The organism is Streptomyces sp. ITFR-16 (assembly GCF_031844705.1).
In the GTDB taxonomy this organism is placed as follows: domain Bacteria; phylum Actinomycetota; class Actinomycetes; order Streptomycetales; family Streptomycetaceae; genus Streptomyces.
In genome coordinates this window covers 7,422,173-7,651,105 of record NZ_CP134609.1, presented here as the reverse complement: position 1 = coordinate 7,651,105, position 228,933 = coordinate 7,422,173, and the positions used below count along the sequence as shown (strand labels likewise).

Annotated in this window: 197 protein-coding genes, 1 tRNA gene and 6 pseudogenes (2 of these 204 only partly in view); 93 read left to right on the top strand and 111 right to left on the bottom strand. The window is 72.6% G+C overall.

Features of this window, described 5'->3' with window-relative positions; all coding sequences use genetic code 11:
- From RLT58_RS33810 to RLT58_RS33780, 7 genes and pseudogenes are all read left to right on the top strand, one after another.
- Positions 1-42, top strand: partial view of an ROK family transcriptional regulator gene (locus RLT58_RS33810; protein WP_311314174.1) — the 3' end only. 1,170 nt of this gene lie to the left of the window's left edge; 42 of the gene's 1,212 nt are visible here — the last part of the coding sequence; its start codon lies beyond the left edge, outside the window; it ends in the stop codon at positions 40-42.
- A complete protein-coding gene (locus tag RLT58_RS33805) occupies positions 39-908 on the top strand; it encodes an ABC transporter permease (protein WP_311314173.1) in 870 nt (289 codons plus the stop codon). The genes RLT58_RS33810 and RLT58_RS33805 overlap by 4 nt, the downstream gene beginning before the upstream one ends.
- Positions 905-1,684 carry an ABC transporter ATP-binding protein gene (locus tag RLT58_RS33800; RefSeq protein ID WP_311314172.1) on the top strand — a complete coding sequence of 260 codons (780 nt, stop codon included), beginning with the start codon at positions 905-907 and terminating at the stop codon, positions 1,682-1,684. Before RLT58_RS33805 ends, RLT58_RS33800 begins: the two co-directional genes overlap by 4 nt.
- A 65-nt stretch (positions 1,685-1,749) precedes the next feature.
- Positions 1,750-2,733, top strand: coding sequence for an aliphatic sulfonate ABC transporter substrate-binding protein (locus RLT58_RS33795; protein WP_311314171.1), 984 nt, complete (start codon positions 1,750-1,752; stop codon positions 2,731-2,733).
- Positions 2,730-4,244, top strand: a complete 1,515-nt coding sequence (locus RLT58_RS33790; RefSeq protein ID WP_311314170.1) for a sulfatase family protein — start codon at positions 2,730-2,732, stop codon at positions 4,242-4,244. The genes RLT58_RS33795 and RLT58_RS33790 overlap by 4 nt, the downstream gene beginning before the upstream one ends.
- Entirely contained in the window at positions 4,241-6,619 is a 2,379-nt protein-coding gene (locus tag RLT58_RS33785; RefSeq protein WP_311314168.1) for a glycoside hydrolase family 43 protein, read from the top strand. The genes RLT58_RS33790 and RLT58_RS33785 overlap by 4 nt, the downstream gene beginning before the upstream one ends.
- A 71-nt stretch (positions 6,620-6,690) precedes the next feature.
- Positions 6,691-8,863: pseudogene (locus RLT58_RS33780) on the top strand (hypothetical protein).
- Between the two features lie 140 nt (positions 8,864-9,003).
- On the opposite strand, the gene RLT58_RS33775 reads toward RLT58_RS33780, so the two are convergent.
- The gene (locus tag RLT58_RS33775) at positions 9,004-10,191 is read right to left on the bottom strand and encodes an acyltransferase family protein (RefSeq protein ID WP_311314167.1); all 1,188 of its coding nucleotides are present in this window, start codon (positions 10,189-10,191) and stop codon (positions 9,004-9,006) included.
- Between the two features lie 272 nt (positions 10,192-10,463).
- Positions 10,464-11,627, bottom strand: coding sequence for an alkene reductase (locus RLT58_RS33770; protein ID WP_311314166.1), 1,164 nt, complete (start codon positions 11,625-11,627; stop codon positions 10,464-10,466).
- A gap of 55 nt (positions 11,628-11,682) precedes the next feature.
- On the opposite strand from RLT58_RS33770, the gene RLT58_RS33765 reads away from it, so the two are divergent.
- Positions 11,683-12,057, top strand: coding sequence for a MerR family transcriptional regulator (locus RLT58_RS33765; protein ID WP_311314165.1), 375 nt, complete (start codon positions 11,683-11,685; stop codon positions 12,055-12,057).
- A gap of 9 nt (positions 12,058-12,066) precedes the next feature.
- On the opposite strand, the gene RLT58_RS33760 is transcribed toward RLT58_RS33765, so the two are convergent.
- Positions 12,067-12,408 carry a DUF5713 family protein gene (locus RLT58_RS33760; protein ID WP_311314164.1) on the bottom strand — a complete coding sequence of 114 codons (342 nt, stop codon included), beginning with the start codon at positions 12,406-12,408 and terminating at the stop codon, positions 12,067-12,069.
- Between the two features lie 147 nt (positions 12,409-12,555).
- Between RLT58_RS33760 and RLT58_RS33755 the strand changes: the two genes are divergently transcribed.
- Positions 12,556-12,984: a pyridoxamine 5'-phosphate oxidase family protein gene (locus tag RLT58_RS33755; protein WP_311314163.1), complete on the top strand. Its 429-nt coding sequence runs from the start codon at positions 12,556-12,558 to the stop codon at positions 12,982-12,984.
- Between the two features lie 84 nt (positions 12,985-13,068).
- Here the strand turns inward: RLT58_RS33755 and RLT58_RS33750 are convergent, their stop codons facing one another.
- The gene (locus RLT58_RS33750) at positions 13,069-13,662 is read right to left on the bottom strand and encodes a hypothetical protein (RefSeq protein ID WP_311314162.1); all 594 of its coding nucleotides are present in this window, start codon (positions 13,660-13,662) and stop codon (positions 13,069-13,071) included.
- Positions 13,663-13,984: 322 nt separating this feature from the next.
- On the opposite strand from RLT58_RS33750, the gene RLT58_RS33745 reads away from it, so the two are divergent.
- Positions 13,985-17,194: an alpha-L-rhamnosidase gene (locus tag RLT58_RS33745; protein ID WP_311314161.1), complete on the top strand. Its 3,210-nt coding sequence runs from the start codon at positions 13,985-13,987 to the stop codon at positions 17,192-17,194.
- Between the two features lie 21 nt (positions 17,195-17,215).
- Here the strand turns inward: RLT58_RS33745 and RLT58_RS33740 are convergent.
- A tRNA-OTHER gene (locus RLT58_RS33740) sits at positions 17,216-17,334 on the bottom strand.
- 114 nt (positions 17,335-17,448) lie between these two features.
- Positions 17,449-18,027 (bottom strand): TIGR03086 family metal-binding protein, encoded by a 579-nt coding sequence (locus RLT58_RS33735; RefSeq protein ID WP_311314160.1) that lies wholly within the window; start codon positions 18,025-18,027, stop codon positions 17,449-17,451.
- Positions 18,028-18,180: 153 nt separating this feature from the next.
- On the opposite strand from RLT58_RS33735, the gene RLT58_RS33730 reads away from it, so the two are divergent.
- Complete coding sequence (locus RLT58_RS33730) at positions 18,181-18,369, top strand: DUF6381 family protein (protein ID WP_311314159.1); 189 nt, start codon at positions 18,181-18,183, stop codon at positions 18,367-18,369.
- Positions 18,370-18,399: 30 nt separating this feature from the next.
- Here RLT58_RS33730 and RLT58_RS33725 read toward each other — a convergent pair whose 3' ends face one another.
- From RLT58_RS33725 to RLT58_RS33695, 7 genes are all read right to left on the bottom strand, one after another.
- Positions 18,400-18,798, bottom strand: a complete 399-nt coding sequence (locus RLT58_RS33725; RefSeq protein ID WP_311314158.1) for a DUF6221 family protein — start codon at positions 18,796-18,798, stop codon at positions 18,400-18,402.
- Positions 18,799-18,948: 150 nt separating this feature from the next.
- Positions 18,949-19,395: a nitroreductase family deazaflavin-dependent oxidoreductase gene (locus RLT58_RS33720; protein ID WP_311314157.1), complete on the bottom strand. Its 447-nt coding sequence runs from the start codon at positions 19,393-19,395 to the stop codon at positions 18,949-18,951.
- A 35-nt stretch (positions 19,396-19,430) separates the two neighbouring features.
- Positions 19,431-19,844, bottom strand: a complete 414-nt coding sequence (locus RLT58_RS33715; RefSeq protein WP_311314156.1) for a hypothetical protein — start codon at positions 19,842-19,844, stop codon at positions 19,431-19,433.
- Positions 19,845-20,027: 183 nt separating this feature from the next.
- On the bottom strand, positions 20,028-20,543 hold the full coding sequence (locus RLT58_RS33710; protein WP_311314155.1) for a lytic polysaccharide monooxygenase auxiliary activity family 9 protein: 516 nt from the start codon (positions 20,541-20,543) through the stop codon (positions 20,028-20,030).
- A 271-nt stretch (positions 20,544-20,814) separates the two neighbouring features.
- Positions 20,815-21,330 (bottom strand): DinB family protein, encoded by a 516-nt coding sequence (locus RLT58_RS33705; RefSeq protein WP_311314154.1) that lies wholly within the window; start codon positions 21,328-21,330, stop codon positions 20,815-20,817.
- Positions 21,327-22,154 carry a DUF4389 domain-containing protein gene (locus RLT58_RS33700; RefSeq protein WP_311314153.1) on the bottom strand — a complete coding sequence of 276 codons (828 nt, stop codon included), beginning with the start codon at positions 22,152-22,154 and terminating at the stop codon, positions 21,327-21,329. Before RLT58_RS33700 ends, RLT58_RS33705 begins: the two co-directional genes overlap by 4 nt.
- A gap of 129 nt (positions 22,155-22,283) precedes the next feature.
- Positions 22,284-23,090 carry a VanZ family protein gene (locus RLT58_RS33695; protein ID WP_311314152.1) on the bottom strand — a complete coding sequence of 269 codons (807 nt, stop codon included), beginning with the start codon at positions 23,088-23,090 and terminating at the stop codon, positions 22,284-22,286.
- A 152-nt stretch (positions 23,091-23,242) separates the two neighbouring features.
- On the opposite strand from RLT58_RS33695, the gene RLT58_RS33690 reads away from it, so the two are divergent.
- The 3 genes and pseudogenes from RLT58_RS33690 to RLT58_RS33680 all read left to right on the top strand — a co-directional run bounded on the left by RLT58_RS33690 (position 23,243) and on the right by RLT58_RS33680 (position 27,081).
- Positions 23,243-24,772: an SDR family oxidoreductase gene (locus RLT58_RS33690; protein ID WP_311314151.1), complete on the top strand. Its 1,530-nt coding sequence runs from the start codon at positions 23,243-23,245 to the stop codon at positions 24,770-24,772.
- Positions 24,773-24,839: 67 nt separating this feature from the next.
- Positions 24,840-26,213: a cryptochrome/photolyase family protein gene (locus RLT58_RS33685; protein ID WP_311314150.1), complete on the top strand. Its 1,374-nt coding sequence runs from the start codon at positions 24,840-24,842 to the stop codon at positions 26,211-26,213.
- Positions 26,214-26,374: 161 nt separating this feature from the next.
- Positions 26,375-27,081 (top strand): annotated as a pseudogene (locus RLT58_RS33680) (YoaK family protein).
- Between the two features lie 89 nt (positions 27,082-27,170).
- On the opposite strand, the gene rpmG reads toward RLT58_RS33680, so the two are convergent.
- The gene (gene rpmG / locus RLT58_RS33675; protein WP_311314148.1) at positions 27,171-27,335 is read right to left on the bottom strand and encodes a 50S ribosomal protein L33; all 165 of its coding nucleotides are present in this window, start codon (positions 27,333-27,335) and stop codon (positions 27,171-27,173) included.
- Positions 27,336-27,649: 314 nt separating this feature from the next.
- Between rpmG and RLT58_RS33670 the strand changes: the two genes are divergently transcribed.
- The gene (locus RLT58_RS33670) at positions 27,650-29,095 is read left to right on the top strand and encodes a PP2C family protein-serine/threonine phosphatase (protein WP_311314147.1); all 1,446 of its coding nucleotides are present in this window, start codon (positions 27,650-27,652) and stop codon (positions 29,093-29,095) included.
- A gap of 21 nt (positions 29,096-29,116) precedes the next feature.
- Here RLT58_RS33670 and RLT58_RS33665 read toward each other — a convergent pair whose 3' ends face one another.
- Positions 29,117-30,613: a DNA-binding protein NsdB gene (locus tag RLT58_RS33665; protein ID WP_311314146.1), complete on the bottom strand. Its 1,497-nt coding sequence runs from the start codon at positions 30,611-30,613 to the stop codon at positions 29,117-29,119.
- Positions 30,614-30,844: 231 nt separating this feature from the next.
- On the opposite strand from RLT58_RS33665, the gene RLT58_RS33660 reads away from it, so the two are divergent.
- Complete coding sequence (locus RLT58_RS33660) at positions 30,845-31,984, top strand: aminoglycoside phosphotransferase family protein (protein WP_311314145.1); 1,140 nt, start codon at positions 30,845-30,847, stop codon at positions 31,982-31,984.
- A gap of 72 nt (positions 31,985-32,056) precedes the next feature.
- Here RLT58_RS33660 and RLT58_RS33655 read toward each other — a convergent pair whose 3' ends face one another.
- Positions 32,057-33,388 carry an N-acetylmuramoyl-L-alanine amidase gene (locus RLT58_RS33655; protein ID WP_311314144.1) on the bottom strand — a complete coding sequence of 444 codons (1,332 nt, stop codon included), beginning with the start codon at positions 33,386-33,388 and terminating at the stop codon, positions 32,057-32,059.
- A gap of 401 nt (positions 33,389-33,789) precedes the next feature.
- Here RLT58_RS33655 and RLT58_RS33650 point away from each other — a divergent pair, with 401 nt between their 5' ends.
- Positions 33,790-36,003 carry a terpene synthase family protein gene (locus RLT58_RS33650; RefSeq protein ID WP_311314143.1) on the top strand — a complete coding sequence of 738 codons (2,214 nt, stop codon included), beginning with the start codon at positions 33,790-33,792 and terminating at the stop codon, positions 36,001-36,003.
- On the opposite strand, the gene RLT58_RS33645 is transcribed toward RLT58_RS33650, so the two are convergent.
- The 4 genes from RLT58_RS33645 to RLT58_RS33630 all read right to left on the bottom strand — a co-directional run bounded on the left by RLT58_RS33645 (position 35,979) and on the right by RLT58_RS33630 (position 40,108).
- Complete coding sequence (locus RLT58_RS33645; RefSeq protein WP_399131714.1) at positions 35,979-38,360, bottom strand: glycoside hydrolase family 95 protein; 2,382 nt, start codon at positions 38,358-38,360, stop codon at positions 35,979-35,981. The genes RLT58_RS33650 and RLT58_RS33645 overlap by 25 nt on opposite strands.
- Before the next feature lie 120 nt (positions 38,361-38,480).
- Entirely contained in the window at positions 38,481-38,981 is a 501-nt protein-coding gene (locus RLT58_RS33640; protein ID WP_311314142.1) for a hypothetical protein, read from the bottom strand.
- 109 nt (positions 38,982-39,090) lie between these two features.
- Positions 39,091-39,498, bottom strand: coding sequence for an ACT domain-containing protein (locus RLT58_RS33635; RefSeq protein WP_311314141.1), 408 nt, complete (start codon positions 39,496-39,498; stop codon positions 39,091-39,093).
- A 13-nt stretch (positions 39,499-39,511) separates the two neighbouring features.
- On the bottom strand, positions 39,512-40,108 hold the full coding sequence (locus tag RLT58_RS33630) for a CGNR zinc finger domain-containing protein (protein ID WP_311314140.1): 597 nt from the start codon (positions 40,106-40,108) through the stop codon (positions 39,512-39,514).
- A 73-nt stretch (positions 40,109-40,181) separates the two neighbouring features.
- Between RLT58_RS33630 and RLT58_RS33625 the strand changes: the two genes are divergently transcribed.
- The gene (locus tag RLT58_RS33625; RefSeq protein WP_311314139.1) at positions 40,182-40,835 is read left to right on the top strand and encodes a pyridoxine/pyridoxamine 5'-phosphate oxidase; all 654 of its coding nucleotides are present in this window, start codon (positions 40,182-40,184) and stop codon (positions 40,833-40,835) included.
- A 9-nt stretch (positions 40,836-40,844) separates the two neighbouring features.
- Here RLT58_RS33625 and RLT58_RS33620 read toward each other — a convergent pair whose 3' ends face one another.
- The 5 genes from RLT58_RS33620 to RLT58_RS33600 all read right to left on the bottom strand — a co-directional run bounded on the left by RLT58_RS33620 (position 40,845) and on the right by RLT58_RS33600 (position 45,168).
- Positions 40,845-41,087: a DUF397 domain-containing protein gene (locus RLT58_RS33620; protein ID WP_311314138.1), complete on the bottom strand. Its 243-nt coding sequence runs from the start codon at positions 41,085-41,087 to the stop codon at positions 40,845-40,847.
- A gap of 111 nt (positions 41,088-41,198) precedes the next feature.
- The gene (locus tag RLT58_RS33615) at positions 41,199-42,365 is read right to left on the bottom strand and encodes a thiolase family protein (RefSeq protein WP_311314137.1); all 1,167 of its coding nucleotides are present in this window, start codon (positions 42,363-42,365) and stop codon (positions 41,199-41,201) included.
- Complete coding sequence (locus tag RLT58_RS33610) at positions 42,358-43,410, bottom strand: thiolase family protein (protein WP_311314136.1); 1,053 nt, start codon at positions 43,408-43,410, stop codon at positions 42,358-42,360. The genes RLT58_RS33615 and RLT58_RS33610 overlap by 8 nt, the downstream gene beginning before the upstream one ends.
- Complete coding sequence (locus tag RLT58_RS33605) at positions 43,411-44,352, bottom strand: Zn-ribbon domain-containing OB-fold protein (RefSeq protein WP_311314135.1); 942 nt, start codon at positions 44,350-44,352, stop codon at positions 43,411-43,413.
- 15 nt (positions 44,353-44,367) lie between these two features.
- On the bottom strand, positions 44,368-45,168 hold the full coding sequence (locus RLT58_RS33600) for a crotonase/enoyl-CoA hydratase family protein (protein WP_311314134.1): 801 nt from the start codon (positions 45,166-45,168) through the stop codon (positions 44,368-44,370).
- Between the two features lie 166 nt (positions 45,169-45,334).
- On the opposite strand from RLT58_RS33600, the gene RLT58_RS33595 reads away from it, so the two are divergent.
- From RLT58_RS33595 to RLT58_RS33585, 3 genes are all read left to right on the top strand, one after another.
- Positions 45,335-46,963 carry an acyl-CoA synthetase gene (locus RLT58_RS33595; protein WP_311314133.1) on the top strand — a complete coding sequence of 543 codons (1,629 nt, stop codon included), beginning with the start codon at positions 45,335-45,337 and terminating at the stop codon, positions 46,961-46,963.
- A 168-nt stretch (positions 46,964-47,131) separates the two neighbouring features.
- Entirely contained in the window at positions 47,132-48,205 is a 1,074-nt protein-coding gene (locus tag RLT58_RS33590; RefSeq protein ID WP_311314132.1) for a right-handed parallel beta-helix repeat-containing protein, read from the top strand.
- Between the two features lie 35 nt (positions 48,206-48,240).
- Complete coding sequence (locus RLT58_RS33585; RefSeq protein WP_311314131.1) at positions 48,241-49,299, top strand: methyltransferase; 1,059 nt, start codon at positions 48,241-48,243, stop codon at positions 49,297-49,299.
- Between the two features lie 72 nt (positions 49,300-49,371).
- Here RLT58_RS33585 and RLT58_RS33580 read toward each other — a convergent pair whose 3' ends face one another.
- From RLT58_RS33580 to RLT58_RS33550, 7 genes are all read right to left on the bottom strand, one after another.
- A complete protein-coding gene (locus tag RLT58_RS33580; protein ID WP_311314130.1) occupies positions 49,372-49,704 on the bottom strand; it encodes a TcmI family type II polyketide cyclase in 333 nt (110 codons plus the stop codon).
- Between the two features lie 73 nt (positions 49,705-49,777).
- Positions 49,778-50,257, bottom strand: coding sequence for an SRPBCC family protein (locus RLT58_RS33575; RefSeq protein WP_311314129.1), 480 nt, complete (start codon positions 50,255-50,257; stop codon positions 49,778-49,780).
- Position 50,258: 1 nt separating this feature from the next.
- The gene (locus tag RLT58_RS33570; RefSeq protein WP_311314128.1) at positions 50,259-50,516 is read right to left on the bottom strand and encodes a phosphopantetheine-binding protein; all 258 of its coding nucleotides are present in this window, start codon (positions 50,514-50,516) and stop codon (positions 50,259-50,261) included.
- A 37-nt stretch (positions 50,517-50,553) separates the two neighbouring features.
- Positions 50,554-51,792 (bottom strand): beta-ketoacyl synthase N-terminal-like domain-containing protein, encoded by a 1,239-nt coding sequence (locus RLT58_RS33565; protein WP_311314127.1) that lies wholly within the window; start codon positions 51,790-51,792, stop codon positions 50,554-50,556.
- Positions 51,789-53,057: a beta-ketoacyl-[acyl-carrier-protein] synthase family protein gene (locus RLT58_RS33560; protein ID WP_311314126.1), complete on the bottom strand. Its 1,269-nt coding sequence runs from the start codon at positions 53,055-53,057 to the stop codon at positions 51,789-51,791. Before RLT58_RS33560 ends, RLT58_RS33565 begins: the two co-directional genes overlap by 4 nt.
- On the bottom strand, positions 53,054-53,488 hold the full coding sequence (locus RLT58_RS33555) for a cupin domain-containing protein (RefSeq protein ID WP_311314125.1): 435 nt from the start codon (positions 53,486-53,488) through the stop codon (positions 53,054-53,056). Before RLT58_RS33555 ends, RLT58_RS33560 begins: the two co-directional genes overlap by 4 nt.
- Positions 53,489-53,560: 72 nt before the next feature.
- On the bottom strand, positions 53,561-54,682 hold the full coding sequence (locus RLT58_RS33550) for a SchA/CurD-like domain-containing protein (RefSeq protein ID WP_311314124.1): 1,122 nt from the start codon (positions 54,680-54,682) through the stop codon (positions 53,561-53,563).
- A gap of 175 nt (positions 54,683-54,857) precedes the next feature.
- Between RLT58_RS33550 and RLT58_RS33545 the strand changes: the two genes are divergently transcribed.
- Entirely contained in the window at positions 54,858-56,492 is a 1,635-nt protein-coding gene (locus RLT58_RS33545) for an FAD-dependent oxidoreductase (protein WP_311314123.1), read from the top strand.
- A 21-nt stretch (positions 56,493-56,513) separates the two neighbouring features.
- Here RLT58_RS33545 and RLT58_RS33540 read toward each other — a convergent pair whose 3' ends face one another.
- Positions 56,514-58,037, bottom strand: a complete 1,524-nt coding sequence (locus tag RLT58_RS33540) for an alpha/beta fold hydrolase (protein ID WP_311314122.1) — start codon at positions 58,035-58,037, stop codon at positions 56,514-56,516.
- Positions 58,038-58,220: 183 nt separating this feature from the next.
- Here RLT58_RS33540 and paaK point away from each other — a divergent pair, with 183 nt between their 5' ends.
- Positions 58,221-59,516: a phenylacetate--CoA ligase PaaK gene (gene paaK, locus RLT58_RS33535; protein ID WP_311314121.1), complete on the top strand. Its 1,296-nt coding sequence runs from the start codon at positions 58,221-58,223 to the stop codon at positions 59,514-59,516.
- A 149-nt stretch (positions 59,517-59,665) separates the two neighbouring features.
- Positions 59,666-60,454, top strand: a complete 789-nt coding sequence (locus tag RLT58_RS33530; protein ID WP_311314120.1) for an SAM-dependent methyltransferase — start codon at positions 59,666-59,668, stop codon at positions 60,452-60,454.
- Positions 60,455-60,469: 15 nt separating this feature from the next.
- On the opposite strand, the gene RLT58_RS33525 is transcribed toward RLT58_RS33530, so the two are convergent.
- A complete protein-coding gene (locus RLT58_RS33525) occupies positions 60,470-61,969 on the bottom strand; it encodes an acyl-CoA synthetase (RefSeq protein ID WP_311314119.1) in 1,500 nt (499 codons plus the stop codon).
- A gap of 149 nt (positions 61,970-62,118) precedes the next feature.
- Here RLT58_RS33525 and RLT58_RS33520 point away from each other — a divergent pair, with 149 nt between their 5' ends.
- Complete coding sequence (locus RLT58_RS33520) at positions 62,119-64,536, top strand: penicillin acylase family protein (RefSeq protein ID WP_311314118.1); 2,418 nt, start codon at positions 62,119-62,121, stop codon at positions 64,534-64,536.
- Between the two features lie 60 nt (positions 64,537-64,596).
- Here the strand turns inward: RLT58_RS33520 and RLT58_RS33515 are convergent, their stop codons facing one another.
- Both RLT58_RS33515 and RLT58_RS33510 read right to left on the bottom strand, forming a co-directional pair.
- Positions 64,597-66,138, bottom strand: coding sequence for an acyl-CoA synthetase (locus tag RLT58_RS33515; RefSeq protein ID WP_311314117.1), 1,542 nt, complete (start codon positions 66,136-66,138; stop codon positions 64,597-64,599).
- Positions 66,135-67,244: an NAD(P)H-dependent flavin oxidoreductase gene (locus tag RLT58_RS33510; protein ID WP_311314116.1), complete on the bottom strand. Its 1,110-nt coding sequence runs from the start codon at positions 67,242-67,244 to the stop codon at positions 66,135-66,137. The genes RLT58_RS33515 and RLT58_RS33510 overlap by 4 nt, the downstream gene beginning before the upstream one ends.
- 208 nt (positions 67,245-67,452) lie before the next feature.
- Here RLT58_RS33510 and RLT58_RS33505 point away from each other — a divergent pair, with 208 nt between their 5' ends.
- Positions 67,453-69,303 carry a serine hydrolase domain-containing protein gene (locus tag RLT58_RS33505; RefSeq protein ID WP_311314115.1) on the top strand — a complete coding sequence of 617 codons (1,851 nt, stop codon included), beginning with the start codon at positions 67,453-67,455 and terminating at the stop codon, positions 69,301-69,303.
- A gap of 156 nt (positions 69,304-69,459) precedes the next feature.
- Positions 69,460-70,464 (top strand): hypothetical protein, encoded by a 1,005-nt coding sequence (locus RLT58_RS33500; protein WP_311314114.1) that lies wholly within the window; start codon positions 69,460-69,462, stop codon positions 70,462-70,464.
- A gap of 104 nt (positions 70,465-70,568) precedes the next feature.
- Here the strand turns inward: RLT58_RS33500 and RLT58_RS33495 are convergent, their stop codons facing one another.
- Positions 70,569-71,660, bottom strand: a complete 1,092-nt coding sequence (locus RLT58_RS33495) for a LacI family DNA-binding transcriptional regulator (RefSeq protein WP_311314113.1) — start codon at positions 71,658-71,660, stop codon at positions 70,569-70,571.
- A 227-nt stretch (positions 71,661-71,887) separates the two neighbouring features.
- Between RLT58_RS33495 and RLT58_RS33490 the strand changes: the two genes are divergently transcribed.
- The 11 genes from RLT58_RS33490 (at position 71,888) to RLT58_RS33440 (ending at position 85,858) form a co-directional block, all read left to right on the top strand.
- Positions 71,888-73,156 carry an ABC transporter substrate-binding protein gene (locus tag RLT58_RS33490; RefSeq protein ID WP_311314112.1) on the top strand — a complete coding sequence of 423 codons (1,269 nt, stop codon included), beginning with the start codon at positions 71,888-71,890 and terminating at the stop codon, positions 73,154-73,156.
- 78 nt (positions 73,157-73,234) lie between these two features.
- On the top strand, positions 73,235-74,137 hold the full coding sequence (locus RLT58_RS33485) for a carbohydrate ABC transporter permease (RefSeq protein ID WP_311314111.1): 903 nt from the start codon (positions 73,235-73,237) through the stop codon (positions 74,135-74,137).
- Complete coding sequence (locus RLT58_RS33480; protein ID WP_311314110.1) at positions 74,124-75,047, top strand: carbohydrate ABC transporter permease; 924 nt, start codon at positions 74,124-74,126, stop codon at positions 75,045-75,047. The genes RLT58_RS33485 and RLT58_RS33480 overlap by 14 nt, the downstream gene beginning before the upstream one ends.
- 48 nt (positions 75,048-75,095) lie before the next feature.
- Positions 75,096-75,860 (top strand): SDR family NAD(P)-dependent oxidoreductase, encoded by a 765-nt coding sequence (locus tag RLT58_RS33475; RefSeq protein ID WP_311314109.1) that lies wholly within the window; start codon positions 75,096-75,098, stop codon positions 75,858-75,860.
- Entirely contained in the window at positions 75,848-77,635 is a 1,788-nt protein-coding gene (locus RLT58_RS33470; RefSeq protein ID WP_311314108.1) for a heparinase II/III domain-containing protein, read from the top strand. The genes RLT58_RS33475 and RLT58_RS33470 overlap by 13 nt, the downstream gene beginning before the upstream one ends.
- Before the next feature lie 3 nt (positions 77,636-77,638).
- On the top strand, positions 77,639-79,618 hold the full coding sequence (locus tag RLT58_RS33465; RefSeq protein WP_311314107.1) for a DUF4962 domain-containing protein: 1,980 nt from the start codon (positions 77,639-77,641) through the stop codon (positions 79,616-79,618).
- A gap of 3 nt (positions 79,619-79,621) precedes the next feature.
- Entirely contained in the window at positions 79,622-80,224 is a 603-nt protein-coding gene (locus tag RLT58_RS33460) for a hypothetical protein (protein WP_311314106.1), read from the top strand.
- On the top strand, positions 80,221-81,300 hold the full coding sequence (locus RLT58_RS33455) for a DUF1565 domain-containing protein (RefSeq protein WP_311314105.1): 1,080 nt from the start codon (positions 80,221-80,223) through the stop codon (positions 81,298-81,300). Before RLT58_RS33460 ends, RLT58_RS33455 begins: the two co-directional genes overlap by 4 nt.
- Entirely contained in the window at positions 81,297-82,445 is a 1,149-nt protein-coding gene (locus RLT58_RS33450) for a GDSL-type esterase/lipase family protein (protein ID WP_311314728.1), read from the top strand. The genes RLT58_RS33455 and RLT58_RS33450 overlap by 4 nt, the downstream gene beginning before the upstream one ends.
- Before the next feature lie 10 nt (positions 82,446-82,455).
- The gene (locus RLT58_RS33445; protein ID WP_311314104.1) at positions 82,456-84,879 is read left to right on the top strand and encodes a polysaccharide lyase 8 family protein; all 2,424 of its coding nucleotides are present in this window, start codon (positions 82,456-82,458) and stop codon (positions 84,877-84,879) included.
- 4 nt (positions 84,880-84,883) lie between these two features.
- The gene (locus tag RLT58_RS33440) at positions 84,884-85,858 is read left to right on the top strand and encodes an acetylxylan esterase (protein WP_311314103.1); all 975 of its coding nucleotides are present in this window, start codon (positions 84,884-84,886) and stop codon (positions 85,856-85,858) included.
- Positions 85,859-85,870: 12 nt separating this feature from the next.
- On the opposite strand, the gene RLT58_RS33435 is transcribed toward RLT58_RS33440, so the two are convergent.
- From RLT58_RS33435 to RLT58_RS33420, 4 genes are all read right to left on the bottom strand, one after another.
- The gene (locus RLT58_RS33435) at positions 85,871-87,415 is read right to left on the bottom strand and encodes a phytoene desaturase family protein (protein ID WP_311314102.1); all 1,545 of its coding nucleotides are present in this window, start codon (positions 87,413-87,415) and stop codon (positions 85,871-85,873) included.
- A gap of 54 nt (positions 87,416-87,469) precedes the next feature.
- Positions 87,470-89,716 (bottom strand): serine/threonine-protein kinase, encoded by a 2,247-nt coding sequence (locus RLT58_RS33430; protein ID WP_311314101.1) that lies wholly within the window; start codon positions 89,714-89,716, stop codon positions 87,470-87,472.
- Positions 89,717-89,733: 17 nt separating this feature from the next.
- On the bottom strand, positions 89,734-90,633 hold the full coding sequence (locus tag RLT58_RS33425; protein WP_311314100.1) for an oxygenase MpaB family protein: 900 nt from the start codon (positions 90,631-90,633) through the stop codon (positions 89,734-89,736).
- Between the two features lie 147 nt (positions 90,634-90,780).
- Positions 90,781-91,845: an Lrp/AsnC family transcriptional regulator gene (locus tag RLT58_RS33420; RefSeq protein ID WP_311314099.1), complete on the bottom strand. Its 1,065-nt coding sequence runs from the start codon at positions 91,843-91,845 to the stop codon at positions 90,781-90,783.
- 150 nt (positions 91,846-91,995) lie between these two features.
- Here RLT58_RS33420 and RLT58_RS33415 point away from each other — a divergent pair, with 150 nt between their 5' ends.
- The 7 genes from RLT58_RS33415 (at position 91,996) to RLT58_RS33385 (ending at position 100,515) form a co-directional block, all read left to right on the top strand.
- Positions 91,996-93,231, top strand: coding sequence for a M20 metallopeptidase family protein (locus RLT58_RS33415; RefSeq protein ID WP_311314098.1), 1,236 nt, complete (start codon positions 91,996-91,998; stop codon positions 93,229-93,231).
- On the top strand, positions 93,228-94,679 hold the full coding sequence (locus RLT58_RS33410; RefSeq protein WP_311314097.1) for an MFS transporter: 1,452 nt from the start codon (positions 93,228-93,230) through the stop codon (positions 94,677-94,679). Before RLT58_RS33415 ends, RLT58_RS33410 begins: the two co-directional genes overlap by 4 nt.
- Positions 94,680-94,790: 111 nt before the next feature.
- Positions 94,791-95,612: a hypothetical protein gene (locus tag RLT58_RS33405; protein ID WP_311314096.1), complete on the top strand. Its 822-nt coding sequence runs from the start codon at positions 94,791-94,793 to the stop codon at positions 95,610-95,612.
- A complete protein-coding gene (locus RLT58_RS33400; protein WP_311314095.1) occupies positions 95,609-97,294 on the top strand; it encodes an FAD-dependent oxidoreductase in 1,686 nt (561 codons plus the stop codon). The genes RLT58_RS33405 and RLT58_RS33400 overlap by 4 nt, the downstream gene beginning before the upstream one ends.
- A complete protein-coding gene (locus RLT58_RS33395) occupies positions 97,291-97,770 on the top strand; it encodes an SCP2 sterol-binding domain-containing protein (protein WP_311314094.1) in 480 nt (159 codons plus the stop codon). Before RLT58_RS33400 ends, RLT58_RS33395 begins: the two co-directional genes overlap by 4 nt.
- Positions 97,767-99,017: a beta-ketoacyl-ACP synthase II gene (gene fabF, locus RLT58_RS33390; RefSeq protein WP_311314093.1), complete on the top strand. Its 1,251-nt coding sequence runs from the start codon at positions 97,767-97,769 to the stop codon at positions 99,015-99,017. The genes RLT58_RS33395 and fabF overlap by 4 nt, the downstream gene beginning before the upstream one ends.
- Before the next feature lie 76 nt (positions 99,018-99,093).
- Positions 99,094-100,515 (top strand): cytochrome P450, encoded by a 1,422-nt coding sequence (locus RLT58_RS33385; RefSeq protein WP_311314092.1) that lies wholly within the window; start codon positions 99,094-99,096, stop codon positions 100,513-100,515.
- A gap of 22 nt (positions 100,516-100,537) precedes the next feature.
- Here RLT58_RS33385 and RLT58_RS33380 read toward each other — a convergent pair whose 3' ends face one another.
- The 4 genes from RLT58_RS33380 to RLT58_RS33365 all read right to left on the bottom strand — a co-directional run bounded on the left by RLT58_RS33380 (position 100,538) and on the right by RLT58_RS33365 (position 104,256).
- Entirely contained in the window at positions 100,538-101,380 is an 843-nt protein-coding gene (locus RLT58_RS33380) for an endonuclease/exonuclease/phosphatase family protein (protein WP_311314091.1), read from the bottom strand.
- Between the two features lie 139 nt (positions 101,381-101,519).
- Positions 101,520-102,698 (bottom strand): acyl-CoA dehydrogenase family protein, encoded by a 1,179-nt coding sequence (locus tag RLT58_RS33375; protein ID WP_311314090.1) that lies wholly within the window; start codon positions 102,696-102,698, stop codon positions 101,520-101,522.
- 105 nt (positions 102,699-102,803) lie between these two features.
- A complete protein-coding gene (locus tag RLT58_RS33370) occupies positions 102,804-103,961 on the bottom strand; it encodes a methyltransferase (protein ID WP_311314089.1) in 1,158 nt (385 codons plus the stop codon).
- Positions 103,962-104,055: 94 nt separating this feature from the next.
- Complete coding sequence (locus tag RLT58_RS33365; RefSeq protein ID WP_311314088.1) at positions 104,056-104,256, bottom strand: hypothetical protein; 201 nt, start codon at positions 104,254-104,256, stop codon at positions 104,056-104,058.
- 230 nt (positions 104,257-104,486) lie between these two features.
- On the opposite strand from RLT58_RS33365, the gene RLT58_RS33360 reads away from it, so the two are divergent.
- Positions 104,487-105,311 (top strand): endonuclease I family protein, encoded by an 825-nt coding sequence (locus RLT58_RS33360; RefSeq protein ID WP_311314087.1) that lies wholly within the window; start codon positions 104,487-104,489, stop codon positions 105,309-105,311.
- 25 nt (positions 105,312-105,336) lie between these two features.
- On the opposite strand, the gene glsA is transcribed toward RLT58_RS33360, so the two are convergent.
- Genes glsA through RLT58_RS33345 form a run of 3 tightly spaced genes read right to left on the bottom strand, consistent with a single transcriptional unit; the run spans position 105,337 to position 107,810 of the window.
- Positions 105,337-106,674: a glutaminase A gene (gene glsA / locus RLT58_RS33355; RefSeq protein WP_311314086.1), complete on the bottom strand. Its 1,338-nt coding sequence runs from the start codon at positions 106,672-106,674 to the stop codon at positions 105,337-105,339.
- A 17-nt stretch (positions 106,675-106,691) separates the two neighbouring features.
- Positions 106,692-107,258: a hypothetical protein gene (locus RLT58_RS33350; protein ID WP_311314085.1), complete on the bottom strand. Its 567-nt coding sequence runs from the start codon at positions 107,256-107,258 to the stop codon at positions 106,692-106,694.
- A gap of 57 nt (positions 107,259-107,315) precedes the next feature.
- Positions 107,316-107,810, bottom strand: a complete 495-nt coding sequence (locus tag RLT58_RS33345; protein WP_311314084.1) for a DUF1269 domain-containing protein — start codon at positions 107,808-107,810, stop codon at positions 107,316-107,318.
- Positions 107,811-107,930: 120 nt separating this feature from the next.
- On the opposite strand from RLT58_RS33345, the gene RLT58_RS33340 reads away from it, so the two are divergent.
- Positions 107,931-109,046, top strand: a complete 1,116-nt coding sequence (locus RLT58_RS33340) for a baeRF3 domain-containing protein (RefSeq protein ID WP_311314083.1) — start codon at positions 107,931-107,933, stop codon at positions 109,044-109,046.
- Between the two features lie 62 nt (positions 109,047-109,108).
- On the opposite strand, the gene RLT58_RS33335 is transcribed toward RLT58_RS33340, so the two are convergent.
- From RLT58_RS33335 to RLT58_RS33305, 7 genes are all read right to left on the bottom strand, one after another.
- Positions 109,109-111,496, bottom strand: a complete 2,388-nt coding sequence (locus RLT58_RS33335) for a phosphoketolase family protein (protein WP_311314082.1) — start codon at positions 111,494-111,496, stop codon at positions 109,109-109,111.
- A gap of 40 nt (positions 111,497-111,536) precedes the next feature.
- Positions 111,537-112,949 carry an NADP-dependent succinic semialdehyde dehydrogenase gene (locus RLT58_RS33330; protein WP_311314081.1) on the bottom strand — a complete coding sequence of 471 codons (1,413 nt, stop codon included), beginning with the start codon at positions 112,947-112,949 and terminating at the stop codon, positions 111,537-111,539.
- 183 nt (positions 112,950-113,132) lie between these two features.
- Positions 113,133-113,657 (bottom strand): ATP-binding protein, encoded by a 525-nt coding sequence (locus tag RLT58_RS33325; protein ID WP_311314080.1) that lies wholly within the window; start codon positions 113,655-113,657, stop codon positions 113,133-113,135.
- A gap of 163 nt (positions 113,658-113,820) precedes the next feature.
- Complete coding sequence (locus RLT58_RS33320; RefSeq protein WP_311314079.1) at positions 113,821-115,920, bottom strand: xanthine dehydrogenase family protein molybdopterin-binding subunit; 2,100 nt, start codon at positions 115,918-115,920, stop codon at positions 113,821-113,823.
- 19 nt (positions 115,921-115,939) lie between these two features.
- Complete coding sequence (locus tag RLT58_RS33315) at positions 115,940-116,926, bottom strand: FAD binding domain-containing protein (RefSeq protein ID WP_311314078.1); 987 nt, start codon at positions 116,924-116,926, stop codon at positions 115,940-115,942.
- Complete coding sequence (locus RLT58_RS33310) at positions 116,923-117,489, bottom strand: 2Fe-2S iron-sulfur cluster-binding protein (protein WP_311314077.1); 567 nt, start codon at positions 117,487-117,489, stop codon at positions 116,923-116,925. Before RLT58_RS33310 ends, RLT58_RS33315 begins: the two co-directional genes overlap by 4 nt.
- Before the next feature lie 90 nt (positions 117,490-117,579).
- Positions 117,580-117,969 carry a hypothetical protein gene (locus tag RLT58_RS33305; RefSeq protein ID WP_311314076.1) on the bottom strand — a complete coding sequence of 130 codons (390 nt, stop codon included), beginning with the start codon at positions 117,967-117,969 and terminating at the stop codon, positions 117,580-117,582.
- A gap of 195 nt (positions 117,970-118,164) precedes the next feature.
- Here RLT58_RS33305 and RLT58_RS33300 point away from each other — a divergent pair, with 195 nt between their 5' ends.
- From RLT58_RS33300 to RLT58_RS33290, 3 genes are all read left to right on the top strand, one after another.
- Positions 118,165-118,536 (top strand): DUF6479 family protein, encoded by a 372-nt coding sequence (locus RLT58_RS33300; protein WP_311314075.1) that lies wholly within the window; start codon positions 118,165-118,167, stop codon positions 118,534-118,536.
- 140 nt (positions 118,537-118,676) lie between these two features.
- Complete coding sequence (locus RLT58_RS33295; protein WP_311314074.1) at positions 118,677-119,504, top strand: VOC family protein; 828 nt, start codon at positions 118,677-118,679, stop codon at positions 119,502-119,504.
- 130 nt (positions 119,505-119,634) lie between these two features.
- Entirely contained in the window at positions 119,635-120,024 is a 390-nt protein-coding gene (locus tag RLT58_RS33290; protein ID WP_311314073.1) for a VOC family protein, read from the top strand.
- A gap of 53 nt (positions 120,025-120,077) precedes the next feature.
- Here RLT58_RS33290 and RLT58_RS33285 read toward each other — a convergent pair whose 3' ends face one another.
- Positions 120,078-120,569, bottom strand: a complete 492-nt coding sequence (locus RLT58_RS33285; protein ID WP_311314072.1) for a GNAT family N-acetyltransferase — start codon at positions 120,567-120,569, stop codon at positions 120,078-120,080.
- Positions 120,570-120,609: 40 nt separating this feature from the next.
- Complete coding sequence (locus RLT58_RS33280; RefSeq protein ID WP_311314071.1) at positions 120,610-121,014, bottom strand: DnaJ family domain-containing protein; 405 nt, start codon at positions 121,012-121,014, stop codon at positions 120,610-120,612.
- 225 nt (positions 121,015-121,239) lie between these two features.
- On the opposite strand from RLT58_RS33280, the gene RLT58_RS33275 reads away from it, so the two are divergent.
- Together RLT58_RS33275 and RLT58_RS33270 are read left to right on the top strand one after the other, a co-directional pair.
- Positions 121,240-121,815: a hypothetical protein gene (locus RLT58_RS33275; RefSeq protein ID WP_311314070.1), complete on the top strand. Its 576-nt coding sequence runs from the start codon at positions 121,240-121,242 to the stop codon at positions 121,813-121,815.
- Complete coding sequence (locus RLT58_RS33270; protein ID WP_311314069.1) at positions 121,812-122,321, top strand: hypothetical protein; 510 nt, start codon at positions 121,812-121,814, stop codon at positions 122,319-122,321. Before RLT58_RS33275 ends, RLT58_RS33270 begins: the two co-directional genes overlap by 4 nt.
- A 122-nt stretch (positions 122,322-122,443) precedes the next feature.
- Here the strand turns inward: RLT58_RS33270 and RLT58_RS33265 are convergent, their stop codons facing one another.
- The 3 genes from RLT58_RS33265 to RLT58_RS33255 all read right to left on the bottom strand — a co-directional run bounded on the left by RLT58_RS33265 (position 122,444) and on the right by RLT58_RS33255 (position 124,146).
- On the bottom strand, positions 122,444-123,244 hold the full coding sequence (locus RLT58_RS33265) for a tyrosine-protein phosphatase (RefSeq protein ID WP_311314068.1): 801 nt from the start codon (positions 123,242-123,244) through the stop codon (positions 122,444-122,446).
- A gap of 149 nt (positions 123,245-123,393) precedes the next feature.
- A complete protein-coding gene (locus tag RLT58_RS33260; protein WP_311314067.1) occupies positions 123,394-123,663 on the bottom strand; it encodes an SHOCT domain-containing protein in 270 nt (89 codons plus the stop codon).
- A gap of 54 nt (positions 123,664-123,717) precedes the next feature.
- Positions 123,718-124,146, bottom strand: coding sequence for a DUF6325 family protein (locus RLT58_RS33255; RefSeq protein ID WP_311314066.1), 429 nt, complete (start codon positions 124,144-124,146; stop codon positions 123,718-123,720).
- Between the two features lie 239 nt (positions 124,147-124,385).
- Here RLT58_RS33255 and mutA point away from each other — a divergent pair, with 239 nt between their 5' ends.
- Genes mutA through meaB form a run of 3 tightly spaced genes read left to right on the top strand, consistent with a single transcriptional unit; the run spans position 124,386 to position 129,453 of the window.
- Positions 124,386-126,242: a methylmalonyl-CoA mutase small subunit gene (mutA, locus tag RLT58_RS33250; protein WP_311314065.1), complete on the top strand. Its 1,857-nt coding sequence runs from the start codon at positions 124,386-124,388 to the stop codon at positions 126,240-126,242.
- Complete coding sequence (gene scpA / locus RLT58_RS33245; protein ID WP_311314064.1) at positions 126,242-128,443, top strand: methylmalonyl-CoA mutase; 2,202 nt, start codon at positions 126,242-126,244, stop codon at positions 128,441-128,443. The genes mutA and scpA overlap by 1 nt, the downstream gene beginning before the upstream one ends.
- Positions 128,444-128,454: 11 nt before the next feature.
- Complete coding sequence (gene meaB / locus RLT58_RS33240) at positions 128,455-129,453, top strand: methylmalonyl Co-A mutase-associated GTPase MeaB (RefSeq protein WP_311314063.1); 999 nt, start codon at positions 128,455-128,457, stop codon at positions 129,451-129,453.
- 9 nt (positions 129,454-129,462) lie between these two features.
- On the opposite strand, the pseudogene RLT58_RS33235 reads toward meaB, so the two are convergent.
- Positions 129,463-130,345, bottom strand: a pseudogene (locus RLT58_RS33235) (GNAT family N-acetyltransferase).
- Positions 130,346-130,701: 356 nt separating this feature from the next.
- On the opposite strand from RLT58_RS33235, the gene rho reads away from it, so the two are divergent.
- On the top strand, positions 130,702-131,844 hold the full coding sequence (gene rho / locus RLT58_RS33230) for a transcription termination factor Rho (RefSeq protein WP_311314062.1): 1,143 nt from the start codon (positions 130,702-130,704) through the stop codon (positions 131,842-131,844).
- 11 nt (positions 131,845-131,855) lie between these two features.
- Here the strand turns inward: rho and RLT58_RS33225 are convergent, their stop codons facing one another.
- The 4 genes from RLT58_RS33225 to RLT58_RS33210 all read right to left on the bottom strand — a co-directional run bounded on the left by RLT58_RS33225 (position 131,856) and on the right by RLT58_RS33210 (position 137,874).
- Complete coding sequence (locus tag RLT58_RS33225; protein ID WP_311314061.1) at positions 131,856-133,217, bottom strand: NAD(P)/FAD-dependent oxidoreductase; 1,362 nt, start codon at positions 133,215-133,217, stop codon at positions 131,856-131,858.
- 133 nt (positions 133,218-133,350) lie between these two features.
- Positions 133,351-133,701 (bottom strand): hypothetical protein, encoded by a 351-nt coding sequence (locus RLT58_RS33220; RefSeq protein WP_311314060.1) that lies wholly within the window; start codon positions 133,699-133,701, stop codon positions 133,351-133,353.
- A gap of 29 nt (positions 133,702-133,730) precedes the next feature.
- Positions 133,731-135,461, bottom strand: a complete 1,731-nt coding sequence (gene ctaD / locus RLT58_RS33215; protein ID WP_311314059.1) for an aa3-type cytochrome oxidase subunit I — start codon at positions 135,459-135,461, stop codon at positions 133,731-133,733.
- Positions 135,462-135,651: 190 nt separating this feature from the next.
- Complete coding sequence (locus RLT58_RS33210; RefSeq protein WP_311314058.1) at positions 135,652-137,874, bottom strand: NADP-dependent isocitrate dehydrogenase; 2,223 nt, start codon at positions 137,872-137,874, stop codon at positions 135,652-135,654.
- Between the two features lie 127 nt (positions 137,875-138,001).
- Here RLT58_RS33210 and RLT58_RS33205 point away from each other — a divergent pair, with 127 nt between their 5' ends.
- Positions 138,002-138,511, top strand: coding sequence for a tetratricopeptide repeat protein (locus RLT58_RS33205; RefSeq protein WP_311314057.1), 510 nt, complete (start codon positions 138,002-138,004; stop codon positions 138,509-138,511).
- A 6-nt stretch (positions 138,512-138,517) separates the two neighbouring features.
- Here the strand turns inward: RLT58_RS33205 and RLT58_RS33200 are convergent, their stop codons facing one another.
- Both RLT58_RS33200 and RLT58_RS33195 read right to left on the bottom strand, forming a co-directional pair.
- Positions 138,518-139,549, bottom strand: coding sequence for a glutathione S-transferase family protein (locus RLT58_RS33200; RefSeq protein WP_311314056.1), 1,032 nt, complete (start codon positions 139,547-139,549; stop codon positions 138,518-138,520).
- Between the two features lie 10 nt (positions 139,550-139,559).
- The gene (locus tag RLT58_RS33195) at positions 139,560-141,059 is read right to left on the bottom strand and encodes an MFS transporter (RefSeq protein ID WP_311314055.1); all 1,500 of its coding nucleotides are present in this window, start codon (positions 141,057-141,059) and stop codon (positions 139,560-139,562) included.
- A 192-nt stretch (positions 141,060-141,251) separates the two neighbouring features.
- Here RLT58_RS33195 and RLT58_RS33190 point away from each other — a divergent pair, with 192 nt between their 5' ends.
- Positions 141,252-141,647 carry a TOBE domain-containing protein gene (locus tag RLT58_RS33190; protein ID WP_311314054.1) on the top strand — a complete coding sequence of 132 codons (396 nt, stop codon included), beginning with the start codon at positions 141,252-141,254 and terminating at the stop codon, positions 141,645-141,647.
- Between the two features lie 16 nt (positions 141,648-141,663).
- Here the strand turns inward: RLT58_RS33190 and RLT58_RS33185 are convergent, their stop codons facing one another.
- The gene (locus RLT58_RS33185) at positions 141,664-142,209 is read right to left on the bottom strand and encodes a DUF1697 domain-containing protein (RefSeq protein ID WP_311314053.1); all 546 of its coding nucleotides are present in this window, start codon (positions 142,207-142,209) and stop codon (positions 141,664-141,666) included.
- 83 nt (positions 142,210-142,292) lie between these two features.
- The gene (locus RLT58_RS33180) at positions 142,293-143,534 is read right to left on the bottom strand and encodes an MFS transporter (protein ID WP_311314052.1); all 1,242 of its coding nucleotides are present in this window, start codon (positions 143,532-143,534) and stop codon (positions 142,293-142,295) included.
- A gap of 244 nt (positions 143,535-143,778) precedes the next feature.
- On the opposite strand from RLT58_RS33180, the gene dhaK reads away from it, so the two are divergent.
- From dhaK to RLT58_RS33160, 4 genes are read left to right on the top strand one after another with little or no spacing between them, the layout of a single operon-like run.
- A complete protein-coding gene (dhaK, locus tag RLT58_RS33175; RefSeq protein WP_311314727.1) occupies positions 143,779-144,765 on the top strand; it encodes a dihydroxyacetone kinase subunit DhaK in 987 nt (328 codons plus the stop codon).
- Between the two features lie 54 nt (positions 144,766-144,819).
- Positions 144,820-145,434 (top strand): dihydroxyacetone kinase subunit DhaL, encoded by a 615-nt coding sequence (dhaL, locus tag RLT58_RS33170; protein ID WP_311314051.1) that lies wholly within the window; start codon positions 144,820-144,822, stop codon positions 145,432-145,434.
- On the top strand, positions 145,431-145,841 hold the full coding sequence (locus RLT58_RS33165) for a PTS-dependent dihydroxyacetone kinase phosphotransferase subunit DhaM (protein ID WP_311314050.1): 411 nt from the start codon (positions 145,431-145,433) through the stop codon (positions 145,839-145,841). The genes dhaL and RLT58_RS33165 overlap by 4 nt, the downstream gene beginning before the upstream one ends.
- 56 nt (positions 145,842-145,897) lie before the next feature.
- Entirely contained in the window at positions 145,898-146,380 is a 483-nt protein-coding gene (locus RLT58_RS33160; protein ID WP_311314049.1) for an NUDIX hydrolase, read from the top strand.
- Positions 146,381-146,382: 2 nt separating this feature from the next.
- On the opposite strand, the gene abc-f is transcribed toward RLT58_RS33160, so the two are convergent.
- From abc-f to RLT58_RS33115, 9 genes are all read right to left on the bottom strand, one after another.
- A complete protein-coding gene (gene abc-f / locus RLT58_RS33155) occupies positions 146,383-148,026 on the bottom strand; it encodes a ribosomal protection-like ABC-F family protein (protein ID WP_311314048.1) in 1,644 nt (547 codons plus the stop codon).
- 213 nt (positions 148,027-148,239) lie between these two features.
- Positions 148,240-148,554 carry a DUF6191 domain-containing protein gene (locus tag RLT58_RS33150; protein ID WP_311314047.1) on the bottom strand — a complete coding sequence of 105 codons (315 nt, stop codon included), beginning with the start codon at positions 148,552-148,554 and terminating at the stop codon, positions 148,240-148,242.
- A 110-nt stretch (positions 148,555-148,664) separates the two neighbouring features.
- Positions 148,665-149,705, bottom strand: coding sequence for an NAD(P)-dependent alcohol dehydrogenase (locus RLT58_RS33145; protein WP_311314046.1), 1,041 nt, complete (start codon positions 149,703-149,705; stop codon positions 148,665-148,667).
- A 59-nt stretch (positions 149,706-149,764) separates the two neighbouring features.
- Positions 149,765-150,532, bottom strand: coding sequence for an SDR family NAD(P)-dependent oxidoreductase (locus tag RLT58_RS33140; RefSeq protein WP_311314045.1), 768 nt, complete (start codon positions 150,530-150,532; stop codon positions 149,765-149,767).
- Positions 150,529-151,197 (bottom strand): TetR family transcriptional regulator, encoded by a 669-nt coding sequence (locus tag RLT58_RS33135; RefSeq protein ID WP_311314044.1) that lies wholly within the window; start codon positions 151,195-151,197, stop codon positions 150,529-150,531. Before RLT58_RS33135 ends, RLT58_RS33140 begins: the two co-directional genes overlap by 4 nt.
- 82 nt (positions 151,198-151,279) lie before the next feature.
- Complete coding sequence (locus tag RLT58_RS33130; protein ID WP_311314043.1) at positions 151,280-152,494, bottom strand: PP2C family protein-serine/threonine phosphatase; 1,215 nt, start codon at positions 152,492-152,494, stop codon at positions 151,280-151,282.
- Between the two features lie 177 nt (positions 152,495-152,671).
- Positions 152,672-153,433: a GNAT family N-acetyltransferase gene (locus RLT58_RS33125; protein ID WP_311314042.1), complete on the bottom strand. Its 762-nt coding sequence runs from the start codon at positions 153,431-153,433 to the stop codon at positions 152,672-152,674.
- Complete coding sequence (locus RLT58_RS33120; protein WP_311314041.1) at positions 153,430-154,350, bottom strand: NADP-dependent oxidoreductase; 921 nt, start codon at positions 154,348-154,350, stop codon at positions 153,430-153,432. The genes RLT58_RS33125 and RLT58_RS33120 overlap by 4 nt, the downstream gene beginning before the upstream one ends.
- A gap of 137 nt (positions 154,351-154,487) precedes the next feature.
- Entirely contained in the window at positions 154,488-155,225 is a 738-nt protein-coding gene (locus tag RLT58_RS33115) for an SAM-dependent methyltransferase (RefSeq protein ID WP_311314040.1), read from the bottom strand.
- A 483-nt stretch (positions 155,226-155,708) separates the two neighbouring features.
- Here RLT58_RS33115 and RLT58_RS33110 point away from each other — a divergent pair, with 483 nt between their 5' ends.
- From RLT58_RS33110 to RLT58_RS33100, 3 genes are read left to right on the top strand one after another with little or no spacing between them, the layout of a single operon-like run.
- On the top strand, positions 155,709-157,070 hold the full coding sequence (locus tag RLT58_RS33110) for a bifunctional o-acetylhomoserine/o-acetylserine sulfhydrylase (protein ID WP_311314039.1): 1,362 nt from the start codon (positions 155,709-155,711) through the stop codon (positions 157,068-157,070).
- Positions 157,067-158,251, top strand: coding sequence for a homoserine O-acetyltransferase MetX (locus RLT58_RS33105; protein ID WP_311314726.1), 1,185 nt, complete (start codon positions 157,067-157,069; stop codon positions 158,249-158,251). The genes RLT58_RS33110 and RLT58_RS33105 overlap by 4 nt, the downstream gene beginning before the upstream one ends.
- A gap of 33 nt (positions 158,252-158,284) precedes the next feature.
- Entirely contained in the window at positions 158,285-159,550 is a 1,266-nt protein-coding gene (locus tag RLT58_RS33100; protein ID WP_311314038.1) for a sulfite oxidase, read from the top strand.
- A gap of 34 nt (positions 159,551-159,584) precedes the next feature.
- Here RLT58_RS33100 and RLT58_RS33095 read toward each other — a convergent pair whose 3' ends face one another.
- Positions 159,585-160,490, bottom strand: coding sequence for an NAD(P)-dependent oxidoreductase (locus RLT58_RS33095; protein ID WP_311314037.1), 906 nt, complete (start codon positions 160,488-160,490; stop codon positions 159,585-159,587).
- Between the two features lie 52 nt (positions 160,491-160,542).
- Positions 160,543-161,169 carry an adenosylcobinamide amidohydrolase gene (locus tag RLT58_RS33090; RefSeq protein WP_399131989.1) on the bottom strand — a complete coding sequence of 209 codons (627 nt, stop codon included), beginning with the start codon at positions 161,167-161,169 and terminating at the stop codon, positions 160,543-160,545.
- 340 nt (positions 161,170-161,509) lie between these two features.
- Here RLT58_RS33090 and RLT58_RS33085 point away from each other — a divergent pair, with 340 nt between their 5' ends.
- Positions 161,510-162,562, top strand: coding sequence for a PRC and DUF2382 domain-containing protein (locus RLT58_RS33085; RefSeq protein WP_311314035.1), 1,053 nt, complete (start codon positions 161,510-161,512; stop codon positions 162,560-162,562).
- 122 nt (positions 162,563-162,684) lie between these two features.
- Here RLT58_RS33085 and RLT58_RS33080 read toward each other — a convergent pair whose 3' ends face one another.
- From RLT58_RS33080 to RLT58_RS33065, 4 genes are all read right to left on the bottom strand, one after another.
- Positions 162,685-163,908, bottom strand: a complete 1,224-nt coding sequence (locus RLT58_RS33080; protein WP_311314034.1) for a beta-ketoacyl-[acyl-carrier-protein] synthase family protein — start codon at positions 163,906-163,908, stop codon at positions 162,685-162,687.
- The gene (locus tag RLT58_RS33075) at positions 163,905-164,165 is read right to left on the bottom strand and encodes an acyl carrier protein (protein ID WP_311314033.1); all 261 of its coding nucleotides are present in this window, start codon (positions 164,163-164,165) and stop codon (positions 163,905-163,907) included. Before RLT58_RS33075 ends, RLT58_RS33080 begins: the two co-directional genes overlap by 4 nt.
- 263 nt (positions 164,166-164,428) lie before the next feature.
- Complete coding sequence (locus RLT58_RS33070) at positions 164,429-166,333, bottom strand: acyl-CoA dehydrogenase family protein (protein ID WP_311314032.1); 1,905 nt, start codon at positions 166,331-166,333, stop codon at positions 164,429-164,431.
- Between the two features lie 25 nt (positions 166,334-166,358).
- Entirely contained in the window at positions 166,359-167,645 is a 1,287-nt protein-coding gene (locus RLT58_RS33065; RefSeq protein ID WP_311314031.1) for a beta-ketoacyl-[acyl-carrier-protein] synthase family protein, read from the bottom strand.
- 141 nt (positions 167,646-167,786) lie between these two features.
- On the opposite strand from RLT58_RS33065, the gene RLT58_RS33060 reads away from it, so the two are divergent.
- The gene (locus tag RLT58_RS33060) at positions 167,787-169,109 is read left to right on the top strand and encodes a hypothetical protein (RefSeq protein WP_311314030.1); all 1,323 of its coding nucleotides are present in this window, start codon (positions 167,787-167,789) and stop codon (positions 169,107-169,109) included.
- A gap of 78 nt (positions 169,110-169,187) precedes the next feature.
- Here the strand turns inward: RLT58_RS33060 and RLT58_RS33055 are convergent.
- The 10 genes and pseudogenes from RLT58_RS33055 to RLT58_RS33010 form a co-directional block, all read right to left on the bottom strand.
- Positions 169,188-170,119 (bottom strand): annotated as a pseudogene (locus tag RLT58_RS33055) (carbohydrate kinase).
- A gap of 122 nt (positions 170,120-170,241) precedes the next feature.
- Positions 170,242-170,505: a type B 50S ribosomal protein L31 gene (locus tag RLT58_RS33050; protein ID WP_311314029.1), complete on the bottom strand. Its 264-nt coding sequence runs from the start codon at positions 170,503-170,505 to the stop codon at positions 170,242-170,244.
- Between the two features lie 126 nt (positions 170,506-170,631).
- A complete protein-coding gene (locus RLT58_RS33045; protein ID WP_311314028.1) occupies positions 170,632-171,504 on the bottom strand; it encodes an ABC transporter substrate-binding protein in 873 nt (290 codons plus the stop codon).
- 102 nt (positions 171,505-171,606) lie between these two features.
- A complete protein-coding gene (locus RLT58_RS33040; protein ID WP_311314027.1) occupies positions 171,607-172,233 on the bottom strand; it encodes a GNAT family N-acetyltransferase in 627 nt (208 codons plus the stop codon).
- A gap of 83 nt (positions 172,234-172,316) precedes the next feature.
- The gene (locus RLT58_RS33035) at positions 172,317-172,643 is read right to left on the bottom strand and encodes a cupin domain-containing protein (protein WP_311314026.1); all 327 of its coding nucleotides are present in this window, start codon (positions 172,641-172,643) and stop codon (positions 172,317-172,319) included.
- Between the two features lie 107 nt (positions 172,644-172,750).
- Positions 172,751-174,376, bottom strand: coding sequence for a glycoside hydrolase family 13 protein (locus RLT58_RS33030; protein ID WP_311314025.1), 1,626 nt, complete (start codon positions 174,374-174,376; stop codon positions 172,751-172,753).
- A gap of 117 nt (positions 174,377-174,493) precedes the next feature.
- On the bottom strand, positions 174,494-175,453 hold the full coding sequence (locus tag RLT58_RS33025) for a carbohydrate ABC transporter permease (RefSeq protein WP_311314024.1): 960 nt from the start codon (positions 175,451-175,453) through the stop codon (positions 174,494-174,496).
- A gap of 16 nt (positions 175,454-175,469) precedes the next feature.
- Positions 175,470-176,429 carry a carbohydrate ABC transporter permease gene (locus RLT58_RS33020; RefSeq protein WP_311314023.1) on the bottom strand — a complete coding sequence of 320 codons (960 nt, stop codon included), beginning with the start codon at positions 176,427-176,429 and terminating at the stop codon, positions 175,470-175,472.
- Between the two features lie 89 nt (positions 176,430-176,518).
- Complete coding sequence (locus RLT58_RS33015; RefSeq protein ID WP_311314022.1) at positions 176,519-177,943, bottom strand: extracellular solute-binding protein; 1,425 nt, start codon at positions 177,941-177,943, stop codon at positions 176,519-176,521.
- Positions 177,944-178,159: 216 nt separating this feature from the next.
- Positions 178,160-182,440, bottom strand: a complete 4,281-nt coding sequence (locus RLT58_RS33010; RefSeq protein WP_311314021.1) for a discoidin domain-containing protein — start codon at positions 182,438-182,440, stop codon at positions 178,160-178,162.
- 407 nt (positions 182,441-182,847) lie between these two features.
- On the opposite strand from RLT58_RS33010, the gene RLT58_RS33005 reads away from it, so the two are divergent.
- From RLT58_RS33005 to RLT58_RS32980, 6 genes and pseudogenes are all read left to right on the top strand, one after another.
- Positions 182,848-183,585 carry a 4'-phosphopantetheinyl transferase family protein gene (locus tag RLT58_RS33005; RefSeq protein WP_311314020.1) on the top strand — a complete coding sequence of 246 codons (738 nt, stop codon included), beginning with the start codon at positions 182,848-182,850 and terminating at the stop codon, positions 183,583-183,585.
- A gap of 46 nt (positions 183,586-183,631) precedes the next feature.
- A complete protein-coding gene (gene pgm / locus RLT58_RS33000) occupies positions 183,632-185,272 on the top strand; it encodes a phosphoglucomutase (alpha-D-glucose-1,6-bisphosphate-dependent) (RefSeq protein ID WP_311314019.1) in 1,641 nt (546 codons plus the stop codon).
- A gap of 121 nt (positions 185,273-185,393) precedes the next feature.
- A pseudogene (locus tag RLT58_RS32995) lies at positions 185,394-186,155 on the top strand (FHA domain-containing protein); the annotation flags it as partial.
- A 203-nt stretch (positions 186,156-186,358) separates the two neighbouring features.
- Complete coding sequence (locus RLT58_RS32990; protein WP_311314018.1) at positions 186,359-187,432, top strand: DUF6777 domain-containing protein; 1,074 nt, start codon at positions 186,359-186,361, stop codon at positions 187,430-187,432.
- A gap of 159 nt (positions 187,433-187,591) precedes the next feature.
- Positions 187,592-189,664 (top strand): SpoIIE family protein phosphatase, encoded by a 2,073-nt coding sequence (locus tag RLT58_RS32985; RefSeq protein WP_311314017.1) that lies wholly within the window; start codon positions 187,592-187,594, stop codon positions 189,662-189,664.
- Positions 189,665-189,729: 65 nt separating this feature from the next.
- Positions 189,730-191,913 (top strand): phosphoinositide-specific phospholipase C-related protein, encoded by a 2,184-nt coding sequence (locus RLT58_RS32980; RefSeq protein ID WP_311314016.1) that lies wholly within the window; start codon positions 189,730-189,732, stop codon positions 191,911-191,913.
- Between the two features lie 70 nt (positions 191,914-191,983).
- On the opposite strand, the gene RLT58_RS32975 is transcribed toward RLT58_RS32980, so the two are convergent.
- The 3 genes from RLT58_RS32975 to RLT58_RS32965 form a co-directional block, all read right to left on the bottom strand.
- On the bottom strand, positions 191,984-192,454 hold the full coding sequence (locus RLT58_RS32975) for a lamin tail domain-containing protein (RefSeq protein WP_311314015.1): 471 nt from the start codon (positions 192,452-192,454) through the stop codon (positions 191,984-191,986).
- A gap of 158 nt (positions 192,455-192,612) precedes the next feature.
- Positions 192,613-193,230, bottom strand: coding sequence for a DUF6629 family protein (locus tag RLT58_RS32970; RefSeq protein ID WP_311314014.1), 618 nt, complete (start codon positions 193,228-193,230; stop codon positions 192,613-192,615).
- A 124-nt stretch (positions 193,231-193,354) separates the two neighbouring features.
- Complete coding sequence (locus tag RLT58_RS32965; protein WP_311314013.1) at positions 193,355-193,654, bottom strand: DUF1876 domain-containing protein; 300 nt, start codon at positions 193,652-193,654, stop codon at positions 193,355-193,357.
- A 250-nt stretch (positions 193,655-193,904) separates the two neighbouring features.
- Here RLT58_RS32965 and RLT58_RS32960 point away from each other — a divergent pair, with 250 nt between their 5' ends.
- Together RLT58_RS32960 and RLT58_RS32955 are read left to right on the top strand one after the other, a co-directional pair.
- Positions 193,905-194,738, top strand: a complete 834-nt coding sequence (locus RLT58_RS32960) for a PP2C family protein-serine/threonine phosphatase (RefSeq protein WP_311314012.1) — start codon at positions 193,905-193,907, stop codon at positions 194,736-194,738.
- A gap of 65 nt (positions 194,739-194,803) precedes the next feature.
- The gene (locus RLT58_RS32955) at positions 194,804-195,799 is read left to right on the top strand and encodes an MASE1 domain-containing protein (RefSeq protein WP_311314725.1); all 996 of its coding nucleotides are present in this window, start codon (positions 194,804-194,806) and stop codon (positions 195,797-195,799) included.
- Positions 195,800-195,813: 14 nt separating this feature from the next.
- Here RLT58_RS32955 and RLT58_RS32950 read toward each other — a convergent pair whose 3' ends face one another.
- Entirely contained in the window at positions 195,814-197,073 is a 1,260-nt protein-coding gene (locus RLT58_RS32950) for an FAD-binding protein (RefSeq protein WP_311314011.1), read from the bottom strand.
- A 420-nt stretch (positions 197,074-197,493) separates the two neighbouring features.
- Between RLT58_RS32950 and RLT58_RS32945 the strand changes: the two genes are divergently transcribed.
- Positions 197,494-198,996, top strand: a complete 1,503-nt coding sequence (locus tag RLT58_RS32945) for a sugar transferase (RefSeq protein WP_311314010.1) — start codon at positions 197,494-197,496, stop codon at positions 198,994-198,996.
- 82 nt (positions 198,997-199,078) lie between these two features.
- Here the strand turns inward: RLT58_RS32945 and RLT58_RS32940 are convergent, their stop codons facing one another.
- Entirely contained in the window at positions 199,079-200,062 is a 984-nt protein-coding gene (locus tag RLT58_RS32940; protein WP_311314009.1) for a GDP-L-fucose synthase family protein, read from the bottom strand.
- Between the two features lie 111 nt (positions 200,063-200,173).
- Here RLT58_RS32940 and gmd point away from each other — a divergent pair, with 111 nt between their 5' ends.
- Genes gmd through RLT58_RS32915 form a run of 5 tightly spaced genes read left to right on the top strand, consistent with a single transcriptional unit; the run spans position 200,174 to position 207,756 of the window.
- The gene (gmd, locus tag RLT58_RS32935) at positions 200,174-201,187 is read left to right on the top strand and encodes a GDP-mannose 4,6-dehydratase (RefSeq protein WP_311314008.1); all 1,014 of its coding nucleotides are present in this window, start codon (positions 200,174-200,176) and stop codon (positions 201,185-201,187) included.
- On the top strand, positions 201,184-203,973 hold the full coding sequence (locus RLT58_RS32930; protein ID WP_311314007.1) for a DNRLRE domain-containing protein: 2,790 nt from the start codon (positions 201,184-201,186) through the stop codon (positions 203,971-203,973). The genes gmd and RLT58_RS32930 overlap by 4 nt, the downstream gene beginning before the upstream one ends.
- Positions 203,974-204,005: 32 nt before the next feature.
- Positions 204,006-206,222, top strand: a complete 2,217-nt coding sequence (locus tag RLT58_RS32925) for a LamG-like jellyroll fold domain-containing protein (protein WP_311314006.1) — start codon at positions 204,006-204,008, stop codon at positions 206,220-206,222.
- Positions 206,219-206,932, top strand: a complete 714-nt coding sequence (locus RLT58_RS32920; protein WP_311314005.1) for an Rv1352/Rv1906c domain-containing protein — start codon at positions 206,219-206,221, stop codon at positions 206,930-206,932. Before RLT58_RS32925 ends, RLT58_RS32920 begins: the two co-directional genes overlap by 4 nt.
- Positions 206,929-207,756, top strand: coding sequence for a glycosyltransferase family 2 protein (locus RLT58_RS32915; RefSeq protein WP_311314004.1), 828 nt, complete (start codon positions 206,929-206,931; stop codon positions 207,754-207,756). The genes RLT58_RS32920 and RLT58_RS32915 overlap by 4 nt, the downstream gene beginning before the upstream one ends.
- A gap of 1 nt (position 207,757) precedes the next feature.
- On the opposite strand, the gene RLT58_RS32910 is transcribed toward RLT58_RS32915, so the two are convergent.
- Positions 207,758-208,918, bottom strand: coding sequence for a glycosyltransferase (locus RLT58_RS32910; protein WP_311314003.1), 1,161 nt, complete (start codon positions 208,916-208,918; stop codon positions 207,758-207,760).
- Positions 208,919-209,022: 104 nt separating this feature from the next.
- Between RLT58_RS32910 and RLT58_RS32905 the strand changes: the two genes are divergently transcribed.
- Complete coding sequence (locus RLT58_RS32905; protein ID WP_311314002.1) at positions 209,023-210,504, top strand: hypothetical protein; 1,482 nt, start codon at positions 209,023-209,025, stop codon at positions 210,502-210,504.
- Here RLT58_RS32905 and RLT58_RS32900 read toward each other — a convergent pair.
- Genes RLT58_RS32900 through RLT58_RS32890 form a run of 3 tightly spaced genes read right to left on the bottom strand, consistent with a single transcriptional unit; the run spans position 210,473 to position 214,706 of the window.
- Complete coding sequence (locus RLT58_RS32900; protein WP_311314001.1) at positions 210,473-211,717, bottom strand: MATE family efflux transporter; 1,245 nt, start codon at positions 211,715-211,717, stop codon at positions 210,473-210,475. The genes RLT58_RS32905 and RLT58_RS32900 overlap by 32 nt on opposite strands.
- Positions 211,714-213,447 carry a lipopolysaccharide biosynthesis protein gene (locus RLT58_RS32895; RefSeq protein WP_311314000.1) on the bottom strand — a complete coding sequence of 578 codons (1,734 nt, stop codon included), beginning with the start codon at positions 213,445-213,447 and terminating at the stop codon, positions 211,714-211,716. Before RLT58_RS32895 ends, RLT58_RS32900 begins: the two co-directional genes overlap by 4 nt.
- Positions 213,444-214,706, bottom strand: a complete 1,263-nt coding sequence (locus RLT58_RS32890; protein ID WP_311313999.1) for a glycosyltransferase — start codon at positions 214,704-214,706, stop codon at positions 213,444-213,446. The genes RLT58_RS32895 and RLT58_RS32890 overlap by 4 nt, the downstream gene beginning before the upstream one ends.
- Positions 214,707-214,917: 211 nt before the next feature.
- On the opposite strand from RLT58_RS32890, the gene RLT58_RS32885 reads away from it, so the two are divergent.
- The gene (locus tag RLT58_RS32885) at positions 214,918-215,364 is read left to right on the top strand and encodes an FAD synthase family protein (RefSeq protein ID WP_311313998.1); all 447 of its coding nucleotides are present in this window, start codon (positions 214,918-214,920) and stop codon (positions 215,362-215,364) included.
- Here RLT58_RS32885 and RLT58_RS32880 read toward each other — a convergent pair.
- On the bottom strand, positions 215,333-216,064 hold the full coding sequence (locus RLT58_RS32880) for a CDP-alcohol phosphatidyltransferase family protein (RefSeq protein WP_311313997.1): 732 nt from the start codon (positions 216,062-216,064) through the stop codon (positions 215,333-215,335). The two genes, RLT58_RS32885 and RLT58_RS32880, sit on opposite strands and share 32 nt — an antisense overlap.
- Positions 216,065-216,212: 148 nt before the next feature.
- Complete coding sequence (locus RLT58_RS32875) at positions 216,213-216,899, bottom strand: ribonuclease H family protein (RefSeq protein ID WP_311313996.1); 687 nt, start codon at positions 216,897-216,899, stop codon at positions 216,213-216,215.
- 149 nt (positions 216,900-217,048) lie between these two features.
- Here RLT58_RS32875 and RLT58_RS32870 point away from each other — a divergent pair, with 149 nt between their 5' ends.
- Together RLT58_RS32870 and RLT58_RS32865 are read left to right on the top strand one after the other, a co-directional pair.
- A complete protein-coding gene (locus RLT58_RS32870; protein ID WP_311313995.1) occupies positions 217,049-217,234 on the top strand; it encodes a DUF6381 family protein in 186 nt (61 codons plus the stop codon).
- Positions 217,235-217,396: 162 nt separating this feature from the next.
- On the top strand, positions 217,397-218,131 hold the full coding sequence (locus tag RLT58_RS32865; RefSeq protein ID WP_311313994.1) for an SDR family oxidoreductase: 735 nt from the start codon (positions 217,397-217,399) through the stop codon (positions 218,129-218,131).
- 52 nt (positions 218,132-218,183) lie between these two features.
- On the opposite strand, the gene RLT58_RS32860 is transcribed toward RLT58_RS32865, so the two are convergent.
- On the bottom strand, positions 218,184-219,053 hold the full coding sequence (locus tag RLT58_RS32860; protein ID WP_311313993.1) for a UbiA family prenyltransferase: 870 nt from the start codon (positions 219,051-219,053) through the stop codon (positions 218,184-218,186).
- Positions 219,054-219,172: 119 nt separating this feature from the next.
- Here RLT58_RS32860 and RLT58_RS32855 point away from each other — a divergent pair, with 119 nt between their 5' ends.
- The 4 genes from RLT58_RS32855 (at position 219,173) to RLT58_RS32840 (ending at position 222,539) form a co-directional block, all read left to right on the top strand.
- Entirely contained in the window at positions 219,173-220,228 is a 1,056-nt protein-coding gene (locus RLT58_RS32855; RefSeq protein WP_311313992.1) for a type III polyketide synthase, read from the top strand.
- A 12-nt stretch (positions 220,229-220,240) separates the two neighbouring features.
- Positions 220,241-220,768, top strand: coding sequence for an isoprenylcysteine carboxyl methyltransferase family protein (locus RLT58_RS32850; protein ID WP_311313991.1), 528 nt, complete (start codon positions 220,241-220,243; stop codon positions 220,766-220,768).
- A complete protein-coding gene (locus RLT58_RS32845) occupies positions 220,765-221,778 on the top strand; it encodes an NAD(P)/FAD-dependent oxidoreductase (RefSeq protein ID WP_311313990.1) in 1,014 nt (337 codons plus the stop codon). The genes RLT58_RS32850 and RLT58_RS32845 overlap by 4 nt, the downstream gene beginning before the upstream one ends.
- A gap of 131 nt (positions 221,779-221,909) precedes the next feature.
- Positions 221,910-222,539 carry a class I SAM-dependent methyltransferase gene (locus tag RLT58_RS32840; protein WP_311313989.1) on the top strand — a complete coding sequence of 210 codons (630 nt, stop codon included), beginning with the start codon at positions 221,910-221,912 and terminating at the stop codon, positions 222,537-222,539.
- A gap of 61 nt (positions 222,540-222,600) precedes the next feature.
- Here RLT58_RS32840 and RLT58_RS32835 read toward each other — a convergent pair whose 3' ends face one another.
- Positions 222,601-222,867, bottom strand: a complete 267-nt coding sequence (locus RLT58_RS32835; RefSeq protein WP_311313988.1) for a hypothetical protein — start codon at positions 222,865-222,867, stop codon at positions 222,601-222,603.
- 211 nt (positions 222,868-223,078) lie between these two features.
- On the opposite strand from RLT58_RS32835, the gene RLT58_RS32830 reads away from it, so the two are divergent.
- Positions 223,079-223,621 carry a hypothetical protein gene (locus RLT58_RS32830; protein ID WP_311313987.1) on the top strand — a complete coding sequence of 181 codons (543 nt, stop codon included), beginning with the start codon at positions 223,079-223,081 and terminating at the stop codon, positions 223,619-223,621.
- A 56-nt stretch (positions 223,622-223,677) separates the two neighbouring features.
- Positions 223,678-224,679, top strand: a pseudogene (locus RLT58_RS32825) (aldo/keto reductase).
- Between the two features lie 42 nt (positions 224,680-224,721).
- On the opposite strand, the gene RLT58_RS32820 reads toward RLT58_RS32825, so the two are convergent.
- A complete protein-coding gene (locus RLT58_RS32820; protein WP_311313986.1) occupies positions 224,722-225,210 on the bottom strand; it encodes a MarR family winged helix-turn-helix transcriptional regulator in 489 nt (162 codons plus the stop codon).
- 120 nt (positions 225,211-225,330) lie between these two features.
- Between RLT58_RS32820 and RLT58_RS32815 the strand changes: the two genes are divergently transcribed.
- Positions 225,331-225,744 carry an organic hydroperoxide resistance protein gene (locus RLT58_RS32815; RefSeq protein ID WP_311313985.1) on the top strand — a complete coding sequence of 138 codons (414 nt, stop codon included), beginning with the start codon at positions 225,331-225,333 and terminating at the stop codon, positions 225,742-225,744.
- Between the two features lie 32 nt (positions 225,745-225,776).
- Here the strand turns inward: RLT58_RS32815 and RLT58_RS32810 are convergent, their stop codons facing one another.
- Complete coding sequence (locus tag RLT58_RS32810; protein WP_311313984.1) at positions 225,777-227,453, bottom strand: serine/threonine-protein kinase; 1,677 nt, start codon at positions 227,451-227,453, stop codon at positions 225,777-225,779.
- A gap of 102 nt (positions 227,454-227,555) precedes the next feature.
- Here RLT58_RS32810 and ligD point away from each other — a divergent pair, with 102 nt between their 5' ends.
- Positions 227,556-228,524, top strand: coding sequence for a non-homologous end-joining DNA ligase (gene ligD / locus RLT58_RS32805; RefSeq protein WP_311313983.1), 969 nt, complete (start codon positions 227,556-227,558; stop codon positions 228,522-228,524).
- A 14-nt stretch (positions 228,525-228,538) separates the two neighbouring features.
- On the opposite strand, the gene RLT58_RS32800 is transcribed toward ligD, so the two are convergent.
- Both RLT58_RS32800 and RLT58_RS32795 read right to left on the bottom strand, forming a co-directional pair.
- Entirely contained in the window at positions 228,539-228,898 is a 360-nt protein-coding gene (locus tag RLT58_RS32800) for a winged helix-turn-helix domain-containing protein (protein ID WP_311313982.1), read from the bottom strand.
- Positions 228,895-228,933, bottom strand: the 3' end of a protein-coding gene (locus tag RLT58_RS32795; protein ID WP_311313981.1) for a hypothetical protein. Its footprint extends 468 nt past the window's final position; 39 of the gene's 507 nt are visible here — the last part of the coding sequence; its start codon lies beyond the right edge, outside the window; the stop codon is at positions 228,895-228,897. Before RLT58_RS32795 ends, RLT58_RS32800 begins: the two co-directional genes overlap by 4 nt.

Genomic DNA, 228,933 nt, shown 5'->3' with positions numbered 1-228,933 from the left:
GCCCGCTATCCCGCGCCCGAATACTCCGAGGACGACGCATGAACTCCCCGCCGGCTCCCCTGAAGAAGACCGACGGGCCCGGCCCGGCGGCCCCCGAGGACACCCCGCCGCACACCCGGCCCGACGCTCCGGCCGGGGCACCGGCCGGCGCCCGGCGCGGCGGCCGGCTGCTCGCTCCGCTGCTCAACCTGACGGCGCTGGCCATCGGTGTCGGACTCTGGGCGCTGCTGGCGTCGATGGGCGTGCAGGGGCTGCCGGGGCCGGTCGCCGTGGCGGACCGGGCGGGTGAGCTGATCGCCGACGGGACCCTCGTCACGGACGCCGGGGCGAGCCTGCGCCGGGTGCTGACCGGCTTCGCGCTCGGCACGGTGGTGGCCGTGCCGGTCGGCTTCCTGATGGGCTGGTACCCCGTGGCGCGCGGGCTCCTGGAGCCGTACGTCCAGTTCTTCCGGACCATCCCGCCGCTCGCCATGATCCCGCTGGCCGTCGTGCTGCTGGGCATCGGCGAGGTGCCCAAGGTGTTCGTCATCTTCCTCGCCGCGTTCCTGTCCGCCGTGGTCGCCGCCTTCCAGGGCGTGGTGGGCGTGGACAGGACGCTGATCGACGCGGCTCGGGTCCTCGGGGCGCGGGACGGGACGATCTTCCTCAGGGTGGTGGTTCCCGCTGCCGCCCCGTTCATCCTGGTCGGCATGCGGATCGGGCTGGGGTCGGCCTGGGGGACGCTCGTCGCGGCCGAACTGATCGCCGCGCAGGAGGGGCTGGGGTTCCGCATGCAGAAGGCCCAGCTGTACTACGACCTGCCCACCATCTTCGTGGGCCTGATCACCATCGGGGTGCTCGGTCTGCTGATGGACCGGCTGCTGCTGCTCGCCGAACGACGCCTCACCCACTGGCAGGAGACCCGATGAACCCCAAGATCTCCTTCCGGAGCGTCTCGCGGAGCTATCCGCTGAAGAACAGCACGTTCACCGCGCTGGACCGGGTGTCGCTGGACATCGGGGACGAGGAGTTCGTCACCGTGGTCGGCCCGTCCGGCTGCGGCAAGAGCACTCTGCTCAACCTGGCCGCCGGGCTCGCCCCGCCCACCTCGGGCGAGGTCCTGGTCGACGGCCGCACGGTGACGGGGCCCGGCCCCGACCGGGGTGTGATCTTCCAGCAGTACGCCCTGTTCCCCTGGCTCACCGTCCGGGGCAATGTCGAATTCGGGCTGAGGCTCGCCTCCGTACCCGCGGCCGAGCGCCGCCGCCGGACGGACCGGGCCATCGCCCTGGTCGGACTCACGGACTTCGCGGACGCCCTGCCCAAGACGCTGTCCGGCGGCATGAAGCAGCGCTGCGCCATCGCCCGCGCGTACGCGGTCGATCCTCAGGTGCTGCTGATGGACGAGCCGTTCGGCGCGCTGGACGCCCTGACCCGGGTCCAGTTGCAGGACCAGCTGCTGGAGACGTGGAGCCGGGAGAGGCGCACGGTGCTGTTCGTGACGCATGACGTGGACGAGGCGGTGTATCTGGCCCGGCGCGTCGTCGTGATGGCGGCCGGGCCGGGCCGGATCCACTCCGTCGTCGAGGTCGATCTGCCCTATCCCCGTACCGAATCCCTGCGCCTGTCGCCCGAGTTCGCCCGGATCCGCAACACCGTCTGGCAGTCCGTCTACCACCAGGCACCGGCCGTCCCGGCCGCCTGACTTCCGCTCCCGCTCCCGCGCAGCACACCGCTGCCGAACCCCTACCGTCCGAGGATCACTTCGCCATGCGTATGTCTCAGCCTGCCCTGACACTGGCCGCCGCCGTGTCCGTCCTGGCGCTCTCGGTCACCGGCTGCTCCGGTGACTCCGAAGCCGCACAGGGCACCACCGTCCGGTTCGGCTACATCAGCGACTACAACGGCGCCTCCCTGCTGGCCATCGCCGATCAGCAGGGGCTCTGGAAGAAGGCGGGGCTCTCCCCGCAGTACAAGACCTTCACCAACGGCCCGCTCCAGATCCAGGCGCTCGGCGCCGGCGATCTCGACTTCGGCTACATCGGGCCGGGTGCGATGTGGCTGCCCGCGTCCGGCAAGGCGAAGGTCGTCGCCGTCAACACCCTCGCGTACGCGGACCGGGTCATCGCCCAGCCGGGCATCGGCTCGGTCAAGGACCTCAAGGACAAGAAGGTGGGCGTGCCCGAGGGCACCTCCGGGGACATGGTCCTCAACCTGGCGCTCCAGAAGGCGGGTATGTCGGAGAAGGACATCCAGAAGGTGCCGATGGACCCGTCGACGGTGGTCTCCGCGTTCGTGTCCGGCCAGATCGACGCCGCCGGGCTCTGGTATCCGCTCATCGACACCATCAAGGAGCGCAAGCCCGCGCTGAAGGAGCTGGCGAGCACCAAGGAGTTCCCCGGCCAGGCGTTCCCCACGGCCTTCGTCGCGGGCAACGGAACGAAGCCCGCACTCACCTCCAAGGTGGTGGCGGTCCTGCAGAAGGCCAACGACTGGCGGTCCGCGCACCCCGACGAGGCCATCGACGCGGCGGCCGGGCTGCTGGACGTCGACCGGTCCAAGGTGGCGGCGGACGCGGCCAACGTGCAGACCATGTCCACCGCCGACCTGGTCGCCAAGACCAAGGACGGCACGGTCGACGGCTGGCTGAAGGGCCTCGGTGACTTCTTCGTCCGCACGGGCCAGCTGAAGTCGTCACCGGCTCCGGACACGTACTACCGGGGCGACCTCTACACGAAGGCGTACGCCAAGTGAACCTCCTGTTCCTGATGACCGATCAGCACCGGGTGGACACGCTCGGCTGCTACGGCAATCCCCATGTCGCCACGCCGCATCTGGACCGGCTCGCGGCCACCGGCACCCGGTTCGACCGGTTCTACACACCGACCGCCATCTGCACGCCCGCACGCGCCAGCCTGCTCACCGGACAGGCCCCGTTCCGCCACCGGCTGCTCGCCAACTACGAGCGCAACGTGGGATATCTGGAGGATCTGCGGGATGACGCCTTCACCTTCCCCTCGGCCCTGCGCGAGCGGGGCTACCAGCTCGGGCTCATCGGCAAGTGGCACGGCGGCACGCACCGCAACGCCGCCTCCTACGGTTTCGACGGCCCCGACCTGCCGGGCTGGCACAACCCGGTCGACCACCCGGACTACCTCGCCTACCTGGAGGAGCGCGGCCTTCCCCCGTACCGCATCTCGGACCCCGTGCGCGGTACCGCGCCGGGCGGCAATCCGGGCAATCTGCTGGCGGCCCGGCTGCACCAGCCGGTGGAGGCGACCTTCGAGTACTACCTCGCCACCCGGGCCATCGAGCAGTTGGAGCGGTATGCGGCGGACGGCCGGCCGTTCTTCCTCGCCACCCACTTCTTCGGCCCGCACCTGCCGTATCTGCTGCCCGACGCGTACTACGACCTCTACGACCCCGAGCTGGTCGAGCTGCCGCCGTCGATCGCCGAGACCTTCGAGGGCAAGCCGCCGGTCCAGCGCAACTACAGCGCCCACTGGGCGTTCGACACCCTGCCGATCGAGACGAGCCGCAAGCTCATCGCGGTGTACTGGGGCTATGTCACCCTGATCGACGAGCAGATCGGGCGCATCCTCACAAGGCTCGACGAACTGGGCCTGACGGACGACACCTCCGTCTTCTTCACCGCCGACCACGGCGAGTTCACCGGGGCCCACCGGCTGCACGACAAGGGCCCGGCGATGTACGAGGACATCTACCGCATCCCCGGCATCGTACGGATCCCCGGCGCGGCCCCGCAGGTGCGCGACGAGCTGGCGACCCTCACCGACTGCACCGCCACCCTGCTCGACCTCGCGGGCTGCGATCCGGCCGAGGCAGTGGACAGCCGCTCCCTGACGCCACTGGTGCGCGGCGAACTGCCCGAGTGGGCAGGTGAGTTGATTGCGGAGTTCCACGGACACCACTTCCCGTACCCGCAGCGGATGATCCGCGACGACCGCTACAAACTGATCGTCAACCCCGAGTCCGTGAACGAGCTCTACGACCTCGTCGCGGATCCGCACGAGCTCAGCAACCGCTACACCCACCCGGAGTTCGCCCCGGTGCGGGAGCGGCTGCTGCGCCGGATGTACGTGCTGCTGCGCGAGCGGGGCGACAACTTCTACCACTGGATGACGTCGATGTACGACATCGGCGCCTCCGATTACGACCCGAGCCTCAGCTCCTTCGAGACCGACGACGACACGGTCTGGACCGCTCCAGCGGATCCGGCCGGGACGATCACGGAGAACCGATGAGACGCCTGGACAGCACCACCCGGTGGGCCGCCGCACTGGCCGCCCTGCTCTGTGTCCTCACCCTCTCCGCCGCACCGGCCGACGGGGCGCCCCCGCGCCCCGGACGACCGGGCTCGGCGACGGCCGCCACCTACACCAACCCGGTCTCCGCCTCCGCCGGCATCGACACGTTCCCCGACCCGGCGACGATCCGGGGCAAGGACGGGCTCTGGTACGCCTACGGTACGCAGAACCCCGTCTTCCGGAGCAGCGGCGAGGACGGCGAGCGCATCCTGCCGATCCTGCGCTCGGCCGACCTGGTGACCTGGGAGTACGCGGGCGAGGTCTTCACCCCGCAGAACCGGCCGGCCTGGCTGGAGGGATCCCGGCTGTGGGCCCCGGACGTCCACTACGCCTTCGGGCGCTACTACCTCTACTACTCGGTGCCCGGCCGGGGCACCGTCGGGCTCGTCACGGCGCCCACCCCGACGGGCCCGTGGACGGACCGGGGCGCGGTGCTCCCCTCGCCGAGCGGCTGCCCGGCCGGCAACATCGACCAGGCCCAGTTCACGGACACCGACGGCACGCCGTACCTCTACTGGGGCAGCTACGACACCATCTGCGTGGCGAAGCTGAACGGCGACCGCACCCGTACCGAGGGCGCCGTAACCCAGATCGCCCGGGGGCGGCGCGTCGAGGGCGGGTTCGTCGTCCGGCACGGGTCCTTCTACTACCTGTTCTACTCGGACGGCGGCTGCTGCGACGGCGCGTACAGCGGCTACCAGGTGAAGGCGGGGCGCTCGACGAGTCCCACCGGCCCGTTCACCGATGACGAGGGCACCGATCTGATGGCGCTCACCAGCAAGGCGGGCGTGGTGGTCGGTGCCAACGGCAACCGGTGGATCGGCCCGGGGCACAACGCGCTCCAGACGGATCTGTCGGGCCAGGACTGGCTGGTCTACCACGGCATTCCGGCCGACTCCCCCGACCTCGCCCCGGCCTCCGGGGGTTCACTGAAGCTCAGCCGGCGCCCGATGCTCATCGACCGGCTGGACTGGATCGACGGCTGGCCCGTCGTCCGCGCGGGTGACGGCCCGTCGGACACGCCCACGGCCGCGCCGGTGACCGACTGGACGGCCGGCGGCACCTTCAACGACGGCGGCCTTGCGGGGTGGCGTCCCGAGGGCGCGGACCGCGCGGGCTGGACCGCGGGCTCGGACCAGGACGCGCACGGCTATGCCGCGTACACCTCCTCCGGCAGCGCTCCCTCCTTCCTCCGTTCGGGCGCCGAAGCGCCCGCCGGGGTACGGGCCGAGGCCGATCTGAGGATCACCTCGGCGGACGGCGCCTCGGGGCTGGCGCTCGCCTACCGGGACCCGGACAACCGGATCGTCGCGTGGCTCGACCGGGCCAGGTCCGCGCTGGTCACCGATGTCCGCGTGGGCGGCAGGAACAGCGGCGAGCAGCTCACCGCGCTGCCGGCCGGGTTCTCCTACGACACCTGGCACAACGTCTCCGCCGAGCTGCGGGGCACCCGGCTGACCGTCGAGGTGACCGGCGACCGGCTGCGCGATCCGGTCGCCGTCCAGACCCGCGAGGTGCCCGCGGCGGCCGCTCGCACGGGGGCCGTCGCCGCGGCGGCACGCGGTGCGGGCGCGGCCGCCGACAACGTGGGCGCCGCACCCCTGTACCGACCGGTGATCTCCCGTACCGCCGTTCCGGGCGCGGGGACTGCGCTGCCGTCCTTCAGCGACGAGTTCGACGGGGCCGCGGTGCCGGGCACCGCGCCCGGCTCCCCCTGGCAGTGGGTACGCGGGCCGGCCGCCGGCACCGCCATGACCGGGGGTTCGCTGACCTGGCCGACCCAGGACGCCGAACTGCACCTCGGGAACAACACCGCATCGGTGCTCCTGCGGGATGCCCCGCAAGGGGACTACACGGTCGAGACGAAGCTGCGGTTCTCACCGGACCGGGATGCCCAGCAGGCGGGTCTGGTCCTGTACGAGAACGACGACCGTTGGCTGAAACTCGTGCACTCGGTGCTGCCGCTGAACAACGGGAACGGCGCGCTCCTCCAGGTGAGCGAGTTCGGCAAGGAGGGGGAACGCCCGACGACCTCACCGCCGACCGCGGTGGCCAACGGCCCGATGTTCGCCGGTCCGACGGCCGGCACGATGTGGCTGCGGCTGACCCACCGCCTCGATGCCGCGCACCAGGAACACGAGGTGCGGGCCTCCACCAGCCGGGACGGTACGCACTGGTCGCGCGGGAGCGTGTGGACGCTTCCGGCCGAGGGCGCCCTGCGGATCGGGCTGATCTCCCTCAACCGGTCGGGGGCGGTGGCGGACTTCGACTACGTCCGCACCTACCGGAGCCCGCAGGCCGCAAGGCCGTGACGTGGCCGGGGCGGTGGCCGGGTGCGAAAACTCGCGTGCCCGGCCGCGTGCCGCTCTGCGATCATGCCGGGATGTCCCCGTCCTTCGCTCCCCTGGTCATCCGGCACAGTCACCGCCTCTCCCTCCCCTCCGGCCCCGGGGGTCACGGCGACGTCGTGGCGCGGCAGTTCGACTCCGCGCTGATGTCCGTGGGCTTCAAGCTGTCCGCAGCCGTGCTGGAGCGGCTGTCGGCACTGTCCGAGGAGACCGTGGCCGACGTCCGCCGGCACGCTGGACGTCGTCCGCGCGATGGTGGGCGACCACGTCCGGCACAACAGCTACTTCATCGACTTCCCCGCCCATGTGCCGGACACGTTCGACTTCTGGATGGCGTGCATCACCGACGCGCTCGGGAACCCGTCCTCCCGCGCCGGAACGCTCGATGGGCTGAGCACCGATGTGGTCGACCTGCTGACCCTGCCGATGTACGGCAACTACCCGCACACCTACGCCGAGATGCTCGCCGCGCACGAGGAGCTGACCGCCGCCGCCGGCGACCGGATGACCGTCCTGCACCTGGGCGGCGGCCCGGAGGAGGAAGCCACCGCGCTGTACCTGGCGCTGGCGGGCAGCACGACCCCGCTGGGCGAGGAGGCCCTGCGTGACCTGGGCGCGCTCGCCGGACACTGCGTGGACGGCCCGCAGCCGGAGGCGGTCCCCGTGCGGGAGAACGCGGCCGTCGTCAACGCCGCCCGTCTCACCGCCGGCCGGGAACCGCTGGTGGACACGGTCACCGATGTGCTGCGCCTGGCCTGTGCGCTGAGCGGCGGCGATGTGAGCCTGGTCGAGCCGACGCGCTTCCGGGCGCTGTCGCGCCCGGTCCGGCGCGCCCTGCTCACCGCGCTCGACGGGGTCGTGGCGGCCTCGCCCGCCAAGCTCGCCGACGTCCGCGCGCACCGCGAGCCGTTCAAGCGCCTCGGTGAGCGTCTGCATCCGCACGAGTACCCCCGTCTGCCGCACGCCGCGGAGGTGTTCGCCGTCGCCCGGGGCGAGCGGGCGGTCCGGTCGCTCGCCGGCCGCTTCGAGGAACTGCTCGGCGCGGACGACGTCGTCGGCGCCGCCCGGCTGCTGACGGCCGCCCCGGGCCGGCTGCTGCGCTCCCTGGACCGCCTGCTGCGCGCCTGCCGCACCCAGGAGGAGCGGGACGCGGTCGTGACCGCCGCCGAGCAGGCCGCGCCGGAGGCCTCCGGACGGGTCCTGCTGTCGGTCCGGGAGCACCTGTCCAACCGCGTGCCGGGACGCGGGGAACGCCGCGTCTTCGTCAACCAGCGAGGCCGCGCCTGGGTGACCGCCGACACCCGCCGCCCGGTGCCGGGGGCCGAGCGCACGCGCCTGATCACCGCCCTGGACGCCGAGACGCTCCGCCGTCTCCCGGCGGAGCCCGGTCACCTGCTGATCGACCCCGACATCCTCGATGTGGCGCTCCCGCTCAGCGGCAAGTCGACCGCCGCCGGGCTCGGTGTGCTGCCCCGGGGCTCCCTCTCCCCCGTGGACGGCGAGCTGCTGCGCTTCTTCGTCCACTGGAGGCAGAGGAGCCACGACACCGACTTCGACCTGTCGGCGCTGATGCTCGATGACCAGTACGGGACCGTGGGCTGGCTGTCCTACACGGCCCTCACCGAGGTCGAGAGCGAGCACTCCGGTGACATCACCGAGGCGCCCGAGGGGGCCTCGGAGTTCATCAACCTGCGCCTGGGCGCAGTGCGCGGCACCTGCATAGTCCCGCAGGTCAACATCTTCTCCGGGGAGGACTTCGTGACGGTCGAGGAGTCGTTCTTCGGCTTCATGACCCGTGACGCCGAGCAGCGCGGCCGGCCCTTCGAGCCGCGCACCGTACGCATGAAGTCGGAGCTGCGCGGGCCGGGCAGGGTAGCGCTGCCGCTGGCGTTCCTGCGCGGGAGCGACGGCCGCTGGCGCGCCCGGTGGCTCCACCTGTACCTCGTGGGCAGTCCGAGCGCCAACCGCGTCGAGGAGAACCGGGTGTCGGTGGCCACGCTGCTGCGCGGCTTCGTCGAGCGCGACTACCTCACGGTCCGCCATCTCACCGGCCTGATGGCCGGCCGTGCCACGGCGACCACGGTGTGGGACGGCACGACGGTCCCGGACGGCCCCGTCACCTACGTCGGCCTGGAGCGCCCGGACGGGCTGCATCCGGACTCAGTGGTCGTCACGCCGGAAAATCTGCGCGACCTGATCCCCGCGTGACTGCTAGCGTGGTGTTCCGGCGAGGCCATGGGAGCACTTCCTTCTCAATTCCTCATATGAATTAGTGCTTCCGCTTTCCTCGCCGTCCACGCGAAGGCCGGGTGCCCACGGGCACCCGGCCTTCGCGTCGCTCACACCGCTCAGTTGGCCTTGCCCGGCCGCCGCGAGCGGCTGTACCGGCGGACGAGGGGGTTCTCGATCCAGGCGAACAGCCCCCAGGACATCACCACCGAGGCCACGGCCGCGCCCGTCAGCATCGCGACGGTGGTGGGCGTGGAGAACATCCGGTCCTCGCCCAGTGCCCAGCGCAGCGAGCAGAGCACGATGTAGTGCAGCAGGTAGAAGGCGAAGGAGACCTCGCCCAGCCACACCATCGCCCGGCTGCGGAACACTGTGGCGCGGCCCTCGATGTCGGCGGTCGCCGTGGCCGCGATCAGGAGCACGATCGGCACGATCATCACGGCACGCTGCCCGTAGAGGTAGGGCACGTAGTTGGTCAGGACGTACGAGCCGGCCAGCAGCAGGCTCGACCAGACCATGCCGATGTTGCGCCAGCGCCCGTGCCTGACCGCGAGTGCCACCAGGATCCCGAGGGCGAAGTCGACCATCCGGACGGGCGGCAGCACATAGGCGAACCAGTACTGCGAGACCGAGCTCTCGTGGCCGCTGGGGATCCGCGGGGAGCTGGGGAACAGGGCGTACGCCAGAGCGGGGGTGGCCACGACCGCCGCGACGGCCCCCGTGATCCAGTACTTCAGCCGGGCTGCGTCGATGCGCAGGAACGCCTTGTACAGCATGGGGAACGAGAGATAGAAGATCGCCTCGACCGCGAGCGACCAGCTCGGCGCGTCGATGCTGAAGTTGGTCATGTACTCGGGCACCCACACCTGAAGCATGAACAGGTTGGCGACGGCGACGCCGATGGAGGTGTAGTACATGGCGAACAGCGAGACCGCCAGCGCCCAGGTGACGACGTACATCGGATAGATCTTGACGAACCTGCGCCGCCAGAACGCCTTCGTCGTGTCCCTGTCGCGCGCCGACCAGGTCAGTACGAACCCGCTGAGCACGAAGAAGAAGGAGACGCCGAGCCCGCCCGCCTGGGCGAACCAGCCGGCCAGGGTGTCCGCGGTGTCGTCGTCGGCCAGCAGCCTCAGCGGGATGATCGGCAGAAAGGCGTGATGGAAGAAGACGGCCAGGGCGGCGGGGAACCGCAGTCCGGTGAGCGAGGGCAGCCGGGTGGCGCCCGGGCTCCTCGGCGGGGCGACGGCCTCCGGTGGCCTCTCGCCGGCTGGTGCGGAGCGGGTCGGTATCTGGTCCGTGGCCATGGGCTTTCCGTTCTCGGGGATGATCGTGCGGCGGCAGGGCCCCGCAAGGGATGCGGAACCGGGGTGAGTCCAGCGAACGGTGTGACTCGAAGGGCGGTACTCCGGTCCGATCGACTGCCCGTCCGATGCCTCCGGCCCCGGCGCGGTGGCCCGGGCGGCCGCAAGAGCTCCGCCGAGTCGGTCGGTCACGTCTGTCGTCACGTGCTGTTTCCCTGGTGGGGAGTTACACAGCTCTTTGTACAGACGCCCGCTCGTGAAGCACTCAAGACTCTCTATGGGTTGGCTCGCGCTCCGCGTCCCGAAGGCGTACGGGGTGCTACGGGGCCGCGGGACAGGACCGGGTAGTCGTTGTATCCCTCCGCCCCGTGCACGTGCATCAGGAACTCCGGGCGGATCTCGTTCAGCGGGGCGCCGGTGCGCAGGCGTTCGGTCAGGTCGGGGTTGGCGAGGAAGCCCCGGCCCAGGGCGATCAGGTCGGCGCCGTGCCCCAGCAGGCGTTCGCCCTGCCTCAGTCCGCCGTCGGCCGTGACCTCCTCGCGGGTGAGCACCGGGTTGGCGATCAGCGTGCCGGGCCAGGCCTTGCGGATCGCCCGGTAGCGGGGGTCGTCCGGGTCTGCGTAGACCATGTGCAGATAGACCGGGCCGACCTCCGCGAGGGCGGGGACCAGCGCCGCGTAGATGGCGTCGGTGTCGCCCTCCTCGATGCTGTTGACACCCTGGCCGGGCGAGATCCGCACACCGACCCGGTCCCGGCCGACGGCCTCGGCGACGGCTCGCACCACCTCGACGGTGAAGCGGATCCGCCGTTCCACCGGACCGCCCCAGGCGTCCGTCCTGCGGTTGGTGTTCTGCGCGAGGAACTGGTGCAGCAGATGGCCGTTGGCGGAGTGCACCTCCACACCGGCGAAGCCCGCCCGGACGGCGTTGCGGGCCGCGTCGGCGAAGTCGGCGACGGTGGACTCGATGTCCTGGGCCGTCATCGCGCGCGGTGGCACGGCCTTCTGAAGGCCCGTCGGGGTGTGCAGTGTCTCGGGGAACGTCACGGCGGACGGTGCGAGCGAGATCAGGCCGCTGTTGTCCGGGTGACCGACGCGGCCCCCGTGCTGCAACTGGAGGAACATCCGGCGGCCGCCGCCCGCCGCGTGCACGGCGTCGGTGACGCGGCGCCAGCCCGCCGTCTGCGCCGCGCTGTGGATGCCGGGGATGTGCGGGTAGGTCTGGCCCACGGGGTTCGGGGTCGTCCCCTCCGCGATGATCAGGCCGGCCGAGGCGCGCTGGGCGTAGTGGGTGACCATCAGTGCGCCGGGGACACCGTCGGCCGCCGCGCGGTTGCGGGTCAGCGGTGCCATGACCAGGCGGCTGGGCAGTTCCAGGCCGCCGAGGCGGGCGGACTCGAAGAGACGGGATGTGGCGGGAGCCTGCTGTGAGTGCGTCATGCCCGGTAACGTAGAACCTCACATCAGTGTCAGATTCAAGTCGTGGGGCGGGGACATGCGGATCGGTGAACTGGCGGCTCGCACGGGTGTGGGCGAGCGCTCGCTGCGCTACTACGAGGAGCAGGGGCTGCTCGCGGCCGACCGGACGCCCGGCGGCCACCGCGACTACCCGGAGCGGGCCGTCGACCGGGTCATCCGCATCCAGGAGCTGTACGCGGCCGGGCTGCACAGTGCGAAGATCGCCCGCATCCTGCCCTGCATGCGGGACGAGGACGGCGGCCCCTCCCTGCGCGCCACCCCGGAACTGGTCACCGAACTCGCCGCCGAGCGGGAGCGCATCGACCGGATGATCAGCGATCTGCGCCGCTCCCGCGAGGTCCTCGACGAGGTCATCGACACGGCGGCGGGCCGCACCTCCGGCCCGTCGTAGCGTCCGGCGTCACCACTCCCGTGCGGCGATGAGCTTCTCCACGTCCGCCTCCTCGAACCCGTAGGCCGAGGCCACGACCCAGAAGTCCTCGGCTATCTCCTCGCGCGCGACGGTCTCGATCTCGCTTCCCGCTGCCTCGAACTCCGCCTCCAGCGCGTTGAACCGCTCCGTCGCCGCCTCCGTCAGCACGTAGAGCGCCGCCAGGTCCGACGGCCGCTCCGCCTCGATCCGCTCGCACAGGTCCAGCAGGATCCGCCGCCCTTTGTCGACGACGTGATCCGGGAAGTACGCGTCCTCGTACAGCCCTGCCAGAAACGCGTGTCCCCGCACTCGCTCGTTCGTGATCGCCACGGCGGGCCCCTCCTCCTCGATGAACCGACACTCCGATCCTGCACCACGGCACTGACAACACCGCCGCGCGGCGAACCGGACGGGAACGGGCGGACGTTACGTAACCTGGCACCCGGAAACCGTGCCGACGAACCCTGGGGAGTCACCATGGCCCTGTCCCGTGAAGAGCGCGAGCAGTTCCTGGCCGAGCCGCATGTCGCCGCCCTGGCGGTGGACGCGGTGGAAGAGGGAAGGGCGCCGCTGACCGTGCCGATCTGGTACGTCTACGAGCCGGGCGGCGACCTCTGGATCATGACGGGGCGCGACTCGCGCAAGGGGAGGGCCATCGCCGCGGCCGGCCGGTTCTCCATGATGGTCGACCGGGTCACGCCGACCGTGCGCTATGTGTCCGTCGAGGGCCCTGTCGTCTCGACGCGTGCGGCCACCCGCGAGGAGCTGGTGGAGATCTCGGCGCGCTACCTCCCGGCCGAGAAGGTCGACGCGTACGTGGACTTCGCGTGGAAGGAGCACGGCGAGCAGGTGGTCGTCCATCTGCGGCCGGAGCACTGGCTCAGCGCGGACCTCGGCGAGGGCTGAGCGAAGCTCCCGCGCTCACGCGCGGAGCGCGCACCCCGCTTCCCGGGTGCGCGCTCCGTCGTACACCGGGCCGTACGGCTGGTGTCAGCCGGCGGCCGGCCACTCCAGGGGCTCCTTGGTGAAGCCCCGGCTCAGCTGGACGGCGGCGGCCTTCTGACCGTCGGGGATCAGGAAGGCCTTGCAGATCTTCTCCGACTGACCGGCGCTCAGCTCCTTGTCGGTGTCCGGAGCAGGGCAGTTGGGCCACTTGGCCTCGCCCATGATGACGATGAGGGCCTTCGTGCGCTCGCCCTTGTCCGTCTTGACGACCAGGTCGTCGTCCATGTCCCCGACTTCCATGGCCTTGCCGCTCTTGTGCGTGACGGTCGCCCACACATAGACGGGGATCTTGGGCTCGTCGTCCTTGTCCTTGTCCAGGCCGGACTTGTCCATGTCCGCCATGGTGCCCGTCTCCACCTTCGTGGGCGTGACGGTGAACGTGCTGCCCTTCGACTTCTCCATGGTGCTTTCCTGCGGCGGGCTCGCCTCGCCCAGCCGGTAGGCCGTCCTGTCCTCCGAGCCGTGGGAGCCGGACTTCCGGCCGCTCTTGCCCGAATCCGTACCGTTGCAGCCGCTCAGCACGACGGCCAGCACCAGGGCACCCATCGCCGCAGGCACGGCACGCGTCCACGTGCGCATATCTTCCTCGTTCCCCGTTCAACAAGCATGTGCGCCCGGCGCGGCCATGGAACGCTCCGGCCGGGCTCTCCGTTCGAGCGCACGATCTTGCCAGAACGCGGAACCGGGCGCGCACGGGGGTGCGGACGGGGAGCCAGGCAGCATTGAAACCGTTCAATAGCCCAGCCCCCATTGGCCGGAAACACCCTCAAAGCCCAACATCCTCGCGACAGTTCGCGAACAAATTCCCTGCACCCTCATTGACCCCCGTCGCTCCACGCACCTACGGTCACCAACGTTCACCGTTGTGAATCGATTCATCATTCCGACGTGAGGGGCCTTTGTGATCAGCAGGAGGAACATCCTGGCGAGCGCCGCCGCCACGGTGGGCGCCGTGGCCGGCGGAGCCTGGCCGGCCGCGGCGGCACCACTGCCCGCACCCGCTTCGACGCCGGGGCGGCGGGGCGCGCCACGCGTCACCACGCCGACCGTGGAGTACGTCTCGCACCCGCTGGGCCTGGACGCCCCGCACCCGCGGTTCAGCTGGCCGATGACGTCCGGGGAACAGGACGTGCGCCAGAGCGCCTACCAGGTCAGGGTGGCCACCACCGCCGCGAAACTGGAGCACCCGGACGTCTGGGACAGCGGGAAGGTCGTGTCCGCCGACTCGGTGCTCGTGCCGTACGCGGGCCCCGAACTGGCGCCGCGTACGCGCTACTTCTGGTCCGTCCGGGTGTGGGACACCGCCAAAGGCGCCTCCGGGTGGAGCGCGCCCTCGTGGTGGGAGACCGGTCTGATGGACACCTCGCAGTGGTCCGCGCAGTGGGTGACGGCCCCACCCGCGCTCACCGACGCCCCCTCGCTGGAGGGCAGCTCCTGGATCTGGTTCCCCGAGGGCGACCCCGCCTCGAACGCTCCGGCGGCCACCCGGTGGTTCCGCCGCACCGTCGATCTCCCGGACGGGATCGTGGCGGCCACGCTGGCCATCAGCGCGGACGACGCGTTCGAACTCTCCGTGAACGGCGCCCACGTGACGGGCATCGGCGAGGAGGCGGGCACCGACACCTGGCGACGCCCCGTCGTCGTCGACCTCCTCCCGCATCTGAGCCCGGGACCGACAGTTCTCGCCGTCGCCGCGGTCAACGCGACCGAGAGCCCCGCCGGCCTGATCGCCTCCGTCACCTTCCGCACGGCCTCCGGCGAGCAGCGGCTCGTCACCGACGCCTCCTGGAAGTCCACCGACCGGGAGCCGGAGAGCGATTGGGGCCTGCCCGGGTTCGACGACGGCGACTGGCCGGCGGCGAAGGTGGCGGCCCCGTGGGGAGAGGGACCGTGGGGCAGGCTCGTCCCGGCGTCGTTCGCCGCCAACCAGCTGCGCCACACGTTCACACTGCCGCGCAAGAAGGTGGCGCGGGCCCGCCTGTACGCCACGGCGCTCGGTCTCTACGAAGCTCATCTCAACGGCCGCCGGGTGGGCCGCGACCAGCTGGCCCCCGGGTGGACGGACTACCACGAGCGCGTCCAGTACCAGACGTACGACGTCTCCACGCTGCTGCGGCCGGGCGCGAACGCCATCGGCGCGTATCTGGCGCCCGGCTGGTACGCGGGCAACGTCGGGATGTTCGGCCCGCACCAGTACGGCGAACGTCCCGCGCTGCTCGCGCAGCTGGAGGTGGAGTTCACCGACGGGACGACCCGGCGGATCACGTCGGACACCCAGTGGCGGGCGGCCTCGGGGCCGATCCTCGCCGCCGATCTGCTCAGCGGCGAGACGTACGACGCGCGCCGGGAGACGGCTGGCTGGACCTCGCCGGGATTCGACGACAAGGGCTGGCTCGATGCCGTGGTCGCCGAGGGTGACGCGCCGGGGCAGATCGTCGCCCAGGTGGACGGCCCGGTCCGGGTGGCCAAGGAACTGCCGGTCAGAAAGGTGACGGAACCGCGCCCCGGCGTCTTCGTGATGGACCTGGGCCAGAACATGGTCGGTTCGGTCCGGCTGCGCGTCTCGGGCGACGCGGGAACGACCGTACGGCTGAGGCACGCCGAGGTCCTCAACCCGGACGGCACCGTCTACACGGCGAATCTGCGGTCCGCCGCGGCGACGGACACGTACACGCTCAAGGGCGGGGGCGAGGAGACGTACGAGCCCCGCTTCACCTTCCACGGCTTCCGCTACGTCGAGGTGACCGGCTTCCCCGGCACTCCCCCGGCGAGCGCCGTGACCGGGCGCGTCATGCATACGTCGGCGCCCTTCACCTTCGAGTTCGAGACCGACGTCCCGATGCTCAACAAGCTGCACAGCAACATCACCTGGGGCCAGCGGGGCAACTTCCTGTCCGTCCCGACGGACACCCCGGCGCGGGACGAGCGGCTCGGGTGGACGGGTGACATCAACGTCTTCGCGCCCACGGCCGCTTACACGATGGAGTCGGCCCGCTTCCTCACCAAGTGGCTGGTCGACCTGCGCGACGGCCAGACGGCCGAGGGCGCCTTCACCGACGTGGCGCCGATGGTCGGCACGGTCGGCAACGGCGTCGCGGGCTGGGGCGACGCGGGTGTCACCGTCCCCTGGGCCCTCTACCAGGCGTACGGGGACCGGCAGGTCCTGGCGGACGCCTGGCCCTCCATCCGGGCCTGGCTGGCGTATCTGGAGAAGAACAGCGACGGGCTGCTGCGCCCCGCCGCCGGCTACGGCGACTGGCTGAACGTCTCCGACGAGACGCCGAAGGACGTCATCGCCACCGCCTACTTCGCGCACAGCGCAGATCTGGCCGCCCGGACGGCCGCCGAACTCGGCGAGGACGCCGCGCCGTTGCGGGATCTGTTCGAGCGTGTACGGGCGGCGTTCCAGGGCGCGTACGTCACCGCCGACGGCCGGGTGAAGGGCGACACCCAGTCCGCGTACGTCCTCGCCCTGTCGATGGACCTCCTGCCGGACGCGCTGCGCACGGCGGCGGCCGGCCGGCTCGTCGAGCTGATCGAGGCGAAGGACTGGCATCTGTCGACGGGGTTCCTCGGCACACCGCGCCTGCTGCCCGTCCTCACCGCGACCGGACACACCGATGTCGCCCACCGGCTGCTCCAGCAGCGCTCCTTCCCGAGCTGGGGCTACCAGATCGACCGGGGCTCCACGACGATGTGGGAGCGCTGGGACTCCGTCCGGCCGGACGGCACCTTCCAGACGCCGGACATGAACTCCTTCAACCACTACGCCTACGGCTCGGTGGGCGAGTGGATGTACGCCAACATCGCGGGCATCTCGGCGGGGCGGCCGGGCTTCCGCCACATCGTCGTGCGGCCGCGGCCGGGCGGGGGCGTCACCTCCGCACGTGCCACGTTCACCTCGCTCTACGGCCCGGTGTCCACCCAGTGGCGGCAGACGTCCACCGGGTTCACGCTGACCTGCGGGATACCGCCCAACACGACCGCCGAGGTGTGGGTCCCCACGGACGATCCGGCCGGGGTCGGCCACGCGCGGGCGGAGTTCCTGCGCGCGGAGGACGGCTGTGCGGTGTACCGGGTGGGCTCGGGGGAACACCGCTTCACGGCGTAGCCGACGGGGAGCGGGCGGTTGCGCCGCCGGCGGGATTCGAACCCGCGGACAGGCAGGGGCAGGTCCGCCCGCACCCCGTCAGCCGTCGTGAGGGGGACCTCCCCCACGACGATCGCACTGGGCCGCTCTGCCACGGCGGCGCAACCTGCGGGACCGCGCGGTCCCGGTGGCCGGAGCACAGGCCGCGCCGGGCCGGGCGGCCGAACCGGTATCCGGGAGGGGTTACGGAGAGCGGTCCGGTGCCCCGCCCCGGCTCAGGTGGCGTTCGGCCGTGCCTGCGGGTCGCGCCCCATGAAGGCCACCATCCGGTCCACGGCCGGGGCCTCCTCCGCGACCGGGACGATGGCGCCGAACGGCATGTTCTCGCCCCGGTACTGCGGCGGCAGCGTGGCCTGCGCCCGGGCCAGCGCCTCCGCCGCCTCCTGCTCGGTGAAGGGGACCGGCTGCCCGGTGGCGACCGCCAGGTCCCAGCCGTGGGTCAGGAACTCGATGACGGTCATGCCGAGCACCTGCTCGCCGGGCAGCCTCGCACCGGTGACGCCGACCTCGCGCTCGACGCCGTACTCCCGCCACCCGGCGACGAGATCGGCCGCCGCGGCGCGGAACTCCTGCGCGGGGTGGGCGCCGCAGCGGTAGTCCGCCGCCGCGCCCTCGTGCGGCCGGTCGTGACAGCCGGCGTCGAACACCCGCAGCCATCCGACGATGTGGTCGACCAGGGTCTCGACGTCGTAGTCCTCGCACGGGGTAGGGAGGCCGCGCTGATCGGGGCGCACTCCCTCGACGACGTCACCGGTCTTCGTCAGGACACTCTCCAGCAGATCCACGTTTCCCATGGCGCGAGCTTAGGCACGGCCGCACAGGCCCGCACGGGTACGCCCACCCTGCTGCGGCGGGTTCCGTCGCGCGGGGTGACCGTTCGAGATGCAGGTGCGCCGGGCCGCTGTTTCGCTGGAGGGGTCGGCTCTCCCCGAGATCCAGGAGTGATCATGAGCGTGGCGGACGAAACCGGCGGCCGTGCCGAGCGCATTCGCGCCAAGGCGCAGGAGATGCAGGAGGCCGCCGAGCGCGCCTCCGACCCGCAGGAGCGGCAGCGCCTGGCGGACAAGGCGCGCCGGCTCCAGGAGCGGAGTGACCAGGTGACCACCAAGGGCGACCGCGGGATGAACCCGCTCTGACCGTACGGACGGGCCGGGCGGGCGCCGCGGCTACTGGGTGAAGCGGGGCAGCCACTTCACCTGGTAGTCGGGGTGCCGCGCGTGTTCGGCGGCCATCTGCCGGACCACGAAGCCCAGCCCGAAGGCGCGTCCGGAGGGGAAGTCGCGCTGGGGGCGGTCGATGTCCAGCCCGGCGACTTCGGCGTACTCGTCCAGGAGCACCCGGCTGGTCTCAATGCGCTGGAGGGTGCGCGCGGGGTCCTGGAGCGCGATGTGGTGGTCGTAACCGTGCGTCCTCAGGGTGAAGGCGATGGCACCGGTCCGGTCATGGATCTCGCCCGGCACCTCGGCCGGGCACCGCCACCCCTCGCCGCCGGCCGCTCGCGCGACCCGTTCTTCCTCGTCGAGGCGTGCCCGGACGAACGCGACGATGTCGGAGTTGTCAGTCATCTGGTTCTGCATCCTTCCGCTCGGCCCCGCACCTCAGGGGCCGTGCAGGACAGTATCCCGCCGCTGCCCCCGTCCGGTGGGACCGTCCGGCCCTCGGCACGGGCCGGTGTCCCGCCGGGGACCGGCCCGTGCGCAGGGCGGCGCGGCAGGTCAGTGACCGCCGGCCGCCGGTTCCAGGACGAAGACGGGGATCTGGCGGTCCGTCTTCTTCTGGTAGTCGGCATAGTCGGGGAACGCCTCGACGGCGCGCTCCCACCACAGCGCCTTCTCCTCGCCGGTCACCTCACGGGCGGTCACGTCCTCGCGCACCGGCCCGTCCTGGAGCTCGGCACGCGGGTCGGCCACGAGGTTGTGGTACCAGACGGGGTGCTTCGGGGCGCCGCCCTGCGAGGCGACCACCGCGTACACACCGTCGTGCTCCACCCGCATGAGGGGGGTCTTGCGGATCTTCCCGCTCTTGGCGCCCAGTGTCGTCAGGACGACGACGGGCATGCCCCGCATGGTCGTGCCCTCCGTCCCCCCTGAGCTCTCGTACTGCTCGACCTGGTCGCGAACCCACTGGGCGGGGCTCGGTTCGTACTCGCCCTGGAGCGGCATGTGTCTTCCCATCGTCGGCATCGGGCCGTGGCGCGTCAGCGGCCGCGGCCCCTCATCATCTCTTCAACCACTTCGGCCGCCGAGAAATCCCGGCCGGGCCGACGTGTCGCGCCCGTCCTGCCCGTACGCAGGGCGGATGTCAGCCATCCGCCGCCCACGAACACCGCCAGTCCCACCGCGCTGCCGACGCCCGCGAAGACCAGGGTCCGGGCGCTCACGGGACGTTGAGCCGCGGCCGTCACGGCGGCGGAGTCCCGGACAGCGTTCCCGGCGGAGGCATCCGCCGCGCCGTCGTGCGTCTGTGCGGACGTGGGCCAGGTCCGCCCGTCCTCCTCCCGCGCGGCGGCGGCCGGCGCGGCTCCCGCGTACACCACCGCCGCGAGGGCGGCCGCGAGGGCGAACCTGCGGCGCGCGGCGATCCGGGGGCCGAGGAGGGTCGATATGAGCATGGGGAGCCCGCTTCCGGAGATCAGGTGTCGGGCCTTCAGCGTCGCCACACCCGGCCGGTCCGGCACGGCCCGGGGCGCACGCGGGTGACGGAACGGGCCATCCGGGTGCACGGGCGGCGTGCCGTGATGCGCGGGAGCCCCCGCCCTGTGCGGGGCGGGGGCTCCTTCCTCGTGCGGGTGCCGTCAGCTCACATTGACGTCGATGCACGCGTAGAAGGCGTTGGACGTGTCGGCGATGTTCCAGACCGCGAGGACCTTCTGCTGACCCGAGAGGTTCCCGAAGTCCACCTGGTGGGTGACGGTCGCGCCGGGCTGGGCGCCGTTGTCGTTGAACTCGGCGATCTTCTGGCCGCCGGCGAAGTACTGCCAGGTGCTGGTGGAGTGGCGGGCGGTCAGCTGCCACTGGAAGGACGTGCTCCGGCTCACCGGGGTGACCTGCCAGCCCTTGGAGTCGTCGTCGAGCTCGGCGAACCTGCTGTTGCCACCGCTGCAGCTGGTCAGCCCCTTGGGGCCCTCCACGCTCTGGGGTTCGTAGGTGATGTCCCCGCAGCTGACGGTTCCGGCGGCGCACTGGGCCTGCCTGCTGGGCGGGGTCGAGATGTAGCCGTGGGCGCTGGCGGAGCCGGTCGGGAGGGTCAGCGCGAGAACCGGTGCGAGCACGGCACCGAGGGCGGCTGCGGTCTTCCTTTTCGCGTGCATGCTTCTCCTTCACATGAGGCGTCGCTGCACGCGGGCGGACTGTGGGGAGCCCGGAAGCGGCAGTCCAGCCTCTCGAGTGTGGGGCCAAGAGGCGCGAAGGGCGCGACAGGTCCATGACAAAGAGAAGCCCCGGAATGACGGGCTCCACTGCCGTCCCTGCACTTGGACTAGACCATACCCATCGAGGCGTGACCGTCAAGGGTGCTGGAACCGGAGGGGGTTGGGCCCCGCCCGGAAACGCGCGGGCGGACGGGTCCGAGGCCCGGACGTCTCACGCCCCCGTGACACCGTCCAGCCGCTCGCGCACGAGGTCGGCGTGGCCGATGTGGCGCGCGTACTCCCCGATCATGTGGACGTGCACCATCCGCAGCGAGAAGACCTCGCCGCCGTGCACGAAGGTGTCGTCCAGCGAGGCACCGGCCACGACCTCGTCGGCCAGCCGGCACTCCTCGACCAGGCGGGCGTAGTCCTCGGCGGCCCGGGCGGGGTCGAGGTCCTCGAAGTCCGCGTCCTTGCCCTTGTCCGGGTCGTACATCGGCGCGAGTTCCTGACCGGCGAACCGCTCGCGGAACCAGGTCCGCTCGACCTTGGCCAGGTGCCTGACGAGCCCCAGGAGCGACAGATTCGACGGCGACACCGTCCGCTCGGCGAGCTGTTCACCGGTCAGGCCGGCGCACTTCTGCAGGAGCGTCGAGCGGAACCAGCCGAGATAGCCGGTGAGCATCTCCCGCTCCTGGGCGACCAGCGAGCCGCCCACACGTGTGGTTTCAGGTGCTGTCCATGTCATCCGGTGATCATGCCGGTCGGACCCTGCGCGGCGCGAATGGTTTGTGCCCGCATTCCGTAGTCGTCGTCATCGGACGACGAGCGGGTCACGGACGTGGTGATGCTGCCCAGGAGGCCGAGGACCAGGAAGAGGACCAGCAGCGCCTTGCCGCCGGTCCCCATGACCAGGGGCCGGGTCGCGGAGCGCGACTGCCTCTCGGGTACGGACAGGGCGTCCTCGCCGAAGAGCCCCTTGGGGTAGGCGGGGCTGAGCATCGACAGATAGGCGGACACCCGCATCTCGTAGCGCAGGGTGGCCGCCGTGGCCTCGAAGAGCGGGCGCGGCAGGCGCCCCAGGATCAGCGTGATCAGCCACCACAGGACCGCCAGGGCGGACCAGCCGGAGGTGGCCAGGCCCTGCACGATCGCGGCGGGGATCACCAGGATCAGGCGGAAGAAGACGGCCGCCCGGTTCAGCCGGGTCGGCCGGACGTCGATCCCCACCGGGTAGTCCGGCCGCAGGTCCAGGGTGAAGGGCGGATAGCGGTCGACGAGCAGCATGCCGCTCGCGCCCACCCGCGTCCGGTAGCCGAGGACCCCCGCCAGAAAGCGGAAGACCGGCGCGGGCAGCCGCCCGAGCACCAGAGCGGCGAACCAGCCGAACACCGCGGTGAAGAATGCCGCGATCTCCAGGAAGAACAGCACCACGACATGCGGGATCAGCAGGAGCAGACGGAAGAAGACCGTCAGCCTGCGCTGGCGCGCGGGCTCGATGATGTCCAGCACCGGCAGGAATTCGTCCGCGTCCCCTGCCCTTCGCCCCGGGCTCCACTGGGCGTCCGTCATGTCGCTCCCCTTCGGCGGGTGGCCCGCGCGCGCTGTGCGCGCTCGGCGTCCCACCACGCTCGGCCCCGGGGAGGCGGCCCGCAATCGGCCGCGGGCCGATCGGGTGCCCGCCCCCCGGCCGCCCCGGGGTCACTCCTTGCGGGTGCCCCGGGACGTGACCCTGGTCCGGATCCCCTGCCACATCCGCGGCCAGGACATGGCCGGCCGTCCGCCCCGGGGCTCGCGGCCCGGGCGGCGAGAGGTCTTGGGCTTGGGCTTGGCCGTGGTGCCGGCGGCCTTCGCCCCGGGCCTCGACGCGGCCTTGGCCTTGGCCTTGGCCGTGCCCTTCGGCTTGGGCTTGGTCGCGGTCCGGGTCTTCGTCGTGGTCCGTGCCTTCGTCTCCTTCGCCGTGTCCTTGGCGGGCGGGGGCTCCGGCGCGGACCCGGGACGTTCGGGTCCGGCGGCGAGCACGTGGTAGCGGTGGCTCAGGCGGCGTCCCAGCAGCAGGTATCCGAGCAGGGCACCCGCCGTGTTCAGGATGACGTCGTCCACGTCGAAGGCCCGCCCCGCGACCAGCGCTCCCTGCACCAGCTCGACCACCACGATGACCAGCACGGTCAGCAGCACCATGCGGATCATCCGCAGCCGCCTGGGGACCAGGACGGGCAGCAGGCCACCGAACGGCATGCCCAGCACCAGATTGCCTCCCGCCTGTTTGCAGGCGGCGAGGAAGGTGTAGTCCACGGCGTACTGCCGGAGCGAGCGCCCCGGATGGAGGTTCGACCGGACGAGGTCCTCCGAGGCGGGCGACGGTGTGAGCGTCACCTTCGCCAGCACCACGGAGAATCCGACCATGGCCAGGAAGGCCAGCACCAGGATGGTCCCCTGGAGAAGAAGACGGCCCCAGTTGCCGCCCCGCGCTCCGCCGCGCGCTCGTCTTTCCGCCTCTGCGTTCATGGGCGTCAGATGCCCCCGAAGGACCGCACCACACCTGGTGCGGAGCAGGGGTCCAAGGGTGCGGCGGACGGTGCCGGAGGCCAGACTGGTCGGGCGGGCCGGTCCGCCGAGGCCGGCCCCGACGCCAGGACCCGAACCGATGCGGAGATCTCATGACGAGCGACCGCGGGGACAAGCCCCTGAGCTGCCTGGTCACCGGAGCCACCGGCTACATCGGGGGCCGGCTGGTGCCGGAACTGCTGGCGGCCGGACACCGCGTACGGTGCCTGGCCCGCACCCCCGAGAAGCTCCGGGACTACCCCTGGGCCGGTGAGGTCGAGATCGTCCGCGGCGATGTCACCGACGCGGGCTCCCTGGCCCCGGCGATGCGCGGCATCGACGTGGCCTACTACCTGGTGCACGCCCTGACGACCGGGTCCGACTTCGAGGAGACCGACCGGCGGGCCGCCTCCGTCTTCGGGGAGGCGGCACGGGAGGAGGGGGTCGGCCGGATCGTCTACCTCGGCGGCCTCACCCCCGCCGATGTCCCCGACTGGGAGCTGTCCCCGCATCTGCGCTCACGGGCCGAGGTCGGCCGGATCCTGCTGGACTCCGGGGTCCCGACCACCGCGCTGCGGGCCGCGGTCATCATCGGCTCCGGCTCCGCCTCCTTCGAGATGCTGCGCTATCTGACGGAACGGCTGCCGGTGATGGTGACGCCGAGCTGGGTCTCCACGCGGATCCAGCCCATCGCCGTCCGGGACGTGCTGCGCTATCTGGTCGGCAGCGCCCGGATGCCGCGCGAGGTCAGCCGCACCTTCGACATCGGCGGACCCGACGTCGTCACCTACCGCGACATGATGCAGCGGTACGCGGAGGTCGCGCAGCTTCCGCACCGGCTGATCCTGCCCGTACCGATGCTGACCCCCCGCCTGTCCAGCCACTGTATCGGCCTGGTCACACCGGTGCCCCGGTCGATCGCGCGGCCCCTCGCGGAGTCGCTTCGGTACGAGGTGGTGTGCCGGGAGCACGACATCGCGCGGTACGTCCCCGACGGTGCGGGACAGCCGTTCGGGCTCGGCAAGGCGCTGCGGCTGGCACTGCAGCGGGTCCGGGAGGCCAAGGTCACCACCCGCTGGTCCTCCGCCTCGGTGCCCGGCGTACCCAGTGACCCGCTGCCCACCGACCCGGACTGGGCAGGCGGCAGCCTGTACTCGGATGTGCGCGAACGCGATGCAGAGGCCTCGCCCCAGGCCCTGTGGCGGGTCGTCGAGGGGATCGGGGGCGATCACGGCTGGTACTCGTTCCCGCCGGCCTGGGCGGTGCGCGGCTGGCTGGACCGGCTGGTGGGCGGGGTCGGGCTCCGGCGGGGACGGCGCGACACGGACCGGCTGCGGGTGGGTGACTCGCTGGACTTCTGGCGGGTCGAGGAGATCGAGCCGGGCCGGCTGCTGCGGCTGCGCGCGGAGATGCGGCTGCCGGGTCTCGCGTGGCTGGAGATGCACGTGGAGACGGACGAGCGGGGCCGTACGCACTACCGGCAGCGCGCACTGTTCCATCCGCGCGGGCTGCTCGGTCACGCGTACTGGTGGAGCGTCTCGCCGTTCCACGCGATCGTGTTCGGCGGGATGGCACGCAATATCGCGGCGGCTGCCGAGGCGTCCGCGCCACCCGATCGGGCGATGGCTGCGGTGTCGTCCTGACCGGTGCGTCCCGGGGCACCCGGCCGGGGGCAGGATGGCGTGTCCCCGGCCCCTCAGGAGTAGCGCCATGACCGTAGCGGTCGTCCTGTTCACGGCAGACCTCCGTCTGCACGACCATCCGCCGCTGCGGGCCGCACTCGCGTCCGCGGACGAGATCGTGCCGCTGTTCGTCCGCGACAGCGCGATCTCGGCGGCCGGGTTCGACGCCCCGAACCGCCGTGCGTTCCTCGCCGACTGTCTGCGGGACCTGGACGCCGGGCTGCGCGAGCGGGGCGGCCGGCTGGTGATCCGCTCGGGCGAGGTGGTCGACGAGGTGTGCGCGGTGGCCGCCGGGACCGGGGCCGGGGAGGTCCATCTGGCGGCGGGCGTCAGCGCGTACGCCCACCGCCGCGAGCAGCGGCTGCGCGAGGCGCTGGAGTCCGACGGGCGGCGGCTGCACGTCCACGAGGGGGTGGTCACAGCGGTGGCGCCCGGTGCGGTGACCCCGGCCGGCTCGGACCACTTCGCCGTGTTCACCCCGTACTTCAGGCGCTGGTCCGGTGAGCGGGTGCGCGAGGTGTTCGGCGCGCCGCGCGCCGTGCGGGTGCCGGACGGCGCGGGTTCGGAGAAGGTGCCGGACCGCTCGGCCGTGCGAGGCGTCTCGGAGGGCCTCGCCGAGGGCGGCGAGGAAGCGGCCCGCAAGAGGCTGACCGCCTGGCGGCGCAGCGGAATCGACGCCTACGAGGACCGCCACGACGATCTGGCGGGGGACGCGACGTCCCGCCTCTCGCCGCATCTGCACTTCGGCACGCTGTCCCCGGTCGAACTGATCCACCGGGCGCGCTCGGCGGGTGGTGACGGCGCCGAGGCGTTCGCACGGCAGCTGTGCTGGCGGGAGTTCCACCACCAGGTCCTCGCGGCCCGGCCCGGGGCGGCCCGGCGGGACTACCGCACCCGGCACGACCACTGGCGCTCGGAGCGGGAGGCGGCCGGGGACATCGAGGCGTGGCGCCAGGGGCGCACGGGCTACCCGGTCGTGGACGCCGCGATGCGGCAACTGCGGCACGAGGGCTGGATGCACAACCGGGGCCGGCTGCTCGCCGCGGGTTTCCTGACCAAGACGCTGTACGTGGACTGGCGCGTCGGGGCCCGGCACTTCCTGGACCTGCTGGTGGACGGCGACATCGCCAACAACCAGCTCAACTGGCAGTGGATGGCGGGGACGGGCACGGACAGCCGTCCCAACCGGGTGCTCAACCCGCTGATCCAGGCCAAGCGGTTCGATCCGGACGGTGCCTACGTGCGCCGCTGGGTGCCGGAGCTCGCCTCCGTGGCCGGACCCGCCGTGCACGAGCCGTGGAAACTGCGGGGGCCGGAGCGGGACGCCCTGGACTATCCGGCGCCGGTGGTGGAGCTCTCCGACGGGCTGGCGCGCTTCAAGCAGGCGCGCGGACTGGACTGACGGCCGCGCGCGACCGCGTCTCCCGCCGCGCCGGGAGCGACATGGCCGCTGTGGCGGGCAGCGGCGGCGAAGATGCTGGGGTGCCGACTTCCCGCTCCCCCTCCTCCACCGATCCGGCCGGCCCCGAGGGGGCGGACGACCCGCGCGGCCATACGGCGCTGCTGCTGCTCTCGGCGGCGTCCGGCGCGGCGGACGCCTTCGTCTTCATCTGTGTCGGCCAGGTCTTCGCCGGGGTGATGACCGGCAATCTGGTGCTGCTGGGAGCCTCGGCCGCCGGGGCGGGCGAGGAGGGCGTGGCCCTGCGGGTGGTCACCGCGCTCCTCGCGTACGGCTGCGGGGTGGCCGGGGCCGCCGCGGTGGGCGAGCGGATGTGGCGGCGGCTGCCCGTCATGCTGCTCACGGAGACGGGGCTGCTCGCGGCGGCCGCGGGGCTGTGGGCGGCGGAGCTGATCACCTCGGACGCGGACCGGCTGGGGCTGCTGGTGCTGACGGGGCTCGCGATGGGGATTCAGGGACGGATCCGCGCCACGCCCACCAACTACTTCACCGGCACCCTCACCTCACTCGTCGGCCGGCTGGCCCGAGGGGTGCGGCACCGGGGCGACGGCTGGGTCGCCGGGCGGCTGTGCGCCGTGGTGGCGGGAGCGGCGGTGGCCGCGCTGGCGGTACGGCTGTGGCCGGCGAGCGGTGCGGTGCCGGCGGCGGCTCTCGCGATGGCCGCCCTGCTGGTCGAGGCCTTGGCGCGGCGGCGGTGAGCCGGTCCCGCACAGGGGTCTTTCGTCCGGGCAGGGGGAAGCCCCGGCCGGATCGGGGGAATCCAGCCGGGGCGGCTTCGGGGGTGGGCGCTCAGTGCGTCATCCACACATAGGTGAACGATAAACCATCACCGCGTGTTCCCTGGAATCCGCACCCCGGACTGTGACCCAGGGCACGGAGGGGCGGCGGCGCACCCTGCGGTCAGCGCTCCTCGCGGAAGAGGACGTGCCGGCCGGCGGCCGGGTCGTACTTGCGCAGGACCAGGCGGTCGGGGTCGTTGCGACGGCTCTTGCGCGTCACATAGCTCTGCCCCGTCCCCGCGGTCGAGCGGAGCGTGACGACGGGACGGGCCTCACTGCGGGCCATGGGCAACCCCCGGTTCGTGCGTACCGAACACCGCACTCCTCCTGAGAACGGGATTCGTTTTCGCTCTGCCGCTTCAACGCGAGGGCTCGCACAGGCATTCCCCTCCGCTCCGCATGCCCGATGACTTGCGCCAACACCCGTAACCAGCAAGGCTGTTCGAAAATATCCGGGCTCCGGTCAGCCGCTGACATATGCCAGAAGCAAGAACATATCGAGTGTTGCCAAACGGCTTACGGTCCTCTCACGGCTGTGCAACAGTCATATCCGGTCCACCCTTCGGACCTGGTTGTACCGCGCCCGTATCGGAGTACGACATGCCGCCCCATCTGTCCGCGGACCGCCCCGCCCCCCAGCCGCCCGAGCGCGATGCCGTCGACGCGTTGATCCACCGGACGCGCCGGCTTCGCGGTGACGTGGACGCGGTGCGGCGCGACACCGTGCTCGTGGACGAGGACGATCCGCAGCTGCGCTGGCAGCGCGCGCTCTGCGACCTCGCGGTCCACCACCTCGACGATCTGGGCGCACACCTCGGACAGCTCAAGGCAGGGCTTCCGGCGGACGTCCCGGAACAGCCCGTGGGCGCGGACACGGCACCGGCCGCCGACGAGCCCTCGGGCCCGCTGATCGGCCGGGTGGGCAGCGCCGAATGGAATCTGCTGACCGACGAGGTCAGCTGGTCCGAAGAACTCTTCCGGATCTTCGGCCGCAGCCCGGAGGCGGGCGGACTGTCGCTGGACGACCTCCCCTCCGTACTGCTCCCCGAGGACCAGCCCTCACTCACCGCGCTGGTGACGGACTGCCTGGTGGACGGCAAGCCGATAGACGGCGAGTTCCGCATCCTGCACCCGGACGGCCGGACGCGGACGCTGCACATGATGGGCGAGCCCGTGCTCGACACCGACGGCTGCACCGCTTCGATGTGGGCCGTCCTGCGGGACGTCAGCGCGCTGCGGCGCAGCCAGCAGGCCGTCCGCCGTACGCACGAATCGCTCCGCCGCCAGCAGCACATCGCCCGGACCGAGCACCGGATGGCGGTGGAGCTCCGGGAGGCCGTGCTTCCCCCGTGGCGCAGTTCGCTGCGGCTGCCGGACCGGGGCCCGGGCACGCCGGACATCGCCGCCCACTACCTCCCGTCCCGGTCGAGCGCCCTGATCGGCGGCGGCTGGTACGACGCGATGGAACTGCCGGACGGCAGAACCCTGCTCACGGTCGGCGATCTGACCGGCCACGGCATCCAGGCGACGTCCGCCATGGCCGTGATCCTGGGTGCGCTGCGCGGCATGGCGGTCGCGGGGATCGAGCCCGGAGCGCTGATGGGCCATCTCAACCAGTTACTGGAGACCTCCATCCAGCCGGCTCTGGGCAGCGCGGTGTGCTGCCGGTTCGACCCGGCGACGCGCACCCTGGACTGGGCCCAGGCCGGCCACCCCGCACCGCTGCTCTTCCGCAACGGTGCCGGGCGTCCGCTCCCCCCTCCGGACGGGGTGCTTCTCGGGGCGGCGTCCGGGGTCGCCTACGAGCAGGACACGGCGCATCTGCTGCCCGGTGACGTACTGGTGCTGCACACGGACGGACTGGCCCGGGACAACAGCAGCGGGCAGGGCGGAGCCCGTCCGGGCACGGAGGCACTCCTCGGCCTCGCGCCACGCTTCGCCGCAGCCCGTACGGCGCAGGACTGTGTACGGGCCGTCATCGAGGCGTTCGGCGGCGCCGAGCGGCTGGACGACGCCTGTGTGCTGATCGCCCGCATCGGGGCGTAGGAGACCGCGTACGCGGCTGGGTCAGATCTCGGAACTCCTGGGCTTCTTGACGAGGCTGCTCTGCGGCAGCGCGAGCTGGATCTCCCGGCGCAGGTCCTCGATCTTGGCGTAGCCCGCGAACTGGCCCGTCAGCCGGTACATTTCGCGCAGCCGGTCCCAGGTGCGGTGCGAGGAGGTCTCCCCCATCGTGACCAGGGCGAGCCGGGCGTAGCGGTCGGCCTGCTCGGGGTCGTCGCCGAGGAAGCAGGCCGAGGCCAGCGAGATGTAGTCGAAGATCTTGGACCGCTGGCGTCCGCTGAGCCGCAGTTCGAGCGCCTGCTTGGCGTGGCGCTGGGCGATGACGGCCACCGAGGGGTCGTGCTCGGCCAGGGTGCGGAACGCCAGGGCCTGCATGCCGTGCAGGTCCGCCTCGTCGAACATCTGCATCCAGCTGGGCGGGGGCACATCGCCCTTGTCCGAGACGAAGAGCTCCTCGGCCTTGCCGAGGGTGCGCCGCATGGCCTGGCCCCGGCCCATGGACGCCTGGGCCCAGGCCTCGATCGTGTGCAGCATCGCCTGGGTGCGCGGCAGGACCATGTCGCCCGAGCCGGACTTGGCGAGCTTCATCAGGTCGAGCGCGTCGTCGGGACGGCCCAGGTGGACCATCTGACGGGCCGCCCGGGAGAGGGCCTCGCCCGCGCGCGGCCGGTCGCCGCCCTCACGCGCCGCGTGTGCGGCGATGACGAAGTACTTCTGGGCCGTGGGTTCGAGGCCGACGTCGTGGGACATCCAGCCGGCGAGCACGGCGAGGTTGGCGGCGACGCCCCAGAGGCGGCGCTGCAGATGGTCGGGGTGCCGGTAGGCGAGCATGCCGCCCACCTCGTTGAGCTGGCCCACCACGGCCTTGCGCTGGAGGCCGCCGCCGCGGGAGGCGTCCCAGGCGCGGAACACCTCAACGGAGCGCTCCAGGGCCTCGATCTCCTCCGAGCCGATGGGCGCGGCCTCGTACCGGTCGAAGCCGGCGGGGTCCGCGTGGACGGGATCGTCGGTGCGTGGGGCGTCGGCCGCCAGTACGGGGTCGGTGTGCAGCCAGTCGTGCATGGGGCCGGCGATGGTGGAGCCGGCGGCGAGCGCGGCGCCCGCGCTCACCAAGCCGCGTCGGTTGAGCATGAGGTCCATTCCCGTGAATTCGGTGAGGACCGCTGCCGTCCGCTCGGGCGCCCACGGGAGTTGGTCGGGATTGTCTTCCGTCCCGGCTTCTCGCCGCTTCCCCACACGCCCGCGCCGGCCGAACCCGAGGTCCTCGATGGTCACGACACGACCGAGCCGCTCGGTGAACAGGGCCGCCAGCACTTTGGGCACGGGATCGCGGGGGGACTCCCCCATGTCGATCCAGCGCCTCACGCGCGAGGTGTCGGTGGCCAGTTGCGGATGGCCCATGGCCGCCGCCTTCCGGTTCACCATTCTCGCGAGCTCGCCCTTGGACCAGCCGGCAAGGCCGAACAGGTCCGACAGGCGGGTGTTGGGTTCTCCGGTCACGTCAAGCCCCCAGGTTCTCGGCTGTGTTGACAGTAACCCCCTGTCAGATGCCTTGCGACTATTCGCCAGGCTTCGCCAGGGGTCGCTACGTGGTCTGCCACCCGCGGGCCGGTGTCAGGTAGGAAAGCGCCACCCCGCCCGGCAGCCCTAGGTACTCCCCAGGGTGCCGAACGGCCGCCGGCCGGGGCGGCGCACGCAACTTGTCGGCGCACGAAGGGATCTGTCTCGCCCATGTACACAGCATCGTCCTCCGTGTCCGCCCCGCCCCGGCCGCTGCGTCCCCTCGGAGCGGGCGCCGGACCCTACCTCGACCCCCGCGCCGCCGCCCCGGCACCCGGCCTCGGCCGGCCCCGGCGCACGGCGGGGCCGGGTGCCCCGTCGCTCAGCGGAAGGCTTGACCTGTCGGGCCCCCAGGGAGCCCAGCTGAGGATGGCCATCGCCTCGGTGCACCGGATCTGCCCGGAGTTCAACCCGGTGCAGGTCCTGCGCCGCAGCGGCCGTTCGGTGCTGCTCGTGGGTTCCACCGGGCGCGCGACGGCGGTCGCCAAGTGTTTACTGGACCACTCCCCCGCGTGGTCGGAGCGGTTCCGCCACGAAATAGCGGCATACCGGGCGTTCGTCCGGCACCGTCCGCCGGTCCGGGTGCCCCGGCTCATCGCCGCCGACCCCGAGAACTGCACCCTGGTCATCGAGCGGATGCCCGGCCGGGTGGCCGCTCTGACCCGGCATCCCTCGGAGGCGCCGCCCCGGGCCGATCTGCGGGCCGTGCTCGGCGCGGTCAGCCGGGTCAACGCCTGGCGTCCGCCGTCCGGCCTGTTCGACGCGCCGCTGGACTACGCGGCGCGCATCGCCCGCTATCACGAGCTCGGACTCTTCACCGACCGTGATCTGGGCGACCTGCAGAAGCTGCTGCACGGCCTGGCCCACGGCGGCGGGCGGCACGGGATGGGGCAGTTCTGTCACGGTGACGCGCTGCTCTCCAACATCCTTCTGTCACCCACCGGTCCGGTGCTGGTCGACTGGGAGCACGCGGGCTGGTATCTGCCGGGCTACGACCTGGCGACGCTCTGGGCGGTGCTCGGTGACGCACCGTCGGCCCGTCGTCAGATCAGCCAGCTGGCGCAGGCCCAGGGCCCTGCCCACCGGGACGCGTTCCTGATCAACCTGATGCTGGTGCTCACCCGCGAGATCCGTACGTACGAGACGGCCGTGCAGCGGGCGATGCGGGACACCTCCGCGCCCGCGAGGACGGGCCAGGACCGTCCGGGCGCACTGTCGTCGGGCGAGGAACAGCGTCTGCTGCTGCGCCGGCTGCACGACGACTGCGCGATGGCGCGGCGTGCGGTGCGGGCCGCCGTGGGCACGCGCTGACCGGTCCATCGAGGAGGCGCGCCGCGGGTCCGGTGCCGACACACCGGGCCCGCGGCGCGCTGTTGTACCCGCTCAGCGCACGCGGACGATGTCCACGTCGGAGGCCTTCACAAAGGCGATGCGGTGGCCGATCTGGACGGTGACGTACTTCTGCCTGCCCCGGAAGTACGAGTGGTCCAGGGGCAGCGAGGCGTCGATGGTGGGGGCGTAGAAGAAGCCGGTGGGCGCCTCTCCGCCGCCGGGGTAGGACTGCCCGGCCTTGATGGTGTACTGCAGGGGCGCGCCCACCCGCTGGTCGGCGAAGTCCGCCGGGTACTCGGACTTCTCCGGGTACGCCACCCCGTACACAGCCACCTCGTCCTTGCCCGCCTTGGGCCGGACGACATAGCCGGAGGTGGGGGTGGTGGTGCGGGTGCGGGCGGGGGTGCGGAACCAGGCCTTCTTGCCGTACCACCAGATCGCCGTCCAGCCGGGCGCGTGGTCCGCCACGACGGCCTGCTGGGTGGCGCTGATCTTGCTGCCCCAGTCGGCGGCGCAGTTGGTGCCGGGCGAGCCGTCCTGGTGCAGGCCGGGGTCGGAGAAGAGCGGGGCGTCCGTGGAGGGTTCGGTGTACAGCGGGACGGCGCTGGAGCCCTGGACGGGCAGGTCGACGCCCTTCTCGCAGTCGCGGAACGCCTGCTTGTTGTCCTTGAACCGGGGGCTGACGGTGACGAGCCGGCTGCCGGGCAGGGCGGTCGGCACGGTGGGCCTGCCGAGCAGCGCCATGAAGCGGTTCCAGTCCCAGTAGGTGCCCGGGTCCCAGTGCATGCCCGCGGTGCCGGCCGCGCTGGTGGGGGGTACCCCGTCGTGGCCGATGATGTGCTGGCGGTCGAGCGGGATGTCGTACTTGGCGGCGAGGTAGCGCACGAGTGCGGCCGTCGAGCGGTACATCTCGGGGGTGTACCACTGGGCGCCCTCGACGGCGACGCCCTCCTGCTCGATGCCGATGGAGTGGGTGTTGAGATACCAGTTCCCGGCCTGCCAGGCGACGTCCTTGTTCTTCACCATCTGCGTGACATGTCCGTCGCCGGACCGGACGACGTAGTGCGCCGAGGTCTGGTTCAGGGGGTTCTGGAAGATCTTCAGGGTGCTGTCGAAGTCCTCCTCGGTGTCGTGCAGCACGATGAACTTGATCTTGTTGCTGTGCGGCCGGTCCGCGGTGTCGTAGTTGCCGTACGTCTCCTTGTCGGCCGGGTCGCCGGTCTGCTGGTAGGCCGCCGGGACCCAGTCGCACGCGAGCCCGCGCGGGCATTCCGGCCGCACCCCGTCCGCGCCGGCCTGTGCCGCGGGACTGAGGAGCGCGACACTCAGCGCGCCTGCGGTGGTCAACGCGAGTGCGCGTCCGGTCCTGTGCTTGGACGTCATGACAACCCTTCTTGGAGCCGGGCGTTCCCCGAGCCGTTCGTGTCGAGAGGTCTGCGCGTTCCGATCTCGTGTTCCGCTGTGCGCGCACACTCTGTGACCTGAGGTGAGAGCGCGTCAAGAGCGTGGTGGGGGCGGCGGGCCGAGCCAGTGGACCAGACCACTGGCATGGCCTGTGACCTGCGGCCGGAAAGGAGCAACGGGTTTCTGGCAGTGGCCCGTTACCTGACTTTTACGCGCGGGCGGGGTGCGCGGTCCGGCCGCGGCGGCGTCCCTCGAACGGGCGTACTTCTTGTGTGACTAATTCCGGCTGTGCGTGCTCCGAACGGCCGAAGGGTAGTGCTGGCGCGGACAGACCGGCCGCGTGACGCCCACGCGGCCACGACCGGAAAGGCCGTACGCGCATGGCACAGCCCTTCACCCTGCCGGACTTCTATGTTCCGTATCCGGCGCGCCTCAACCCCCATGTGGAGGAGGCGCGGCAGCACACGAAGACGTGGGCGCGGACCATAGGGATGCTGGAGGGGTCCGGTATCTGGGAGGAGCACGATCTCGACTCCCACGACTACGCACTGCTGTGTGCCTACACCCACCCCGACTGCTCGGCCGAGGCGCTGTCCCTGGTCACCGACTGGTACGTGTGGGTCTTCTTCTTCGACGACCACTTCCTGGAGCTGTTCAAGCGCACCCCCGACCGCGAGGGCGGCAAGCGCTACCTGGACCGGCTGCCCGCGTTCATGCCGATGGAGCGCGGGGCGCCGACCCCGGAGCCGGCCAACCCGGTCGAGGCCGGGCTGGCGGATCTGTGGGCGCGGACCGTGCCCGCCATGTCGGACGCGTGGCGGGTGCGGTTCGCCGAGTCGACGAAGAACCTCCTCAACGAGTCGCTGTGGGAGCTCGCCAACATCAACGAGGGCCGGATCGCGAACCCCGTCGAGTACATCGAGATGCGCCGCAAGGTGGGCGGCGCGCCCTGGTCGGCGGGGCTGGTGGAGTACGCCGCCGGGGCGGAGGTGCCCGAGGCGGTGGCCGGCGAACGGGCGCTGCGGGTGCTGCGTGACGCGTTCTCGGACGGGGTCCATCTGCGCAACGACCTGTTCTCGTACCAGCGGGAGGTGGAGGACGAGGGCGAGAACAGCAACGGGGTGCTGGTCCTGGAGCGCTTCCTCGGCTGCTCGACGCAGGAGGCCGCCGAGGCGGTGAACGACCTGCTGACCTCGCGGCTCCAGCAGTTCGAGAACACCGCGCTGACCGAGCTGGGGCCGCTGTGCGCGGGCAAGGGACTGGACCCGGCGCAGACGGCGGCCGTCCTGGCGTATGTCAAGGGGCTCCAGGACTGGCAGTCCGGCGGTCATGAGTGGCACATGCGCTCCAGCCGCTACATGAACGACGGCGGCGCCGCCCGGGCCGCTCCGGGCTTCGGGATGGCCGCCGCCTCGATCCGCCTCGATCCGCGTTCGGAAACGGCGAGGCTGCGCAGCCACGCCCATCTGCCCTATCAGCACGTCGGCCCTTCCCTGCTGCCCGACTTCGACCTGCCGTTCGGCACGACGCTCAGCCCGCATCTGGACGGGGCCCGCGAGCGGCTGGTCGACTGGGCGGGCCGGATGGGCATCCTGGAGGCGCAGCCGGGGGTGCCGGGCTCGCACATCTGGGACGAGGAGCGGCTGCGGGCGATCGACCTTCCGCTGTGCGCGGCCGGTATCCACCCGGACGCCGATCCGGACGGGCTGGACCTGTCCTCGCGGTGGCTGGCGTGGGGGACGTACGGAGACGACTGGTTCCCGGTGGTGCACGGGCGGGCCCGTGACCTGGCGGGGGCCCGGCTGGCCAATGAGCGGCTCTCGCTGTTCATGCCGCTGGACGGGAGCCCGGTGCCGGAGCCGGTCAACGCGCTGGAGCGGAGTCTCGGCGATCTCTGGGAGCTGACCGCAGCCCCGATGGACGACGAGGGCAGGCGGGCCTTCCGCAAGGCCGTGGAGGACATGACGGCCAGCTGGCTGTGGGAGCTGGCGAACCAGGCGCAGAACCGGATTCCCGACCCGGTGGACTACGTCGAGATGCGCCGCATGACCTTCGGCTCGGATCTGACGATGAGCCTGTGCCGGCTGGGACACGGCAGGAAGGTGCCGCCGGAGATCTACGAGAGCGGCCCGCTGCGCTCCCTGGAGAACGCGGCGGCCGACTACGCGGCGCTGCTCAACGACCTGTTCTCGTACCAGAAGGAGATCGAGTACGAGGGTGAGGTGCACAACGGTGTCCTGGTGGTGCAGAACTTCTTCGGGGTCGGCTATGCGACCGGGGTGGAGATCCTCTACGACCTGATGAAGTCGCGGCTGCGGCAGTTCCTGCATGTCGCCGAGCACGAACTCCCGGTGCTGTACGACGACTTCGATCTGAGCGCCGAGGCGAGGGAGATTCTGGCGGGGTACGTGCAGGAGCTGAAGCACTGGATCGCAGGCATCCTGATCTGGCACCGGGGCTGCCGGCGCTACCGCGAGGAGGATCTGCGGCGGGGCACCGGCGCCCCGTGGCACCTGAACGGTCCCACGGGGCCCGGCACTTCGGCGGCGCAGGTGACCTCGCTGTTCGCTCAGCTGTCGGGGGTGAGTGTGTAGCTCTGTCCGGCGCGGGCCCTGATGACCTTCTCGCCGCTGGTGAACAGCGTGCTGCGGACGGTCGCTTCGCGGGTGCGGCCCGCCGTGAGCACCACACGGCGGGCCCGTCCGGCGGCCCACTCGATGTCGACGGTGAATCCTCCCCGGGCGCGCAGCCCGCGCACCGATCCGTCCGGCCAGCCGGCCGGGAGGGCGGGGAGGATCTCGATGACGTCGTGCTGGCTCTGGAGCAGCATCTCGGCCATGCCCGACGAGGCACCGAAGTTGCCGTCGATCTGGAACGGCGGGTGGGTGTCCCAGAGGTTGGGCAGGGTGGAGCTCTTCAGCTGCTCGGAGAGCATCTTCAGGGCGTGGTCGCCGTCCCGCAGCCGCGCCCAGAAGTTGATCTTCCATGCCTTGGACCAGCCGGTGCCGCCGTCGCCACGGGCGCCGAGGGAGATCCTGGCGGCTTCGGCCCAGGAGCTGCCCGCCTCGATCTGCCGGCCGGGGTGGAGGGCGAAGAGGTGCGAGACATGGCGGTGGTCGTCGGCGGGGTCGTCGCGGTCGCTCTTCCACTCCTGGAGCTGGCCCCAGCTGCCGGTCCGCAGGCCGGGGTCGAGCCGGTCGAGTGCCGCCGTGAGCCGGTCCCGGAAGGCGGGTGCGTCGCCTAGGGTGCGGGCGGCCTCCAGTGTGCTCGTGAGCAGGTCGTGGACGATCTGCTGGGACATCGCCGCCCCGGCGGTGAAGTCGCCGTGCTCGGGCGAGTAGCTCGGGGTGACGACGAGGAGGCCGTCGCGCGGGTCGGTGCGCAGGTTGGCCAGCCAGAATGCGGCGGCCTCCTTCATGGCCGGGTAGGCGGTGGAGCGCAGGTAGTCGGTGGAGCCGCCGAAGCGGTAGTGCTCGTACATCTGCTGGGTGAGCCAGGCGGCGGCCTCGGGGAACCAGAAGGAGGTGGACCAGTCGTGCACCCCGGTGAAGCCGAAGGGGTTGGTCTCGTTGTGGACGACCCATCCGTCGGTCCCGAACATCTCGCGTGCCGTTCGGCGGCCGGGCTCGCGCATGGCCTGGACGTAGCGGTCGTACGGGGCGGTGGTCTCGGCGAGGTTGGTGGTCTCGGCGAGCCAGTAGTTCATCTGGAGGTTGATGTTGGTGTGGTAGTCGGCGGACCAGGGCGGGGTGGTGGAGTTGTTCCACACGCCCTGGAGGTTGGCGGGCAGCGAGCCGGCCCGCGAGGAGGCGATCAGCAGATAGCGGCCGTACTGGAAGAACAGCGCCTCCAGGGCGCGGTCGGCGGGTGCGGCGCCGCCTGTGTAGGCGCTGAGGAGCTGATCGGTGGGCAGGTCGGGGAGCTGCTGGCCGATGTCGAGCGCGACCCGGTCGAACAGGGCCCGGTGGTCGGCGACGTGGGTGTCGCGGACGCTCTCGTACGAGGCGGCCGCCGCGGTGTCGACGGCCGAGGTGACCGCGGTGTGCGGGTCCTCGCCCCGGTAGCCGGGGTAGGTGTCCGCGTAGTCGGTGCCGGCGGCGAGGAAGAACCAGGCGCTGTCGGCCCCGGTGACGGTGAGGGTGCCGTCTCCCCCGGCGGTGACCGTGCCGCCGGTGGCGCCCACCCGGATCTGGGCCTCGAAGCGCAGTCCGTTGTCCTGGAGCGCACCGCGTACGGTGAGCCGGTCGCCGGCGGCGGTGGCGCTGAAGTCGTCGCGGGGCGAGGTGTAGCGCAGGGTGAAGGCGACCTGCCCGGGGCGGTCGGCGGTGAGCCGTCCGGCGATCACGGCCCCGGGGTGGGAGGCGAAGAACTCCCGGCTGTGGGCGGCCCCTTCGTGGGTGTACGTGACGGTGGCGAGGGCGGTGCGCAGGTCCAGGCCGCGCCGGTAGCTCGCGTCGGGGGCGGACGGCGCTCCCTCCATGTCCAGCCGCAGGTCCCCGAAGACCTGGTAGGCGCCGTAGCCGCGGCGGGCCTGGCCGAGTTCGGCGGCCACCGCGTCGGGACCGAGGCCGCCCTCGCTGTCCAGCCGCTCCTGCACACCGGCGAGGACGCCCGGTCTCGGGGCCGTCCAGTTGCCGAAGTCGTATCCGCCGGCCGAGCCCGGGCCGCCGGTCCACAGGGTCTTCTCGTTGAAGGTGAGGCGTTCGGAGGCGAGTGTCCCGTAGACGCTCGCACCGAGGGCACCGCCGCCGATGGGCAGGGACTCGCTCTCCCAGTCGGCGGCGGGAGCGCGGTACTGGAGCACCGGATCCGGGACGTCCTCCGCCCGCCCGCGCTTCCCTGATTCATCGGAGGTACCGAGCGCCGCCGCCGTGCCGGAGAGCGCCGGAACTCCCAGCGCCAGGGCGCCTGTTGCGCTGATCGCTGTCTTCACTGTGGTGCGTCGCGTCATCCCTGATGTCATGCCGAACGAGGCTAGAGGTCCGATGACTGTGCGGACAAGAGGCATGACAAAGCGGCCTCTTGGACAGAGGCCGCGGTGGCATGGAGGAGGCGGGCGGGCGGTGCCGGCTCAGTCCTGCTGGAAGAGCTCCGCGGGCAGCGGCTTCAGCAGGGTGTACAGGTCGTCGGTGATCGGCCGGTCCCAGCTCGCGATGGTCACGAGCACACCGTCGCTGCGGTCGAACTGCACGCAGGAAATCCGGCTCTCGGAGAGCTTCACCCGGCGGACGATCAGCAGGTTGTCGCCCTGCATCACCGGCATGTCCTCGGTGCCAGTGACCTCGACCGGCTCGTCGTTCTCCAGCGCCAGCAGCAGCTGGGCCACCTCGAAGGGGACCTGCCCCTCCTCGGTCTCGCGCGCGGGCGAGCCCTCCGGGAGGTTGCCGATGATCATCGCGGGGCCCCGGCCGCCGAACAGGTCGTACCGGAGGAACACGCCCTGACAACTGCCGTCGGGCGCGGGCAGCAGACCGGCGCCGAGGTTTCCGGGCCAGTCACCAGGGTCCATGGCCAGGACGTCGAAGTCGGGGCCCGCGGGGGTGGCGGCACTACGGCGGCGGAGGAAGGACATGCAGACATGTTACGTGTCCTGGCCCACCTCGCCGAGCCGGGCCCGTAAGCCCACCGCCGTTGCCGCCGCCCTTGCGCCACCGCCGCCCCGGCCGTCACACCTGCCCCGTTCAGCCGATGCGCGACTCCGCCGCCAGCGTCTCCAGTACGGCGACGGCGTCGGCGGCCCTGTCGTGCGGGACGAAGAGGTGGTCGTGGTGGAAGCCGGCCACCACGTTGCAGCTGATCCCGACGTCGGTGAGGGCGAGGGAGACGGCGGCGGTCAGCCCGACCGCGTCGAGTGCGGAGTGCACACGGAGCGTGATCCAGCCCGCCGGGAAGAAGTGCGCCAGCCCCGCGGCCTCGGCCTGCTCCTGGGGGAGCACCAGGGTGAGCCCCTCGCTCTCGTGGACCGTGACGACGGGTGCCGTGCCCTCGGGCACGGCACCGCCGGGCACGGTCGCGAAGACATAGCGGCCGGGGTGCAGCTCCGGGCGCAGCCCGCTCAGCAGGACTCGGAGATCGCTTTCACCTGTCACGCCCCCACGCTACCTACGGTGTGCGGTGGCGCTCGTGGTGGCGTGCCACCCGGGCCCGGTTGCCGCAGGACGGCTTGCACCACTCCTGGCGCGGGTGCTCCTTGAGGAAGTAGCGCACGCAGCGGGGTGCGTGGCAGGCGCGCAGGGCCGCCCGGTCGGGTCCGGCGAGGAAGGCGATGGCGGCGCGGGCGAGGGCGGCGGGCAGTGCGGGTCCGGCCGCTGCCGCCGCAGGACGGTGCCGGGCGAGGGGTTCACCGTCCGGCGGCCAGTCCAGGCGGGGCACGACGGGCACGGCCGCGGCGGCGGCGTTGAGCCGGGCGAGCGCCTCCTCGACGGGGATCAGCCGGTCCGCGTCCGCCGGGCTGGGCGCACCGGGGCGCACCGCGTGCGCGAAGAGCGCCCGGACCGCGCCACGCAGCGCGCGTACGGCGTCGAGGTCGGCGTCCCCGGCGGTCCAGTCCCCGGGCAGCGGGAGCCGGCCGAGCAGGTCGGTCCGGTCGCGGACCCAGGCGGTGAGGCCCACCGGGGTGTCGAGGTCGTCCGCGACGCCGCCCCGGCCGTCGTGGCGGACGGTGAGGGCCAGGTCGAGGGCGAGCCGGGTGCCGGACATGAGCTAATGCTAGCGTGAAGCACAACCATTAGATCGTGGCCGTGTGGTTCGGCGGCAGCACGGGGAGGCCGGGATGAGTGAGCTGCGGCAGTTGCTGCGGGGGATCGAGGTGTTCCAGGGGGAGCTGCCCGGGTTCGACCCGCGCACGGCGCCGGACGACCCGGCCGAGCTGTTCGTGGCGTGGCTGCGGCACGCACTGGCGGCCGGGGTGCGCGAGCCGCATGCGATGACCCTCGCCACGGCGGGCGCGGACGGCAATCCGACGGCGCGCACCCTGATCCTCAAGGACGTCACCGCCGGGGGCTGGCAGTTCGCCTCGGACACGGGCGGGGTCAAGGGCCGCGATCTCGGTGAGCGCCCCTATGCGGCGCTCACCTTCTACTGGCCGCCGCTGGCCCGGCAGGTGCGGGTGCGCGGTCCGGTGGTCGCGGAGAGCAGGGAGCTGAGCGCGGCGGACTTCCTGGCCCGGGGCGCCGGGGCGAGGGCGGAGGCGCTGCTCGGCCGCCAGAGCACCCCGCTCACCGACCCGGCCGAGCGCGACGCGGCGGTGCGCGCCTCACTGGCCCGGCTGGAGCGGGAGCCGGATCTCGTACCGCCGGGGTGGACGCTGTACACGGTGCGGCCGCAGAGCGTCGAGTTCTGGCAGGGCGACCGGGAGCGCCGGCACACCCGGCTCAACTACCGTGCGCAGGACGGCGGCTGGCTGCGCGAGCTGCTGTGGCCGTGAGGCGGCTCGTCAGGTCAGGTCGAACTCCCCGTCACGGGCGTTGAGTACGAAGGCCCGCCATTCGGCCGGGGTGAAGACGACCGAGGGGCTGCCGGGGCGGCCCGCGTTGCGCATGGCGATGAAGCCCTCGACGAAGGCGATCTGGACATCGCCGATGCCCTGGCTGCCCGATGTCCACCGCGCGCCGCTCAGGTCCAGTTCCGGCTTGTCCCAGCCGGCGAAGGGGGGTGGGGTGGTCCTGCTCTCCGTCACGTCCGTTCCTCCCGCTGACGATTGCGGCCGGGGCAAAGCCTAGTGAGCGCCGCCGGTCCCGAACAGGCCGCGGAGTGCGGCGATGCGGCCCGTCCGGGAGGGGCGGCGGGATCAGCGTGCGGGCGGTTCGGCGCCGACCAGCCACATGGCGAAGAACTGCGACCCGCCGCCGTAGGCGTGGCCGAGCGCCCGGCGCGCGCCGTCCACCTGGTGCTCCCCCGCCCGTCCCCGTACCTGAAGGGCCGCCTCGGCGAAGCGGATCATTCCGGAGGCGCCGATGGGGTTGGTGGAGAGCACCCCGCCCGAGGGGTTCACCGGCAGGTCGCCGTCGAGTTCGGTGACTCCCGCCTCGGTCAGCTTCCAGCCCTCGCCCTCGGCGGCGAAGCCGAGGTTCTCCAGCCACATGGGTTCGTACCAGGAGAACGGGACGTACATCTCGACGGCGTCGATCTCCCGGCGCGGGTCACCGATCCCGGCCTGCCGGTACACATCGGCGGCGCAGTCCTTGCCGGCCTGCGGCGAGACGAAGTCCTTGCCCGCGAAGAGGGTCGGTTCGCTGCGCATCGCACCGCCGTGCACCCAGGCCGGCGGATGCGGCGAACGGTCCGCGCCGGCCCGGTCGGTGAGGATCATGGCGCAGGCCCCGTCGGAGGACGGGCAGGTCTCCGAGTAGCGGATCGGGTCCCAGAGCATGGGCGCGGACTGGACCTTCTCCAGGGTGATGTCCGGGTCGTGGATGTGCGCGTACGGATTCTTCAGCGCGTTGCGGCGGTCCTTGTACGCGACGAGGGAGCCGACGGTGTCGGGCGCCCCGGTCCGGCGCATGTAGGCGCGCACATGAGGGGCGAAGAAGCCGCCCGCGCCGGCCAGCAGCGGCTGCTGGAACGGGATGGGCAGCGAGAGCCCCCACATCGCGTTGGACTCCGACTGCTTCTCGAAGGCGAGGGTGAGGACGGTGCGGTGGACCCGTGCGGCGACGAGGTTGGCGGCGACGAGCGCCGTCGAGCCGCCGACGGACCCGGCGGTGTGGACCCGCAGCAGGGGTTTGCCGACCGCGCCGAGGGCGTCGGCGAGGTAGAGCTCCGGCATCATCACGCCCTCAAAGAAGTCGGGGGCCTTGCCGATGACGACCGCGTCGATGTCCGCCCAGGTCAGGCCGGCGTCCCGGAGGGCGGCCGCGGCCGCCTCGCGGACGAGGCCGGCGAGGGAGACGTCGTGGCGGGCGGCGACGTGCTTGGTCTGGCCGACGCCCACGACGGCCACGGGCTCCTTAGGCATGAGCGCTCTCCCCTTCGAGTACGGCGACCAGGTTCTGCTGGAGGCACGGTCCGGACGTGGCGTGGGCGAGCGCCCGGTCGGACTCGCCGCGGTGGATCCGGGCGGCCGCCTCGCCGAGGCGGATCAGCCCGGCGGCCATCACCGGGTTGGCGGCCAGAGCGCCGCCGGACGGATTGATCCGGACACCGTCGCCGAGGCCGAGCGCCTTGCGCAGGACGACCTCCTGGGAGGTGAACGGGGCGTGCAACTCGGCGGTGTCCACGGGACGTTCGAAGGCTCCGGCCCGTTCGGCGGCGAGCCGGGCGGACGGCGAGTCGGTCAGCTCGCGCACCCCGAGGCCGTGGGCCTCGATGCGGTGGTCGATGCCCCTGATCCAGGCGGGCCGTGCGCACAGGGCGCGTGCGGTGTCCCCGGCGGCGAGTATCACGGCCGCCGCGCCGTCGCCGACGGGCGGGCAGTCGCCGGTGCGCAGCGGCCCCACGAGGCGCTCGCCGGCCGGGACGGCGCCGCTGAGCTGGGCGTGCGGGTTGTCCGAGGCGTCGCGGCGGCTGCGGGCGGCGACGGCCGCGAGCGCGGCCTCGTCGGTGTCGCCCGCGTCGATCAGCGCCTGTGCCTGGAGGGCGGCGAGGGCGACGGAGTCGGGCCACAACGGGGCGGTGTAGTACGGGTCGAGCTGCCGGGTGAGGACGTCGCGCACCTGGCCGGGCGAGGACTTCCCGTAGGCGTAGACGAGCGCGGTGTCCGCCTCGCCGGTCTGGATCTTCACCCAGGCCTCGTACAGGGCCCAGGCGCCGTCCATCTCCACATGGGACTCGGAGATCGGCGGATGGGCGCCGACGCCGTCGAGCGCCATGGTGAACGAGAAGGCGCGGCCCGCGAGGTAGTCGCTGGAGCCGGAGCAGGTGAAGCCGATGTCACTGGTCCTCAGGCCGGTCGCGTCGAGGACCCGGTGCAGGACGGGCATCAGCATCTCGACCTCGGAGAGGTCGTCGGTGCGCCGCAGATGGTCGGTCTGCGCGAAGGCGACGATCGCTACGTCCCGCATCTAGACCAGCTCCTTGTACGTGTCGTAGTCGGCGTCCGGCTCGCCGGTGGGCCGGTAGTGGTCGGGGTGGCGGCTGCCCTCGGCCCAGACGGGCTCCACGCGCAGCCCCATCCGCACCTGGTCGTAGGGGATGCCGCCGATCCGGGCGTGCAGGGCGAGGTCGGCACCGTCGAGGGCGATGTGCGCGTAGACGTAGGGCACCTCGATGTCGAGGTTCTTCGCCTTGATGTTGACCACGCAGAAGGTGGTGACCGTGCCGCGCGGTCCGACCTCGACCTGTTCGGAGGTGGCGACCCCGCAGGTGGGGCAGGCCCCCCGGGGCGGGACGTACACCTTGCGGCAGGACGGGCAGCGCTCACCGACGACGCGGTGTCCGGCGAGCGCCTCCAGATAGGCGCTCTGGGCGCGCCCCGGTGAGTAGGTGTAGTCGAGGCGGGCCGGGGTGACGATGCCGGTGACGGGGTCGGCGAACACCCCGTCGTGCGGCGAGGAGACACCGGGTGCACCCTCGTGGGGCTCGAAGCAGGCGATGTCCGTGATGGCACCGGTACGGGACTCGGCCCAGCGGATCCGGACACGCATTCCGGTGCGGACGGCATCGGGTCCCGGCGCGTCCAGGACGTGGAGGAGCGCGGTGTCGGCGCCGTCGAGCCGGACGAGGACCCAGGCGAAGGGGGTGTCCAGGGGCTGGGCGCGACGGGGGCGGGGGTTCCAGGCCCAGGTGGTGACCGTGCCGGTGGGGGCGACCTCGACCAGGTCGCGGATCTCCTCCGCGGTGACGGGGTCGTACTCGACGGGCGGGACCAGGACCTTGCCGTCACCGGTCCGCACGCCGAGCACGGTGCGTTCGCGCAGTCCGGTGAGGAAGGCACTCTGCACCGGGCCGAGGGAGCGGGTGAAGGGGAATTCGACCACCAGCGGTGCGCTGAGGACGTCGGGCACGGTTGCCTCCTGCAGTCAGGCCCGCCGGTAGACGGGCGGGCGCTTCTCGGCGAAGGCGCGGGCGCCCTCCTTGGCGTCGGCGGTGGCGAAGACGGGCCAGCCGCGCTTCAGTTCGGCGGCGAGGCCGTCGGTCTCGGTCATCTCGGCGGTCTCGTACACCGAGGCCTTGACCTCCTCGACGGCCAGCGGCCCGCACGCGTTGATCTGCTCGGCGACGGCGAGCGCCGCGTCCAGGGCGGTGCCGTCGGGGACGACGCGGCCGATCAGTCCGATCCGGGCCGCCTCGGCGGCGTCGTACGGGCGGCCGGTGAGCAGCATTTCGAGGGCGTGGGTGCGGGCGATCTGGCGGGGCAGCCGGACCGTGGAGCCGCCGATGGGGAAGAGGCCGCGCCGGACCTCGAAGAGGCCGAAGGTGGCGCTCTCGCCGGCGATGCGGATGTCGGTGCCCTGGAGGATCTCGGTGCCGCCCGCCACGCAGTGGCCCTCGACGGCGGCGACGACCGGTTTGCGCGGCCGGTGGTGGCGCAGCATGGCCTTCCAGTGCAGATCGGGGTCGGCCGTCATCCGGTCGCGGTACCGCTCGCCCCCCATGCCGCCGCCGGCAAGGGCCTTGAGGTCCATTCCGGCGCAGAAGCAGCCGCCGGCGCCGGTGAGGACGACGGAGCGGATCTCCTCGTCCGCGTCGGCCGCCAGCCAGCCGTCGTAGAGGCCGACCAGCATCGGCAGCGAGAGCGCGTTCTTGGCCTCCGGCCTGTTCAGGGTGAGCACCAGTGTGGCGCCTTCGCGCTGCACGGTGAGGTGTTCCGTACCGCCCATGGTCTGTCTCCCGTCTCACGGCTAGAACAGGTTGCAGTAGTCGGGGAGGCAGTTCAAGAGTTTTCTGACAGTCAGTCAGATTTCTTCGCCGGGCCCCCTTCCCACTTGTGACGGTCGGCGCTCTAATGACCGCCGGGCCACTCAGCAACCGGGGTCAGGAGGAACGGTGGAGTACAACCTTGCCGACCTGTTCGAATCGGTCGTCGACGCTGTCCCGGACCGCGAGGCGCTCGTCCACCTCGACCACCCCGGTACGGGCGCCGAGCGCAGGCTCACGTACGCGCAGCTCGACGCCGCCGCGAACCGGCTCGCCCACCACCTCGTCGACGCCGGCATCGGCCCCGGTGAACATCTGGGGCTGCACCTCTGCAACGGCGTGGAGTACCTCCAGACCGTGCTGGCCTGCCTCAAGGCGCGCATCGTGCCGGTCAACGTCAACTACCGCTACGTCGAGGAGGAGTTGGTCTACCTCTACCGGGACGCGGATCTGGCGGCCCTCGTCTTCGACGCCGAGTTCGACGAGCGCGTCGCCGCCGCCGCGCCCCGGGCGCCGAAACTCCGCCATCTGGTGCGGACCGGCGCGGGCGCGCGGGAGTGGACCGGGCCGGACGCCGTCGCGTTCACCGCGGCGGAGGCCGCCGGGGATCCGGGGCGCGGCTTCGCACCCCGCTCGCCCGATGACCAGTTCATCATCTACACCGGCGGCACCACGGGCATGCCCAAAGGGGTGATGTGGCGTCAGGAGGACCTGTTCTTCGCCGGTCTCGGCGGCGGCGCACCCACCGGGGACCCCGTCAGAACGCCGCAGGAGCTGGCCGAGCGGGTGGCCGCCGGCGGGGACGGCATCACCTTCTTCCCCACTCCCCCGCTGATGCACGGCACCTCGACGCTCACCGCGTTCATCGCTTTCAACTTCGGCCAACGAGTCGTCCTGCACCGCAAGTTCGTCCCGCACGAGGTGCTCCGTACGATCGAGAAGGAGCGGGTCACCAGTGTGTCGCTGGTGGGCGACGCGATGCTGCGCCCGCTGATCGACGCACTGAAGGGGCCGCTGAAGGGCACCGACTGCTCGGCGCTCTTCTCGGTCTCCAGCTCCGGCGCGATCATGTCCGACTCGGTGCGGGCGGAGTTCCAGGCGCTGGTGCCGAACGTGATGCTGCTGAACAACTTCGGCTCCTCCGAGTCCGGCTTCAACGGCACCGCGACGGCCGACTCAAGCCCTCGGAACGGCTTTCGTCTCCGGGTCAACTCCCGTACCGAGGTGGTCGATCCGGCGACCTACGAGCCGGTGGCCCCGGGCGAGCCGGGGCGGATCGCCCAGCGCGGTCACGTACCGCTCGGCTACTACAACGACTCCGCCAAGACCGCCCAGACGTTCTTCCGCAAGGGCGACGAGCGGTGGGTGCTGCTCGGCGACATGGCGACGGTCGACGCCGAGGGCATCGTCACCGTGCTCGGCCGGGGTTCCCAGTGCATCAACACCGGCGGCGAGAAGGTGTATCCGGAGGAGGTCGAGCAGGCGCTGAAGTCGCACCCCGATGTGTACGACGCGCTGGTCGCGGGCGCCCCGGACGCCCGCTGGGGCAGTCAGGTCGCCGCCGTGGTGCAGCTACGGGAAGGCGCCGACGCGCCCTCGCTCGACGAGGTCCAGGCACACTGCCGTACCCGGCTGGCCGGGTACAAGATCCCCCGCCGTCTGGTGATCGCCCCGCAGATCCGGCGCTCCCCCAGCGGCAAGGCGGACTACCGCTGGGCCCGCTCGGTCGTCGCGCCCGCCGGTCCGGCCGAGGGCTGAGACGGCCGCCGCGCCGGGCCCGGACCGCGCGCGAATCACCCGAGTGCACGGCCCCGCGTGCACGGCGGACGCGGGGCGGCCCCGATGGCGTAAGCCATTCGGGCGCGTCCCGTGTCCAACCGCTCACCCTGCGTGGCATCGGGGGGTGATCGCCCATAGCTTCGGCTCATGAGGAAACGACACATCACCTGCCTCGTGGGCATCGCCGCCGTCTCTGCCGCCGGTCTGGGCACCGCCGCGGCCACCGCATCCGCCGACGCCCCGGGCGTGCGGGTCGTGCGGCCGGGCCAGTCGATCCAGGCGGCCGTCGACGCGGCGCGGCCCGGGGACACCGTGCTCGTCCGGCCCGGCACCTACCGGGAGAGCGTGCTGATCAGCACGCCGGGACTGACCCTGCGCGGCTCCGGCGACCGTACGGTCATCGTGCCGGGCGCGAGCGGGGCGCAGCCGGACAACGCCTGCGCGAAGGCCGGCAACGGAGTCTGTGTGCTGGGCACGGCCCAGCACACCGTGGACGGGGTGTCCGTCCGGTCGCTGGCCGTCTCCGGGTTCGCCGCCAGCGGCGTCTGGGCGTCCTGGACGGACCGGCTGGAGGTCCGGTCGGTCACCTCGGCGTCCAACGGCGTCTGGGGCATCGCGCAGCAGCGGTCCACCCGCTCCGACCTCCGGGACAACACCGCCCGCTCCAACGGTGACGCGGGGATCTTCGTCGCCAACAGCGTCGACGAGGAGGGCGGGGCCACCGACACCGGCGGCACCCGGGTCCGGGGCAACACCGTGACGGACAACCGGATCGGGTTCACCGCGCGGCGGGTGCGGAACCTGTCGGTGCGCGACAACGACTTCACCGCCAACTGCAGCGGGGTGTTCGTCGTGGGCGACGAGGGCACCCCGCGGGCCGGTGCCATGAGCGTCCGGTCCAACCGGATCACCGGCAACAACAAGTTCTGTGCCGCCACCGACCGGCTGCCCGCGATCCAGGGCTCCGGGATCGTGCTGACCGGCACCGAGTCCACCGAGGTGCGGTCCAACGAGATCCGCGACAACGTGGGTGACACCCCGCTCTCGGGCGGCGTCGTGCTGTTCAAGAGCTTCGTGGGCGCGAAGAACACCGACAACACCGTCAGCGGCAACGTGGTTCTGGGCAATCAGCCGGCGGACCTGGCCGACCGGGACACCGGTACGGGCAACCGCTTCACCGGCAATGTCTGCACGACCTCCGCACCGGCCGGGCTGTGCTGACCGGTGACCCCCCGCACAAGGAGAAGCGAGACGGTATGACCACCGTGAGCCCCACCCCCACCACTCCCGTCCAGCCCCTTCCCACCCCGCAGCCGGCGATGCGGCTGCGCGAGATCGTGTTCGGCGCCGCCCGCTCCGCCGCCGTGCGCGCGGCGGCCCGGCTGGGCGTGGCCGACGCGCTCGGCGAGACGCCCGCCACCGCCGCCGAGCTGGCCGCGGCGGTCAAGACCGAGCCGGAGCCGCTGCGGCGGCTGCTGCGCGCCCTGTCCTGCTACGGCGTCTTCAGCGAGAACGCCGACGGAACCTTCGCCCACACCGACATGTCCCGGCTGCTGCGCGAGGACGACCCGCAGAGCCTGCGGTACATCTCGCTGTGGTGCACGGAGCCCTGGACGTGGGAGGTCTGGCCCCGGCTGGACGACGCCGTGCGCACCGGCGGGAACGTCTTCGAGGACGTGTTCGGCAAGGAGTTCTTCGACTACCTGCACCAGGACGCCCACGAGTCCGCCCAGGTGTTCAACCGCGCCATGACGACCTCCAGCGTGCAGTCCGCGCTGGACGTCGCCGCGCTGCTCGACCTCACCGGGGTGTCCGTGGTCGCCGACATCGGCGGCGGCCAGGGGCACGTCCTGGCGAGCCTGCTGGAGAAGCACCCGTCGGTCCGCGGCACCCTGATGGACCTGCCGGGGGTGATCGCCCGGGCCGACGAGCGGCTGCGCGAGGGCGGTTCGCTGGCCGGCCGGGCGGCGATCGTGGCCGGGGACTGCCGGGAGGGCATTCCGGTGGCGGCCGATCTCTACATCATCAAGAACATCCTGGAGTGGGACGACGACAGCACCCGCCGGGCGCTCGCCAGTGTCGTCGCGGCGGCCCGTCCGGGTGCCCGGGTCGTCGTCATCGAGAACCTCGTCGACGACACCCCGTCCATGCGGTTCACCACCGCGATGGACCTGCTGCTGCTCCTGAACGTCGGCGGTGCCAAGCACACCCGGCAGAGCCTCGTGGAGCGGCTGTCGGACGCCGGGCTGCTGATCGGTGAGGTCCGGCCGGTCAACCCGTACCTCCACGCGTTCGAGTGCGTGGTCCCCGACTGACCCCGGGACCCGGCGGCACATGGGACCGCCCCGGGTCCGGCCAAGTGGCCGGACCCGGGGCGGTCGTCGTCGTCACGCGCCGGCGTCGCGCTCCCAGCGGTAGAACTCCTGGGCCATCGCGTCCTTCGGCCCCCGCCAGGTCTGCGGGTCGTAGGGGCTGACGAAGGCAGTGAGCCGGTCGCTGATGTTCTTGAACTCCGGGTGCTCGGTCACCTTGGCGATCTCCGGGCCGGGCGGGCGCTCGGACTCGATGAGATGCAGGTAGACGTCGCCGAACTGGAACAGCTTGCGCCGGGTGACGCCCACCAGGTGCGGCAGCTCACCGCTGTCGGAGGAGGCGAACAGCTCGGCGATGTCCGGCGCGGACTCCGGTGCCATCCGGGCGACGATCAGGGCGTGGTGCATCGGGCGATGCCTTTCTGGTACCCGGTCCGGGGCCCGGCCGGGGGGCCGGGGCGGGCCGTCGTCGGACGGTGCGTCAGTTGGCGGGGACCGCCGCCGTACGGCGCTCGCGGTCGCGCTGCTCGATCTTGTCGCGGATGAGCTCCATCTGGACGCGGGAGTTGCGGTTGATGTTGTCCGTCATCCACGCGTCGTCGACCGGGGCGTCGGGGCGCATCGCGAAGTCCTGCGTCCAGCGCATCCGGGTGCCGCCGGGGGCCTCGGAGTACTCCCAGTGGATGTCCATGTGCTGGAAGGGGCCGGGCTCGACGCGGCGGGCCCGGACGGCGCGCCCGGCGCGGTCCGTGGTGCGCTCGGAGACCCAGCTCCACACCTTGTCGTTCTCGTCGGGGTGCATGGTCAGGCGGAAGGTGGTCCGCTCGCCGTCGCGCTCGATGACCTCGACCGAGGCGTACTCGCTGAACAGCTGGGGCCAGTTCTCCAGATCGTTCGTCATGTCCCAGACCAGGTCCAGGGGCGCGGCGATGACGATCTCGTTCTCGGTGTGTCCGGACACTTCAGGCTCCTGTCACGAGGGTGTTGTTGACGAGGTCGAGGAACTCGCGGGGCGTCTTGCACCGGTCGGCGTCGGCCGGCAGCGGCTGTCCGTGCCGGTTCTCCAGGACGCCGACGATGCCGAGGAGGCCCAGCGAGTCGAGGCCGAACTCGTCGAAGGCGGTGCCGGAGCGGTTCTCCATCTCCTTGGGGTCGACGGTCAGTCCGGCGCCCTTCTTCATCAGCGCGGCGAGCTCTTCATACGTCAGTCGTTCGGTCATGGGGACTGCTCCTTCGGACAAGGGGTGTCGGTGGGGCTCACGCGGGGCGCCGCAGCACCATCGCCGCGTTGGACCCCATGAGGCCGCGGCTGAGCACGAGGGCCGTGCGCAGCTCGGCGGGGCGGGCCCGGCCGGTGACGACGTCGAGGTCGTGGCAGACCTCGAAGACGTTGGGCGTGGGCGGGACCAGGCCGTTCTCCATGGCGAGGACGGCTGCGGCGGCGTCCAGCACGGGCGCCCCGCAGTAGGCGCGCCCGATGCCGGTCTTGGGCGCGGTCACCGGGACCCGCCGGCCGTGCGCGCCGAGCGCGTCGGCGACGGCCAGTGCCTCGGCCCGGTCGGCGGCGGGTACGCCGAGCGCGTCCGCGAAGACCACGTCGATCTCCTCGGGCGCGACGCCGGCCTCCCGCAGGGCCCCCTCGATGGCGTGGGCGAGGCCCTCGCGGGACTCCTCCCAGCGCATCGCGGTGGTGAACGTGGCGGCGTGTCCGGCGACTTCGGCCCTGATCCGGGCGCCGCGCTCCCGGGCGGACTCCTGCTCCTCCAGGACGAACATCGCGCCGCCCTCGGCGGGCACGAATCCGCAGGCGTCCGCGGTGAACGGGCGGTAGGCCCGGTCGGGTTCCTCGCAGGCGCTCAGGTCGCGGTAGCCGAGCTGGCAGACGACGGAGTAGGGCGCGAGCGGGGCCTCGGCCGCGCCGACCACCACCGCGTCGGTGCCGCGCGCGATGGACCGGCCGGCGTGCGCCAGCGCGTCCAGGCCGCCGGCCTCGTCGCTGGCCACCACCCCGCACGGCCCCTTGAAGCCGCCGCGGATGGAGATCTGGCCGGTGCTGGCCGCGTAGAACCAGGCGATCGACTGGTAGGGGCCGACGTACTTGGAGCCCTGGCCCCACAGCCGCTGCAGTTCGCGCTGGCCGAACTCGCCGCCGCCGGACCCGGCCGCGGTGACCACGCCCACGCTGAACGGCTCGTCCTCGTAATCGGCGCGGCCCAGCCGTGCGTCGTCCAGGGCCATGTCGGCCGCGGCCATCGCGAAGTGGGTGAACCGGTCGGTCTGGACGAGGTAGCGCTCCTCGATCAGCGAGACCGGGTCGAAGCCCCTGACCTCGCCGGCCACATGCAGCGGCAGCTTCTCGCAGCCCTCGCGGGTGACCCGGTCCAGGACGCTCAGCCCTTCCTGCGTCCGCTTCCAGAACGCCTCGGTGCTCGCCCCGTTGGGGGCGACGACGCCGATGCCGGTGACGACGGTGCGCCTGGCCTTTCGGGTGCTCATGGTGTCCTCCCACCTGTTCGGGTCAGGGCCACCGCGGACTGGAAGCCGCCGAAGCCGCTGCCGACCGACAGGACGCTGCGCAGCTTCAGCGGGCGGGCGGTGCGCGGTACGTAGTCGAGGTCGCACTCCGGGTCCGGGGACTCGTAGTTCGCCGTCGGCGGCACCGTCTGGTTGACCAGCGCCAGGACGCAGGCCGCGATCTCTATCGCGCCGATCGCGCCCAGCGAGTGCCCCACCATCGACTTGATGGAGCTCATCGGTACGTCGTGGGCGTGCGCGCCGAGCGCCCGCTTGACGGCGGCGGTCTCGTGCCGGTCGTTCTGCTTGGTGCCCGAGCCGTGCGCGTTGACGTAGTCGATGTCCGACGCGGCGATGCCCGCGTGGCCGAGCGCCCGGTTGATGGCCTCGGCCATCTCCAGGCCCTCCGGGGTCAGCCCGGTCATGTGGTAAGCGTTGCCGAAGGTGGCGTACCCCGCGATCTCGCAGTACACGGTGGCGCCGCGGGCCCGGGCGTGCTCCAGCTCCTCCAGGACGAGTACGGCCCCGCCCTCGCCCATCACGAAGCCGTCGCGGCGGGAGTCGAAGGGGCGGGAGGCGTGCTCCGGGTCCTCGTTGTTGGCGGAGGTCGCCTTGATGGCGTCGAAGCAGGCCACGGTGATCGGGGTGATCGGCGAGTCCGACGCGCCGGCGATGCAGACGTCGACCCGGCCCTCCTCGATGGAGTGGAAGGCGTAGCCGATCGCGTCGAGGCCGGAGGTGCAGCCCGTGGAGACGGTCTGCACCGGTCCGTGCGCGCCGACCTGCTCGGCCACGGCCGAGGCCAGTGAGCTGGGCGAGAAGGCGCGTTCCAGATGAGGCCCGGCCGGGCGGTGGTCGACGTCCCAGCGGGCGCCGCTCTCGCTGACGGCGACGTAGTCGTGCTCCAGCCGGGTGGTCCCGCCGACGGCGGTGCCCAGCGACACGCCCATCCGCCAGGGGTCGGTGCGCTCGGTGTCCAGGCCCGCGTCGGCGAGCGCCTCGCGGGCGGCCACCATCGCGAACTGCACATACCGGTCCGCGCGGGCGACCTCTTCCGCGTCGATCCCGTACGCGGCGGGGTCGAAGTCGCACTCGGCGGCGATCCGGGAGCGGAAGCCCGCCGGGTCGAAGAGGGTGATGCCGCGGGTCGCGGTGCGCCCGTTGGACAGCAGGTCCCAGAAGGCCGGCGCACCGATGCCTCCCGGGGCGACCACGCCGACGCCGGTGACCGCCACGCGCCGGGTCATGAAGCGGCCTCGGTTCGTTCTGGCGGCGCGCCCCGCTCGGCCGTCTCGGTGACCTCGGTGTCGACGTGGCCGAGTTCCGGGCGGGGGGCGAGCGGTCCGAGGTGGAAGACCATACGGGCCTCGATGTCGCCCACGTTGCGGAAGCGGTGCTTCACGTGCGGGGGGATGAGCAGTCCCTGGTCGGGGCGCATCGCGTGCGTCTCCCCGTCCAGGTCGACCTCGAGGAGCCCGTTGACGACGTACACGAACTCCTCGGAGTACGGGTGGTAGTGCTCACCGATGCGGTCGCCGGGCTGGACGATGGCCAGGCCCATGAAGCCGCTGGTGGCGCCCACCGCGGTCGGCGTGAGCAGGGCCCGCAGGTCACCTCCGCGCCTGCGGTTGGGCTGGGTCTCACTGAGGTCCACGATGCGTGGCCGGTGCGTGGTCATGACTGCTTTCCTCCTGGCGCAGGGCGCGTTGTGAAGACGGGTCGAGCGAGAACCCCCCGGGTGCGGCGCGGCTCAGGACTCCGCGGCCCGCCGGTCGGTGATCGGCTGCATCTGGGAGCGGGCGAGGAAGCGCGCGGCGTCGGCGTCGCTCGTCGGTACGGCGTTCGCCTCGCCGTCGAGGAGCCGGGCGAGGCGGGCGGCCTTGCCGGCGCCCTGGATGCCGAGTGCCCGGGCGGGCTCGGCCTCGAGCGGTCCCTCGACCTCCAGCAGACGGACGACGATGTCGTCCCGCTGGAAGATGGTGCTGCTCCCGATGGGGCTGGCCTGGTCGTCGGCCTCCTCCTCGTCGTGCTCGGCGAGGAGCCGGGCCAGGGCCATCCCGCAGCCCTCCTTGGCCTGGTAGAAGAGCGCGTGGCGCTCGACGTCGCCGGCGCTGTGGCGGCCCGTCGTCACGTGGTGGACGGTGGGCAGCGCCGCCCGGGTGAAGAACATCCGGGCGGAGTCGGGGTCGGCCAGGTCGCGATCCTGCTCCAGGTACGGGTTGATCGCTTCCTCGACGGCCCGCACCTCGGGCTGCCGGGAGACGTGGCGCAGGGCCGCGAGGAGGTCGCCCTCGACCTCGACGGCCCGCACCACCCGGTTGCCGTGCATGAACAGCGAGGTGCGGCGCAGCCGGGTGTGCTCGTCGACCCGGGCCTGCGGGGAGTCGTAGTCGGCGAGGATCTTCGCGACCATCTCCTCGGTGCCCGGCTTGACGGTGAAGGTCAGCGCGTGGCGCACGACCCCGTCCCCGAGCCGGGGCGCGGCCTGGAGGCCGCCCTTGACCGGCTCGAAGCTCTCCTCGAAGGCCGCGCCGGTCTCGCGCAGGACGCTGAAGCGCAGCGAGCGGGTGTCGCGTACGCAGCTGTGCAGGGGCTGCACGGTGGCGACGTGCTCCTCGCTGTTCACCCAGGCGAGGAAGGGCGGGGCGCTCTCCCACTCGCTGGTGATCAGCCACTGCGAGGGGTTCTCGATGGACTGGCACAGCTGGTCGCTGATGTGGCCGGGGATGGAGGCCACCTGGTTGCGCATGTGCTCGTACGCCTCCAGGAACTGCTTCTGGGCGCCGTCGTACAGGTCCAGCAGCAGGATGACCCGCAGCCGTGATCCGTCGAAGGCGGACTGCGAGGTCCGTTCCGAGAGGGTGGTCGTCATCTTGCGAACTCCTTCGAGGCCGTGGGCGTCGTCTCCGTGACCGATCGTGAAACGCTGGTCCGCCTGACGCGAGATTTATGAACCGTTCAGGTGAGCGGGCGTCCGAAGCGCTCCGGGAAGGCTCCGACACGGGCATGGACACTGCATCTGTACGGCGTCGGAGCTGGAGCAACTGATGAACGAGCACGTCGACCTGCACGTACCGGTCCTCATCGTGGGCGGCTCCCTGGTGGGCCTGTCCGCATCCCTTTTCCTCGGTCGGCTCGGCGTCGAGCACCTGCTGGTCGAGAAGCACGCCGCGACCTCGACGCATCCGCGCGGCCGGGGCAACAACGTCCGCACGATGGAGGTGTTCCGCCGGGCGGGGGTGGAGCCGGGGATCCGTGCGGCGGCCTCGGTCCTGGCGGAGAACCACGGCATCCTCCAGGCCGGCTCGCTGACCGGGGACGACCAGGAGTGGCTGTTCAAGGAGATCGACCCGGGCGGCGCGCTGGCCCGCTTCAGCCCGACGGGCTGGTGCCTGTGCAGCCAGAACGACCTGGAACCCGTGCTGCTGGACCGGGCCCGGGAGCAGGGCGGCGATCTGCGGTTCTCCACCGAGCTGATGTCGTTCGACCCGGACGGCTCGGGCGTCTCGGCGGTGCTGAAGAACAGGGAGACGGGCGAGCACACCAGCGTGCGGGCGGACTATCTCATCGCCGCCGACGGTCCGCGCAGCCCGGTCCGCGAGCAGCTGCGCATCGGCCGTTCGGGGGCAGGCGACCTGTTCCACAACGTGAGCATCACCTTCCGCTCGCGCCGGCTCGCCGAGGTGCTGGGCGACCGGCGCTTCATCGTGTGCTACCTGACGAATCCGCAGGCGGAGGGCGCGCTGCTGCCGGTGGACAACGAGCGCGAGTGGGTGTTCCACGCGCCGTGGCAGCCGGACCGGGGCGAGACGCTGGAGGACTTCACGGACGAGCGGTGCGCCGCGCACATCCGTACGGCGGTCGGTGCGCAGGACCTCGATGTGGAGATCACCGGCAAGGCACCGTGGCATGCCGCCGAGCGGGTGGCCGACCGCTACTCCCGGGGCCGGGTCTTCCTCGCCGGTGACTCGGCGCACGAGATGTCACCCACCGGGGCGTTCGGCTCCAACACGGGGATCCAGGACGCGCACAACCTGGCGTGGAAGCTGGCCGCCGTACTGCGCGGCGAGGCGGGCCCCGGACTGCTGGACACCTACGGGGCGGAGCGGCTGCCGGTGGCCCGGGCGACGAGTGAGCGCGCCTCGGCGCGGTCCGGCGAGCACAGCCACCCCGGGTACGCCCCGCCGCCCTCCGTCGGCGGCGGCAAGCGGGGCGGGATGCTGAACGTGGCGCTCGGCTACCGCTACGTGGACGGCGCGGTGCTGGGCGTGGACCCGGCCCTGCCCGTGGTGCCGGAGGGGATGCGGCTGACGGGTGAACCGGGCAGCCGGGCCCCCCATCTGTGGGTGACCAGGGCCGGTGAGCGGATCTCCACCCTGGATCTGTACGAGCGCTCCTTCGTACTGCTCACCGACGCCGCCGACGCGGTGTGGCGGCGGGCCGCCGCCCGGGTCGGCGACCGGCTGGGCGTGCGGCTCGACGCGTTCGGGATCGGCACGGGACCGGGCGGCGACCTGGAGCCGGAGGCCGGTGCCGACTGGGCCGAGGCGCACGGGACGGACCGGGAGGGCGCCGTGCTCGTGCGCCCCGACGGCTTCGTCGCCTGGCGCTCGGAGTCGGGCGTCGAGGACGCCGACGCGGTGCTGCTCGACGTCATGACGGCGCTGCTGCACCGCTCCTGACGCCGCTTCACCGCACGGGGATCAGCTCAGACCGAACGACCGGAGGGCCGCCACGAACTCCTCCGGCCGTTCGGTGTGCACGAGATGGCCCGCGTCGATGGTGACGAGCCGGGCGCCGGGGATCTCCCGGGCCATCCAGGCGAGGTCCTCCTGCGCGATCTGGCTGCTCGGACCGCCCCCGACGACGAGGGTGGGCGCGGTGATCTCGCCGAGGCGCTCGCGGCCGGCCGGATCGGGCTCGTTGAGCTGGGCGTTGATGGACGGCACCACCGGCCAGTCGAAGTCCAGCGGCTCGTCGGGGCGTTCGACGGGACCCCGGGGCGGGTCGAGCGGAAAGGGCGGCGGCGCCTCCTCCAGGACGAGGCGCCCGATGAGGCCGGGCTGCCGCTCGGCGAGCAGATAGGCCGCGACCCCGCCCATGGAGTGGCCGACCACCGTCGCCCCGGCGAGGTTGCGCACCTCCAGGAAGGCGTGCAGGTCGTCGCGGAACAGCTCGAAGGAGTAGCGGCCGGTCCAGTCGCTGAGACCGTGGCCCCGGAAGTCGAAGGCGTACACCCGGTGGTCGGCGGCGAGTTGTTCGGCGACGGTGGTCCAGGTGGTGCTGTCGCCGCACCGCCCGTGGGCGAGGACGACGGGCGGTGCGGAGGGGTCGCCCCACACCCGGTGGGCGAGCCGGATCCCGCCGGCCTGGACGCTGTGCACCTCCGGGTCCAGGAACGCGCCGACGGTGCGGACGAACGCCCCCGGGTCGTCGAGCCACGGGAAGTGCCCGGCGCCGCGCTGCACGGCGAACTCCGCGTGCGGGAAGAGCGCGGCGAGTTCGGCGGCGCGGTCGGGGGTGGTCACTCCGTCGTACTCACCGGCCAGGACCAGCACCGGGGCGGCCAGCTCACGCAGCGCGGGGACCGTCGCGGCCGGGTCGAACGCGCCATCGGCGTAGTACTCACGGGCCGCGAGGGCGTTGATCTGCGACGGCGAGTCCGCCGCGTGGGCCCGGGCCGCGCCGTCCCAGCGGCCGTACAGGAACGGCCGTGCGGCCGCGCGCAGTTCGTCCGTGAGGCGGACGGCCCAGATCTCCTCCTGGGCGGGCAGCGCCGCCGCGTACCAGGGTTCCGAGCTGCGCAGCTCGGCGGCCTCCCGGGCCTCGCGCGCGGCGAAGGGGAAGCCGACGGCCCGGGTTCCGGGGGCGACGAGGATCAGGCTGCGCAGCGCCCGGGGGTGGCGCGCGGCGTAGAGCGCGGCCAGGTCCCCGGCGGCGGAGTGGGCGAGCAGATCGATCCGTTCCTCACCGAGGTGGAGGCGCAGCGCCTCGACGTCGTCGACGAGGCGGTCGCAGCGGCAGGTGGTGAGGTCGTCCGGCACGGCGGATTCCCCGGTCCCGCGCAGGTCGAGGAGGATCAGCTGCCGGTGGCCGACGAGTCCGCCGAGGTCCCCGAGATAGGCACTCGCCCGCATGGCACCGCCCGGCAGGCAGATCAGCGGTGCACCCTCCCCCTTCACGTGATAGGCGAGCTCGGTTCCGTCGTACGTATGAAAAGTCGGCATGGACCCATCCAAACAGGGCCGACCGGGTGATGCAGCCGTGTTCGGTACGGGCGTATCCGGGGGCACACACCGGATGGGTCCGGCCTCTTGCCAGGCGGGGGAAGATCCTGAATTACTGCTCCAGGAGGAAACGACCGAATGATCGGTCGTCTGCACGGTGCGCACGGAAAGAGGGAGATCCGCATGACGGCTCTGCTGGACGCGGCGGAACGGATGGACCGGGACGAGCTGGAGGCGCTGCAGCTGGAACGGCTGCGGGCCACGCTCCACCGCGCGTACGACCGGGTCGGCCACTACCGGGCGGCGTTCGACCGGGCGGGGCTGCGTCCGGACGACTGCCGTTCGCTCGCCGACCTGGCGCGGTTCCCCTTCACCACCAAGGCCGATCTGCGCGACAACTATCCATTCGGGATGTTCGCGGTCCCCGAGGACCAGGTGCGCCGGATCCACGCCTCCAGCGGGACGACCGGCCGTCCGACCGTCGTCGGCTACACGGAGAAGGACCTGGACACCTGGGCGGACGTGGTGGCCCGCTCCATCCGGGCCGCCGGCGGCCGGCCCGGGCAGAAGGTCCATATCGCCTACGGCTACGGGCTGTTCACCGGCGGTCTCGGCGCGCACTACGGGGCGGAGCGGCTCGGCTGCACGGTCGTGCCGGCCTCGGGCGGGATGACGGCCCGGCAGGTCCAGCTGATCCAGGACTTCCGGCCCGACATCATCATGGTGACGCCCTCCTACATGCTGACGATCCTCGACGAGTTCGAGCGGCAGGGCGTCGATCCGCGCACCACCTCGCTGAAGGTGGGGATCTTCGGCGCCGAGCCGTGGACACAGGAGATGCGGCGGGAGATCGAGGAGCGGTTCGCGATCGACGCGGTCGACATCTACGGCCTCTCCGAGGTGATGGGCCCGGGTGTGGCCCAGGAGTGCGTGGAGACGAAGGACGGGCTGCACATCTGGGAGGACCACTTCTATCCCGAGGTGGTCGACCCGTTCACCGGCGAGGTGCTGCCCGAGGGGTCCGAGGGCGAGCTGGTGTTCACCTCGCTCACCAAGGAGGCCATGCCGGTGATCCGTTACCGGACCCGGGATCTGACCCGGCTGCTGCCGGGTACGGCCCGTGTCTTCCGGCGGATGGAGAAGGTGACGGGCCGGAGCGACGACCTGGTGATCCTGCGCGGGGTGAACCTCTTCCCGACGCAGATCGAGGAGATCGTGCTCCGGACCCCCGCGGTGTCGCCGCACTTCCAGCTGAGGCTGACGCGCGAAGGGCGGCTGGACGTGCTGACGGTGCGGGCGGAGGCGAGGGCCGGGGCGACACCGGAGCAGCGGTCGGCCGCCGCCGCGTCGGTGGCGGCCGCCGTGAAGGACGGGATCGGGGTGTCGGTGGGGGTGGAGATCGTGGATCCCGAGACGCTGGAGCGGTCGGTCGGCAAGTTCCGCCGGATCGTGGACGAGCGGGACCGCCCGCGTGACTGACCGCAGCCCCGGGGTCACGCAACTGGCCGTGGGACCTGCGCGGTTGCTGTGGCAGGATACGTCGGGGCGGCCGTGAGCAGGGGTGATGGGCCCGGCCCGCACCGCTCCGTTCCGTCTTCTCCCGCCGCCGACGAACTCTGGAGCCCGCCATGACACCAGGACCGGCCCCCCGGATCGACACCAGCAGGCCGCACCCGGCGCGCGTCTACGACTATCTGCTGGGCGGCAAGGACCACTACCCCGTGGACCAGGCGCTGGGCGAGCAGATGCCGCCCCTGGCGAAGGACGGGGTCGCACAGAACCGGGCGTTCATGCACCGGGCGGTCGGCTGGGCGGCGCGGGCGGGCATCGACCAGTTCCTCGACATCGGGACGGGCATCCCGACCCAGCCGAACCTCCATCAGATAGTCCAGGAGATCAGCCCGGCGGCCCGGATCGTCTACACCGACAACGACCCGATCGTCCTGCGGCACGCGGAGGCACTGCTCGTCAGCACGCCCGAGGGCGCCACCGACTACCTCGAGGCCGACGTACGCGAGCCGCAGAAGATCATCGAGCATGCCGCGAGCGTGCTGGACCTGAACCGGCCGGTCGCGCTGTCGCTGATCGCCCTGATGCACTTCGTGCCCGACGAGGACGACCCGTACGGCATCACCCGTACGCTCCTCGACGCGCTGCCCGACGGCAGCTGCCTGGTGCTCTCCCACTTCACCAATGACTTCCTCACCGCCGAGGAGGACAAGACCGACCAGTACAGGTCGAGCGGCATCAGCCTGCGGCCCCGCACCCGCGCGGAGGTCGCGCGGTTCTTCGACGGGCTGGACCTGATCGCCCCCGGCCTGGTCACGGCCCCGCAGTGGCACCGGGAGACGTCCGCCCCTGAGCGCCGCGAGGCCCCCGACAGTTTCCACGTCGGCGTGGGCCGCGTCCGCCGGTAGAGGGCGGCGGGGCGCTCACGCGAGGCGGTCGCGCAGCTCCCGCTTGAGGATCTTCCCGCTGGCGTTGCGCGGGAGCCCCTCCACGAAGACGACCCGTTTCGGGGCCTTGAAGTGGGCGAGGCGTTCGCGGGCGTGGTCGATCAGCTCGGTCTCGGTCGCCTCGCCGCGCAGGACGACGACCGCGGTGACGGCCTCGATCCAGCGTTCGTCGGGCAGCCCCACGACCGCGGCCTCGGCGACGGCGGGGTGGGTGTACAGGGCGTCCTCGACCTGGCGGGAGGCGACGAGGACGCCGCCGGAGTTGATGACGTCCTTGACCCGGTCGACGACGGTGAAGTAGCCCTGCGCGTCCCGGACCGCGAGGTCGCCGGAGTGGAACCAGCCGTCGCGGAACGCCTCGGCGCTCTCCTCCGGCTTGTCCCAGTAGCCGCTGCACAGCTGGGGCGAGCGGTAGACGACCTCCCCCGCCGTGCCGTCGGGCACGTCCTTGCCGTCCTCGTCGACGACCTTGGCCTCGACGAACAGGACGGGCCGGCCGCAGGAGTCCATCCTTCCCTCGTGCTCGTCCGGTCCCAGGACGGTGGCGAGGGGGCCGATCTCGCTCTGGCCGAAGCAGTTGTAGAACGCGAGGTCCGGCAGCCGGTCGCGGAGCCGTTCCAGCACGGGGACGGGCATGATCGACGCGCCGTAGTAGGCCTTGCGCAGTCCGCCGAGGTCACGGACCGCGAAGTCCGGATGGTTGGCGAGGCCGATCCACACCGTGGGCGGGGCGAAGAGGCTGTCGGCCCGGCCCGACTCGACGAGGTCGAAGATCCGCGCGGCGTCCGGGGCGTCGAGGATCGTGTTCTCGGCGCCGACCGCGAGGTAGGGCAGCAGGAACACGTGCATCTGCGCCGAGTGGTAGAGCGGCAGCGCGTGCACCGGCCGGTCACCGGCGCGCAGATCGAGGGCGGTGACGGCGCTGACGTACTCGTGGACGAGGGCGCCGTGCGTCATCATCGCGCCCTTGGGGAGCGCGGTGGTGCCCGAGGTGTACAGCAGCTGGACCAGGTCGTCCGCGGCCGGTTCGTGCGCGGCGGCGAAGGGGCGCGGCGAGGCGAGCTCGGCCAGCAGGGAGTCCCCGGCGTCGCGCAGCGGCCGTACCGTGTAGCCCTGCGGGACCCGGCCGGCGAGGTCCGGGTCGGTGAGGACCAGCGAGCTGCCCGACTGGCGCAGGATGTAGGCGAGGTCCTCACCGGTGAGGTTCTGATTGACCGGCACATGGACGAGCCCGGCCCGCGCGCAGGCGAGATAGGCGATCAGATACGCGTCGGAGTTGTGGGCGTAGGAGGCCACCCGGTCCCCCGGGCGCAGTCCGTGGCCGTCCATGAGGACGGCGGCGGCCGTGCCGACCGCCTCGTCGAGTGCGCGGTAGGTCCAGACCCGGTCGGCGTACCGCAGGGCGGTGCGCTCGGGGCCGCGCCGTGCGCTGCGGGTCAGGACGCCGTCCACTGTGCTGCTGCGTACACCGGTCATGGCGTGATCCTGTGCGGCCGGAAGGCGGCGGTCAAGGGTCCGGGGGCCGTCCGCGCTGTTGACACGGTGCGGGGGTGCTGGCTGAGTTGCCCCTGACGTCTCGAACTCCCAAGTAACCGTCGTGCGCACCCGCAGAGTTGGGAGGACCGTTGCCGCTCCGGAACCGTCTGAGGATTCTCGCCCTGTCCGGTCTCGCCCTGTTCACCGTGTCGGCATCCCTGCCGCCGGCGTCGGCGACCGCTCCCCGTACCCACCATCCGTCCGGTGGCGGGCTGTCCGCGGTCATCCGCTACACCGAGTACGGCATTCCTCACATCGTGGCCAGGGACTACGCGGACCTGGGCTTCGGCAACGGCTGGGCGCAGGCCGCCGACCAGGTGTGCACGCTCGCCGACGGCTTCGTCACGCTGCGCGGGGAGCGGTCGCGGTACTTCGGGCCCGACGCGGCTCCCGACGGCTCGCTGTCGTCCGCGACGCAGAACCTCTCCAGCGATCTGTACTTCCGCGGGGTGCGCGACAGCCGCACGGTGGAGAAGCTGCTGAAGGTGCCGGCACCGGCGGGCCCGAGCCGTGCGGTCAAGGAGCTCCAGCGCGGCTGGGCGGCCGGTTACAACGCCTGGCTGGCGCAGAACCGGATCACCGATCCGGCCTGCCGGGGCGCGCGCTGGGTGCGCCCGGTGACCGCGCTGGATGTCGCGGAGCGCGCCTTCGCGCTCTCCGTGCTCGGCGGTCAGGGGCGCGGGATCGACGGCATCACGGCCGCGCGGCCGCCCGGCGCCGCACCCGGGACCCCGTCCCCGTCCCCCTCGCCGGGCGACGCGGCGGACGCGGCGGCCCGGCTGCTGTCGACGCAGAACGCGGACATGGGTTCCAACGCCGTTGCGTTCCGGGGCAGTACGACGGCGAACGGGCGCGGGCTGCTGCTGGGCAACCCGCACTATCCCTGGCAGGGCGGGCGCCGGTTCTGGCAGTCGCAGCAGACCATCCCTGGGAAGCTCGACGTGGCGGGCGGTTCGCTGCTGGGATCCGCGACCATGTCGATCGGGCACAACGCCCACGTCGCGTGGAGCCACACCGTCGCCACCGGGGTCACCCTGAATCTGCATCAGCTGACGCTCGATCCGGCCGATCCGACGGTGTATCTGGTGGACGGCCGGGCACACCGGATGGCCGGACGCACGGTCTCCGTCGCGGTCGAGGGCGGCCGGAAGGTGACCCGCACCCAGTGGTGGACCCGCTACGGACCGGTCGTCACCTCGCTCGGCGCGGGCCTGCCGCTGCCGTGGACGCGGACGGCGGCGTACGCGCTGAACGATCCGAACGCCGTCAATCTGCGCTCGGGCGACACCGCGCTCGGCTTCGGCCGGGCGCGCGACACGGCCGGGATCAAGGAGGCTCTGCGCCGCACACAGGGCCTGCCGTGGGTGAACACGGTCGCGGCGGACTCGGCCGGGCACACCTTCTTCTCCCAGTCGCAGGTGCTGCCGGGGATCACCAACGACCTCGCCGCCCGGTGTTCCACCCCGCTGGGGCGGGCGACGTTCGCCGCGTCCGGTCTCGCGGTGCTGGACGGTTCGCGCGGCGACTGCGCGCCCGTGTCGGACCGGGACGCCGTACAGCCCGGGATCCTCGGCCCGGGGCGGATGCCGACCCTGGAGAACGCGCCGTACGTGGAGAACTCCAACGACAGCGCCTGGCTGACGAACGCCCGGGCGCCGCTGACCGGGTACGGACGGATCTTCGGCACCGTCGGCACACCGCGCTCCCTGCGGACCCGGGGCGCGGTCGAGGACGTGTCCGCGATGGCGGACCGCGGCCGGCTGACCGTGGCGGACCTCCAGCGCCGGCAGTTGGCGAACCGGGCACCTGCGGGTGACCTGGCCGCCGGCGCCCTGTCACGCGCCTGCGCGGCGCTGCCCGGGGGCACGGCGGCCGGGAGCGACGGCACGGCGGTCGATGTGTCGGCCGCGTGCGGGGTGCTGCGCCGCTGGGACCGGACGGTCGGCGCCGGGAGCCGGGGGGCGCTGCTCTTCGACCGGTTCTGGCGCCGGGCGGTGGCGGTCCCGGCAGCGGAGCTGTGGAAGGTGCCCTTCTCCCCCGCCGACCCGGTCCGCACGCCGAACACGCTCAACGCCTCGTCCCCGGCGGTCCTCGCGGCGCTCGCGGACGCGGTGGCCGAACTGCGGGGCGCCGGGATCGCGCTGGACGCGCCGCTGGGCGAGCACCAGTGGGTGCGGCGGGGTTCGCGGCGCATTCCGCTCGGCGGCGGCACGGAGGCGCTGGGCGTCTGGAACAAGACCGAAGGTGTCTGGGACGCGGCGGCCGGCGGCTACACGGAGGTGTCGACCGGCTCCAGCTACATCCAGGCGGTCGGCTGGGACGGCGGTCCCTGCCCGGTGGCGCGCACGCTGCTCACGTACGGGCAGTCGTCGGATCCGGCCTCGCCGCACTCCAGCGACCAGACCCTGCTGTACGCGGAGGGGCGCTGGGTGACGTCCCGGTTCTGCGAGAAGGACATCCTGCGCTCGCCCGCGCTGCGGGTGGTGCGGGTGCACGAGCGCCGGTAGGTGCCCCGGCCCGTCCGGCCCCCGGCCCCCGGCCCCCGGTCGGGGGCCGGGGGCCGGGGGTCAGCCGTGTCCCTCCCAGTACGGCTCGCGCAGCCGGCGCTTGTAGAGCTTGCCGTTGGGGTCGCGGGGCATCGTCGTGATGAAGCCGAGGGTTCTGGGCCGCTTGTACCCGGCGAGGAGTCCTGCGCAGTGGCGCAGGATCTCGTCGGCGAGCGCGTCGCCCGCCTCGTGTCCTTCGGCGGGTTCGACGACGGCCCGCACCTCCTCGCCCCAGTCGGCGTGCGGAATGCCGAAGACGGCGGCGTCGGCGACCGCGGGATGGGTGAGGAGGGCGCCCTCGATCTCGGCCGGGTAGATGTTGACCCCGCCGGAGATGATCATGTCGATCTTGCGGTCGCGGAGGAAGAGATAGCCGTCCTCGTCGAGGATGCCGAGGTCGCCGACGGTGAAGAAGCCGCCGATGCGGTTCTTCCTCGTCTTGCCCTCGTCCTTGTGGTAGCTGAAGCCGCCGGTGCTCATCTTCATGTAGACGGTGCCGAGTTCACCGGGTCCGAGGCGGTTGCCGTCGTCGTCGAAGACCGCGAGCTCGCTGATCGGCCAGGCCTTGCCGACGGTCCCGGGCTTCCTCAGCCAGTCGTCGGCGGTGGCGAAGGCGCCGCCGCCCTCGCTGGCCGCGTAGTACTCCTCGACGCAGCCGCCCCACCAGTCGATCATGGCCCGCTTGATGTGGTCGGGGCAGGGGGCGGCGCCGTGGATGGCGTGGCGCATCGAGCCGACGTCGTACCGCTGCCGCACCTCCTCGGGGAGGGCAAGCAGGCGGTGGAACTGGGTGGGGACCATGTGGGTGTGGGTGCAGCGGTGGGTGTCGATCGCCCGCAGCATTTCCTCGGGCGACCACTTGTCCATCAGGACGAGGGGGTGGCCGATGTGCAGGGCGGCGCCCGCGAACTGCAGTACGGCGGTGTGGTAGAGCGGGGAGCAGACCAGATGGATGTTGCCGTCGAAGGGTTTGATGCCGAAGATCCCGAGGAAGCCGCCGAGGTGGCTCTCCTCGGGCAGCTTTCCGGACAGGGCCCGGCGGATGCCGCGCGGCCGTCCGGTGGTGCCGGAGGTGTAGTTCATGACCCAGCCCAGCGTGCGTCCCTCCGGGGGCGAGACCGGCCGGTTGTCCAGCAGTTCGGCGTACGGGCGGAAGCCGTCGACCGTGCCGACGCCGTAGCGATGGCTCGCGGACAGCTTCGCCTCGTCGGCGGCCGCGGTCGCGGCCTCCGTGAAGCGTTCGTGGGCGATCAGGACCTTGGCGCCGGAGTCGGCGACGATCCAGGCGATCTCCGGCCCGACGAGGTGGTGGTTGACGGGGACGAGGTAGAAGCCGGCCTGGGAGGCGGCCAGGTAGGCGGTCAGGAACTCGACACCGTTGGGCAGCACCACGGCGAAGGCGTCGCCCTCCTCCAGTCCGGCGGCGCGCAGCCCGTGGACCATGCGGTTGGCCTCGGCGTGCAGCCGTCCGGCCGTCCAGCTCTCGCCGTCGGGCGCGACCAGGACCGGGCGGTCGGGGTCGGCGGTGGCCTGGGCCCAGAATCCGTTGGGCGGCTGATTCATGAGGCGCTCCGTCCGGCGATGCGATTGATCCGGTCCACGGCCCGTTCGAAGCCGCGGGTCAGGTCGTCGAAGACGGCCTGCACGCTGCGTTCGGTGTTCATCCGCCCGACGATCTGGCCGACTGGGGTGCCCAGCAGCGCGTCCGTCCCATACTTCTGGATACGGGAGACGGCCTCGGCGACCAGCAGTCCCTGGAGGGGCATGGGCAGGGTGCCGGGTCCGTCCGGGTCGTCCCAGGCGTCCGTCCACGCGGTACGCAGCTGGCGGGCGGGTTTGCCGGTGAGGGCGCGCGAGCGGACGGTGTCGCCGGAGCCCGCCGCGAGGAGTTTCGCGGTCAGGGCGGGCGAGTGCAGGTCGGCCTCCTCGGTGGTGAGCCAGAGGGAGCCGAGCCAGACGCCCTGGGCGCCGAGCGCGAGACCTGCGGCGATCTGTTCGCCGCTGCCGATCCCGCCGGCCGCGAGGACCGGCAGCGGCCCCACGGCGTCGACCACGTCCGGGACCAGGACCATGGACGCGATCTCGCCGGTGTGACCGCCCGCCTCGTACCCCTGGGCGACGACGATGTCGATGCCGGCGTCCGCGTGGTGGCGGGCGTGCCGGGCGCTTCCGGCGAGCGCCGCGACCAGGACGCCGCGGTCGTGGGCGCGGGCGACGACGTCGGCGGGCGGGGAGCCCAGCGCGTTGGCCAGGAGCCCGATCGGGTAGTCGAACGCCACGTCGAGCTGGTTGCGCGCGACTTCCTCCATCCAGCCCGTGATGCGCCAGCCCGATGCCTCGCCCTCGGCGAGTTCGGGGACGCCGTGCCCGGCCAGGGTCTTGCGGACGAACTCCCGGTGGCCGGCCGGGATCATCGCCTCGACGTCGGCCTCGCTCACGCCCTCCACCTTCCTGGCGGGCATGACGACGTCGAGGCCGTAGGGCTTGCCGTCCGTGTGCTCCTGCATCCAGTCGAGGTCGCGCGCAAGGTCCTCGGGGGCGGTGTAGCGGACCGCGCCGAGCACGCCGAAACCTCCGGCCCGGGTGATGGCCGCGGCCACCGCCGGGAACGGCGTGAAGCCGAAGATGGCGTGCTCGATGCCCAGTTGTTGGCTCAGCTCCGTCTCCATGGGCGGCAGGATGCCGCAGTCCGGTGGACGAGGGAAGAGATTTTCTGATGCTGCGTCAGATTCTTTGTGGCCCAGGGCCCTACGGGACGGCGGGCGCTGACAGTACCCTCTGCTCGGCAGGAAGTTTCACTCTCGGAAGAGATTTCGAAAGTTACTTTCAGGCGCATGGTTCAAGGCGCTTGGTTCCAGGCATGGAAAGGGGTTCCGGATGACCGAGGACACGTCGGGCGGGGGCATCAGCCGGCGGAGGCTGGGCGGTGGGATGCTGGCCCTGGGCGGAGCACTCGCCCTGGCGCCGGTTCCGTTCGCGGAGGCGGCGGCTGCCACGGAGTCGGGGGCGGGGTCGTCGGAGATGAGCGCAGGGACCGCGGCGGGGACGCCGGCGGGGCACGGCAGGCCGACGCTGCGGCGGGGCTCCGCCGCGCGGGCGGGGCTGCTCCAGGAGCCGCTCGACCAGCTGGTCGAGGAGGCGGAGCGCTACCTCGCCGACTCCCCGAAGCACCCGTGGTACGCGGGCGCCGTGCTGCTCGCGGGGCGCGGCGGGACAGTGGCGCTGCACCGGCCCATCGGCAAGGCGGTGCGCTATGCGGCGTACGACGAGAAGACCGACACCGGTGTGGAGTTCCCGGCGGACGAACAGATCCCCATGGCCGAGGACACGGTCTTCGACCTGGCATCGGTCTCCAAGCTGTTCACCTCGCTCCTGGCCGTGCAGCAGATCGAGCGCGGCGCGCTGGAGCTGGAGGCGACCGTGGCCTCCTACCTTCCGGAGTTCGCCGGTGGCGGCAAGCAGGACGTCACGATCCGTCAGCTGCTCACGCACACCTCGGGCTTCCGTGCCTGGATCCCGCTCTACGACGCGCCGACCCGCGAAGGGAAGCTGCGGCTCATCTGGAACGAGGTGCCCGCGAACCCGCCCGGCACGGTCTACCTCTACTCCGACCTCAACCTGATCTCGCTCCAGCTGGTCCTGGAGAAGCTCACCGGCCGCACCCTGGACGTGCTGCTGCGCGAACGGATCACCGATCCGCTCGGAATGCGGCGCACCCGGTACAACCCGCCCGCCTCCTGGAAGCCGAAGATCGCCGCGACCGAGGACGCCCGGCTCCCCTGGTCCGGCCTTGACCGGGGGCTGGTCTGGGGCGAGGTGCACGACGAGAACGCGTTCAGCCTGGACGGGGTCGCCGGACACGCCGGGGTGTTCTCCTGCGCCTGGGACCTGGCGATCCTCGCCCGCACCCTGCTCAACGGCGGGGTCTACGGCCGCGCGCGGATCCTCTCGGCCGCGTCGGTGGACCTGCTGTTCACCGACTTCAACACCGCGTTCCCCGGGGACGCGCACGGCCTCGGCTTCGAGCTCTACCAGCACTGGTACATGGGGGCGATGGCCACGCCCGGCACGGCCGGCCACACCGGCTTCACCGGCACCAGCCTGGTCCTGGACCCGGGCACCGACTCGTTCCTGATCGTGCTGGGCAACTCCGTCCACCCGGTGCGCAACTGGCGTTCCGGCAGCGCCCCGCGTGTGGCGACCGCCAACCAGATGGCGCGCGCGGTCGCGGTCCCGCCGGCCCGCGGCCGTACGGCATGGTTCTCCGGTATGGCCGGCGCGACCACGGCCACGCTGACACTCCCGCCGCTCACCCCGGCCTCCTCGCGCGGCCGGCTGAGCTGCGCGCTGTGGTGGGACACCGAACCCGCGTCGGACTTCCTCTTCCTGGAGGCCTCGACGGACGCCGGGGCCAGCTGGCAGCCGGTCCCCTTCACCACCGTGCCGACCCCGCAGAAGCACCGTCCGCAGCCCGAGGCACACCCGGCGGGCTCGCTCTCCGGCTGGTCGGGCCGGGTCTGGCACCGCCTGGACGCGGACCTCGCGCAGTGGCACGGCACCGAGACCGTGCTGCGGTGGCGCTACACGACGGACCAGTTGTACGTGGGCCGCGGGGTGTACGTGGACGCCGTCCGGGTCGAGGACGGCGGCCGTACGGTCTTCGACGAGAGCCGGCCCGGTGACGCCCGGCGCATCACGGCCGACGGCTGGGCCGCGTCGGCGAACTGACCGTCCCCGCGCGGGACCGGGTTCCGGCCGGGCCGACCGCCCGGCCGGAACGCGCGCGTCCCCGTCTCCCCGATGGGTAGGATCACGCCGCACGCCGAGCGGGCGGTCCCAGCCGCGCCGCGTACGGCACGGACCGAACCATCGAGGGCGCACGGCATGAGTACATACGGCAACGGCCCCTACGGGCCGCCCGGCGGGCCCGGCCCCGGACGGCCGGGCCCGGGCCCCCAGCCCTACCCCGGGCCCGGCCCGTACCCCTATCCGTATCCCCGCGGGCCGGGTGGTCCGGGCAGTCCCGGCGGGTACGGGCCCTACCCGCCGGCCGGGCCCGTACCGCCGCAGGGCCCATACCCGCCGGGGCCGTACGGCCCGCAGCCGCCGGCGCCGCGCCCGCCCCGGCCGCCGCTGTCGCGCGCACAGCGGATCCTCAAGTGCGTCTACAACCCGTTCTACGCCGCCCAGCGCGCCTTCCGCCCCTCGCGCCCGGACGTCGTCGAGGACCTGACGGTCCGCAAGATCCAGCGGTGGCGGACCGGGCTCGGCATCGTCGCCTGGCTCGTCCTGGTCATGTCGTACAAGCCGGTCGACAGCGCCGAGGGCGTCGGGGCGGTGGCGGACGACAAGTTCGGCGACAGCTGGATCAGCACGCTCGTCCTGGTGTGCGCCTTCCCGTTCGTGATCGCCGCGTTCGCGTGCGCCGCGCGGGGCGGTCTGCGCGGGCTCTACCTGCGGAGGTCCCTCAAGTCCTTCGGGGCGGTGGCGGCGCTGATGGGGTCGATGGCCACGTTCCCCCTCGCCATGGCGCCCGACGCGGCGACCACCGCCTTCCGCGACGCCATCGGGGTCCCTGGCAAGGTCGTGATCATCACCCTCTGCACCTGGTCGGTGGGCTTCGCGCTGTACGGGATCGGGCTCTGCCTCACGCATGTCTTCCGCACGGCCGACATCCACGAGGTGCTGCCGCCGGTCCTCGCGACCTTGCTGGTGTGGGTGATGGCGGCCCTCGCCGTGTTCAACAACGAGAACGCGGAGGTTCCCGCCCTGGCCCGGATCGCGTTCCTGCTCGGCGGGCCGGTGTCGGTGACGGTGCTGTCGTGCTGGGAGCTGTACCGGCTGGGCAAGTACCACGACCTGAGCGTGCGGCAGGCGCTGGGCCGCTAGCGGCTGCTCGGCGGACCTCGCGCGCCCTCGGCCACCGCACGTACCACGGCACCCCGCGGCCGCCACCGGCCCGCACGTCCAGATGCAGCCCCGCGGACAACGCCTCAGCTGTGCGCGAAGGCGTCGTCCGAGGCCGCGGCCGCCGCTTCCGTCGCGGGGGCGGCGGCGGTCGACTCCCGTACCACCAGACGGGGCCTGATCAGGAGCGAGCGGCCGGCGACCGGGGCCGAGTCGATCCGGGCGCGCAGATGCTGGAACGTCTCCGCGGCCATCTCCGGGAGCGGCTGGCGCACGGTCGTCAGCGGCGGCTCGAAGAGGTCGGCGAGCAGGATGTCGTCGAAGCCGACCACGGAGATGTCCTGCCCGGCCGTGCGGCCGGCGTCCTTCGCGCCCCGGCAGATGCCGATCGCGCACATGTCGTTGATGGCGACGAACGCGGTGGGCGGGCGCGGTCCGGCGAGCAGTTCGCGGGCGGCCCTGCGGCCGAGCTCCGCGGCGTCCTTGTCGCCGAACTCCGCGGTGTCGGCGCCGGGCCAGACGATCGCGTCGGCCGGGTCGAGGCCCGCCGACTCCAGGGCGGCCCGGAAGCCGCGCAGCCGCTCGCGGCGGTTGACACTGTTCACCGAGCCGGAGACGAACGCGAGGCGCCGGTGGCCCAGTTCGAGCAGATGGCGGGTGGCCAGCTCGGCGCCCATCGCGTTGTCGACGCTGATGGAGGCCAGCGACGACGGGTCACCGGCCTGGGCGGTGCGGTCGAAGGCGACCATCTTCAGTCCGCGGGCCAGCAGCGGCGCCACATGGTCGAGCGAGGGCAGCGAGGAGCAGAGCACCACCCCGCTCACCCCGTCGGCGAGCAGCTCCTCGCCGTACTTGAGCTCACGGGCGGGATCGCGCTCGCTGTTGCAGAGCAGTACGTGATAGCCCTCGGCCAGCGCGATGGCCTCCAGCTCCCGGGCGAGCGCCCCCCAGAAGGGGTTGGCGACGGACGGCACGATCAGGCCGATGACCTTGATCCTGCCGGTGCGCAGCATGCGCGCGGCGCGGTTGGGCCGGTAGCTGAGCTGTTCGATCACCTGCTCCACGCGGGCCAGGGTGGCCGCCTGCATGCGGTCCGTACGCCCGTTGAGGACGTTCGACACGGTGCTCGCGGAGACCCCCGCAGCCTCCGCGACCTGATGGATCGTTACCCCGCTCATGCCACCTCCGGTTCGGAACGTGTTCAGCCAGACTAGTGTACCGATTTACTGAACTCTCTTCACCGTTACACCGGTTAACTTCCCCGAAAATTGTTGTGCATCAGCTGTTGACGTCTCTCTCAGGGCGTTCCTAGCATCAGTGCATCGATTTACCAGCGCTTCCCGGCCATGATCTGGGTTGCCATCGCTGGATCGATCCACTGCCTCCACCTCAAAAGGGGTGCCCAATGGAACTCAAACGACGGTCGCTGCTCGCGGCCATCGGTGCCGGGACGGCCGCTGCCGCACTCGGCGGCTGCGGGACCGGCTCCACGGCCGCAGGCTCCGCCGACGGTCCCGCCGAGGGCGAGATCACGCTGCTCACCCCGATCTACGAAGGCGCCGACGGCAAGACGCTGCTGGAGAAGGAACTCCTCGTCGGCTTCCGGAAGAAGTATCCGGACGTCAAGGTGAACGTCGACTACACCACGTACGCCCAGCTCAACGAGAAGATCACCACGGGTCTCGCCGGCGGCCTGCTGCCGGACGTGCTGATGATGGGGGTCGGCTGGATCCCGCCGTTCGCGGCCAAGAAGGCCATCGCCCCGCTCCCGGAGTCGTTCGCCACCGCGCACGACTACGAGAAGCGGGTGCTGGAGCCCTCGCGCTACGACGGCAGGCTGTACGCGCTGCCCGTGGTCCTCGACACCCGCATCGTCGTCTACCGCAAGGACCACTTCGCCGAGGCGGGCATCAAGAAGACCCCGGCCGACTGGGCGGAGCTGCGGGCCGTGGCGAAGCAGCTGACGAGGGACGGGCGGATCGGCTTCGACCCGTTCTCCATCGATCTGCGCCAGTGCTGGGAGACGTTCCTCTTCGCCAACGGCGGCCAGCTCTTCAGCGCGGACGGCAGGAAGGTGCTGTTCACCGACAGCCGGGGCGTCGAGGCCCTGCAGTTCTTCAAGGACCTGATCAAGGACGGCTCGGCCGACTACGCGAAGAAGACGGACGCCGGCGCCCCCTCCAACGTCCAGACCGGCAAGGCGTCGATGATGATGACGACCAGCGCCCTGTGGAACCAGGTCCGCGACCAGACGCCGGATCTGATGAAGGACGACACGCTCGGCGCGTTCGTACTGGCCAACCGCCGGCCGGCGATGCTCCAGGGCGGCACGCTCGTCACGCAGTCGGCGAGTTCCAAGCACCCCGCGGCGGCCCGCGCACTGGTGGAGTACCTCGCGACCCCCGAATCGATCCTGGGCGCCGCCAAGCAGCGCGGTTCGGTGCCGGGGCTCAAGGACCTCAACGACACCGGCTACGTGAAGGAGAACAAGTTCGTCGACCTCTCCCTGCGGAGCATGGGCGACGCCTGCTCGGAGGGGGGCACCGCCGCCTGGATGGAGATCCGCGAGAAGATCAAGCCGACGCTGGAGCCCGCGATCGTGGGCGGACAGTCCGCGAAGGACGCCATCGCGGAACTCGGCCGGCTCGCCGAGGCCGCCATCGGCCGGATGTGAGGCGTCGTCGTGGGAGCTGTATCCGTACTGAAGACGCGGCCCGCGCGGCCGCCTTCCCCGCCTGAGAGCACCGCACCGGTGACGCGGCGCTCCCGCCGCACACCGACGGGTCCCGGGCGCCGCAGGCAGCGGGCCGGCATGCTGATGGTGGCGCCCGCCCTGCTGCACGCCTCGCTCTGGATCGGTCTGCCGGTCGTCGCCTCGGTGGCCCTGGCCTTCACCAGGTACGACGTGCTGACCCCGCCGCAGTTCGTGGGGCTCGACAACTTCCGGGACATGCTGGACGACGCGGTGTTCCGCAAGTCCATCGTGAACACCGTCGTCTACACGTTCTTCACCGTGCCGTTCGGCATGATGCTGGGTCTGCTGATGGCGCTGGCCCTGCACACCGGCCTGAAGGCACGGGGCATCTTCCGCACCGCGATCTTCCTGCCGCAGGTCACCGCGACGGTCGCGATCGCACTGGTCTGGCTGTGGATCTACAACCCGGGCAACGGGCTGCTCAACACCCTGCTGTCCTTCGTCGGCATCGACGGCCCGGCCTGGCTGTCGTCCACCTCCTGGGCGATGCCCTCGGTGATCCTGGTCGGCATCTGGCAGGGCATCGGCATGAAGATGCTCATCTACCTGGCCGCGCTGCAGTCCCTGCCGAAGGAGCTGTACGAGGCGGCCTCGGTGGACGGCGCCTCCAAGGTGCGGCAGTTCTTCTCGATCACCCTGCCGCTGCTGAAGCCCGCGACGTTCTTCGTGCTCATCACCTCGATGATCAGCGCGTTCCAGTCGTTCGACCAGATCTACATCCTCACCGACGGCGGACCCGCCAACAGCACCACGATGATGACGTATGAGATCTACAAGTCCGCCTTCCGGGAGTTCCGCGTCGGCTACGCCTGCGCCCAGTCCCTGGTGCTGTTCGTCCTGCTGATGGGCTTCACCCTGGTCAACCGGCGGATCATGGGAGGCACCCGTGGCCACAACTGAGCTGCACAAGCCGCAGGCCGCGCACACGCCCCGCCCCGGGACGCGGCGCAGGCCGCTCCCCGTGGGCAGGATCGCGCTCTACCTCACGCTGTCGGTCATCTCGCTGCTGATGGTGGTGCCGTTCGTCTGGATGGTGCTGACCTCGCTCAAGACGCCGGTGGAGATCGCGTCGCAGGACGCCGGACTGCTCCCGGAGCACTGGGAGTTCGGCAACTACATCGACGCGCTGAAGGCCGCGCCCTTCGCCACGTACGCCCGCAACAGCTTCATCATCGCCTTCAGCCACACCCTGATCAACGTGCTGGTGGCGTCGATGGCCGGGTACGCGCTGGCCCGGATCAGGTTCCGGGGCAGCGAGGTCATCTTCTATCTGTTCATCGCCGCGCTGATGATCCCGACGTACACCAAGGTGCTGCCGGAGTTCCTGATCGTCCGCTTCATGCCGCTGGCCGGCGGGAACGACCTCTTCGGCCAGGGCGGCAGCGGCTGGCTGGACTCCTGGTGGGCGCTCATCGTGCCCGGCGCGGTCACCCCGTTCGCCGTCTTCCTCTTCCGGCAGTTCTATCTGGACCTCCCGGTCGAGCTGGAGGAGGCGGCCCGGCTCGACGGCCTGGGCGAGTTCCGCATCTACGCCCGCATCATGACGCCGCAGGTCAAGCCCGCGCTCACCACGGTGGCGCTGCTGACCTTCGAGTCGTCGTGGAACAACTTCCTGTGGCCGCTGCTGGTGACCCGGACGGACAGCCTGCGGGTCATCCAGGTGGGTCTGTCCGTCTTCAAGACGGAGAACGGCACCCAGTGGCACTTCCTGATGGCGGGCACCACGCTCGCCACCCTGCCCATGGTCGTGCTCTTCCTCATCGGCCAGCGCTACTTCGTGCAGGGCTTCGCAACCGCCGGTCTCAAGTGACCGGTCCCGGCCGCCCTTTGCGACCGGATACCGAAAGGGTTACCCCCCATGTCTGCTGATCTCAACGGCTCCCGCGCCCTGGTGACGGGAGCGGGCCACGGCATCGGCCGCGCCATCGCCGTCGCCCTGGCCGAGGCCGGCGCCGATGTCGCCGTCCACTACCACTCCTCGGCCGACGAGGCCGCGCGGACGGTCTCCGCGATCGAGGCGCTGGGCCGGCGGGCCAAGGCGTTCCGCGCCGATGTGACGGTGACGGCCGAGGTCGACCGCTGTGTCGAGGAGGCCACCGGGTTCCTCGGCGGGCTGGACGTGCTCGTCTGCAACGCGGGCCATCTGATCGGCCGGACGACGATCGCCGAGATGTCCGACGAGCACTTCGCTCAGGTCATCGACACCAACCTGACCTCGACGTTCCGTACGGTGCGGGCCGCGCTGCCGCATCTGAAGGAGTCCCCCGCCGGGCGCGTCGTCACGATGTCGTCGCTGGCCGCGCACAACGGCGGCGGCCCCGGCTCGGTCGCCTACGCGGCCGCCAAGGCGGGCATCCGGGGCTTCACCAAGGGTCTGGCCAAGGAGCTCGGCGGCAGCGGCATCACGGTGAACACCGTCGCCCCCGGCTTCATCAAGGGCACCGCCTTCCACGACACGTTCACCGCGCCCGAGGCGCAGCAGGCGATGGAAGCGGGCATCCCGGTGGGCCGGGCCGGCACCCCCGAGGACGTCGCCGCCGCCGTCGTCCACCTGGCATCGCCCGCCTCCGGTTTCCTCACCGCCACCACGGTGGACATCGACGGTGGCGTATGGCCGCGCTGAGGCGGATCGCCCGGGAGCGCGGCGGCTGGTGGCACGCCTACGTCTGCCCGGCGCACGGGGTGGAGCTGGATCACGGCGATGTGCTCGGCGGGGTGTTCCCCGAGGGCGGTGCGCGGTGTGCGTACGGCTGCCGGGTGGACGACGAGGCGGTGCGCGGCGCCTGGCTGGTGCTGTCGCACCAGGCGTGGGCGCGGCATCTGCGGGTGCTCGCCCACCGGGGCGAGCGGGCCGAGGCGGTGGCGCGGCTCGTCGAGTACACCGCGCTGTACGAGGAGCTGGCCACCGCACGGCACGGTGAGGCGCAGAGCTGGATGCTGCGGGGCCGGCTCTTCCACCAGGCGCTGACCGACGCGATCTGGGCGGTGAACATCGGGCACACCGTCCTGACGCTGGCCGAGCGCGGTACGGACGGTCTCGCCGGGGTGCTCCCCCTGCTGGACGCGCTGGAGGGGGCCGCGCTGGACGCCCGCGCCGTGCTGGTGGGCAAGGGGCAGCTGGCCTCGAACTACACCGCGTGGCTCAACGCCGCGGGCGCCGCCTGCGGGCGGGCCGGCGCGGTGGTGCGCGGGCAGGAGTGGGACGGCCGCAAGGAGTGGCTGGAGGGCGACAGCGGGCTGTACGCGCATCTGCGGGTCGCGGTCGCCGACGACGGCTGGGAGTGGGAGGGCAGTACCTACTACCACGGCTTCGTGCTGCGGGCCGCGCTGCTGGCGCTGCGGGGCACCGATCCGGCGGCCCTGCCCGCCGATGTGGTGGGGGTGCTGGCCGGGATGACGGACGTGCTGGCGGCGATCGCCACTCCGGGCGGCATTCTGCCCGCGCTGCACGACGGCCCGTACCTGCGCGCCCCGCTCGCCTTGGAATGGCTCGAACTGGCGGCGCTGGCACAGCAGTTGGTACCGTCCGCCGCGCTGGACGCGGTCGCCGCGCGGGCCCGCGCCGAGCTGGGCGGGGCCGACGACGGCCTGGACCGGGAGCTGGACGGCTGGTTCACCGGCCCGCCGCTGCCGGAGCGTGCCGCACCCGGTGCGCTCACGCTGTTCACCGAGGCCGGGTACGCGGTGCTGCGGGTCGCGGGCATTCACGCGCTGCTGGACTTCGGGCCGCACGGCGGTTCGCACGGCCACCGCGACAAACTGTCTCTTTATCTCTACGGCGACACCACGCCCTGGCAGCCCGACCCCGGCCAGGTGCCCTACGCCCACGACGGGTTCCGCGATCTGTACGCGTCGACCGAGGCCCATCCGGCGTTCCGGGTGGACGGCGCCGAGCAGGCGGAGTGCACGGGCGCGCTGCTCTCCCGCGACGACCGCTCGGTCACCGCCGAGGTGACCACGGCGTACGAGAGGGTGCGCGGGGTGCGGCGGATCGTGGCGGGCCCTGGATATCTGGTCGACCTGCTGACGGTGACGGCCGATCAGGCGCGGCGCGTCACCGCGCAGTTGCGGCCCGGCACCGCGCTCGACGTACAGGTGCAGGAGGCCGGAGCGGCGCGCACCACCTGGTACGGCGACGAGACCCTGCACGGCTGGCACACCCACCGGGCCGGTGTACCGGTGCGCCCGGTGAGCCGGCCGGGCCCGGGGCCGGCCGACGACCCGCAACGTGTGCGGACCCGGGTGGACTTCACCGCCGACACCGACCGTGTCACCTTCGCCTCGGTCTACCAGGCGGCGTCCGCCGGGCCCGCGGTGACCGATGTACGGCTGGACGGCGAGGGGCTGACGGTCGGCCTGGCCGACGGCAGCACCGCGCGATTCCCGACGGAGGACTGACCCATGCTGCTCTCGGCCACTCCGCCGCCGGGACCCCGTCCCGCGCAGGAACTGCGGCTGTACGAGGAGGCCGCCCGCCACCGCGGGCTCACCCCGCCGCACACGCACCCGCCGGCCAGCATCACCTGGCTCGGCCCCGCCGCCTCCAACCCGGCGCTCGCCCACCGGGTCGGCGGCGGCCCGGCCCATCTGGCGGAGAGCATCCGCTGGATCGAGGCCGCGGTGCGGCTGCCGCACTGGGGCAGGGCCCATATGCCGGACCACGATCTGGACGCCGGCTGGCTACTGCACCACCTCTCGCTCGCCTACCGGTGGATCGGCGACGCCCTGCCGGACGAGGTCCGGGCACTGCTGCGGTACAAACTGCTGCTCCAGGGGCGGCGGATGTACGAGTTCGCGGTGGAGAGCGAGGGCCGCTGGTGGTCGTCGTCCTACTGGCAGAACCACAACTGGATCTGTTACGCGGGCCTGGCGACGGCCGGGTACGTGCTGGGAAAGCAGGAGTGGACCGAGCGCGCCAAGGACAACCTCGGGACCGTCCTCGATCTGATGCCGGAGGACGGCTCGCACGCCGAGGGCGTCGTCTACTGGCGCTACGGCGTGCCGTTCCTCGCCATCCATCTGGACCTCCTGAAGGAGGCGGAGGGCGTCGACTGGTGGGACCGGGGCGGCTTCATGTCCCGCACCTTCCGCTACCGGCTCCACCAGACCGCGCCGGGCTTCGCGTTCAACGTCGACCACGGCGACTGCCACGACCGGCGCAGCGGTCACAGCGCGGGGCTCTACTACCGGCTCGCCGCCCAGTACGCGATTCCCGAGGCCCAGTGGATGGGCGATCTGGCATCGGGCGAACTGCTGTGGCAGGAGGCGGCCGAGAGCGGGGTGCGGCCGGGCATCCTGCCCGAGGCCTATCTCGAATACCTCTGGTACGACCCGTCCGTGCCGGCCGCCCGGCCCACCGAGACCCGGGCGTTCTTCCCGGACCTCGGGCTGCTGGCCGCCCGCACCGGCTGGGACGAAGACGCCACACTGGTCTCCTTCAAGGCCAGTCCCGGCGGGGGCCACCGGGCGTGGGAGACCGCGGAGAAGCACCGGGTGGAGAAGGGCTGGGACACCCTCAACCAGGGCCACCACCACCCCGACTCCGGTGCGTTCGTGCTGGTCTCCCAGGGGGCGTTCCTCGCGGTGGACGAGGGCTACAGCAACCGCAAGAAGGCCGCGCACCACAATCTGCTGCTGGTGGACGGGCAGGGGTACGCGGACGAGGACCGGTACCACGTCTACCGGGACATCCCCTTCGAGCGGCAGGCCCGGCAGCGCGATGTGCTCGTCGCCGACGACTGCGGATGGGCGCACTCCACGGCGGAGATCGCCGCGATGTACGACCCCGCGCTCGGGGTGCGGCGGCTGGACCGGACCCTGGTGTTCACCCCGTCGGGGCGGCTCGTCCTGCTGGATCTCGCCGAGGCGGACAGCGCGCGGGAGTGGACGTTCCTGCTGCAGACCGACCGGCCCACCGAGCGGCAGCCGGACGGCAGCCGGCTGATCCGCTCCGGCGCGGCCTCGGCCCGGCTGCGGCAGTTCGCGCCGGCCCGCGCCCGGGTGGCCGGTGAGGTCACCGAGGTGGAGGCCAACCCGACGTCGAGCACCCCGGACCTGCGTCTCACCCGCACCCTGCACACGCTGCGCGCGACCACGGAGCGGGCGTCCGACGGGCTGTTCCTGACCGCGATCGTGCCCGGCACCGACACGGACGCCACCCGCGTCCCGTGCGCGGAGGGCGAGGGCGTGTCGCTCGGGACGGAGACCGTGCTGCTCTCCCCCGTCGCCCGGCGGATCCGTGCCGCCGGGGTCGTCGCCGACGCGGCGGCCGTCCTGCTCACCGAGGGCGGTGACCCGTACGTGGTGGCCGCGACCCGGCTGGAGCTGGACGGGCGGGTGCTCCTCGACGTGACGCAACCGTACACAGGAAAGGCCGGCTGACCCATGCGGGCAACTCTCTCGTCCGGCTGGCCGACGCTCCTGAGGCGGCTGGAGTTCGTGGCCTATCCGGCGGCTGCCGGGGCCGCGTTCGCCCTGCTGTCGCTGGGGGTGGTGACCTGGCTGCCCGCGCTCGCCGCGATGGCCCACGGGCTCCAGCGGTGGCGGGCCGAGGGGGACAGCCGCTGCTTCGTCCACACCGTCACCGCGTTCCCCCGGTACTGGCGCGCCCTGTGGCGGCACGCGCTGCTGTCCACGGCCGCCGGGGGCGTGCTCGCCGCCGACATCGTCCATCTGCTGGGCCGTTCGGAGCCCTGGACCTTTGTGCTGCTCGCCGCCCAGGCGGGCATCGCGGCGGTGCTGGTCATCCACCATGTGGCGCTCGCCGCCGAGGCGGGCCGGGCGCCGGGCGGCACCGTCCGCGACTGGACGCGTGGCGCACTGGTCCTCGGCTTCGGCTCGGCGGCCCGGGGCACGGCCCTGCTCGGCGCGGTGGTCTCCGCCGTGCTCCTCTCCCTCGTCGTCCCGCTGGGGCCCCTGCTGCTCGGCCCCAGCATTCCCGTACTGCTCGCTCTGTCCTTCGCCGATCCCAGGAGGCACACCCCATGAGCCACGCACTGCGTACCGCCCTCGTCGCCGCGCTCGCCGTCGGCGCCCCGCTCGTCCTCCCCCCGCCGTCGGTGGCCGCTCCCGCCGCGACCGCGTACTACGTGGCCCCGTCCGGCAGCGACACCAACTCCGGCACATCGGCCGGCTCGCCGTTCGCCACGATCCAGAAGGCGGTCGATCTGGCCCCGGCCGGTGCCGTGGTGAACCTGGCGGCGGGGACGTACCGGCAGGACGTCGTGACGGTGCGCGCCGGGGTCACGATCACCGGTCCGGCGAACGCCGTGGTGAAGGGGGCCGGTGACGCCCGGATCATTCAGGTGCGGCACGACTCGACGACGCTGAGCGGCTTCACCGTGGACGGGCTGCACGGCTCGTCCGGCGATGTGTCGGACTACCGCCTCAAGCTCATATATGTCATGAGCACGACTCCCGGTAACGGGGTCGGCGGTCTGCGCATCACCGGGATGACGCTGAAGAACGCCGCCGACGAGTGCCTGCGGGTGCGCTATCTGGTGACCGGCGCCGACATCTCGGAGAACACCATCACCGACTGCGGGGTCGCCGACTTCAAGTTCGGCGGCGGCGGCAAGAACGGCGAGGGCATCTACCTCGGCACCGCCCCCGAGCAGCAGGGCGCGAACGGGGCGCCGGACGCGGCCCCCGACATCAGCAGGAACAACCGCATCCACCACAACACGATCGCCACCCGCGGCAACGAGTGCGTGGACGTGAAGGAGAACTCGACCGACAACTACGTCGAGTACAACGACTGCAGTCAACAGAAGGACCCCAGCTCCGGCGGGCTCGACGCGCGCGGCAGCGGCAACATCTTCCGCTACAACACCATCCACGACAACGCGGGGGCCGGCATCCGGCTCGGCGGCGACACGGAGACCGACGGCACCGGCACCGGCGTCTACGGCAACACGATCACCGGGAACGCCGGCGGCGGCATCAAGTTCATGCGCACCCCGCAGGGCCCCGTCTGCGCGAACACCATGAGCGGGAACACCGGCGGCGACGCCGTGGGCACGTACGGCAGTGCGTACGACCCGACCGGGGCGTGCCCCCAGTGACCGGCCGGGGGCCCGCGAGACGCGGGGTACTGACGGCGGCCGCCGGTCTCGCCGCCGTGGCGGTGGCGGCGCCGGACGCGCGGGCCGCCGAAGCCCCGGCCACCGGGCGCCGCTCGCGCTGGACGACGTCCTGGGCAACCGCGCAGACCGCGCCGACCGACACCGACGCGGTGGCGAGCGCCGGGCTGACGAACGGCACCTTCACCGCGCGCGTACGGCTGTCGGCCGGCGGACGGGTACGGCTGCGGTACGGGCACGCCTTCGGGACGGTGCCGGTCCTGATCGGTCCGGTCACCGCGGGCGGCAGGCCCGTGACGTTCGGCGGGCGGCGGCAGGCCTGGCTGGCCGCCGGCGCCTCGCTCACCAGTGACGCGGTCGCCGGACTGCACGCCGCCGAGGCGTCCCTGCTGACCGTGCGGACCGAACTTCCGGGGCCGACCGGCCCGTTGTCCTTCCACCGCAACACCCACGCCTCGCACGACCTCGACGGCGAGCGCACCACGTCGGTGTATCTGCTCACGGGTGTCGAGGTGACGGGCGCGCACGGGCCGGTGATCGCGGTGCTCGGCGACTCCATCGCGGAGGGCGTCGGCACACCGGACGACTCGGACATGCGCTGGCCCGACCGGCTCGCCCGCCGCCTGCCCGGGGCCGCCGTCGCCGATCTGGGGATCAGCGGCAACCGGGTCCTGCTGGACGACGCCCGCTTCGGGCCCGGCGGACAGGCCCGCTTCGACCGCGATGTGCTGTCCCTGCCCGGGCTGCGGACCGTTCTGGTCCACCTCGGGGTCAACGACCTCCAGCAGCCGCCGAGCCAGACCGACCCGGAGCTCGTCCTGGCCGGCTACCGGCAGCTGGTGCTGCGGGCCCGGGACGCCGGACTGCGGGCGGTCGGCGCGACCGTCGCCCCGTTCGGCGGCTGGACCCGCTGGACGCCCGAGCTGGAGGCGGTGCGCCGGCGGATCAACGCGGCCGTGCGGACCGGCCGGGTCTTCGACGCCGTCGCCGACTTCGACGCCGCCCTGCGCGACCCGGACCGCCCGGAGCGGATGCGGCCCGCGTACGACAGCGGCGACGGGCTCCACCCCAATCCTGCCGGCCATGCGGCGCTCGCCGCGGCCGTCGACCGCCGACACCTTCTGTGAGGGCCGCCCCATGAACCCAGGCACCACCCGAGGCACCACCGGCACCACCCGGCGCACCGTCCTCGCCGGTGCGGCGGCGCTCGGCGCGACCGCCGCCCTGCCGCTCACGCTCGCGGCGGGCAGCGCTCACGCCGAGGACCCGGTCGACGACCCCGCCTCGCTGCGGGTCCGGTGGCACACCCTGCTCACCGGCGGGCCGGGGCTCGATCCGGCGGACCCCCGGATCGCCGCCGCCGTGGCCCGGGTCGGCAAGGCCGCGACGACCGCCGCGAAGGGCCTGGACCCGTCCCGTACCGACGGACTGTTCCCCGACCTGACCAGCACCACGCTCTCCAACCACGTCACGACGTCGTTCAAGCGCCTGGCGGCGGCCGCGACCGCGTGGGCCGTCCCCGGCACGGGCCAGTACGGCGACACCGCCCTGCGGGACCTGCTCCTGGCCGGTGTCGACTGGATGCTGACGCACCGTTACGGCCCCGGGCACACCCGGTTCGACAACGACTGGGACTGGGAGATCGGCGCCGCGCTCGCGCTCAACGACACGGCCGTACTGCTGTACGACGTGCTCGGCGAGGAGCGGCTCGGCCGGATCAACGACGCCGTCCGGAGCTACACACCCGACCCGAACCTCTGGCGGGCCGACCGGCAGATCGCTACCGGCGCCAACCGGGTGTGGATCTCCACCGTCGTCGCCGTCAACGCCGTGCTGCGCGGCAGCGGCGACGACCTCGTCCGGGTCCGTGACGCTCTTTCGGACGTCGAGGGTTCCGGCGCCAACAGCGTCCTGGCCTTCAACGACGCCGGCGCCGCGGCGGAGGGCACCGGCGAGGGGTTCTACTCCGACGGCTCCTTCCTCCAGCACTACAAGCACCCGTACAACGGCGGCTACGGCAAGGAGCTGCTGAACAACCTCTCCCGGCTGCTGAACCTCCTCGCGGGTACGGCGTGGACGGTGACCGACCCCGATCTCGACAACGTCCGCCTCTGGGTCGACGAGGGATTCGATCCGCTGCTCGCGCGCGGCGATGTGATGGCGTCGGTCTGCGGGCGCGAGATCGCCCGGCCCAGCAAGCAGGGCCATGTCTCGGCCCAGACCGTCATCGAGGCAGTGGTCCGGCTGATCCCGGGCTTCCCCGGGGAGACCGCCGACCGGTTCACCGCCCTGGTCAAGCAGTGGATCGCCGAGGACACCTACCGGGACTTCCTCGGCGTCACCGACCTCGCCTCCCTCGCCGCCACCCAGCAGATCCTCGCCTCGCCGGTGCCGGCGCGCGGCCCGCTGGTCGTGCACAAGCAGCACCCCCGGATGGACAAGGCGGCCCACCACCGGCCCTCGTTCGCGCTCGGCATCTCCGCGTACTCCTCGCGCATCTACAACTACGAGTCGATCCAGAACGAGAATCTGCACGCCTGGCACCTCTCCGACGGAATGGTGCTCCTGTACACGGACGACCTCGGCCACTACAGCGAGGACTACTGGCCGACCGTCGATCCCGCGCGGCTGCCGGGGACCACCGTGATCGCCGGACGGCCCGGCGACGCGGCGGGCCAGCGCACCACCAGCACCGCCGACTGGGCGGGCGGCGCCGCGCTGCCGGGGACGACGCTCGGCGCGTACGGCATGGAGCTGCGGGCGTTCGGCAGTTCGCTGCACGGCCTGAAGAGCTGGTTCTGCCTGGACGACGTCATCGCCTGCGTCGGCTCGGGCATCACCGCCGACGCGGGCCCGGCCGAGACCGTGGTGGAGAACCGCAAGCTCCGCGACCCGGGCGCGGCCCTGCTCGTCAACGGCACGGCGGCCCCGGCGGACACCGGGTGGTCGGCCCGGCTGGACGGCGTGCGGTGGCTGCACCTGGCCGGAACCGGCGGATACGTCTTCCCGGACCCCGTCACGCTCAACGGGCTGCGCGAGGAGCGGACCGCGACCTGGCGCGAGATCAACCTCAAGTACGGCACGGACACCTCCGTCACCCGGCCGTATCTGACGCTGTGGCAGGACCACGGCACCGCCCCGCAGAACGCGGGCTACTTCTGGCTCCAGGCCCCGGCCGCGTCCGCCGACCGCACCCGGCAGTGGGCGTCCGCGCCGCCGGTGGAGCAGATCGCCGCCTCGACCGCCGTGCACGCGGTGCGCCGCCGCGCGGACGGGCTGCTCGCGGCGAACTTCTGGGCCGCCGGGACCGCGCAGGAGCTGACCGCCGACGGGCCGGCCTCGGTGCTCCTGCGCCCGGAGGGCAGGACCGTGACCGTCGCCCTGTCCGACCCCACCCAGCTGCGGTCCTCCGTCGTGCTGGACCTGGCGCTGCGGGGGCTGAGCGTCGTCTCGGCGGACCCGGGTGTCAGCGCCGTACCGGCTGGCGGGGGCCTGCGCATCACCGCCGACACGACTGGACGCCACGGTGCAACCCTCAACCTCACCCTGAACAGGAGCTAGACCCTTGTTGTTCGACATGCCGCTGGACCGGCTGCGCGACTACCGGCCGGAACCGGAGGAGCCCGCCGACTTCGACGCCTTCTGGGAGAAGACCCTCACCGAGACGGCCCGGCACGGCCTGGACGCGTCGTTCGTGCCGTACGCCGCCGGGCTCGCCACCGTCGAGGTGTTCGACGTGACGTTCCGGGGCTGGGGCGGACAGCCGGTGAAGGCGTGGCTGATGCTGCCCCGGGCCCGCTCGGGCCCGCTGCCCGCCGTCGTGCAGTACATCGGGTACAACGGCGGCCGGGGCATCCCGTACTCCTGGCTCACCTGGAGCGCGCTGGGCTACGCCCATCTGGTCATGGACAACCGGGGACAGGGCGGCGGCGGCAAGAACACCGCCGACACCGCGGACACCGGGCCCGACGGGCACGGCTCCTCCTCCCCCGGCTTCCTGACCCGGGGCATCGAGGACCCGTACCGGCACTACTACCGGCGGCTGATCACCGACGCGGTGCGGGCCGTCGACGCGGCGAAGGCCCATGAGGCCGTGGACGCCGCCCGGGTGGCGGTGCTCGGCGGCAGCCAGGGCGGCGGCCTCGCGCTCGCCGTGGCGGGGCTGCGGGACGACGTCGTGGCGGCCGTGGCCGATGTGCCGTTCCTCTGCCACTACCGGCGCGCCTCGCAGATCACGGACGCCGGTCCCTACGCGGAGATCGCCCGCTGGCTGTCCGGGCACCGCTTCCGGATCGACGAGGCGATGGAGACCCTGTCCTACTTCGACGGGGTCAACTTCGCGGCGCGGGCGAGCGCCCCGGCGTGGTTCTCGGTGGGGCTGATGGACAAGATCTGTCCGTCGTCCACCGTGTACGCGGCCTACCACCGCTACGCGGGACCGGCCCGGATCGAGGTGTTCACGTACAACGGGCACGAGGGCGGCGCGGAGTACGACCTGCCGCGCAAGATCGGGGCGCTGCGCGGGGTGTTCGGGCAGTAGGGCGCGCCCGGGTCACCGGCCCAGCGCCGCCATCGCGGCGTTGTGGCCGGGGACCCCGCTCACCCCGCCGCCGCGCACCGCGCCGGCCCCGCAGAGCAGGACGTTGGCGTGCGCGGTCTCCACGCCCCAGCGGCCGGCCGTTCCGTTGGCGTACGGGAAGGCGAGGTCGCGGTGGAAGATGTGGCCGCCGGGCAGCCGCAGCTCCCGTTCGAGGTCGAGCGGGGTCTTCGCCTCGACGCACGGCTCGCCGTGCGCGTCGAGCGCCAGGCAGTCGGCGATCGGCTCCTCCAGATGCGCGTCGAGTTCGGCGAGGGTCGCCTTGAGCAGGGTGGTGCGGGCGGTGTCGTTGTCCTCGGCGAACAGGCGGGCCGGGGTGTGCAGGCCGAAGAGGGTCAGGGTCTGGTAGCCCCGGGCGGCCAGGTCGGCGCCGAGGATCGAGGGGTCCGTCAGCGAGTGGCAGTAGATCTCCGAGGGCGGGGCGGCGGGCAGCCGGCCCGCAGCCGCGTCCCGGTGGGCGGCGGCGAGCTGTCCGTACCCCTCGGCGATGTGGAAGGTCCCGGCGAATGCCCGGCGCGGGTCCACCGCGTGGTCCCGCAGCCGGGGCAGCCGGGTGAGCAGCATGTTCACCTTCAGCTGCGCGCCCTCGGCGGGGGCCGGCGGCTCGTCGCCGAGGAGGGCGGCGAGTGCCTGCGGCGAGGCGTTGACCAGGACCCGGCGCGCTCCGACGGTCCGCTCGGTGCCGTCCGCCCGTACCGTCACCTCCGCGTGCGTTCCGTCGGTGTCGATCCGGACTGCCTCGTGACCGGTCCTGATCTGTGCGCCGGCGGCCAGGGCGGCCCCGGCGAGGGCGTCGGTGAGCGCGCCCATGCCGCCGACCGGGACGTCCCAGTCGCCGGTGCCGCCGCCGATCACGTGGTAGAGGAAGCAGCGGTTCTGGAGCAGCGAGGCGTCGTGGGCGTCGGCGAAGGTGCCGATCAGCGCGTCGGTGAGCACCACACCGCGTACGAGGTCGTCCTCGAAGTTCTCCTCGACGGCGACGCCGATGGGCTCCTCGAACAGCATCCGCCAGGCGTCCGCGTCACCGATCCGCTCGCGCAGCGCGTCACGGGTGGGCAGGGGTTCGGTCAGGGTCGGGAAGACCCGCTCGGCGACCCGCCCGGTCAGGCCGTAGAACCGCTGCCAGGCCGCGTACTCGCGGTCCGATCCGGTGAGCGCGGCGAAGGAGTCGCGGGTGCCGTCGCCGCCGACGAGCAGCCCGGTGGCGCGCCCGTCGCGGACGGCCGGGGTGTACGAGGAGACGGTCCGCTTGCGTACGGCGAAGTCGAGGCCCAGCTCGCGGACGATCTTCGGCGGGAGCAGTGAGACCAGGTAGGAGTAGCGCGAGAGCCGGGCGTCGACGCCCGCGAAGGGGCGGGTGGACACGGCCGCTCCCCCGGTGGTCCCCAGCCGCTCCAGGACCAGGACGGACTGTCCGGCGCGGGCGAGGTAGGCGGCGGCGACCAGACCGTTGTGGCCGCCGCCCACGATCACCGCGTCATAGCTGTCTCGTACGGGCATGCCTCTTCGTAACACGGACGGCCCGCCCTGACCAGGGCGTGTGCCGTGCGCCGGTCAGTGCGGCGGGACGCCCCGCTGCTGCCGGAGCGCCGCCACCTCCCGGTAGAGCTCGACGGCCTCGGGGCCCCGGCCCAGCTGTTCGAGGCAGTGCGCCTCGTCGTTGCGGCCGGCGAGGGTGTCCGGGTGGTCGGCGCCCAGGAGCCGGGTGCGTGCCTCGGCGACCTGCCGGTAGACGGTGAGCGCGTCGGCCCAGCGGCCCAGCCAGCCGAGGGCGACGGCGACCTCGCGGCGGCTGACGAGGGTGTCGGGGTGGTCGGCGCCGAGGGTGCGTTCGCGGGTCGCGCACACTTCCCGCGCCTCGGTCAGCGCCTCGTCCCAGCGGGCAAGCCGGCCCAGGTTGACGCCCAGTCCGTGGCGGGCGCGCAGGGTCTCGGGGTCGTCGGGTCCGTTGACCCGGGTGCGGTCGGCGACGAGGGCGCGGTAGAGCTCCAGGGCCTCGGCGCTGCGGCCCAGCCGGCCGAGGCTGATGCCGACCTCGTAGCGGGTGGCGAGGGTGTCGGGGTGGTCGGGGCCCAGCGTCTGCGTCCGGGCTCCGACGACGTCCCGGTAGGTGTGCAGGGCCTCCGCCCACCGGCCGAGCCGGCCCAGCGTGTAGCCGACCTCGTAGCGGGTCACCAGGGTGTCCGGGTGGGCGGCGCCGAGCAGCCGGGCGCGGGCCTCGGCCACGTCGCGGGCGATGCGGTAGGAGTCCTCCAGCCGCCCCAGCCTGCTGAGGTTGAACGCCAGGTTGTGCCGGCAGCGCAGGGTGTCGGGGTGGTCGGGGCCCATGGAGCGTTCCCGGGAGGCGAGGACGGCGGCGTAGAGCTGATGGGCCTCGAAGTGGCGGCCGAGCCGGCCCAGGACGTACGCCATCTCCTGCCGGGCGGCGAGGGTGTCCGCGTGGTCGGGGCCCAGGACCCGTTCGCGGCCCTCGGTGACCCGGGCGAACTCCTTCAGCGCGTCGGCCGCGCGGCCGGTCCGGCTGAGCGTGAAGCCGACCTCGTAGCGGCTGGAGAGGGTGTCGGGGTGGTCGGGTCCGAGGGCCTGTTCGCGCTCGGCTGCGACCGAGCGATGGACCTCGCCCGCCTCCTCCCAGTGTCCGAGCCGGCCCAGGTTGAGGCCGGCGCTGTGGCGGCCGGCGAGCACCGCGAGGAGTTCCGGCGCGGGCGTGGGCCGGACGGTCCCGGCCGGCGGTGAGGCGGCGCCGGTGGTCCACGCGCCGGTCAGGCCCGCCGAGTGGTCGGGCGGTGCCAGCGGCAGCCGGGCCCCGCCCGTCGCCTTGTGGCCGCTGGTCATGCGCTGCGCCCACCCGGGCAGCCGGGGGCCGGTCCCCGGTGTCCGGCCGGGCAGCACGACGGGGACGGGCGGGGCGAGCGGCACCAGTCCGGTCGGCTCCGGGCGGAGCTGTTCGCCGGTGCGGCCGACGGAGATGCGGCGGCGCAGGTCGTCCGCGTCGGCAGGCCGCTCGTCCGGGGTCTTGGCAAGCAGTTCCAGCACGACGCGGTCGAAGAAGCCGGGCAGTTCGGCGCGGTGGGAGCGCAGCGGCTCGGGCGGGGTGTCGCGGTGGCCGACGAGGATGCCCCAGGCGTCGTCGAGGTCGAAGGGCGGGGCGCCGGTGGCGATCTCGTACAGCACGCAGCCCAGCGAGTAGAGGTCGCTGCGGTGGTCGACCTGGCCGCCGCTGATCTGTTCCGGCGACATGTAGTGCGGGGTGCCCATGGCGACGCCGACACCGGTGAGGCGGGAGGTGACCGGGATGTCGTGGCCGAGCCGGGCGATGCCGAAGTCGCAGATCTTCACCGTCCCGTCGGACAGCCGCATGATGTTGGCGGGCTTGAGGTCGCGGTGGATGATGCCCTGCTGGTGGGTGTAGCCCAGGGCGTCGGCGACCTGTTCGGCGATGTCGACGATGTCGTCCACCGGCAGCGGGTGCTGGGCGTTGTCCTCCAGGAGCTGGCTGAGGTTGCGGCCGTCCAGCAGCTCCATCACCAGGTAGAGCACCCCTTCGTACTCGCCGAAGTCGTGGACGACGGTGACGCCCCGGTGCTGGAGCGCGGCGGCGACCCGGGCCTCGCGGCGGAACCGTTCGCGCACGATGCGGTTGAAGTCCTGGTCGTGCTCGGGGCTCATGGGTTTGAGGCACTTGACGGCGACCTGGCGGCCGAGCGCTTCGTCGCGGGCGCGCCACACCTCGCCCATGCCTCCGCGCCCGATCAGATCGAGCAGTCGGTACCGGCTCTGGATCAGCCTGGTTTCCGCCATCCCCGCTGTCGCCCCCGTCACTCCGCCTGCTTGCGCCGCGCCCTCCCCGGCGCGTCCAGTATGGCTGCCTGCCTCTTCAGTTTGTACGGGGTGGGGCGGCTGCCGGGTCCGAGGCGTGCCATCGCGTTCACAATGTGACCGGGCGGAAGACGCCAGCGCAGCCGGGAGGGGATCGCGCGCAGGACCGTTCCCGTGGCGCGCAGCCGGCGGTCCACGGCGGCGGGCGGCGGCACGGGCCTGCCGTACAGCTCATGGGCGAACGGCGGCAGCGACTGGTAGGCGAGGGTCGCGACGCGCCGCCACAGCAGGGCGCGCGCCGGCACGAGCAGCGGGGGGACGGGCGGCCTGCGCAGGAAGTCGTCCACGTCCCGCGCGTCCGGGGAGCACGCGAGGTGCGGCCGCACCTCCTCGAAGTACGCGGCCAGTTGCGCGGCCGTCGCGGGCACCCGGTCCGGGTCGAGGCCGACGAGCCGGGCGCTGTGCCGGTGTTCACCGATGTACCGGTCGGCCTGGGCGCCGGTGAGCGGGTAGCCGGAGCGCCGCTCGACCTGGAGGTAGGAGTCGACCTCGGCGCAGTGCACCCACAGGAGCAGTTCGGGGTCGTCGACGCCGTAGGTCCGCCCGGTCGACGGGTCGGTGGCCTTCAGCAGGCGGTGGATCCGGCGGACCCGGGCGCCGGCCTTCTCGGCGGCCTCGGTGGTGCCGTAGGTGATGGTCCCGACGAACCCCGCCGTGCGCATCAGCCTCCCCCAGGCGTCCTTGCGGAAGTCGGAGTTCTGCATCACCCCGCGCACCGCGAGCGGATGGAGGGCCTGGAGGTACAGGGCGCGCACTCCGGCGACCCACATCATCGGGTCGCCGTGCAGCTGCCAGGTGACCGATGCGGGCCCGAAGAGCCCGGGGTCGGGTTCCGTCATGTGCCTGTACCTCCCGCTCGGCGGCGGACCGGACCCGGTCCGCCGGAGACCTCCAGTGTGACCGGGGCGGGGTCAGTGGGCCCCGGGCCGGGCGGCGACGCGTTCCAGTACGGCGTCGAGGTCGGCCCGGGGCCGCGGTGACGCGGGTCAGGCCGGTGGCGTACGGAGCCGGGCGAGGAGGGATGCCTCCGCGGTGTCCGACTCCGGGGCGAGCCAGCTGCTGAGCGGGACCGCACGCAGGTGGCGGCCCTGGGGGTCGAGGAGATGGCCGGCGAGCTTCATCGGCCAGAGCGTGATCGCCCGGTCCGCCACCGTCAGTTCGGGGTGGCGGGCGGCGAGCCGGGACTCGAAGGTGCCGATGTCGTCGACCGAGCGCAGCCAGGCCGCCAGGAGCAGGTTGTGCGGACCGGTCAGCGAGGCGCAGAGCCGGATCTCCCGGATCTGGCTGATGCTCTTGGCCAGTTGGGGCGCCCGGCTCTGGGGCACCGCGCCCCAGTAGGAGACGGAGACCGGCCAGCCCGAGAGGGACCGTGCCACCTCGCAGCGGTAGGAGAGCGCCTGCTCGGCGTCGAGGCGGTCGAGGCGGCGGCGGACGGTCGTGGGGCTGAGCCCGGTGCGCTCGGCGATGCGGGCGACGGGCCGGCGGGGGTCCTCGCCGAGGACCCGGACGAGTGCGAGATCGCGCTCGGGAACCCTGCGGGTGGGCTGGCGGCTCGGGGCCGCCGGTGCGAGTCTGCGGCGCTGCTCCTCGGTGAGCCGGTCGAGCCGCCAGCGGCTGCCCTCGGTGTGCAGGGTGGTGGCGACCTGGGTGCGTGAGGCGGCCACCCCGTCGAGGGCGCCGAGGCGGAAGCCGACGTAGCGGGCCAGCTGCGCGTGGTCCGTGAAGACGGCGGTCACCAGGAGGTCACGGCTGCCGCTGACGTGCTCCAGGTTGAACACATGGGGGTCGTCGGCGATGTGCCCGGCCACCTCGTGCAGCCGCCCGGAGACGCAGTCGACCTCGATGAACGCCACCAGGGCCGGGGTCTCCGGGCTGTTCGCCCGTACCGCCGGGTGCACGCCGATCCAGGCGTGGCCCGCCTGGGTGAGCCGTGCCCAGCGCCGGGCGACCGTCGAGGCGTCGATGTCGAGGACCTCGCCGATGGTCCGCCAGTCCGCGCGCGGCGCGATCTGGAGCGCGGTGACGAGCAGGTGGTCGAGTTCGTCGAGCACGGGGCCGCCCTCTCTCACCGCTCACGCCGTCGGGGCGGGCCTGCCGCCGTCGCCCCGGTGAGCCGGTCGATACCTGCAAATGATCTGTGCGATCCGGAGGATTCCGGCATAGGGGCCGGCCGGATAGGCCGGATCGGCACCATACCAGGCATGTTCGCACGCACCGACGCCCTCGCCATCGAAGACTCCCTGATCCGGCTGCGCCACGCGCTGCACCGGCAGCCCGAACTCGGCCTGGACCTGCCGCGCACCCAGCAGACCGTCCTGGAGGCCCTGGCCGGCCTGCCCCTGGAGATCACCCTCGGCAAGCAGCTCACCTCCGTCACCGCCGTGCTGCGCGGCGGCCGCCCCGGGCCCGCCGTCCTGCTGCGCGGCGACATGGACGCGCTGCCCGTCCAGGAGGACAGCGGGGTGCCGTACGCCTCCGAGGCCGCCGGCCGGATGCACGCCTGCGGCCACGATCTGCACACCGCCGGACTGGTCGGCGCCGCCCGGCTGCTCGCCGGACGCCGCGAGGAGCTGGCGGGCGACGTGGTCCTCATGTTCCAGCCCGGTGAGGAGGGCATGGGCGGCGCCCGGCTGATGATCGAGGAGGGGGTGCTCGACGCGGCGGGTACGCGGGCCGTCGCCGCGTACGCCCTCCATGTCACCTCGGCGGTGCTGCCGGCCGGCACGGCCGCCGTACGGCCGGGGCCGGTGCTCGCGGCCTCCGACGAGGTGACCGTCCGCGTCCTGGGCGCCGGCGGCCACGGCTCCTCGCCGCACGCGGCCACGGACCCCGTACCCGCCGTCTGCGAGATGGTCACGGCGCTGCAGACGATGGTCACGCGCACCATCGACATCTTCGACCCGGCCGTGGTCACCGTGGGTTCGCTGCACGCCGGGTCCGCCGGCAACGTGATCCCCGGGGCCGCCGAGTTCACCGCCACCGTACGGTCGTTCTCCGAGGGGACCCACGCCCGGATCCGGTCCGGATTCGAGCGGACCGTGCGCGGCGTCGCCGCCGCGCACGGTGTGACGGCCGAGATCGACTACCGGGAGAACTACCCGGTCACCGTCAACGACCCGGTCGAGGCCGCCTTCGCGCTGCGCACCGCGCGGGGCGTCCTCGGGGCCGGCCAGGTCTTCGAGGCGCCCCGCCCGATGGCCGGCTCCGAGGACTTCTCCTACGTCCTGCGCGAGGTGCCGGGCGCCTATGTGGGCCTCGGCGCCTGCCCGCCCGGCAGCGACCCGGCGACCGCCCCCATGAACCACTCCCCGCAGGCGGTCTACGACGACCGCGCGGTCGTGGACGCCGCCGTGCTCCTGGCCGAACTCGCCGCCCGCCGCCTTCAGGAAGCCAAGGAAGCACAGGAAGCCCGAGCAGCCACCGAGGAGCCCTCATGAGCACGACCGACTCACCGGCGCAGACCTCCGCCGCGCCCGCCGACCGGCCGTCCGCGTCCGTCGGCGCCGTCGTGGGACTGCTGATCCTCTTCGAGATGACCAGCGGGTTCCTCCAGGGCGGCATCGCCCCGCTGCTGCCCGACATCGGCGCGGACCTCGGCATCGCGGACTCCGACCTCAGCTGGGTGATCGCCGCGCAACTGCTGGCCGCCGCCGTGTCCGTGCCCGCCTTCGGCCGGCTCGGAGACCTGTACGGGCACCGCCGCATGCTGCGGGTCTCCCTGGTCTGTGTGGCCGTCGGTTCGCTGCTGGTGGCCTTCGCCCCCTCGCTGCCCCTGCTGCTGGCGGGCCGGGTGCTCCAGGGGCCGCTCGCCGCTCTGCTGCCGCTGGAGATCGCCCTGGTACGCGACCGGCTCTCCGTCGAGCGGGCGCGCGGCGCCATCGCCCGGCTCGTCGGCGCGCTCACCTTCGGGACCCTCCTCGGCGGGGTGCTGATGGGTCTGGCGCACAAGGCGACGGGCGATGTGCGGACCACCCTGCTCATCCCGGCCGCGCTGGCCGTGCTGTGCGTCCCGGTCTCGTTCCTCGCGATCCCGGAGTCCACGCGGACGGCCGGCGGCCGGCTCGACTGGCCGGGCGTGGGGCTGCTGAGCGTGTCCATGCTCCTGCTGCTGACCGGGATCTCCGCGGCGAAGAGCGGTCCCCTGCTGTCCGGCGCGGTGCTGGTCCCGGTGCTGCTCGCCCTGCTGGTCGGCACGGGGTGGGCGGTGCGCGAACTGCGCGTCGCCGAACCCCTGGTGGACCTGCGGGCCCTCGCCGACCGCACCGTCGCCCCGTACTTCCTGTGCGCGGTCGCCTTCGGCGTCGTCTACTTCGGCAGTCTGGCCCCGGACGCCACCTTCCTGGCCGCCGACCCGGAACGGGCCGGTTACGGCTTCGCGCTCTCGGCCCTGGCCATCTCGCTGATCGCCCTGCCCGCAGGGGTGGCCGCGGTCGTCGGCTCCTCGCTGACCGCCCGGATCGCCGGCCGCCTGGGCTACCGGCCCACGCTGATCGCCTCGTTCGCGCTGATCGGCGCGAGCTTCCTCGCCACCGCCGCCTTTCACGCGGAGATCTGGCAGCTGGTGGCGGCCAAGGTGCTCGCGGGAGTCGGCATGGGCGTGGCGCTCGGCGCACTGCCCACAGTGATCGCCGAGGCCAGCGCCCCCTCCCGCACGGGTGTCACCACCGCTCTGTACAACAACGTCAAGACCCTGGGCGGAGCGGTCGCCGGTGCCGTCATCGCCGTGATCCTCGCGACCCCGGAGACGGAGCCGGGTGCCACGTCCTTGGGCACCGACGCGGCACCGGACGAGTCGGGCTATGTGACGGTCTGGATGATCTGCGCCCTGCTGTCCCTGGGCGCGGCTGCGGCGGCCGCCTTCGCGCGCCGCGCCGAGACGGACTGACCGACGCCTCTGGAATCCGTCTGCGCCGTCACCGACCCGCTGGAGAAGGAGGGCTGGGAGGTCCGCAAGGTCGAGATCACGCCGCGCGAGCCCTTCCCCTTTCCCTGGCCCGTGCGCCGCTTCTTCGGTGTCTTCCCCGCCTCCGTCGACCCCGGCGCGGCATCCGCGGTCACCGTCCGGCCGCCGGTGGCCGAGGACGACGACGCGGACCTGGTCGTCTTCGCCTTCCCCGTCTGGTATCTGGCTCCGGCGCTGCCCATGCGGGCGTTCGCGGGTGCCGAGCCGCAGGTGTTCGACGGGCGGGCGGTCGTCGGCCTGGTGGCCTGCCGGAACATGTGGTACTCGGCCGCCCTCGAGGTCCGGCGGCTGATCCAGGCATCGGGCGGCCGCTACCTGGGCACGATCGCCGCGGTGGACACCGCGTCCGCCGGCATCACCTTCGTCACCACGCTGCGCTGGCTGCTCGCCGGCAAGCGGGAGGCGTCCTGGGGGTTCCCGCGTGCCGGTGTCGGCACGGACGAGCTGGACCGGCTCGCGCTGCTCGGCGAACGCCTCGCCGAACTCGCCCCGGCGGAAACCGGCTTCGGCCCGGCGGCGGCCGGACCCGCCTCCGAGGAGGACCTGGCCGACCGGGTCCGCGACGTTCTGGCCGCCCATGACGCGGCGCCCGTCCATACGCCGCTGGCCGCGGCCGACCTCCTGGCCGGCAAGGTCTTCCGGGTCTGGGGCCGGGTCATCCGCGCCGCCGGCCGGCGCGGCGAGGTCCGGCGCAACGCGCTCACCGGGGTGTTCGTGCTCTGGCTGCTCGGCGCCGTCCTGGCCGGGCTGCCCGCGGTCGTCGTCACCCGCGTCCTGTTCAGGGCCGGCTTCGACGCCGCCGTGGCCCGGCGGCTGGCGCCGGTCGTCGCCGGTCCGACGGAGGTGCGGCGATGACCGCAGGCGTACCGCAGCCGCCGGAGGCCGCCGAGCGGCTGGAGGCCGACGTCGTGGTCATCGGCGGCGGGCCCACCGGCCTCGCCGCGGCCCACTTCCTCGCCGGACTCGGCGTCCGCACCCTCGTGCTGGAACAGCGCCCCGCACCGTCCGGTCACCCACGCGCCACGGTGATCAACTCGCGCACCATGGAACTGCTCAGGTACCTCGGTGTCGACGCCGAGGTGCGCCGCGCGGGCGTGCCCCTGGAGAACACGGCGCGCATCACCTGGTGCACCGAGCTGTCCGGCACCGAACTCGCCGCCCTCGCCGTCATCGATTCGGCGGACGCCCTGATGCGGCGGGCGGCCATCAGCCCGGTCCTTCCGGTCATCTGCTCGCAGAACCGGGTGGAAGCGCTGCTCGTCGAGCGGCTCCCCGAGAACGCACGGGTGATCCGCGGTGTCAGGGCCGGGGAACTGATCCGGACCCCGTCCGGTGTCAGGGTGACGGCCGGGGGCGAACACCCCCTGGTCGTCGAGGCCCGGTACGCCGTCCTGGCCGAGGGGCTGCACGGCCCGCTGCGGGCGGCCGCGGGCCTGCGGCAGACGGCGGCCCCACCGCTCGGCAGGCTTCTGGACATCCACTTCAGCGCCGACCTCTCGCCCTGGACGGCCGGCCGGGAGAGCGCGTTGTACTGGGTGCTCAACCCGACCGTGCGGGGCGTCCTGATCACCGTCGACCCCGCACGCGGCGAATGGCTCCTGGAGATCCCCGCCCTCACCCCCGCCGAGGAGCACACCTACTTCGAGGAGGAGGTCGATCACCACAAGCTCATCGAGGCCGCCATCGGCACCTCGGTCGAGGGGCTGCGCATCCACTCCGTACGGAACTGGGTGATGGGCTCCACCGGGCTCGACTCCTGGCGCAGCGCCGACGGCCGGGTGCTCGCCGCCGGGGACGCCGCCCACACCTTCCCGCCCACCGGGGGCTTCGGCATGAACACCGGCATCCAGGACGCGCACAACCTCGCCTGGAAGCTGGCGGCGGTGCTGCACGGCGGCGCCCCCGACACACTGCTCGACTCGTACGAGCGTGAGCGGCGCCCGGTCGCGGAGTTCAACGCCCGGCACAGCGAGAGCAACGCCCTGCAGAAGCGGGCGCTGCTCGAATCCGACGCGGACCCGGCGGAGTTCGCCCGGAACATCGAACAGCACCGGCCGCACTTCGACTTCGAGGGGCAGGCCCTGGGCTTCAGCTACGCGCCGGGCCCCGGCGAACCGGTGGTGCAGGACGTGGTGACCTATGAGCCGACCGCCCGGGCCGGCCACCGGGCCCCGCACGCCTGGCTCGACGTCGACGGCGACCGGATCTCCACGACCGATCTGAACCGCACCGGCTTCGCCCTGCTCACCGGGGCGGCGGGAGCCGTCTGGCAGCGGGTGGCGCAGGAGGTGCCGGCCCTCGTGGGCCTGCCCCTCACGGCGGCCGTGATCACCCGCGACGGGCCCGGACTGCGCGACACCGGCGGCGCCTTCGCCGACCGTTACGCCCTGCGGGGGCCGGAAGCGGTTCTCGTACGGCCCGACGGCCATGTCCTGGCCCGGCTGCCCGGCGTCGCACCCCGGCAGGAACTCCGGCAGGCCGTCGACCGAATCATCAACAGCGGGCCGGTGCCCGCACGAGCGGAGGAACCCTCATGACGGCCGAACCCACCTTCTCCCCTGAGCGCGTCGCGGTCCTGCGCTCCGGCGCACTCCCCGAGATCCGCGCCGCCCTCGCCGGACTGCCGCGCGAGGAGCTGGCGGCCTGGCTGGCCACGCCCGAGGGCGAGGCCGTGCTGCGCGCCGCCTTCGAGCGGATGCCCGAGCGCTACACCGGAGGGATCACGGACGGCCCGAGGACGGCCCGTTGGGAGGTCGCCAGGCCGCCGGCCGGCACCGTCGCGTACGACCTCGTACTGACCGAGGACACCTGTGACGTGCGCGAGGCGGCGGCATCGGGCGCGCCTGCGGTCACCCTCGCGCTGGACGCGGTCAGCTTCGTGGAGATGGCCTCCGCCTCGGCCCAGGGCATGGACCTGCTGCTCAAGGGCCGGCTGCGCATCGAGGGCGATGTGCAGCTCGCGATACGCATGGAGTCCCTCTTCGGGCTCGCCGAACCCGGTGAGCCCGGATGAGCACCGCCCCCTGGCGTCACCGGGTGGTGGTGACGGGCATCGGCATGGTCAACCCGCTCGGCGTCGGCACCGAGACGGTCTGGACGCGGCTGCTCTCCGGGGCCTCCGGTGCGGGACCGATCCGGGGCTTCGACGCGAGCCGGCTGCCGGTGCGGATCGCCGCCGAGGTGAGGGACTTCGACCCGGCCGACTGGCTGACGCCCAAGGAGGCCAGACGCCTGGACCGGTTCTGCCACTTCGCGATCGCCGCGTCCGAACTCGCCGTCGAGCGCGCGGGCCTCGACGGCATCGACCGGGACGGTGCCGCCACCGTGATCGGGAGCGCCATCGGCGGCGCCGCCACCATGAGGGAGGGGGTGCTGAAGGACGCGGAGGCGCCCCGGATGGTCTCCCCGTTCTTCGTGCCCAGCTCCATCGTCAACATGGGTGCGGGCACGGTCGCCCAGCGCTTCGGCTTCCGGGGTCCCGGCGCCGCACCGGTCACCGCCTGCGCCTCCTCGGCCGACGCGATCGGGCAGGCCTACCGGCTGGTCCGCGACGGCTATGCGGGGGCCGCGCTGGCGGGCGGCTCGGAGGCGTGCATCGCCTCGCCCCTGATCGCGGGGTTCGCCAACCTGCGCGCGCTCTCCCGCCGCAACGACGAACCCCACCGGGCCTCCCGGCCGTTCACCGCGGACCGGGACGGCTTCGTCATGGGAGAGGGCGCCACCATGCTGCTCCTGGAGACCGCGGAGTCGGCCGCGGCGCGGGGCGCGTACGTCTACGCGGAGATCTGCGGCTACGGCCAGACCAGCGACGCCTACCACGTCACCGCCCCCGATCCCACGGGGGAGAGCGCCGCCCGCGCCATGCTCGCCGCGCTGCGCGAGGCCGGCCTCAGGCCGGGCGAGATCGACCACGTCAACGCCCATGGCACCTCGACACCGTTCTCCGACGCCGCCGAGACAAAGGCGGTCAAGGCCGCCTTCGGCACGCACAGCGGGAACCTGGCCGTCAGCTCAACCAAGTCGATGACCGGCCATCTGCTGGGCGCGGCCGGCGCGACCGAGACCGCGTTCTGCGCCCTGGCCATCGACCGCGGGATCATCCCGCCCACCATCAACCAGGACGCGGCCGACCCGGAGTGCGACCTCGACTACGTGCCGAACACCGCCCGTCCGTACGAGGTGCGGGCGGCCCTCTCCAACTCGTTCGCCTTCGGCGGGCAGAACGTCTCGCTCGCCCTCCAGCGCTTCGTCGAGGAGTGACCCCCGGCCGACGGCCGCCCCGCCCACGCCCGTGCCATCGGCGCCACTTGTGCGCGCACCTCAGGAAGGCTCCTCGATGACCCAGGTCTCCACCGCTCCCCCGGCCACCGGCACCGCCGCCCCCGGCCCCTCCGGCCGGCTGCGTGCCCTGCTCGCGATGTCGGGCAATCCGCTGGACTACGTCACCGGGCTGCGCGACCGGTACGGCCCGGTCGTGCGCATCCCGCTCGGCTGGCGGGATATGTACATGATCAGCGATCCGGAGGCGGTCCACGAGGTCCTGGTCACCTCGCACCGCAACTTCGGCAAGGACGTCATGAGCGCCGGACGCGGCAAGTGGGCCGCCCCGCTCGAAGTGATCCTCGGCAACGGCCTGGTCACCAGCGACGGCACCTTCCACCGCAAGCAGCGCAGACTGATCCAGCCGATGTTCCACCACGAGCGCATCGCCGGCTACGGCCGCGCCTTCGCCGAGCTCTCCGACGCCCTCCAGTCCGGCTGGCGGGACGGGGACCGGCTCGATCTGCAGGTCGAGATGACCGAGCTGACCCTCGCCATCGTGGCCCGCACGCTCTTCGGCGTCTCGCTCGACAGCGAGGTGGCCCGCACCATCCGCACCGCCGTCCCGCGCCACGAGGGTCCGCTGCGCTGGGACGCCCTGCCGTTCGCCCGCCATCTGGCGAAGCTGCCGCTGCCCGGCAACAAGCGCTTCTACGCGGGCCGGGCCACCGTCCACGCCATCATCCACCAGCTCATGGCGGAGCGCAGACGGGGCGACGGCCAGGGCGCCGACCTGCTCTCCCTGCTGCTCGCGGCGCGCGACGCCGACACCGGGGAGCCGATGGAGGACGCCCAGGTACGGGACGAGGCGATCACCCTCCTCATGGCCGGGCACGAGACCACCGCGAGCGCGCTCACCTGGGCCTACCACCTGCTCGGCAGCCACCCCGAGGCACGGGAGCGGATGCACGCGGAGATCGACGAGGTGCTCGGGGACCGGCTGCCCACGGTCGAGGACCTGCCCCGCCTCGTCTGGACCGACGCGGTCCTCTCCGAGGCGATGCGCCTCTACCCGCCGATCATGGGCGTCGCCCGCCGCCCCCTGGAGGAGTTCGAGGTGTGCGGCCGACGGATCCCGAAGGACAGCTTCGTCGCGATCCTCCCGTGGGTGGTCCACCGCGACCCCCGGTGGTGGCCGCAGCCGGAGCGCTTCGCCCCGCAGCGCTGGCTGGAGACCCCGCCGTCCGCCGACGCGGCGGACGAGCTCGCCGGACACGCGGTACGGCCCGGACGCCCGCGGCTGGCCTACCTCCCCTTCGGCGGCGGACCCCGCCAGTGCATCGGCAACGCGTTCTCGCGGATGGAGGGCGTCATGGCGCTGGCCACCCTGGGCCGGCACTGGGAGTTCGAGCCCGTTCCCGGCTTCACCGTCGACCTGCTGGCCCGGATCACGATCCGGCCGAGGAACGGGGTTCCGATGTCCGCCAGGCGCCGCTGAGAACCGCCCCTGCCCGACCCCGCTACGACCGCCTCAGATCGGCCTGCACCAGGTCGTGGTCCGAGTACGGGGTGAGATGCACCCGCTGCCCGAGCGGGGTGAAACCGCGCAGGAAGATGTAGTCGAACTTGCTGCGCCAGTCGGTGGTCGGCTCGCACGCACCGGCCGCAGAGGGGCCGCAGCCGGCGTCCGCGTCCGTGGCAAGGCCCCACATCCCGGCGAGTTCGGGCGCATCCGGCACCGCGTTGAAGTCCCCGAGGACGATCGTGCGGTCGTACCGGGCGACGGCCTTCGCCAGGACACCGGTCTGCTTCGCGCGGACCGATGCCTGACCGAACTGGGCCAGGTGCGTGTTGAAGACCCGGACGGGCCTGCCGTCCACCAGGGTGGTGACCGCCATGTACCCGCGGTCCTCGGAACCGCCGTCGGGGTACTCCACGTTGACCCGGTCGGTCATCGGAGCTGCCGAGAGGATGGCCTGGCCGAAGCCCCCCGGGCTCCACGGCACTCCCCCGCACCGGCTCCAGCGCTTCAGCACCGATCCGTACTCGACGTGGTAGACCAGCCCGTACAGATAGCGCAGTTGCTCCCGGATCCGCTCGACATCGCCCACGCACGCCTCTTGCAGGCCGATGACCTGGGGCGCGTACGAGGCGATCTCCGCCGCCCGGCCGGCGTTCTGGCTGCGCCCCTTGCAGGGATTGCAGATGTTCCACGTCATCACCCGGTTCGGCACGGCCTCCTGGGGGGCGTCGGCCGGCAGCGGCTTGGCGATGTGGAACCCGCCGGGCGCGCTGGGGCCGGCGACCAGCACACAGGCCACGATCAGCACACCCGCGAGCCACCGCACGCCGGTTCCGGTCACCTTCGCCTCCTCGGAGCAGCGAGACGCACGCCGTCATGTGTGTCTCCCCCTGAGGCTATGTGACGGGTTGTATGCGGCACATGAGGTGCCGCGTCTCAGGGCGGCATCCCGGCGAGCGGTGCCGGGCGCGGGCACCCGCTCAGCGCCGCACCCTCGGCATCCCCAGCCCGATCCACGAGATGATCTCCCGCTGGATCTCGTTGTTGCCGCCGCCGAAGGTGAAGATGACGGCCGACCGGTAGCCGCGTTCGAGTTCACCGTGCAGGACCGCGCCCGCCGAGCCCTCCTTGAGGGGGCCGGCCGAGCCGACGACCTCCATGAGCCAGGCGTAGGCGTCGCGGCGGGCCTCGGAGCCGTAGACCTTGACGGCGGAGGCGTCCTGCGGGGTGAGGGTGTGGTGCTGGACGGCTGACACCATCTGCCAGTTGAGGAGTTTCATCGCGTCCAGGCGGGCGTGGGTGCGGGCCAGGCGGGTGCGGACCCAGCCGAGGTCGATGACGCGGCGGCCGTCGGCGAGGCGGGTGTCGGCGGCCCAGCGGCGGACGTTGTGCAGGGCGCGGATGGCCATGGTGCCGTGCGCGGCGAGCGTGACGCGTTCGTGGTTGAGCTGGTTGGTGATGAGCCGCCAGCCCTTGTTCTCCTCGCCGACACGGCGGGAGACGGGGACGCGGATGTCCTCGTAGTAGCTGGCGGTGGTGTCGTGCGAGGCGAGGGTGTTGATCAGGGTGCAGGAGTAGCCGGGGTCGGAGGTGGGGACCAGGAGCATGGTGATGCCCTTGTGGGCCGGGGCGTCCGGGTCGGTGCGGGCGGCGAGCCAGACCCAGTCGGCAGTGTCGCCGTTGGTCGTCCAGATCTTCTGCCCGTTGACGACATAGCTGTCCCCGTCGCGCACCGCCCGCGTCTTCAGGGCGGCGAGATCGGTCCCGGCGTCGGGTTCGCTGTAGCCGATCGCGAAGTCGATCTCACCGGCGAGGACCCTGGGCAGGAAGTACGCCTTCTGCTCGTCGGTGCCGAACTGCATGATCGTCGGGCCGACGGTGTTGAGCGCCATCAGCGGCAGCGGCACACCCGCCTGGGCCGCCTCGTCGAAGAAGATGAACTGCTCCACGGGCGACAGGCCCCGTCCGCCGTACTCCGCGGGCCAGCCGACGCCCAGCCAGCCGTCGGCGCCGAGCCGCCGCACGGTCTCCCGGTAGAAGCGCTTCTGGGCGGCCGGGTCGGCGTAGCGCGCGTAGGCGTTGTCGGGGACCAGGGCGGCGAAGTAGGTACGCAGTTCGGCGCGCAACTTCTGCTGTTCAGGCGTGTATTCGAGGTGCACGGCCCCTCCAGGATGCTCGCGGTCGCGTCGCCCGTGTGCGGCGGCGCACACAGTAGAACGTGTTGCAAGAATCCGGAAGGGGCGTGGACCGCCGGGCGGCGGGCGTCAGCGTTTGACCGCGCGCAGCACCACGAACTTGGGATCGCCCGCCACCGTGGTGCAGTTGCCGAAGATCCGGCGCAGCCGGGTGTGGTGGCCGAGGTGCCGGTTGGCGACCACCCAGAGTTCGCCGCCCTGGCGCAGCGCGCCGCGTGCTCCGTGGAACATGGTGCGGGCCGTCGCGTCGGTGGTGGCCTGGTGCGAGTGGAAGGGCGGGTTGTTGAGCACCAGGTCCGCGCTCCCCGGCTCGGCACCGGCGAGCCCGTCACCGACCACGAAACGGGCCTCGGCGTCCGGTCCGGTGTTGGCCCGGAAGGTCGCCTCGGCCGAGGCGACGGCCTGGTAGGACTCGTCGATGAAGGTGAGCACGGCTTCGGGGTTGGCGAGGGCGGCGGCCAGGCCCACGACCCCGTTCCCGCAGCCGAGGTCCACGACCCGGTCGGGGCCGCTGCGCACCGGCAGGTGCTTGAGGAAGAAGCGGGTGCCGATGTCGAGCCGCTCGGCGCAGAAGATCCCGGCGTGGTTGGTGACGGTGCGCCCGGACACGGCCCCGACGTCGTCCGGGAGGTCGTAGCGGTACGGCCAGGGGCTGGGCGTGCGGATCAGGGCCGGGTCCGGCGTGCAGTGGATGAGCCGGGCCTTCTTGACCGCGAGCGAGGTGCGGGTGGGGCCGATGATCCGTTCGAACAGCTTGAGGGTGGAGGTGTGGATCTCCTTGACCATGCCGGCGCCGACGACGACGGTGCCCTCGTGGACGGCGGGCGCCAGCCGGTGCAGCTGGTCCTCCAGGAGCGCGAGGCTCTTGGGTACGCGTACGAGCAGCACGTCGACGCGGTCCGGCGGGGTGTCGCGCGCGGACAGCAGGGTGACGGCGCCGGCGTCCGCCCCGTTGCGCTCCAGGTTGCCTGCCGTCGCCCGCTGCGCGAGGTAGGAGTCGGTGATCTGTACGGGGTGGTGCGCGGCCAGGACGGTGCTCAGCGCGCCCCAGCGGTCACCGACCACGACGACCCGGCCGGACAGACCCACCGGTTCCGCCCCGTCGGCCCCTTCCAGATGCCGGAGCAGGTATTCGTCGGCCGCGTCCCAGGCTCGGAACGGGTCGCGGGGGTCCTCGGGAAATCGGGCGAGGTCGTAACCGGCCCCTGACGTCGTCAAACGGTTCATTGTGCGTTCAGGCTAACCGAGCGGCGCCGGCCGCCCGCACACGCGCCGTCGGCGCGGGGGCCGGGGCCGCCCGCGCCGACGGTGCGGAGCTTCCCTAGGGCAGCGTCTTGTCGATGGCCGCCCGGCCCTCCCGGGCCAGCCTGCGCTGGGCCCATTCGAGATTGTGCGGTGTGAGGTCCCGCCCGGAGGCGAGCACCAGGTCCTCCGGCGACGGATCGTCGCTGGCACCGGTGTGCAGAAGGCTGTCCGGGGTCACGCCCCGCGATACGGATATGGATTCGGGCTCGTCGCTCATGCCGCCTCCTCGTCCTTGCGGCAATTCTCGCCCTCCCCCGACGGCGGCGCATCCGATGCCCGGCGGCGGCCCTCACTTGACCTGCACATGATAGGTACGCGCTGTTCACACATCGTCACGGTGTGCGTGGAAGGCTCCCGCTGACCACATAGCGAACACGACCACCGCGGAGCCGTCCCCCACCCCGTGACGGCGCCGCGGTGCCCGTATTTCCGGAGAGGACACCCCACATGTCCCGTCGTCACCTTCCCGGCCGGCGCCCGCTGCTGGCCACCCTGGCCGCCTTCGCGGTGCTCGCCGGCACCGCGGCCGCCGCACCGGCCGCGACCCTGCCCGCCCCGGCATCCGCCGCCACCGGGCTGTCGGCCCTGGACGACACGTACTACCAGGACGCGCTCGGCAAGACCGGTACCGCGCTCAAGAGCTCCCTGCACACGATCATCAAGGACCAGAGCAAGCTCACCTACAGCCAGGTCTGGGACGCGCTGAAGGACACCGACCAGGACCCGGCCAACTCCTCCAACGTGATCCTGCTGTACTCGGGCCGCTCCGAGCCCAAGAGCGACAACGGCGGCGGCGCCGACCAGTGGAACCGGGAGCACGTCTGGGCCAAGTCCCACGGTGACTTCGGCACCTCCACCGGGCCCGGCACCGACATCCACCACCTGCGCCCCGAGGACGTCACGGTCAACTCCGTGCGCGGCAACAAGGACTTCGACAACGGCGGCAGCGAACTGAGCGAGGCGCCGGGCAACTACACCGACAGCGATTCCTTCGAACCGCGTGACGCGGTCAAGGGCGACGTGGCCCGCATGATCCTCTACATGGCCGTGCGCTACGAGGGGGACGACTCCTTCGCCGACCTCGAACCCAACGACAGCGTCTCCAACGGCTCCGAGCCGCACATCGGCCGGCTCTCCGTGCTGAAGGCCTGGAGCGAGCAGGACCCGCCGGACAGCTTCGAGAAGCGCCGCAACGACGTCATATTCGACCAGTACCAGCACAACCGGAACCCGTTCATCGACCACCCCGAGTGGGTGGAGGCCATCTGGTGACCGGCCCGTCCTGAGGCCCTGACGCTCAGCCCGCCGGTTCCGCCGTGCACCAGGCCACGGCCTCCTCACGGGTGGCGAAGCAGCGCGGCGCCCCGGCGCCGCCGCCCGCCTCCCGCAGGCGGCCGTCAGGGTCCGCGACGGCGGTCCGGCGGCCGTCGGCCGTGAGCCGGGCGAGCCCGCTGCGCAGCATCGCCCGCGCCACGGTGTCGATGTCCGTCACCCGCAGCAGATCCAGCACCACCGCACCGGTGTCCTGCGGGTCCGGCTCGTCCAGCGCGTACAGCACCCGCTCCGCCGCCGTGAAGTCCAGGGCCCCCTGCGCCGCGACGACCGCCACCCGTCCGTAGCGGGCGCGCTCGCGCTCCTCCCTCGGCGCGAGCGGCAGGTCGTCGGCGGTGGTGACCAGGGTGACGGTGGAGCCCGCGAGCGCCGGGTTGTGCATGAGGTGCAGGCCGAGCCGGCGCGACAGCGACGCGATCGCCAGCTGTCCCCGCACGGAGGTCCCGGCCGGGTTCAGCCGCGGACTGTAGGCAGCCAGCCCGAACCGGGCGGGTCCCGCGGCGATCAGCCCGCCGGACACCCCGCTCTTGGCCGGCAGCCCCACCCGCAGCAGCCAGTCGCCGGAGGCGTCGTACATCCCGCAGGTAGCCATCACGGCGAGCACCTGGGCCGCCACGGGCTCCGGCACCACGGTGTCCCCGGTCAGCGGGTTGACGCCGCCGTTCGCGAGGGTCGCCGCCATCGCGGCGAGGTCCAGGGCCGTGACCCGTACCGAGCACTGGCGGAAGTACGTCTCCACCGCCGCCACCGGGTCCATGGGCAGGGGTCCGTTGCTGCGGATGAGATAGGCCAGGGCGCGGTTGCGGTCGCCGGTGACGACCTCGGAGGCGTACACCCGCTCGTCGACGTCGAGCGGGCGGCCTGCGAACCGGCCCAGGCAGTCCAGGATCCGGCCGAACCTCGGGGCGCCCGGGGCATCGGGGATCAGGGCGGTGGTGACGATGGCGCCCGCGTTGACCATGGCGTTGGCCGGGCGCCCGGTGCGCCGCTCCAGGCTGATGGCGTTGAACGCCTCGCCGCTGGGCTCGGCGTTCACCCATCGGGAGACCTCGTCGAGCCCGAGGAGGTCCAGGGCCAGGGCGTAGACGAAGGGTTTCGACACGGACTGGAGAGTGAAGGGGGCGTCGGCGTCACCCGTGCCGTACCGGTGGCCGTCCATGCTGATCAGGGCCAGCCCGAAGGCATCCGGGTCGGCCAGGGCCAGCTGCGGGATGTAGTCGGCGAGTTCGCCCTCGTCCACTGCGGCGAACCGGGCGTGCAGGTCCCGCAGCGCGTCCGTGACGGCTCCGGTGGCGGCGCTCACCGTGTCCCGGCCGTCCGTCAGCCGCGCTGGGCCTGGGCGATCCGGGGGAACGACTTGACGCCGGCCGCCTTGCGGCTGTTGGCGTGCTGGCTGACGGGCCGGTTCGGCGGGGCGTCGGCGAAGCCGAGCACCACGGAGTCGAGCACCTTTCCGGACGCGTCGACGAACTCCACCCGTACCGCGAAGAAGGCGGCCTTGTCGCCCCGGTTGGTCACCCGCACGAGAGCGCTGCGGAACTGCTCCGAGGGCGCGACCGGGAGGCCGTTGACGGAGACGTCCTCGATGGCATTGCCCTTGCCGTCGACTCCCTTGAGCGTGGCGACCGCCTTCTGCCGGTTGCGCTCCGCGTCGGCGGAGACCGAGGCGGCGAAGTCCTGCTGGGTGCGCGGGCTCCGGGTGGCGCTGGGCGTGGCCGCCGGTTCGGCGGACACCGTGCGCGTGCTCCTGGCGGTGCCCGGCGAGGAGGTGTCGGAGCTGTCACAGGCCGCGGCACCGGCGACGATCACCGCGGCGAGCACGGCGGGGGTCAGGCTGCGGGCTGCGCGGTCGCCGAGGGCGCGCCGCACGGGGCTGGGCTGGTTCACGGACGCTCCGTCTGTTCGAAAGGGCACAAGGGATACGGGGTGAAGGAGGGGAAGGGGTCAGGCCGCGTCGTCGCCGAAGATGTCGCGGAGGCGTTCCTCGCTGCGGGTGTCCAGGTTGCTGTGCAGCAGTTCGGCGCCGCCGCCGGGCAGCGCCTGGCCGATCCGGTCGGGCACCTCGCTCATGGTGAGGAGGAAGAGGGCCGAGGTCCCCGGGGTGACCTTCTCCTTGACCTCGGCGATGAACTCGTCGTCGATGCCGACGTCGGCCAGCTTGCCGCCGAGCGCCCCGGCAGCCGCGCCGATGGCGGCGCCCAGCAGCGGCATCAGGAAGATCAGCCCGAAGAGCATGCCCCAGAAGGTGCCGCTCAGGGCGCCCGCACCGACCAGGTTGAGCAGCTGCTTCGTGCGCGGCTTGGCCCGGTCGGCGGGCCAGCTCACCACGGCGGCGTCCAGGATCTTGATCAGCCCCTCCTTCTGCAGGGACTTCAGCGTCGTCTCCACGTTCTCCGCGCCTTCGGCCGACTGGAACTTCCACACGGTGAGCGTGGACATCGCAAACCTCCCGGACCCGGAACGACCAACTCGCTCATATTAGGATCAAAAGGTATGAATTGACTCGTCGAATCACCCGTTCCGCACCGCGGTGCGCGCATGTCCCCCGGGAGGGAACTGATGGACACGGATGCCCTGACCGCCGGTCTGCTGCAGAAGCTCCGCGCGGCCAAGCCCTATCCGGCCGTGTCCCTGACCATGCCGACCCACCGTCGTGCCCCGGACAACGCCCAGGACGCCGTGCGGCTGCGCAACCTGGTCTCCGAGGCCGTCAGCCGGCTGGAGGCCGACCCCGATGTGACCCGTGAGGCGCGCTCGGCGATCGAGCGTCAGCTCGGCCGCGCGGTCGACGAGATCGATCCGCGCAAGGCCCTGGACGCGCTCGTGCTGCTGGTGACGGCGGACGAGTACCAGATCTGGCAGCTCCCGCGCACCGCGCCCGAACGGGTGGTGCTGAGCGACAGCTATCTCACCCGCAACCTGGTCGCCGCGAAGGCGCAGGCCCAGCCGTTCTGGACGCTCACCGTCTCCGCCGACCACGCCGCCCTGTTCAGCGGCACGGCCGACGCCGCGCACGAGGAACACATCGGCGGCTTCCCGCTGTCGGCTCCGCACGAGGCGCCCAACCCGCAGCGCAAGGAGCGGATCGGCGACACCCCCAGCACCTTCACCTACGAGGACACCCGTCAGTTCCTGCGCACGGTGGACGAGAAGCTGCGCGCGGTGCTGGCGACCGATCCGCGTCCGCTCTACCTGGTCGGGCTCGCCCCGGCGCTCGCCCTGTTCGACGAGGTCGGCGAGAGCGCGAAGGACGCGGTGGGCCGGGTCACCAAGGGCGCTCCCGCCGACACCACCCCGAGCGATCTGCTCACCGAGCTCCGCCCGGCGCTGGAGGCCCGGCGCAAGCGGTTCGCCGCGGAGATCGACGGGAAGCTGGACGACGCGCGCGGCCGTCACGCGTTCGCCGGCGGACTCGACGAGGTGTGGGCCGCCGTGCGGGAGGGGCGCGCCGGCCTGGTGGCGGTCGAGGAGCACTACCAGCAGACGGTCCGGGTGGACGGGGAGCATCTGAAGCCGGTCACCGGGGACGCCGCCGACCTGACGGACGGGAGCGTCCGCGAGGACATCGTCGACGAGCTGGTCGAGGCGGCGCTGGACAGCGGTGCCGATGTCGTCTTCGTGGCGGACGACTCGCTCAAGGGGCACGGCCGGATCGCGGCGGCCCTGCGCTACTGAGCGCTCCGCGCACGGCGAGGGCCCGGACGGACACCCCGTCCGGGCCCTCGCCGTGTCCGGTCTCAGCCCTCCCAGGTCCACTCGGCCACCTCGGGCAGATCCGTGCCGTGTTCGCGGATCCAGGCGTGGTGGCGGGTCCTGGTGTCCGCCATCGCCTGACGCACTGCCACGGCCCGGACACCGAGGCCCGGGACCCGGTCGATGACGTCCATGACCAGCCGGTAGCGGTCGAGATCGTTGCGGACGACCATGTCGAAGGGCGTGGTGGTCGTGCCCTCCTCCTTGTAGCCCCGCACATGCAACTGGGCGTGTCCCGCGCGCCGGTAGGCCAGCCGGTGGATCAGCCAGGGGTAGCCGTGGTAGGCGAAGATGACCGGCTTGTCGCGGGTGAAGAGCGCGTCGTACTCGGAGTCCGGCATCCCGTGCGGGTGCTCGGAGTGCGGCATCAGCCGGGCCATGTCCACGACGTTCACCACCCGAACGGCCAGCTCCGGCAGATGGCGCCGCAGCAGCCCGGCCGCCGCCAGCGTCTCCAGGGTGGGTACGTCCCCGGCGCAGGCGAGCACGACGTCGGGCTCGCGGCTGCCGTCCTCGGTGCCCGCCCACTCCCAGGCGCCGGCGCCGCGCGCGCAGTGGGCGCGGGCCTCGTCCATGGTGAGCCAGTCGAGGCTGGGCTGCTTGCCCGCCACGATCACGTTGACGTAGTCGCGGCTGCGCAGCGCGTGGTCCGCCACGGACAGCAGGGTGTTCGCGTCGGGCGGCAGATAGACGCGTACGACTTCGGGGCTCTTGTTGAGGATGTGGTCGACGAACCCCGGGTCCTGGTGCGAGAAGCCGTTGTGGTCCTGGCGCCAGACGTGCGAGGTGAGCAGGTAGTTGAGGGAGGCGATGGGGCGGCGCCAGGGCAGCCGGCGCGAGGTGCGCAGCCATTTGATGTGCTGGTTGACCATCGAGTCGACGATGTGCGCGAAGGCTTCGTAGCAGGAGAAGAGGCCGTGCCGGCCGGTGAGCAGATAGCCCTCCAGCCAGCCCTGGCACAGGTGCTCGGAGAGCACCTCCATGACGCGCCCGTCGCGGGACAGGTGCTCGTCGGTGGGCAGCGTGCTCGCCTGCCAGGCCTTTCCGGTGGCGTCGTAGAGCGCGTCGAGCCGGTTGGACGCCGTCTCGTCGGGGCCGACGACGCGGAAGTCCCGGCGGTCGGCCGTCGCCGCCATGACCGCTTCGAGCAGCCCGCCGAGCACCCGGGTCGGCTCGTGCAGGACGGCCCCGGGCCGGTCCACCTCGACGGCGTGCGCGTCGAGGTCCGGGACGGGCAGGTCGCGCAGGAGCAGTCCGCCGTTGGCGTACGGGGAGGAGCCGAGCCGGTCGGTGCCCTCGGGCACACAGGCGAGGACCGCCTGCGAGGGCCGGCCCTCGGAGTCGAAGAGCTCGCCGGGCCCGTAGGAACGCAGCCACGCCTCCAGCTGCCGAAGGTGGTCGGGGTTGTCGCGGACGCCGGGCAGCGGGACCTGGTGGGCGCGCCAGGTGCCCTCGACGGGCAGCCCGTCGACCTCGGCGGGGCCGGTCCAGCCCTTCGGGGTGCGCAGCACGATCATGGGCCACCGCGGCCGGCCGGCCGCGCCCGCCGTGCGGGCGGCCGTCCGGATCTCGGCGATGCGGTCGACGGCCCGGTCCATCGTCTCGGCCATCGCCCGGTGCACGAGGCGGGGGTCGTCGCCCTCCACGTACAGGGGTTCGTGTCCGTAGCCGCGCAGCAGGGCGTCGAGTTCGTCGTGCGGGAGGCGGGCGAGGACGGTCGGGTTGGCGATCTTGTAGCCGTTGAGGTGGAGGACCGGCAGGACGGCCCCGTCGTGGACCGGGTCGAGGAACTTGTTGGCGTGCCAGGAGCCGGCGAGCGGTCCGGTCTCCGCCTCGCCGTCACCGATGACGCAGGTGACCAGCAGGTCGGGGTGGTCGAGGGCGGCTCCGTAGGCGTGGGCCAGCGAGTAGCCGAGTTCGCCGCCCTCGTGGATGGAGCCGGGGGTCTCCGGCGCGACATGGCTGGGCACCCCGCCGGGGAAGGAGAACTGCTTGAACAGCAGGCCCATCCCCTCGGCGTCCCGGCCGATGTCGGGATACGTCTCGGAGTAGCTGCCCTCCAGCCAGGAGTTGGCGAGGACGGCGGGCCCGCCGTGGCCGGGGCCCCAGACGCAGAGGGCCTGGATGCCGCGCGCGCGGATGATCCGGTTGACATGGGTGTACACCAGGTTGAGGCCCGGTGAGGTGCCCCAGTGGCCGAGCAGCCGGGGCTTGATGTGCTCCGGTGCGAGCGGCCGGGTCAGCAGGGGGTTGTCCATCAGGTAGATCTGCCCGACGGCCAGGTAGTTGGCGGCCCGCCAGTGCGCGTCGAGCGCGTCGATCTCCGCGTCGGACGGACCTGCCGTCGGCGGGGACGGTGGGGCGTCGGTCATGGTCACCTCTCAGCGGGCGGGGCGGGCGGCACGGCCGGGGTCACTGGGGTTCGGGCCCGAACCAGACCGTGGTGGCGTTGCAGAACTCACGGATGCCGTGTCCGGCGAGCTCACGTCCGTAGCCGGAGCGCTTCACCCCGCCGAACGGCAGCGCGGGGTGCGAGGCCGTCATGCCGTTGAAGAACACCCCGCCCGCCTCCAGGTCGCGGATGCAGCGCTCGCTCTCCTGCGGGTCGCGGGTCCATACGTTGGAGCTGAGCCCGAAGGGGGTGTCGTTGGCCAGCTCGACGGCCTCGTCGAGGCTGCCGGCCCGGTAGAGCGTGGCGACGGGGCCGAAGGTCTCCTCGCGGTGGATGCGCATGCCGGGCGTGATGCCGGTGAGGACGGTGGGGGCGTAGAACCAGCCGTTCTCCAGGCCGCCGCCCAGGCCCTCGGGCCGGCCACCGCCGCACAGGACGCCAGCTCCCTGCCGTACGGCGTCGTCGACGAGCTCCTCCAGGTCGGTGCGGCCCTGTTCGCTGGCGAGCGGGCCGATGTCGGTGGACTCCTCCAGCGGGTCGCCGACGGTCAGGTCGCGCATGCCCACGGTGAACCGTTCGGCGAACTCCTCGTACACCTCGGTGTGCACGATGAACCGCTTGGCGGCGATGCAGGACTGCCCGTTGTTCTGGACCCGGGCGGTGACCGCCGTGCGGGCGGCCTTGGCGACGTCGGCGGAGGGCAGGACCAGGTAGGGGTCGCTGCCGCCCAGCTCCAGGACGGTGTGCTTGACCTCGTCGCCTGCGACGGCGGCGACCGCACGTCCGGCCGGTTCGCTGCCGGTCAGGGTGGCCGCGGCGATCCTGCGGTCGCGCAGGATCTCCTCGACGGCCTTGGACCCGACCAGCAGGGTCTGGAAGCAGCCGGCCGGGAATCCGGCGCGGTGGAAGAGGTCGCCCAGGTACAACGCGGTCTGGGGCACGTTCGACGCGTGCTTGAGCAGGCCCGTGTTGCCGGCCATGAGCGCGGGGGCGGCGAAGCGCACGACCTGCCAGAGCGGGAAGTTCCACGGCATCACGGCCAGGACGCTGCCGAGCGGGCGGTAGCGCACATAGGCGCGCGAGGCGCCGGAGTCCTTGACGTCGGCGGGCGCGGGGTGTTCGTCGCGCAGCAGCTCCTCGGCGTTGGCCGCGTACCAGCGCATCGCCTTGGCGCATTTCGCGGCTTCGGCCCGGGAGGCCTTGAGGGGCTTGCCCATCTCCAGGGTCATGGTGCGGGCGATGTCCTCCTGGTCCTCGTCCAGGAGGTCGGCGGCCCGGTTGAGCAGTCTGGCGCGTTCGGCGAAACCGGTGGTGCGGTACTGGCGGAAGGCGGCGTCCGCCGCGGCGAGCCGCCGCTCGATCCCGTCGGCGTCCAGTGCGTCGAACGTCCTGAGCGTCTCGCCGTTCGCGGGGTTGACCGTCGCGATGGGCATGACTGTGGCCTCCTTGCCTTCGGTACTTCGACCGTGCCGCGCCGACCGCGCCGGCGCAACGCGGGCCCCCGCACCCCGCATACCCGGCCGGCGCGGATCATGCATGCGTCGCGCATGCGATCCGCGCCGGGAGGGGCGAGCGGGGGCGGGGGCCGGGCGGGTGGTTCCGCTCCGTGCCGCGCGTCAGACGAGGGCGGGGGCGTCGGTACGGACCGGCTCGGGGGCCTCGGTGCGGACCGGCTCGGCGGGGAGCTCCGCGACCGCGGCGGGCGGGCGCCGGAACTCGCGGACGCCGGGCAGCGGCGGCAGCGGGACCAGCTCGATGTGCTGCGGCTCCTGGGCGTACCGGGTGAACCAGACGACCTTGCCCTCGGTGGTCCGGCAGGTGCCCCAGCTGTCGCTGAGGGCCATGACCCGGCTCAGCCCGCCGCCCTCGTGGAGCAGGCGCGGCATCTCGGAGCCGTTGTCCGCGACGGAGACCGTGAGGTGCCGTCCTGACCAGCGCAGTTCGACGACGCAGTGGTTGTCGTCACCGACATGGCGGTGGACATTGGTCAGCAGCTCCTCCACGGCACGGCACACGGGCCGTACGTGGAGTTCGAGACTCCAGTGGCGCAGATGCGCGGCGACTATCCGTCGCAGCTGGGACACACGCTCTGCCGATACCTGGAGTTCGACCAGATAGTGCCGGTCGAGTGGAACGGTCATCGTCGAGGCTCCTCACATCGAGGCCCACATGCTTCGCCCCGTTGTAACCAACGACCCCCGAATACGAAGAGTGAGCAGATGTCACTTCTGGGTCACTCCTCAGGGTGACCCCGTGCGGCCGGTTGCGCAACACGTCCGGCCGTACACCCCCGGTGACCGGTGCTCATGGCAGATGGGGCAGCAGCCGGTCCGGGGTGAGGGGGAGGGTGCGCAGCCGGACCCCGGTGGCGTGCCGGACGGCGTTGCCGACCGCCGCGGCGGCGCCGACGATGCCGATCTCGCCGATGCCCTTGCTGCCCATGGGGTTGAGGTGCGGGTCGTGCTCGTCGATCCAGTGCGCCTCGATGCCGGTCACATCGGCACAGGCCGGCACGTGGTAGGAGGCGAGGTCGCTCTCGGCGAAGTCGCCGAAGACCGGGTCCATGGTGCTGCTCTCGGTCAGCGCCATGCCGAGCCCCATCGTCATGCCGCCGATGAACTGGGAGCGTGCGGTCCGGGAGTTGAGGATCCGCCCGGCGGCGAAGACCCCCAGCATCCGGCGCATCCTGACCTCGCCGGTGCGGGTGTCGACGGCGACCTCGGCGAAGTGCGCGCCGAACGCGTGCCGCGCGTAGTCCGACTCGGCGGCCGTCTCCTCGGTGGTGTCGGCGGTCACCGTCACTCCCCCGTCGGGCAGCACACCGCCGTGCTCGCCGAGCCGCTCCACGAGGGCGGTGGCCGCCTTGTGGACGGACCAGCCCCAGGAGGCGGTCCCCGAGGAGCCGCCGGCCAGCGGGGCGTCCGGCAGGTCGCTGTCGCCGATGTCCACCGTGACGTTCTCCACCGGGGTCCGCAGCACCTCGGCGGCGATCTGGGCGAGTACGGTGCGGGCCCCGGTGCCGATGTCGGTGGCGTTGACGGCGATGCGGTACGAGCCGTCGGGGGCGGCGTGCGCCGAGGCGTGCGAGGCACTGACATAGACGGGGTACGTCGCGGCGGCGACGCCCGTACCGATCAGCAGGGGGCCTTCGCGGCGCTGCGCGGGGCGTGGGTCGCGATCGTGCCAGCCGAAGCGGGCGGCGCCCTCGCGCAGACAGGCGGCCAGGTTCCGGCTGCTGAAGGGCTTGCCGGACTCGGGTTCGGCGGCCGGGTCGTTGCGCAGGCGCAGTTCCACGGGGTCGATGCCGGTTTCCGCGGCGAGTTCGTCGAGCGCGGACTCCAGGGCGTACATGCCGGGCGCCTCGCCCGGTGCGCGCATCCAGGAGGGGCTGGGGACGTCCAGGGCGGTGACCCGGTGCACGGTGCGGCTGTGCGGGGAGCCGTACATGACGCGGGCGGGTACGGCGGCCTGCTCCACGAACTCCTTGACGGTGGAGGTCTGGGTGATGACCTCCTGGGCGACCGAGGTGAGGGTGCCGTCGGGCTCGGCGCCGAGCCTGACACGCTGGACCGTGGGCGCCCGGTGGCCGACGACCGCGGCCATCTGGCGGCGCGGCAGGGCGAGTTCGACGGGGCGTCCGGTGTGCAGCGCCGCCATCGCGGCGAGCACGGTCTGCGGGCGCGGGGTGCCCTTGGAGCCGAATCCGCCGCCGACGTGCTCGGAGACGACGCTGACCTGGCCGGGCGGGAGCCCGAAGAGTGCGGCCAGGCTGTCGCGCACCGCGGTGGCCCCCTGGCTGGAGTCGTACACCGTCAGGTGTCCGTCCGGCGCCCAGTGCGCGGTCGTGGCGTGCGGCTCCATGGGGTGGTTGTGCAGGGCGCCGAGTGTGTACGTGGCGTCGACGCGTACGGGCGCGTCCGCGAAGGCGCGGTCGAAGTCGCCGCGTTCGCTGACGGCCGGGTAGCCGCCGTTGGCGTTCTGCGGGGTGTAGAGGCCGGGGTGGTCCTCGCTCAGCACGACGTCGTGCGGCTCCGTCTCGTACGTGATGTGCAGCGCCCCGGCGCCGGCGCGGGCGCTCTCCAGCGTGTCGGCGACGACGAGCGCGATGTGCCAGCCCCGGTGCGGGACGCGGTCGTTCTGGAGGACGGCGAGGATCGGGTCGTCGGGCTCCTGGGTCCTCGGGGCGTTCTCGTGGGTCAGGACGCAGTGGACGCCGGGGAGGGCCAGGGCGTCGACGGTCCGGACGGCCGTGACCCGGCCGCGCGGCACGGTGGCGGGCACGGGCCAGGCGTACAGACAGCCGGGCAGGTGGCGTTCGGCGGCGTAGCGCGCGGCGCCGGTGACCTTGTCGCGCCCCTCGCGGCGCACGACGGGGGCACCCAGTGACGGGAGGGTGTGGCTCATGGCGGGAGTCCTCGGCTCTTCAGGGGCGGTCGGCGAGTGCGGCGAGCGCGTCCACGGCCAGATGGCGGGCCAGCCGGACCTTGAACGCGTTGTCGCGCAGGGGGCGTGCCCCGGCGAGTTCGGCGTCCGCCGCCCGCAGGTAGGTGGCGTCCTCGGCGGGGGCGCCGCGCAGGATCTCCTCGGCGGCGCGGGCCCGCCAGGGCCGGTGGGCGAGTCCGCCGAAGGCCAGCGCGGCGTGCTCGATCCGGCCGTCGCGCACCCGCAGGACGGCGGCCACGGAGGCCAGCGCGAAGGCGTACGACGCCCGGTCGCGGGCCTTGCGGTACAGGGAGACGGTGCCGTCGGGCAGCGGCGGCAGCAGCACCTCGGTGATCAGTTCGCCCGGCCGGACGACGGTGTCCGCGTCGGGGTTCTCGCCGGGCAGCCGGTGGAAGTCGGTCACGGGGACGGTGCGTTCGCCGTCGGGGCCGTGCAGTACGACCGCCGCGTCGAGGGCGGCGAGCGCGACGGCCATGTCCGAGGGGTGGGTGGCGACGCACTCGGTGGAGTGGCCGATGACGGCGAGGTCGCGGTGGGCGCCCTCGCGGGCGGGGCAGCCGGTGCCGGGCTCCCGCTTGTTGCAGGGTTTCGAGGTGTCCTGGAAGTACGCGCAGCGGGTGCGTTGCAGGAGGTTGCCGCCGGTCGTGGCGACGTTGCGCAGCTGCCCGGACGCGCCGGCCAGCAGGGCCTGGGACAGGGCGGGGTAGCGGGTGCGCACGGCGGGGTGGGCGGCCAGGTCGCTGTTGCGGACGGTCGCCCCGATGCGCAGGCCGCCGTCGGCGGCGTCCGCCACCCGGTCCAGGGGCAGCCGGCTGACGTCGACGAGCAGGCCGGGCGTCTCCACCCCGAGCTTCATCAGGTCCACCAGGTTGGTGCCGCCGCCCAGGAACCTGGCTCCCGGGTGGGCCGCTCCCGCGCGGACCGCTTCGGCGACGGACGTGGCACGGAGGTAGGCGAAGGGCTTCACGGCGCCACGTCCTCGATCGCCTCGACGATGCGCGGGTAGGCCCCGCACCGGCAGAGGTTGCCGCTCATCCGCTCGCGGATCTCGGCGGCGTCCAGCCGTGCCGGTCCGGCGACGGGGGCGTCGTGGGCGGTGGCGTGGGAGGGGAAGCCCTCGTACGCCTCGGTGAGCACCCCGGCGGCGGAGCAGATCTGGCCGGGGGTGCAGTAGCCGCACTGCAGCGCGTCGCGGTCCAGGAAGGCTTCCTGGAGGGGGTGCAGCCGGTCGCCGTCGGCCAGGCCCTCGATGGTGGTGATCCGGGCCCCGTCGTGAGCGACGGCCAGCAGCAGGCAGCTGTTGGCGCGGCGGCCGTCGACCAGGACGGTGCAGGCGCCGCACTGGCCGTGGTCGCAGCCCTTCTTCGCGCCGCTCAGGCCCAGGTGGTGGCGCAGGGCGTCCAGCAGGGTGGTGCGGTGGTCGAGCGTCAGGGTCCGCTCGTCACCGTTGATGTGCAGGGTCAGGACGGAGCGGTCGCCGGTCGCCCATGGCTCTCCCGCACCGCCCTCCCGCAGACTGGTCGGGTCCACGTGCGGCACCTTTCACGACGTCGCTTCTGTGTCGGTTCCTCCCACATATACGACAGTCGGGCGCGCACCGCCCGGGAGGCGGCGTTCGGCCTACTTGTTCTCCAGCCGCAGCCGCACTTCCTCTTCCTGGTCGCCGGAGACCGTGCCCACGACCCGTACGGCGAAGGCGCCGGCCAGGCTCTCGCGGAGCCGGTCGACGGCCTGGTAGCCGCCCTGCACATCGGCCGTGACGGGCCCGCCGAGCGTCACGGGCCCGGAGACCACCCGCGCCTCGGACACATCGACGGTCACGACCCACGCGGTGGGCCGCTTGCCCGCGACCTCCTCCGGAATGTCGCCGGAGCCCCGGTCGGTGGTGAAGGCCGCCCTCAGCACGTCGAACACCGTGCGCGCGTCATCCTTCGCGCAGCCGCTGACCACGACCGACACCTCGCTGTGCCCGCTCTCCTGCGCCTGCTGCGTCTCGCGTGTGCTGTTCACCGCGGTTCCTTCCGATGGGGTTCACTTCCAGGCTCGCCCCGACCACGGGCGGCTGCGAGTCGAGTACCCCCGCCGCTGCCGCCCGCACGTCATAAACCCTTGTCGTCCGAAACCTTTTTTGCATTGATATCCACTTAAAATATGAATTCGATCGCGGAACCGAGTGGGGGCCGCGCCCCGGGGTATGCGGCATGCATGGACGTATCGGATGGAGCCCTGAATTCCCTGGCCGTCACCCTCGCCGAGCGGGGCGCGACCGGTGTCGCGATGGCCGTGGTCGGCGTCGTCCTGGTGGCCCTGCTGATCGGCGCATTCTGGCTGGGCAAGCGGCGGCGCGACCAGGAACTGCCCCCGCCACGGCCCGAGGAACAGCCGGTCGCACCGGAGCACCGCAGCCACGTCGAGCAGCACGACGTCCACCACACCGGCGGTGCGTCCGCCGGCGGGACGGACACCTCCCACCACACGGACAGCTTCCCGGACGACGGCCGGGGCCTGTCGCCCTACGAGCTCGGCGAGCACGGCAATCAGCCCCTTCCCCCCGACAGCGACGAGCGCCGGGACTGACGCCTTTCGCCCGGCGGGGGCCGCGACCACGGCGGGCGACGCTCCCGCGTGTTGCGGGAGCGGCCGCCCCCGGTGAGGCTGGTGAGGGCCGCGAAGGCCGCCGGCACATCTGCCGCACCCCCCATGAAGGCAGTAGGACCATGACCGGAAGCACCTCTGGCACGGCGCCCGCGCCCGCGGCCCTCACCGGGGCCGCGGCGCCGTGCTGGGTCAATCTCATGACCCTGGACCTGGAGTCCGCCCAGGCGTTCTACGGCCCCGTGATGGGCTGGACCTTCCGCCCCGGCCGGCTCGGCCAGGAGTTCTCGGTCGCGCGCCGCGGAGACGTACCGGTCGCGGGCATCGGCGCGGTGGCCACAGCCTTTCGCGTGGCCGTGGCCTGGACGCCCTACTTCGCCGTCCCGGACGCCGATGTGGCCGCCTCCCGGATCCGCGAGCGCAGCGGCACCGTGGCGGTCGGCCCCCTGGCCCTGGGCAAGGGGCGCGGGGCGCTGGCCGCCGACCGCGACGGCGCGGGGTTCGGCATCTGGGAGCGGACCGAGCCGGCGACCTCGCCGCCCGCACCGGACGGCCATGCGCACGCCTGGCTGCGGCTGCGCACCCGGAACGCCTTCGACGCGGCGATCTTCTACGGCGGGGTCCTGGACTGGGCGACCGGTCTGCCCGGCGCGTGCGAGGTGTCGTACGAGAAGGACGAGGTCCTCGTGCAGTGCGGCGGGCGTCAGCTGGCCCGGATCAGTTCCGGCGCGGTCGAGGCGGCCCCCGATCCGCTGGTGCGCCCGCACTGGCAGGTCAACTTCCCGGTGGCCGACGTGACCGCCTCGGTCGAGACGGCACGGAAGCACGGCGGTTCGCTCGTCGAGGAGCTGACCCGCCCCGAGGGGCGCGAGGCGACGCTCATCGACCCGGACGGCGGGCTGTTCACCCTCACGGACGTCTACCACGCCCCGGCCTCCGGGCCGGAGTGAGCGGTGCGCCGAAGAACCTCGACGGTCCGGGCGGGGCGCGCATAGGATCTTGGGTACGGCATCGCGCGCCGGTCACCGGCCGGGTGAGGCGTGGAGGTGCCCGTGAGATGCCCGTTGGAGGCATTCCACAGTGTCAGTCGAGTTGAATCACACCATCATCCACGCCCGGGACAACCGGGAGTCCGCCGAGTTCCTGACCAGCATCCTGGGGCTGGAGATCGGCGCGGAGTGGGGCCCGTTCATCGCGGTCACCACGGCGAACGGGGTCACCCTGGACTTCGCCACCGTCCCCGCCGAAACGATCGCACTCCAGCACTACGCGTTCCTCGTCTCGGAAGGCGAGTTCGACACGGCGTTCGCCCGCATCCGCGAGCTGGGCATCACGTACTGGGCCGATCCCCGCCGCGAGCACCCGGGCGAGATCAACCACAACGACGGCGGCCGGGGCGTGTACTTCCTCGACCCCGCCGGTCACGCCATGGAGATCATCACCCGCCCGTACGGCGGCTTCGCCGCGTAGCGGCGCATACGGGAGGGGCCCGGCCGGATCATCCGGCCGGGCCCCTCCCCCCGTCAGGCGACGTCGAGCAGCAGTTCCGGGCGGTCCCACATCACCGCCGGCGGCGCGGCGCGTACGGTGCCGGTCCGCTCGGCGCCCACACTGCGGTAGAACCCCTCCGACGGCGGGTGCGACACGATGCGCACGCCGGTGAGGCCGCCGGAGCGGGCCTCCTCCCGGAGGTGGCCGACGAGCAGCCGCCCGATCCCCGCGCCCTGGGCGTCGTCGGCGACGAACATGAGGTCGAGCTCGGGCGGATCCAGGATCAGCGCGTAGAAGCCGAGCAGCCGCTCGCTCTCCTCCTCGACCGCCGCGAAGACCCGGTGCGCCTCGATGTAGTCCGGCCCGACCCGGTAGCCGTCGACCATCGGCGCGTACGGCCCCTCATAGGCGCGCGAGGACCGGACCAGGCGGGTGAGCCGCTTGGCGTCCCGGGCCGTCGCCCGCCTGATCCGCACTCCGCGGCGGGGAGCCCGGCCCCGCGTGGACGTAACGCTCGCTCTCATGCAGCGAGTATTACGCATCCGCCTGCGGGCGGGCGCGCCGTCAGGACGAGGAGCGCGCCTCGCGCCACTCCCGCACCCGGGCCTCGACGTCGAACGGCCCGAGGTTCAGGAGCGGTCCCGGCGGCGGCCGTCGGACGGCCTCGGCGATCTTCTCGTTGACCTCGGTCAGCAGGCGGCGCACCTCGGCCTCCGTCCGGATCCCGGGCAGGGCGGCGAGGACGTCCTCGGCCTCCTTGCGCAGGGCCAGCGCGGGCGGGAGCACCGACACGCCCTCGCGCTGCATCTTCGCCTTGATCCACCACGTCTCGTCGTACGGGCGGTCCAGCCCGTCGAGCGGCTTGCCGAACCCCGGCAGCCGGGAGAAGTCGCCCCGCTGTTCGGACTCCCGGATCTGCTTGTCGACCCACGACTCGAAGCTGACACCCGCGGGCTTGCGCTCGGTCACCGTGATGCCCCTCTCGGAGAGCTGTGCTGCCGTCCTTCCACCCTACCGAGGCGCCCTCCGGGGCCCCTTGGGGCGGGCCGCCCGGAAGAGCGGGGTGCGTCGAACGCGCGTGCAGGGGTACACGAGCAGCACGCCCGGCCGACAGGATGCCGGGCACGGACCGAAAGGGATGGTGGGAGTGGAACACAGCGACCTGCGGACCGATGACCGGCGGGGGTGGTGACCATGACGACCGTCGCGATCATCGTCGCCGTCGTTCTGGTGGTGGCCCTCGGCCTCTTCCTCGCCTTCGCCCGGCCGTCGGGCGGACGCGGGCTGCGACGCCGCTTCGGCCCCGAGTACGACCGCGCCGTCGCCCGTCACGACGGCGACACCAAGGCCGCCGAACACGAGCTGAACGAGCTGCTGAAGCGCCACCGTTCGCTGGACGAGCGGCCGCTGTCGGCCGAGGCCCGCGCGGAGTACACCGACCGCTGGACGCGGATCCAGGGCCGCTTCGTCGACGCGCCGCAGCAGGCGGTCGCCGAGGCCGACGCCCTCCTCGCGGAGCTGGCGCACGACCTGGGCTTCCCCGACGGCGACGACTTCGGTGAACAGAGCGCCGCGCTCTCCGTCCATCACGCCGAGCAGGTCAACGGCTACCGCCGGGTCCACGCCGCCAAACGGGGCGAGGGCGGCACGGAGGAGATGCGGGAGGCCCTGATCGAGGCCCGCGGCCTCTTCGACGTCCTGGTGTCGAACGGCGTGGACGCCCCCGCCCGCCGACAGCCCCACCCCGTGGAAGGAAGTGGCAAGGCATGACGAACGACGCCGATCGCACCACACCGGCCCCCCTGTCGACCCCCGCCGCCGGCGGACCGGCCAGGAGCCGCCCGCTCGCCCCGGACACGGCCCCCGGCACCGCCGCGGCCCCGGACGGCACAGCGGACCGGACGCACACCTCGCACGAGACCCCCGCCCCGCCGGCGAAGGCCCCGGCCCGGCCGTCGAAGGCCCCGGCCGCCCCGGGCCCGGACACCCCGTCCGGCGCCACGGGCACGCTCCTGCCGACCGGCGACCACGACAAGTTCGCCCTCCGCCTCCAGCAGGCGGTGACCGACTTCGTCGAGAGCCCGCAGCGGGCGGTCGAGGAGGCCGAGTCCACCTTCGAGGCGGTCGTGGAGGGCCTCACCCACGCACTCGACGAGCACCGGCGCACCCTGCGCACCTCCGCCGGGCAGGACACGGAGCCCGGGGCACGGACCGAGGAGCTGCGCATCACGCTCCAGCACTACCGCGACATCACCGAGCGGCTCCTGAAGGTGTGAGGGCCCCACCGCCCGCGCCGCACCCCGTCCCCGTCGCACGGACCTCTGCCCCGGCCGATATCGGCCGGGGCAGAGGTCCGTGCCGGTGAGGTCCGTGACGCGAGGGCCTGTGCCGAAACGGTTCAGCGGGTGTGGACGACCAGTTCGGCGCGCAGCCGCCGCAGCGTGCGCACCGGGACGCGCAGCCCGTCGCGCACATACCCCTCGAGACCGCCCCACCGCTCGTCCATGGCGTCGAGCGCCGTGTCCAGGTAGCGGGCGCGGACCTCGATGATCGCGGACGCGATCTCCGGGTCGCCGCCCGCGTCGAGGAACCCCTGCACGAACGGCCGGTAGGCGACCCGCACCACCGGGTTCACCGAGAGGAACTCCGTCCGCACGACGTCCCGCGAGGCGCCGAGGAGCAGAAGCAGCAGCGTCGTCGCCCAGCCCGTGCGGTCCTTGCCCGCCGTGCAGTGGAAGAGCACCGGACGAGCGGCGGCCTCGGCGACCGTGTCGACGAAGGCGCGGTACGCGGCGGCGGCGCGCGGCGAGAGCACCATCCGCCGGTACGTCTGCGCGAAGATCTCCTCGGCCTTCCCGCCCCCGAGCAGCCGCTCCGCCTCGACCGGGTCCGCGAGCAGCGCCCGGAGCCGGGCGGGCACCACCCCCGGGTCGTCCCCGAGGACGTCGGCGACGAACAGCCGGGCGCCGGGCGGCAGCCGGTCGGGCGCCGTCGCGCGCTCGTCCGCGGTCCGCAGATCGACGACGGTACGGATGCCGAGTGCGGCCAGGGTGGCGTCGTCCACCGGGCCGGTCCCGCTGAGCTGGCCGGAGCGCAGCACCGCACCCGGCCGGACCCGCCGGCCGGGGCCCAGGGCGATGCCCCCCAGATCGCGCAGATTGAGAACGGAGACTGCCGGGACGGCCCTGACGGTGTGCACGATGAACTTCCTCTTTTCCCGACACGTATCCGAATTGATTTCGGCTTGGCCGGATCAAAAGTCGCATGATGTCGGGAAATCGACAAAGTAAAACGCCGTAGATCATCGGACCGTGCGCAGGGGCGGCTCGGGAGCGTCCCCCGCCGCCCTCACTCCGCCAGGAGACGGGTTTTCTGGGCCTGGAATTCGGCATCGGTGAGGATGCCCTGCTTCTTCAGCTCGGCGAGCCGCTCCAGCTGGCCGATCAGGTCGTCCTCCGGCGCGACGGCCTGCGGCGGGGCGGCCTGCTGCTGGGCGTCCTGCTCGGCGAACCTCGTCTGCCGGCGCTGCTGGACGCGGCCACTGACCGCGGACGCGGTACCCGCGACGACGGCCGTGCGCGCCGCCGCCCCGAGCAGGCCGGGGCCTCGGCGGTTCATTCCGGGTCCTCGAAAGATCGGCATGTTCCTACGCCCTTCCGGTGCGGTGCGCTGTCAGCGGGCGGAGCCGGACGCGGAGACCGCGGCCTCCGCGACCTCGGCGGGAATCCGTTCATGGGCGATGACCTGGCCGCCCGACGCGCGGACGGCCGCCGTCAGCGGGACCGCCCAGAGGTCCTCCCACACGATCAGCGCCGCCGAGCTGCCCGCCGGCACCCTCTCGCCGAGGGTGCGGATGTCCTCGCTGTTGAGCAGTCCGGTGACCTCGCCCTCGACACGTTCGAAGGAGACCAGCTCGTCCGGGTCGAGGTCCTCCAGCTCCACGGTCTCGATCGCGCCGTCCTCGGCCCGGTGCACGAAGGCCAGATCGATGATGCGCACGGCCTTGGACGCGACCGCGTCGGCGAGCGCCGGCGCGATGACCCCGGTGAACCGGCTGCCCGGAAACGCGACGACGAGGTACTCCACTGGTCCCACAGCCACGGGCGTGTCCTCTCCGGATGAATGGATTGCCAGCAGCATAACTTCGGGCATTTGGTACTGCACTATGGCACATACACAGAAACCGTAGAGCCCTTGTGCCGCACGGCCGGACGGCCGGACCGCCCGTCACCGGACCGGCGGTTACGCGACAGTACGTAAAGGATCAAGCGCGCTGGGAGAGGGCAAGGTCACAGGCCGGTCCTCTGCTGCTCGTCCGGGTGCTGTCCTAGCATCTGGGCATGACGGTCCAGCCTGCTGACGGGTTTTCGTTGGCCGCCGAATTCCCTGACCCCGCCCACGAGCAGTGGCAGAGCCTCGTCGAAGGTGTGCTGCGCAAGTCGGGCAAGGACGTCTCGGGTTCGGCCGCCGAGGAAGCACTGTCCACCACGGTCGAGGACGGGCTCATCACGCGCCCCCTCTACACCCGGCGCGACGACGCGCCCGACCCCGGTCTCCCGGGCTTCGCGCCCTTCACCCGAGGCAGCAGGCCCGAGGGGTGTACGGCGGGCGGCTGGGGCGTACGGCAGCGGCACACCTCGACGGATCCCGTACGGCTCAACGAGGCCGTGCTCGCGGATCTGGAGAACGGTGTCACCTCGTTGTGGCTGACCGTGGGCGGCACCGGTGGTGTGCCGGTCTCCGGTCTCGCACGGGCGCTGGACGGCGTCTTCCTCGACCTGGCGCCCGTCGTCATCGACGCGGGGGACGAACTCGACGCCGCCGCAACCGAGTTGCTCCGGCTGTACACGGAACGCGGCGTGGCGGCCGACCAGGTGCGGGGCAACCTCGGCGCCGACCCGCTGGGGCGGGCCGCGCGCACCGGCACCGCGCCGGAGCTGACGGACGCGGTCCGCTGGGCGCGGCGCTGCGCGGCCGGATATCCGGGGCTGCGGGCGATGGTCGTGGACGCGCTGCCGTACCACGAGGCGGGCGCTTCGGCAGCCGAGGAGCTCGGCACCTCGCTGGCCACCGGCGTCGCCTACCTGCGGGCGCTGACCGAGGCCGGTCTCGGCGTCGAAGAGGCCTGCGCCCAGCTGGAGTTCCGCTACGCGGCCACGGCCGACCAGTTCCTGACGATCGCCAAGCTGCGGGCGGCACGCCGGCTGTGGGCGCGGGTCGCCGAGGTCTGCGGGGCTCCCCAGGCGGGGGCACAGCGTCAGCACGCGGTGACGTCCCCGGTGATGATGACCCGGCGCGATCCGTGGGTGAACATGCTGCGGACCACCCTGGCCGGTCTGGGCGCGGGCGTCGGCGGCGCGGACGCGGTGACCGTGCTGCCGTTCGACCATGCGCTGGGCCTGCCCGACGCGTTCGCCCGGCGCATCGCCCGGAACACCTCGACGATCCTGCTGGAGGAATCGCATCTGGCCCGGGTGATCGACCCGGCGGGCGGCTCCTGGTACGTGGAGCGGCTCACCGACGACCTCGCCGGCGCTGCCTGGGCGTTCTTCCAGGAGATCGAGCGGGCCGGCGGCCAGGCGGCGGCGCTGGACTCGGGGCTGGTCGCGGAGCGGATCGCGGCGACCTGGGCGGCGCGCAGCAAGGACCTGGCGCGCCGCAAGGAGCCGATCACCGGGGTGAGCGAGTTCCCGCAGCTGGCCGAGCGGGCGGTGGAGCGCGAGCCCGTGCCGTCGGCCCCCGCTCCGGGCGGTCTTCCCGTGGTCCGGCGCGACGAGGCGTTCGAGGCGCTGCGGGCGCGTTCGGACGCCCATCTGGCGGCGACCGGCGGACGGCCGCGGGTGTTCCTCGCGGCGCTCGGTCCGGCCGCGGCGCACACCGCGCGGGCCTCGTTCGCCGCGAACCTCTTCCAGGCGGGCGGCGTCGAACCCGTCCACGAGCCGGTCCAGGTGGACGCGGCGTCGGCCGCCGAGGCCTTCGCGGCCTCGGGCGCGGATGCGGCGTGCCTGTGCTCCAGCGACGCGCTCTACGCGGAACAGGCTGCCGAGGTGGCCGGGGCGCTCGTCGCGGCCGGTGCGCGGCGGGTGTATCTGGCGGGCCGGCCCGGTACGTACCCGGGTGTCGACGAGTACGTCTTCGCCGGCTGCGACGTGGTGGCCGTGCTCTCTTCCCTTCTCGACCGTATGGGTGTGGCGTAATGCGGATCCCCGACTTCTCCGACATCGAGCTCGGTCCGGGCGAAGGCGCCGATGTGACCGAGGACCAGTGGCGTGCCGCGGTCAAGGAGTCCTCCGGCAGCTCCGACGGCGACCTGCTCTGGGAGACCCCGGAAGGCATCGCGGTCAAGCCGCTGTACACCGGCCACGACCTGGAGGGACTGGACTTCCTGGGTACGTACCCGGGTGTGGCGCCGTATCTGCGCGGTCCGTACCCGACGATGTACGTCAACCAGCCCTGGACGATCAGGCAGTACGCGGGTTTCTCCACCGCCGAGGAGTCCAACGCCTTCTACCGCCGCAACCTCGCGGCCGGGCAGAAGGGCCTCTCGGTCGCCTTCGACCTGCCGACCCACCGCGGCTACGACAGCGACCACCCCCGGGTGACCGGCGACGTCGGCATGGCCGGGGTGGCGATCGACTCGATCTACGACATGCGCCAGCTCTTCGACGGCATCCCGCTGGACAGGATGTCGGTGTCGATGACGATGAACGGCGCGGTGCTCCCCGTGCTGGCGCTGTACATCGTGGCCGCCGAGGAGCAGGGCGTACCGCCCGAGAAGTTGGCCGGGACCATTCAGAACGACATTCTGAAGGAGTTCATGGTCCGCAACACCTACATCTATCCGCCGAAGCCCTCGATGCGGATCATCTCCGACATCTTCGCGTACACCTCGCAGAAGATGCCGCGCTACAACTCGATCTCCATCTCCGGCTACCACATCCAGGAGGCCGGGGCGACGGCCGATCTGGAGCTGGCGTACACCCTGGCCGACGGGGTGGAGTATCTGCGGGCCGGCCGCGACGCCGGGCTCGACGTCGACGCCTTCGCGCCCCGGCTGTCGTTCTTCTGGGCGATCGGCATGAACTTCTTCATGGAGATCGCGAAGCTGCGCGCGGCCCGGCTGCTCTGGGCCAAGCTGGTCAAGGAGTTCGGGCCGAAGAACGCCAAGTCCCTCTCGCTGCGCACCCATTCGCAGACCTCCGGCTGGTCGCTGACCGCGCAGGACGTGTTCAACAACGTCACGCGCACCTGTGTGGAGGCGATGGCCGCGACACAGGGGCACACCCAGTCGCTGCACACCAACGCCCTGGACGAGGCGCTGGCCCTGCCGACGGACTTCTCGGCGCGCATCGCCCGCAACACCCAGCTGCTGCTGCAGCAGGAGTCCGGCACCGGGCGCGTGATCGACCCGTGGGGCGGCAGCGCGTACGTGGAGAAGCTGACCCATGACCTGGCGCGGCGGGCCTGGCAGCACATCGAGGAGGTCGAGGCGGCGGGCGGCATGGCCAAGGCCATCGACGCGGGCATCCCGAAGCTCCGTATCGAGGAGGCGGCCGCCCGTACCCAGGCGCGCATCGACTCGGGGCGCCAGCCCGTCATCGGCGTCAACAAGTACCGCGTCGAGACCGACGAGAAGATCGATGTGCTCAAGGTCGACAACTCCTCGGTGCGCACCCAGCAGATCGAGAAGCTGCGCCGGCTGCGCGAGGAGCGCGACGAGCAGGCGTGCCAGGACGCGCTGCGGGCGCTGACGGCCGCCGCCGAGCGCGACCCGGGTCCGGGCCTGGACGGCAATCTGCTGGCCCTGGCCGTGGACGCGGCGCGGGCGATGGCGACGGTGGGCGAGATCTCGGACGCGCTGGAGAAGGTGTACGGACGGCACGCGGGCCAGATCCGTACGATCTCCGGTGTGTACCGCAACGAGGCAGGGGAGTCGCCGTCCGTGGACCGTACCCGCGCGCTGGTCGACGCGTTCGAGGAGGCGGAGGGACGGCGGCCGCGCATCCTGGTCGCCAAGATGGGCCAGGACGGGCACGACCGCGGGCAGAAGGTGATCGCGACCGCCTTCGCCGACCTGGGTTTCGACGTGGACGTCGGCCCGCTGTTCCAGACGCCGGGCGAGGTCGCCCGGCAGGCGGTCGAGGCGGACGTGCACATCGTGGGCGTCTCGTCGCTGGCCGCCGGCCACCTCACGCTCGTACCGGCGCTCCGCGAGGAGCTGGCCGCCGAGGGACGTGAGGACATCATGATCGTGGTGGGCGGGGTGATCCCGCCGCAGGACATCGAGGCGCTGCACGAGGCGGGGGCGGCGGCCGTGTTCCCGCCCGGGACGGTGATCCCGGACGCGGCCCACGATCTGGTGACGCGCCTCGGCGCCTCGCTCGGTCACGAGCTGTGAGCCGCTGACCCATGGCCGCGAGGATCGATCTCGACAGTTATGTGAAGGGGGTGCTCGACGGGAAGCGCGCGTACATCGCGCGTGCGATCACCCTCGTCGAGTCCACCCGGCCCGACCACCGGGCGCTCGCCCAGCAGTTGCTGCGCGAACTGCTGCCGCACTCGGGCAGCGCCCGGCGCATCGGCATCAGCGGGGTGCCCGGGGTCGGCAAGTCCACGTTCATCGACGCGCTCGGCACCATGCTCACCGGGCTCGGGCACCGGGTCGCGGTCCTGGCCGTTGACCCGTCCTCCAGCCGCACCGGCGGCTCCATCCTGGGCGACAAGACCAGGATGGAGCGGCTCGCGGTGGACCCGGCCGCCTTCGTGCGCCCCTCCCCCACCGCCGGCACCCTGGGCGGGGTGGCCAAGGCGACCCGGGAGTCCGTCGTGGTGATGGAGGCGGCGGGGTACGACGTGGTGCTGGTGGAGACGGTCGGCGTCGGCCAGTCGGAGACGGCGGTCGCCAACATGGTCGACACCTTCCTGCTGCTGACGCTGGCCCGCACCGGCGACCAGCTCCAGGGCATCAAGAAGGGTGTGCTGGAGCTGGCGGACGCCATCGCGGTGAACAAGGCCGACGGCCCGCACGAGCGGGACGCGCGCTCCGCCGCGCGTGAACTGGCGGGCGCGCTGCGGCTGATGCATCCGGCCGACGCCGCGTGGACGCCGCCGGTGCTCACGTGCAGCGCCCGTGAGTCGACCGGTCTGGACACCCTGTGGGAGCGGCTGGAACAGCACCGGGCGCTGCTCGAGTCGACCGGCCGGCTCGCGGCCAAGCGCCGTGACCAGCAGGTCGACTGGACCTGGACCATGGTGAAGGACGAGCTGCTCGAGAGCCTGCGCAGCCATCCCGGGGTGCGGGCGCTGGCGCCGGAGCTCGAACTGCGGGTCCGTGAGGGGACGTTGCCGGCGACGCTGGCGGCCGAGCAGATCCTGGAGGCGTTCCGGGGCCCAAAGACGCGCACCTGAGCGGGCCGGCTAGAGGTCGAGCTGGTACTCCAGCGAGCGGTGCGTGGGCCGGTAGCCGAGCGCGTCGTTGACGGCGCGCATGGGGGTGTTGCTGTCGGCGGTGTCGGCCAGCAGTCCGCCCAGCTTTGGGTGGTGGGCGCGGGCGTGCAGGATCGAGGCGGCCTTCATCCACCGGGCGAGCCCGTGGCCTCGGTGCCCGGGCAGCACACCCGTCCCGTAGTGCTGCCCGTCGCCCCGGCCGTCGCCCGGCACGACCACTTCGGTGAAGCCCACGACCGCCCCGTCGGCCTCGTCGACGGCGGCCACGGTGTGCAGCAGGTCCCCGCGCTTCGCGACGGCCTGCGCCACCGCCCTGACCCCGTCGACGTCCCAGGTCATCGTGCCGTAGTCGGTGTCGTCCATGGGCATGTCGTCCATGGCCCGGCGCGAGGCGGCGAAGGTCGCCGCCAGCGCGTCGGGGACCGTGCCGTCCCCAGGACTCCAGGCGGTAGCCCGGATGCGGCAGCGCGACGGCGGCGGCCAGGGCCCCGGTGTCCAGATCCGCCAGTGACAGCCGGGCGTAGGTGAGAGTGAGGACCTTGCGCAGCCCCCTGGCCCGCAGGAAGTGGTCGCCCGGGGAGCCGGCCTCGGTCTGGGCGACGACCGAGCGCCGGCCGTGCTCCCGTGCCGCGGCGGCGACCGCGTCGAGGAGCCGGGTTCCTGTGCCGGCGCGGCGCTCGGCCGGGTGCACCTGGAGGTCCAGCTCGGCCAGATGTTCCTGGCCCTCCCGCGTGAACACCCTCAGGAACGCCGAGCCGACCGGCGCCCCCGTGTCGTCGGACGCCAGCCAGGCCAGCCGGTAGTCGTTGTCCCCGCGGTCGGGGTCGGTGAGGGCGGTGATGCGGATCGGCAAGGTGACTCCGGGCTCGGGAACGTGCGGAAGGACGGAGAAGGACGCGCCGTACGAAAGCACCCCCGCTCCCCCGCCGCAACGGGTTAACCACGTCACAGCCGCTCGCGGCCCCCGGATGCCGTGGTACGGTGCAAGCGGTACTTGTGCACGCCTTGGAATTCAGGCGCCGGTATCTGTTTGTTCTCCTCAGCTGACGCGCCCGTCGTTTCGACCGGCGATCCAGCTTCTCGTTTCACTTCTTCCGTCCGGTACGGACTCTTCCGCCGGATTTTCCTGCCCGTCGTCCCGGGGCGTGAATTCTCCGCCCCCGTCTCTGCCGGGCCCCTTCATTCGCATGTCGCGAAAGGACCACCCGCATGACCACCACACTTCAGCACCCCGTCACCACCCGGCCGCCCGCCCCCGTGGCCGCCGCCGGAATCCTCGACCTCACGCAGCAGGGGCACGGCGTCCTGCGCTCCGCGGGCGGCCACCCGGCCCCCGGCGACGTCCAGGTCCCCTCGGCACTCGTCCGCCGGCACGGCCTGCGCAAGGGCGACGCCGTCGAGGGCCTCTGCGAACGCGGCCGGACCCTGAGCGCCGTCGAGCGCGTCAACGGCCTGGCCCCGCAAGCCCTTCGGGCCCGCCCGCACTTCCGCGACCTCACCCCGCTCCACCCCCGGCAGCGGCTCCGCCTGGAGACCCCGTCCGGCAGCCCCTCGGCCCGGATCGTCGATCTCGTCGCCCCGGTCGGCAAGGGACAGCGCGGGCTGATCGTGGCCCCGCCCCGGACCGGCAAGACGGTCCTCCTCCAGCAGATCGCGGCCGCCGTCGCCGAGAACCACCCCGAGAGCCATCTGATGGTGGTGCTCCTGGACGAACGGCCCGAGGAGGTCACCGACATGCGGCGCTCGGTGCGCGGCGAGGTCTACGCCTCGACGTTCGACCGGCCCGCCAAGGAGCACATCGCCCTGGCGGAACTCGCCCTCGAACGGGCCAAGCGACTCGTCGAGCAGGGCCGGGACGTCGTCATGCTGGTGGACTCGCTCACCCGGCTCTGCCGGGCCCACAACAACGCCGCCTCGGCCGGCGGACGCACCCTCAGCGGTGGCGTGGACGCCGCCGCGCTGCTCGGTCCCAAGCGCCTGTTCGGGTCCGCCCGTCTCACCGAGGAGGGCGGCTCGCTGACCATCCTGGCCACCGCCCTGGTGGAGACCGGGTCCCGGGCCGACGAGTACTTCTTCGAGGAGCTCAAGGGCACCGGCAACATGGAACTGCGGCTCGACCGGTCCCTGGCCGAGCAGCGCGTCCACCCGGCGGTGAACATCGCCGCCTCCGGCACCCGCCGCGACGAACTCCTCGTACCGGCGGACGAGTTGACCGCCGTGCGCGGGCTGCGCCGGGCCCTGCACTCCCGGGACGCGCAGACGTCCCTTCAGACGCTGCTCGACCGGATCCGGAAGACCCCGGACAACGCCGCCTTCCTGCGTCTGCTGCGCGGCACGGTGCCCTCGGCCTGACCGGCCCTCCGTCACATCCGGGTGTGCAGCGCGGCGGTGTGCTTGCGGACCTGCTCCGGGGTGAGATAGCTGTCCGTGTACTCGAAGTCCCGCAGTGTCGCCGGCTTGCGGGACTGGAATCCGGTCCGGACGAAGTCGTCCCCGGCGGCGGCGTTGATCAGCCAGTTCGTCATCACCCGCGCCTTGGCCACATTGGTCCGCAGCGCCGACCAGTGGTAGCCGCGCGCCACCGCCTGGGCGGCGATCCCGTGCATCTCGATGCCGAGGGGCTTGGAGACGGCGTCCTTGCCGCCCAGGTCCACGACGAGGCCGAGGTCCTTGTGGACGTACGGCTGCATCGGCCGGTTGCGCAGGGTCGCCAGCAGGTTGTCGGCGAGCCTGCGGCCCTGGCGCATGGCGTGCTGTGCGGTGGGCGGGCAGACCGCGCCGTCGCCCTTGGCCAGGTCGGGCACGGCGGCCGCGTCGCCGAGCGCGAAGATGCCGTCGTGGCCGGGCAGGGTCATCTCGGGGGTCACGGCGAGCCGGCCGCGCACGGTCTCCGCGTCGAACGTGGTGACCAGCGGGCTGGCGGTCACCCCCGCCGTCCAGATCAGGGTCCGGCAGGGCAGCACCCGGCCGTCGGTGAACGTGACGGTGTCGGGCCCCGCCTCGGCGACGGAGACCCCGAGCGACACCTCGATCCCCCGGTCGCGCAGCACCTTCAGCGCGCTGGTGCCGAGCTTGTCGCCCAGTTCGGGCATGAGCTTCGGAGCGATGTCGATCAGATGCCACTTGATCAGCTTCGGGTCGAGCCGGGGGTAGTGGCGGACCGCGTTGGTGGTGAGCCGTTGCAGACAGGCTGCGGTCTCGGTGCCGGCGTACCCGCCGCCGACCACCACGAACTGCAGGCGCGAGGCCCGCTCCTCCTCGTCGTCGCTGGCGTCCGCGAGGTCGAGCTGCGCGATCACGTGGTCGCGTACATAGGCCGCCTCGGCCAGTGTCTTCATGCCTCGGGCGTTGTCGAGCAGGCCGGGGATGTCGAAGGTGCGGGTGACGCTGCCGGGGCTCAGTACGAGGTAGTCGTACGGCTCGTCCACCAGCTCGTCGGTGATCTTGCGGACGACGCAGATCTTCGCCTTGGGATCGATCCCGATCGCGCCGCCGGGAATGATGCGCGTGCGGTGCCGGCTGCTCCGTCGCAGTGACACGGCCACGGACTGCGGGGTCAGTACGCCCGAGGCCACCTGGGGCAGCAGAGGCAGATAGAGCTGGTACGAGAACGGTGCGACGAGAGCGATGTCCGCTTCACCGGGACGGAGCCCTCGCTCCAGACGGCGCACGCACTCGACCCCGGCGAAACCGGCTCCGACAACGAGAATCCTGGGTCGTGCCACAGTGTTCGTCCCTTCTCGGGGGGTCTGCACGGTCGTCCGTTCGCCTGCCCCGTCACACGCGCACGTCACCTCTCATCTTCACGAGAGCGGTGGGAGTTCGCCTGCTGGGACGGCAGAACGGACGACGCGGCCCTCATCTGGCCAGGTATGTCACCACGGTGCAGGCGCCGCCCGCCGTGCCCGCGCAGACCACCGCGGCCGCCACACAGCGCGCCCTGAGCCTGCGGTAGCGCGCGCTGTACTCCTCGCGCAGCTCGCCGGCGCGCGAGGCGATGCGCGCCAGCATCAGCCGGGAGGCGGCGGCCCGGTCGGCCATGTAGACCCGCTCCACGTCCTCGCGCTGGGCCGTCGTGAGCCAGGGCAGCTCGTCGGTGAAGCGGCGGGCGCGCCGGCGGGCCTGCTCGACCTCGGCGCTCCACAGCAGATATCCCTCCAGCCGGGCCAGGCCGCGGGCGCTGTCCGTATCGGGTTCGGGGCTGCTCACCCGGTTCTCCTCTCCACCGGCCCGGGCGCTCACGCCTGCCGGTCCCCCGGTGCCACTGTCACCGACTGGTCGCCGCGGTTGGCGGCCTCGTCGAGTTCCCGTACGTCGGGGTGGTGCAGGTCGAACGCCGGGGATTCGGAGCGGATCCGGGGCAGGGTGACGAAGTTGTGCCGCGGCGGCGGGCACGACGTCGCCCACTCCAGCGAACGGCCGTAGCCCCACGGGTCGTCGACCTCGATCTTCTTGCCGTACTTGGCCGTCTTCCACACGTTGTAGAGGAACGGCAGCATCGACAGGCCCAGCAGGAACGAGGAGAGCGAGGAGATGGTGTTCAGCGCGGTGAAGCCGTCGGCCGCCAGATAGTCGGCGTACCGGCGCGGCATGCCTTCCGCGCCCAGCCAGTGCTGCACCAGGAACGTGCCGTGGAAGCCCACGAACAGCGTCCAGAAGGTGATCTTCCCGAGCCGCTCGTCGAGCATCTTGCCGGTGAACTTCGGCCACCAGAAGTGGAACCCGGCGAACATCGCGAACACCACGGTGCCGAAGACCACGTAGTGGAAGTGCGCGACCACGAAGTACGAGTCCGAGACGTGGAAGTCCAGTGGCGGCGAGGCCAGGATGACACCGGTCAGACCGCCGAAGAGGAACGTCACGAGAAAGCCGATGGACCAGAGCATCGGTGTCTCGAAGGACAGCGAGCCCTTCCACATCGTGCCGATCCAGTTGAAGAACTTCACCCCGGTGGGCACCGCGATGAGGAACGTCATGAAGGAGAAGAACGGCAGCAGCACACCGCCGGTGACGTACATGTGGTGCGCCCACACGGTCACCGAGAGGCCGGCGATGGAGATCGTCGCGGCCACCAGGCCGATGTAGCCGAAGATCGGTTTGCGGCTGAAGACCGGAATGATCTCGGTGACGATCCCGAAGAACGGCAGGGCGATGATGTACACCTCCGGATGGCCGAAGAACCAGAAGAGGTGCTGCCACAGGAGCGCCCCGCCGTTGGTGGCGTCGAAGACGTGCGCGCCGAACTTGCGGTCCGCCTCCAGTGCCAGGAGGGCCCCCGCGAGGACCGGGAAGGCCAGCAGGACCAGCACACCGGTCAGTAGGACGTTCCAGACGAAGATCGGCATGCGGAACATCGTCATGCCGGGCGCGCGCATGCAGATGATCGTGGTGATGAAGTTGACCGAACCGAGGATCGTGCCGAAGCCGGAGAAGGCCAGACCCATGATCCACATGTCGCCGCCGACCCCGGGTGAGCGGACGGCGTCCGTCAGCGGGGAGTAGGCGAACCAGCCGAAGTCGGCGGCTCCGTTCGGGGTGAGGAAGCCGGCCACCGCGAGAACCGAGCCGAAGAGGTAGAGCCAGTACGCGAACATGTTCAGCCGGGGGAACGCCACGTCGGGCGCGCCGATCTGCAGCGGCATGATCCAGTTGGTGAATCCGGCGAACAGCGGCGTCGCGAACATCAGCAGCATGATCGTGCCGTGCATCGTGAACGCCTGGTTGAACTGCTCGTTCGAGATGATCTGGGTGCCGGGGCGGGCCAGTTCGGCGCGCATGACGAGCGCGAGCACGCCGCCGATGAGGAAGAACGCGAACGAGGTGACGAGGTAGAGCGAGCCGATCGTCTTGTGGTCCGTGGTGGTCAGCCACTTGATGACGACGTTTCCGGGCTCCTTGCTGTGCACCGGAAGCTCGTTGGCGTACGACTCCTCGTCCTCCGCCGGTCCTGCCGTGCCCGTCGTCGTCACTGGGACGCTCCTTCGGTTGTCATCCCCGGGTGGACTGCACACCCGGCCGGATGCAGCAAACCAGCCTGGGGTGCCCGGTGCGTGGCCCTGCGCCCGCCGTGGCGCGACATTCACCCGTCAGGGGGTCCCCGAAAACAGCTCCGCCCCGGCGCGACGGACGTCGGCCGGGGCGGAACGGTCAGCGGGTGGTTCAGGCGAGAGTGGCGATCGCCTGGTTGAACGTCGCCGAGGGACGCATGACGGCCGCGGCCTTGGCCGGGTCGGGCTGGTAGTAGCCGCCGATGTCGGCCGGCTTGCCCTGGACGGCGATCAGCTCGTCGACGATGGTCTGCTCCTGCTCGGCCAGCGTCTTGGCGAGCGGGGCGAACGCGGCGGCGAGGTCGGCGTCGGCGGTCTGCTGCGCCAGCTCCTGGGCCCAGTACAGGGCCAGGTAGAAGTGGCTGCCGCGGTTGTCGATGCCACCGAGGCGGCGGCTGGGCGACTTGTCCTCGTTGAGGAACGTGGCGGTCGCACGGTCCAGGGTGTCCGCGAGTACCTGGGCGCGGGCGTTGTCCGTGGTCTGCGCGAGGTGCTCGAAGCTGACCGCGAGGGCGAGGAACTCGCCCAGGCTGTCCCAGCGCAGGTAGTTGTCCTTGACGAGCTGCTGGACGTGCTTGGGCGCGGAGCCGCCGGCGCCCGTCTCGAACAGGCCGCCGCCGTTCATCAGCGGGACGACGGAGAGCATCTTCGCGCTGGTGCCGAGCTCCAGGATCGGGAAGAGGTCGGTGAGGTAGTCACGCAGCACGTTGCCGGTGACGGAGATGGTGTCCTCGCCGCGCCGGATGCGCTCCAGGGAGAAGGCGGTGGCCTCGACCGGCGACATGATCTCGATCCGGAGACCCTCGGTGTCGTGGTCGGCGAGGTACGTCTTGACCTTCTCGATGAGCTTGGCGTCGTGCGCGCGGTCCGCGTCGAGCCAGAACACGGCCGGGTTGCCGGTCGCGCGGGCGCGGGTGACGGCGAGCTTGACCCAGTCCTGGATCGGCAGGTCCTTGGCCTGGCACATGCGGAAGATGTCACCGGCGCCGACGGTCTGCTCCAGGACGGCGTTGCCCTGGGCGTCGACGACCCGCACGGTGCCCGTGGTGGGGACCTCGAAGGTCTTGTCGTGGCTGCCGTACTCCTCGGCCTTCTGCGCCATCAGACCGACATTGGACACGGAGCCCATGGTGGCCGGGTCGTAGGCGCCGTTGGCACGGCAGTCGTCGATGACGACCTGGTAGACGCCGGAGTAGCTGCTGTCGGGCAGCACGGCGAGGGTGTCGGCCTCCTGGCCGTCCGGGCCCCACATGTGGCCGGAGGTGCGGATCATGGCCGGCATCGAGGCGTCCACGATGACGTCACTGGGCACGTGCAGGTTGGTGATGCCCTTGTCGGAGTCGACCATCGCGAGGGCGGGGCCCTCGGCGAGCTCGGCCTCGAAGGACGCCTTGATCTCGGCACCGATGTGCGGGACCGAGTCGAGGCCCTTGAGGATCCCGCCGAGACCGTCGTTCGGGGACAGACCGGCGGCGGCGAGCGCCTCGCCGTACTTGGCGAAGGTGTTCGGGAAGAAGGCGCGGACCACATGGCCGAAGATGATCGGGTCGGAGACCTTCATCATGGTGGCCTTGAGGTGCACCGAGAACAGCACGCCCTCGGCCTTGGCGCGGGCGACCTGCTCGGTGAAGAACTCGCGCAGCGCGGCGACGCGCATGACGGCGGCGTCGACGACCTCGCCGGCGAGTACCGGTACGGATTCACGCAGCACGGTGGTGGTGCCGTCGTCGCCGACGAGCTCGATGCGCAGCGAGCCCGGCTCGTCGATCACGACGGACTTCTCGGTGGAGCGGAAGTCGTCGACGCCCATGGTCGCGACGTTCGTCTTCGAGTCGGCCGTCCAGGCGCCCATGCGGTGCGGGTGCGCCTTGGCGTAGTTCTTGACCGACGCGGGGGCGCGGCGGTCGGAGTTGCCCTCGCGCAGGACCGGGTTGACCGCGCTGCCCTTGATCTTGTCGTAACGGGCGCGGACGTCCTTGTCCTCGTCGGTCTTCGGGTCGTCCGGGTAGTCCGGAAGCGCGTAGCCCTGGCCCTGCAGCTCGGCGATGGCGGCCTTCAGCTGGGGAATCGAGGCCGAGACGTTCGGCAGCTTGATGATGTTGGCGCCGGGCGTCGTCGCCAGCTCACCGAGCTCGGCGAGCGCGTCGTCGATGCGCTGGTTCTCCTGGAGGCGGTCGGGGAAGCTGGCGATGATCCGGCCCGCCAGGGAGATGTCACGGCTCTCCACGGTGACCCCGGCCTTCGAGGCGTAGGCCTCGACCACGGGCAGGAACGAATACGTCGCCAGGGCCGGGGCCTCGTCGGTGTGTGTATAGATGATGGTCGAGTCAGTCACCCTGTGCTCCGCTCCACGTCTGCAACATTGCTTGACATCAAGATATCTCGTGGGCGCCGCACTCTCGACAGGGCCCTGCCCTCCGGGGATTTGCGGTGGGCCCGCACGCCTGGCAACGTGCGGCTCCATGAGCACCGACAGTGAGGACGAGACGGGCGGCACGGCACTGGCCGAGGCGGTACGTCTGCGCGAGCGGAAGACCCCGCAGGCACACGAGGAGCTGGTACGCCTGGCGGCGCGCCATCCGCACGATGCCGCCATCGCCTATCAGACCGCCTGGTCGCACGACTCGCTCGGCCTGGAGGCCGCGGCCGTGCCGTACTACGAGCGGGCGCTGAGCGGCCCGGGCCTCGCGGCGGAGGACCGCCCCGGGGCCTTCCTCGGTCTCGGCTCCACGCTGCGGGTGCTGGGCCGCTACCGGGAGGCCCGCGCGGTGCTCGACCGGGGTCTGGCCGAGTTCGAGGGGGATGCCGCCCTGCGGACGTTCCTGGCGATGACGCTGTACAACCTGGGCGAGTCCCGCGAAGCCGTACGCACGCTGCTGCTGGTGTCGGCCGCCACCGGCGAGGACCCCCGGCTGCGGGCGTACCGTCCGGCGATCGAGTACTACGCGGATCATCTGGACGAGACGGAGTAGAGCCGCTCAGGGCCGGTGCGAGCCGGGCACCTCCTCGCCGGCCGGCACCGGGCCCGGCGGGGTGCCGTCGCCGAAGGGGCGGCCGCCGAGCTGTTCCCGGTGGTGCGGGGTGATCCAGCCGGAGAGGTCGGGTCCCAGGGGCACGATGCCGGTGGGGTTGATGCCGGTGTGGACGCGGTAGTAGTGCTGCTTGATGTGGTGGAAGTCGACCGTGTCGCCGAAGCCGGGGGTCTGGTAGAGGTCCCGGGCGTACGCCCACAGCACCGGGTCCTCGGTCAGCTTCGAGCGGTTGCACTTGAAGTGTCCGTGGTAGACCGGGTCGAAGCGCACGAGTGTGGTGAAGAAGCGGATGTCGGCCTCGGTGATCGTGTCGCCCACGAGGTAGCGCCGGTCCTTCAGCCGCTCGGACATCAGGTCCAGGCGGCGGAAGAGTGCCTCGTAGGCGCTGTCGTACGCGCTCTGGCCGTCCGCGAACCCGGCCCGGTACACGCCGTTGTTGACATCCCGGTAGATCCCCTCCATGACCTCGTCGATCTCCGCGCGCAGCGGCTCGGGGTAGAGGTCGGGCGCGCCGGGACGGTGCAGGGCGGTCCACTCGGTGGCGAGGTCCAGGGTGATCTGCTGGTAGTCGTTGGTGACCAGCTTGCCACTGGGCACGTCGACGACCGCCGGGACGCTGACACCGCCAGGGTAGCCGCTCTCCCTGGCGTCGTACGCCTCGCTCAGGTAGCGGATGCCGAGCACCGGGTCCCGGCCGTCCTCGTCGAGGGTGAAGCGCCAGCTGCGGTCGTCCTGGATGGGGTCGGCCACGGCGAGGGAGAGCGCGTCCTCCAATCCCAGCAGCCTGCGGGAGACCAGGGCGCGGCTCGCCCAGGGGCAGGCGCGGCTGACGACGAGGCGGTAGCGGCCCGCCTCGACGGGCCAGCCGTCGCGGCCGTCAGCGGTGACGCGGTCGGCGAAGTGGCTCCGGGACCGTTTGAAGGGCTTGTGCCCGTAGGTGCTGTTGCCGTCCGTTCCGGCGGCTGCGGGGTCGTTCATCGCGTTCTCCTTACGGGGCGGCGGGTGCGGAGTGCTGTGTACGGCTTCTGCCCCGCCGGGCCCCGCCCACATCGGCAAGCGCCACCAGGAGTCCGCCGACGACGAAGGCGACGGAGACGACGAGTCCGTGGTCGTAGGCGGTGGACCAGCCGTCGGAGCCGACCTGGGCGAAGAACACCGAGCCGACGGCGGCGATCCCGATCGACGAGCCGACGCGCTGGCCGGTCTGGAGGGTGCCGCCGGCGCTTCCGGCGGTGGCCACCGGCACCTCGGACAGGGTCAGGGTCTGGTTGGGGGCGATGACCAGGCCGCTGCCCAGTCCGGCGAAGAGCAGGGGCGCGGCCATGGCCCAGCCGGCGCCCTTGCCCGGCACGAGGTGGACGGCGAGGGCGGTGAGCGCGAGGCCCACGGCGACGGCGGCCAGACCGACGACGACGAGGGGGCGCCCGTACCGGCCGACGAGGCGGCCGCCGGGGCCGGCGGCGACGGCCGACCCCAGGGCGAACGGGGTGATGGCCAGGCCGGCCTGGAGCGCACTGTAGTGCTGGCCGCTCTGGAGGTAGAGCGTGGTGATGAAGAAGATCGAGGTGAACCCGGCGAAGTACAGCAGGATCAGCAGACAGCCCAGCCAGTAGGAACGGACGCGGAACAGCCGGAGGTCGACGACCGGCTGGGTGCCCCGGCGCCCGCACCGGGACTCCCAGCCGACGAAGGCGGCCAGCAGCACGGCGGCCACGACCAGCAGCAGCCACTTGCCGTTGCCGGGCCACTGGTGGGCCTGGACGAAGGGCAGCAGCAGCGCCAGCACGCCCGCGCCGAGCAGCAGGACGCCGAGCGGGTCGAGGTCCCGCAGCCGTACGGCCCCCGCCGACGGGGTGTCCGGCAGCAGCCGGCGGGCCAGCAGCAGGCAGATCAGGCCGAGGGGCAGGTTGACGTAGAACACCCACCGCCAGCCCTCCTCCGCGCCGGCCGCCTGGATCAGCAGGCCGCCGAGCAGCGGGCCGACCGCGGTGGAGATACCGACGACGGTGCCGAACATGCCGAAGGCCCGGCCGCGTTCGCGGCCGGAGAACATCTGCTGGATGAGCGCGGAGATCTGCGGCGAGACCATTCCGCCGGCCAGGCCCTGGATCAGCCGGGCGATCACGAGCCAGAGGCTGGACTGGGCGGCGCCGCAGGCCGCCGACGCCAGGGTGAAGAGCGCCAGCCCGGCCATGAAGACCGCGCGGCGTCCCCGGGCGTCGCCGAGCCGCCCGGCGGGGATCAGGAACAGGCCGAAGGCGAGGGCGTAGCCGGAGAGGACCCACTGCAGGTCGGACTCGGGGGTGTGCAGGCCCTCGCGGATGGACGGCAGCGCGACGTTGACGATCGACACGTCCAGCAGCGTCATGAAGCCGGCGACCAGGCAGACGGCGAGCGCCCGCCACCGCCGGGGGTCGGGCGTGTCCTGCCCGGAGGCGGAGTTCGCACCCCGCTCCGCAGAACCCCCGTGCGCCGCGCTCTCAGCCATGGTTCGCACCCTAGGACGCACACCGCGATTCCTCATCCCGGCAGGTCCACCCGGCCGTGTGCGCGTTACCGTGGCACGGGCCGCCGGGGCGGGGCACCGGGCATGCGCACGCATCACACCTCCACCGCATACACCAGGAAATATGCCGAATGGCCTTGCATATGCCAGGCTGGAGTGCCTAAGGTGCGGCTCATGCAGTCCTACACCATCGGGCAGGCCGCCCGTCTTCTGGGCGTCAGCCCCGACACCGCACGGCGCTGGGCGGACGCGGGCCGCGTCGCGACCCACCGCGAGGAGGGCGGACGCCGCCTCATCGACGGCCGCGACCTGGCCGCGTTCTCCGTCGAGGTCGCCCAGAGCGGCGCCGGTGAGGAGGACGCCTCCTACACCTCCGCGCGCAACGCCTTCGCCGGCATCGTCACCGCGGTCAAGCTCGGTGACGTGGCGGCCCAGGTCGAGATCCAGGCCGGCCCGCACCGGCTGGTCTCCCTGCTGACGCGGGAGGCCGTCGAGGAACTCGGTCTGGAGGTCGGGGTGCAGGCCACCGCGCGGGTGAAGTCGACGAGCGTGCACATCGACCGCACCTGACCTTCGCACCTGACCGTCAGGCCGCGCCCTCCTCGGCCGCCGCCAGGATCTTCTTGACGGTGTGGAAGAAGCGGGTGGTCGCGTCGTGGCCCAGGACGCGTTCCTGGAAGCCCTTGGCGGCCGGTGCCCTGCCGTTGATCAGGTACCAGACGACGAAGGCGTCGTACTCCGTGCTGCCGATGATCTCGATGTCCTTCTTCGGGGACAGCATCGGCAGGGCCAGGTCCGGATCGATCCGCTCGGTCGTGAAGACCACGCAGCACCGCATGTCGTCGGTGACCTCGACGTCCGCGAACGGGTCGAGCGCGATCAGCGCCTTCAGTTCGGCGACGGTGCGCAGACACACCGCGACCTCGTAGCCGAGCGCCTTCCCGAGGTGGTCGCGGATCCGGGCGGCCAGGACGCCCCGGTCGGTCTCGTCGGACTCGAAGAAGACGTTCCCGCTCTGGATGTAGCTGCGTACGGAGTCGAATCCCAGCTCCGTGAACAGAGCGCGCAGACGCTCCATCCTCACCGAACGGCCCGGTACGTTCAGCCCGCGCAGGAACGCGATGTGCAGCACAACCAATCACCTGTCCGCGAAGAATGGGGAGGGGTCCGGTGGGGTGCCCGCCAGCGTAGCCCGGCCGCCCGGGTCACGCCGTCTCATCCGGCCGCCGCCCCGCCTCCCGCGCGTCTCCCGATGCCGGTCACCGTGCCCGCGAGCGCGGTCAGGACCCCGGCGGCCCCGATGCCGACGAAGACCGCGGGGGCCCCGAACCCGGCCGCGGCGGCCGTGGCGGCGGCCGCGCCCAGCGGTCCCAGGGCCGAGTGGACGGTCCAGAACGTGGAGGTGACCCGTCCCAGCAGATGGCCGGGGGTCACCTCCTGACGCAGCGACATGGACGAGATGCCGGCGACACCGTTGCACATGAGGTTGACCGTCATCAGGACGGCGACGACCGGAACACTCCGCGCGAGCCCCAGGAAGGTGACGGCCACTCCGGCCAGGGCGGAGGCGCCGATCCAGCTCGCTCCGAACCCCAGTCGCTCACGGACCCGGGCGACCATGGTGGAGGCGACGAACGTGCCCGCCGTGCCGGCCGCCAGCACATAGCCGACGGTGGTGTCGGGGCGGCCGAGGTCGTGCTTCAGCAGATAGACGACCAGGTCGGTCAGACCGTAGGTGAGGAAGGTCAGCAGGGAGAGGAGCAGGGTCAGCGGACGGAGCACCGGGTGCTCCCACAGGAACCGCGCCCCCGCCAGGAACTCCCGCCCCACCGTGCCGCGTTCGGCGCGGACGGCGTCGCCGCCCGGCTTTGCGCGCACCCTGACGAACAGCAGGCCGACGGCCGAGACCGCGAAGCTCAGGGAGTCGATCCCGACGGCGGCGGCCGGTCCGGCGGCTCCCGCCACGAATCCCGCGAGCGCCGGGCCCGCGACCCCGGCCGCCGCGTAGGTGGCGAAGAGGTGCCCATTGGCCCGGGCGATCCGGTCCGGCCCCACCAGGGCCGGGACCACGGTCACATAGGTGACCTGGAAGAGCATGGCGAAGGCGCCGACCACCGGCACGACGGTGTAGATCAGCCACATCGGCGCGGCGAAGAGCCAGACCAGCGGGATGAGCGCGTAGAGCAGACAGCGCACGCCGTCGGCGGCCATCAGGAGCCGTCTGCGGTCGACCCGGTCGGCGATCACACCGGCGAACAGACCCGTGACGATCGAGGAGACGCCCGTGAGCCCGGTGACGGCACCCATCTGGACCACCGACCCCGTGCTGTGCAGCACCAGGAGCGGGATCGCCACGTACGAGAAGGAGTCCCCGAGGGCGGACAGGGTCTGCACCCCCAGGAACACCCGGTAGTCGCGATCGCGCCACAGCGAGGACGGGGCGTCTCCCCCTGCCACCGTCCTCGCCCGTCGCCCCGACCGCTCCTGTGCGCCCACCGCCGTGCCCTCCCCGTTCCGGCCGAAGCCCCGACGGTATGCGGCACGGCGGCGGAGGTCGCGCGCTTTTCCTGACGGGCGGGTGCGGTTCTTCGCACAGGGCCTCGAACGTTTTACGGTGGAGGTCCACCGTCGTCGTCCCGCATCGCCCGGCCGGCCGCAGGCGCGTCCGGCGAGCGACTTCTCCTGGGAGATCCCGTTGCGCATGCTGATCAACGTCCCCGAAACCGTGGTCGCCGACGGGCTGCGCGGCATGGCCGCCGCCCATCCCGAGCTGACCGTGGACGTCGAGAACCGTGTCGTCGTACGGCGTGACGCGCCGGTGGCCGGAAAGGTCGCCCTGGTCTCCGGCGGCGGGTCCGGGCACGAGCCGCTGCACGCCGGGTTCGTCGGGCCCGGCATGCTGTCGGCCGCCTGTCCGGGCGAGGTGTTCACCTCGCCCGTGCCGGACCAGATGGTGCGGGCCGCCGCCGCCGTGGACAGCGGTGAGGGCGTGCTGTTCGTCGTCAAGAACTACACCGGTGACGTGCTCAACTTCGAGATGGCCGCCGAACTCGCCGACGAGGAGGGCGTGCGGGTCGCCCAGGTGCTCGTCAACGACGACGTGGCGGTGACCGACAGCCTCTACACGGCCGGGCGGCGGGGCACGGGGGCGACCCTGTTCGTCGAGAAGATCGCCGGGGCTGCGGCCGAGGAGGGCGCGCCCCTGGACCGGGTGGCGGCGCTCGCCCGGCAGGTCAACGAGGCCTCGCGGAGCTTCGGGGTGGCGCTGACCTCGGTCACCACGCCCGCCAAGGGCTCCCCCACCTTCGATCTGCCGCCCGGCGAGCTGGAACTCGGCGTGGGCATCCACGGCGAGCCGGGCCGGGAGCGGCGCGCGATGATGACCGCGCGGGAGATCGCCGACTTCGCGGTGGACGCGGTGCTGGAGGACCTGCGGCCGCACGGGCCGGTGCTCGCCCTCGTCAACGGCATGGGCGCGACGCCCCTGCTGGAGCTGTACGGGTTCAACGCGGAGGTGCAGCGGGTGCTCTCCGAGCGGGGCGTGGTCGTGGCTCGTACGCTCGTGGGGAACTATGTGACCTCGCTCGACATGGCGGGCGCCTCGGTGACGCTCTGCCAGGTGGACGAGGAGCTGGTGCGGCTCTGGGACGCCCCGGTGCAGACGCCCGCCCTGCGCTGGGGCCGCTGACCTTCCGTGTCCCGTACGGGCACGCGTCCGCATTCACCCGACCGAGGAGAGCATGTGCTCGACGCCGATTTCTTCCACCGCTGGATGACCGCGACCGCCGCCCTGGTCGACCGTGAGGCGGCGCATCTGACCGAACTGGACTCCGCGATCGGCGACGCCGACCACGGCAGCAATCTGCAGCGCGGATTCGCCGCGGTGTCGGCGGCCCTGGAGAAGGAGCCGCCGCAGACGCCGGGGGCCGTACTGATGCTCGCCGGACGGCAGTTGATCTCGACGGTCGGCGGAGCGTCCGGGCCGCTGTACGGGACGCTGCTGCGGCGTACGGGCAAGGCGCTGGGCGACGGTGCCGCCGTCACCCCCGGGGAGCTGGCGCAGGCGCTCGGGGCGGGCGTCGCCGCGGTGGCCCAGCTGGGCGGGGCGCAGGCCGGTGACAAGACGATGCTGGACGCCCTGCTGCCGGCGGCCGAAGCGCTCGGGACGTCGTTCGACGCGGGGCGGGAGGCGGCCAGGGCCGGGGCGGTGGCGACGGTGCCCCTCCAGGCGCGCAAGGGCCGGGCGAGCTACCTGGGTGAGCGGAGCATCGGCCACCAGGATCCGGGCGCCGCCTCGTCGGCGCTGCTGATCGAGGCGCTCGCGGAGACGGCGGCCTCGGACGGGGGCGACGCGTGAGCGCGGACGGGCAGGTCGGGATCGTGCTGGTCTCGCACAGCGGGCCGGTGGCCGAGGCGGTCGCCGAGCTGGCGAGGGGGCTCGCGGCGGGCGGTGCCACGGCCCCGGTGGCGGCGGCCGGAGGCACGCCGGCGGGCGGGCTCGGCACCAGCGCGGAGCTCATCGCGCGGGCGGCCCGCGAGGTGGACGGCGGGGCGGGCGTCGCCGTGCTCGTCGATCTGGGCAGCGCGGTGCTCACGGTCAAGGCGATGCTCGCCGAGGGCGACGAACTCCCCGACGGGGCACGCCTGGTGGACGCCCCGTTCGTGGAGGGCGCGGTGGCCGCGGTGGTCACGGCGTCGGCCGGGGGCGACCTCGACGCGGTCGCGGCCGCCGCGTCGGAGGCGTACGACTACCGCAAGGTCTAGCGGAACGGGCCTGTCGTTGGGTGCCGGTGCCCGTCCCGGCGCCCACACTTGACGGCATGGCATCCCAGACGGCTCCCCGGCGCAGCGCCGGTCTCCTCCTGTTCCGTGACCGCTCCCCCGGCTTCGAGGTCTTCATCGGGCACATGGGCGGGCCGTTCTGGGCTCGCCGCGAGAGTGCGGCGTGGTCGGTCCCCAAGGGTGAGTACGGCCCGGAGGAGGAGGCCGGGGCGGCGGCGCGGCGGGAGTTCGAGGAGGAGTTCGGCCATCCCGTCCCGGAGGGGGCGTGGGTGGCGCTGGGCGAGGCCCGTCAGTCCGGCGGCAAGACCGTGACGGTGTGGGCCGTGGAGGCGGACGTGGATCCGGCGGCGGCCGTGCCGGGGACGTTCACGATGGAGTGGCCGCGCGGGTCCGGTGTGCTGCGGGAGTTCCCGGAGATCGACCGGTTCGCCTGGTGCACACCGGAGGTCGCGGCCGAGCGGCTCGTCAAGGGGCAGCGGGTCTTCCTGGACCGGCTGCGCGACCATCTGGCGCAGGGCTGAGGTCAGACCGGGGCGACCGGCCTGCCCGCGTGGAGTTCGAGGCGGTCGCCGGTGAAGCGGCCACGGAAGCTGCGGTCGTGCGAGACCACCACGACGGCCCCTTCGTACGCCGCGAGCGCCGCTTCCAGCTCCTCGACCAGGGCCAGGGCGATGTGGTTGGTCGGCTCGTCCAGGACCAGCAGATCGGCGGGGCGGGTGACCAGCCGGGCGAGCGCCAGCCGCCGCTGCTGCCCCGCGGAGAGCGCGGCGACCGGGACGGACAGGTCCTCCGGGCGGAAGAGGCCGAGCGCCAGGAGCAGATCTGTGTACTCCTCGGCGTGGCCGGGCCGTCCGGCCGCGAAGGTCGCCAGCAGGGTGCGGCGGGTCGGCCGGGCCGGAAGCTCCTGCGGGAGATAGCCGGTCCTGGCCCGGCGGCGCACCGTCCCCGCGTCGGGGGCGAGGTCCCCGGCCAGGACCCTCAGGAGGGTCGACTTCCCGGCGCCGTTGGGCCCGGTGACGAGCAGCCGCTGCCCCGGCTCCACCCGGAGCGCGGGCAGGTCCAGCCGGCCGGCCACCGCGACCGACTCCAGCTCGACGAGGGGCCCGGGTGGCGTGTCGCGGCCGGTGGCGAGGGCGAGTTCGGCGGAGAACCGCAGCGGCGGGGGCGGGGCGGGCACGGGTGACCTGTGCAGCGCCTCCAGCCGCGTCCTGGCAGCGGTGACCTGCCCGGACAGCTTCGCCTCGTGCGAGCGGCGGTGCTTGCCCCAGCCCTCCCCGGGGTCCTTGCCGGTGGCGGCGAGGCGTCGGCCCGCGCCGTTCACCAGCTCCTCGGTACGGGCCACCTCGTCCCGCCACTCCTGGTGCTCCCGCACCCGGCGGCGGCGTTCGGCCGCCCGTGCCGTGCGGTAGCCCTCCCAGCCGTCCCCGTACCGGACGACGCCGCGCAGGTCGCGGTCGACCTCGACGATGACGCTGGTGGTCCGTTCCAGGAAGGCCCGGTCGTGGGTGATGACGACGAGGGTGCCGTCATGGGCGCGCAGGTGGTCCTCCAGCCAGGTGACGGCGCGCTGGTCGAGGTGGTTGGTCGGTTCGTCGAGGAGGAGCAGTTCGGGGGCGGAGGCGAGGACGCAGGCGAGGGCCAGCCGGGACTGTTCGCCGCCGGAGAGGGTGCCGAGCGCCCGTCCCCGGGAGAGCCGGGCGAGTCCGAGGCCGTGAAGTGCCGCGTCGACGCGGGCGTCGGCACGGTAGCCGCCGCGTTCCTCGTACTCCGTCAGCAGGTCGCCGTACGCGGCGAGCAGGCTGTCGTCGGCGCCGCCGGGTTCGGCGAGGGCGCTCTCGGCGGCGCGGATTCGCCGTTCGAGTGCGCGCAGGCCGGCGAGGGCCGCGTCGACGGCGTCCTGGACGGTGCGGGCGGGGTCGAGGGCGAGGGTCTGGGAGAGGTAGCCGGTGCCGCGGGGGAAGCGGACGGTGATCTCGCCGCTGTCCGGTGCCTCGGCACCGGCCATCAGCCGCAGGAGGGTGGACTTCCCGGAGCCGTTCTCGCCGATGACTCCGACGTGGTCTCCGGGGCGGACGGTGAGCGACACCTGATCGAGGACGGCGCGGTCCCCGTACGCCTTGGAGACGTCCTTGAGGGTCAGCTGGGCGTGGTCGTGCGGGACGGGCATGGGTGACTTCCTGGGTGCGTGCCCCGGCGGGCGGGGATTCCGGACGGTCCGAGGGGACAGCGGCGTGCGCGAGGACCCGGCGGGTCACGCGGCGGCGGCTGTGGCCGGAATCAGCGGAAGAAGTAGTACGCACCCATGCCGGTCAGCGTAACGAGCGGGGTGCCCGTCCCTCAGGTGGTTTTCTCCGTGGTGGTCTCCGCCCCCGGGCGCCGGTCACGGCCTGGGCACGCGGATGACGGCGAGACCGCCGTCGAGGTCGACGGTGGAGCGGTGGGGCGGTGCTCCGTCCTCCTCGTCGTCGCGCAGCAGCAGGGCGCTCTGCCGCTCCTTGAGCTCGCTCTGCTTGCCGGGCGAGAACGTCGCGTGCAGCTGCTCGAAGCCGGTCGCCGAGATCTGGCCCTGCCGGGCGCTGTTGCGCCACGGCAGCAGCCCTGCCCGTCCCGCGCGCAGCAGCAGCTGGTCGAGGAAGGCGGTGACGGTCAGCCCGATCACCAGGCCGGGCAGCGTCATCAGCGCGAGGAATCCCATCCGGGCAGTCTCCCCGCCGGCCCCGGGGGTGCGCAACGCACGTGCGTACGACGCTGCGGGCCGGCGCGGAGTGCGCCGGCCCGCAGCGTGGGCGGGGTGCCCCGGGCGGGTCAGCCCTGGGGGAGGATGACGGCCCGGCCGTTGATCCTGCCGTCGTGCAGCCGTTCGTACGCGAGGGGCGCCTCGTCCAGCGTGTATGTCTCGACGTGGACCGCGACCGCGCCCGCGCGGGCCAGGTCGAGCACCTCGGCCAGTTCGGAGCGCGAGCCCCAGTAGGGGGCGGTGACCGTGGTGTTGAACGGCAGGGAGCCGAAGCCCACCGGCAGTGCTCCGCCGCCGATGCCGACGATCGTGACGTCGGAGTCGATGGCGGCCGCCGCGCCGGCCGTGGCGACGGTCGGCGGCGCTCCGACGAAGTCCAGGACGACCTGGGCGCCGATGCCGCCGGTGAGTTCACGGATCCGGTCCGCCGCGTGCGCGTCGGACAGCACGGTCTCGTGGGCGCCGACCTCGCGGGCCAGGTCGAGCTTGTCCTCCGTGACGTCCAGGGCGACGACCCGGACGGCTGTCATGGCGCGCAGCAGCTGGATGGCGACGTGGCCGAGACCGCCGGTGCCGATGACGACGGCGGTCGCTCCGGGCACGAGCTTCGGCAGGGACCGCTTGATCGCGTGGTACGGGGTGAGGCCGGCGTCGGTGAGCGGGACGGCCTGCACGGGGTCGAGGCCGCCGAGGGGCACCAGATGGCGCGGATCGTCGACGATCATGTACTCCGCCATGGCGCCGGGCGAGCCGAGACCGGGCGGGTTGATGCCGAGCTCCTTGGCGCGCAGGCAGTAATTCTCCTTGCCCTCGGCGCACTTGACGCAGGTGCCGCAGCCCCAGGGGCCGTAGACGGCGACGGAATCGCCGACCGACAGTCCGCCGACCCCGTCGCCGAGCGCGGCGATCGTGCCGACGCCCTCGTGGCCGAGGGTGAGCGGCAGCGGGTAGGGGAACTGATCCGCCGGCCAGCTCATCACCGCGATGTCGGAGTGGCAGACGCCTGCCGCGGTGACCTTCAGCAGCACCTGCCCGGGGCCGGGTTCCGGGTCGGGCACGGTGACGACCTCGGGTGCGGCGCCGACCTCGCGGTACTGAACGGCTTTCATGGGGTCCTCCTTGACCTCTCTTGACTCTATTGATCGCCCCCGTTTCCCCCGTCCGCCACTCAGGAGGCGGAGTAGCCGCCGTCGACGAGGTGGTAGCTGCCGTGGATGAAGGAGGCGCGGTCGGAGAGCAGGAAGGCCGTGAGTTCGGCGACCTCCTCCGCCGTGCCGAGGCGTCCGGCCGGGTGCAGCGAGATGAGGTGGTCGCGGGCCGGCCCCTCGGTGTCGCGCAGCAGCGGGGTGTCGATGAAGCCGGGGCCCACGGCGTTGACGCGGATGTTCTGCGCGGCGTATTCGAGGGCGGCGGTCTTGGTGAGGCCCACCACGCCGTGCTTGGCGGCGACGTACGCGGGCGAGCCGGCGAAGCCGTTGGTGCCGAGGATGGACGACATGTTGACGATCGCGCCGCCGCCCGCGGCGATCAGGGCGGGGATCTCGTAGCGCATCGAGTAGAAGACGCCGCTGAGGTTGGTGGCGACGACCCGGTCCCAGTCCGCCACGGCGTACTCGCCGGTCGGGTTGCTGGGGCCGCCGATGCCGGCGTTGTTCACCGCGAGGTGCAGGGCGCCGAAGGTGTCGACGGCGAACCGCACGCCCGCCTCGACGGACGCGGGGTCGGTGACGTCCACGGCCACGGCGGCGGCCTCGGCTCCGGTGCTCTCCAGGCCGGCGACCGCCTTGCGGGCGCTCTCCTCGTCGTAGTCGGCCACCACGACCGAGGCGCCGGCGGCGGCGAGCCGGTGGGCGAGGGCCAGGCCGATGCCGGAGGCCCCTCCGGTGACGAGGGCGGTGCGGCCGGCGAATTCCTGGTCGGCGGGGGTGGTGCTCATGATGTTCCGTTTCCTTCCGTGGTGCTGGGTGACGCGGGTGCGGGAGCCTGCGTGAGCAGGTCTGCGGCCAGGGCGTCGAAGGCCCGCTCGACGAGTCGGGGCAACTCCTCGGGGCAGCCCCCGCGCACCCAGGCGGCCTGGGCGGCGAGGAGGGCGCCGGCTCCGGCGGCGACCGTGACGGCGGGGCGGATGTCCTGCCGGGGGTCGGCTCCGAGCCGGCCGGCGACGATCTCGACCGAGTCCTCCTGGGCGTCCACCCGGATGTGGTGGAACGCCGCGTAGAGGGTCGGCTCCTCCTCGGCGAGGAGGAACAGCTCGAAGATCCTCGGCCGGCGGTGCCAGGCCTGCGCCTCCGGGTCCGCCAGCCAGTCCAGGACGGCCCGGCGGTACGCGGTGAGCGGGGGTTCGGCGGCGGGGCGGGCCCGCAGCGCGTCGTTGATCCGGTCGCCGTCGTCGCGGACCGAGTCCAGGACGGCGGCTTCCTTGCTCGTGAAGTACCGGCTGAAGGTGCGGCGGTCGACGTCCGCGCGTTCCGCGATCTCCTCGACCGTCACCTCCCGCAGACCCCGGTCGAGCACCAGCTCGAACGCGGCCCGGGCCAGTGTGTCCCGGGTGCGGCGCGCCTTGCGGCCGCGCCTCTGGGGGGTCTTCCGTTCCCGGTTCATATCTGCACCGTACACCTAAAAATGTCCCGCCGCGACATAAGTCGCATCGGGACATGAGGAGAGGGGCGTGGAGCCGGGGCCGCTACCGTCCGCTGAACACTTCGGCGGCGCGCATCGCTCCGGAGGCCGCGGTCCCGGGGCGGCGCCGGCTGCCGGACGGGGCCCGGCGCAGCGCGAGCACGGCGATGTCGTCGCGTCGCACCCCGCCGGAGAACACCTCCAGGTCGCCGTGGAGCGCGTCGAGCAGCTCCGGGGGCGCCAGCTGGGACCAGCGGCCCAGCCGGGTGTCCAGCGGGTAGAAGGCTCCCGAGGCGTCGCGGGCCTCGGTCACCCCGTCGGTGAACATCAGCAGCGTCGCGCCCGGCGGGAAGTCGAGCCGCTCCGAGACGCGTCCCTCACTGCTGAGCTCGGCCAGGCCCAGCGGCACCGAGGTGCGGCGCAGCGGGACGGCGCAGGCCACACCGTCGTGCAGCAGCCGGGGCGGCAGATGGCCGCAGTTGACGGCCTCGACCCGGCCGTCGCCGTCGAGGCCGAGCACCAGGGCGGTGACGAAGCGCTCGATCTCGCCGGTCTGGGCGGAGAAGGTGTTCTGCCGGGCCACCGCGTCCTCCAGCGCGTCGACGACGCCGGTCAGGGTGGGTTCGCGGATGGCCGCCTCACGGAAGGCGCCGAGCACGGCGAAGCCCGCCCCGATCGCGGCGAGGCCCTTGCCCTGGACGTCCCCGATGATCACCCGGGTCCCGTACGGCGAGGACACGACCTCGTAGATGTCACCGCCGACGAGGCGGTCCTCCTCGATCGGCGCGTAGGTGCCGTGGGCGACGACCTGGTCGGTCAGGATGGGCAGCGGGCGCAGGATCTGGCGCTGGAGCGCGACGGCGGCGGACCGCAGCCTGGCGATCTCGATGGCGTGCCGGATGCGCAGCGCGCAGGCTCCGACGCCGAGGAAACAGGCCACCACCGTGAAGATGATGCTGCTGGTGATGTCCCAGAACGTCCCCCCGGACACCAGGCGCGACACGACGCCGACCACCATGATCCAGGAGGCCACGCCGACGGTCTGCCGGATGGTGCCGAAGACGGAGACGAGCGCGGGGACGACGACGAGCACCGGCACGAGACGCAGGTCGTCGCCGGACTGCATGTCGAGCAGGACCGTCGCGGCGGTCAGCAGCAGCAGACCGCCGAACAGTGCCGGGTTGCCCACCTTCGGGGCCCTGACGGCGGCTTCTGCGGCATCCGTACCCGGGAGAAGCGCTCCACGTGTTCCGGCCTGGTGCTGAAGCCCGATCGTCACGGCTGTCTCCTCCCGGGGTCTGCCGGCCCGGCGCCGGCGTTCACTCCCAGTGGACCTGACGTCCGGCGGGCGGCACACGAGGCTTACGGCCTCATGGACCGAGCCGAAAGTCCCGGAAGGAGGGCCGCAGGGGGCCTTCGGCCCGTACGTGGACGGGCCGAAGGTCCCGGGCCCGGTTCAGTGCGCGGCCCCCTCGCGGGCGCCGTCGCGGACGGTGCCGGAGAGCCGGACCGGCGGACGGCCGGGGACGAGCGCCGAGAGGAACGGCGTACGGCGGCGGAGGGCGAAGCCCAGGGCCTCGTAGAGCCGGACGGCGTTGGTGTTGGAGGCGGCGGCGTGCAGGAAGGGCGTCTCGCCGCGCTCCCTGATCTCGTGGGCGACGGCCCGGACGAGTCCGCCGGCCAGCCCCTGGCCCCGGACGGACTCGTCCGTGCAGACGCCGCTGATCTCGCTGTGGCCGGGCGGGTGCATGCGTTCGCCGGCCATGGCGACGAGCACGCCGTCGCGCCGCACCCCGAGATAGGTGCCGAGCTCGACCGTGCGGGGCTCGAAGGGGCCGGGCCGGGTGCGTGCGACCAGGGCGAGCATGTCCGGGACGTCGGCGGGGCCGAGCCGGACCGCCTCCGGGAACGGCTCGGCGTCCACCCCGGCGTCGACGAGCTGGACGCCGTCGGCGTGGAAGACGACCTCCCAGTCGTCCGGCGGCGGCTCGCGGAAGGCGGTGATGGTGACGGCGCCGCCCGGTCCGGCGAGCGCGGCGGCGTCCGCCCAGTCGCCGGCACCCGGGCTCTGCGGAAGGGCGACCCAGGGGGTGACCTCCGGCGGATAGCGCAGGACGGCGCCGCGGCTCTCGGCGAAGTGGGCGTGCGGCCCCCTGAGCGAGGTCCCCACCGGGTCGTCCAGGGGATGTCCGCCGACGAAGCTCTCGGGCGTGCTCATGCGGTCACCTCGATCACGATCTTGCCGAGGACATGGCCGTCCTCCACCGCGCGCAGCGCCTCGTCCGCCCGGGCGAGCGGGAAGGTCCGGGTGATGTGTGTGCGCAGGGCGCCCTCGACGACGAGGCCGGCCACCTCGCCGAGCACCGCCGCGGTGCGGGCCCGGATGACCGGCGCCCCGCCGAGCTCGGTCACCAGCGGCTTGCCGCCGGCACTGATCAGCGTGGCCGGGTCGGCGAGCAGCGTGGCGGCCTCGCGCAGCGTGTCGCCCCCGACGAGGTCGAACACCGCGTCCACGCCCTCGGGGGCCGCCGCCCGCACCCGCGCGGCCAGCCCCTCACCGGACTCGACGTGGACGGCCCCGAGCGACTCGACGAAGTCCTTCTTGCCGGCGCTCGCGACGCCCAGCACCCGGACGCCCGCTCGGTGCGCGAGCTGCACGGCCGCGCTGCCCACACCGCCCCCGGCCCCGGTGACCAGGAGGGTGGAGCCCGGGGCGGGCCCGAGCTGGCGCACCCCGTCGTGGGCGGTGGCCGCCGCGACGGGCAGGACCGAGGCGTCGGCGAACGAGAGACCGGCCGGCTTGTGCGCGGTCACGGCCACGGGCAGGAGCGTGTACTCGGCGTATCCGCCGGTCAGCGGGTTGCCGAAGACCTCGTCGCCGACCGCGAAGCCCTCGGTGTCCGGGCCGACGGCCGCGACGACGCCGGCCGCCTCGCTGCCGAAGACGGTGGGAAACGGCTGCGGAACACTGCCGGGCCTGGTGTATCCCGTGCGCAGTTTCCAGTCCACCGGGTTGACCCCGGCCGCCCGGACCGCGACGAGCAGCTCCCCCGGGCCCGGTGCGGGCGCGTCCTGCTCGACGAGGGCCTCCACTTCCGGTCCGCCGTTGCGGGTGAACACGTACGCCTTCGGCATGAGCTCCCTCTCTCCCTGTTCCCGGCCCCGGCATCCGGCCGGGCGTCCGGCACCACAGCAGCGGCAAGGTCATGGCCCGCCCGGGTATTCCCCGGCCCCCCCGGGATTTCATCCGGCCGCAATCCCCGGCCGGGGCGTCACCCGGTGGTGCGGCGCAGGACGAGGCCGACGAAGCCCCAGCTGTCCCGGTAGACGCGCAGCCACTCGGACCGCCGGAGCGCGGCGGTCTCCAGGGCCTTCGCACTGTCGGGGTCCTCGGGGTGGTCCAGGGCCCAGGAGGCCAGGGAGCCCCAGCAGGCCCACTCGTAGGCGTCCCGCTCGGCGCGTGTGCTGATGTGGCCGTGGACGGGGGTCCATCCGTCGGCGGTCACCCGGTCCAGGGTGGTCGCCAGATCGGTGAACTCACCGAGCATCTCCACGGCCTCGGGCGTCGGCTCGGCCTCCCAGTAGCTCTCGCCGATCAGGACTCGGCCGCCCGGGGCGAGGTGGGCGCGGGCCGCCGCCAGCGTGGCGAGGAGCCCGCCGAACGCGTGGCTGGCCCCGACGTTGAGCACCAGGTCGAACCGGTGCGGGGAGCCGAACCGCTCGGCCTCCTGGTGGTGCAGGACGAGGCGCTCTCGGACGCCGCGCCGGTCCGCGGCGTCGGCGGCCTGGCGGAGGGCGGACCCGGAGACGTCGACGCCCTCGGCCCGCAGCCGTGGGTGCGTGTCAAGAGCGCGCAGCAGCCATTCCCCGGTGCCGCAGCCGAGGTCGAGGATCCGGGCGTCGGCCCGCGGCACACCGTGTTCGAGGAGCCGTCGCACCGAGTCGTCGTCGAAGGGCGACTTGACCGGGTGCAGGGCATGGGCAATTCCGGAGATCTTTTCGCGGTCCACCGGGGCAGCCTGACAGCGTCCCGGTCCGCACGCACGCTGTTTTCGGCACCGTCGATTTCGACTCAACTACCATTGGATATGAGCCGGTCGGTCCCCCTTGTGCCCCGGCCTGTGGCACCCTGGAACTGGCCGCCCCACCGGGCTCCCCCGTACCGGTGGGGCGGTTCCGCGCCCCGGTCCGTCGCGGCCGGGTTCATTGCGGCCCGATGAAATCGCCGGGCAGGTACGCGGAGTCGGTTGACGCTCCCCCACACCGCTGCCACGCTCGCCGCATGCCCGCGCCCCTGGTTCTCCATTCGCGGCGCCACGTCGATCTGGGACGCCTCGCGTCCGCCGCGTGTCGCCGCGGCCTGTGCTGCTCACCGCGCCGTTGACCTGCTGATCCGCACCGGCCCGCAGCAGCGACGTCCGCTCCCCCGGCAGTGTCCGCCCATGCCGCCTGCCGACCGCTCGCCGTACCGAGAACCGCAGAGGAACACCACCATGAGCCAGCCCGTCGACTCCGTCACCGCAGGGCACACCCCCGAGGACCTGGACCGTCAGGAACCGGGCGCCGCCTGGTCGTTCGAGACCCGGCAGATCCATTCGGGAGCCGCCCCCGACCCGGCGACCGGCGCCCGCGCGGTGCCGATCTACCAGACCACCTCGTTCGTCTTCCGCGACACCCAGCACGCCGCCGACCTGTTCTCCCTCGCCGAGCCCGGGAACATCTACACCCGCATCCACAACCCCACCCAGGACGTCCTGGAGCAGCGGATCGCCTCCCTGGAGGGCGGTGTCGCCGCCGTGGCGCTCGCCTCGGGGCAGGCCGCCGAAACCCTCGCGCTGCTGACCGTGGCCGGTGCGGGCGACCACATCGTCTCCTCCACCTCCCTGTACGGCGGCACGTACAACCTGCTGCGCCACACGCTGCCCCGGTTCGGCATCGAGGTGTCGTTCGTCGACGACCCGGACGACACCGAGGCGTGGGCAGCCGCGATCCGGCCCAACACCAAGGCCCTGTTCGCCGAGACGCTGGGCAATCCGCGCGGTGACGTGCTCGACATCCGCGCGGTCGCCGACACCGCGCACGCGGCCGGTGTGCCGCTGATCGTCGACAACACCGTCCCCACCCCGTATCTGCTGCGGCCGATCGAGCACGGCGCGGACATCGTGATCCACTCGGCGACGAAGTTCCTCGGCGGGCACGGCACGACCATCGGCGGGGTGGTCGTGGACGGCGGTACGTTCGACTTCGGGGCGCATGCCGAGAGGTTCCCCGACTTCAGCTCCCCGGACCCGAGTTACCACGGTCTGCGCTACTGGCCGGACCTCGGTCCCGGCGCCTTCGCGGTCAAGCTGCGCGTCCAGCTGCTGCGCGACCTCGGCCCGGCGCTCTCCCCGCACTCCGCCTTCCTGCTCCTCCAGGGCGTGGAGACGCTGAGCCTGCGGCTGGAGCGGCACACCGCCAACGCCCAGGCGCTGGCCGAGTGGCTGGAGGGGCGCGACGAGGTGTCCGCCGTCCACTACGCCGGCCTGGAGTCGAGCAAGTGGTACGAGGCGGGGCGCCGCTATCTGCCGCGCGGCGCGGGCGCGGTGCTCGCCTTCGAGCTGCGGGACGGGGTGGAGGCCGGCAAGCGGTTCGTGGACGCGGTGCAGCTCTTCAGCCACCTCGCCAACATCGGGGACGTACGGAGCCTGATCATCCATCCGGCGTCGACCACGCACAGCCAGCTGACCGAGGAGCAGCTGGCCGCGACCGGCGCCACCGCCGGGCTGGTGCGGCTCTCGGTCGGCCTGGAGAACGTCGCCGACCTCAAGGCCGACCTGGAGGCCGGCTTCCGGGCGGCGAAGGCGGCGTCCTGACCGGGACGGCCCCCTCGATCGCACTCCCCCTCCCGCCGGCCACCGGAGGCCGGCGGGAGGGGGACCCGCCCGGGCGCCGCTCCTGGGTGCGGCCGGCCCGGCCGCTGGCGCTGGAGTCGGGCGAGGCGCTGCCCGGGGTGGAACTGGCGTACGAGACCTGGGGGCGTCCGGCCCCCGACGGCTCCAACGCGGTCCTGGTCCTGCACGCCCTGACCGGGGACAGCCATGTGGCCGGGGCGGCGGAGCCGGGGCATCCCACGGCCGGCTGGTGGGACGCGCTGGTCGGCCCCGGCCGGGCGCTGGACACCGACCGGTGGTTCGTCGTCGCGCCGAATGTGCTCGGCGGCTGCCAGGGCAGCACGGGGCCCTCCTCACGCAGGCCGGACGGCACGCGCTGGGGCGGCGACTTCCCGTATCTGACGGTCCGTGACCAGGTGGCGGCGGAAGCCGCGCTGGCCGACGCGCTGGGCATCGGCCGCTGGGCGGCGGTGATCGGCGGGTCCATGGGCGGGATGCGGGCCCTGGAGTGGGCGGTGGGCCGGCCCGAGCGCACCGGGGCGCTCCTGGTCCTGGCGGCACCCGCCGCCGCGTCGGCCGAGCAGATCGCCTGGGGCGCGCTCCAGATCTCCGCCATCCGCTCCGACCCCGGCTGGCGCGGCGGCCACTACCACGACGCGGCACCCGGCGAGGGCCCGCACCGGGGCCTCGGCCTGGCCCGCAGGATCGCCCATGTCACCTACCGCAGCGAACCGGAACTCGCCGCACGCTTCGGCGGCGGCCCGCAGCCGGGCGAGGAGCCCCGGCTCGGCGGGCGCTACCGCGTGGAGTCGTATCTCGACCACCACGCGGCGAAGCTGGTGCGCCGCTTCGACGCCGGCAGCTATGTGACGCTGACCGGCGCCATGAACGGGCACGACGTCGGGCGTGGCCGGGGCGGTGTCCGCCGGGCGCTGCGGCGCGCCTCGATGCCCGCGCTGATCGCGGGCATCGGCTCCGACCGGCTCTACCCGCCCGCACAGCAGGCGGAACTGGCCGCGCTGCTGCCCGGCGCGGACCGGCTCAGGCTCGTGGAATCGCCGCACGGCCACGACGGGTTCCTGATCGAGACGGACCAGGTCGGCGCGCTCGTACGGGAGTTGCTGCCGGCCCGGCCGGACGGTGGCCGCCCGCCCAGCCCCTGATGTCCCCACCCGCCCGCTTCCCCGGAGCCGTCCATGAGTCCCGTTCCCCCGTCCGAGGCCGCGTACGACGAGCTGCGGCTGCGCCAGTGGTCGCGCGGCGTCGCGCGCTCCGCGGGCATCGAGCGCCGCGATCTGCTGCGGCTGGTGGCCGCCGCCTCGGTGGCCGTCCCCCTGGCCGGTGCGGCTCCCGCCCGCGCGGCGGCCGGTGTCCCGGACCCCGCCCCGGGGATCGTCAAGCCGCTGCCGCCCGAGGTGTTCACGGTGCGCGGCACCAACGCGGAGACCAATTTCGCGGCGCTGCGGGGGACGGGGCTGCTGACACCGGCCGACCGCTTCTTCGTGCGCAACCACACCGCCACCCCGCGCATCGACGCGGCCGGCTGGCGGCTGCGGGTGTGGGGCGACGGGCTGACGGGCCCGGCGGCGGAGTTCACGTACGACGAGCTGCGCGGGCTGCCCTCGGTCAGCCGCACCTCGTTCGTCGAGTGCGCGGGCAATGCCCGCAGTTACTACACGACGCAGCAGAACCAGGCGGTCACCGGTACCGCCTGGACCCTGGGGGCGATCGGTACGGCCCGCTGGCGCGGGGTGCGGCTCGCCGATGTGCTGCGCCGCGCGGGCATCGGCCGCCACGCGGTCGACATACTGCCGCGCGGGCTGGACGACGAGGTCATCAGCGACGGGATCAACCTGGGGCGGGTGCGCCGGCCGCTGCCCGTGGCGAAGGCGCTGGACGACGTGCTGCTCGCGTACGAGATGAACGGCGCACCGCTGCCGCCCGACCACGGCTACCCCGTGCGGCTGGTCGTGCCGTCCTGGATCGGTGTCGCGAACATCAAGTGGGTCGGTGACATCGAGGTGAGCGGCCGGCCCCTGGTCTCACCGTGGAACACCGGTCTGTACCGCCTGTTCGGGCCCGCGTACCCGGCCGGGGGCAGCGCTCCGCTGACCCGGCAGACGCTGAAGAGCGCCTTCGAGCTGGCGCCGGGCGCCACGCTGCGGGCCCGGCGCCGCCATGTGCTGACGGGGCGGTCCTGGTCGGGCGGGGCGCCCGTGCGCACGGTCGAGGTCAGCACCGACGGCGGGGCCCGGTGGCGCCGCGCCCGGCTGCGTGATGTGCCGCGCGACGGGAGCTGGGTGCGCTGGTCGGCCGACTGGCTGCCCAGGGACCGGGGGCCGGCCGTGCTGCTCGCCCGGGCGACGGACCGGACCGGCCGCACCCAGCCCGAGGTCGCCGTCCCCAACACGCAGGGCTATCTGTTCGACGCCGTGGTCCGGCACGAGGTGCGGGTGGTCTGACGGTTCGGCCGGTCCCGGGGGCGCGCGTCCGGGGTCAGTCGTCGTTCTTCTCCGGGGGCCGGCCCGCGTAGTAGGTGGCGATCATGTCCTCGTCGCCGTGGCCGGCCGCTTCGGCGCGCTCGAAGCGGGCGGCCGACGCGGCGGTCAGGTCCAGGCGGACTCCGGAGCGTTCGGCGGCGTCCAGGATGAGGCGGGTGTCCTTGAGGGCCGTGGACAGGGCGAAGCTCGGGGTGAGGTCGCCGGTCAGCACGGCGGCGGACTTGCCGTGGAGGTAGGCGGAGTCGAGCGGTCCGCCCTTCATGACGTCGAGGAACGTCTGCGGGTCCACGCCCAGGCCCTCGGCGAGGTTCAGGCACTCCGCGACCCCGCCCACCAGGGTGATCACCCAGGTGTTGACGACGAGCTTGAGCCGGGAGGCGGCTCCCGGCTCCTCGGCGACCCAGACGGTCCGCTGCCCGATCGCGTCCAGCACCGGCCCGGTCACCGCGCGGGCCGAGGTCGGACCGGAGACGAAGACGGTCAGCGTGCCCTGTTCCGCCGGCTGCCGGGTGCCGGAGACCGGGGCGTCGAGGTAGACGAGGCCGAGGTCGGCCGCCCGCTGGGCCAGTTCGACGGTGGCGTCGGGGCCGACGGTGGAGCTCTGCAGCAGGACCTGGCCCCGGTGCAGCCCGTCGGAGGCGGCGGTGAGCGCGGCGGCGACGGCGGTCCGGTCGTTGAGCACGGTCAGGACGACGTCGGCGCCGCGTACGGCGTCGGCCGCGGTGTCCGCGACCGTGGCGCCGTCGGCGGCGAGCGGGACCGCCTTCTCGTGGGTGCGGTTCCAGACGCGGACGTCGAGCCCGGCCCTGAGCAGGCTGCGGGCCATGCCCGAGCCCATGATTCCGGTGCCGAGCACGGCGACGACGGGCCGCTGCGGAACGGCGTCGGCTGCTGAGGTCATGCGATGTCCCTTCGTCGGCCGCGCCGGGGTGGGGCGCGGCGGATCCGGATGCTCAGGATTGCCGCAGCGCGCCCTCCAGGACGGCAGCGTGCACGGCCCTGGCGAGTCGCGCTCCCCATACGGAGCGGGGGCCCGCGAACGGCTCGCCCGGGCCGGTGTCCGGGGCGGGTGCGGCGATACAGACGGAGTCGGTGGGGGTGCCGGAGCAGTCGAGCCCGGCGTCCAGGAGTGCCTGCACCTTGGCCTCGGTGGCGGTGGCGACGGCGTTGACCAGCGCGGCGTCGGACAGGGGTACGGGGAGCGTGACGACGATGTTGACCGTGCCGGGCTCCGGCCGTCCGCCGGTGCCCTCGGCAGGGGCCGCCGCCCAGCCGCGTACGCCGAGGCCGCAGGTGGCGGTCGCGGTGACGCCCTCATCGGCGGCGACCGTGTACGCGGTGACGTCGGCGGCCGTCATCAGTCCGGCGCCGGGTCCGGTGAGGCGGGCGGCCGCGGCGATCTCGGCGAGGTGGCGGTCGGGGTCCATGCGCGGATAGCCGCCGGGCACCTGGGCGTTGAGGATCCAGGCGCGCGGGCCGATGCCGCCGCCGAGCACCGCGCTGCTGCACACCCGCCAGCCGGCCCCGAGCCGCCACACGAGGTGGTGCAGCTGCACGCCGTCCTCATGCCGGACCAGCAGCTCACCGCGCTGCCGGGGCAGCCGGACACGGACGGAACGGATGGGCACTCCCGGGGGTGCGGCGGGACGACGGCGGTGGGCGACCCGTCGATCATAGGGCCCGGTGCCGAGCCATAGGGCCCGGTGCCGAGCGTCCGCCGTTCACTCGATTGGCCTAATTCGGGCGGGAGGCCCACAGCCGTGTCGCACGGGGCCTGCGCCGACCCGGCGCGGGTGCGGCACCCCGCTCGCGGTGGCCGGGCGGTTGCAGCGTCCATCCGGGTGAGGCGCGATGGAATCCGGACGCGCCTCCCCTGCTGGACCCACCCACAGGACGCGCCCGGGCGAGGAGGAATCGGACATGGGAGCCGCTGACGGTTTCACGGATTCCGGAGAGCTCGACGGCCTGACGGTGTACGACACCGAGGGCGAGAAGATCGGCAACGTGGGGCGGGTGTATGTCGACGACAGCACCGGCCGGCCGGACTGGATCACGGTGAAGACCGGTCTGTTCGGTATGAAGGAGAGCTTCGTGCCTCTCGCCGGAGCCCGTCGCGTGGGCTCCGACCTGCACATCTCTCATCCGAAGGACACGGTCAAGGACGCCCCCCGGGTGGACGCGGACGCGCATCTGTCCGTCTCCGAGGAGGAGGAGCTCTACCGGCACTACGGGCTGACCAAGAACACCACGGCCAATCTCGGCGACCGGGCCGGGAGCGGCACGGGCGCCGACGCACCGACGACATCGGGCACGGGCACCATGGGCGCGGCCGGAGCAGGCGCGGCGGCCGGGGCCGGAGCCGGAGCCGGGGCGATGGGCGCCGCCGGCAAGGGCGGCACCTCCGGGACCGACCGGACCCAGGTGACCGGCACCGCGGCCGGCGCGGGTTCCGGGACCGGCAGGCACCGGGACACCGAGACCTCCGGCACGTCCCGTCCGCTCGTCGGAGCCGGGGCTGGAGCCGAACGGTCCGCCGCTGACCCGGGCGGCAAGGAGGAGCTGATCCGTTCCGAGGAACAGCTGCACATCGGCACGGAGGAGTACGAGAGCGGCAAGGCCCGCCTCCACAAGTACGTCGTCACCGAGAACGTCACCCGGACCGTGCCCGTCTCGCACGAAGAGGTACGCGTGGTCCGCGAACCGCTTCAGCCGGGCGACAAGGCGGCCGGCCGCACGGACATCACCGAGCAGGACGTGGAGGTCACCCTGCACGCGGAACGCGCCACCATGCGCAAGGAGACCGTGCCGGTCGAACGCGTGCGCATGGAGACCAAGAAGGTGACCGAGCAGAAGGAGGTCTCCGCGGAGCTGCGCAAGGAGCAGATCGACTACGCGGACGGCACCACCAAGGGCGGCAAGGACATGGGCGGAAAGGACATGGGCGGCGAGTTCGGCCAGGGACGGCGCCGCTGACCCCCCGCAGACCGCGCCGTACCGGCCGCACCGGACAAGCGAGGGGCGGACCCGCTCACGGGTCCGCCCTTTCGTGTCCCCTCGTGTCCCCCGCGCCCGGCAGCCCTTCCGTGCCCCCCCGGTCAGGGGCGCCGGAGTGCGACCACCGCGTTGTGTCCGCCGAAGCCGAAGGAGTGGCTCACGGCCCGCCGGAGGGGCAGCTCCAGCGGCCGCTTGGTGACGCAGTCGATGTCGAAGCCGGGAGCGGGGGCGTCCAGGTTCGCGACGGGCGGGATGACCCCGCGCTGGAGCGTGAGGACCGTGAGCCCGGCCTCGATCGCCCCGGCCGCACCCATGCAGTGGCCCAGAACGCCCTTCGGGGCGGTGACGGGCGGCCGGTGCGGGTACACCCGGGCGATGAGCGCCGCCTCCGCCGCGTCGTTCTGGGCCGTCGAGGTGCCGTGCGCGTTGATGTGCTCGACATCGGCGGCCCGCCAGCCCGCGCCGCGCAGGGCCGCCTCGACGGCGGCCTGGGCGACCCGGCCGTCGGGGTGCGGGCTCGTGGGGTGATGGGCGTCCGTGGTGGCGCCCGTGCCGGCGAGCAGCGCGCGGGGCTCGGCGCCCCGCGCCTCGGCGTCGTCCGCGCGTTCCAGCACCATGACGGCGGCGCCCTCGCCCATGACGAGTCCGGCCCGGTCCTCGGCGAAGGGACGGCTCAGCCGGGAAAGGTCGCCGTCCGCGCGGGCCGCCGCGCCGGATCGCGCGAATCCGGTCATGGCGACCGGGAAGACGGTCGACTCGGTGGCTCCCGCGATGGCCAGGTCGCACTGGCCGGTGACGAGCAGGTCCCGGGCCACGGACAGGGCGGTGACACCCGACGAACACGCCGTGCACGGCGCCAGACTGGGACCGGTCGCCCGCATCTCGATCGCGATCTCGGCCGCCGGCATGTTCGGGATGGTGAGCAGGATGCCGGACGGCGAGGTCGCCTCCGCGCCGCGCCGCTCCAGCACCAGGGCCTGCCCGGCGAGCCCCGCCGACCCGCCGCTGCTCGTACCGACGACGACCGCGACCCGGCTGCCGTCCCAGCCGGCCGGGTCGAGGCCCGCGTCGGCGACCGCCTCCCGGGCGGCGAGCACGGCGAACTTCACGTACCGGCCCATCCGGAACGCCGTGCGGCGGCCGATCTCGGCGTCCAGGTCGATTCCGTCGACCACGCACGCGAAGTCGATCGCGCACCCTTCGAGGGCGGCGACGGTCCGGGCCGGGCTGACCCCGGCGCACACACCGGCCCAGGTGGACTCGGTGTCGTTGCCGACCGGGGTGATCATGCCCAGGCCGGTGACGGCGACGGCCGGGGCCCTCATCGGGCGGTGCCCACCGATGCCCCGCCGCCCGCCGCCGCGTGGAGGAGCTCGGTGAGCCGGGCAAGCGTGGTCTGCCGGTGCAGGGTGCCGGGGTCCAGCTCGGCCCCGGTGGTCTCCCTCAGGATGACGGCGAACTCGGCGACGGCGAGCGAGTCCATGTCCAGGCTGTCCATCGTGGAGTCCGGAAGGATCTCGGCCACGGGCACCTTGAAGGTGCGGCTGAGTACGTCGGTGATCTCGGGGTGAATCGCGCTCATGGTCTTCCTCTCCTCGTGCCCGTCCGGTGGGCGTCCGGGCGGCGGCGCACACCGCCCCGACGCCGGAGTAACTGAGCAGCGTCGCGCCGGTTACGCCTTGCGGCGAACCGATTCGCCACCGCGGTGCGCCGAGCCCTCGCGGCACCGTGAGAGGACGGCCGCCGTGCCCCAGAAGGCGAGGAGTACGGCCCCGGCCCCGACGCCCTGTGCCGCGTCGGCCGCGCGCCTCAGCCGCGCCCCCGGCCATCGCCGCGCCACGCCCCTCATCGCCCGGCCTCCGCGCGTTCCCGGGAGCCGTCCGTGTGCCAGTGGGCGCCCGGGTCGTCGTACGCGTCGGTGTACCGGGCCCCCGTGATGGGCCAGTCGGCGAGCAGTTCCTCGGGCAGCGCGAAGGACGCGGCCAGCTCCGGCAGGCGGCCCCCCACCGCGGCGACCAAGTGCTCGATCGATTCGGCCAGTTCCCCGACCTGACCGGCGCTCAGGTGCCCGCCGGCGAGCAGGTCACCGCTGTTGCGGTCGATCCAGCGCAGGGCGAACAGCCGGGCCAGCTCGTCCAGCCGGGCGCGGGCCGCCCCGGCGGGCAGTGCCCCGACCGCGTCCGCGTACGCCTCGGCCGCCAGCCGGTAGGCGTGGGCCTCGACCCCGCGCAGGGCCGGCCCGGCCGCCGCGTTCCACCGCTCCAGCGGGCTGCCCTGGGCGGCCCGCTCGGCCCGGGCGCCGGCGCGTGCGAACCAGATCCGCTCCACCCGCTCCAGGAGCCGGACGAGGAACCGCAGATCGGTGAGGTCGCCGGCCTCGCTCGCGGCGCCCGGCGGGTCGTCCCCGCTGTCCGGCGGCGGGGCGAGGAGCAGGTGGGCGGCGGCCCGGGCGTGGATGGGCAGGTTGTCGCCCTCGGCGGTGATGGCCCCCTCCACCCCGGTGACGAGTTCGGTCATCCCATTGTTCTCCAGCAGCCCCTGGGCGCCGCAGCGCTCCCGGCACTCGACGATCACGGCCCGGGCCTGCCAGGTGATCCACCCCTTGGCGACATCGACGAGCCGCTCGGCCGCCTCCCGCTCCGGTGCGGGCCCCCCGGCCGCCGCTTCCCAGCGGTCCAGGACCCGCCGGTGCAGCAGGCTCATCGCGAAGACGGTCGCCATCGCCTCGGCCAGCGGCCCGTGATGGCTGCGGTGCGCGAGCACCGGCACCGGCGGTGACGGGCGGCTCGCCGAGATGTGCCGGTGGCCTCCGTAGCGGACCGCGATGGCCAGCGTGGTGCGGGCGGAGCCCACGGCGCTGGCGCTCATGCAGACGCGGCCCGCCGTGACCCGCCCGATCGAGGCGAGGAAGCGGCGCCTGCGGCCCTCGGTCGCGCTGCGGAACTCCCGGTCCTCGCCGATCCGCCCCTGCGCCCCGCCGAGCAGTGCCTCGCGTCCCACGAAGACCTGGTCGAAGGAGGTCAGGGCGTGGTCCACGGGGCTGCCCATCCGGGCGGGGAGCCGGCGCACCCGGATGCCGGGCAGGGCGCGGGAGGCGTCGGTGAGCGGCACCAGCAGCAGGAAGACCCCCTGGTCGGCGCCGTCGACGAGCAGACGGGCGGCGACGAGCCCGGACTTGGGGCCGCCGGCCGGAGTGGTGTTGGGCATGAACTTCTGCGCACCGGCGTGCGGGGTGTGCAGGACGAACCCGTCCCGTGCGCGGTCGTAGGTGGCGGTCGTCTCGACGGCGGCGGCGTCGTTGCCGTGCGCCACCTCCGTACACAGGAAGGTCCCGACGCGCCGCAGCTGGAGGAAGTCCGACAGATCGCGGGGGCGGTCGGCGTCGTGGTCGAGGAGGCTGCCGAGGAAGAGGTTGTAGTGGATTCCGGCGACCGTGGCGAGCGCCGGGTCGACCGGGGCGAGCCATTCGTGCAGGGCCGCCAGCGCCCTCGGGTCGGCGGCGGGCCTGGCGGCGCTGTCCAGTGCGCTGTTGAGGGCGCGCAGCCGGGCGTGGGCGAGGGCGAGCCGTTCGTCTGGGGTCGGGCCGGGCGGGTCGCAGACGGGCCGGCGAAACGGTTCGGTGGCGGTGAGCCGCCGCCAGAAGCCGTGCTCACGGCGGGCGTCCGGGCCCAGGAGTACGGAGGTGAGCGGGTCCATGAACGGATCGGTGCCGACACCAGGGGTGCCGGCACCGTCGAGGGTGGTGGTCATATACACAGGAACGATCAGGAAACGGTCAGGACACCCGGAATCCCACGCCGGTGGCCGTCGAGGGTGTTCGTCCGCCGTCGTTCCGGACCCGTCCGAAGGCGAGCGCGACATTGTGCCCGCCGAAACCGAAGGAGTGGCTGACCGCACGCAGGACGTGCTGCGGGCGCGGCTGCTTGGTGACGCAGTCGATGTCCCACTCGGTGGGCGGTGCGGCCAGGTTGGCGACGGGCGGGACGACGCCGTGTTCCAGGGTGAGGACGGTGGCGGCGGCCTCGATCGCCCCGCCCGCGGCGAGGGTGTGTCCGGTGACGCCCTTCGGCGCCGTGACCGAGGGGCGGTGCGGGAAGAGCCGCTCGATCAGCGCGGCCTCCATCGCGTCGTTGAGCGGGGTGGAGGTGCCGTGCGCGTTGATGTGGTCGACCTCGTGGGCCGACCAGCCCGCCTCGGCCAGCGCCGCCTCGACCGCCCGGCGGGCGCCGCGGCCGCCGGGGTCGGGGGCGGTGGGGTGGTGGGCGTCCGTCGCGGCGCCCGCGCCCGCCAGCACCGCGCGGGCGCGGGCGCCCCGGGCCCTGACGTCCTCTCCCCGCTCCAGCACCAGCACGGCGGCGCCCTCGCCCAGCACGAAGCCGTCGCGGTCCGGGGCGAAGGGCCGGGAGGCGCCCGCCGGATCACCGGTGCGCGTGGACAGCGCGCCCATGCCGGCGAACGCCGTGACCACGAGCGGGGTCAGCACGGACTCCGCACCGCCCGCCACCACCACGTCGCACCGGCCGCTCGTCAGGAGGTCGCGGGCGAGGGCGATCGCGGTGGCGCCCGACGCGCAGGCGGTGGCCGGGGCCAGACTCGGCCCGTGGGCCCGCAGATCGATGGCGACCTCGCCCGCCGCCGCGTTGGGCATCATCATCGGTGCGAGGAGCGGGGAGACGGCGTGCGGCCCGCTCGCGTCCAGCTTGCGGACGTTGTCGACGAGGACGGAGACTCCGCCCACCCCGACACCGAGCACGACACCCACCCGTTCGCCGTCCCAGTGCGCCGGGTCGAGCCCCGCGTCGGCCACGGCCCGCCGGGCGGCCATCAGGGCCAGCTTCACGAACCGCGCCATCCGCCACCCGGCGCGTCCGCCCACCGCCTCGTCGGGATCGGGTCCGGCGGCCCGGCAGGCGAAGTCGGCGGGCAGCCCCGCCAGTTCCCCGCAGCGCCGGGCCGCGGACTCGCCGGCGCACAGCCCCGCCCAGAAGCTCTCCTCGTCGGCGCCCACGGGGGTCACCAGCCCCAGTCCCGTCACCACGGTCGTACGCGCGTCCCGCGTCATGCCCGGCCCTCCCCTGTCTCGTCCGTTCCCACCGGTGTCGAACGCGCGTGGCACCGGGGAGGGTGCGCCCACCCCCGTACCTGTCACCCACATGCAGCAATCCGCCGCGCCGCGCACCACTCCAGGGCATCCCCTGGGGTCATGGAACGGGACCCCGGGCGGCCGGCAGCGCCGGACGAGCACGGCGAACTGGAGGCCCTGCGGGCCCGGGTGGCGCAGCTGGAGGCGCGCGGGGCGGGCCGGCCACGGCTGCGGGCGCGTTCGTTCCTCGCGGCCCTGCTGGTCCTGGTGGCGGCGGTCCTGACACCGCTGAGCATTCTGTCGAGCTGGGCGAGCGACATCGCCGGGGACACCGACCGCTATGTGCGGATGATGGCTCCGCTGGCCTCCGACCCCGATGTGCGGGCGGCGGTGACGGACCGTGTGACGGACGCCGTCATGGACCGGCTGGACGTCGACGCGCTGCTGACGGACGTCGCCCCCGCCGACCGGCCGGCCGTCGACAAGGCGCTCGGGAAGCTGGGCGGGCCGCTCACCGCCGGTCTCACCGACTTCGTGCACACGACGGTGGACCGGTTCGTGACGAGCGACGGATTCGAGCGGGTGTGGACCGGTCTCAACAGGTCCGCGCACGCCTCGGTCGTGAAGGCGCTGACCGGAGAGGGCGGCGGCGCGGTGAAGCTGACCGGCGACACCGTCACGGTGGACCTCGCCCCGGTCGTCGACCGGGTGAAGCAGCGTCTGGTCGACCGGGGCCTGACGGCCGCCGGGAAGCTCCCCGAGATCCACACCGGCTTCACGGTGCTGACGTCGGACGCGGTCGGCAAGGCGCAGAAGGGATTCCGGGCGCTGCGCATCCTCGGCTTCTGGCTCCCCGTGGTCACGCTGCTGGTGGCCGCCGGCGGGGTGCTGCTCGCGGTCCGCCGCCGGCGGGCGCTGGTCACGGCGGGCCTCGCGGTCGCGGTGGGTGCCGGCCTGCTCGGGATCGGCCTGTGGGCGGGGCGCGCCTTCTACCTCGACAGCCTCCCCGCCGGCGTGTCGCAGCCGGCCGCGGGCGCGGTCTTCGACGCGCTGGCCGGCTGTCTGCGCGCGGGGGTCCGGCTGGTCGTGACCGTCGGCGCGGTGGTGGCCCTGGCCGCCTGGCTGACCGGCCACGGCCGCGCGGCGGACCGGGTCATGGCGATGTGGGGCGGCGGCATCGGGGCCGTGCGCGACGCGGCGGGCTTCACCGGCGGCCCGGTCGGCCGGTGGGTGCACCGGGCCCGGCGGCCGCTGAACTGGACGGTGGTCGTGGTGGCCGTGGCGGTGCTGGTGGCGTGGGAGCGCCCGACGGGGCCGGTGACGGTGTGGATCACGCTGTGCGCCCTGTTCGTGCTCGCCGTGGTCGAGTTCCTCGACGACGACGGGACCCCGCGTGCGGTGGCTCAGGGCGGGGGGCACGAGGGTGCGGCGGGGCTCCGGTAATGCCTCGGTGACGGGCGGCCGGCAGGCCGCCCGCGGTGCCACCGTTCCCCCGGGGGGTGACGGTGGCACCGCCCGTTCTCATCCCCGGTCGAGCGCCGCCGCGAGTTCCGTCCCGTCGGGCGGGCTGGCGCCCGCCCGGGCGACGGTCACGGCCGCCGACGCCGCCGCGTGGCGCAGGACGTCGGTCACGGTGGCGCGGTCCAGCGACCGCAGCCGTTCCCGGCCGGCCGGGCCGAGCAGTCCGTGAGCGGCGAGTGCGTGCAGGGCGCCGGACATGAAGGCGTCGCCCGCGCCCACGGTGTCGACGACCTCGGTGGGCAGGCGGCGACCGTCACCCGGCCGTCCGGCACGAGCGCGAACGCCCCGTCGCCGCCCCGGGTGACGAGGACGGCGGCCGGGCCGGTGGCGAGCCACCGGGCGGCGGCCTTCTCCGGGTCCTCGCCGGGGTAGAGCCACTCCAGGTCCTCGTCGCTGACCTTGACCACGTCGCTGAGGGCCGCACAGAGCTCGACCCTGCGCACGGCCTCGTCGTGGTCCCCCATCAGCTGCGGCCGCACATTGGGGTCATAACTGACCGTCGCCCGGGCGCGCAGCGATTCCACGGCGGCGAGGACGGTGTCGGCGCCGGGTCCGGTCACGGCGGCGATCGAGCCGGTGTGGACGTGCGCGGGCGGCCGGTCCAGCGCGACCGGGCCGAGCGTCCAGGTGATCTCGAAGGTGTACGCGGCCCGGCCCGCGTCGTCCAGGGTCACGGCGGCGCAGGGGGTGGGGGCGGTGGAGCCGTCGGTGCGCACCTCGACGCCCGCTCCGGTCAGATGGTCCCGGATCAGCCGCCCGTTCGGGTCCGCGCCGAGCTGGGTGAGCAGGGTCGCGGCATGTCCGAGCCGGCCAAGCCCGTACGCGACGTTCGCCGGGCTGCCGCCGGGGTGGACCCGGTCGGCGGCGCCGGGCAGCCGGACGATGTCGGCGACGCACTCGCCGATGACCAGCAGGTCGAGTCTGTCGAGCATGAGCGTGAGGTCTCCCGGGGCGGTGACGTGGTGTCCTGGCGGGAGGCGCGGCCCCCCACCCCATGGACCCGATCCTGCCGCATGCCCGCGGGCCGTCGGCCACGCCGGGAGCCGCCGCCCGGTCAGCCGGCGTCCGCGCCGCCCTCCTCGCCGTACCGGCGCTCGAACTTGGCGACCTGGCCCTCGGTGTCGACGACCCGGGCCTTGCCCGTGAAGAACGGGTGGCTCTCGGCCGAGATCTCCACGTCGATGACGGGGTAGCTCTCGCCGTCGTCCCAGTCGATCGTCTGGTCGCTGGACGCGGTGGACCGGGTCAGAAAGGCGTAGCCGGCCGCGCGGTCGCGGAAGACGACGGGCCGGTAGGCGGGGTGCTTGTCCTGCTGCATGCCTGCTCCTGGGGACGTACGGGTACGGGCGCGGGACGCTCCCGGCCAGCCTGGCGAACCGGGGCGTCCCGCGCGATCGGACGCGTCCGTACGGGGCACCGGCGTCCCGGGACGGCGGCTCGGCCGCTACGCCTCCAGCGCGTCGGCCACCAGGTGCAGGAACCGTGCGTGGGCCCGGGCGCTGCACAGCGGCTCGGGGTTCCAGGGCACCACCCGCGCCGAGCGGGCGATCGCCGCCCACTCCTCGTTGTCCCGCAGTTCGTCCAGCGGTGTGGCGTTGACCCGGATGTCGGCCAGTACGACGTCCGGGCGCAGCGCCCCGGCCTCCGCCCAGGGCGCCGTGGACCAGTTCGCACCGGGCCCCTCGGCGGGTTCCACCAGGGCGACGCCGAGCTCGGACAGGACCCGCAGCTCGGGCCACATCCGGGGCCGGGCCAGATACGCCTGTTCCTGGCCGGCCGGGGAAAGGGCGAGGACCCTGGCCCGGTCCGGGCCCGGGGTCAGGGCGCGCAGCCGGTCCCGGGCGGCGTCCAGCTCCTGCGTGGCCGACGCGGGCTCCTCGGCGCCGAGCGAGCGGGCCAGCCGGGCGAACCGGTCGCCGATCTCCGCCAGGGTGCGCGCGTGGCCGACATCGATGACGACGACCGGGACGTGCCCCTCCAGATGCTTGGCCGTCTCCGGGTCGAGGCCGTAGACCTGGCCTCCCCCGTAGCTGACGGCCACCACGAGGTCCGGTGCGCCGCTGAGCAGCGTGTCGACGTCCAGGGTGGCGCCGGCTCCGACGTACGCGACCTCGTCCAGGGGCAGCGCGCCCGTCTTGGCGACGTCCGGCACGGACCGGTCGTCATGGTCCGAGCCGAATATCGCGCTCGGACGTATCCCGTGGTCCCACAGCGTCGCACCGGCCTGGACATAGGCCAGCACCCGCGTCGGGCGCTGTTCGCCGGCCGCTAACTGCCCACGATCGTCGGAGAATTGCCACACGGTCCGCTCCTTCACCTCACACACCCTTCGTCGCGGGCCCGCACGGGCCCGCGACGGCCGTCCACGAGTACCTGCCCAGCGGGTCCGTGCGGCACCCTCCCCGCCGGCGGGGAGCTGTTACAGATCCGCCTGGGTGCCGCGCACCAGGTAGGTGACGGGACCGGGGTCGGGGACGGACATCTCGGTGAAGCCGAGCCGGTCGTAGAAGGCCCTGGCGGGGGTGTTGGCGGTGAGCATCGACAGGTGCACGCCCTCGACGCCCTTCGCGCGGAGGGCGGCGAGGAAGGTGCGCATCAGCTCCCTCCCGTACCCCTTGCGCTGCCAGTCGGGCAGCAGGTCGATGTGCAAGTGGGCCGGATGTCCGGCGAGTTCGGGCAGGACCATTCGCTCCGGGTGGTGCAGGAGGCCGATCATCTCGTCGCTGGGACTCTGCGGCGGGCCCTCCGGGCGCGGGTAGCGGTCCTCGACCAGGGGCAGCCAGCGCTTGCGGAACTCCGTGACGAACGCCGGGGTGTCGGCGGTGCCCAGGATGTAGCCGACGGCCCGGCCCGTGCCGTCGTCGATGACGAAGGCGAGGTCGGGTTCGAGGTGGGCGTAGGGCGCGGCGAAGATCGCCGGCATCAGCTCCGGGTCGGGGTACAGATGCCGGGAGTCCCCGCCGTTGTCGGCCGTGCGGACGCAGATGTCCGCGAGCGCCTCGCGGTCGTCGGGGTGGTAGGCGCGGGGGCCTGGAAGCGTGGTCACCGCCTCATCCTGCCGATCCTGAGAGCGCTCCCACAAGGCCGGGGAGAGGAATTCGTCGGGGCTCGGGGACTCGGCGGTCCGCGTCAGCCGTTGACGGCGGTCAGCAGGACGACCGCGTCCTCCAGGGCGAGCAGCCCGTGCCGTTCCTGGGGAATGGGGTGCAGCCGTCCGGGGGTCAGCTCCACGTCGCCGGACGCGGCGGTGAGCCGGACCGAGCCGCGCAGCACCTGGAGGGATGCGGCGGGCGGGGCGTTGTGCTCGTCGAGCGCGGAACCCTCGGTCAGCGCGATGACCGTCTGCCGCAGCGGCTCCTCGTGCAGCAGCAGATGGGCGCTGCGGCCGTGTGCGGAGGCGCGGGCCGCGGCCAGGTGCTCGGCGGCGAGGGCGTTCAGATCGTTCGGTGCGTCCATGGGCCCCACTGTGCCGCAGCCCTGGGTCCCCCGCGATCCTGCCGGGCGGTCCCGGCCGCGCGATCCGCGCGGCCGGGACCGGTCCGGGGCGGCCGGGTGGTGCGCGGTCAGGCGCGCAGCCACACCGCCGTGTCCTGCGGCAGCCGCCCCGCGCCGTCCAGCGGTCCGCTGGTGAGGAGCACCGAGGTGTGCGGCGGCAGCTCGGCCGCGTCGGCGGCCAGGTTCACGACGCAGACCAGTCCTCCGGTCCGGGTGAAGGCGAGCACACCGGGCGGGGCGTCCAGCCAGGCCAGCCGCTCGATGCCGGGCTCCCCCGCCGTCTCGAAGCCGGGTTCGGTGCGGCGCAGCCGCAGGGCCTCGCGGTAGAGGCTGAGCATCGATTCCGGGTCGGCGCTCTGGAGGTCGGCGGCGTAGGCGGCCCAGCCCTCCGGCTGCGGGAGCCAGGGTTCCGAGGTGGCCCCGAATCCGGCATACGGCTCTTCGGCCGCCCAGGGCAGCGGGACGCGGCAGCCGTCGCGTCCCGGGTCGGTGCCGCCCTTGCGGAAGTGCATCGGGTCCTGGATGCGGTCCAGCGGGATGTCGGCCTCGGGCAGGCCGAGTTCCTCGCCCTGGTAGAGGTAGGCCGCGCCGGGCAGGGCCAGCGAGAGGAGGGCGGCGGCGCGGGCCCGGCGGGTGCCGAGGGCCAGGTCCGTGGGCGTTCCGAAGGCCTTGGCCGCGAAGTCGAAGCCGGTCTCCGCACGGCCGTAGCGGGTGGCGGTGCGGGTCACGTCGTGGTTGCAGAGCACCCAGGTGGCCGGGGCGCCGACCGAGGCGTGCTCGGCGAGGGTGTCGTCGATCGCGGTCCGCAGCAGCGCCGCGTCCCAGGGGCAGGCCAGGAAGTTGAAGTTGAAAGCGGTGTGGAGCTCGTCGGGCCGCAGATAGCGGGCGAACCGCTCGGTGTCCGGGAGCCACACCTCGCCGACGAAGACGCCGCCGTACTCGTCGGCGATGGCGCGCCAGGAGCGGTAGATGTCGTGCAGCTCGTCGCGGTCGACGAAGGGGTGCGGGTCGCGGCCCGCGGTGAAGTCGGGCAGGGCGGGGTCCTTGGCGAGCAGGGCCGCCGAGTCGATGCGTACGCCCGAGACACCGCGCTCGAACCAGAACCGCAGCACCTCCTCGTGCTCCTGGCGGACCGCCGGGTGCGCCCAGTTGAGGTCGGGCTGCTGGGTGGCGAAGAGGTGGAGGTACCACTCGCCGTCGTCCAGCCGGGTCCAGGGGGTGCCGCCGAACTCGGAGACCCAGTCGTTGGGGGGTATCTCGCCGTCGGCGCCGCGGCCCGTACGGAAGTGGAAGAGGTCGCGCTCCGGGCTGCCGGGGCCGGCCTCCAGGGCGGCGCGGAACCAGGCGTGCTGGTCGGAGACGTGGTTGGGCACGATGTCGATGATGGTGCGGATGCCCAGTTCGCGGGCCTCGGCGATCAGCTTCTCGGCCTCGGCGAGGGTGCCGAACGCGGGGTCGATGGTGCGGTAGTCGGCCACGTCGTAGCCGCCGTCGGCGAGCGGCGAGAGGTACCAGGGGGTGAACCAGAGTGCGTCCACGCCCAGTTCGACGAGGTAGGGCAGCCGGGCCCGTACCCCTGCCAGGTCGCCGGTGCCGTCACCGTCGCCATCGGCGAAGCTGCGTACGTAGATCTGGTAGATGGCGGCGTCGCGCCACCAGTGCGCGGTGGCGTCGGACGGACGGTTGGCTGCCACGTGGCGTTCCTTTCGGGCAGGTGGTACTCCGCCGCCTGCCCGGCAAGCGGGGCAGGATGGGAGGGCCGGCGGCGGAGTGCTGAGGGGAAGGCGGTCGGGGGCGTGCCCTTCGGGGCGCTACCCCTTGAGGCCGCCCGCGGTCAGACCGCTCATGATGTTGCGCTGGAAGAGCAGGAAGATGAGCAGCGTCGGGATGGACGCGATGGTGAGCGCGGCGATCAGCACGTTCTCCGGTACGCCGCTGGCCAGGGAGTAGATGCCCACGTTGAGCGTCTGCTTGCTCGGGTCGGGCAGGGTGAGCATCGGCCAGAGGAAGTCCTTCCACACCCCGACGACGGCGAAGATGGAGACGACGCCGAGGATCGGCCGGGAGATCGGCAGGATGATCGAGCGCAGCGTCCTGAGGGGTGACGCGCCGTCGATGGAGGCTGCGTCGAGGAGTTCACGCGGGATGGAGTCGAAGAACCGCTTCAGCAGGAAGATGTTGAAGGCGTTGGTGACCGACGGCAGCCAGATCGCCCAGGGCGAGTTGACCAGGTTGCGCTGGAAGATCGGCACGTCCAGGACCGTCAGGTACTGCGGGACGACGAGGACGGTGGCCGGGATCATCAGGGTGGCCAGCATCATGCCGAGGATGACCTTGCCGAAGACCGGCCGCAGCTTGGAGAGCGAGTAGGCGGCGGCGACGTCGAAGACCAGCTGGAAGGCGAGCGCGCCGAACGCGTAGTACAGGGTGTTGAAGAGCAGCTTGGACAGGTCCATCACGTTCCACGCCTGGCTGTAGTTCTCGGTGTGGATCGAGCTGGGGAAGGCGGTGGGCGGGCTCTGCACGACTTCCTGGGTCGTCTTGAGGCCGCCGGTGACCATCCAGTAGAGGGGCCCGAGGAAGGCCACCGTGAACAGGATGATCACCAGCGCGAAGACGATCCAGTACAGGGCCCTGCCACGGGGCCTGCCGAGCTGGGCCGGTGAGATCAGGGTGCGCTGGCGTCCGAGGTCGGCGCCGCGTGCGGCCCTGCGCCGTGCGGACTTGCGTACGTCGCTCCCGCGCCGGGAGACAAGCGTGTTCGATGCCATGGTCGTGGCTCCCGTCCTAGTCTTCGCTGCTGCGGCTCAGTCGTACGTACACCGCGGAGAAGCCCGCGAGGACGACGAGCAGGACGAGGCCGAGTGCCGCCGCGCTGCCGTAGTTGTTGAAGTTGAAGGCGTACTGGTAGATGAGGTAGACGACGGTGGTGGTGGAGCCCTCCGGGCCGGCGCCGTTGGTGAGCAGGAACGGTTCGGTGAACACCTGCATCGTCGCGATGACCTGCATGAGCAGGAGGAGCGAGAGGATGAGCCGGGTCTGCGGGATGGTGACGTGCCAGACCTTGCGCAGCAGCCCGGCGCCGTCCAGCTCCGCCGCCTCGTACAGCTCGCCCGGGATGCCCTGGAGCGCGGCCAGGTAGATGAGGGTCGCGCCGCCCATGTTCATCCAGGTCGCCGCGATCACGACGGAGAGCATGGCGGTGTCGGTGTCCTGGAGCCACTGCTGTGCGGGCAGATGGAAGATCTCCAGGACGCGGTTGAACAGGCCGTAGCCCGGGTCGTAGAAGTACTTGAAGAGCAGGACGGAGGCGACCGGCGGCAGCATCACGGGGAGGTAGACGAGCAGCCGGAGATAGCCCTGTCCGTGCCGGAACTCGTTGAGCACGACGGCGACCACGAACGGCACGACGAAGCCGAGCAGCAGTGCGAGCACGGTGAAGAGCAGGGTGTTGCGCCAGGCCTGCCAGAAGGCCGGGTCGTTGAAGACGTACCTCAGGTTGGACCAGCCGGCCCAGGTGGTCCTGCCGTCCTCGGTCTTCTGGAACGCCAGGATGAATTCCCGGACCATCGGATACCAGGAGAAGAGCGAGAAGCAGAGCACCGCTCCGATCAGGAAGCCGTGTGCTGAGATGTTGCGGCGCACGGCACGCAGGAACTCCTCGCGGGCGGAGTCGCGGCGGGCGGGGCCGGAGTGTCCTGGGCGAGGCCGGGTGGCCTTGCGGGGGGACAGGGTAGGGGCCGACATGGTGTCTCCTCGGTGCCGGTGAACTTCGAGCGCAGTCGGACGGGTCCGGATGCGGGGCCGGGTCCGCGTGACCCGGCCCCGCGCGTCCGTTACTGGTTCGCCAGAACCTGGTTGACCTGCTGCTCGGCGGTGGAGAGCAGCTTGTCGACGTCGGCGTTCTTGTTGGTCAGCACACCGGACATGGCGTTGTCGAGGATCTTGTAGATCTCCTGCGCCTTCGGCGGCTCGGACTTGCCGGGGACCGGGTTGTCCATGAACGCCTTGAAGTTCTCGACGGGCATCGTCGCGTTCTCGGCGCGCGCGGCATCGTCCTTGGTCTTGCTCTCACCGAGGAAGAAGTTCGGCTGCGGCAGCCCGACGGGCAGCTTGTCGGCCTTGGTGCGGGCCCAGTCGAACTGTCCCTTGCCGGGGCTGAGGTTCTTGAAGTTCAGCCAGGCGATGGCGGCCTTGATCTGGTCGGGCGAGCTGCCCTTCTTGATCAGGTAGTTGTTGCCGCCGAAGAGCGTGCCCTTGGCGCCGGGGATCGGGCCCAGGCCGAAGGTCTCGTACTTGGCGCCGAGCTGCTGCACCATGTAGGCGATGTCGTCGGGGGCGGCGAGGAACATGCCGAGCTTGTCGCTGGCGATCTGCTTCTGGAGGTCGCCCCACTTGAGCAGCTGGGTCTTGCCCATGCTGTCGTCCTCCCAGCGCATGTCGTGCAGCTGCTGGAGGACCTGCTTGCCGGTGGCGTTGTTGAAGGCCGCCTTCTTGCCGGAGGCGTCGACGACGTCGCCGCCGAGGCCGTACTGGGTGGCGGCGAAGTGCCAGCCGCCGTTGTTGCCGGCGCTGTACTCGCCGAAACCGGCTATGCCCTTGCCCAGGCCCGCGATCTTCTTGGCGGCGGTGCGGACCTCCTCCCAGGTGGACGGCGGGGTGTTCGGGTCGAGGCCGGCCTCCGTGAAGAGCTTCCGGTTGATCATCAGGCCCATGGTGTAGTTGCTGGTCGGCAGCCCGTAGAGCTTGCCGTCCTTGCGGGCCACGTCCACGACCTGGGGCTGGATGTCCTTGAGCGCCGGCACGGTCTTCTCCGTGACGTACGCGGAGATGTCCTCGGCACCGTCGTTGTCCAGGACCTGCTGGAGGTCGGTGAAGTACGCGTAGAAGACGTCGGGCTGCGACTTCCCCTTGAGCATCGCGGTGAAGCGGGGCGGCTCGTTGCACTGGCCGGGGGTGGACTTTCCATTGATCTTGACGTTCGGGTACGTCTTGTTGAACGTCTTGATGTCCTCGTTCCACTCACGCAGCTCCGCGGCCTTGGCCGCCGGCGGCATGCAGTCGATCGAGATCGTCACCTTCGTCTTCGGGTCCAGCGGAGCCGAAGGGTCGGACGACCCCTTGGACGCACTGCTCGAGTCGTCGTCCTTGCTGCTGCTCGTGCCGCAGGACGCGAGCGAGGTCAGGGCAAGTGCGGTGACAAGGGCAGCCGCGGAGGCACGGCTGATACGGCGTGTGCGGCGCAACCCAGCACTTCTCATCGATGGTCCCCTTTTGGGCATGAGCGTGGATGGCCCTCGGCCGACTCTCTGCCGGGGCGAGGCACACTCAACCAGCGTCGACATGTGAACGCAATATCTCGCGCAGTTTTCGTAAAAGTTTGACAGCACTCTGCAGACGCCGTGCGGGAACCGGCCTCCACGCAGCGCGGAGCGCCGCCCGGCGGACCGGACGGCGCCCCTTCGGTGAAGAGCCGGTTACGGGTTGATGTTGATCTTCATGGTGGACGTCGTGTTCTTCACGTCCTGCGCGTTGCCGCTGAGCCTGAGCCCGTTGAAGGTGACCTCGCCGACGGCGGGCCCCTGGCCGGCCTCGGGCATCTCATTGGCCCACAGTCCGAAGCCGGACTTGGCGTCGAAGGCGTCACCGCTCTTGCGGGCGCCGGTGATCGAGATGTCCGTCAGGACGGTGTCCTTGATCGGGAACTGCGGCTGACCTCCCACGTAGTTGGTCTGGAACATGATGCCGCTGTACGTCGGGTCGACGATGTCCACATGGTTGATCCGGATGCCCTGGAAGACCTTGGAGGCCGAGAACAGCCAGATCCCGGGGAAGGTCTGCGTCCCCCAGAAATGACCGCCGGAGCGGACCACCGAGACGTTCTCGACCGTCGTCGGCTCGGTCCCGAAGCCGTTCATCGGGTAGCCGAAGTCCAGCGAGCTGACCGTGATGCCGGAGTAGACCAGGGTGTCCGCGATGTGGATGTTGCGGAAGGTGTTGTTGTAGCCGCCGTAGACGGCGACACCCGCCGCACGCCAGGTCAGGATCGAGGTGAGGTTCTCGTAGACGTTGTTCTTCATGTCCGCGCCGCCGGAGTCGATCGCCGAGAACAGCGCGAAGCTGTCGTCACCGGTGGCCCGCGACTCGTTGTTGACGACGTGGTTGTCCGTCGAGCCGTTGGTCATGTTGATGCCGTCGGCGAACGTGTCACGGATGCGGGAGTTCTTGATGGTGATGTTGTCGGTGTTGGCACCCCAGTAGAGGCACACCGTGTGCTCGTTCCAGACGTTGTCGATGACCATGTCCGTCACATTGGAGAAGTCGAAGACCTTGCCGGGGCCGTCGATGCGCGAGGTGTAGTTGCCGAAGTACGCGAAGCCGGCGAACGTCGAGCCCTTGGCGCTGTCCTCGGCCCGGAAGCCGATGTCGGTGTTCTCCTGGCCGGAGGGCGCGTGGAACCTGGTGTACCAGGGCCCCGCCCCGACGACCTTGACGGCCTTGCCGTAGACCTGGAACTTGCTGGCGGTCTCGTAGTCACCGGCCGGCAGGTAGACGCCGGTCAGCTTGCCCGTGGTGTCCATGCGCACCTTGTCCAGGGCGTTCTGGACGTCCTGGTGGGTGAATCCGGCGGGGACGGTGTACGCGGCCGGGTCCGGGTTGGCGATCTGGGTCGCCTGCTCCAGGCTGACGAAGTCGATCGCGTAGGTGCTGGTGTTGGCGGCGTCCTTCTGGAGGCGGATCTTGCTGCCCGCCGGGACGGTCCTGCCCAGCATCACGTTCGCCTCGTCGTAGATGTGCCGCGGCGAGCCGGAGCCCGGGGAGTTCCCGGGGCCGGTCTCGGCGCCGTACAGCCAGGCGTACTTCGAGGTGAGGTCGATCGCCTTGAGGAAGGTGCCGTCGACGTAGATGTTCAGCTTGGAGTCGATGCCACCGCCGCCGGCGGAGTCGGGGATGGAGTAGCGGGTCACCAGGGTGTTGGTGCTGGCCCTGGTGGTGAACTCGACGTAGTTGCCGGTGTTGTTCAGCGTGACGGCCTTGCGGCCCGAGGCCTCGCCCGCCACGTCGCCGACGGTCCTGTTCGGCCCGACGACCTGGGCACCGCCGCCGGTGACACCGTCCTCCGCCTCGTACATGTCGTACGGCATGTTGGCGCCGCGCCCGACGAAGAGAGAGCTGGTGGCGGTGTTGTTCTCGCGCTTGACCGGGAGTTCGTTGGCGTCGTCCGCGACGACCGTCCTCACGGTGTACGAGCCGTTGGCCGCCGTCCAGCTGCCGAGGCCGACCGGGGCGCTCGTGGCACCCGCGGCTATCGCCCCGTTGTAACTGCCGGTGAGGGTCTTCACCGTGGCACCCTTGGCGTCGAGCAGGGTCAGCGTGATGGCGTGGCCGCCGGAGGCGGAGGCCACCGTGCCCTGGTTCTTGAGGGCGACGGAGAAGGTGACGTTGTCGCCGTTGGCCGGGGCCGACGGCGAGGTGCTCACCCCGGTGGCGACCAGGTCCGAGCTGGCGACGGGCTTCACGACGAGGCCGCTCGCGCTGGTGTAGGTGTTGTCGGTCTCGTTCTGCTCGATGACCTCGTTGGCCGGGTCGGCCACGGCACTCAGCGCGTACGTGCCCGCGTCGCGCGGACCGATCTCGGCGCTGACCTGGGTGGAGGCGCCGCCCGCCAGCGCGCCCACGGACGCGGTGGCGACCTTGGAGCCGCCGAGCCGGAATTCGAGTCTGCTCGCCGCAGCCGCGACCGAGCCGCTGTTGCGCACCGTCGCGGTGAGGGTGACCGGGTCCGACTCGACCGGTGCGGCCGGGGCCGCAGTCAGCGAGGTGACCTGGAGGTTCGGGTTGGGTGCCGGAGCCCCCAGGACCTGGAACTCGGCGACCTGGCCGGCGCCGGAGCCGGTGTTGGAGTTGAACTTCAGCTGCACGTCGGCGACCCGGCCGCCGGCCGGGATGGTCACCGAGTTGCCGCTCGCCGGGCTGAACGCGTAGTCCTTGGCGGCGACCAGGCTGGTGAAGGACGAGGCGCTCTGCTCGCGGCCGAGGACCTGGATGTTCTGGGTCCTGGCCCCCCAGCTGCTGTCCGGGTTGAGCTTGACGACGACGCTCTCCGTGTCGGCGTTGGCGCCCAGCTTCACCGTGAGGGTGTTGGGGTAGCTGCCCCCGGCGCCCTCCCAGTAGGTGCTGAGCTGGTTGTCGTTGGCGTTCTCCGCGACGAAGGTGTGGACCACGGAGGAGGCGGTGATGGGCTTGCCGACCGCCAGGTTGGAGGCCGCGCCCGTGCTGCCGTTGCGGGTGACGGTGTTGCTGTCGCCCGAGACGTTGCCGGCCGCGTCCCTGGCCCGCACGGTGTAGGAGACCGTGGTGCCGGCGGGCTGGGTGTCGGTGTAGGTGGTGACATCGCCGGCCACGCTCTTGCGCAGCACGTTGTTGGCGTAGATGTCGTAGCCGGTGACGCCCTTGTTGTCGGAGGACGCCTGCCAGACCAGCTTGATCTGACCGGAGGCAGGCTCGGTGAAGCTCAGGTTCGCCGGTGCTGTGGGCGCCTGGGTGTCGCCGGTGTCCCCGCTGCGGGTGACGGTGTTGCTGTTCCCCGAGACGTTGCCGGCCGCGTCCCTGGCCCGCACGTAGTACGACACGGTGGCACCGGCCGGGCGGGTGTCGGTGAACGTGGTGACGTTGCCGGCCACGCTGGTCAGCAGGGTGTTGTCGGCGTAGATGTCGTAGCCGGTGACGGCGGTGTCGTCCGTCGACGCCTTCCAGGTCAGCCGGATCTGGCCGGTGGCCGGTTCGGTGTACGCCAGCTGGGTCGGCGCGGTGGGCGCCTGGGTGTCGCCGGACGCGGGGCCGTAGATCTCCAGCTCGGAGACCTGGGCGCCGGGCTGGACGGTGTTGGCGCTGACCAGGACGCGCACATAGCGGGTGGTCGTGGCGTCGAAGGTGATCGACGCCGACTCACCGGCCGTGGGGCTGAAGGTGTACGCCTTGGACTGCGTCAGGTCCGTGAAGTCGGAGCCGTTGGTGCTGCCCTGGATCTTCAGCGTCTGGCTGCGGGTCTCCCAGCCGTCCGGCAGGCGCAGCACCACACGGTCGACGCGCACCGATGAGCCCAGGTCGGCCTGGATCCACTGCGGCAGTTCGCCGTTGCGGCTCTCCCAGTAGCTGGCCGCGTTGCCGTCGTTGGCGTTGGACGCGATGTAGGTCTGGGTGTAGCTGCTGGCCGTGAGGGGCCTGCCGGCGGCGAGGTTCACGGAGGACTCCGCCGCCGCGCGGACCTCCAGCTCGGCGAGCTGCCCGTTCTTCGCCCCGGTGTTCGCGGTGATGTCGGCCCGTACGAAACGGGCCTGGGTGGCCGGGAAGCTGATGGTGACCTTGTTGGAGCTGCCCGGTGCGAAGGTGTAGGCGGCCGAGGTCTTCAGCGTGGCGAAGCTGGTGCCGTCGATGCTCCCCTGGAGGGAGAGCGTCTGACGGCGGCTCTTCCAGTCGGCGGGCAGCTTCAGCGTGACCTGGTCGATGCGGGTGACCTTGCCCAGGTCGCTCTGGACCCACTGGGGCAGGGACTTGGCGGATCCCTCCCAGTACGTGGACTGCTGCCCGTCGGCGATGTTCCCGGCCGACTTGCCGCTGCTCGCCGCCGCCCGCTGACCGGCGGCGATGTTCGGGCCGCCGGCTGCGGACGCGTTGAGCGCCGGCCAGGCCACCATCATCAGACTGGTGGAGACGGCGGCGGAAAGGACCCGCCGTCTCCAGCGTCGCGTTCTCATATGTCCCCGATCTTCGGCCTCGGCGCCGGGTGCGGCCGAGGCGCGGCTCTGTCTGCGTACCTGCCGGGGCATGAATTCCTGCACCAACAGGATGGACTTTTGCGTTTTGCGGTCAGAGAGTTGCAGAGAAATGAGGGGCAGTCCACTGTTACGACAGAAGAAAGAACCTAAACGGACCCGGCCATGCCGCTTCAACTGACCTGACAATCACGGCATTTGTGCGCGGACTGCGAGGAGGGCCGGACAGCCGCAGATCACGCAAAGAATTTGCGTAAATCCGCAAGGAACTGAAAGGTGCCAGCTCGGGAGGGGAGGACACCCGGCCCGGACCCGGTCTCCCTAGGATGTGACCGACCCCCGCCGCGCTCGCTCACGGCGCCCCGACCGGCCAAGGAATCGACGTAACGGTGTACCAGCCCGACGTGTTCGCACTCGCCGAGGACGGCTACCGGGGCCCCGCCCCCGACTGGCGCCCCGGCTCCCCCGCACTGTGGCTGGTGGACGTGGAACGGACGGCCGCGCATGCCGCACGGACCGCGCCCGCGATCCTCGACGCCGAGGAGCGCGCCCGGGCGGCCCGGCTGGTCTCCGCCGCCGACCGCGACTGCTACACCGCCGCGCATGTGGCCCTGCGGGTGCTGCTCGGTGCCCGGCAGGGGGTCTCCCCCGCGGCCGTCCGGCTGACGCGGGAGCGCTGCCCGTCCTGCGGCGGCCCGCACGGCCGTCCCGCCACCGGCGGCGGGACGCACTTCTCGCTCTCGCACACCCGGGGCCTCGCCCTGCTGGCCTTCGCGGACGTGCCGGTCGGGGTGGATGTGGAGCGGCTTCCGGAGGCCCGCATCGTGTCGGAGATCGCGGGGCAGCTGCATCCGGCCGAATCCGCCGAGCTGGCCGCGCTGCCCGAGGAGGAGCGGCCCGCCGCCTTCGCCCGGGTGTGGACCCGCAAGGAGGCGTACCTCAAGGGCGAGGGAACGGGGCTGGTGGGCGGCCTGGACCGCGAGTACGTGGGCACCGGTCCCGAGCCGCTGCCGGGCCCCGGCGGCTGGGCCGTCACGGATGTCGCCGTACCGGCCGGATACGCGGCGGCGGTGGCCGTCAGCACGGCGGGGCGGCCTGCCGCGCACGGCGGGGACCGGCGAAAATGATCCTGCGGGCAGATCGCAGCGACCGACCGATACGGAGGAGTGGCAGATGCCGCAGACACGAGCCGGACAGCAGGCGCGTCCCGAGGACCTGACCGATGTGGCACGGCTGGTGACGGCGTACTACGCGCTGCACCCCGACCCGGCCGAGCCCGGCCAGCGGGTGGCGTTCGGCACCTCCGGGCACCGCGGTTCGTCGACGGCCACCGCGTTCAACGAGGACCACATCGCGGCGACGAGCCAGGCCATCAGCGAGTACCGCGCCCGGCAGGGCACGGACGGGCCGCTCTTCCTCGGGGCGGACACCCACGCCCTGTCGGAGCCCGCCCGGGTCACCGCGCTTGAGGTCTTCGCGGCGAACGACGTGGACGTGCTCATCGACTCCGCCGACGGCTACACCCCGACCCCCGCGGTGTCGCACGCCATCCTCACGCACAACCGTGGCCGCACCTCGCGGCTCGCGGACGGGGTGGTGGTGACCCCGTCCCACAACCCGCCGGGCGACGGCGGGTTCAAGTACAACCCGCCCAACGGCGGCCCCGCCGGGTCCGACGCGACCGGCTGGATCCAGGACCGGGCGAACGAGATCATCACCGGCGGCCTCAAGGACGTGCGCCGCATTGGGTACGTACGCGCGCTGGCGGCCCGGACGACCGGCCGGTACGACTTCCTCGGCAGCTATGTCGCGGACCTCCCCTCGGTCCTCGACCTGGACGCCGTCCGCGCGGCGGGGGTGCGGATCGGCGCCGACCCGCTGGGCGGGGCGTCCGTCGCCTACTGGGGCCGCATCGCCGACGAGCACCAACTCGATCTGACCGTGGTCAACCCGCTCACCGACCCCACCTGGCGGTTCATGACGCTGGACTGGGACGGGAAGATCCGGATGGACTGCTCGTCGCCGTACGCGATGGCCTCGCTGATCGGCCGGCGCGACAGCTTCGACATCGCCACCGGCAACGACGCCGACGCGGACCGGCACGGCATCGTCACCCCCGACGCCGGGCTGATGAACCCCAACCACTATCTCGCCGTGGCCATCAACTACCTGTACGCGCACCGCGACCGGTGGCCGTCCGCCGCGGGCATCGGCAAGACCCTGGTGTCGTCCGGCATGATCGACCGGGTGGCCGCCGGCCTGCGCCGGCCGCTCGTCGAGGTACCGGTCGGCTTCAAGTGGTTCGTGGACGGCCTGTCCGACGGGTCGCTCGGCTTCGGCGGCGAGGAGTCGGCCGGGGCGTCCTTCCTGCGCCGGGACGGCTCGGTCTGGACGACGGACAAGGACGGCATCCTGCTGGCGCTGCTCGCCTCCGAGATCCTCGCGGTGACGGGCCGGTCGCCGTCGGAGCACTACGCCTCGCTGACCCGCCGGTTCGGCGAGCCCGCGTACGCGCGGATCGACGCACCGGCGGACCGCGAGCAGAAGGCGGTGCTCGCCCGCCTCTCTCCCGGGCAGGTCGGCGCCGACACCCTCGCGGGCGAACCGGTCACCGCCGTGCTCACCTCGGCACCGGGCAACGGGGCACCGATCGGCGGGATCAAGGTGACGACCGAGAACGCCTGGTTCGCGGCGCGCCCCTCGGGCACCGAGGACGTCTACAAGATCTACGCGGAGTCCTTCCGGGGGCCCGAGCACCTCGGCCAGGTCCAGGAGGAGGCCAAGGCGGTCGTCTCGGCGGCCCTGGAGGCCTGATCCGGCGGGTGGGGCCGGCGCTTCGGCGGACCGTCGCCGAAGGGCCGGGCCCCACCCGGGCGCATGGCCGCTACACCCTTCTGACCGGGCGGATATCGGCAGCGATCGATAGAATTCGGGCATGGGAGAACGGCCTGCAGCGCCGACCGCGCCCGAGCTCGTACTCGAAACCGACGCAGGACCGACGGTGATGAGTCCGGACCGGGAGTACCACGTCGGACGCGACCCCTTGAGCGACATCGTGATCGACGACGTCCGGGTCTCCTGGCACCACGCGGTCCTCAAACCGCTGGACGGCCACTGGTCGCTCAAGGACGAGGGCAGCACGAACGGCACGTACACCGCGGGCCACCGGATCCATGAGTCCGGCGTCGGCCCCGGCAGTGTCATCCGCTTCGGCCATCCCGCGGACGGCCCGCAGGCCGTCCTGAGCCCGCACGCCGCCCCGGAGCCCGGCCCCGCCCGAGCGGACCGCCCGTCCGCCGTCTCCGTGCCCGCAGCCACCGGCACGTTCCGCCAGCCGACCACCGTGCGCCCGCTGCCGAGCCGTACGCTGCGGATCGGCCGCGGCTCCGGCAACGACCTGGTGGTCGACGACCTGGGCGTCTCCCGCCGCCACGCCGAGCTGCTGTCCCGGCCGGACGGCACGTACGAGATCGTCGACCTCGGCTCGCACAACGGCACGTTCCTCAACGGCCAGCCGGTCGGGCGCGCGCTGGTCTCCCCGGGTGACATCGTCGGTATCGGCCACTCCGCGTTCTGTCTGGTCGGCGACACCCTCCAGGAGTACGTCGACACCGGTGAGGTGTCGCTCGACGTCCAGGACCTGGCGGTCGCCGTCGACAAGGGACGCAAGACGCTGCTCGACCATGTGTCCTTCCCGCCGGACCTCTCTCGGGCCCCTCGCAGCAGGGCCCCGTCCCGCCGCCCCCGGAGCGCCCCTCCGGGCCGCCGGCCGGGCCGCCCTCCGGCGGCAGTCACGGCGGTCCGTCCGGGCCCGGTGGTTCCGGCGGTTCCGGGCAGCCGCCGCAGGAGCCTGCGCGGAGCCCGGACGGCGGCGGTCCCCGGTCCCCGTGGTGGCGGTCGGTGCCGAAGGTGGCGACCGTCGCCGTCGCGATCGTGGCGGCGGTGGTGCTGACCGTCGTCCTCACCCGTCCGGACGGTTCGTCCAAGGCAGGCGGTGAGGTGTTCCTCCAGGCGGCGAGTTCGACCGGCCCGGATCCGTACACCCCCTCCAGCGCCCGCGACAGTTCCCCGGCGACGGCGACACCGACCGCACCGGCGAGCGCATCGGCGAGCGGGACCAACGTCACGCAGGGCGTGGACGGTTCGGCGCCGGGCCTGTACGGCGGCACCCGCAAGGTGGCCAGCTGCGACGTGGAGAAGCAGATCAAGTCGCTGACGGCCCAGCCCGACAAGAACAAGGCCTTCGCCTCGGTCCTGGACATCGAGCCCTCCGGTGTCCCGGCCTACCTGCGCTCGCTCACCCCGGTGCAGCTGCGGCTGGACACCCGGGTGACCAACCACGGCTACCGGGACGGCTCCCCCACCAGCTTCCAGGCCGTTCTCCAGGCAGGCACCGCCGTTCTCGTCGACGACCGGGGAGTGCCCCGGGTGCGCTGCGCCTGCGGCAACCCGTTGCTGCCGCCGGTGGCGCTGAAGGGCACGCCGAAGCAGACGGGCAAGCCCTGGCCCGGCTACCGGGCCTCGAACGTGGTCGTCGTGGAGCCCGCGCCGCGCCCGGTGCGCAAGTTCGTCATGTACGACCCGCAGAGCGACGGCTGGTTCTCCCGCGACGCGGGCGACACGGGCGGCGGCGACAAGAAGACCGACCCGCCCGCCGACGCCAGCGCGAAGCCGTGTCCGCCCGGGTCCGACAAGGGGGACTGCCCGTCGGACTCCTCCTCGTCGCGTCCGCCGTCGTCCGACGAACCGTCGGCGCCGCAGACGCAGCCCGGTGAGCCGTCGTCCGAACCCCCCGCCCCTCCCCCGTCGTCGGAGGAGCCCCCGCCGCCGCCCGACTCGCAGGAACCGCCTGCCTCGCAGGAGCCCCCGAACTCGGAGTCCGCCCCGGAGCCGGTGCCCCCGCAGTCCGGGGACTCCCCGGCCCCGCCCGCCCCGCCGGCCTCCGGAGAGGGCACGGGGGACGGGTCGGCGTAGAACTCCGGTTCGCAAAGTCCGCCGCCGGGCGTCGTCCCGTACGGCGCCGCTTCACCCGTTCGCCGCGGCGCGGTGGCGGGCCGGGGCCGGGGCCGGGGTCCGCAGGCTGTCCGCAGAGCCGCCGACCTTCGGGGCGGCGGAGCCCTTTGGGGGTGCGACGTGTCGGATGCCGGTGCACCGGCCCCTGGCTCGCCCACGGGCGACGACATGGAGAGGGCCCTGCTGGACACCCTGTTCAGCCAGTCCGCGGTGGGCCTGCACGTCCTGGACACGCAGCTGCGGGTGGAGCGCGTCAACACCCTGTCCGACCCGGCCGCCAGTGACCGGATCCTGGGGCTGCACTTCACCGAGGCGTACCGGCTCGACGACCCCGAAGAGGCCGACCGGCTGCTGCACGAGGTACTGGAGACCGGGGAGCCCGTGCTCAACCGGGTGATCCGGGGCCGGCTCGCCGGGGCGCCCGGCCCCGACCGCAGCCTGATGGTCACCCTGCACCGCCTGGACGCCCCCGACGGCACTGCGCTCGGGGTGCTGGCGGCGGTGGTCGATGTCAACGAACGCGAGAAGGCCCGGCTGCGGGCGGACTGCCTGGCCTCGGTGCGCCGGGAGGTGGGCCACTCGCTCGATGTGGCGGCGGCCTGCGAGGGGCTGGTGGCAGCGATGGTGCCGCTGTTCGCGGACTTCGCCGTGGTCGAGGTGGTGGACGAGGTCCTGCGCGGTGCGGACGCGCCGCTCAGCCCGGTGGGCGCCGATGTGCCGCTGCGCCGGGCCGCCCGGCGCGGGGTCGACGGTGATGTCCTGGTGGGCGAGACGCGCCGGCTGCCGGAGCACACCCCGTTCGCGCTCGCCGCCGCCGATCTGCGGCCCCGGCTCGTCGCGCTCGGCCGGGACACCCCGTGGCTGGACGCCGATCCCGTGACCGCGCGGATGGTCACCGTGACCGGGGCCCACTCCCTGATCGTGGTCCCGCTGAAACTGCACGGGGCCTTCCTCGGTGTCGTGAGCCTCTACCGGTGCCAGGGCACCGATCCCTACGACGAGAACGACCTCGCCCTCGCGCTGACCGCCGCCGCGCACACGGCCCTGAGCATCGAGAACGCCCGGCGCTACGCCCACGACCACGCCATCGCCTCTACCGTCCAGCGCCGGCTCCTTTCCCAGCACGACGGCGCCCGTATCGCCATCGAGACCGCGCACGTCCTGCTGCCGGGGCGCAACAGTGGCTGCTGGTTCGACACCATCGGCCTGTCCGGCGCGCGTACCGCGCTGATCATCGGCAATGTGGCCGGGCACGGCCTCCAGACCGCCATCACCATGGGGCAGCTGCGCACGGTCATCCACGCGCTGGCCGGTCTGGACCTGGAGCCCGACGAGGTGCTGGCCCGGCTCAACGACACGGCCGACCGGCTGGCCCGGGAGCGCCGGTCGCTGCCGCCCGGTGACTCGCTGCACCGCCAGTCGCTCACGGCGGCCTGCCTGTACGCGGTCTACGACCCGTTCACCCGGGTCTGCACGATGGCGCGGGCGGGGCGTCCCGCCCCGGTCGTCGTCGGCCCGGACGGCCGCCCGCTCGACCTGGACGTACCGGAGGGGCCGATGCTCTTCTCCGAGGACAGTGCCCCCTTCGCCACCGCCTCGGTCCGGCTCGAAGAGGGCAGTGTGCTGGCCTTCCTGACCGATTCGCTGCTGCCCGAGGAGCGCTCCGTGGAGCGGGTGCGGGACGCCCTGGCGTTTCCGGAGCGCGGGATGCAGGCGCTGTGCGACGCCGTCGTCTACCACCTGCCCGCCGAGACCCATCCGGACGGCGCCGCACTGCTGCTCGCCAGGACCGGGGTCGTACCGGCGGACCGGGTGGCGACCTGGGAGCTGGCCCACGACCGGACCACACCGGCCGTCGCCCGCACCCTGGTCCGCGACCGGCTGGAGGGCTGGAACCTCGGCGAGGACACCATCGAGTCGACCGAGCTGATCGTGAGCGAGCTGATCACCAACGCGGTCCGTTACGGCACCCCGCCGCTGCATCTGCGGCTCCTGCTGGACCGCACCCTGACCTGCGAGGTCCACGACACAAGTCCGGTGGCGCCGCATCTGCGGCATGCGCGCACCGTCGACGAGGGCGGGCGCGGGCTGTTCATCGTCTCCCAGCTCGCCACGCACTGGGGCACCCGCTACGGCACCGGCGGCAAGGCGCTGTGGACCGAGCAGGAGGTCCCGCCCGGCGAAGGGCCCTGACGGACCGGCAGATCACGGGGGCGGCTCCGCTCGCAGCATCGCGCGGGGAGACGGAGCATGGGGGCATGGACACCTCCCGCCGGGAGCCGCACGCCCTGCGCACCGTCGCCTTCGTCCTGGCCGCCCTGTGCACCCTGGTGATGGCCCTGACCGCGACCGCGCGCAGCACGGTGGTGTCGCCGTCCTTCTACCGCTCGGTCCTCGACGACCGGCACGCCTACGACCGCCTGTACGACGAGGTGCTCGTCGATCCCCGGGCCTCGGGCGTCACCCGGGACCTCCTGGCGCGGCTGCCGGTCCCGGAGGCGATCGTCACCTCCAACCTCAAGGTGGTGCTGCCGCCCGAGACGGTCCGGGACCTGACCCACCAGCAGATCGACGGCGTGGTCGGCTACCTGCGCGGTGACCTCGACACGCTGCGGCTGACCGTGGATCTGCGTCCGGTCGCCGGCAACCTGGGCGATCTCACCCAGATCTACTTCGGTGACCTGGTCGCCTCGCTCCAGAACCGGCCCGAGCCGGACTTCGCCGCGTTCTCGGCCGATCTGGAGAAGGCCCTGGACGGACTGGTCGCCGGGCGGATCCCGGAGGGGCTGCCCGCGCTGCCGCTCTCAGAGGCCCAGGCCCGGCAGGCGACGGACGCGCTGCTGCGGTCCGTGCCGGCCGAGGCGCGGGAGGCGCTGCGTCCGGAGGTGTCGGTGGCGCTGGCCGAAGGCGATGTGGCCACGGCGCTCGCGGCGGTGGCCCCGGCCGCCGTCTCCGAGCGGACCCGCGCCTCGGCGGCCGAGCTGCGGGCGACGGTCGGCGGCGGGACGTGGGACATCACCGAGGCGCTCGCCGCTTCGGGGAACGACCTCGACGCCGTCCACCGGGCGCGGGTGGTGACCCACGAGGGTCTCGGCCTGGTGGAGGCCCTCGCGAGCGTGCTGGGCGTGGCGTCCCTGGCGGTGCTGTGGTTCGCCTCACCGGCGGGGCCCGGCCGACGGCTGTCCGCGCTGGGTGCGGCCCTCCTCTCGGGTGCGGTCCTGACCGGGTCCGCGGTCCTGCTCGCGCGCCTGGTCACCGGCGGACGGGTGGTGACCCCGCCGGACTCCTGGCCGCCCGGACTGACCGGGCTGGTCGACGATCTGCAGGGAGCGGCGTTCGACCGGATCGCCCTCACCGCGCTGACGACCGCCCTGGTCCCGTTCGCGATCGGCGCGCTGCTGGCGGCGGTGGGCTGGGCGGTACGGGTGCGGCCGCGGGCCTCGCTCACCGCGCCCCGGGTGCGCGGGCTGGCCGCCGGGGCCGGGTGCGCGGCGATGGCCGGGGTGCTGCTCGTACCCGTGGGAGTCAACCGGGGCGCCGCGCAGATCTGTCAGGGGAGCGCGAAGCTGTGCGGGCTGCGGTACGACGAGGTCGCCGAGGTCACCTCGCACAACGCCAACGCGACGACGTACGACCGGTTCATCGGGCCGCTCCAGGACCCCTCCGTCACGGCCCAGCTCGACGCCGGGGCGCGGGCGCTGCAGATCGACACGTACCACTGGGAGACCTCGCGGGAGATCACACAGCGGCTCGACACCCCCGAGTTCTCACCGGAGCAGCGGCGGCTGATCGGGGCCGCGATCGACCGGCTCAATCCGCCGCGCGCGGGGCTGTGGCTGTGTCACGCGGTGTGCCGGGCCGGGGCCGTCGAGATGGTGCCCGCTCTCGCCGCGATCGGTGACTGGATGCGGGAGCATCCCACCGAGGTGGTGACGCTGATCATCCAGGACGCGATCAGCGGTGAGGACACCGAACGGGCCTTCCGGCAGGCGGGGATCGACGATCTGGTCCACACCCCGGACCCCGATCCGGCGAAGCCGTGGCCGACGCTGGGCGAGATGACCGGCAGCGGGCGGCGGCTGGTGGTGTTCGCCGAGGAGGCCGACGGACCGGCGCCCTGGTACCGCAACTTCTACCGGTACGGGATGGAGACGCCGTTCGCCTTCCGCTCCCCCGGTGAGATGACCTGTGTCCCGCACCGGGGCGGCACCGGCAAGCGGCTCTTCCTGCTCAACCACTTCGTCACGGACGCCGGCGGCAGCCGGATCGACGCGGGGAAGGTCAACGCCCGCGACTGGGTGCTGGACCGGGTCCGGCGGTGCGAGAGGGAGCGGGGCCGGCCGGTGAACTTCGTCGCCGTCGACTACACGACGATCGGCGATGTGCGGGGCGCGGTGGACGCGCTGAACGAGGAGCGGGCGGCGGCCTCTGGGGGCTCCTGAGCCGGCCCACGGGTGCGGCGCACCACGGCGGTCGGGCCGTGGTGCGCCGCGGTCGGGCGGGCGCCGGGGGTCAGCGGCGGGGGCCGTGGTGGTGCCGGCCCCAGGACTTGGAGTCGGCCTTGTGGCCCCGCGCGTCTTCGAGGGTCGCCGTGTCGCTGTCGTCCCAGATGTGGCGGCGCAGGTCCTGGTAGACGTCGCGGCTGTTGTCGCGGCCGGCGCCGGTGTGCACGCGCACCGAGGAGCGGCCGGGCAGCCGCAGGTCGAAGCGGTAGGTGTGGCGGCTCTCGTCGCTGAGCGTCCAGCCGCGCAGGTTGACCGCCCGGCGGCCGGTGTTGGTGACGGTGACCCACTCACCGTTCAGGCTCCGGTTCGACCGGGTGTCCCGGCCAGGGCTGTCGTACTGGACCTGGCCCAGGACGACGGTGGGGCGCGGGTCGTGACCGCGGCCGTGGCCGTCGGCGACCGCGGGGAGCGCGGCGGCGGCGACCAGTGCGCCGGAAGCGAGAACGGCGGCGGTGACGCGCCGGGCGGAACGGGACATGAAGACCCCTCACATGCGCGCCCGGGCCGTGAGGCGTATCCGGGCGTTGTCCTTTCCCGGCGTGATGCCGGGAACGCACACACTGGCCCGGTCGCCCGGTGCGGGGACAGCACCTCGGCGCGTGTTGCGCATCAGGGACAATTCCGTGACAAACGTGGTCAACCGGTCTCCGGCCGTCTGCCGGCCCAGCCGAGCAGGACCACCGAGCAGACGGCGGCGAACGCGCACCAGGTGGAGATGAACTCCAGCCGCCACAGCGCCGCGCAGACCGCGGCCCCGCCCGCCACGATCACGCCGAGCCAGGCCAGCCGGCGGTCGCCGGACAGCAGCAGGGAGCCGACAGTGGCCAGCAGGTAGCCGGCGACCAGCAGCTCCGGACGCGGCAGGTCCAGCACATAGCCGAGGGTGTGGCCGCGGATCTCGGCGGTCACGGGCCGGGTCGCCAGGCTGTACGCGAGAGCGGCCGACGTCGCGGCCCCGGCCGCGAGCGGGACCGTCAGGCGGCGCCGCGCGTGCGCCGGGGCGGCGCACAGCACGCCCACCGGTACCCACAGCGCCAGCAGGGGCAGGGCGATGACCGCCCAGGCCACGGTCGCAGGGCCGCTGCCGCCGTCCGCGCGCCAGACGGCGGACTCGATGATCTGGTGCGCCCCGAGGAGCAGCGGGAGGGAGGCGAGCGGCAGGTCCCGGGCCCGGCGGGTGCGCAGGACGCAGGCGGCGCCGATCGCCGCCACTGCACTGCCCGCGACGAGGTCGGCGGTCGCGCTCCAGCACATGGGGTCACCCGGGGGCTACTCGTGCGCCGGGCCTCTGCCCGGCCTCTGTGCCGGTCACGCTACGGCCCGGGGCGGCAGGCGGCGAGAGGACACTCCAGGCGCCCGGGGGCGGCAAGTCCCGGGGTCAGGCGGTCGCGTCCGACCAGGCGTACGGCGGGGGCACGGGGCCGTCGGCCGGGCCCGCGCCGGCCTCGCCGAGCGCACGGTCGGCGACGGTCATCAGCTGACCCGCGACATCGCGCATCGCGCGGCTCGCCGCGAGTTCGTCCCCGATGGTGGGCACGTCCGGATCCTGTGGACTGCAGCGGGCGATCCCGTGGCCGGTGAGTTTGGCCGTGCCCGTGTCGAGCACCGCTTCCGCCTTGGTCGTCCCGTCCTCCTCGGACAGATCGACCCGCACCGTCCATTCCATCGTGCGATTCATCGCGCACCTCCCGGCCCGCGCCGGCCGGCAGGCGCCACCGCCACACGGGTCCACTCCCAGCATCCACCCAACGGGCCGAGGGCGCTCGGCCTGCGCGGATCGCCCCGCCGAAATAGGATGCGAGGAGCGACGTCCGCGGCAGCCGGGCAGCGGCCTCGTACGCGTCCGGATCCCTGCCGATCCCCCGGATTGTCCCGCCACGACAGACTCTGTGGTGCGGCTCGCCACCCCATGCACTGCGGAGCGGCCCATGAACCGGCGTCGTCCTCCCCGTTCGGCCAGCGCCGAAGAGCTGCTCACCACGCTCCAGCACCTCACCTCCCGGGCCCGCCGCGAGGTGGAGCTGCACCAGGCCCGGGTGGAGCTGGCCGAGGCGCTCCAGCGCGAGATGCTGCCCTCCGTTCTGCCCTCCCTGCCGGGGCTGCACACCGCCGCCCGGTACACGCCCGCCCGCAGCGGGCTGGACATCGGCGGCGACTGGTTCGACGGGTTCGTGCTGCCGGACGGTGCGCTGGCGTTCGCCATCGGCGACGTGCAGGGACACGATGTCGAGGCGGCGGCGTTCATGGGCCAGATCCGGATCGCGATGCGGGCGCTCGCGGTGACGGCGGCCGACCCGGGCGAGGTCGTGGGGCGTACCAATGACCTGCTGCTCGCCGTGGACTCCGGTCTCCTCGCCACCTGCACCTTCGTCCGGCTCGACCCGCACACCCGGGAGCTCCAGAGCGCCCGCGCCGGCCATGTGGCCGCCGTGTGGGCGACCGCCGACGGCCGGTCGGGGACCACCGAGGACGAGGGCGGTCTGCCGCTCGGGATCCAGGCGGGCGAGGAGTACCCGGTCACCACCCGGCGGCTCACGGCCGACGGGGCGTTCGTGCTGCTCACCGACGGGGTGATCGAGGGCCCCTCGTACGCGATCGACGAGGGTCTCGCGGACGTGGTGCGGCTGGTGCGCTCCCGGGTGGGAGACGACGCGGACGAGCTGGCCGACGCGATCCTGGGCTCGGCCGAGCGCACCGGGCACGAGGACGACGCGGCGGTGCTGGTCCTGCGCCACGAGGCGGGTGCGCGCGCCCCCGACTGAGGCACGCGCCGGCACCGGTGTGTCACGCGGCCCCGCGCTGCGGGAGCAGGTGTCTGATGAGAACCGTGATCCGCAGCGAGAAGACCCGACGTACGGCCGTGGCGGTGCTGCGCATGCTGGCCGTCGCCGCTGCGTACTTCGTGGCCGGGGGCCTGGGGCTGATCCGGCAGGTGAGCGTGCACGGCGCGGTGGTCACCCCGCTGTGGCCGCCGACCGGGATCGCCGTGAGCGCCCTGCTGTTACTGGGGCCCCGCATCTGGCCCGGCATCGCGCTCGGCTCGCTGCTGGTCATCCCCACGCTGAGCGGTACGGTCACGCCGTCCACCGCGGTCGTGGTGGCGGGCAACACGCTCGCGCCCGTGTGCGCCTACCTGATGCTGCGGCGCGCGGGCTTCCGTACGGAGCTCGACCGGCTGCGGGACGGCGTCGTGCTGGTCTTCCTGGGCGCGATGGCCGGGATGGTGATCAGCGCGACCACCGGGACGGCGATGCTGGTGGCGGACGACAAGCTGCCCGCCGGCGGGTTCTGGTCGGTGTGGGCGGCGTGGTGGGCCGGGGACGCCATGGGGGTGCTGATCGTCACCCCGCTGCTGCTCGTACTGCGCAGGGTGCGGATGCCCCGGGCCACGGACCGGTGGGGGGAGGCCGGGGCGCTGCTGGTCGTCGCGGTCGTGGGCGCGCTGGTGGCGACCCGGAGCCCGCTGTCGATGATCTATCTGGTGTTCCCGATCATCGTCTGGGCGGCCCTGCGGTTCCAGCTCGCGGGCAGTGCGCCCTGCGCCCTGCTGGTCTCCGTCCTGGCGGTCGTCGCGGGGACCGACAGGGTGGGCCCGTTCGCCGGGCACTCCATCCTGGAGATCATGGTGAACCTCACGGTCCTGAACGGCGCCGTGGCGCTCACCTCGCTGCTGCTGGCCGCCGTCGTCGCCGAGCAGCAGAACGTACGGCGCCGGATCGAACGGGCCTGCGAGGAGCTGGCCGATGTGGTGGACCATCTCGCCCCGGGCCGATCGGCGGCCGCCTGGCCGTCCCGGGCACGGGACGAACGCGAGGGCCGCTGACCGTGCCGGGCGGATCACCGGGCGAGGTGCCGGTCCAGGAAGTCGTTGCGGAAGGTGCCGGCCGGGTCGTGCCGGGCCACCAGCTTCTCGAAGTCCTCGTACCGCCCGTACAGCGTGCGCAGGACGCCTGGTTCGGTGCCGAAGACCTTGCCCCAGTGCGGGCGGGCGCCGAACGGCGCGAGCGCCTCCTCGATCTCCCGGAGCACGGGTGCCACGGCCGCGGCGTCGGGCACCCAGGTGAAGTGGAAGGCCACCGAGTCCCGGCCGCCGGCGGGGCTCAGCCACAGGTCGTCGCCGGCCACGCTGCGGATCTCGGAGATCTGGAGCAGCGGGGTGATCCGGTCCCTCAGGCGGCCGACGGCCTCGTACGCGGCGGCGGCGTCCTCGCGCGCCACGAAGTACTCCGACTGCAGCTCGTCGCCGTTGCTCGGGGTGAACTCCAGCCGGAAGTGCGGCAGCCGCCGGTGCCAGGGGCCCGCCGCGCCCAGCTGCCGGGTGCAGTTGCCGGCCGGTACCCCGGGGATCGGGTGGCGCGGTCCGTCGGCGAGGCGGGCGCCGAACCGGCGGTCCGGGGCCTGCCGGGGGCCCTCGTCGCCCACCCGCTCCTTGAGCCACACCTGTCCGACCGGCCCCGGCCGCCAGTCGGTGAAGACGCTGACGCTGTACGCGGCCGCCATCACCGCGTCGAAGCTCTCCGTCAGCGTGGCCTCGGGCAGCTCCTCGTAGACCCACTGCTGTACGTCGAAGGCGGGCACCAGGTCCAGCGTCAGCCGGGTCACCACCCCCAGCGCGCCCAGGGAGACCACCGCCCCGGGGAAGTCCGGGTCCCCGCGCCGCAGTGCGAGCGTCCCGCCGTCCGCCGTGACCAGTTCCAGGGCGCGCACCGCCCCGGCGAGGGAGCGGTTGGCCGCGCCCGAGCCATGGGTGCCGGTCGCGCAGGCGCCGGCCACCGAGATGTGCGGCAGCGAGCCCAGGTTGTGCAGCGCGAAGCCGCTCTCGTGCAGTTCGCCGGCGAACTCGCCGAAGCGCAGTCCCGCGCTCACCGTGACCGTCCGCTCCGCCGGGTCGATGTCGACCACCCGCGGCAGTGCGGCCACCGAGACGAGGTCTCCCTTGGTGTCGGCGACGGTGTTGAAGGAGTGCCGGGTCCCCAGGGGCCGTACCGAGGAGGAGGCCGCGACGGTCTCCCGCAGCTCGGCCTCGGAACGGGGAACGCACAGCCGCCTCGCCCCGAACGTGATGTTGCCGGCCCAGTTCATCTCCGCGGGAGTCACCCTGCGTCCTTCTTTCGCTCGTGGCCGGGCACCGTACTCCCGGCGGTGCATTCTCCCAGACGGCGCCTACGCCCCGGCGGGCGAGCAAGTCCCGTTGATCAACTCACCGACCACACTGCGTAGTTGGCTGGGGAGAGGTACATATCCGCACAGCATCCGATTACGGTGGGTCCCAAATACCAACAGCCGCCCACAGAACCTGAGATGCGGTGCGGAACGGGACGAGTAACGGGTCACCCCGCATGTCTGAACTTCACTGGAACTCCAGCGAAATGGCACGTGTGTGGATATCGTGCACCGAGCGAGGGCGCATCCGTCAGTCCATAGGATCGGCGGATGCGCCCCGTTTGTGGCGATGCAACTGTGACTGGGGGGTTCATGGGGCATGTCGAGCTACCCGAATCCGAGATATCGAGACCCGTGGGACTGGCGGGGGCGCCTCGTCCGCGGACCGCTTCCGACCGGCCCGGCGGCCGGGGCTTCGGCCCGCCGCGGCAGGTCCGCACCGTACAGCGCGACCGTTCCGTCCGGCCCGGGCCGAGAAGCGGCGCCGGCCGCTATCTGCCGCTGGTCGTCTGCTTCGACCTGTTCGGCCTGGGGCTTCCCGCCTGGTTCGTGCTGCGCACCGACGGACAGCCCCGGGCGCTGGCCGGTGCCTTCGCGGCCTCGATCGTGTGGTGCGGCGTGCGCGCCGCGCGCGGACGGTACGCGGTACGGGCCCCGGGCCGGCCGCCGGGGGCGCTGACCGCTCCCGGCGACTGGCTGGTTCTCATCGGTCTGCTGGCGGTGCTCTGGACCGTCGTCGACCCCTCCATCGACCCGGCGACGGCCGTCGTCGCGCTGATCCCCGGCCTGCTCGTGACGGCAGCCGCCTCCGGAGTGCGGCGCCTGCCGTGGCCGGGGCGCGGCGGCACGGCACTGAGGGTGCTGGTGGTCGGCGAGGCCGCGGGCGTGGACCGGGCGGTGGGGATGCTCGGTTCCCGGGCGGACCACGGCTACCACGTCGTGGCCGCGATACCCGTGGGGACGGCGGCGCTGGCGTGCGAGGCGCCGGTGCCGGGGCGGCTCGCGCCGGCACCCGCCGACGACGACGCCTCGACGGTGCTGGGGGCCGCCTTCGCCTACGAAGCGGATCTGGCGCTCGTGGTGCCGGGGCCGCAGCTTGCCGAGGAACGTTTACGGCGGCTGACCTGGGGGCTGCACGACGGCGGGCTCGACCTGTCCGTCCTCTCGCACCTCTCGGAGATCGCGGCGGGCCGGATCCGGCCCGCCTCGGCCGCCGGACTGACCCTGCTGCACATCGTTCCGCCGCTGCGCCGGGGCGTGCAGCCGGTGCTCAAGGCGGCGGTGGACCGCACCGGTGCGGCGCTCGGCCTGATCGCGCTGGCCCCGCTCCTGGTGCTGATCGCGGTACTGGTCGGGCTCACCTCGCAGGGGCCCGTCTTCCACCGGCAGACCCGGCAGGGGCAGCACAACCGCCCGTTCACCATGTGGAAGTTCCGCACGATGGTGGTGGACGCCGAGCAGCGCAAGGACCGGCTCGTCACATCGAACGAGAACGACGGCCCGATGTTCAAAATGCGCCGGGACCCCCGGGTCACCCGGATCGGCCGGCTGCTGCGCCGCTCGTCCCTGGACGAACTGCCCCAGCTCGTCAACGTCCTCAGAGGTGACATGTCCCTGGTGGGGCCACGTCCGCCGCTGCCGGACGAGGTCTCCCGCTACGACGAACGCGAGCTGAGGAGGCTCGCGGTGAAACCGGGACTGACCGGCCTGTGGCAGGTGAGCGGGCGCTCCGACCTGTCCTGGCAGGAGACCGTCTCGCTCGACCTCTGGTACGTCGACAACTGGTCGGTGGCCACGGACATGGGGCTCATGGCCCGTACGCTGCGCGCCGTCACCGACGGCCGCGGGGCGTACTGAGAGCGGCGGGGGACGGATGGGCGCCACGGGAAAGGGCCGGGCGGAGCGCCGCGAGGAGGCGGCGGCCCGCCCGGCCGGGTGGTCACACCCGCGCGGCCTGCTGGTCGAGCCACCACGCATAGGTCCGGGCGATGCCCCCGCGCAGCGGGATCTCCGGCTCGAAGCCGAGGGAGACCAGCCGGGACACGTCCAGGAGCTTGCGCGGGGTGCCGTCCGGCTTGCCGGTGTCCCAGCCGATGGACCCCTGATAGGAGGTCACATCGGCCACGGTCTGCGCGAGTTCACGGATCGTCAGGTCTTCGCCGGAGCCGACGTTGACGGGTGCGTCGTCGTCGTACCGCTCCAGCAGGAGCACACAGGCGGCGGCCAGGTCGTCGACGTGCAGGAACTCGCGCCGGGGGGTGCCGGAGCCCCAGAGCGTGACGGCCGGCGCCCCGCCGAGCCGTGCCTCGTGGAACCGGCGGATCAGTGCCGGCAGGACGTGCGAGGTCTCCAGGTCGAAGTTGTCGCCCGGTCCGTAGAGATTGGTCGGCATGGCGCTGATGTACGAGGCGCCGTACTGCCGCCGGTAGGACTGGATCTGCACGATTCCGGCGATCTTCGCGAGCGCGTACGCCTCGTTGGTCGGCTCCAACGGGCCGGTGAGCAGGGCCGTTTCGGGGATCGGCTGCGGGGCCAGCTTGGGATAGATGCAGGACGAGCCGAGGAAGAGCAGCCGCTCGACCCCGGCGGAGTGTGCGCCCGCGATCACGCTCAGCTGGATCCGCAGATTGTCCTCGATGAACTGCACGGGATATGTGCTGTTGGCCATGATCCCGCCCACCTTGGCGGCGGCCAGCACCACGGCGTCGGGCCGTATCTCGCGCAGATGGGCGCCGGTCCGCTCGGCGTCGCGCAGATCGAGCCCGTCGCGGTCACGGGTGAGCACGTCATATCCCTGGGCGGTGAGGCGGCGCACCACCGCCGAGCCGACCAGACCGCGGTGGCCGGCGACGAACACACGGGCGCCCGGGCGTAGCAGGGACGGGACGGATTCCTGGGGAGGGCCGGGGAGATCAGTCGTCATGGTTCGGATTGTGCCAGCAGCTGTATGACGCGGCGACGTATTACCGCGGATAGCTCAAACTCTGAAATTTCGTGACCAACAGCCTCTCGGGCGACCACAGAAGGGGGAGACGTGGCGAAGACCGCGCTCATCACCGGCGTGACCGGACAGGACGGTTCGTACCTGTCGGAGCTGCTGCTCCAGAAGGGATACACGGTCCACGGACTGATCCGCCGTTCGTCGAGCTTCAACACCGAGCGGATCGACCACATCTACCAGGGTCCGGAGGAGGAGAACCGCTCCTTCGTGCTGCACCACGCCGATCTCGCCGACGGGGTCGCGCTGGTCAACCTGCTGCGTGACATACAGCCCGACGAGGTCTACAACCTCGGTGCGCAGTCGCATGTCCGGGTCTCGTTCGACGCCCCGCTCTACACGGGGGATGTCACCGGCCTCGGGACGATCCGGCTGCTGGAGGCCGTGCGCGCCAGCGGGATCGACACCCGGGTGTACCAGGCGTCCTCCTCCGAGATGTTCGGCGCCAATCCGCCGCCGCAGAATGAGCACACCCCCTTCCACCCGCGCAGCCCGTACAGCGTGGCGAAGGTCTACTCGTACTGGGCGACGGTCAACTACCGTGAGGCTTACGGGATGTTCGCGGTCAACGGAATCCTGTTCAACCATGAGTCGCCGCGCCGGGGCGAGACCTTCGTGACCCGGAAGATCACGCGCGGGGTGGCCCGGATCAAGGCGGGGCTGCAGTCGCATCTGCATCTGGGGAACCTCGACGCGGTACGCGACTGGGGGTACGCCCCCGAGTACGTGGACGCGATGTGGCGGATGCTCCAGTGCGACACCCCGGACGACTACGTGGTGGCCACCGGGGAGGGCGTCAGCGTCCGGCAGTTCCTGGAGTACTCCTTCGAGCACGCCGGGCTCGACTGGCGCGAGCACGTCCTGTACGACTCCAAGTACGAGCGCCCGAGCGAGGTCGACGCCCTGATCGGCGACGCGTCGAAGGCCGCCGAACTGCTGGGCTGGAAGCCCGAGGTGAAGGCGCGGGAGCTGGCGCGGATCATGGTCGACGCCGATGTCCGCCAGCTCTCGGACCAGCTCGCCGGGGCCGCCGTGCGGGTGGACCGATGAGCGGCCCCGGACGTCTCAGACGCGGCCGCGGCGGCGCGTTCGCCGCGGCGCTCCTCCTCACCGGCGGGGCGCTCACCGCCTCCGCCGTCACCGCTCCCCCCGCCGGGGCGCTGACCCCGCCCGTCGGCTTCACCGCCGACCCTCTGCCCACGTACCAGACGAACGGCATCGTCTGGACGCTCGCCGAGGCGAACGGGGTCGTCTACGCGGGCGGCACCTTCAGCACCGTCCGGCCGGCCGGCTCCCCTGCGGGCGGCAACACCACCTCAGCGGTCAACTTCGCCGCGTTCGACGCGGCCACGGGCGCGCCCGCCGGCTGCTCGCTCTCCTTCACACGCGGCAGCGGCACCGCGACGGTGCGGGCGCTGGCCGTCTCCCCCGACAAGTCGACGCTGTACGCCGGGGGTTACTTCAACGCGGTGAACGGGGCCTCGGCCAACGGCCTGGTCGCCGTCGACACCGCGACCTGCACGCTGCGGCCGGGCTTCGCCCCCAGCTTCGGGGCGACCGTGCGGGCGCTCGACGTGGCATCGGACGGCACGGTCTACGCGGGCGGCGACTTCCGGACCGTCAACGGGCAGGCCCGTCACTTCTTCGGCGCGGTCACCCCGGGCGGCGCGCTGACCGGCTGGAACCCGGATGCCGACGATCCGGGCCGGACCCTCAGGATCACCCCGGACGGCCGGAGCGTGCTGATCGGCGGGGACTTCTTCACCGTGGGCGGGGCCGCCTCGCACGCGCTGGCCGTCACCGACGCGGCCACGGGTGCGCTGACCCGGGCGTACACCAACAACTTCATCCCGTCCTCGGCCGTGATCAAGGACATCGTCACCGACTCCGCGTCCGGCGGCTGGTACGCGGGCGGCGAGGGTGCGGGCGGTGCCTCGTTCGACGGGCGCCTCGCGATGGACCTCACCACCTTCGACCAGCGCTGGCGGGACACCTGCCAGGGCGCGACGCAGGCCCTGCGGGTGTACCGGGGGGTGCTGTACGCGGGCAGCCATGTGCACGACTGCTCCACCATGGGCGGCTTCCCCAATCAGGTCCGCAAGCACCTCACCGCCCAGTCCGTGGACGATCCGGCGATGCTGGGCTGGCTGCCGGACACCAATGACGGCATCGGCGAGCCGGTCGGGCCGCGCGCGCTGACAGTCTCCTCGCGCGGCGGCCACGACTACCTCTGGGTGGGCGGCGAGTTCACCACGGTCAACGGGGTCGCCCAGCAGGCGCTGACCCGCTTCGCCGACTCCCCCGACACCGGCGCGCCCGCCGCACCGGTGGTGAGCCTGTCCTCGCCGAGGGCCGGCCAGGTGCGGGTCAGCTGGCGCTCCTCGCTGGACCTGGACGACAGCCGGCTCACCTACCGGGTCTACCGCGACGGCGGAACCACCCCCGTGCACACCACGACGGGCTCCTCGCTCTTCTTCAGCCGGCCGCAGCTCACCTTCACGGACACCGACGTGGTGGCGGGGCGCACCTACTCCTACCGGGTGACCGCGAGCGACGGCCCCAACACCAGCGCACTCTCGGCCAACGCATCGGTCACGGCTGCCGGTTCGGCCAGTCCGTACGCGGCGCGGGTACTCGCGGACGGGGCGCAGTTGTACTGGCGCTACGACGAGGCGGGCGGCGCGTTCGCCGCCGACGCCTCGGACGGGCTGGACGGCGGGGTGTACGCGAACGCCCCCGGCCGCCGCTCGACACCGGCCGCCGTCGCCGGGTCCACGGCCCTCGCGCTCAACGGCAGCGACGCGTACGTGTACAGCGACCGGCTGCACCACTACACCTCGCCGACGCCGTACTCCATCGAGGCCTGGTTCCGTACGGACACCGTGCGCGGCGGGCGCATCGTGGGGTACGGCAACAACATCGGCACCGCCCAGGGGCACACGAGCGGGATCTCCGACAAGATCCTCTATCTCACCGACAACGGCCGGCTGGCCTTCGGTGTCCAGGTGGGCAGCACCAGCAGCCGCCCGACGATCACCTCGGCCGCCTCCTACAACGACAACGTCTGGCACCACGCGGTCGCCACCCAGGGCCCGTCCGGGATGCGGCTGTACGTGGACGGGGTGGCGGTCGGCAGCAACAGCACCGCCGGCAACCGCTCCTACAACGGCTACTGGCGGGTCGGCGGGGATGCCATGACGGCCGGCTGGCCCAACCGCCCCAGCAGCATCTACTTCGCCGGACAGGTCGACGAGACGGCCGTCTACCCGTCGGCGCTGAGCGCGGCGCAGGTGGCGGCGCACCACGATCTGGCGGGCACCCCGCCGGGTCCCGGGGACACCACCGTCGCCCTGACGCCGGTGGAGGACGCCTATGTCAACGGCGTCGCCCCCAACACCACGTACAACGACAGCCAGCTCGCCTCCCGGGGCACCACGCCCTATCTGGCCTATCTGCGCTTCGCTCTGCCCGCCGCCCCGGCCGGGCAGCGGCTCACGAGCGCCCGGCTGGCCTTCCGTACCTCGTCGGACCCCACGGCGGGTTCCGCCGAGAGCCACACACTCGTGCCGGTCACCGGCGCGTGGACCGAGTCGACGGTCACCTACAACACCCGGCCGTCGCTCGCCACGACGGTGCTGGGGACGATCTCCGGCGCGACCGACATCTCCACCGGCTACTCGGTGGACCTGAACGCGCCGGCACTGGGCGGAGCCCTCGGCTCCTCCTACTCACTCGCCCTCACCAACAGCGGGACGGACAGTCTCCGCATCTGGTCGGGCGAGGTCGCAACCGCGGCCCAACGGCCGCAGCTCGTTCTCACCTTCGGAGCTGAATGATGAACCAACGTACGGGGCGCGGAGGCGGCCGCATGCGTGCCTCGGCCGCCGCGCTCTGCCTGCTCTCCGGGGCCCTGAGCGCCGCCGCCACCACCGGGAGTTCCCCGGCGGCGGCACTCACACCGCCCGTCTCGCTCACCGCCGACGACCTGTCCACCTGGCAGACCAACGGCATCGTCTGGTCGATGGCCGCGTCCACCGACGGAGTGGTCTACGCGGGCGGCACCTTCTCCACCGTGCGGCCGCCGGGGGCCGCGTCGGGGACGTCCGAGCAGCCCGCGGTGAACTTCGCCGCGTTCGACGCCGCGACCGGGGCGCCCACCGGCTGCTCCCTGTCGTTCACGCTCTCCTCCGGAACCGCGACCGTGCGCTCCCTCGTGCTGTCCCCCGACGGCGAGACCCTGTACGCGGGCGGTCAGTTCGGGTCGGTGAACGGGGTCGGCGTCAGCAACATCGCCGCGATCGACACCGCCACCTGCACGCCCCGGCAGAACTTCAAGGTCGCCGTGTCCGCGACCGTGCGGGCGATCGCCGTCACCGACGACACGGTGTATCTCGGCGGTGACTTCAACTCCGTGGCGGGGCAGACCCGCAACAAGTTCGCCGCCGTCACCACCGGTGCCGCGCTGAAGCCGTGGACGGCCAACACGGACGACGTGGGCCGGGCCGTGGAGGTCACACCCGACGGGCAGCATGTGCTGATCGGCGGGGACTTCTTCACCGTCAACGGCACCACCTCGCACGCGCTCGCGGTGGTGAACGCGACGACGGGCGCCCTGGACAAGAGCTATCCGGGGTTCATCCCGAACACCTCGACGGTGCAGGACCTCACCACGGACGCCACCCAGTTCTACACCGCCAACGAGGGAACCGGGGGCGGGGTCTTCGACGGCCGCATCGCCCTCGACCTGGGCACGTTCAACCAGGTGTGGCGAGACACCTGCCTGGGCGCCACCCAGGCGGTCCTGGTGCACAACGGGGTGCTGTACAGCGGCAGTCACGCCCATGACTGCGCGTCCATGGGCGAGTTCCCCGACCAGCCGCGCAAGCATCTGCTGGCCCAGAAGGTCGACGACCCGAAGCTGCTGCCGTGGTTCCCGGACACCAATGACGGCATCGGGGAGCCGGTCGGGCCGCGCGTGATGGCGCAGACCGACAAGGGCGGCCACCACTATCTCTGGGTGGGCGGCGAGTTCACCACCGTCAACGGCACGGGCCAGCAGGGGCTGACCCGGTTCGCCGACGGCCCCGACACGGGGGCGCCCTGGGTGCCGAACGTGAGCGTCTCCACCGTCGCCCCGGACAAGGTGGAGGTGAACTGGCAGACGAGCTTCGACACGGACGACGGGGTGCTCACCTACCGGATCTACAAGGACGGGGCGAGCACGCCCGTGTACACCACGACGGGCTACTCGGTGTTCTGGGACCGCCCGCAGCTGCGGTGGACCGACACCGATGTCGCGGCGGGTGAGACCCACACCTACCGGATCACCGCGAGCGACGGCACCAACACCAGCGCCAAGTCCCCGGCCGTGACGGCGGTCGTGGCGTCGGCCGCAGAGGCGTACCCCGCCCGGGTGATCGCCGACGGGGCCTCGCTGTACTGGCGGTACGACGAGGGCACCTCGACGTTCGCCGCGGACGCGACCGGCGGCCTGGACAACGGCTTCCTGCGCAACGCGCCGGCCTACCGGCAGACTCCGGCCGCGGTCGCCGGCCCGTCGACCGCGATCGGCTTCAACGGGACGGACGAGTACGCCTACAGCAACAAGCGGCACAACCAGCCGACGACGTTCTCGGTGGAGACCTGGATCAAGACCACGACCACCAAGGGAGGCAAGATCATCGGGTTCGGCAATCTGACCATGCAGAACAGCGGGCAGTACGACAAGCACGTCTACATGCTCAACGACGGCAGGCTGACCTTCGGCGTCTACAGCGGCGGCACCCGGACGGTCACCACACCCTCGGCCTACAACAACGGCGCCTGGCACCATGTCGTCGCCACCCAGGGTCCGGGCGGGATCGCCCTGTATGTCGACGGGCAGCTGCGCGCGTCGAACCCGCTCTACACCTCCAACGAGAGCTACCCGGGGTACTGGCGGGTCGGCGGGGACAACCTCGCCAGCTGGCCGAACCGCCCCACGAGCAACTTCTTCGCCGGGCAGATCGACGAGACGGCGGTCTACCCGACCGCGCTGAGCAGCTCCAAGATCTCCGCCCACTACGCACTGAGGACAGGTGGATGAGGTATCCGTACCTGGCCGGCGCCGTCGTCGTGATCACGACGGCGGCGCTGGCCGCCTGCGGCTCGGCCTCCGAAGGGGCCAAGGAGAAGGCGGCCGGCCCCGGCCCGTCGGCCACGTCCGCGTCCGTGCCGGGCACGGACTCCGGAGCCGACGCCGGGGCGGACCCCGGTTCCGGCTCCGCCGGCCCCCGGGCCTCCCGGTCCAGTGAGCCGCCCAAGACGCCGAAGGACGAACTGACCCCGGCCACCGGCACGTTCACCAAGAAGCAGAAGGAGTACCTCGTCGACCGCGTCCCCCGGGGCATGGACCCGGCGGCGGTGCTGCAGACCGGGCAGGAGACCTGTGACCGGCTGACGTATCTGGTCAAGGTGGACCGGGACACGGCGGTCGCCGCCGTCCTCACGCGCGAGATCAGCGACGCGAAGCCGGCCGTGGAGCACCTGTGCACCCAGCACAAGGATGTGGTTTCCGACGCCTCCCGGGGCTACGCCGACGGTACGCACCGGGGCGCGAAGCTCCGGCCGGGGCGCTACCGGGACGTCTCCCCCACCAAGAACTGCAGCTGGCAGATCACCGGGGGCGACGGCAAGGACCTGGCCTCGGGATCCTCCGGCGACGGCAAGCGGTCCGTGCTGACGATCCCGCGGGCGGCCCGCACCTTCACCTCCACAGGCTGCTATGCCTGGCTGCCCGAAGGAGACAAAGTATGAGCAAGCTCCCGATAGCCGTGGCGATCCCCACCAGGAACGAGGGGCTCAACATCGCCGAAGCGGTGAAGTCGGTCCTCGGCCATTTCGAGGCGGTCGTGGTCGTCGACTCGCACAGCACCGACGACACGGCGAAGATCGCGGCGGAGTGCGGTGCCGAGGTCGTCATGTACACCTGGGACGGCGGGCACCCCAGGAAGAAGCAGTGGTGCCTGGACCATGTGCGCACGGATCTGGACTGGATCCTGCTGCTGGACGGGGACGAGCGGCTCAGCCCGGGGCTGCTGGCCGAGCTGCGGGAGATCTTCGCCGATCCGGACGCGCCGAAGCCCGCCGCGTACGACATCCCGCTGGGGTACTGGTTCTCGGGCAGGCGGCTGCGGCACGGCTACACCATCCGCAAACGCTCCCTCACCGACCGCACCCGCAGCCACTACCCGGAGGTCGGGGATCTCGACGCGCCCGGGATCGGCGAGGTGGAGGGCCACTACCAGCCGGTCGCGGCGAGCGTGGCGGCGCTGCGCCATCCGATCGAGCACCAGGACCTCGACCCGGTGACCGCCTGGTTCGAGCGGCACAACCGGTACTCGGACTGGGAGGCGTGGCTGGAGCACCACCCCGAGGTCAAGGAGCAGGTGCGCCGGGTCAAGTCCCGCCAGGGACAGCTCTTCCACAAGGCACCGTTCAAACCGCTGGTGTCCTTCGCGTACATGTACGTCTACCGGCGCGGGTTCCTCGACGGGCGGGCGGGGCTGGACTTCGCCCTGGCGATGAGCTTCTACCGCTGGCAGATCGCCCTCAAGTCCCGTGAGAAGCGGCCCGCTTGAGTCAGCCCCGCCTCCGGCGGACCACGTCCTCGTAGGTCCGCCGGAGCGTCCGGGTCACCACGTCGATGGTGAAGTCCTCGTTGACCAGGTCCCAGGCGGCCTGCCCCGCCTCGGCGTTGGCCTTGGGCTCCAGCAGGTCCAGCACCGCCTGCGCCACCTTGTGCGCGTTGGCCTCGTCCTCGCCCACCCGGCTGTCGATCACCCGGCCGGCACCGGCCCGCGCCACATCGGGCCCGAGGCCGCAGGTGCGGGTGATGACCACGGGGGTGCCGACGGACATCGCCTCGAGGACGGAGACGCCTAGAGGTTCCTCGATCGACGGCAGGACGTACACATCGGCGTCCCGGCCGGCGGCGAGCACCTCGTCGTGACCGAGCGGGCCGACGTGGTCGAGCGAGTCCAGCACACCGAGCCGGCGGGCGAGCGCGAGGGTGCCGCGCAGGGCGCCGGTGTCCGGGCCGGCCAGCACGAACCGGGCGTCCGGGTGCTCGGCCAGCACCTCGGGCATCGCGGCGACGAAGTCCTCCGGGCGCTTGCGCTCCTGGATGCGGGCGAGGAAGAGCACGGTCGGCGGGCGGGCGGGATCGCGGGCGGGCTTGAACTCCTGCGGACGTACGCCGTTGACCAGGCGCACGGTCCGGGTGAGCGCCACCGGTGCGGCCACGGCGTTGACGTCGATCCGCTCGGCCTCGGTCAGATGGAGCACCGCGTCCGCGCCGCGCAGCACCTTCCGTACGCCCAGCAGGTCGGTCAGCTGGGCCACCCGCTTCTCGGTCGGGTCCACCATGCCGTGGGTCTGCACGACCAGGGGGGTGCCGGAGGCCAGGGCGAGCAGGGCGGCGGGCAGCGTCACCAGGTCGCGCATCAGATGGACATGGACGAGGTCGGCGCCGCGCATCATGCGGCGCGCGGTCCTCAGCAGGGCGCCGGAGGTGATGCCGCTGACCTCGAACATCGGCAGCAGATGGCGGGCCCGGAAGAGGTGGACGGGCACGCCCTCCACCTCGTCGGGCAGCGGCCCCTCGAAGCCGTCGCCCAGGGCCATGATCCGGGCGTCGTCACCCCCGGCGCGCTGGACCTTCGAGAGGTTCAGCGCCACCCGGGTCGGACCGCCGAAGGCATGGTCCGGGGTGTGCAGCGTGACGATGTGCAGGATCTTCACCAGGGTTCCCCTCGACCTCGGCCCACTGTGTACAGACTAGTCATCACATCACCTCAAGTGGGTTGATTCGTTAAGGTGTTCACAGGATCAGGAACGGGGGCCGGATGACGACCGTGCACGGGACCATGCCGGTCGAGCCCCCCGCCAAACCCATGTCGTGGGCCATGCTGTCGCGGGCGATGGCCGTACCGCTCATCCTGGGCCTGGTCTGCTTCCTGCCCGCCCTGATCGCCGCCCAGCCCGGCACCGGCGCCCGGGACAACGCGTACTGGTTGCAGCTCGTGCTGACCTGTTACGCGGGGGCCCGGCTCGCGACGATGATCCTGTCCACCCGGCGACGGCTGCTGCAGGGCGTCTTCTGGATGTTCGTGTACATCGCGATGGGGGTGGCGCCGTTCGCGCAGGCCGTCATCGGGCAGACGCCGACGCCGGTGGTCGGGCCGCGCGCCGACCTGGTGACGGCCATCGCCCTGATCCTGGTGGGGTGTGCCGCCTTCGACCTGGGAGCGCTGCTGGCGTCCCGGCGTCCGGTGCGGCGGCGCTCCCCGGCCCGTGGCGGAAGCGGCGGATCCGCCACCGCTCACCGGGTCAGACTGCGGCTGCTGGTCCTGCTGGCGTTCGCGGCGAGCGGGTACTACGTGCTGAAGCTCGGCGGACCCGCCGTGTTCTTCTCCAGCAGGCAGGAAATCAGCGCCTCGGTCGCGGAGAGCGGGGTCGCCTCCGGCGAGTCCAACGTGGGCTCGGCGTTCCTGAAGGGGTTCGGTACGGTGCCGGCGCTGCTGGCCCTGCTGTTCTGCACCCGCCGGCTGGTGACCTCGCGCCGGGCGCGGCGCTCCCCGTCCACGGTGCTGGTCTGGTCGGCACTGGCCGTGGTGAACCTGATCGTCAACAACCCGATCTCGAACGCCCGTTACTGGTTCCTGACGGTTCTGGTGTCCCTGCTGTTCACGGCGTTCCCGAGCAGCGCGGCCATGTACCGCTCGGTGCTGGCCATGGGGGTGATCGGCGCTCTGGTGCTGTTCCCGTACGCGGACCGCTTCCGCTACGACGACTCCGGGTACCGGCCGGTGCAGTCGTCCTCGGTGTTCGAGCCGCTGGCCACCAAGGACTACGACCAGACGGTCATGTTCGCCAACACCATCTCCTGGGTCGACACCCGCGGTCACACCTACGGCCGCCAGCTGGCGGGCTCCGCCTTCTTCTTCGTACCCCGGTCGGTATGGAGCGGCAAGCCGGAGGACACCGGGGTGCGCGTCGGCCAGTGGATGGGGATGAACATGACCAACCTCTCGGCCCCGCTGTGGACCGAGCTCTGGGTGGACTTCGGGGCGCCGGGCATGATCGGGGGCCTGGCGCTGATCGGCTACGCGGCCGCGCGCACCGACCGCCGTTACGCGCGCGCGGTCTCGCGGGACGGGCCCGGGCCGGGCAGTGTGCTGGCCATCGCGGCGCCCCTGATCGCGGGATACACCTTCATCCTGTTGCGCGGCCCGCTGCTCCAGGCGGTCGGGAAACTGGCCATCGCGGCGCTGTGCCTGGCCCTGATCACAAGCTTCAGGGACCGGAGCGCACGGCGTCCGCGCTGACCACCGCGGGCACCGGCGCTCCGGCGCGGGCCAGCCGTGCCACCCGGGTCCAGGTGGCGACCGCCTTGCAGACGGACCCCAGGCACAGGCCCCAGGCCGCGCCCATCACTCCGCCCAGCGCGTAGCCGCCGGCGAGGAAGGCGACCGCGGCCAGCGAGAAGACCACCTGGATGGAGAGGGTGGTGCGGGGGTCCAGGAGCCGCAGCGCCAGCAGTCCGCAGGTGCCGACGGCCATGGCGGCGTACTGGCTGCCGGTCGCCGGGAGCAGGGCCGAGGCCGTGGGCCAGGTGTCGCCGAGCAGATGGCGGCCGACCGGGCCGGGCAGCAGCGCGAGGACCGTGGCCCAGCCCGCCGCCGTCAGCGCGAGGAGCGCGGCGAGCGCGGCGGTGGCCCGCACCCTGAGCCGGTCGGTGGCGAGCCGCCCCAGCAGTGGCGGGCCGAAGCCGGTGGCCGAGGTGAACAGCACGTTCAGCGGGCCGAAGAGCGTGGTCGCACCGCGCAGGGCACCGACGACGAGGGGGTTGCCGACCGCGCCGAGCCCGAGCACGGAGAGCTGGCTGGTCGCGTTGCCCACGCCGAACTCGACGACGAACCGCCGTCCGATGTGGCCCTTGCGCACCAGCGGACGCAGGACCAGGGGGGTGCCCGCGGTCCTGCGGTGCAGCACGACGGCGGAGAGCAGGAGCGCCGGCAGCGCGGACAGGCCCCAGACGGCGACGAGCCGGGCGGCCGGTGTGCCGTGCGGCTGTACGGCCAGCGCCCCGAGGACACCGGCCAGCCGGAGCAGGTCCGAGACCAGGGCCAGATGCTGCGCCTGGAGCGTGGCGAAGGCGTAGCGGGCGGTGTCCTGTCCGAGGACGGCCGGCAGCACGATTCCCAGCATCATCAGGGCCCGCGCGGTGTCCCCCGCCAGCGGGGCGCAGACGGCGGCGAGCAGTCCGCCGGCGACGGCCGAGACGAGCAGGGTGAAGGCGAGCGCGGACCGGCAGGCGCCCCGGGTGTCGTCGCCGGTGCCCCGGCGGAGCACCAGGGGCTGGCCGGTGTAGGCGCCGGACACGCCGAGCAGCACGGTGAACACGAGGTAGACGGCGGAGAAGCGGGCGAAGTCGGCGACGGTGGAGAGCCGGGCGGCCACCACCAGCACCAGGATGTTGGTGAGGGCCGCAACGCCCTGGTCCGCGACCGAGCAGACGATCGCGGTGCGGGCCTTCATCTGCGTCCCGCGGTGCTGCTGTGGCCGCTGCCGCCGTCCAGGGTGCGCAGGCCGAGTGTTTCGGTGGGGTCGCCGGTGCGGCCGTCGGAGCCGGGCCGGTCGGGCCCGTCGGCCTCACCGCGCGGGTCCGGTCCTTCGTGGGCCCGCTCCGCCTGCCGGGCGCGCCGGGCGGCGGCCTTGCGGCGGGCCCGGCGCTCCAGGCGTCCGTAGCCGGGGTGCAGCAGGGTGCCGAGTACGGTGCCGCCCGCGGCGCCGATGATCTCGCGGATCCGCTCCAGGTCGCTGCGGTGGACCTCGCGCGGGTCGCAGACGACCACCACGCCCTCCACCCGGTCGATGAGCGCGACGGCGTCGGCGTACGCGAGGACGGGCGGCGCCAGCACGATGACGACGGCTCCCGGCCGGCCGCCCTCGGCGAGGATGCGGCCGACGGGTGCGGAGGTCAGCGCGCGCGGCACGTTGTCCATCCGGCGGCCGGCGACGAGGGTGAAAGCGCCGGAGCCCGGCACGTCCACGTTGGTGCGGCTGTCCGAGGGCCAGTTCCGGTCGTCGCGGCCGGCGGCCCAGCGGGGTCGGCCGCCCGGGGCGGCGGTGCCGAGGTCCCCGGCCAGGCGCGGGGTCCGCAGGTCGGCCTCGACCAGCAGGACGTCGCGGCCCATCTCGGCGAAGGCCGCCGCGAGGTTGACGGCGGCGGCGGTGGCCATGTCGTTGTCGCCCCGGGGCGCCGTGACCAGGAGCCGGCGGCGCTCGGCGAACGAGGGGTCGTACGCGAGCCGGAAGGCCACCGCCCGGTACTCCTCGGCCAGTCGGCTGCCGGCGCGCCCGATGGCGAGCAGCGGTCCGGCCGCCGCCCGTTCCCTGGGCAGCGTGCCGAGCAGGGGGGCGCCGAGCGAGCGGACGAGTTCCCGGGTGGAGCGGACGGCGGGATCGAAGACGAGGCGCACCCAGGACAGCAGCAGGCCGAGCGCGAGGCCGACGACGCCGCCGAGCCCGAGCAGCAGGGGCAGTCCTGCGCCGGTGGGCTTCACCGGGGCGACGGGCTTCTTGTTCAGATAGCCGGGGGTGGTGTCGAGGGCGCGCAGCTCCGAGATCTTCTGGCTGAGCGCGGAGATGGAGACGATGAGGTTGGCGCGGGCGCTGGTGACGTCGTCGCCGACGGTCCCGGTCTCCTGCTCGGCGAGACGGTCGCGCTGTTCGGTGAGCGGTTTCAGCTGGGCGCGGTAGCCGTCGACCATGTTGTCGATGCTGTCCTCGGTGCGCTCCCTGCGGATCTCCAGATAGGCCTCGGCGAGCGCCTGTGCCCTGGCCCTGGCCTGTTCCGGGGTGCGGCCGGTGTAGGAGAACCTGAGGACGAGGGTGTTGGGCGGGTTGGTGACCTGGAGTCCGGAGAGCAGCTTGCCCACCTCGACGGTGTCGCCCTGTTTGGTGAGGGTGCCGGCGGCCACGGTGCCCACGGCGTCGCTGACGGCGGTCTGGCGTTCGGAGCCGATGTTGATGCCCTTGTCGGCGGAGGCGCCGGCGGCGAAGGGGTCCGAGGCGGCGGAGCGTACGGACACCTCGCCGGTGGAGCTGTAGGTGTCCTCGCCGCTCAGGGCGAGCCAGCCGCTGCCGAGGAGTCCGAGGACGACACCGCAGGCGAGCAGGGCGCGGTAGCGCAGGAGCTGGCGGAACTGGTCCCTGAGCAGCGCCGGCTCGTCCTGGTCCTCCGGCGCGCGGACGGTGTGGGTCATCGGCGTGATCTCCCTCGGGCGTCCTGGAGGACCTCGGTGAGCAGAGCGTCGAAGCGGGCGAGACCGGCTTCCCGGCCGAGGTGGCGGGCCACGTACTGCGGCCCGTGGGCGCCGAGTTCGTCGGCCGCTTCGGGTGACTCGACGAGTTTGCGGACGGCTCCCAGCACGGCGGCCGGGTCCTCGGGGGCGACGAGGAGTCCGGCTCCGGAGCGCTGGACCTCCTGGGCGGTGCCGCCGCCGTCGGCCACGGAGGCGACGACGGGACGGCCGGAGACGAAGTACGAGGTGAGTTTGGAGGGCACGCTCATGTCGAGGACGGACGCGCGCTGGGTCACGGCGAGGACGTCGGCGGCGGCCAGGATGTCGGTGAACTCCTCCGCTCCGGCGGGCGGCAGGAAGTCGAGGTTGGGCAGCCCGGCCGCGCGGGCCAGCAGGGCGTCGCGCTGGTTGCCGTCGCCCATCAGCACGATGCGGATCTCCGGGGCGAGCCGGGCCGCGTCGACGAGGACCTCAAGGCCCTGCTTGAGCCCCATGTTGCCGGAGTGCAGCACCACGGGGGTGTCCTCGCGCCAGCCGAGCCGCGCCCGGGTGGCGGCCCGGTCGCCCGAAGGCGGCTGCACATGGCTCCAGTTGGGGACGAGGCGGATGCGCCCGGGGTCCACACCGTAGGCGGTGACCCGGGGGACGAAGCTCTCGTGGATGACGCCGACGAGGGCGGCCGCGCCGAGGGCGTACCGCTCGGCCCGGGAGGCGAGCTCCGCCGCCCGGTCGCCGCCCCGGATGCCGCTCTGCGCGGCGGCGGCGCCCATCAGGTCCTGGACGACGGGTATGTACGGAACGCGGTGGCGGCGGGCGAGCCGGGCGCCGATGACGCCGCCCGCGAGGCTCGGCATCTGGGAGATCACCGCGTCGGGCCGCAGCGCGGGCGCCGTGACGAGTCCGTGGGCCAGCACGCTCGCCTCGAACGCGGCGCGGCGCAGGGCGCTCTGACGGGGCGGCACATAGTGGCGTCGCCGGTGGACCGTGACGCCCGCGCGCCGCTCCTCGGCCCGCCACACGCCCCGGTACGCCGGGTCGGTCCGCCAGGACGGGTAGTGCGGCATGCCGGTCAGCACATGGGTCTCGGCGCCGGACGCGGCCCAGTGCTCGGCGAGCTGGGCCGCGTAGGGCCCGATGCCGGTCAGCTCCGGCGCGTAGTTCGTCGAGACCACCAGCAGGCGGCGGTGCTCGAACGGCTTGTGGTGCTCTTCGTCCGGCATCGGACGTCCGCCTTTCCCCCGGAGCCTCCTGTGTTCCCCCCAAGGAACGGCCCCAAAAGTGAGCTTATCCGTTCACGAGATGCGCAAGTGGTCTTCACAGTAAGGTCGTTGCACCATCAACACCGATACCGATATCCCACCGGACCGGACGCCATGTCCGGATACCTCCGGGCGGGACGGGCGACACGTTCGCCGTGGGGGGAGAGAACGGATGGTGCACAGAGTCGGCTACGCGCCGGGAGTCTACGACCTGTTCCACGTGGGTCACCTCAACATCCTGCGACACGCCCGCAGTCAGTGCGACTACCTGGTCGCGGGGGTCGTCTCGGACGAGATGGCCACCCTCGCCAAGGGGCACAGGCCGGTCATCCCGCTGCCGGAGCGGCTGGAGATCGTTCGCAGCGTGCGATACGTGGACGCCGCCTTCGTCGAGACCGTGCCGGACAAGGTCGAGACCTGGCAGCAGGTCAGGTTCGACGTCATCTTCAAGGGAGACGACTGGCGGGACACGGACAAGGGCAGGCGCCTCGAACGGGACTTCGCCGAGGTCGGCGTGGAGGTCGTCTACTTCCCGTACACCGTGCACACGTCCAGCACCCAGCTTCGCCGGGTGCTGGACACGCTGGTCAGCCTGCCCGGAGCGCTCTCAGCTCCCTGAACCACTTGCCGAGGAACAGCGCGAGGAACACCGTGTGCACGGCGGCGAGCACGGCATAGCCGGTACGGAACGCCGTCTCGTCGCCGAGCAGCAGGAACACCAGGCAGAAGACCCCGTAGTCGGCGGGCAGCAGGACCGCGGCGCGCAGCCGGGAGACCTGCGGCGGACCGGCCGGGCCCGTCGGCGCGCCGCGGGCCGCCGCCTTGCCGAGCTGTTCGCGCAGCAGCCCGGCGCAGAAGGTCAGCACGGCGACGAACAGGAAGCCGAGCGGCAGAAGCAGCCAGCCCTCGGCCGGCAGGGCGAAGAAGCGGTGGAACGAGATCAGTACGACGGTGTGGACGAGGATCATCTTGGCGCAGTCCACGACGTGGTCCAGCCATTCGCCGTCGGGGCCGCCGCGCCCGGTCAGCCGGGCGAGCTGACCGTCGGCGGAGTCGAGGGCGAAGCCGACGGCGAGCCCCAGGTAGACCAGGACGGCGAGCCCCCAGCCGGGCCGGACCAGGGCCACGGCGGCAAGGGCCGCGAAGGTGAACGCCGCGCTCACCAGGGTGACCTGATTGGGCGTCATGCCGAGCCGGAACGCCAGGGCTGCGAAGATCCGCCCGGCCGGCCGGTTCACGTACCGCGAATAGAGCGAGACCCCTTTGGCCGACTTCTGCGCCCCGCGCAGTTCGCGCAGCACCGTACCCGTGCTTTCCATACGCCCCCCAGCGTGTCACCGTTGCCCACAGCTCCGGCGGCGGGCCGCGCGCGCCGGAGCCGCATCATGGCATGCGCGGCCCCTCGCGGGGGCCGTATCGCCCGGGACCGGCGGAACGGGACCGGTGGAATCGCGCCGGGCCGAGGCGTCAGGCGGAGGCGGTCCGGCACTCCGGGTGGCCCCAGCCGTGGTCGTTCTTGGCGATCATCTCCTTGGCCGCGTACGGCTTTCCGCAGTGGCACCGGCCGGCGAACCTGGCACGGATGGTCGCACCGGAGCGGGCCGTGCCGCTCGCCTTCCTGGCCGTCCCGGCGGTTCGCTGCCCTTCGGTGGCACGGGCGGGTGCCGGGACCGGCAGGTCCGCCGTTCCCTGCGAGGTGCCCGCCGCGCGCTGGGCGACGGCCACCTCGCTGGCGGCCTGGTCGGCCAGCGCGTTCAGCGGGTCGCCGTCGACCTGATGGGCGGGCACATAGACGAACTTGACGGTCCGTCCGGTGAGCAGGGAGTCGATCCGGACCACCAGCTCACGGTTGGCGACGGGCTTGCCGGCCGAGGTCTTCCAGCCGTTGCGCTTCCAGCCCGGCAGCCACTTGGTCACCGCGTTCATCGCGTACTGCGAGTCCATCCGCACCTCGAGCGCCACGGCCGGGTCGACCGACTCCAGCAGCTCCCGCAGTGCGGTGAGCTCGGCGACGTTGTTGGTGGCGGTGCCCAGCGGGCCCGCCTCCCACCGCAGCGGCCTGGCCTCCGCGTCGGCCACCACATAGGCCCAGGCCGCGGGCCCCGGATTACCCTTCGACGCCCCGTCACACGCGGCGATCATGCGCTCGTTCATACCCCCGATCATGCCAGCGCTCCGGCACCCGACTCCCCCACCTGCCCCCACCTGGGGTTATTACGGTGCGTGGCGCTCCGGCATGCGCTGCTCACGCTGCGCTGCTTCTCTGAAGGAGCCCGCTCTCCCCTACCGTTCAAGGAGCGATGATGAGCGTTGCACGAGAGACCGACCGAGCCCAGCAGCTGCGCGAGAAGGCCCGGCACATGACCGAGGCCGCCGAGCGCACCAGCGACCCGGAGCAGCGTCGGCGGCTCCAGGAGAAGGCCCGGAAGCTGCAGGAGCAGAGCGAGCGGCAGCAGGACGGCCGGGACAGCAGCCCGGTCGCCCGGTAACGGCGTACCGCACAGCTGACCGATGGACCGCGGCTCTTCCATGAGTGGGTCGCGGTCCATCGGCGCGTCTCCGGCCCGCCCGCCCGCCCGCAGGTTGTCGATCACGCCTGCCTACGATGGAGCCTCCCGTACAGCAGTGAGACGCATCGAGATGAGGGCCCCATGACCCGTCGGCCGGTCACCGTCGTCACCGGCGGCAGCCGCGGCATCGGAGCCGCGGTCTGCGTACGTCTGGCTGCCGACGGCCATGACATCGCGCTCGGCTACCACTCCGACGCCGACGCGGCGGAGGCCGTCGCCGAGGCGGTACGGGAACGGGGCGGGCGCTGTGTGACGGTGCGTGTCGACACGGCCGACGAGGCCGACGTCGAGCGGCTCTTCGACACCGCGGCCGCCGAACTCGGCCCGGTCACCGGCCTGGTCAACAACGCGGGGGTCAGCGGCCCGTTGGGCCCGCTGGCCGAGGCGGACGCGGCCGGGCTGCGGCGAGCTCTGGACGTCAACGTCATCGGCTATCTCCTGTGCGCGCGGCGCGCGGTGCGCGACATGAGCGGGTCGGGCGGCGGCGCGATCGTGAACATGTCCTCGGCCGCCGCCACGCTGGGCAGCCCCGGCGAGTACGTCCACTACGCCGCAGCGAAGGCGGCCGTGGACACGCTGACGACCGGCCTCTCCAAGGAGGTCGGCCCGTCCGGCATCCGCGTCAACGCGGTCTCCCCCGGCATCATCCGCACCGAGTTCCACGCGGACCCCGACCGCCCCGACAAGGCGGCCCCGGCCATCCCCCTGGGCCGCCCCGGCGAACCCGAAGAAATCGCGAACGCGGTCGCCTGGCTCCTCTCGGACAACGCCTCGTACGCCTCAGGCGCGGTCCTGCGCGTGGCGGGCGGGCGCTGAGGTCGGGGGACGTCCGGCCGTGCGACCGGTGACCGCACCGACCGTCGCCGGCTCACACCGGAGCAACCCCCCGTACCAGCAGGAGGGCGACGTCCGCCGCCGCCACGGCGGCTGCTGCCGCGAGGGGGGCCTTGCGGTGGTGGCGGGTCAGCAGGAGTCCTGCCAGGGCCGTCGGGGCCGCTGCCGCGAGGGTGGTCGTGCCCCAGATGCCGGGTGGGCCGGGTGGGGCGAGGGACAGGAAGGCCGAGGCCGCTACCAGGGGCAGGGGCAGCAGCAGTGCGGTGGCGGTGGCGCCCAGCCGTTGCGGCAGTCCGTTCACCCCGGCGCGCAGGTCGTCGTCGATGTCGGGGAGCACGTCGCCCAGGTGGGCCCCCAGGCCCAGCAGCGCGCCGGCGGCCACCACCCACCAGGCGGGCCACGGGCTGCCGGGGAGCGTCAGCGCGGCCACGGCGGGCAGGCTGCCGAAGCCGATCACGTACGGCAGCCAGGACAGCACCGTCGCCTTCACGCCCAGGTCGTACGCCCAGGCCGCCGCCACCGCCGTCAGATGCACCGCCCCGGCCGCCGGACCGCAGGCCAGGGACAGCGGCACGCACAGCAGGGCGGCCGTGAACGCCGCCGTCCACACCGCCCGCCGGCCCACCGACCCGTCGGCCACCGGTTTGCCGCTGCGGCCCGCCGCCGCGTCCCGCCGGGCGTCGAACGCGTCGTTGCACCAGCCCACCGAGAGCTGGCCGGTGAGCACGGCCGCGACCAGGAGGGTGCACCGGAACGCGTCGAGGCCGGCGCTCACACCGAGCGCGCCGGTGGTGGCGGTCACCGCGACCACCGGCCCCGGGTGGCAGGAGCGGGCCAGGCCCGTCGCGGTGCGGTACGGCGGCCAGGGAGCCGCGCAGGCCTGTGACGGCTCCGGAGTGCCCATCACGCGATGGTAGGTACTCCGGACCGGCCGGGCCTGACAGCCGCACGGGATGTTTGCGACGTTTTACCCGGTATGCCGGGCAGGATGGAGGCCATGACTCCTCCTCAGCGGGACCCGGTATGACCCGGATCGCAGCCGTTCACGGCACCCTGGCCCCGTACCGCCACACCCAGCGCGAGATCACCGACATGGTGGCCCGCACCTGTCTGCCGCCGGGGGCCGACCGGCGGGTCCTGGACCGGCTGCACCAGAACGCCCGGGTGCGCGCCCGCAACATGGTGCTGCCGCTGGAGCGCTATGCCGAGCTGGACGGTTTCGGGGACGCCAACGACGTGTTCATCGGCGCGGCCGTGGACCTGGGCGCGGAGGCGGTGCGCGGAGCGCTGCGGGCAGCCGGGCTGCGGCCCACCGATGTGGACCTGCTGATGTTCACCTCCGTCACGGGGGTGGCGGCGCCCTCCGTGGACGCCCGGCTGGTCGGGCGGCTCGGGCTGCGGCCCGATGTGAAGCGGCTGCCGGTCTTCGGGCTCGGCTGTGTCGCCGGGGCGGCCGGGGTGGCGCGGCTGCACGACTATCTGCTGGGCCGGCCGGACGACGTGGCGGTGCTGCTCTCGGTGGAGCTGTGCTCGCTGACCTTCCAGCGGGACGACGTCACACCGGCCAACCTGGTGGCGACCGCGCTGTTCGGCGACGGGGCCGCCGCCGTGGTGGCGGTGGGCGAGGGCCGGGCGGCCGCCGGAGGTCCGGAGGTGATCGCCACGCGCAGCCGCATGTATCCGGACACCGAGCATGTGATGGGCTGGGACATCCGGGGCTCGGGCTTCAAGGTGGTGCTCGACCCCGGCGTCCCGGACGTGGTGCGGCGCTATCTCGCCGACGACGTACGCGGGTTCCTCGACAAGCACGGGCTCAAGCCGAAGGACGTCGCGCACTGGGTGTGCCACCCGGGCGGCCCCAAGGTCCTGGAGGCCGTCTCGGACGTCCTCTCCCTGCCCGACGGGGCGCTCGACGTCACCTGGGACTCACTGGCCGAGGTGGGGAACCTCTCCTCCTCCTCGGTGCTCCACGTCCTGCGGGACACCCTGGCGCACCGGCGGCCCGAGCCGGGCTCGCCGGGTCTGATGATGGCGATGGGCCCCGGATTCTGCTGCGAACTGGTGCTGCTGCGCTGGTAGGTCGGAGGACACATGATCTGGTACACCGTGCTGGTGCTGGCCGTGGCCGGTGAGCGCCTGGCCGAACTCGCCGTGGCCCTGCGCAACACCCGCTGGGCGCTGGCCAGGGGCGGCACCGAGTCGGGCCGGGGCCACTACCCCGCGATGGTCGCCCTGCACACGGCGCTGCTGGCCGGCTGCCTCGTCGAGGCGGGGTGGGCGGACCGCCCGTTCGTGCCGCCGCTCGGCTGGACCATGGTGGCGGTCGTGGTGGCCGCGCAGGCCCTGCGCTGGTGGTGCATCCGCACGCTCGGACACCGGTGGAACACCCGTGTCATCGTCGTCCCCGGCCTGCCGCTGGTGACCGGCGGACCGTACCGCCTGCTGCGGCACCCGAACTACGTGGCCGTCGCCGCCGAGGGGATCGCGCTGCCGCTCGTGCACGGCGCGTGGGTGACCGCCGTGCTCTTCACCGCGCTCAACGCGGTCCTCATGGCCGTACGCGTCCGGTGCGAGGAGGCGGCCCTCGCCTCCGGTCCCGCCTCGGGCCTGCCGGCATGATCGATCTGCTGGTCGCGGGCGGCGGCCCCGCCGGTCTCGCGGCAGCGATCCGGGCGGCCGGGCTGGGCATGGAGACGGTCGTCGTCGAACCCCGCACCGCCCCGATCGACAAGGCGTGCGGCGAGGGCATCATGCCGAGCGGGGTGGCGGCGCTGCGGTCACTCGGCGTGGCCCTGTCCGGGCATCCGCTGCACGGCATCCGGTACGTGGAGGGGCCCCGCAGCGCGGTGGCGCCGTTCCGCGGCGCGCCGGGACTCGGGGTGCGCCGGACCGCACTGCACACCGCGCTGCACGGCCGCGCGCTGGAACTCGGCGTACGGATCGTCCCCGGCAAGGTCGCCTCCGTCCGCCAGCACCACGACCGGGTCGAGGCCGGCGGACTGACGGCCCGCTGGCTCGTCGCCGCCGACGGCCTGCACTCTCCGCTCCGCCGGGAACTGGGGCTCGACGGGCCCGTGACGGCCGTGCGCCGGTACGGGCAGCGGCGCCACTACCGCATCGACCCGTGGACCGAGTTCGTGGAGGTCCACTGGTCCCGGCACGGCGAGGCGTACGTGACCCCGCTCGGCGACGGCTCGGTGGGCGTGGCCGTGCTCAGCCGCGAGCGCCTTCCGTACGAGAGCCAGCTCGCCGCGTTCCCCCGGCTGGCCGCCGCGCTGCGCGGCCGGGAGTCCGGTCCCGTGCGGGGCGCCGGGCCGCTGCGGCAGCGGGCGCGGGCGCGGCGGGCCGGACGGGTGCTGCTGGTCGGTGACGCGGCGGGCTATGTGGACGCCCTGACCGGCGAGGGGGTCGCCCTGGCCGTGGCGACGGCCGGGGCGGCGGTGGACTGTCTGGCCGCCGGCCGCCCGCAGTCCTATCCGGCCCGCTGGCAGCATGTGACGTTACGTCATCGGGTGCTGACCGCAGGGCTGCTGGCGGTGGCCCGGCATCCCGCCACCGCGCGCCTGATCGTGCCGGCCGCCCACCGGGCGCCGGGCGTCTTCGGCGCGGCGGTCCACGCCTTGCAGTAGCCGCGCACCCGGTCGGCGGCCACCCGCCGCCGGACCCCGCCAACTCACCTCGATCACCACGGAGTTACTGGCAGACTGCTGCGGCGGAGCGGTTCGTCCGCCCGCCCTGCCGGAGAGGAAAGGGATCTGTCATGGAATCGGGTAGTCCCCCCACCGCGGCGTCGGTGTTCGACGCCGTCGGCGCCGACTACGAGCGGGCGTTCGCCGGATCGGCCGCACACCGCGCCTCGCTGGAGCAGTTGCTGAAGCTCCTCGCGCCGCACAGCCGGGTCCTGGACGTCGGCAGCGGGACGGGGCGGCCGACGGCCGAGACGCTGACCGGCGCCGGCCACGAGGTCCTCGGCATCGACGTCTCCCCCGTAATGGTGGACCTCGCCTCGCGGCAGGTGCCGGAGGCCGAGTTCCGCTGCGCCGACGTCCGTGAACTCGCGCTGGAGGAGGGGAGTTTCGACGCGGTCTGCATCTACTTCTCGCTTCTCCAGATGTCCCGCGCCGAGCAGACGGAGCTGCTGCGCGCCGTCGGGCGCGCGCTGCGGCCCGGCGGGCATCTGGCGGTGGCGACCGTGCCGCTGGACGTGGAGGGCGTGGACGGGACGTTCATGGGCCGGCCGGTGCGGGTGAGCAGCTTCGGGGAGGCGGACTTCACCGCGCTGGTGGCCGAGGCCGGCTTCACGGTCCTGGAGCAGGAGAGCGGCATGTTCGTCCCGGACCATCCGGAGGCCGTCCCCGAACCGCATCTCTTCCTTCTCGCCCGGCGGTAGGCGCCCGGGGGCGGTCCGCCCCGCCCCGGGGGGCGCGGTCCGCCCGGGGTGACGGGTCCGGTCAGCCCGGGGACTCGTCCGGTACGGGGTGCTCGGGGTGGACTCCGGGATTGCGGGCCGTACCGCGTCCCGACCCCGACTCGTCCAGCTCCGGGAGCTCCCGGGCAGGGCCCTTGGCGTCACCCGCGGGGTCCGTCTCCGGCGGCTGCGGGACGTCCATCGGGTCCTCGCCGTCCTGCACCTGCTGGTCGGGCATGTCGGCGGGCACCGGGGGCGGGGTGGGGGAAGCCCCGGTGTAGGCGGTGCCCTGCGGCCTGCGATCGGTCATGGAGATCCTCCTCGGTACGACCCCCGCCCGGCGGTCCCGGGCAACGGCTGCTTCGCGGGCCGCGTACCCGGGGCACCTCGATCAATGCGTTCGGCGCCTCCCGCAAGGGTAATCACGGACGTGCCGGGACCCGCATTCCGAGATGCCGGGCTCCCCCCGACGGCTTACGTTTCCCTGGGGCCGATGTCGCCGTCCGGGAGGTGGAGTGCCGATGGGGAAGGCGGGGCGCACAGCCGGCGGCACCGTCCGGCACCTGGTGCCCGCCCTCGCCCTGGCGCTCGCCGTGCTGGCGCCGCCCGCGTACGCCGGACCGCGTACGAGCACCCCTCCGCCCCCGTGGCTCTACCGCTACAGCTACTCCCTCGGCCTCCACCCCTTCACCGGGCCCGATGCCGTGCGCGCACAGCTCACCGACCACTTCTGGATGTTCCCGGTGAGCGGTTCCTGTCCGGCCCGGATCCGGCCGGCGGACGAGTGCGATCTGCTCGGCGGAAATCCGGTCCGGGTGGAGTCCGCGGCCGGTGACCACCTCCAGATCGCCACGCTGCCCGGCCACGATCTGGGCGAGGGGCTGCACATCCGCTTCACCTTCACCCGCACGCTCGGCTTCCACTACCTGGTCGTGGGCGCCTGGCAGGACCGGCCGACACCGTGCACGGAGGCGGTGCTGTGCGGCGCGGCGAGCCGGGCGGGCGCCTGGGCGCTGTGGCGTGTTCTGGCGGGGACGCTGGCGCTGTCCGCCTACGCCGCCTGAGGCCGCGCGCCGGCGTGCTTGCCTTCGCGCGCACTTCAGCACCTAGCGTCCCGGCCATGGACACCATGAGGAGCAGGACGTTGGGGCGCAGCGGCATCGAGGCCGGCGCGCTGGGTTTCGGGTGCTGGGCCGTCGGCGGCGAGTGGACGGACGCGGACGGGGCGCCGCTGGGATGGGGGAAGGCCGATGACGAGGAGTCGGTGGCGGCGCTGCGCCGGGCCCTCGATCTCGGGGTGACGTTCTTCGACACCGCCGATGTGTACGGCACGGGTCACAGCGAGCGGGTACTCGGACGGGCCCTGCGGGGGCGGCGCGACCAGGTCGTCATCGCCACCAAGTGGGGCAACGTCTTCGACGAGCGGCGCAACGCCATGACCGGGGGCGACGACAGCGCGGCATACGCCCGCAAGGCGCTGACGGCCTCACTGCGGCGGCTCGGGACCGACCATGTGGACCTCTGGCAGCTGCATCTCGGCGACGCGGACCCGGAGCGCGCGGCCCTGTTGCGGGACACCTGCGAGGACCTCGTACGGGAGGGACTGGTCCGGGCGTACGGATGGAGCACGGACGACCCCGCCCGGGCCGAGGTCTTCGCCCGGGGCCCGCACTGCGCGGCGGTCCAGCACGGACTGAACGTGCTGGTCGACGCACCGGAAATGCTCGACTTCTGTACGCGGACGGGGCTGGCGAGCATCAACCGGGGCCCGCTCGCCATGGGCCTGCTCACCGGGAAGTACGGCGCAGGGAGCAAGGGCGCCGCCGGCGACATCCGGGCCACGCCGCCCGAGTGGCTCCAGTGGTTCGGTCCGGGCGGGATCCCGGCGCCGGAGTGACTGGCACGGGTCGAGGCCGTGCGCGAGATCCTCACGGCGGGCGGGCGCACGCTCACCCAGGGCGCTCTCGGCTGGCTGTGGGCGCGGAGCCCGCTGACGCTCCCGATCCCGGGCATCCGCACCGTTGCCCAGGCGGAGGAGAACGCGGGGGCGATGGCCTTCGGCCCGCTGGCGGCGGAGCAGATGGCGCAGATAGAGGAGGTACTCGGCCGGGTCGAGGCGTAACCCGTGCAGATGAAGGCGTACCGGGACCGCGCGGCCGGCCGGTCAGGCCGGGCTCTGTTCCGCCGATGCGTCCAGGGCGGCCGTGAGCCGGTTCAGGCGGTCCCGCAGCTCACTGATCTCGTCGAGGTCGAAGCCGGTCGCGGCGGCGATCCTGCGCGGCACGAGCAGCGCCCGCTCGCGCAGCGCGGTGCCCTCGTCCGTGAGATGCGCGTGCACCGAGCGCTCGTCCTCGACACTGCGCTCGCGGCGCACCAGGCCCGCCGCCTCCAGCCGCTTCAGCAGCGGGGAGAGCGTGCCGGAGTCGAGCCGCAGGTGCTCCCCCAGCTTCTTCACCGGCAGCTCGCCGTGCTCCCAGAGCACCAGCATCACCAGGTACTGCGGATAGGTGAGCCCGAGGTCCTTCAGGAGGACCCGGTAGACACTGCCGAAGGCGCGCGACGCGGCGTTCAGGGAGAAGCAGATCTGCTGGTCGAGACGCAGGTAGTCGGCCTCGGACGGGGCCGTGCGGGCGGAGCTGGGCGTTGCGGTCATACCTTCAGCATAGCTCCGCACACCCCATTTGATTGTGTGCAATTGAATTGTGTGCTCTACTTGAGGAGAAGCGACCGGCAGCTCGCGGTCGGCACAGGACCTCGGAGAGGAACGATTTCCATGGACACGCTCTACACCGCCGTCGCCACCGCCACCCACGGCCGGGACGGCCGCGCCGTCAGCAGCGACGGCAAGCTGGATCTGCAGCTGGCCGTGCCGGTGGAGATGGGGGGCAACGGCCAGGGCACCAACCCGGAGCAGCTCTTCGCCGCCGGTTACGCCGCGTGCTTCGCCAGCGCGCTGGGCGTCGTCGGCCGGCAGGCCAAGGTCGACGTCACCGACGCCGCCGTGACCGGCGAGGTGGGCATCGGCAAGCAGGGCGAGGGCTTCGGCCTCGCGGTCACGCTGCGCGTGGAGCTGCCGGAGAGCGTCGACGAGGCCACCGGCCGCAAGCTGGTCGAGCAGGCCCACCAGGTCTGCCCGTACTCGAACGCGACCCGCGGCAACATCCCCGTCGAGCTCGTCATCGAGTAGTCATCGGACCGGGGCGGATCCCGGCGCCGCGCTCAGGCGTGGAACCCGTTGCACGAGACCGAGGTGTACTTCGTGGGCGCGCCCTCGACGTGGTAGATCACCACGGTCCAGTCGCCCCGGTCGTCGCCCACCGGGATCGCCTCCACGGCACGGTCGCCGAAGTGGGCCCGGAAGTCCTCGGGGTAGCTGAGCCGCACGCTCCCGCCGGAGTTCCAGTGGGCGTAGAGGTCGACGGGCCTGCTGGTGAAACCGATGCCCTTGCCCACGGACTTGAGCGGCCGTCCCGTGGCCGGATCGGTCTCGTGCGGGGGCCGCACCCCGATCGACACGTAGTAGGGCGCCGGCCGCTTGCCCTTGCCGGCGCCCTTGGTGTGCACCAGCAGTGAGGCCGTGTCCGAGCCCGTGGTGTGCGAGACGGAGGACATCAGGCCGCTCGGCGGGAAGGCGTCGGGGAGGTCCCGTTCGCATGAACCGCCGCCCTGCGATGCCTCGACCGGGTCCTCCGACAGGACCCAGCGGTCCTTGGAGTCCCGGTCGTTCACGATGTGGTCCGGCGGCCGCCCGGCCGGGGTGGCGCCTGCCGGGCGGCCGGAGGCCGAGGGCCCGGCGGAAGCGGGCGCGCCGCTTCCCCCACCGCCGGCGCCGGCGGCCTGCCGCTGATCCCCCTCGGGCAGGAGCCACACCGTCAGCGGCACGGCGACGGCGACCGCGCACACCGCGAGCCAGAAACGCCCCCAGGGCCCCCGGCCCGGACTCCGCTGCCGGTCGTCCCGGTCCGGAGGTGCGGTGGGACCCGCCTCGGGGAGCAGGACGGTCTCCGGCGGGGCGTCCTCGACGGCCGGAACGGAACCGGGCACGGGCTCGGTGGCGTGCGCGACCCTGCGGTAGTGCGGGTCGGCCGCCAGCGGCGAGTCCACCGCGCATCCGGCGATGACGGCGGCCGGATCCGGGCGCCGCGCCGGGTCCTTGTCGACGCACGCGCGGATCAGGGCGGCCAGGTCGGGCCGGACGCCGGCCACGTCGATGTCCTCGTACACCGTCCGGAAGCTCACCGCCGCCTCCTCACCCGTACCGAACGGGGGGCGGCCCGTGGCCGTGTACGCGAGCGTCGCACCCAGCGCGAAGACGTCCGCCGCCGGGCCGGTCTCGTTGCGCAGGAGCACCTCGGGGGCCGCGTATCCGGGTGTGCCCGGCGCCGTCCCGTCCTTGGTGAGAGCCGTCTGTCCGAGGCCCCGGGCGATCCCGAAGTCGATCAGCTGCGGGCCCTGCGGCGAGAGGATGACGTTCTGCGGCTTGAGATCCCGGTGCGTGACGCCGTGGACATGGACCGCGGCGAGCCCCTCGGCCAGGGCCGCGAGCAGCCGCAGCGCGCTGTCCGGCGGGAAGGGGCCGTGCTCCCCCACCGCGCCGCGCAGGGTGGGCCCCGCGACGTACTCGGTGGCCAGCCAGTAGGGGGACGTGCCGAGCGAGGCCTCGATCAGCTGCGCCGTGTACGCGCTGCGCACGGTCTCGACGGTCGCGACCTCCCGTCGGAAGCGGGCCAGCGCCTCGGGGTGCTCGCTGATCTCGTCGCGGATGACCTTCACGGCCACCAGCCGGCCCCCCGGTGACCGGCCGAGAAACACCTCCCCCATGCCGCCCGCGCCGAGGCGGGCAAGCAGCTCGTAGGCGCCTATTCGCGCGGGGTCCCGGGGCCGCAGTGCATCCACGGCCCGACTGTGCCACATCCGCCCGGCCCGCGGACCCCGGCTGCGCAAGTCGCCCGCAGGCCCGGACTGCGAAGATCCGCCGGCCGTTCGATCATCGGTGCTATGACCCCGAATCACGCGGACGCCTCCGGGGCGCCGTCGCCGATCGCGCCGATGCTGGCCGTGCCGGGCCCGCTGCCCGTGCCGGACGCGGAGTGGGCGTTCGAGGCCAAGTGGGACGGGGCCCGCTGTGTGGTGACCACGGCGGGGGACGGCACCCTGCGGCTGACCTCACGGGCCGGCAACGACGTCACCCCGACCTACCCGGAGCTGCACGCGCTGGGCGACGTGCTGCGCGGCCACGGGGTCGTCCTGGACGGCGAGATCGTGGCCCTGGACGCGTCCGGGAGGTCCGACTTCGGCCGGCTCCAGCGCCGGATGGGCATCATCAACCAACGGCGTGCGGCACGCCTCGCGCTGGACTTCCCCGCCCATCTGATCGTGTTCGACGTGATGTTCCTCGACGGCCGCCCGCTGACCGCTCTTCCGTACGAGGAACGCCGCCTGGCCCTGTCCGGGCTGGCCCTGGCCGGTCCGCACTGGTCGGTGCCGTCGTATGTGCACGGCAGCGGGGCGCGGGCCTGGGACGCCGTGGTGAGCGGGGGCCTGGAGGGCGTGGTCGCCAAGCGGCTCTCCTCCCCGTACACCCCGGGCCTGCGCTCACCCCACTGGCGCAAGACCAAGCGGGTCGAGACGCTTGATGTGATCATCGGTGGCTGGACCCAGCGCAAGGGTGCGCCCGAGGGGGTCCCGGGAGCGGTGCTCGTCGGCCTGGAGGGTCCGGAGGGACTGCGGTACGCGGGGTCCGTGGGCTCGGGGATGTCCGAGATCGAACTCGGTGAGCTCAAGGCCTATCTGACGGTGATCGGGCGCCGGACACCGCCGTTCGTCGACCCGGTCGACGTGGCCGGCGCCCACTGGGTCGAGCCCCGGCTCGTCGCGGAGGTGACCGCGTCGGAGTGGACCGCCGCCGGGCGGCTGCGGCACCCGGTCTGGCAGCGGCTGCGGCCGGACCTGACCCGGCTGGGCTGACGGGGTGCGGCCGGTCAGCCCGTGGCGCCGTCGGCCTCTTCCGTGACCGCCGCGCCCGCGCCGCGGGCCGCCTCGGCGATCTGCTGGAGGGCGGCGACATGGCGGTCCAGCGCGTCGCGCCCGGCGGGAGTGAGCGAGAGCCAGGTGCGGGGACGCCGCCCGACGTGGCCCTTGCGGATCTGTACGTAGCCGGCGGCCTCCAGCGCCGTGGCGATCTTGCTCAGCGCCGAGTCGGACAGGCCGCAGCGGTCGCGTACCGTCGCGAAATCGGCCTCGGCGCACGCGGAGAGGAACGCGGAGACCGCCAGCCGGCTTGGGTGGTGGATGGCCTCGTCGAGGGCCGGGGACGCGGCTCTGTCGCCGTCGGCGCTCACGCGTGTCCCCCGAGTCCGCGCCGGATCCTGCTGTT

Coding starts and splice junctions, on each gene's coding strand:
- RLT58_RS33805 (WP_311314173.1), top strand. CDS start 39: ATGAACTCCCCGCCGGCTCCCCTGAAGAAGACCGACGGGCCCGGCCCG.
- RLT58_RS33800 (WP_311314172.1), top strand. CDS start 905: ATGAACCCCAAGATCTCCTTCCGGAGCGTCTCGCGGAGCTATCCGCTG.
- RLT58_RS33795 (WP_311314171.1), top strand. CDS start 1,750: ATGCGTATGTCTCAGCCTGCCCTGACACTGGCCGCCGCCGTGTCCGTC.
- RLT58_RS33785 (WP_311314168.1), top strand. CDS start 4,241: ATGAGACGCCTGGACAGCACCACCCGGTGGGCCGCCGCACTGGCCGCC.
- RLT58_RS33775 (WP_311314167.1), bottom strand. CDS start 10,191: ATGGCCACGGACCAGATACCGACCCGCTCCGCACCAGCCGGCGAGAGG.
- RLT58_RS33770 (WP_311314166.1), bottom strand. CDS start 11,627: ATGACGCACTCACAGCAGGCTCCCGCCACATCCCGTCTCTTCGAGTCC.
- RLT58_RS33765 (WP_311314165.1), top strand. CDS start 11,683: ATGCGGATCGGTGAACTGGCGGCTCGCACGGGTGTGGGCGAGCGCTCG.
- RLT58_RS33755 (WP_311314163.1), top strand. CDS start 12,556: ATGGCCCTGTCCCGTGAAGAGCGCGAGCAGTTCCTGGCCGAGCCGCAT.
- RLT58_RS33750 (WP_311314162.1), bottom strand. CDS start 13,662: ATGCGCACGTGGACGCGTGCCGTGCCTGCGGCGATGGGTGCCCTGGTG.
- RLT58_RS33735 (WP_311314160.1), bottom strand. CDS start 18,027: ATGGGAAACGTGGATCTGCTGGAGAGTGTCCTGACGAAGACCGGTGAC.
- RLT58_RS33730 (WP_311314159.1), top strand. CDS start 18,181: ATGAGCGTGGCGGACGAAACCGGCGGCCGTGCCGAGCGCATTCGCGCC.
- RLT58_RS33725 (WP_311314158.1), bottom strand. CDS start 18,798: ATGACTGACAACTCCGACATCGTCGCGTTCGTCCGGGCACGCCTCGAC.
- RLT58_RS33720 (WP_311314157.1), bottom strand. CDS start 19,395: ATGCCGCTCCAGGGCGAGTACGAACCGAGCCCCGCCCAGTGGGTTCGC.
- RLT58_RS33715 (WP_311314156.1), bottom strand. CDS start 19,844: ATGCTCATATCGACCCTCCTCGGCCCCCGGATCGCCGCGCGCCGCAGG.
- RLT58_RS33710 (WP_311314155.1), bottom strand. CDS start 20,543: ATGCACGCGAAAAGGAAGACCGCAGCCGCCCTCGGTGCCGTGCTCGCA.
- RLT58_RS33705 (WP_311314154.1), bottom strand. CDS start 21,330: ATGACATGGACAGCACCTGAAACCACACGTGTGGGCGGCTCGCTGGTC.
- RLT58_RS33700 (WP_311314153.1), bottom strand. CDS start 22,154: ATGACGGACGCCCAGTGGAGCCCGGGGCGAAGGGCAGGGGACGCGGAC.
- RLT58_RS33695 (WP_311314152.1), bottom strand. CDS start 23,090: ATGAACGCAGAGGCGGAAAGACGAGCGCGCGGCGGAGCGCGGGGCGGC.
- RLT58_RS33690 (WP_311314151.1), top strand. CDS start 23,243: ATGACGAGCGACCGCGGGGACAAGCCCCTGAGCTGCCTGGTCACCGGA.
- RLT58_RS33685 (WP_311314150.1), top strand. CDS start 24,840: ATGACCGTAGCGGTCGTCCTGTTCACGGCAGACCTCCGTCTGCACGAC.
- rpmG (WP_311314148.1), bottom strand. CDS start 27,335: ATGGCCCGCAGTGAGGCCCGTCCCGTCGTCACGCTCCGCTCGACCGCG.
- RLT58_RS33670 (WP_311314147.1), top strand. CDS start 27,650: ATGCCGCCCCATCTGTCCGCGGACCGCCCCGCCCCCCAGCCGCCCGAG.
- RLT58_RS33660 (WP_311314145.1), top strand. CDS start 30,845: ATGTACACAGCATCGTCCTCCGTGTCCGCCCCGCCCCGGCCGCTGCGT.
- RLT58_RS33655 (WP_311314144.1), bottom strand. CDS start 33,388: ATGACGTCCAAGCACAGGACCGGACGCGCACTCGCGTTGACCACCGCA.
- RLT58_RS33650 (WP_311314143.1), top strand. CDS start 33,790: ATGGCACAGCCCTTCACCCTGCCGGACTTCTATGTTCCGTATCCGGCG.
- RLT58_RS33645 (WP_399131714.1), bottom strand. CDS start 38,360: ATGACGCGACGCACCACAGTGAAGACAGCGATCAGCGCAACAGGCGCC.
- RLT58_RS33640 (WP_311314142.1), bottom strand. CDS start 38,981: ATGTCCTTCCTCCGCCGCCGTAGTGCCGCCACCCCCGCGGGCCCCGAC.
- RLT58_RS33630 (WP_311314140.1), bottom strand. CDS start 40,108: ATGTCCGGCACCCGGCTCGCCCTCGACCTGGCCCTCACCGTCCGCCAC.
- RLT58_RS33625 (WP_311314139.1), top strand. CDS start 40,182: ATGAGTGAGCTGCGGCAGTTGCTGCGGGGGATCGAGGTGTTCCAGGGG.
- RLT58_RS33615 (WP_311314137.1), bottom strand. CDS start 42,365: ATGCCTAAGGAGCCCGTGGCCGTCGTGGGCGTCGGCCAGACCAAGCAC.
- RLT58_RS33610 (WP_311314136.1), bottom strand. CDS start 43,410: ATGCGGGACGTAGCGATCGTCGCCTTCGCGCAGACCGACCATCTGCGG.
- RLT58_RS33600 (WP_311314134.1), bottom strand. CDS start 45,168: ATGGGCGGTACGGAACACCTCACCGTGCAGCGCGAAGGCGCCACACTG.
- RLT58_RS33590 (WP_311314132.1), top strand. CDS start 47,132: ATGAGGAAACGACACATCACCTGCCTCGTGGGCATCGCCGCCGTCTCT.
- RLT58_RS33585 (WP_311314131.1), top strand. CDS start 48,241: ATGACCACCGTGAGCCCCACCCCCACCACTCCCGTCCAGCCCCTTCCC.
- RLT58_RS33580 (WP_311314130.1), bottom strand. CDS start 49,704: ATGCACCACGCCCTGATCGTCGCCCGGATGGCACCGGAGTCCGCGCCG.
- RLT58_RS33570 (WP_311314128.1), bottom strand. CDS start 50,516: ATGACCGAACGACTGACGTATGAAGAGCTCGCCGCGCTGATGAAGAAG.
- RLT58_RS33565 (WP_311314127.1), bottom strand. CDS start 51,792: ATGAGCACCCGAAAGGCCAGGCGCACCGTCGTCACCGGCATCGGCGTC.
- RLT58_RS33560 (WP_311314126.1), bottom strand. CDS start 53,057: ATGACCCGGCGCGTGGCGGTCACCGGCGTCGGCGTGGTCGCCCCGGGA.
- RLT58_RS33555 (WP_311314125.1), bottom strand. CDS start 53,488: ATGACCACGCACCGGCCACGCATCGTGGACCTCAGTGAGACCCAGCCC.
- RLT58_RS33550 (WP_311314124.1), bottom strand. CDS start 54,682: ATGACGACCACCCTCTCGGAACGGACCTCGCAGTCCGCCTTCGACGGA.
- RLT58_RS33545 (WP_311314123.1), top strand. CDS start 54,858: ATGAACGAGCACGTCGACCTGCACGTACCGGTCCTCATCGTGGGCGGC.
- RLT58_RS33540 (WP_311314122.1), bottom strand. CDS start 58,037: ATGCCGACTTTTCATACGTACGACGGAACCGAGCTCGCCTATCACGTG.
- paaK (WP_311314121.1), top strand. CDS start 58,221: ATGACGGCTCTGCTGGACGCGGCGGAACGGATGGACCGGGACGAGCTG.
- RLT58_RS33530 (WP_311314120.1), top strand. CDS start 59,666: ATGACACCAGGACCGGCCCCCCGGATCGACACCAGCAGGCCGCACCCG.
- RLT58_RS33525 (WP_311314119.1), bottom strand. CDS start 61,969: ATGACCGGTGTACGCAGCAGCACAGTGGACGGCGTCCTGACCCGCAGC.
- RLT58_RS33515 (WP_311314117.1), bottom strand. CDS start 66,138: ATGAATCAGCCGCCCAACGGATTCTGGGCCCAGGCCACCGCCGACCCC.
- RLT58_RS33510 (WP_311314116.1), bottom strand. CDS start 67,244: ATGGAGACGGAGCTGAGCCAACAACTGGGCATCGAGCACGCCATCTTC.
- RLT58_RS33505 (WP_311314115.1), top strand. CDS start 67,453: ATGACCGAGGACACGTCGGGCGGGGGCATCAGCCGGCGGAGGCTGGGC.
- RLT58_RS33500 (WP_311314114.1), top strand. CDS start 69,460: ATGAGTACATACGGCAACGGCCCCTACGGGCCGCCCGGCGGGCCCGGC.
- RLT58_RS33495 (WP_311314113.1), bottom strand. CDS start 71,660: ATGAGCGGGGTAACGATCCATCAGGTCGCGGAGGCTGCGGGGGTCTCC.
- RLT58_RS33490 (WP_311314112.1), top strand. CDS start 71,888: ATGGAACTCAAACGACGGTCGCTGCTCGCGGCCATCGGTGCCGGGACG.
- RLT58_RS33475 (WP_311314109.1), top strand. CDS start 75,096: ATGTCTGCTGATCTCAACGGCTCCCGCGCCCTGGTGACGGGAGCGGGC.
- RLT58_RS33470 (WP_311314108.1), top strand. CDS start 75,848: ATGGCCGCGCTGAGGCGGATCGCCCGGGAGCGCGGCGGCTGGTGGCAC.
- RLT58_RS33465 (WP_311314107.1), top strand. CDS start 77,639: ATGCTGCTCTCGGCCACTCCGCCGCCGGGACCCCGTCCCGCGCAGGAA.
- RLT58_RS33460 (WP_311314106.1), top strand. CDS start 79,622: ATGCGGGCAACTCTCTCGTCCGGCTGGCCGACGCTCCTGAGGCGGCTG.
- RLT58_RS33455 (WP_311314105.1), top strand. CDS start 80,221: ATGAGCCACGCACTGCGTACCGCCCTCGTCGCCGCGCTCGCCGTCGGC.
- RLT58_RS33445 (WP_311314104.1), top strand. CDS start 82,456: ATGAACCCAGGCACCACCCGAGGCACCACCGGCACCACCCGGCGCACC.
- RLT58_RS33435 (WP_311314102.1), bottom strand. CDS start 87,415: ATGCCCGTACGAGACAGCTATGACGCGGTGATCGTGGGCGGCGGCCAC.
- RLT58_RS33430 (WP_311314101.1), bottom strand. CDS start 89,716: ATGGCGGAAACCAGGCTGATCCAGAGCCGGTACCGACTGCTCGATCTG.
- RLT58_RS33425 (WP_311314100.1), bottom strand. CDS start 90,633: ATGACGGAACCCGACCCCGGGCTCTTCGGGCCCGCATCGGTCACCTGG.
- RLT58_RS33415 (WP_311314098.1), top strand. CDS start 91,996: ATGTTCGCACGCACCGACGCCCTCGCCATCGAAGACTCCCTGATCCGG.
- RLT58_RS33410 (WP_311314097.1), top strand. CDS start 93,228: ATGAGCACGACCGACTCACCGGCGCAGACCTCCGCCGCGCCCGCCGAC.
- RLT58_RS33400 (WP_311314095.1), top strand. CDS start 95,609: ATGACCGCAGGCGTACCGCAGCCGCCGGAGGCCGCCGAGCGGCTGGAG.
- RLT58_RS33395 (WP_311314094.1), top strand. CDS start 97,291: ATGACGGCCGAACCCACCTTCTCCCCTGAGCGCGTCGCGGTCCTGCGC.
- fabF (WP_311314093.1), top strand. CDS start 97,767: ATGAGCACCGCCCCCTGGCGTCACCGGGTGGTGGTGACGGGCATCGGC.
- RLT58_RS33385 (WP_311314092.1), top strand. CDS start 99,094: ATGACCCAGGTCTCCACCGCTCCCCCGGCCACCGGCACCGCCGCCCCC.
- RLT58_RS33370 (WP_311314089.1), bottom strand. CDS start 103,961: ATGAACCGTTTGACGACGTCAGGGGCCGGTTACGACCTCGCCCGATTT.
- RLT58_RS33365 (WP_311314088.1), bottom strand. CDS start 104,256: ATGAGCGACGAGCCCGAATCCATATCCGTATCGCGGGGCGTGACCCCG.
- RLT58_RS33360 (WP_311314087.1), top strand. CDS start 104,487: ATGTCCCGTCGTCACCTTCCCGGCCGGCGCCCGCTGCTGGCCACCCTG.
- RLT58_RS33345 (WP_311314084.1), bottom strand. CDS start 107,810: ATGTCCACGCTCACCGTGTGGAAGTTCCAGTCGGCCGAAGGCGCGGAG.
- RLT58_RS33340 (WP_311314083.1), top strand. CDS start 107,931: ATGGACACGGATGCCCTGACCGCCGGTCTGCTGCAGAAGCTCCGCGCG.
- RLT58_RS33335 (WP_311314082.1), bottom strand. CDS start 111,496: ATGACCGACGCCCCACCGTCCCCGCCGACGGCAGGTCCGTCCGACGCG.
- RLT58_RS33330 (WP_311314081.1), bottom strand. CDS start 112,949: ATGCCCATCGCGACGGTCAACCCCGCGAACGGCGAGACGCTCAGGACG.
- RLT58_RS33325 (WP_311314080.1), bottom strand. CDS start 113,657: ATGACCGTTCCACTCGACCGGCACTATCTGGTCGAACTCCAGGTATCG.
- RLT58_RS33320 (WP_311314079.1), bottom strand. CDS start 115,920: ATGAGCCACACCCTCCCGTCACTGGGTGCCCCCGTCGTGCGCCGCGAG.
- RLT58_RS33300 (WP_311314075.1), top strand. CDS start 118,165: ATGGACGTATCGGATGGAGCCCTGAATTCCCTGGCCGTCACCCTCGCC.
- RLT58_RS33295 (WP_311314074.1), top strand. CDS start 118,677: ATGACCGGAAGCACCTCTGGCACGGCGCCCGCGCCCGCGGCCCTCACC.
- RLT58_RS33285 (WP_311314072.1), bottom strand. CDS start 120,569: ATGAGAGCGAGCGTTACGTCCACGCGGGGCCGGGCTCCCCGCCGCGGA.
- RLT58_RS33275 (WP_311314070.1), top strand. CDS start 121,240: ATGACGACCGTCGCGATCATCGTCGCCGTCGTTCTGGTGGTGGCCCTC.
- RLT58_RS33270 (WP_311314069.1), top strand. CDS start 121,812: ATGACGAACGACGCCGATCGCACCACACCGGCCCCCCTGTCGACCCCC.
- RLT58_RS33260 (WP_311314067.1), bottom strand. CDS start 123,663: ATGAACCGCCGAGGCCCCGGCCTGCTCGGGGCGGCGGCGCGCACGGCC.
- mutA (WP_311314065.1), top strand. CDS start 124,386: ATGACGGTCCAGCCTGCTGACGGGTTTTCGTTGGCCGCCGAATTCCCT.
- scpA (WP_311314064.1), top strand. CDS start 126,242: ATGCGGATCCCCGACTTCTCCGACATCGAGCTCGGTCCGGGCGAAGGC.
- meaB (WP_311314063.1), top strand. CDS start 128,455: ATGGCCGCGAGGATCGATCTCGACAGTTATGTGAAGGGGGTGCTCGAC.
- rho (WP_311314062.1), top strand. CDS start 130,702: ATGACCACCACACTTCAGCACCCCGTCACCACCCGGCCGCCCGCCCCC.
- RLT58_RS33205 (WP_311314057.1), top strand. CDS start 138,002: ATGAGCACCGACAGTGAGGACGAGACGGGCGGCACGGCACTGGCCGAG.
- RLT58_RS33200 (WP_311314056.1), bottom strand. CDS start 139,549: ATGAACGACCCCGCAGCCGCCGGAACGGACGGCAACAGCACCTACGGG.
- RLT58_RS33195 (WP_311314055.1), bottom strand. CDS start 141,059: ATGGCTGAGAGCGCGGCGCACGGGGGTTCTGCGGAGCGGGGTGCGAAC.
- RLT58_RS33190 (WP_311314054.1), top strand. CDS start 141,252: ATGCAGTCCTACACCATCGGGCAGGCCGCCCGTCTTCTGGGCGTCAGC.
- dhaK (WP_311314727.1), top strand. CDS start 143,779: ATGCTGATCAACGTCCCCGAAACCGTGGTCGCCGACGGGCTGCGCGGC.
- RLT58_RS33160 (WP_311314049.1), top strand. CDS start 145,898: ATGGCATCCCAGACGGCTCCCCGGCGCAGCGCCGGTCTCCTCCTGTTC.
- abc-f (WP_311314048.1), bottom strand. CDS start 148,026: ATGCCCGTCCCGCACGACCACGCCCAGCTGACCCTCAAGGACGTCTCC.
- RLT58_RS33150 (WP_311314047.1), bottom strand. CDS start 148,554: ATGGGATTCCTCGCGCTGATGACGCTGCCCGGCCTGGTGATCGGGCTG.
- RLT58_RS33145 (WP_311314046.1), bottom strand. CDS start 149,705: ATGAAAGCCGTTCAGTACCGCGAGGTCGGCGCCGCACCCGAGGTCGTC.
- RLT58_RS33140 (WP_311314045.1), bottom strand. CDS start 150,532: ATGAGCACCACCCCCGCCGACCAGGAATTCGCCGGCCGCACCGCCCTC.
- RLT58_RS33135 (WP_311314044.1), bottom strand. CDS start 151,197: ATGAACCGGGAACGGAAGACCCCCCAGAGGCGCGGCCGCAAGGCGCGC.
- RLT58_RS33125 (WP_311314042.1), bottom strand. CDS start 153,433: ATGAGCACGCCCGAGAGCTTCGTCGGCGGACATCCCCTGGACGACCCG.
- RLT58_RS33120 (WP_311314041.1), bottom strand. CDS start 154,350: ATGCCGAAGGCGTACGTGTTCACCCGCAACGGCGGACCGGAAGTGGAG.
- RLT58_RS33110 (WP_311314039.1), top strand. CDS start 155,709: ATGAGCCAGCCCGTCGACTCCGTCACCGCAGGGCACACCCCCGAGGAC.
- RLT58_RS33100 (WP_311314038.1), top strand. CDS start 158,285: ATGAGTCCCGTTCCCCCGTCCGAGGCCGCGTACGACGAGCTGCGGCTG.
- RLT58_RS33095 (WP_311314037.1), bottom strand. CDS start 160,490: ATGACCTCAGCAGCCGACGCCGTTCCGCAGCGGCCCGTCGTCGCCGTG.
- RLT58_RS33085 (WP_311314035.1), top strand. CDS start 161,510: ATGGGAGCCGCTGACGGTTTCACGGATTCCGGAGAGCTCGACGGCCTG.
- RLT58_RS33080 (WP_311314034.1), bottom strand. CDS start 163,908: ATGAGGGCCCCGGCCGTCGCCGTCACCGGCCTGGGCATGATCACCCCG.
- RLT58_RS33075 (WP_311314033.1), bottom strand. CDS start 164,165: ATGAGCGCGATTCACCCCGAGATCACCGACGTACTCAGCCGCACCTTC.
- RLT58_RS33070 (WP_311314032.1), bottom strand. CDS start 166,333: ATGACCACCACCCTCGACGGTGCCGGCACCCCTGGTGTCGGCACCGAT.
- RLT58_RS33065 (WP_311314031.1), bottom strand. CDS start 167,645: ATGACGCGGGACGCGCGTACGACCGTGGTGACGGGACTGGGGCTGGTG.
- RLT58_RS33060 (WP_311314030.1), top strand. CDS start 167,787: ATGGAACGGGACCCCGGGCGGCCGGCAGCGCCGGACGAGCACGGCGAA.
- RLT58_RS33050 (WP_311314029.1), bottom strand. CDS start 170,505: ATGCAGCAGGACAAGCACCCCGCCTACCGGCCCGTCGTCTTCCGCGAC.
- RLT58_RS33035 (WP_311314026.1), bottom strand. CDS start 172,643: ATGGACGCACCGAACGATCTGAACGCCCTCGCCGCCGAGCACCTGGCC.
- RLT58_RS33025 (WP_311314024.1), bottom strand. CDS start 175,453: ATGGCATCGAACACGCTTGTCTCCCGGCGCGGGAGCGACGTACGCAAG.
- RLT58_RS33020 (WP_311314023.1), bottom strand. CDS start 176,429: ATGTCGGCCCCTACCCTGTCCCCCCGCAAGGCCACCCGGCCTCGCCCA.
- RLT58_RS33015 (WP_311314022.1), bottom strand. CDS start 177,943: ATGAGAAGTGCTGGGTTGCGCCGCACACGCCGTATCAGCCGTGCCTCC.
- RLT58_RS33010 (WP_311314021.1), bottom strand. CDS start 182,440: ATGAGAACGCGACGCTGGAGACGGCGGGTCCTTTCCGCCGCCGTCTCC.
- pgm (WP_311314019.1), top strand. CDS start 183,632: ATGCCGCAGACACGAGCCGGACAGCAGGCGCGTCCCGAGGACCTGACC.
- RLT58_RS32980 (WP_311314016.1), top strand. CDS start 189,730: ATGGACACCTCCCGCCGGGAGCCGCACGCCCTGCGCACCGTCGCCTTC.
- RLT58_RS32975 (WP_311314015.1), bottom strand. CDS start 192,454: ATGTCCCGTTCCGCCCGGCGCGTCACCGCCGCCGTTCTCGCTTCCGGC.
- RLT58_RS32970 (WP_311314014.1), bottom strand. CDS start 193,230: ATGTGCTGGAGCGCGACCGCCGACCTCGTCGCGGGCAGTGCAGTGGCG.
- RLT58_RS32965 (WP_311314013.1), bottom strand. CDS start 193,654: ATGAATCGCACGATGGAATGGACGGTGCGGGTCGATCTGTCCGAGGAG.
- RLT58_RS32960 (WP_311314012.1), top strand. CDS start 193,905: ATGAACCGGCGTCGTCCTCCCCGTTCGGCCAGCGCCGAAGAGCTGCTC.
- RLT58_RS32940 (WP_311314009.1), bottom strand. CDS start 200,062: ATGACGACTGATCTCCCCGGCCCTCCCCAGGAATCCGTCCCGTCCCTG.
- RLT58_RS32930 (WP_311314007.1), top strand. CDS start 201,184: ATGAGCGGCCCCGGACGTCTCAGACGCGGCCGCGGCGGCGCGTTCGCC.
- RLT58_RS32925 (WP_311314006.1), top strand. CDS start 204,006: ATGCGTGCCTCGGCCGCCGCGCTCTGCCTGCTCTCCGGGGCCCTGAGC.
- RLT58_RS32920 (WP_311314005.1), top strand. CDS start 206,219: ATGAGGTATCCGTACCTGGCCGGCGCCGTCGTCGTGATCACGACGGCG.
- RLT58_RS32915 (WP_311314004.1), top strand. CDS start 206,929: ATGAGCAAGCTCCCGATAGCCGTGGCGATCCCCACCAGGAACGAGGGG.
- RLT58_RS32905 (WP_311314002.1), top strand. CDS start 209,023: ATGACGACCGTGCACGGGACCATGCCGGTCGAGCCCCCCGCCAAACCC.
- RLT58_RS32900 (WP_311314001.1), bottom strand. CDS start 211,717: ATGAAGGCCCGCACCGCGATCGTCTGCTCGGTCGCGGACCAGGGCGTT.
- RLT58_RS32895 (WP_311314000.1), bottom strand. CDS start 213,447: ATGACCCACACCGTCCGCGCGCCGGAGGACCAGGACGAGCCGGCGCTG.
- RLT58_RS32890 (WP_311313999.1), bottom strand. CDS start 214,706: ATGCCGGACGAAGAGCACCACAAGCCGTTCGAGCACCGCCGCCTGCTG.
- RLT58_RS32885 (WP_311313998.1), top strand. CDS start 214,918: ATGGTGCACAGAGTCGGCTACGCGCCGGGAGTCTACGACCTGTTCCAC.
- RLT58_RS32880 (WP_311313997.1), bottom strand. CDS start 216,064: ATGGAAAGCACGGGTACGGTGCTGCGCGAACTGCGCGGGGCGCAGAAG.
- RLT58_RS32875 (WP_311313996.1), bottom strand. CDS start 216,899: ATGAACGAGCGCATGATCGCCGCGTGTGACGGGGCGTCGAAGGGTAAT.
- RLT58_RS32870 (WP_311313995.1), top strand. CDS start 217,049: ATGAGCGTTGCACGAGAGACCGACCGAGCCCAGCAGCTGCGCGAGAAG.
- RLT58_RS32865 (WP_311313994.1), top strand. CDS start 217,397: ATGACCCGTCGGCCGGTCACCGTCGTCACCGGCGGCAGCCGCGGCATC.
- RLT58_RS32860 (WP_311313993.1), bottom strand. CDS start 219,053: ATGGGCACTCCGGAGCCGTCACAGGCCTGCGCGGCTCCCTGGCCGCCG.
- RLT58_RS32855 (WP_311313992.1), top strand. CDS start 219,173: ATGACCCGGATCGCAGCCGTTCACGGCACCCTGGCCCCGTACCGCCAC.
- RLT58_RS32850 (WP_311313991.1), top strand. CDS start 220,241: ATGATCTGGTACACCGTGCTGGTGCTGGCCGTGGCCGGTGAGCGCCTG.
- RLT58_RS32845 (WP_311313990.1), top strand. CDS start 220,765: ATGATCGATCTGCTGGTCGCGGGCGGCGGCCCCGCCGGTCTCGCGGCA.
- RLT58_RS32840 (WP_311313989.1), top strand. CDS start 221,910: ATGGAATCGGGTAGTCCCCCCACCGCGGCGTCGGTGTTCGACGCCGTC.
- RLT58_RS32835 (WP_311313988.1), bottom strand. CDS start 222,867: ATGACCGATCGCAGGCCGCAGGGCACCGCCTACACCGGGGCTTCCCCC.
- RLT58_RS32830 (WP_311313987.1), top strand. CDS start 223,079: ATGGGGAAGGCGGGGCGCACAGCCGGCGGCACCGTCCGGCACCTGGTG.
- RLT58_RS32820 (WP_311313986.1), bottom strand. CDS start 225,210: ATGACCGCAACGCCCAGCTCCGCCCGCACGGCCCCGTCCGAGGCCGAC.
- RLT58_RS32815 (WP_311313985.1), top strand. CDS start 225,331: ATGGACACGCTCTACACCGCCGTCGCCACCGCCACCCACGGCCGGGAC.
- ligD (WP_311313983.1), top strand. CDS start 227,556: ATGACCCCGAATCACGCGGACGCCTCCGGGGCGCCGTCGCCGATCGCG.